Source organism: Quadrisphaera setariae, assembly GCF_008041935.1.
Taxonomy (GTDB): Bacteria; Actinomycetota; Actinomycetes; order Actinomycetales; family Quadrisphaeraceae; genus Quadrisphaera; species Quadrisphaera setariae.
Genome location: NZ_VKAC01000001.1, coordinates 224,804 through 455,489 on the forward strand (window position 1 = coordinate 224,804; position 230,686 = coordinate 455,489).

A 230,686-nucleotide genomic window follows, 5' to 3' on the forward strand; every position below is an offset into this window, starting at 1 on the left:
CTCGGGCGGTCGCTGGACGCGTCGGCGGCGGCGGGGGAGCGCGTCGACGTGGCGCTCGTCCACGAGCCGCCGATGGCGCTGCCGCTGGTGGGGAAGGTCCCGCTGGTGCTGGACGGACACACCCACCGCCGGGCCGCCGCCGTCGACGGCGACACGCTGCTGCTCACCCAGGGCTCCTCCGGCGGGGCGGGGCTGCGCAGCCTCGTGGGCGGCGAGCCGACGCCGCTGCAGATGTCGGTGCTGCACTTCTCCGCGGTCGACGGGTCGCTGCTCGCCGTCGACGACGTCACGGTCGGAGGGGTGGGGCTGGACAGCGCCACCGTTGAGCGGCGCACGGCGGAGAGCTACCGGGAGGAGTCGAAGGCCCCCGAGGAGGAGCCGGCGCTGGAGGAGCCGGCCGAGCCGACCGGCGGCGTCACCGGCCCCGACGGCACCCCGACCTTCACCCCCGGCGGCACCGACGTGCCGCCGCTGCCCACCGACCCCGGCGGGCTCGTCCTCACCCCCGCCGCGACGCCCTCGCCGTGATCGTGGACGCCGCCGACGCCACCGGCCGTGATCATGGACGCCCCCGTGGGCAGCGCCCATGATCACGGGGCGTCCCGTCGGTGACGTCCATGATCACGGTCGGGGAGGCGGGTCAGGCGAGGGCGGGCTCCGGGGAGCCCAGCGCGCCGGCGGCGCGCAGCGCGGCGAGGGTCCCCAGGACGGCCTCCGCGGCCTCCGCGCCCTTGTCCTCCCTGCTGCCCGGCAGGCCGGCCCGGTCCAGGGCCTGGGCGTCGGTGTCGCAGGTCAGCACGCCGAACCCGACCGGCACGCCGGTGCGCACCGCCACCTCGGTCAGGCCCGTGGTCGCTGCCGAGCACACGTACTCGAAGTGCGGGGTCCCGCCGCGCACCACCACGCCGAGGGCGACCACGGCGTCGTAACCGGCCGCGGCCAAGCGCGCCGCCGCCACCGGCAGCTCGAAGGTGCCGGGGACGCGCACCACGGTCGGCTCGGGTGCGCCGGCTGCCTCGAGGGCGCGCAGCGCACCGGCCAGCAGGCCCTCCACCACCTCGGTGTGCCACAGCCCGGCGACCACCGCGACGCGCACGCCGCTCCCGTCGACCTGCAGCGCCGGTGCTCCGTGTCCGCTCATGCCTGCTCCTCCTGCGTCGTCGTCTTCTGCGCACCCGCCGCGGAGAGCGCGGACGGGGCGGTGGGGGGCGTGTGGCCCATCCGGGCGCGCTTGGTGGCGAGGTAGGCCTCGCGCAGCGGGGCTGACGGCGCTGGCTGTGCTGACGGTGCAGCCGCGTCGTCGTCGCCCACGTGCAGCCCGACCTGCTCCACCACGTCCACGCCGTGCTCCGCCAGGCCCGAGGTCTTCCCCGGGTTGTTGGTCAGCAGCCGCACCCGCTCCACGCCGAGCGCGCGCAGCACCGCGGCCGCGCCGCCGTACTCGCGGGCGTCGACGGGCAGCCCCAGCTCGAGGTTCGCGTCCACGGTGTCGGCGCCGCCGTCCTGCAGGGCGTACGCCGCGATCTTGGCGGACAGGCCGATGGCCCGCCCCTCGTGGCCGCCGAGGTGCACCAGCACCCCGCCCTCGGCGCCGATCCGGTCCAGGGCTGCGCGCAGCTGCGGACCGCAGTCGCAGCGCAGCGACCCGAACGCGTCGCCGGTGAGGCACTCCGAGTGCACGCGCACCAGCGGCACCGCCGCCTCGGTGGAAGGGGGTGAGGACGACGACGAGCGCGGCGGTCCCCCACGAGCGGGAGGTGCCCCCAGCCCGACCACCGCCAGGTGCTCCGCGCCCGTGGCGAGGTCGCGGAAGGCGACGGCGGTGAACTCGCCGTGCTCCGTCGGCAGCGCGGCGCGAGCCACCTCGACCACGCGCTGGCGCTCGCGGGCCGGACGGGAGGTGGCCGAGGGCCCGTGGTCGCGGTCGGTGGACGCGGTGGCCTCGGCGCGCAGGTGCGCGGCGAGCTGCTCGATGGTGATGACGGGCAGCCCGTGCTCCGCGCCCAGGGCCACCACGCCGGGGCCGCGGAGCATGTCGCCGTCGGGGTCGTCGAGGTCCACGAGCTCGGTGATGATCGCCACGGGCGGCAGCCCGGCCAGGCGGCACAGGTCGACGGCGGCCTCGGTGTGACCGCGGCGCTCCAGCACCCCGCCCGGGCGGGCTCGCAGCGGCAGCACGTGCCCGGGGCGGATGAGGTCGGCCGGCCCGGAGGCCGGGTCGGCGAGCACCCGAGCGGTGCGGGCGCGGTCGGCGGCGCTGATGCCCGTGGTGACTCCGGAAGCGGCGTCGACCGTGACCGTGTACGCCGTCCGCAGCGAGTCCTCGTTGCGCTCGACCATGTCGGGCAGGCCGAGGGAGTCGGCCAGCACCGCGGGCAGGGGGGCGCACAGCAGGCCGGAGCCGTGCTTGACGGTCCACGCGACCCACTGCGGCGTCGCCAGGGACGCGGCGAGGACGACGTCGCCCTCGTCCTCGCGGTCGTCGTCGTCGAGCACGAGGACCGGACGGCCGCAGCGCAGCGCGGCGAGCGCTTCCTCGACGGTGCTCAGGCCCTCGAGCCCCCGACTCGCGCTCGTGGTGGTGGCGCTCATCGCACGGCCTCCTCGAGCTCGGCAGCGCCCAGACCGGAGCCCAGACCGGCGACCGCGCGGTCGGCGAGCAGCCGCTCCACGTGCTTGGCCAGCACGTCCACCTCGAGGTTCACCGGGTCGCCGACGCCCTTGCGGCCCAGCGTGGTGGCGCGCAGCGTCTCGGGGATGAGCGAGACGGAGAACCACGCCCGCTCGGCGCCCGCCGCGCTGACCGCGGTCACCGTGAGGGACACGCCGTCGACGGCGACGGAGCCCTTCTCCACCACGTACTTCGCCAGCTCGGCGGGGACGGAGACCGTGACGACCTCCCACCGGTCGCCCGGCACGCGCGCCGCGACCTCGCCGACGCCGTCGACGTGGCCCTGCACGACGTGCCCGCCGAGGCGACCGCCCGCGGCGACGGGCCGCTCCAGGTCCACCCGGTCGCCGGGGCGGAGCCGGCCGAGGGTGGTGCGCTCGAGGGTCTCGAGCATCGCGTCGGCGGTGAAGCCGGTGGGCGCGCCGTCGTCGTCGCGGGCGATGTCGACCACGGTGAGGCAGCAGCCGTCCACGGCGATGGACGCGCCGTGGACGGCGTCGCCGGTGACGAGCGGGCCGCGGACGGTGAGGCGGGCGGAGGTCTCGCCGCGCTCCAGCGCCACGACCTCTCCGAGCTCCTCGACGATGCCGGTGAACATCAGGCCTCCTGCTGCTGGTCGGACGGGGTCTGGTCCGGGACGGGTCCCGGGGTCGGGTCGGTGGGTCTGGCGAGCACGACGACGTCGCCGCCGAGCACGTGGGCGCCGGTGAGCTGCAGGCGCAGCGCGTCGCCGATCGAGGTGGCGCCGAGGTCCCCCAGGGCGCTGCGACCGCTGCCGAGCAGGGCGGGCGCGAGGTGCGCGACGACGTCGTCGACGAGCCCGGCCCGCCAGAACGCCGCCGCCAGGCGCGGGCCGCCCTCCAGCCACACCGAGCGCACGCCGCGCTCCCACAGCGCGGCCAGCGCCTCGCGGGGGTCGCGGGTGCGCAGGTGCACCGTCTCGGCGCTGCCGTCGAGCAGCCGCGCACCGGCGGGCAGGTCGCGCAGGCCCACCACCACGCGCAGCGGCTGCTGGGGCAGCGGCGCGCCGGAGGCGTCGCGGACGGTGAGGGCCGGGTCGTCGGCCAGGGCCGTGCCGGTGCCGACCAGCACGGCGTCGTGCTGGGCGCGGCGGGCGTGCACGTCGGCGCGGGCCACCGGCCCGGTGATCCAGCGGCTGGAGCCGTCCGTCGCGGCGCTGTACCCGTCGAGCGTGGCGGCGTACTTCCACGTCACGGCGGGGCGGCGGTGGCGGTGCGCGCGGGCCCACGGCCGCACCAGCTCGTGCGCCCGCGGGTCGTCGAGGACGACGACGTCGACCCCGGCCGCGCGCAGCTCGGCGGCTCCGCCGCCCGCGGTGGGCGTCGGGTCGGGCGCGCCGACCACCACGCGGGCCACGCCGGCGTCGAGCAGGGCGCGCGTGCAGGGGCCCGTGCGGCCCGTGTGCCGGCACGGCTCGAGCGTCACGACAGCGCTCCAGCCGGTGGTGCGCGCGAGGTCGTGGCCCCGCGCGGCGGCGTCGGCGAGGGCGGCGACCTCGGCGTGCGCGGTGCCGGCGCCGCGGTGCCAGCCCTGGCCGAGGACCTCCCCGCCGGGGCCGAGCACGACGCACCCGACCTGGGGGTTCTCCGTCAGCGGGCCGCGGCGCGCCAGGTCGAGGGCGAGGTCGAGCGCGCGGCTGTCCACAGGGTTGTCCACAGAGCTGTGGACACCGCCGTGGCGCTCGCTGCTGGCCAACCCCGTCCCCTTCCGCGTCGGTGCGGTTCCGGGGTGCTGCGGGGGAGGGCGACGACGGCGGGTGGTCCCTGCGGTGACCGATCACCCGCCTCGGGAGGCGGACGACGCGGCGGGCCGCTGAGCCCTGCCGACGGCGCTGCGGGCGAGAACCCCTACGGGGCCTCGCCGCGTGCTCCTCCCCTCCGGACTCTCACCGTCGGTCCTGGAGTTCCACCAGGTCCACCGGCCGCTGGCTGCGGTCGGGTCGCGGACTGTCACCGCCGGTTCGGAATTGCACCGACCCCGGAGCGCGCGTCGTTCAGCCGTCGATGCTGCCACGACCGCGGCGGTGAGTGCCAGTCCTGGTGCCTGGGAGCACCCCGGGAGGGCACCTCGCCGGGGTCGGGCAGAAGGGGTGGAAGAGGCTCTTCTCCGCGAAACGCCTGCGGGTCGCCGCCGCTGTACCTAGCGTCGTCAGCCAGCGATCTCCCGCTCGGCAGCTCGCCCGCCGGGGGGCGACCGAGGAGGAGCTGTGCGCCGACCGACCACCACCCGGAGCCGCCGAGGGGCCGTCCTGGCCCTCGCGCTCGCGCTGACCGCTGCCGCTGGAGCCGGCGTCACCGCAGCCCCGCCGGCACAGGCGGCCGTCGACCGGCAGGTGGTCGACGGCCTGCAGCAGGGCCACGACGCCGAGCGCGCCAGCCGCGGCCTGGACCCCCTGCACCGCGACTCGCGCATGGACGCCGTGGCGCAGGCGTGGGCCGACAGGCTCGCCGCCGACAACGGCTCCCTGCGCCACTCCGACGCCGACCCTGCCTACGACTACCGCACCCACATCCCCGGGGGCTGGCGCGGGGCCGCGGAGAACGCGGCCCAGCACTGGGCCGGCGCCGGTGACCTCATGTGGATGTGGATGGGCTCGTCGGGGCACCGGGACAACATCCTCAACCCGTCGTTCGACGCCGCCGGGTACGGCGCGGCGCGCAGCGCCGACGGGCGGCTGTGGGCCATCACCGTCTTCGCCGACTACTACGCCGGGCCCTGGCCGGGATCGACGACCCCCACCGCGAACCCGTCGTCCAGCCCCAGCCCCTCGGCCAGCCCCTCCGCCCGGCCGACCTCGACACCGACACCGACCTCGACACCGACCTCGGTGCCGACGTCCGCACCGACCGCCACGAGCACCGCCTCGCCCGCCGTGGCTGCCCGGTCGGTCTCCGGCGAGGACCGCTGCGCCACCGGCGTCGCGCTGGCGAAGGCGCTGGCGCCCTCGCCCACCGCCGCGGTGGTCGCCTCGGGGGAGTCCCTCGTCGACAGCGTCCCCGCCGCGCCCCTGGCCCGGAAGCTCGCGGCGCCCCTGCTGCTCACCCGCTCCGCGGGCCTGTCGCCCGCCGTGGCCGCCTACCTGCGGGCGACGCCGTCGGTGAGCCGCGTCGTCGTCGTCGGGGGAGACCGGAGCGTCTCCCCGCAGGTGGTGAGCGACCTGCAGGCGCTCGGGCTGGGCGTCGACCGGGTCTCCGGTGCGGACCGGTACGCCACCGCGGCGGCCGTCGCCGCGCGCCCGGAGCTGTCCGGCAGCACCACCGCCTACGTGGCCCGCGGCAGCGGGTCCCTCGCCGACGCCGTGGCGGTGGGCGGCACCGCCGCGGCCCTCGGCGCGCCCGTGCTGCTGGCCCCGCCGACCGCGGCCGCCGTCCCCAGCAGCCTCACCGCCGCGCTCGGCGACCGCCGCGTGGTGGTGGTCGGCGGGACGACCTCGGTCCCCGAGGTGGTGGCCAGCGCCCTCGGCGCCGACGACCGCCTCGCCGGCGCCGACAGGTACGCCACCGCCGCGGCCGTCGCCGACCACGCCGTGGCCCGCGGCGTCTCCGCCGACCGCGTGCTCGTGGCCAGCGGTGACGAGGCGCGGCTGGCTGACGCCCTCGTCTCCGGTGCGGCCGGGTCGGTCACGCTGCTCGTGCGACCCTCGGGGTGGGGCACGGCGACGACGGGGTGGATGAGCGGCCACGGCGTCGACGAGGTGCTCGCGGTGGGTGGAGGCACCCCTCTGCGCTGAGGCGTCCGGCAGCGGCGGCCGCGACCAGGTCCCCGTCGCAGCCGGGCGTGCGTGTCACATCCTGGACGCCGGCGGTGCTGGAGGGGTGTGGAGCTTGTCGAGACGAGAGCGGTGCCGCTCGCCGCTGACGCCTCCGCCGGTCGGTCCTCTCCGGCCGGTGCGCGGGCAGCGGTGAGGCCCGACCTGGAGGCGGTCTTCCGCCGCGACTACGCGCTCGTCGCCGGGGTCGCCTCCCGCGTGCTGGGCTCACCGGCGCAGGCTGATGACGTCGCGCAGGAGGTCTTCCTCTCCTTCGCCCGGTCCTCGCCCGCTGGGGTGCCCTCCGAGCAGGCGCGCGGCTGGCTGTGCGTGGCCGCCACGCACACCGCCCTCAACCTGCTGCGCGCCGGCCGCCGGCGCACCGCCCGGGAGGACTCCGCGGCGGCTCGCGACGCCGCGCTCGTCGGCGACGCCGTCGCCGACGTCGCCGACGAGGTCGTCGTCTCCGAGGAGCGCCGCCGCGTCCGCACCGCGCTGTCGCGCCTGCCCCGCAAGCAGGCCACGGCCCTGGTCCTGCGCCACAGCGGCCTCTCCTACGCCGAGGTCGCGGCCGCCCTGCACCTGTCACCCACCAGCGTCGGCACCACCGTCCGACGCGCCGAGAGCGCACTGCGCGAGGAGCTGACCCGCTGATGGCACTCACCAGGCACCCCCACGACGGCGTCCTGCGCCGGCTCCTCGACGAGCCGGCCGGCGTCTCCGACCCCGACCGCGACCACATCGCCTCCTGCGCCCGCTGCCAGCAGGGCCTCGCCGCCGCTCGCGACGACGCAGCCACCACGGCTGCGCTGCTCGACGCCGCACCGGCCGGCACGCACCCGGACGACGTCGACGGCGCCTGGCGCCGGCTCAGCGCCTCCGCAGCAGCGTCTCCCCCGGCCGGGCGGGAGGGGAGCGTCGTGGACCTGGACGCCCGCCGCACGGGCACCGGCCGGCCGGGCCGTCGACCGGGCCGCCGCAGCGCGTGGCGCCGTCCCGGCGTCGTGGCGCTCGGCGTCGCCGTCGTCGTCGCCGGTGCGGGCACGGCCGCGGCGTCGGACTGGCTGCGGATCTTCCAGGTGCAGCAGGTGGCGCCGGTGAGCATCAGCTCCGCCGACCTCGCCGGCCTCGGGCAGCTGCCCGACCCGAGCGCCTTCGGCGACGCGGTGGCCACGGAGCCCGTCGAGGTGCGCGAGGTCGCTGACGCGGCCGCAGCGGCGCAGGCCACGGGCCTGCAGGTGCCGCGGGTGGCCGAGCTGCCCCGCGGCGTCAGCGGTCAGCCCAGCTACCAGGTGGGTGACGCCGGCCAGGTGAGCTTCACGTTCTCCGCCGCGAAGGCCGCAGCGTCGGCCCAGCAGGCCGGGGGCCAGCTGCCGCCGGTGCCCGCGGGCCTGGACGGCAGCGTCGTGAGGCTCACCGCGGGGCCCGGCGTCGCGGCCACCTGGTCGTCCTCGGCCGGGGCCCCCGCGCTGGTGGTGGGCCGGGCCGTGGCCCCCACCGCCGAGTCGACGGGGGTGCCGTTCACGCAGGTGCGCGACTACCTGCTCTCCCTGCCGGGGATCCCCGCCGACCTCGCCTCCCAGCTCGCGACCTTCACCGGAGACGGGTCCACGCTGCCGCTGCCCGTCCCCGCCGACCGGGCGACCACGTCCACCGCGGACGTCGACGGCGCCCAGGCGACCGTGGTCCGCACGAACGACGGCACGATGGCCGCCGTGGTCTGGGTGAGCGACGGCGTGGTGACGGCCGTGGCGGGCACCTCGAGCACCGACGAGCTGCTCGACGTCGCCCGGGGCCTGAGCTGATGAGGGGACTGAGCTGATGAGGGGACTGCGCTGAGCGTCGCGCCGGCCGTGGGCACCGCGGGCGGGTCCCTGCCGGACTCGCCCGCGGTGTGGTGCTCCCACCTGCGCAAGCGGTTCCGGCGCCACCAGGCCGTGCACGACGTCTCCCTGCAGGTGGGGCGCGGTGAGGTGGTCGGGCTGCTGGGGCCCAACGGCGCCGGCAAGACCACCGTCATCAAGATGCTGCTCGGCCTGGTCACTCCCGACGACGGCGAGGTGCTGCTGCTGGGCCGCCCCGCCGGCGACCCGGCAGCCCGCGCCGGCGTCGGCTACCTGCCCGAGCTGTTCCGCTACCAGCCGTGGCTGTCCGCCGCCGAGGTGCTCGCGCTGCACGTGCGCCTGTCCGGCGCCGACGTCAGCGCCGCCGAGCAGCGCGACCGGCTCGACCTCGTGGGCCTCGGCGCCCGCGCCGCGGACCGGGTCGGCGGGTTCTCCAAGGGCATGCAGCAGCGCCTCGGCCTGGCCGTGGCCCTGGTGGCGCGCCCGCGCTTCGTCGTCCTCGACGAGCCCACCAGCGCCCTCGACCCGCTGGGCCGCGCGGACGTCCGCGACGTGGTGCTGGGCCTGCGCGAGCAGGGGGTGGCGGTGATGCTCAACTCCCACCTCATCGGCGAGGTGGAGCGCGTCTGCGACCGGGTGGTCATCCTCGACCGCGGCCGCGTGGCGGCGGCCGGGTCGATGACCGAGCTGCTCGGCCAGCAGCAGGTGCGCCTGCGGCTCACCGGGCTCACCCCCGCCGCCGAGCAGCGGCTCGCGCGGGCCGGCGCCGTGCACCGCGGGGGAGACGGCCCCGACGTCCTCACGCTCTCGGTGCGCGACGACCGGCCCGGGCAGGACGACGGCGAGCGCGTCGGGCGCGTGGTCCCCGAGCTGGTGCGCGACCTGGCGGCGCTCGGCGTGGACGTGCACGCCGTCGAGCCGGTGCGCGTCAGCCTGGAGGACCGGCTGCTCGGCATCCTGCGCGGTGCCGCTGACGAGCGGGCGGCTGCCGAGCGCGCGGCCGGCGAGGGGGTGGCGCGGTGAGCCACCAGCTGCGCGTCGTGGTGGTCGTGGCGCTGCTGACCCTGCGCGAGGCGTCCCGGCGGCGCGTGGTGCTGGCCCTCGCCGCGCTCACCGCGCTGCTGCTGGCGCTGTCGGGCTGGGGCTTCTGGCGCCTCGCGCAGGAGCTCACCAGCGGCGAGGCGCTCGTGGCGTCCTCGCAGGTGCTCAACCTCGTGATGTTCGGGCTCTCGCTCATCGCGGCCCTGGGCACGGCGTTCCTGTCCGGGCCGACGCTGGCGGGCGAGACCGAGTCGGGCGCGGCCCTGTCGGTGCTGGCCCGGCCGGTGCGGCGCTGGGCGTTCCTCGCCGGCAAGTGGCTGGGCCTGGTGGTGTTCGGCGGTGCGTACGTGGTGCTCGCGGGGCTGGCGCTGTGCCTGGTGGTGCTCGCCACCGTCGGGTACTGGCCGCCCGACCCGGTCGCCGGGCTGGCGCTGCTGGCCGGGCAGACCGCCGTGCTGCTGACGCTGTCGGTGCTGCTGGCCACCGTCGTCTCGCCGATGGCCTCCGGCGTGGTGTCGGTGGGCCTGTTCGGTGCGGCGTGGATCGCCGGCGTGGTCGGCGGGGTCGGGTCGGCGCTCGGCAACGAGGGCGTGGCGCGCGTCGGCACCGTCTCGCGCGTGGTGCTGCCCACCGACGGGCTGTGGCGCGGCGCGATGCACGCCTTCCAGGACCCCTCGGCCCTGCTGGCGATGGGCCAGGGCGCCGAGGCGTTCCCGTTCCTGTCCGTCAGCTCCCCGACGCCCGCCTACCTGGTGTGGGCGGTGCTGTGGACGGCGATGGTCTTCGGGCTGGCGGCCGTGGTCTTCGCCCGCAAGGACCTCTGAGCAGCACCGCGGCGCTGCCGGTGCGGCCGTCGTCGCCGGAGTCCGCTCCTGCCGGGCCGTCCTCCCGCGGCGGGAGGTGGGCCACCCCGGCGCTCACCCGCTCGCCGCGCAGCCGCGCCACGCGGTGCAGGGCCTCGAAGCGCTGCTCGATGCCCCGCCGGTCGAGCAGGCCCGTCAGCAGGTCGGTGACAGCGGCCTCGGCCGGGGCGCGCACGCCGGCGCGGCGGGACCGCTCGAGCCGGACGATGACCGCGCTGGTCGCAGCCGTCGCCGCCACCACGGTGACGGTGTCGGCGACGTACCGCGCGGTGTCGGCGGCGGTGTCCGCGGCGCGCACCAGCACCGCCTGTCCCACCAGCGCGGGCAGCAGCACGAAGGGCACGTGGCGCGGTCTGGTCAGCAGGGCGGACGCCGCGCACAGGGCGATCATCCCGACCCCCGCGGCCAGGAGGTTCCCCGGGCGCGGTGGTGACAGCCCCGACAGCCCCAGGACGACGACGTCGAGCGCCAGTGCCACCGCGAGCAGCCCGCTGGGCACGCCGCCGTCGTGGTGCCGGAGGTGCCGCCGGCGCAGCCCGCGCAGCGCGAGCAGTGCCAGCGCCGTCCACAGGACGGCGCTGGCCAGCACCGACCCCAGCGACGCCCACGCGGGGTGCGCGGCGGCCACCGCCAGGCCCGGCAGGTGCAGCACGGCGACGGTCGCGAAGACGGCGAGCTCGGTGCGCGCGGGGCGCAGCGCGCCCTCCTCGCTACCCCTCCCACCGGCAGGGGCGCCGCCCGCCTTGCACCCGCCCCCGCGGCTGGGCCCCGGCCCACGGGTGGCTCACGGGTGCGAGGGACCGGCGCCGGCGCGCTGCCAGGACCCCTGGGAGACCAGCGCCACCAGCACGGCGAGGCCCAGCGCCCCGGCGGCGCTGCCGAACGCGGCGGCCACGCCGGCCGCCTCGATGACCGCCCCGCCGGCGGCCGTGCCCAGCGCCCCGCCGGTGGTCACCGCGGTCGACAGCCACGCCTGAGCCTCGGTGGTGCGGCCCAGTGGTGCCTGGGCGTCGACCAGGGCCTGCTGGATGATGAGGCTCGGGGCGATCACCAGCCCCACCACGAAGAGCACCGCCAGCAGCAGCGGCGTCGATGGCCCGCCGGGGGCGGCCAGCACGAGGGACACCACCCCCAGACCCGCCCCGAAGACGCCCAGGGTCAGCGGCAGCAGCCGCGCACCCGTGTGGTGCCCGGCCACGGCCCCGTAGGTGAGCCCGCCCAGGGTGCTGCCCCCGGCGATCGCCGCGAAGAGCAGACCCAGCGCGGCGTCGTCGCCCAGCACCGTGCGGGCGGTGGCGGCCAGGGACGTGTCGGTCGCGCCGAAGGCCAGCGCCATGGCGAGACCCGTCGCCAGCACGGCCAGGAGGGGCGCGGAGGTCAGGAGCGCGGTGGGACCGGGTCCTGCGGGGGCCGACGCGTCCTGGGCCGACGCGTCCTGGGCCGGGGCGGTGGCCGTGGGTGCGGTCGCTGAGGGGGCCGGCTCGGCGGTCGCGGCGTCCGCTGTGCTCGTCGTGGTGCTGGCGCCGGCCGTGGCGGTGCGCTCGCGAGGCCCCAGCCGCGCCGGCCCGGTGGCGGCGTACGCCAGCCCGCCGACCAGCAGCACCGCCGCCGTCACCAGCAGGGGGCCGGTGGTGGGCAGCGCCACCAGCAGCCCGGACAGCAGCAGCGGACCGAGCACGAACAGCGCCTCCACCGCGGCGGCGTCCAGCGCGAACCCCGCCCGGCGGTGGACCGGGTCCCCCAGGAGCACCCGCCACGAGGCGCGCATGGCGGCGCTGAACGGGGGGAACGCCATCCCCGCCCCCAGCGCCACACCGCAGAGCACAGCGGCGTGCGCGCCCGCCTGAGCAGCCAGCGCCAGCACGACGAGCAGCCCGGCGCTCGCGGTGACGGTGGGCGCCAGCACGCGGGCCTGGGCGCGCACGTCCATGGCGCGCCCCCAGACCGGAGCTCCCGCGGCCGTGCCCACGGCGAAGGCCGCAGTCACCGCCCCCGCCGTGGCGTACGAGCCGGAGGTGCGCTCCACGAGGAGCACCATCCCCAGCGGCGCCATGGCGATGGGGAGCCGCGCCAGCACGGAGGCGGCGAACGTCACGAGGGCACCGGGGCGGCGCAGGACCGCGCCGTAGACGGCGACCCCGCGCGCCGGAGACCCGGCGTGCGACGTCACCCCAGCAGGTTACGTCCCGCTCGTTCGCACGCCCGTCCGAGGCCCCGGGGGCGGGCCGCCACCTGGCACTGCGGTGGCGCGGGGGGAGCCCTCAGACGCCCTCGGCCGTGGTGGAGCGGGTCAGGCGCGGCGGGCCGGCGAGCACCTCGCCGAGCCGCGAGGCGCCCTCCGGGGTGCGCCGCCACGCCCGGTAGGCGTCGTCGTGCTCGAGCGACTCCCAGCGCTCGAGCACCACGAGGTGCGCCGGGTCGTCGACGTCCACCAGGACGTCGCAGCCCAGGCAGCCGTCGAAGGCGCGGGTGGCCTCGAGGACCTGGGAGACCACCGCGTGGGCGGACGCCGGGTCGGCGGCGGCCTCGGGGGTCAGGGTGAGCTCGAGCAGGGACGTCACGGTGGAGGGCACGCCCCATCCTGCCCACAGGTCGCCTGCCGCCGCCTGCCACCGGCGAGCGGCGGCAGGCGGGCGGCGCTGTCAGCGGAAGACGACCGTGCGGTGCCCGTCCAGCAGCACCCGGTGCTCGGCGTGCCAGCGGACCGCCCTGGCGAGCACCTGCGCCTCGACGTCCTGCCCGATGGACTGCAGCTCGGCCACGGTCATGCCGTGGTCGACGCGGTGCACGTCCTGCTCGATGATCGGCCCCTCGTCGAGGTCCGGCGTCACGTAGTGCGCCGTCGCACCGATGATCTTCACGCCCCGGACGTGCGCCTGGGCGTACGGGCGCGCGCCCTTGAAGCTGGGCAGGAACGAGTGGTGGATGTTGATGGCCCGTCCGCTCAGCGCCCGGCACAGCTCCGGCGACAGGATCTGCATGTACCGCGCCAGCACCACCAGCTCCACGTCCAGGGAGTCGACCAGGCCCAGCAGCGCCGCCTCGGCGGCCTCCAGCGACCCGGGCTCGCCCGCGGCCACGGACCTGTCCACCGGCAGGTGGTGGAACGGCACCCCGTAGAAGCCCGCCAGCGGCTCGAGGTCGCGGTGGTTGCCGGCCACGGCGACGACGTCGACCGGCAGCTGCCCGGCGCGCGTGCGGAACAGCAGGTCGTTCAGGCAGTGGCCCGCCTTGGAGACCATCACCAGCGTCCTCAGCGGGCGGCCCAGCTCGTCCAGGGTCCACTCCATGCCGAAGCGCTGCGCCACGGGCGCGAACGCCCCCCGCAGCGCCGGCGCGTCGAGGTCCGCGCTGACCTGCACGCGCATGTGGAAGCGGCCGGTGTCCGGGTCGCCGAACTGCTGGCTGTCGGTGATGTTGCCGCCCAGGTGCGCCAGCACCCCGGTGACCGCGTGCACGATGCCCGGGCCGTCGGGGCAGGCGAGCGCGATCACGTAGTGCTTCGTCACGGCTGCTGGCGGGGCTGCTGACGAGGTCGGGACCGGGGGCTGCGGCGAGGCGGACACGACCGACCAGGGTAGCCAGCGCGCCGCGCGCCGGGGCCGCCTAGCGTCGGGGAGTGCCAGAGCCCCTCCGGACGACCCGCGCCTCGCCCCTGCCGGTGCTCGCGCTGGCCGCCGTCGTCCTCGTGGGGCTCAACGTCCGCGGCCCTCTGGCCGCGCTGCCGCCCGTGGCCGCCGAGCTGCGCGCCGACCTCGCCGTCAGCGCCGGCGCCGTCGGGCTGCTCACCACGCTCCCGGTGCTCTGCTTCGGCGCCGCGGCGCCGCTGGGGTCGTGGGTGGTGGCGCGCTGGGGCCTGCGCGCCGCCGTGATGGCCTGCCTGGGCGGGGTGCTCCTCGGCACGCTCGTGCGCTCCGCCGGCGGCTACCCCGCCGCGCTGGCGGGCACCGTGGTGGTGGGCCTGGCCATCACCGTGGGCAACATCGCCCTCCCCGTGCTCATCGCCGAGGACTTCCCCGCGGCGGTGGGCCTGGTCACGGCCCTGTACGCCGCGGCGTTCAACGTGGGCAGCGCGCTGACGACGGCGCTGACGCCCGTGCTGGCCCAGCCGCTCGGCTGGCGCGCCGCCACCGCGGCGTGGTCGGTGCTGGCCGTGGTCGCCGCCGTCGTCGTGGTGGTGGCCCACCGCCGCACGCGCGGCGGCGCGGGCAGCCGCTCCGCCGTCGGCGCCACCGCCCGTGCCACCGGCGGAGGCGGCCCGGAGCCGAGGCACCCCGTCCCCGTGCACCGCCGGGGCAGCACCTGGCTGCTGGTGGCCGCCTTCGGCGGCCAGTCGTTCTCCTACTACGGCACCACCGCGTGGCTGCCCGAGCTGCTGGCCGACAGGCTCGGCGCCGACCCGGGCGCCGCCGGAGCCAGCGCCGCCGTCTTCCAGGTCGGGGCGATCGCCGGGGCGTTCGGGGTGCCTGCGGTGCTGCGCGCCACCGGCCGCCCGCGGGTGGCGCTGTGGCTCGTGTGCGCCGGGTGGGCCACCCTGCCCCTCGGGCTGCTGCTGGCGCCGCAGCTGTGGTGGCTCTGGGCGGCCGTCGCGGGCGCCGCGCAGGGCGGCGGCATCACCGTGGTGCTGGTGGCCGCCGTCGCGCGCGGGCGCGAGGTCCGCGCGGGCCGGACCGGGGGAGCCGCCGAGGTCCGCGCGGCCACCACGCTGGTCCAGGGCGGCGGCTACCTCCTGGGGGCGCTCGGCCCGGTGCTCGTGGGGTCCGCCCACGACGCGACCGGGGGGTGGACGGCGCCGCTGCTCGTGCTGCTCGGGTCGGTGGCCGTGCTCCTGGTGGCGGGGACGGCGGGGGTGCCGCGCCGCGAGCCCGGGAGGGTGTAGGCCGTCGTCGTCCCCCGGGATCTCGGGAGGTGACGACTTGGTCACAGAACGCGTGATCGACCTCCTTCCGAGGTGCCGAGCGGCCGGCTCGCTGCGACGGTCGTGCAGCCGCGCCGGCCGACCGCGCCGTCCGGCACGGGGGAGGGCGCACGTGGCGCTGCTGGAGGCACGGGGCGTGCGCAAGTCCTACGGGCACGTGCAGGTGCTGCACGGGGTCGACTTCGAGGCCGAGGCCGGCCAGGTCACCGCGCTCATCGGTGACAACGGCGCGGGCAAGAGCACGCTGGTCAAGATCCTCTCCGGGGCCGTCGCCCTCGACGCGGGCCAGCTGCGCCTGCGGGGGGAGGCCGTCCGGCTGACCTCGCCCGAGCACGCCAGGACCCTCGGGATCGAGACCGTCTACCAGGACCTCGCCCTGGCCCCCGAGCTCGGGCCGGCCGAGAACGTCTTCGCCGGCCGGGAGCTGCTGCGGCCCGGCCTGCTGGGGCGCCTCGGCGTGCTCGACAAGAAGACCATGCGCGCTCGCGCGCAGGAGGCGTTCACCTCCATGGGCACCGACGTCAAGGACCTCGACGCCGCCGTCGCGGCCCTGTCGGGCGGCCAGCGCCAGTCCGTGGCCATCTGCCGCGCCGTGATGTGGGCGAAGGACCTCGTCTTCCTCGACGAGCCCACGGCGGCGCTCGGCGTGCGCCAGACCGGGAAGGTGCTCGAGCTGGTGCGCCGCGTCGCCGACTCCGGGGTCGGCGTGGTGCTGATCTCCCACAACATGACGGAGGTGCTCGAGGTGGCCGACAGCGTGCAGGTGCTCCGGCTGGGGCGGCGGGTGGCGTCGCTGCCCGCCCGCGGCACCACCGTCGCCGACCTCGTCGGCGCCATGACCGGGGCGCTCGACACCCCCGTCGCCGACGCCCGCGCCGACGAGCGGACCCAGCGGTGAGCGCCACCGAGGCCGGCGCACCGCCGCCTCCTCCTCAGACCCCTGCCCGGCCCGCGGCGCCCGGTCCGACCTCGCTGCCGCCCTGGCGCCGGGCGCTCTCGTCCTCGCCCGCCTACATGTTCGTGGTCCTGCTGGTGCTCGTCGGCGTCTTCTCGCTGCTGGCGCCGGAGACCTTCCCCACGGCCGCCAACGGCCGCAACGTCCTCACCGACGTCGCGGTGCTGCTCGTCATGGCGGTGGGCACCACCTACGTGCTCGTGGCCGGCGGCTTCGACCTGTCCCAGGGGTCGGTGCTGGTCTTCGCCGGCGTCGCCGCCGCGAAGACCATGGAGGCCCTCGGCGGCCAGGGCGCGGGCACCGTGCTCGTCGGGGTGGCCGTCGGCCTGGCCGCCGGCACCGCGTGGGGGCTCGTCAACGGCCTGGTCATCACCAGGCTCGGCGTGCCGGCGCTCATCACCACCCTGGGCTCCACCGGTGCGGCGCTCGGTGCCGCCCAGCTGCTCTCCAACGGCACCGACGTGCGCACCGTCCCCGACGCGCTGATCTCCGTGGCCGTGCAGCGGCCCCTCACCCTCAGCTGGCTGGTGTGGGTGGCCGCCCTCGTCGCGCTCGTCGGCGCCCTGGTGCTCGCCACCACCCGCTACGGGCGCCACACGCAGCTCATCGGCTCCAACGCCGAGTCCGCGCGCCGCGCGGGCATCGCCGTCGACCGGCACACCGCCTCCCTGTACGTGCTCAACGGCGCCCTGGCGGGGCTGGCGGGGCTGATGTCGCTGACGCGCTTCGCCACCACCACCATCAGCGGCCACACCACCGACGGCCTCCAGGTCATCACCGGCGTGGTGCTGGGCGGCACCAGCCTGTTCGGCGGCGTGGGCACGGTCCTGGGCACGGTCATCGGGATGTTCATCCCGGGCGTGCTCAACAACGGCTTCGTCGTGCTCAACGTGCAGGCCTTCTGGCAGCAGGTGGCCGTCGGCGTCGTCCTCGTGGTCGCCGTGTACGTCGACCAGCTCAAGCGCCGTCGCCGCAACGCCGCCTGACGCGCGCACCAGACCCAGCCCCACCCGTGCGGCTCACCCCGCCCAGCAGACCGGAGACCCCCGTGAAGACCCCTCGCGCCACCCGCGCCGCCGCTCTGGCCGCAGCCTCCCTGCTCGCCCTCACCGCCTGCGGCGGCTCCTCCGACGACGGTGCCGGGTCCGGCGGGTCCGGCGACGGGAAGCTGTCCGTCGTCTACGTGCCGGGCCTGACCGGCAACCCCTTCTACAACACCGTCGGCTGCGGCGCGGCGGCCAAGGCGACCGAGCTGGGCGTCGACTTCAAGGTCCAGGGCAGCCCCGAGTTCGACGTCGCCCGGCAGACCGCCATCGTCAACGCCGTCGTCGCCGACGCCCCCGACGCGCTGATGATCTCCGTCACCGACTCCACCGCGATGAAGCTGCCGCTGGCCGAGGCCAAGGCCGCCGGCATCGACGTCATCACCATCGACGGAGACCTCGAGGACAAGAGCATCGCGCTCACCAACATCCAGTCCGACAACGAGGAGGGCGGCGCGCTCGCCGCCGAGAACCTCGCGAAGCTGGTCGGTGGGAAGGGCGCCGTGCTCGGCATCAACCAGAGCCCCGGCAACCCGATCGGCGAGGCCCGCGAGAAGGGCTTCAAGGACAAGCTCGCCGAGTACCCGGGCATGACCTACCTCGAGACGCAGTACTCGGAGAACTCCACCGCCACCGCGGCGCAGATCGCCTCGGCCGCGGCGACCTCCAACGCCGACCTCGTGGGCGTCTACACGATGTCGACCAACAACACCGAGGGCGCCATCACCGGCGTGCGCGAGGCGGGCAAGACCGGCGTCGTGCGCGTGGTCGGCTACGACACCTCCGAGCCGATCCTCCAGGCCCTCCAGGACGGCACCGTGGACGGCGTCGTCGTCCAGTACCCCTACGGCGAGGGGCAGACCGGCGTGCAGAGCGCCGTCGACGCCAGCCAGGGGAAGGACGTGCCGCGCGAGCAGACCGCGCCGTTCGTCTTCGCGACGCCGGAGAACCAGGCCTCCGAGGAGGTCCAGCGGTACGTCTACAAGACCGACTGCGCCTGAGCGGCCGTGGCCCGGGGCGTCGTCCCCGGGCCCGGTCCGTCGCGGCCGGTCCGCTGCGAGGGGGTCTCGCCGTGCCGAGATCCGGGCGGGAGCGGGCGCGGGGACCCCGGGCCGCATACGGTGTCTGACCGTGACCGACGCCTCGTCCGAGACCCCCGCCGACGACCACGGGGCGGCCACGCCCACCGCGGTCTCCACCCCCACCGTCTTCGTCCTCTTCGGCGCGACCGGTGACCTCGCCGCGCGCATGGTGCTGCCGGCGTTCGGCGCCCTCGCCAAGCACGGCCTGCTGCCGGACAACTGGCGCCTCATCGGCAACGGCCGCGGGCACCAGAGCGACGACGAGTTCCGCGAGCACGTCAAGACCGTCCTCGACAAGGCCAAGACCGGCCTGTCCGGGCGCCAGTGGCGCGGGTTCGCCTCCTCGCTGCGCTTCGCCGGCGGGGGCTTCTCCGAGTCCGACCCGGGCGAGCTGGCCGACGTGGTGGCCGAGGCCAAGGACGACCTGGGCGGCGGCGACGACGTGCAGCTCGTGCACTACATCGCGCTGCCGCCGTCGACCTTCGAGTCCTACACCAGGGCCCTCGACGCCCACGGCCTGGCCGAGGGTGCGCGCGTCGTCTACGAGAAGCCGTTCGGCACCGACTCCGAGAGCTTCGAGCGCCTCGACGAGCTGGTGCTGTCGATCTTCCCGGAGGAGCGGGTCTTCAGGATCGACCACTTCCTCGGCAAGGAGGCCACGCAGCAGCTGCACGTGCTGCGGTTCAACAACCGCCTGCTTGAGCAGGTCTGGAACCGCTACCACGTGGCCGCCGTGCAGATCGACATCCCCGAGACGCTCGGGGTGAGCAACCGCGCCGGCTTCTACGACGAGACCGGCGCCACCCTGGACATGCTCGTCACCCACCAGCTGCAGGTGATGGCGGAGGTGGCCCTGGAGCCGCCGGTGGACGCCTCGCCCGAGGCGCTGCTGGAGGCCCGCGAGGCGGTGCTGAAGGACTTCCGCCCCATGAGCCCGGACGAGGCCGTGCTCGGCCAGGTCGAGGGCTACCGCGACATCGACGGCGTCGCCGACGACTCCCAGACCGACACGTTCGTGGCCGCGAAGGTGTGGATCGACAACGACCGGTGGGAGGGCGTGCCCTTCCTGCTGCGCACCGGCAAGCAGCTCAAGGAGAGCCACCAGCACGTGACGCTGGTGCTGCGCCGCCCGCAGACCCGCGGCTTCGGCGAGCGCCCGCCGCGCCCCGAGACGATCGCGTTCTCCCTGGCCGGCAACGGCACCGTGGCCGCCACGGTGACCGCCCAGCGCCCCGGCGCCCCCGGCGACCTGGTGGCGGGCTCGCTGCTGCTCGACCTCGAGGACCTGCCCCGCGCCGAGCCGCTGCCCGCCTACGCCTCGCTCCTGCGCGACGTGCTGGCGGGGGACCGTGCGCTGTTCACCACCGCGACCGGTCTGCGCGAGGCCTGGCGCGTGGCGGCGCCGCTGCTCGACAACCGCCCGCAGGTGCAGCCGTACGCGCCGGGCTCGTGGGGCCCCGAGGCCGCGCGGGAGATCGCCGCGCCCCACGGCTGGCTGTCGCAGGACTCCCTCGACGACTGAGGCGCACCACTGATATACCAGTGATCGGGTCACAGGGCCCCGTCGTCTGCGCGGTCGCGGACGGCGGGGCCCTCCGTCACGACGCGGTGAGGAGGGAGTCGACCCGAGAGGTGCTCGACGTCTACCCTGGCGGCGTCGCGACTGGCGCAGGTGGGCCACCACCGGGGAGCGGCGGGAGAGCAGTCGATCGGGTCGTCCGCCTGGGCCCGACCGCCACCTGAGCCGACCGCAGACCGCCACCCCCGATCCCTGCCGCACCGCGAGGAGCACCCCGTGACGCAGACCGCTCTGCCCGCCCAGTCCCTCACCGACGCCCCCCTGGCCGAGGTCGACCCGGAGATCGCCGCCGTGCTCGACGGTGAGCTGCGCCGCCAGCAGGACACCCTCGAGATGATCGCCAGCGAGAACTTCGCCCCCCGCGCGGTCATGGCCGCCCAGGGGTCGGTGCTCACCAACAAGTACGCCGAGGGCTACCCCGGCCGCCGCTACTACGGCGGCTGCGAGCAGGTCGACGTCGCCGAGGAGCTCGCCCGCGAGCGCGCCAAGGCCCTCTTCGGCGCCGAGCACGCCAACGTGCAGCCCCACTCCGGCGCCCAGGCCAACGCCGCCGTCATGCACGCGCTGATCCGTCCGGGTGACACCATCCTGGGCCTCGAGCTGGCCCACGGCGGCCACCTCACCCACGGCATGAAGGCCAACTTCTCCGGCCGCCTGTTCGACGTGGCCAGCTACGGCGTGGACCCCGAGACGTTCCTCGTCGACATGGACGTGGTGCGGAAGGTCGCCTTGGAGCGCCGCCCCAAGCTCATCATCGCCGGCTGGTCGGCCTACCCCCGCCAGCTCGACTTCGCGGCGTTCCGCGAGATCGCCGACGAGGTCGGCGCGCTGCTCATGGTCGACATGGCGCACTTCGCGGGCCTGGTGGCCGCCGGGCTGCACCCCAGCCCGGTGCCCCACGCCGACGTCGTGACCTCCACCGTGCACAAGACGCTGGCCGGTCCCCGCTCCGGCGTCATCCTGTGCCGGGCCGAGCACGCCAAGAAGATCGACTCCGCGGTCTTCCCGGGCCAGCAGGGCGGCCCCCTGATGCACGTCATCGCCGGCAAGGCCGTCGCCTTCAAGATCGCCGCGAGCGAGGCGTTCAAGGAGCGCCAGCAGCGCACCCTCGAGGGCGCGAAGCTCATCGCCGACCGGCTCATGCAGCCCGACGTCGACGCCGTGGGCGCCTCCGTGCTGACCGGCGGCACCGACGTGCACCTGGCCCTGGTGGACCTGCGCCGCTCCGAGCTCGACGGCCAGCAGGCCGAGGACCGCCTCCACGCGGCCGGCATCACCGTGAACCGCAACGCGGTGCCGTTCGACCCGCGGCCGCCGATGGTCACCTCCGGCCTGCGGATCGGCACCCCCGCCCTGGCCACCCGCGGCTTCGGCGCCACCGAGTTCACCGAGGTCGCCGACATCATCGCCGGCGCCCTCGACCCGGCCGCCGACGTCGCGCCGCTGCGCGAGCGCGTGCGCACCCTCACCGAGGCGTTCCCGCTGTACCCGGGCCTGCCCTCGGCCAGCGCCGCGCAGGCCGACGCCTGATGGTCGCGCAGCTCCTGGACGGCAGGGCCGCCGCGGCGAGCACCAAGGAGGACCTGCGCCAGCGGGTCGCCCGCCTCGCCGAGGCGGGCGTGCGCCCCGGTCTCGGCACGGTGCTCGTCGGGGACGACCCGGGCAGCCAGGTCTACGTGGCGGGCAAGCACCGCGACTGCCAGGAGGTGGGCATCGCCTCGATCCGCGAGGACCTGCCCGCCGACGCCACCCAGGCCGACGTCGAGGCCGCCGTCGCGCGGCTCAACGCGAACCCGGACTGCACCGGCTTCATCGTGCAGCTGCCGCTGCCGAAGGGGCTCGACGAGCAGCGGGTGCTCGAGCTCATCGACCCCGACAAGGACGCCGACGGGCTGCACCCCACCAACCTGGGGCGGCTCGTGCTGCGCCTGTCGGGACCGATCGACTCCCCCCTGCCGTGCACCCCGCGCGGCTGCCTCGACCTGCTGGAGCGGGCCGGCGTGCCGCTGCGCGGCGCCCACGTCGTCGTCATCGGCCGGGGGACCACGGTGGGCCGCTCGATCGGGCTGATGCTCACCCGCCGGGGTGTGGACGCCACCGTCACGCTGACCCACACCGGCACCAAGGACCTCGGCGAGCACGTCCGCCGCGCCGACGTCGTGGTGGCCGCCGCCGGGTCGGCGCACCTGGTGACGGCCGACATGGTCAAGCCGGGCGCCGCCGTGCTCGACGTGGGGGTCACCCGCGCCCTCGACGAGGAGACCGGCAAGAGCCGCCTCCTCGGCGACGTCCACCCCGACGTCGCGCAGGTCGCGGGGCACCTCTCGCCCAACCCCGGTGGTGTGGGCCCGATGACGCGGGCGCTGCTGCTGGCCAACGTCGTGGAGTCGGCCGAGAGGGCGCTCGCCGCCCGCTCCTGACCCCACCCCCGTCCGTGATCATGGGCGTCCGCCACCTCCTGGGGTGGCGGACGCCCATGATCACGAGGGAAGGTGGACGAGGCGCCACCAGGCGGTCGTGTCAGGGGGCAGGACGCCGGCGCCCGTGAGCTCCGGCCGGGACGCCAGCAGCACCTCCGCGCCGTCGGGGAGCCGGGCCGGCTCCTCGAAGGTCGTCCACGAGTGGAGCAGCCCCCCGTCCTGTGGGGCGCGGTGGAACGCCAGCACGCCGGCCGGGGCGTCGTCGTCCCACACCAGCGGCCCCGCACCCGCCCACAGGCGCCGGCGCAGCCCCAGCGACGCCCGGTACAGCGACAGCACCGAGGACGGGTCGCCCTCCTGGACGGCGGCGGCCAGGGCGCCCCACCCGGGGGGCTGCGGCAGCCACGTGCCCGCCACCGGCTCCTCACCGGTCCACGGCAGGGGCACGCGGGAGCCGTCGCGGCCGGGGTCGGTGCCGCCGGAGCGGTGGAAGATCGGGTCGACGCGGGCGGCGGCGGGCAGGTCCTCCACCTCGGGCAGGCCGAGCTCCTCGCCCAGGTACACGTAGAGCACGCCCGGCAGCGCCGCCACCAGCAGGTGCGCCGCCCGCGCCCTCCGCCGGCCCAGCTCGAGGTCGGGCGCGGAGAGCGGCCAGCGGGCCCGCTCCCACTCGTTGCCGCCCTTCTCCTCCGGCTGCTGCCGGGCGTACCGGGTGACCTGGCGCACCACGTCGTGGTTGGTGAGCACCCACGAGCTCGGCGCGCCGGAGGCGGCCGAGAACGCCAGCTCGCGCTCCACCACGCGCCGCCACGGCCCCTCGCGCCACGCCACGTGCAGCGGCTCGAAGGCGAAGGCGGCGTGCAGCTCGTCGGGGCGCACGTACAGCGGCAGCCGCTCCCGGCGCGCCACCCACGCCTCGGCCACGAAGACCCGCGGCGGGTCGTAGGAGTCGGCGAGGGCCCGCCAGGCCCGGTAGACGTCGTGGACCTCGTCCTGGTCCCACCCGGGGTGGGCCTGCGTGCGCCGGTCGGCGCCCTCGGCGTCGGGCAGCCCCGCCGCCTTGGCCAGCCCGTGCGCGACGTCCACCCGGAACCCGTCCACCCCGAGGTCGAACCAGAACCGCAGCACGTCGAGCAGCTCCGCGTGCACCTGCGGGTTCGACCAGTCGAGGTCGGGCTGCTCGGGGGCGAACAGGTGCAGGTACCACTCGCCGGGCTCCCCGGTGGCGGGGTCGGTCGACCGGGTCCACGCCGGGCCCCGGAAGGAGGAGTCCCAGTCGTTCGGGGGCTCTGCGCCCGGCCCGTCGTCACCGTCGCGCCCCGGGCGGAACAGGTACCGCGCCCGCGCCGACTCGTCACCGTCCAGCGCCGCGCGGAACCACGGGTGGGCGTCGGAGGTGTGGTTGGGGACGACGTCGAGCAGCACGCGCATCCCCAGCGCGTGCGCCTCGTCGACGAAGGCCCGCGCCTCCTCCAGCGTCCCGTAGGCCGGGTCGACGTCGCGGTAGTCGGCCACGTCGTAGCCGGCGTCGACCATCGGTGAGGGGTACCAGGGGTTCACCCACACCGCGTCCACGCCGAGCGCGGCCAGGTGCGGCAGGCGCGCGCGCAGCCCCGCGAGGTCGCCGACGCCGTCGCCGTCGCCGTCCGCGAAGCTGCGCAGCAGCACCTGGTAGACGACCGCCGTCCGCCACCAGTCGCTCGCCGTGCCGGTCTCCGCGCTGCTCACGAGGCGGGGCCGAAGAAGGCGTCCAGCACCCGGTCGGTGGCCCGGCCGTCCTCCAGGGAGCACCACCGCTCGCGGAACGCCGCGTACTGCCCCTGGAACGCCGAGGCGACGCCCGGCAGGTCGCCGAGGGCCTCGGCCAGCTCGTGCGGTCGCGTCAGCAGCGGCCCGGGGCCCTCGCCGCGCAGGTCGAAGGTGAAGCCGCGCAGCACGTCGCGGTACCTGTCCAGGTCGTAGGCGTAGAGCACCACCGGGCGCCCGGTGACCGCGAAGTCGAACATCGAGGAGGAGTAGTCGGTGACCAGCGCGTCGGCCGCCAGGTACAGCTCGGCGACGTCGGGGTGGTTCGAGGCGTCGACCACCCGCGGGTCGCGGGACAGCGTGAGCCGGTCGGCCACGTAGTAGTGCAGCCGCAGCACGAGCACCACGTCGTCGCCGAGGGCGTCGAGCAGCTCGGGCACGTCGAAGCCCAGCGGCAGGTCGCCGGAGCCGTTCGCCTCGTCGTCGCGGTAGGTCGGGGCCAGCAGCACCGCCGTCGCCCCCTCGGGGATGCCGAGCTGGGAGCGCACGGCCGCCCGGCGCTCGCCGGCGTCGGGCGCGGAGAGCACGTCGTTGCGGGGGTAGCCGGTCTCGAGCACCTCGCCGTCGTAGGCGAACGCCTCCCGCAGCAGCCGCGTCGCCTCCGGGCTGGGTGTGACGAGGGCGTCCCAGCGGGCGATGTCGGCGTCGAGCTCGGCGAGCACGGCCTCGGAGGGCAGCGAGGCGGCGCTGCGGTGGATGCGCTTGAGCGGTGTGCCGTGCCAGGTCTGCAGGAAGCGCGGCTCGCCCTCCGGGCGCCCCGCGGGCCAGGGGTCCAGCGTCACGTGGCAGTTGGCGACGACGACGTCGGCCGCGGCCAGCGCCTCCGCGCACGCCGCGCTGCGGACCGGCACGGTCCGCACCCCTTCGGGGAAGGCGCTGGTGTGGCGGGGGTCGGCCATCCAGACGTGGTGCCACCCGGCGCCCTCGTCGAGGCCGCGGGCGAGCAGGCCCTCGTGCAGGGCGCGCGGGTTGTCGGCGTAGCGACCGTTGAAGGCGTTCCACACGACGGTGGTGGGGCGTGGGGCTGAGGACACCACCCCGATGCTGCAGCGCCGGAGCCGATCGCGCCGGTCGAAGGTGGCGCCGGGCGCGCCGGGGCCGCCAGGATCGGCCGCGTGCTGCTCCTCGTGCCCTGCGACCCCGTCGACCCCCGCCGACCCGACGAGCACTTCGCCGCCGAGGCCCGCGCCGCCCGCGAGGCGGGCGCGGCCGTGGCCCTGGTCGACCACGACGCGCTGGCCCGCGGTGACGCCGCCGAGGGCGTGCGCCGCGTCCGGCGCGCGGCCCTCGAGGACGACGACGCCGCGGACGCCGTCTACCGCGGCTGGATGCTGCGCACCGAGCACTACGACGGCCTGGCGGAGGCCCTCACCGCACGCGGCGTGCGGCTGCGGACGTCGGCCGAGCAGTACCGCCGCGCCCACGAGCTGCCCGGGTGGCTCGACGCGCTGGCGCCGGTGACGCCCCTGACGCGCTGGACCACCGGCTCCGACCTCGACGACGTCGTCGCGGCCGGCGCCGCGCTGGGGGCGGGACCCGCGGTGCTGCGCGACTGGACCAAGTCCCTCAAGCACTCCTGGGACGAGGCCGCCTTCGTGCCCGACGCCGCCGACGCCGCTGCCGTCCGGAAGGTCGCGTCGCGCTTCCTGCAGCTGCGCGGCGACGACCTCGCCGGCGGGCTGGTGCTGCGCCGCTTCGAGCGATTCACGGGTCCGGAGACCCGCACGTGGTGGACCACCGGCCCCGGCGGCACGCGCTGCGCGCTGCTCACGCCCCACCCCGACGACGACGGCGAGGTGCACGGCGAGGTGGACCCCGACCTGTCCGCGGTGGAGCCGCTGGTGCGTGGCCTCGCGCTGCCGTTCGTGAGCGTCGACGTCGTCCTGCGGGACGACGGCGCCTGGCGCGTGGTGGAGCTGGGCGACGGCCAGGTCAGCGACCGCCCCCGCTCCACCGACGCGGTGGCCCTGGTGGCCGCCCTGCTCGCCGCCGCCCCCCGTCCATGATCACGGTTGGGAGGGTCAGGTGGCGGCGCCTCCGGTGATGTTCCAGCGCGCCAGCCGCAGCGCGGGGACGACGACGCGCGCCGTGCCCGCGGCCCCGAACGTCAGCGCGCGCGGCAGCGCCTCGGCGCCCGACCCGACCGCCACGGCCCCCGGGGCGAGCGCCTCCAGGTAGGACTGGGTGAACCGCAGCACGCCCACCGGTCCGACCACCTCGCCGTCGCGCACGAGGAACGTCCCGTTGCGCGTCAGCCCGGTCCACACCGAGCGCCTGGCCTCCGCGAGCCGCGTGTACCAGAGGTCGCACACGAGCAGCCCGTGCTCCAGACCGGCGACCAGGTCGTCGACCGAGCCACCGCCGCCGGGGGAGAGCACCGGCGCCTGCGCGACCGGCCCCCAGGTGTCGCTGGCGTCGTGGGCGCCCGCGGTCGTCGGCAGGGCGGGGAGGCCGCTGCGCGTCGCGGCCAGGGCCGCGACGGTGCGCCGGTCGGTGGTGACGGCGCGGGGCACGCCGTCGCGCACCAGCTCGGTGAGGCGTCCGGGGGTGCCCTCGGTGTCGAAGGGGAGCGCGGTCGAGCTCGGGTGGAGCGGGTCGTCCACGAGCGTGAGCGCCGGGTCGAGCTGCTGCTCGCCGAGCCGGACCCCGCTCGTCCCCTCGACGAGCCCCCGCCCGCTGAAGGTGGAGCTGAGCAGCCCGGCGACGACGTCGAGCACCGCTGACGGCTCCAGCACCACGGGCAGCTCACCGCGCCGCAGCGGCTGGGCGGGCGCGGCCTGCGCCCGGGCGCGGCGGGCGGCTCGCGCCCCCAGCGCGGCGGCGTCGAGGTCGGCCAGTGACCGGGAGACGGCCCGGCCCACGCCGTCGGCGCGGAAGGAGGCGTCTCCCGACGGCCCGGGTGAGCCGTCGAGGCCGGACGCGGGCAGGGCGCGCGCGATGCCGTCGACCACGGCCCCCGTGGACGCGGCGCGGGCGTGCAGCCCGGCGGTGTCGGCCACCGCGCTGGTCAGCAGGGTGGTCTGCGCGTAGCCGGCGGTCTCCAGGCCACCCGCCGCTTCGACGAACGCCGCCACGAGCGCGGCGCGCTCGGCAGGGCCCGCCGCGGCGGTGGCGTCGTCGGGCCCGGCGCCGCTGGCCGCGGGGCCGGGCCCGGTCAGCCCGGGCCAGGCCGCGTCGCGCGGGCTCAGCCGCGCGGCGGCCAGCGCGGTGGAGACCAGGTCGGCGAGCGCCGTCGTCGTCGTCCTCGTGGTGGAGACGGACGCGCTGCGGCCGCCGTCGAGCGCGACGCGCAGGTGCACCGTGGTCCTGTCGTCCTCGGTGTTCTGGTGGATCCCCGAGCCGGCGAAGCGCGTGAGCGCCAGGCGGTGGTGGTCGGCGCGGGCGGTTGCCTCGACCGCCCCGCCGCCCTGGCGGCGGACCTCGTCGAGCACCCGCTCGACGACCGCGTCGAGCTGCTCGTCCGTCCCCGGGGCGCTCATCCGCGCACCCCCACCCGCACCCCGGTGAACCGGGCGGGCGCGGCCCCGTGGCCGGTGTGCCCGACCTGGCCCGGCTGCCCCTTGCCGCAGTTGGGCGTGCCCCAGGCCCGCCACTCGCCGGGCTCGCGGCCGGCCAGCATGTCGAGGCTGTTCCAGAACACCGGGCCGGTGCCCGTGTAGGAGGGGTTGCGCAGCATCCGGCCGCGCTTGCCGGCCCTCACCTCCCAGCCGATCTCGCAGCCGAACTGGAAGTCGAGCCGCTTGTCGTCGATCGACCAGGACCGGTTGTGCTCCATGAGCACGCCGTCGTCGGTGGCGGCCACGAGCTCCTCCAGCGAGTGCGGGCCGGGCTCGAGGCCCACGTTGGTCATGCGGACCATCGGCAGGCGGCCGTAGCCGTCGGCGCGCACGGAGCCGGCGTGGTCGTACCCGGCCAGCGCGGCGGAGTCCCGTCCGGCCAGCACGCCCGTCCAGGTCCCGTTCCGCACGGCGTCGCGCGGGGCGGCGGGCGTGCCCTCGTCGTCGTAGCCGAACGAGCCGAGCGCGCCCGGGATGGTCGGGTCGATGGTGATGTTCATGAGCTCCGAGCCGAAGCGCAGGTCGCCCAGGCGCGACAGGTCCAGCCAGGAGGTGCCGGCGTAGGCCGCCTCCCACCCGAGGATGCGGTCCAGCTCGATGGCGTGGCCGACCGACTCGTGGATCTGCAGGCTCATCTGCTCCCCGCCGAGCAGGAGGGTGGTCTCCGTGCTCGGGCACAGCGGCGCGCTGAGCAGGGCGGCGGCCTCCTCCGCGATCCGGTCGGCGTGGGCGGGCAGGTCGAGCTCGTCGACCAGCTCCCAGCCGCGGGTGCCGTACTGGCCGCGGAAGGCCGGGTAGGAGCGGCGCTGCACCTCGTGCTCGCCCAGGGCCAGGCAGTGCATGCCGGCGCCGGTCTCGCGCACGTGCTGCCCGACGCGCGCACCCTCGCTGGAGACGTAGGCGGTGCGGGTGTCCCACGCCGCGGACAGCGCCTCGGCGACGCCGATGACGGAGCCGCCGGCCGCGCGCATCGCCTGCGTCACGCCCACGAGGAGGTCGGCCTTCTCGGCCAGCGGGACGTCGAACGGGTCGCGCGCGCAGCCGCTGGCCCAGCCGCCGCGCTGCGGCGGCACGGGCAGCAGCTCGACGCGTCGCTGACCGTGAGCTCCGGGGGAGCGGACCGCGGCGCTCGCCCGGGCGACGGCGACGGCGCGCTCACCGGTGGCCCGCGCGTCGCGCTCGCCGGTCGGGTCGGCCAGCGCGGCGAAGCCCCAGCCGTCACCGACCAGCGCGCGCACGCCGATGCCCGCCTCGGTGGTCTGGGACAGCTGGCGCAGGTCGCCGTCGCGGGCGGTCAGCGCCTCGTGGCGCCGGTCGACCACGCGCGCGTCGGCGAAGCGGGCGCCCGCGGCGAGCGCGGCCTCGACGGCCGCAGCCGCGAGGTCGAACGCCGCGGACGGGACGGCCGCGGGCGGGTCGGGGGTGGCGGTGGGCGGTGGTGTCGCCGTCGACGCGCCGGCTGTGCTGGCAGGGCTGGCTGTGCTGAGCATCGCCTCCCACCCTGCCCCCGACGTGTCCGGGCGGCACCCCCACCCCTCCGGCCGTGATCACGGCGGGAGGGTGGTGCAGGGGGCGGCCAGGCGGTAGGGCTGGTGCGCGAGCAGCGGGCCGAGGGCCCGGCGCAGCCGCGACAGCTCCGCCCGCACCGTGACCGTCCGGCCGGCGTCGCCGAAGACCTCCGCCGCCAGCTGCGCGGCGCTCAGCCCCTCCGGGTGCGCCGCCAGCGCCGCCACCAGCTCCGTGTGCCGCGGGGTGAGCCGGTGCTCCCACGCGCGGTCGTCGCCGGCCACCCGCAGCCGCGCCGGGCTCGAGCGCAGGTCCAGCACCACGCCGGTGGCGCTCACGCCGTCGTCATCAGTCCCCGGGGCCGCAGCGCTCGAGCGCGGGCGCAGCAGCCAGCCGCCCGGCAGCGGCTCCGCGGTCCACGCCCCCAGCGACGGCAGCCACAGCGCACCGGGCTGCAGCCCCGCCGGCAGCCACACCCGGCCGGGCACCTCCACGCCGCGCGCCGCCGCGGTGGCGCCGTCAGGCGCGACGACGACGGCGGGCCCGCCCACCCGCGCCAGCACCGGCTCCGCCACCTCGCGCAGCACCGCCAGGCGCGCGTCGGACTCCGCGCGCAGCTCGAGCTCCACCAGCCGGGCCACGGCGTCGACCAGCGAGACGGTGCTCTGGTGCACGGTGTGCGCGGGGCCCGACAGGTCCACCACGCCCAGCGGGGCGCGGGTCACCGGGTCGTGCAGGGGAGCAGCGGCGCACGTCCACGGCGTGTGCGACTCCGCGTAGTGCTCCGCGCCGAAGACGTGCACCGCCTCGCCCGTGACGATCGAGGTGCCGATGGCGTTGGTGCCCACGCTGGACTCGTCCCACGCGGACCCCTCCACGAAGCCGAGCCGGTCGGCGCGGTGGCGCACGTCCGGGCCGCCCTCGCGCCACAGGACCCGGCCCTCGTCGTCGGCGACCACCATGATCTGCCCGGCGGCCTCCGCCGCAGGCAGCAGCCGCGTGCGCAGCAGCGGCATGAGCGGCTCCAGGCCGCTGGCGGCGCGGCGCTGCGCGAGGTCACCGCCGTCCAGCGGCGGCACCTCAGCCGCCCGCCCGGGGTCGAGGCCGTTCCGCCGCGCGCGCCGCCACGAGGCGCCGATGACCGTGCGCACCGCCTGCGGCGGCCCCTCGCCCGCCAGGGCCCGCAGCCTCACGCGGTGCAGCGCCCGGGCGTGCTCGCGCGGGTCGCTGCCCGCAGGCAGGGCGCTCTGACCAGCGGCGTGCGTCACGTGACCTCCGGTGCGGCCCGCCGGCTCCTCCTCGGACCGGTCGCGCGGCAGGTCCAGCGTGCGGCCGGTCGCGGTCCGCCGTCCAGGGGCTGCAGCCCCGGCTGCAACCCCCGCTGCAACCCCTGCGCGCAGCCGGCCGGCCGGAGCAGCCTCGTGGCGTCGCCGCCGGCAGCGGAGCCGGTGGCAGTCCACCAGCGGGAGGCGCTCACCGATGAGCCAGACCCTCGACCGACCCGAGCTCGACCTGCGCGTGCAGACCGCACCCACCGCGCCCACCGCCCAGCAGCGCGCCGAGGCGTGGCTCGCGGCCTTCGAGGCCGCCCTCGGCACGGCGGACGCCGACGCCGTCGCCGGCCTGTTCGCCACCGACTCCTACTGGCGCGACCTCGTCGCGTTCACCTGGAACATCACCACCGCTGAGGGGCGCGGGCAGGTCGCCGAGCGCGTGCGGGCCACGGCGGCCCGCACCGGTGCGCGCACCTTCGCCACCAGCGAGCCGGCCACCGACGCCGCCGCACCCGACGGTCGCCCCACCGTGGAGGCGTGGATCACCTTCGAGACCGAGGTCGGACGGGGCAGGGGCCTGCTGCGGCTCGTGGAGGAGGACGACGACGGCGGCCGGCGCGACGTCGCGTGGACGCTCCTCACCACCCTCCACGAGCTCAAGGGCTTCGAGGAGCCGCTGGACGCGCGGCGCCCGCGCGGCGCCGAGCACGGCGTGCGCCGCGACCGCAGCTCGTGGAGCGAGCGCCGCCGCGACAGCCTCGAGGGCTGGGGGAAGGACCGGCAGCCGCACGTGCTGGTCATCGGCGGCGGTCAGGGCGGCATCGCGCTGGGGGCGCGGCTGCGCCAGCTGGACGTGCCCGCGCTCGTCGTCGACGCCCACGACCGCCCCGGCGACCAGTGGCGCGGGCGCTACAAGAGCCTGTGCCTGCACGACCCGGTCTGGTACGACCACCTGCCCTACCTGCCGTTCCCGCGGAACTGGCCCGTCTTCGCGCCGAAGGACAAGATCGGCGACTGGCTCGAGATGTACGTGCGCGTCATGGAGGTCGACTACTGGGGCTCCACCCGCGTCACCTCGGCCTCCCGCGACGAGGAGACCGGCACCTGGGAGGTGCGGCTCGAGCGCCGGCACCCCGGCGCTGACGGGTCTGCCGGCGAGGTCGAGCACGTCGTCCTGCACCCCACCGAGCTCGTGCTGGCCACCGGCATGTCCGGCAAGCCGAACGTGCCGGTCTTCCCCGGCGCCGAGACCTTCCGCGGCGACCAGCACCACTCCAGCGCCCACCCCGGCCCCGACGCCTACCGCGGGAAGAAGGCCGTGATCATCGGGGCGAACAACTCCGCGCACGACATCGCCGCCGCTCTGTGGGAGCACGGCGCCGAGGTCACGGTGGTCCAGCGGTCCTCCACGCACATCGTGAGGTCCGACTCGCTCATGGAGGTCGGGCTGGGCGCGCTGTACTCCGAGGAGGCGCTCGCGAACGGCGTCACCACCGAGAAGGCCGACCTCGTGTTCGCCTCGCTGCCCTACAAGATCATGCACGAGTTCCAGATCCCGCTGTACCAGGAGATCGAGCGGCGCGACCGGGACTTCTACGACCGCCTCGAGGCCGCCGGCTTCTGGCTCGACTTCGGTGACGACGGCTCCGGCCTGTTCCTGAAGTACCTGCGCCGCGGCTCGGGCTACTACATCGACGTGGGCGCCAGCGAGCTCGTCGCCGACGGCAGCGTCACCGTGGTGCACGAGCCGGTGCGCGAGCTCGTGGAGGACGCCGTGGTGCTCGACGACGGCACGCCGTCCGGGAAGCGCCTGCCGGCCGACCTCGTGGTCTACGCCACCGGCTACGGCTCGATGAACGGCTGGGCCGCCGACCTCATCTCCCCGGAGGTCGCCGACAGGGTCGGCAAGGTGTGGGGCCTCGGCTCGGACACCACCAAGGACCCCGGCCCGTGGGAGGGGGAGCAGCGCAACATGTGGAAGCCCACCCAGCAGGAGGGCCTGTGGTTCCACGGCGGCAACCTCCACCAGTCGCGGCACTACTCGCTGTACCTGTCGCTGCAGCTGAAGGCCCGCTACGAGGGGCTGGACACCCCCGTGCACGAGCTCGCGCCCGTGCACCACACCCGCTGATGCGCGCCGCGAGGTGGCACGCCCGGGGTGACGTGCGCGTCGAAGAGGTGCCCGAGCCGGAGCTCGTGCCCGGCTCGGTGGCCATCGACGTCGCCTGGTGCGGCATCTGCGGCACCGACCTGCACGAGTACACCGAGGGGCCGATCTTCATCCCGGCGCCGGGGCACCCGCACCCGGTCTCGGGGGAGAGCGCCCCGCTGGTCATCGGGCACGAGTTCTCCGGCACCGTGAGCGCGCTGGGCGAGGGCGTCGACGACCTGCGCGTGGGCGAGTCGGTGGTGGTGGAGCCGTACATCCTGCGCCCGGGCACCCCCACCGGGGACGACGACAGCTACCAGCTCAGTCCCGACATGAACTTCATCGGGCTCGGTGGGCGCGGAGGCGGGCTCGCCGAGCGCATCGTGGTGGAGCGGCGCTGGGTGCACCCCGTCGGCGACGTCCCCCTCGACCAGGCCGCGCTCGTCGAGCCGCTCGCGGTGGGCCACCACGCCTACCGGCGCAGCGGCGCGGGGGCCGGGGACGTGGCGCTGGTCGGGGGCGCAGGGCCGATCGGCCTGCTGCTCGCGGCGCTGCTCAAGGCCGAGGGGCTGCGGGTGCTGCTCACGGAGGTGAGCGAGGCCCGCAAGGCCAAGGCGCGCGACACCGGCGTGGCGGAGGAGGTGCTCGACCCGCGCGACGGGTCCGTGGCCGACCGGGTGCGCGAGCTCACCGGCGGGCGCGGTGCCGACGTGTGCTTCGAGTGCTCCAGCGTGCAGCCGGTGCTCGACACCCTCCTCGACGCGGTCAGGCCCGGCGGGGTGGTGGTCAACGTGTCGATCTGGGGACACCGTGCCGAGCTCGACATCCAGTCGCTCGTGCTCAAGGAGGTCGACCTGCGCGGCACCATCGGCTACGCGGGCGACCACCCGGCCACCATCCGGCTCGTGCAGGAGGGGAAGGTCGACCTGGAGCCGTTCATCACCCACCGCATCGGCCTGGACGAGCTGGTGGAGGTCGGCTACGACACCCTGCTCCACCGCACCGAGACGGCGGTGAAGATCCTGGTCAGCCCGACCTCCCGACCGTGATCACAGGCGCTCGGCCACCTGAGCGGTGGCCGAGCGCCCTGCTCGCGCGGCGGGAGGGAGTCAGGCGGCGGGAGCGGGCGTCAGGGACCGGGTGACGGCGGCGTCGACGGGCTCGTCGCCCGCCATGAGCTCCAGCACCGGGTCCTCCTCGGGCGGCAGCAGCGCCGGTGCGCGCAGCAGCGCCGCGACCACCGCGGCGACGTCGTCGCGGGAGACCTGACCGCGCGGCAGCGAGCGCTCCAGCGACACCGTCCCGGTGCCGGGGGAGTCCGTCAGACCGCCGGGCCGCAGCACCGCCAGCTCGAACGCACCCGACGCCGCCCGCCGCAGGAGCTCGGCCTCGGCGGCGAGCTTGGCGCGCAGGTAGGCCACGAACACCGGGTCGACGCCGTCCGGTGTCGCGCCGTCGCGCACCGCGTCGACCCCGTAGGAGCTGACCAGCACGTACCGTCGCACGCCCTCTGCCTGCGCGGCGTCGGCCAGGAGCACCGCCGCGGCCCTGTCGACGGTGTCCTTGCGGGCCTCACCGCTGCCCGCGCCGGCACCGGCGGCGAACACGACGGCGTCGGCCCCGCGCACCGCGCTGGCCACCTCGTCGGCGCTCGCGGTCTCCAGGTCCACCACCGCGGCGCGGGCGCCGTCGGCCTCGACGTCGGCGACGTGGTCGGGGTTTCGGACCATCCCCACCACCTCGTCACCGCTCGCGGCGAGCAGGCGGACGAGGCGGTGGGCGACCTGCCCGTGGGCTCCGGCGACAGCGACGATCACGCCGTCCACCCTGCCCCGCCCCCGGCGGACCCGCCTCTCGGGGGCGCTCAGGGGGAGGTGCTGCGCTCGCTGTCGAGCAGGGCGGCCCAGTCGCCGAAGCGCGGGACGTCCTCGACCTGCAGACCTGCCGGGTCGTGTCCCACCAGCGTGCTCACCTCGCCGCTGAGCACGTGCACGCGCTCCCCGCTGACCGTGCCGTCGGGCGTGAAGCGGTACGTCTCCGTGGTGGTCGGTGCATGGTCCGGGGGGCGCCGGTCGTCGTCGTAGCCGGTGACCTCCACCTCCCGGAGCAGCAGCCGGTGCTCCGGCCAGCCCGGCTCGGAGGTCGGGACCGCCCACATGTGGCGCAGCGAGGGGCGCTGGTGGCGGTCGAGGCGGGTGACGACCACCTCGCGCCCGCGGTCGCGCACCTCGAGGACGCTCGTGGGCGCGTCTGGCGCGTCCGGCGAGCCCACCAGCACCGTCACCGGCTCGCCGGCGTCGAACCTGCCGCGCGCACCGGCGGTGCTCAACGGCTCGCCGCTGGGCCGGCCGCGCTCCAGGTCCCAGGCGCGGTGCTGCACGGCCAGCGTCGGAGGCCCCGAAGGGGCTGCGGGGGTCGCCGGGGCCGCAGCCGCCAGGGGGGCTGCGACCTGCGGCACCGTCGCTGCTGGCCCGGACTCGGACCGGGCCAGCTCCTGCCTCACCCGCGCCCGGACCTCGGCCTCCGCCGCGGCGCGCCCCCGCGCCCGCGCCGCCGCCGCTCGGCGCCGAGGCCGCGCCACGGCCGCGCTCGTGCGCACGGCCACCAGGCACAGGACCCCCGCCGCGGCCACGGCGTCGAGCGGCCGTCCCCGCACCAGCTCGGCGGCTCCCAGCGCCAGCAGCACCGCCCCCACCACCCAGGCCGTCCGCCCGGTCGCGGACACGAGGGAGCACCACCGGCTCCAGGTGGAGGCGAGCGCTGCGCCCAGCGGGTGGGCGGGGGTGCTGGCCGGGCTGGTCATGGGTCCTCGTGGGCGGCGTGCGACGGAGGCGCGACCCGGCGGGCAGCGCTCCCACGAACCTGCCACCCGAGATCACCGAGAACAACCAAGCGCAGGTCAAGGGCGGGTCAAGCGGTGGTCAAGAAGGGTGAAGAGGTGGTGTGGTGGAGGGCGTCGAGGTCGTCGGCGGACCCGGTGCCGCCCTCAGGCCAGGGCCCGCAGGAAGGCCTCCGCCACCGGCACCGCGGTGGTGCCGCCGCTGGTGCCGTTCTCCACGAGCACCGCGAAGGCCAGGTCGCCCTGGAAGCCGATCACCCACGCGTGCGTGGGCGGTGCATCCCCGGAGCCGTACTCAGCGGTGCCGGTCTTGGCGTGCACGGGGGCGCCGGGCACGTCGGCCAGGGCGCTGGCCGTGCCGGACGTCGCGACCCGCCGCATGAGGTCGCTGACGACGGCGAGGCGTGCGGCGTCCGGCTGCGGCTGCGCCGCGGAGGTGCTGGCCGAGGCGCTGGTCGATCCACTGGCCGACGCGCTGGCCGACGGATCGGCTGACGGACCGGCCGAGGCGGGGGCGGGGTCGAGCACGAGGCGGGGCGCCGTCCAGCTGCCGCGCGCGATCGTGGAGGCGGCCACGGCCATCGCCGCCGGACTGGCCAGCACCGTGCCCTGGCCGATGGTGGCCGCGGCGCGGGCCACGGGGTCGTCGTCGGCGGGCACGTCGCCGGTGAAGGCGTCCACGCCGAGCCCGGCGTCCCAGCCGCCCCCGATCCCCACCGCGGCGGCGGCGTCGGGCAGGTCGCTCGCGCCCAACCGGTCCGACAGCCCCACGAAGGCCGTGTTGCACGACTGCGCGAAGTCGACGGCGAACGGCACGTCTCCCAGGGCCTCGCCCTCGAAGTTGCGGAAGCTGCGCCCGTCCACGGTCGCGGTCGCCGGGCAGGGCACGGCCTGGTCGGGCGTCAGCCCCGTGGTCAGCAGCGCGGTCGTGCTGACCGCCTTGAAGGTGGACCCGGGCGGGTACCGCCCGTCCAGGGCGCGGTCGGCCCCCGTCGTGGGGGTGTTCGCCACGGCGAGGAGGTCACCGCTGGGCACGTCCACCGCGACCAGCGCCGCGGCCGGCTGGGCGTCCTTGCTCGTCGCGGTGGCCAGCGCCGCGTCGGCGGCCTGCTGCACGCGGGCGTCCAGCGACAGCTGCACCGGCTGCCCCGCCACCGGGTCGGAGGTGAACAGCGACCTCGGCCCACCCTGCTCCGCGTCCTGCGCTGCACCCTTGACGGCGACCGCCTGCACCGCGGTCCCGGCGGTGCCGGCGAGGCGCTCGTCGTAGGTGCGCTGCAGCCCCGACAGGCCGGTGGTGTCACCGTCGGCGATGCGCCCGCTGCTGGCGTCGACCAGCTCCTGCGTGGCCTGCCCGACCCTGCCCAGCAGCGCGCGGGCGAACGCCGGGGTGGGCGCCAGCGGCAGCGACGCCTCCCGGAAGACCGTGCCCGGCAGCGGCTTGAGCTGCGCGCTGATCGCGTCGTAGTCGGCGCGCCGCAGCGTGATGACCTGGACGAAGGCATCGGGGGAGGCGCTGGTGACCCGCTGGGCGAGATCGTCGCCGTTGACGTCGAGCAGCCCGGCCAGCTGAGCGGCCAGGCCCGCGGGGTCGGTCGTGCGGCTCGGCTGCACCCCGACGTCCACGACGGGGGAGTCGGCGACGATCGCGGCGCCGTCGCGGCCCAGCACCTGGCCGCGCTGCGCCGGCGTGCGCTGCACCGCGAGCCGCTCGCCGGCCGTCAGGCTCGGCTCCACCACCGCCGGCGCGAAGACCGCGCCCCACGTCCCCGCGCCGGAGGCGACGGGTCGCAGCGGCACCTCGGTCGCGTAGGCCCACCCCTGGCCCACCGGCCAGCTGACCGCCAGCCTCGCGGTGGCCGCCTCGCCGTCGCGCTGGACCGAGCTCACCGACACCCGCGGGCGCAGGCCGTCCATCCCCTCCAGGGTGGTGGTGAGCACCTCCGGTGCGGCGGCGTCGGGCGCGCCGGCGTCGTCCACCAGCCGCGCACCGCCGAGGTCGCCCGCGGTGATCCCCGCTGCCAGCGCCGCCGCGGCCGCCCGGGCGGCGTCGTCGCGGTCCCGCTCGCGGCCCTGCCAGACCACCGCCGTGACCGCGCCACCGGCCGCGAGGGCCACGGCCACCCCGGACGCGACCAGCACGGTGGTCCGTCGCGGGCTCCGAGGACCCCGGCGGCCTCGCTCAGGGCGGGCGGCGGGGGCTGCGGCTCGTCGTCCGGGCACCCTGCGCAGTCAACCGGACCGGGCCGTCCCGCACGCCGGTAACGGCAGGACCCGCACGTGTGGGCCGGCACCGACGGGGTAGAGATCGGCATGACCACCGTGACCAAGAGCATCGACGTCGACGTCCCCGTGCGCCGGGCCTACGACCAGTGGACGCAGTTCGAGTCCTTCCCCGCCTTCATGGGCGGGGTCGAGTCGATCCGCCAGGTCGACGACACGCACACCCACTGGACCACGAAGGTCGGTGGCGTCGAGCGCGAGTTCGACACCGTCATCACCGAGCAGCACCCCGACGAGCGCGTCGCGTGGAAGTCCACCGACGGCCCGACGCACGCCGGTGTCGTCACCTTCCACCGCCTCGGAGACTCCCAGACCCGCGTCACCGTGCAGATGGACTGGGAGCCCGAGGGCCTCGTGGAGAAGGTCGGCTCGGCGTTCAACGTCGACGACCACCAGGTCCAGGCCGACCTCAAGAAGTTCAAGACCTTCATCGAGGAGCAGGGCGCGCCCACCGGCGCCTGGCGCGGTGACGTCCCCGCGGGCAACGAGAGCTGAGCCGACGACGCACGTCCGGAGGGCCGGTCCCGCTGCGGGGACCGGCCCTCCGCCCATGATCACCGCGTGAGGCAGGATCGGCGGGTGCCCCTCAGCCTCGCCACCGTGAACGTCAACGGCATCCGGGCCGCGGTCCGCCGCGGCATGCCCGCCTGGCTCGAGCAGCGCCGGCCCGACGTGCTGGCCCTGCAGGAGGTCCGCGCCGACGACGCCACCCTCACCGGTCTCCTGGAGGACTCCCTCGGTGGGGGCTGGCACGTGGCGCACGTCGAGCCGACCGACGCCGGCAGCAAGGGGCGCGCGGGCGTCGCCGTGGCGACCCGCCTGCCCGTCCGCGGGTCGCGCACCACCCTCGACGCGCGGTTCGACGGCACCGGCCGCTGGGTGGAGCTGGACGTCGAGACCCCCGCCAGCCCCACCGGCCTCCTCACCGTCGTGTCCGTCTACGTCCACTCCGGCGAGGCGGGCACCCCCAAGCAGGACGACAAGATGGCCTTCCTCGACGCCGCCGGTGCGCGGATGACCGCGCTCCACGCCGCAGCGGCGGCCGGTGGCCCCCAGGCCGTGGTGTGCGGCGACCTCAACATCGCCCACACCGAGCGCGACATCAAGAACTGGAAGGGCAACCTCAAGAAGGCGGGCTTCCTGCCCGAGGAGCGGGCCCACCTCGACGGCTGGTCCGCGCAGGGGTGGGTGGACGTCGCCCGCCAGCTCGCGGGTCCCGTCGACGGCCCCTACTCCTGGTGGAGCTGGCGCGGGCAGGCCTTCGACCGCGACACCGGCTGGCGCATCGACGCCCAGTGGGCCACCCCCGGCCTGGCCGAGCGCGCGACCTCCTGCGAGGTGGACCGGGCCGCCACCTACGCGGAGCGCTTCAGCGACCACGCGCCCGTCGTCGCCGTGTACGGCGGCTGACCCCGCGATGACCCGCAGGGGGGACACCGGGCGCCTCCACCCCGCCGACCTGGTCGGTCGCCGGGCGTGGCGGCCCGTCCGGGGCTACCGTCGTCCGCATGCCTGAGCAGGCAGCGCGGGGTGGGCTGGCGCCGGTCACCCTGCTGGCCGGTGGAGCGCCGGTCGCCGAGCTGACCATGGCGCGCGTGCCGGCGTCCGTCGGCCACGTGCGCCTCCTCGTGGACGACGCCCTGTCCGACCACGGCGTCACCGACAGGTCCCTCATCGACGCCGCCGTGCTGCTCGCCTCCGAGCTCGCCACCGACGGCGTCCGCCACGGCGCCGGGGAGGACCTCCGCGTGGAGCTCTCCCTCGGGCCGCGCCGCGTGCAGCTCACCGTCACCACCGCCGCGGAGCGGCGCCCCGGTGAGCCGGTGCCCGCGATCGCCGGGCACAGCGAGCAGCTGCTGGACATGCTCACCAGCGCGTGGGACGTTCGCTGCGGTGCAGGTCAGCGCGTGGCCTGGTACCGCCTCGACCGCTGAGGCACCTCTCCCGCAAGGGACGGATGCCGCCCGACCGGGTGGCGCTCGCAGCACGTGGACGGTTGGGTGACCCGGGTGTGCGGACTCTCCGGTGAGCTCAGGTTCGACGGCGCCGCGGCCGACGCGGGCGCGGTGCGGTGCATGTCGGAGGTGCTGGCGCCCCGCGGTCCCGACGGGCAGGGCGAGTGGGCGCGCGGCCCGGTGGCCCTCGCGCACCGCCGCTTGGCGATCATCGACCTGTCCGAGGCCGGTGCGCAGCCCATGCTCGACGGCGAGGACGGCGACGAGCTCGTCGCCGTCTTCAACGGCTGCATCTACAACTACCCGCAGCTGCGCGAGGAGCTGAGCGGCAAGGGCCACCGCTTCCGCTCCACCTCCGACACCGAGGTGATCCTCAAGGCCTACCGCCAGTGGGGCGACGACTTCGTCGACCACCTGGTGGGGATGTTCGCCGTCGTCCTCCACGAGCCGCGCACCGGACGCGTGGTCATGGCCCGCGACCGGCTGGGCATCAAGCCGCTCTACCTCGCCGAGAGCCGCGGTGCCGTCAGGTTCGCCTCCAGCCTGCCGGCGCTCGTCGAGGCCGGTCGCCGCGACGGCACCCTCGACACCTCCATCGACCCGGTGGCGCTGCACCACTACCTGAGCTGGCACGCCGTCGTCCCCGCCCCGCGCACCGTGCTGCGCGGCGTGCGCAAGCTGCCGCCCGCCACCGTGCGCGTCTACGAGCCCGGGTGCGGCGCCGACGGCTTCCGCGACCGCGTCTACTGGCAGCCCACCTACGAGCGCGACTCCGCTAAGGCGGGCTGGTCCGCGCGCGACTGGGAGGACGCCGTGGAGGAGGCGCTGCGCACCGCCGTCCGCCGCCGCCTCGTCGCCGACGTGCCCGTCGGGGTGCTGCTCTCGGGAGGGCTCGACTCCAGCCTCATCGTCGGCCTGCTCGCCGAGGAGGGGCAGACCGGCCTGGCCACCTTCTCCATCGGCTTCGACGCCGCCGGTGGTCGCGAGGGCGACGAGTTCCAGTACTCGGACGTCATCGCTGCGCACTACGGCACGGACCACCACAAGATCGCCGTCGACAGCCCGTCCCTCGTCGACGCGCTCGGGCACGCCATCGGCGCGATGAGCGAGCCGATGGTCAGCCACGACGTCGTCGCCTTCGACCTGCTCTGCCAGCAGGTGGCGCGGGAGATCCGCGTGGTGCAGTCCGGCCAGGGCGCTGACGAGGTCTTCGCCGGCTACCACTGGTACCCGCCGATGGCGCAGGTGCCGGCCGCGCCGGGGGGTGGGTTCGACGTCGACGCCGCCACGGACAGCTACGCCCGCGCGTTCTTCGACCGGGGACCCGACGGACCCGGAGGGATGTCGTGGCTGGTCGGCGACGGCGTCCTCGAGGGGATGCTCGCCGAGGGCGGGTCCGACGCCTCCCGCGCCTTCGTGGCGGCGCACCTCGGCCGGCCCGGCGCGGCCACCGCCGTCGACGCCGCCCTGCGCCTCGACACCGAGGTCATGCTCGTCGACGACCCGGTCAAGCGGGTCGACAACACCTCCATGGCGTGGGGCCTGGAGGCCCGCGTGCCCTTCCTCGACCAGGACCTCGTCACCCTCGCCGCCCAGGTGCCGCCCGAGCTCAAGCTCGCCGACGGCGGCAAGGGGATCCTCAAGGCCATCGGGCGGCGCACCATCCCGACCGAGGTCATCGACAGGCCCAAGGGCTACTTCCCCGTCCCCGCGCTCACGCACCTGGAGGGCGGCGTGCTCGACCTCGTGCGCGACGCCCTCACGAGCGACGCCGCCCGCGACCGGGGCCTGTTCCGGCCGCAGGCCGTGGAGGAGCTCCTCGCCGCCCCCAACGCGGAGCTGACGCCCCTGAAGGGCAACCGCCTGTGGCAGCTGGGGCTGCTGGAGCTCTGGCTGCAGAAGCACGGGGTGCGCTGATGGGGGTCCCCTCCGTGCGGCGGCACCGCCCCGTGGCCGGCCTGCGCGGGCGCCCGCGCGGCGGCGGCCACCCCCGGCACGGCCTCGACCCCGACGTCGTCCTCGACATGGGGTGGGGCCGGCTGGTGTTCGGCAGCACCTTCGACGACCCGGCCGGCGTGCTCGACGCCCTGCGCGACGAGGCCAGCGGCAAGCGCGACATCGCCTGCTACGTGCCCGACCCGCAGGTGCTCGTGGGCACCTCCCCCCACGAGCTGTTCGTGGACCCCTCCTACACCTACCGGCTCGACCTGCACACCTACCGCCAGCGCCGCGACGCCGTCCGCGACGTCGAGGTGCGCACCGTGCAGGCCCGGGAGGAGCTCGAGCAGGTCAACCGCATCTACGCGCGGGCCCGCATGGTCGAGGCCGACGTCGACACGATGTGGGCCAACCAGCGCACCCGCACCTTCACCCACCTCGTGGCGCTCGACCAGCGCACCCTGGGATCCGGCGCCGACGGAGGAGCCCACGCGGCGCCCAAGGTGGTGGGCACCGTGACCGGCGTCGACCACGTCCTCGCCTTCGGAGACCCCGAGGGCGGGTCCAGCCTGTGGTGCCTCGCGGTCGACCCGGACGCCGCACCGCCGGGGACGGGCGAGGCGCTCGTGCGCCGCCTGGCCGAGCGCTACGCGGCCCGCGGCCGGGCGCACCTCGACCTGTCGGTGCTGCACTCCAACTCCGGCGCCATCGCCCTCTACCGCAAGCTCGGCTTCTCGCCCACCTCCGCGGTGTGCGTCAAGCGCAAGAACCCCATCAACCAGGCGCTGTACTCCCCGGTCCCGGCGGGCCTGGACGACGTCAACCCCTACGCGCGGATCATCGCCGACGAGGCGCTGCGCCGAGGGCTGCGGGTGGAGGTCACCGACGCGCCGTCGGGGGAGCTGCGGATCTCCTCCGGCGCGCGCAGCGTGCTGACCCGGGAGTCGCTGTCCGAGCTCACCAGCGCCGTCGCCATGAGCCGCTGCGACGACAAGCGCGTCACCTCCCGGCTGCTGTCCCGCGCCGGCCTGGCGGTGCCCCGGGCGGTCGAGGTCACCGGAGCCGCCGCCGGACCCGACGACGACCTCGGCGCAGCCCGCGCCCTGCTCGCCGAGGTCGGCGACGTCGTCGTCAAGCCCGCCCGGGGGGAGCAGGGCCGCGGCATCACCGTGGGCGTCGCCGACGACGACGCGCTGGCCGCCGCCGTGCGCCGCGCGCTGACCTTCTGCCCGGACGTCGTGGTGGAGCAGCGCGTGGACGGCGAGGACCTCCGCGTCGTCGTCATCGACCACGAGGTGGTGGCCGCCGCGGTGCGCCGACCGGCGCAGGTGGTGGGCAACGGGCGCGACACCATCACCGACCTCGTGCGCCGCCACTCCAAGCGCCGCGCGCAGGCCACCGGCGGGGAGAGCACCGTGCCGCTCGACGAGACCACCGAGGCCGTGGTCGCCGACGCCGGGTACCGCATGGACGACGTCCTGCCCCGGGGCGAGGTGCTCGCGGTGCGGCGCACCGCCAACCTCCACACCGGAGGCACCATCGAGGACGTCACCGACCGCCTCCACCCCGTCGTCGCCGAGGCGGCGCGCCGCGCGAGCAGGGTCATCGGCATCCCCGTGACCGGCCTGGACTTCCTCGTGCCGGACGTCGAGGGCGACCAGTACGTGATCATCGAGGCGAACGAGCGGCCGGGGCTGGCCAACCACGAGCCCCAGCCCACCGCGGAGCGCTTCGTGGACCTGCTGTTCCCCGAGACCCGCCGCTGACCCCGCCCGCGCCCGGGCAGGACGGCCCCCCGCGTCCGGGTGAGCGTCCGGACGCGCGCTCAGGTGGGTCCCGGAGGTGCCGAAGCCAAGGGTCGACGACCCTCGACGCACCACCGGGAGACCCTCTGATGCGCAGCCGCCTGCACGACACGAGCATCACGACCAGGCTCGTCGCGGCCTTCACCGTGATCACCGTGGTCTTCGTGGCGCTCGGCGCGCTGTGCGCCGTCTCCCTCGACCGCGCGCAGCAGCGGCTCACGGAGGTCGCCGAGGGCAACGTGCGCGCCCTCACCTCCATCGGCCGCGTCTACGCCGACCACGTGGCCCTGGCGCGAGACCTGGAGGCGCTCAACGTGGCCGTGGCGCGCGAGGGCCAGCGCCCCGGTGGCACGTCGCTGGCCCTGGAGTCGGTGCAGAAGAGCGAGACCGCCCTCGCCGACCAGTGGAAGGACTACCTGGCCACCGGGCCCGCGGCCGACCGCGTGACGGTGGCCACCGTCGGGCACACCCTCGACGCCTGGACCGTGACGCGCCCGCCGGTCCTGGAGGCGGCCGCCGCCGGTGACCTGACCACCACCTCCGAGCGCCTGCAGGCCACGCGCGCGCTCATCGGCATGGTCGGCCAGTTCGTGCTGCAGCTGCAGCAGGTCGAGCTGGAGCAGGCGGCCGCGGAGCACGCGGCGGGCGCCTCCGAGACCTCCTGGGCGCGCTGGGCGGTGGTGGTCGTCTCGGCGCTGGCCGTCCTGGCGGCGGTCGGCATGGTCGTGGTGCTCACGCGCAGCATCGGGCGTCCGCTCGCCCGGGTCCTCGAGGTGGTCCAGGGCCTGGCGCAGGGGCGGCTCGACCAGCGCACCGGCATCGCCAGCAAGGACGAGGTGGGTCGCCTGGCCGTGGCCACCGACGCCTCCGTCGACCAGCTGGCCGGCGTGGTGCGCAGCATCACCCAGCGCGCCGACGCCCTCTCGGCGACCTCCGCCGAGCTGGCCGGCGTGGCGGGCCAGCTCTCCGCCGGGGCGCAGGAGTCCTCCGCGCAGGCCCAGGTGGTGGCCGGGGCCTCGGAGGAGATCTCCGCCTCGATGGGGACCATCGCCGCTGCGGGCGAGGAGATGACCTCCGCCATCGGGGAGATCGCCTCCTCGACGGCCACCGCCGCCCAGACCGCCGCCGACGCGGTGGCCACCGCGGAGCAGGCCGACGCGATCCTGCGGCGCCTGGGCACCTCGAGCCGCGAGATCGGTGAGGTGGTCAAGCTCATCACCTCCATCGCGGAGCAGACCAACCTGCTGGCGCTGAACGCGACGATCGAGGCCGCCCGCGCCGGGGAGGCCGGCAAGGGCTTCGCGGTGGTGGCCGGCGAGGTGAAGGACCTCGCCGGGCAGACCGCCCGCGCCACCGAGCAGATCGTGTCCCGGGTGCAGGCGACCCAGGCCGACGCCGTGGACGCGACCGCGGCGATCCAGCAGATCAGCGAGGTCATCGGGCGGATCGACGCCCTGCAGGCCACCGTCGCCTCGGCGGTGGAGGAGCAGTCGGCCACGACGGCCGAGATGGTCCGCTCGGTCAACGAGGTGTCCTCGGGCACGCGCGAGATCAGCGCCGGCATCGGCGGTGTCGCCAGCGGGGCGGCGCGCACCACCAGCAGCGCGGAGGCCGCGACGCGCACCGCTGAGGAGCTGGCCGGCACCGCCGAGGAGATGCGCCGCGCGGTGTCCACGTTCACCCTCTGACGGCTCAGGACGCCTCAGGACGCCTCAGGACGGCTCAGGACGGCTCTGGAGCCGTTCAGCGCGACGCGGGAGGCCTGCGGTCCTAGCGTGATCGGCCGTGACCGCTGCACCTCCGCCGTCCGCCCCGACCGTCGACCAGAACGCCGACCAGCCCCGTGACCTGCCGGTCGACGAGGACTACCTGCGCTCCACGATGGTCGACCTGCTGCTCACCCCGAGCCCGTCAGGTCGCACCGATGCGGTGATGCAGCTCGTGGGAGACCGCATCTCGGCGCTCGGGCTGCCGTTCGACCTGACCCGCCGCGGCCTGCTGCGCGCGCGCCTGGGCACCGGCAGCACGGTGCGGCGCGCCGTCGTCGTCCACGCCGACACCATCGGGTGCATGGTCAAGCGCCTCAAGGAGAACGGGCGCCTGGAGGTGGTGCCGGTCGGCACGCACAGCGCGCGGTTCTCCGAGGGCGCCCACGTCACGGTGATGACCGACGACCCCGACTGCGTCTACACCGGCACCGTGCTGCCGCTGCTGAGCGCCGGGCACGCCTTCGGCGACGACATCGACACCCAGGGCGTCGGCTGGCACCAGGTGGAGGTCCGCATCGACGAGCCCGTCACCGACCTCGCCGGGCTGGCGGCGCTGGGGATCCAGGTCGGCGACTTCGTGGCCCTCGACGCCGACCCGCGCATCACGCCGGGCGGCTTCGTGAAGAGCCGCCACCTCGACGACAAGGCCGGGCTCGCCGCCTGCCTCACCGCGCTCAAGGCGCTGGCCGACGCCGGCGTCCAGCCGCGGGTCACCGCGCAGCTGCTCGTGACCATCGGCGAGGAGGTCGGCTTCGGCGCCACGCACGGCCTCGACCCCGACATCTCCGAGCTGGTCGCCGTCGACAACGCCGTGGTGGCCGCTGGGCAGGCGAGCTCGGAGCGCACGGTCAACGTCGGGATGATGGACATGACCGGCCCGTTCGACTACCACCTGTCGCGCCGGCTGCTGGCCCTCGCCGCCGAGCACGACGTGCCCGCGCACCGCGACGTCTACCGCCACTACCGCTCCGACGCCGCCCCCGCGCTGGAGGCGGGCATCGAGGCGCGGGCCGCGCTCATCGGTGCCGGCGTCGACTCTGGGCACGGTCACGAGCGCACGCACCTGGAGGGGCTGGTGGCGCTGACGCGGCTGCTGGTGCTCTACCTGCAGACCGACCTCGTCTTCGCCGACTGGGACCGGCGTGCCGCCGGCCCGCTGGAGGAGTTTCCCTCGGAGTCGGTGCAGCCGGCGCCGCGCGAGCCCGCCCGCGAGGACGCCACCGGCGCCTGACCCCGGTCCTCCCGCACCGCCCCCTCTGCCCACTTTCCTCAGCAAGTGCGGATCCTGCTCCCTCCCTTTCCGCACTTGCCGCGGCAAGTGCGCTTCTGCCGGACCTGTTGCCGCACTTTCCGGGGCAAGTGCAGAGAGGGTGAGGCGGAGGACGACGACTGCGAGCACGTCGTCCGCCCACAGGGCCGGTCCGCGGCCCTGACGTCCACAGGCGCAGCTGCGAGGGCGCGGTGCTCAGCGCCGGAGCGGACACCGTTCGCGCATGCCGAAGAAGCGCCCCTGGCCCGACGAGCTCCCTGACGTCTTCCGCGTCTCCGACGCGCTCGAACAGGGAGCCCTCACCCCGAGCCAGTTGCGCGACCCCAGGCTGCGCCGCCTCTTCCACGGGGTCTGCGCACCGCGGTCCGTCCCCGTCGACCACGCCCTGCGCTGCCGCGGGGCAGCCCTCGTCGTCCCGCCGTCGGCGCGGCTCACGGGGACCTCGCTCGCGACCGTCGCTGGAGCACCGCTCGCCGAGACCTGGGACGACGTCGAATGGGTCGTCCCGCACAGCGACTGGCGCACCGGCCCCCGCGGAACCGTGCTGCGCGCGGCGTCGCGCGGTCCGCTCGGTGACACGACGTGGCGCGGTGTGCCCACGGCGTCACGTGAACGCATGGGTTTCGACCTCGCGGCGAGGTGCGGCCTCGAGCTGGGGACCGCTCGGCTCGACGTCGTCGTCCGCGCACGTCTGCTGGACCTCGACCTCTTCAAGGCCTGGCTCCTGACGCGGCACGACGACGGCGTCGTCACCGCCCGCGCGGCCGCCGACCTGTGCGACCCCCGAGCGGAGTCGATCCCCGAGTCCCGCTGCCGTGTGCGCCTCACGCGCGCCGGGTTCGCGGTGGAGCCGCAGGTCGACGTCTTCGACAGCAGCGGCGTGTTCGTCGGGCGGGTGGACCTGGCGCTGATCGAGTGGAAGATCGCCGTCGAGTACGAGGGCAAGTGGCGCACGCTCGTGGAGGGACAGCTCACCGCTGACCGGCTGCGCCTCGACGCTCTGCGCCACGCCGGGTGGAAGGTCGTCCACATCACGGCGGAGCGGATGAAGGGGCGCGGCGAGGTCGAGGACGCCGTCCGCCGCGCCGTTGCTGAGCGCATCGCCGGCGTCTGACTCCCGTCCCCCCCGGCGGCGCACTTGCCGAGGAAAGTGCGCCAAAACCTGCCCTCCTTCTCGCACTTGCCGGGGAAAGTGCGAGAAGGAGGGGCTGAAAGGAGCACTCGCCGCGGAAAGTGCGGGAAGAGCTGGGGAGGGTGTCAGCGCAGGCGGGACGCTCCGGGGGAGGCCAGCGCCCGCAGGAACGCCGGCTCGGGGTGGCCCGCCTCCAGCGCCGCCGCCCGCACCGCAGACGCCACGGCCTCCTCGGTGCCGGCGCGCACGAGGGCCACCGCCGACCCGCCGAACCCGCCGCCGGTCATCCGGGCGCCCAGCGCGCCGGCGGCCTCCGCCGCCGAGCAGACCACGTCGAGCTCGGGGCAGGAGATCTCGTAGTCGTCGCGCATCGACGCGTGCGACGCGGACAGCACCGGGCCGACGTCGTCGATGCACGCCACCGCGCCCACGCCGCTGACCCCCACGCAGCTGCCCTGGGCCGCCGACGTGAGGAGCGACACCACCTGGTGCACCCGGGCGGTCTCGCTGATGACGTGGCGGGTGCGGCGCACCAGCTCCTCGACGCGGTCAGCGCCCTCTCCGGCCTCGGCCGCGGCCGTGCGCAGCCGGTCCAGCACCGCCTCGGCGCCCTCCGCGGTGCCCCCGGCCTCCGTCACGGCCTCGGCCAGCAGCCCGTGCCCGAGCAGCTCCGCTGCCCGCTCCGAGGCCGCGCGCCGGGAGCCGTACTCGCCGTCGGCGTGGCGGTGGGGGGCGCGGGTGTCCATGACGAGCAGCGCCCGGCCGTGCTCGGCCAGCGGCAGCGGCACCTGGGTCACCGCCCCGGTGGCGCTGTCGAGCCTCAGCGCGTGCTCAGCGGTGCACCGCAGCGACGCCGCCTGGTCCATGCCACCGGTGGAGGCGCGGGCCACCTCGTTCTCGGCCCGCACGCACGCCGCGGCCAGCTCGGCGCGGAACGCGTCGGCGGAGGTCTCGCCCAGCGAGCCCAGGTCCGCCACGGCCAGGGCGACCACGCACTCCAGCGCCGCCGAGCTCGACAGCCCCGCGCCCAGGGGGACGGTCGAGACGACGGCGGCGTCCACACCGCCGACGGCGTGCCCGGCCTGCGCCAGCGCCCACAGCACCCCGGCCACGTAGGCGGCCCAGCCCTCGGGCGCGCCGGGGCCGACGTCGGACAGGTGCCCCTGCCAGACGCTGGGCTCCCCGCCCAGGTCGGCTGCCGAGACCACCCGCACCACGCCGTCCTGGCGGGCCCGCACCGCGGCGACCGTGCTGTGCGGCAGCGCCAGCGGCAGCACCGGACCGCCGTTGTAGTCGAGGTGCTCGCCGATGAGGTTGACCCGCCCGGGCGCGGACCACACGCCGTCGGCCTGGCCCTCCCAGTGCCCGGCGAACAGCGCCACCGCCGCGTCGGCCGCGGCCGACGCGGGCGCCGCCTCCAGCCAGGTCGGCGCGCCCTGCGCCGTCGTCGGCGTCGTCGTCACGAAGCCACCTCCCGCAGCCGGTCGGCGATCCGCTCCGGCGTCGTGTCGTTGATCCAGGCGCCGGCCCCGGACTCCGAGCCGGCGAGGTACTTCAGCTTGCCGGGCTGGCGCAGCACGGAGAAGGCCTGCAGGTGCAGCCTGCCCAGGTCGCGGTCGGCGCCGAGCGGCGCCTGGTGCCAGCCGGCGATGTACGGCAGCGCGTCCACCCCGTCGAAGTACCGGTCCAGCCGCTTGAGCATCTCCGAGTACACCTGCGCCAGCTCGTCGCGCTCGCCGGCGTCCAGCGCCGCGAGGTCGGGCACGTCGCGGTGCGGCGCCAGGTGGAACTCGACGGGCCAGCGCGCGGCGGCCGGCACGTACGCCGTCCAGTGCTCCCCGCGCAGCACGACCCGGGTGCCCGCGCGCTGCTCGGCGGCCAGCACGTCGGCCAGCAGCGACGTGCCGTGCGCGGCGCGGTGGCGCTGGGCCTGCACGAGCAGCTGGGAGGTGCGCGGGGTGGGCGCGGGGTAGGCGTAGATCTGCCCGTGGGGGTGCTGCAGCGTCACCCCGATCTCCTTGCCGCGGTTCTCGAAGACGAACACCTCGCCGCCCTCGCGCACGCCGGCCAGCGACGACAGCTCCGCCGTCCGGTCGGCCCACGCCTCCACCACGGTCCGCACGCGCGAGACGGGGAGGGAGGCGAAGGTCGCGGAGTGGTCCGCGGTGAAGCAGACCACCTCGCAGCGCCCGACGGCCGGGCGCACCGGCCACAGCGCCTCGCCGTCCACGAGCGACTCCGCCTGCGAGGCCAGGTCCGTGCCCGCCCCGGCGTAGGAGGGGAACCGGTTGGCGAAGACGACCACGTCGTAGTCGGCCTCGGGCACCTCGCCGGGCTCCTTGCCCGGGCGCGCCGGGCACAGGGGGCACAGGTCGGCCGGGGGCATGAAGGTGCGGTCCTGGCGGTGGGCGGCGTGCGCGACCCACTCGCCGGTCAGCACGTCCCACCGCATCGTCGAGGTGGTGGCCACCGCCGGCAGGTCGCGGGTGTCGACGGCGGAGCGCGCATTCGCGCCGGAGACCCACGGCTCGGTGTCGTCGAAGTAGTGGATGGGCCGGCCGTCGGCCATCTGCCGGTCGGTGCGCCGCACGTGCGCCATCGACGTCCTCCTGGTGCTGGGGCCTGTGCTCTCAGCTGTCGCTGCGCAGCGCCGCGGCCGCTGGTGGGCGGCGGCTCCGCCGGCCCGCGGAGCACGCTACTCGCGAGGTGGGGCTGTGCGGAAGTGTTCGCAAGTGTGTTGTTCTGTTGGTTCTTGTGAGGTGTGCCCCGGGCTCCGCTGGCACCTCCGGCAGCGGTCGGGGACGACGACGAGCGCCGCCGTCAGCCCAGCGCCGCAGCCCGCTCCGCGACGACCAGCCGCCCCACCCGCGCCGCCAGCAGGTCGCGGGCCGCCTGCGGCAGGCCGTCGTCCGTGACGAGCACGTCGACGTCCTCCAGCGCCGCGATGCCGGCCAGGCCCACCACGTGCCACTTGGAGGAGTCGGCCACCACCACCACGTGCCGCGCCGCCGCCACGAGGGCCCGGTTGGTCTCGCCCTCGACGAGGTTCGGCGTGGTCAGACCCGCCTGCGCGTCGACCCCGTGCACGCCCAGCAGCAGCGTGTCGACGTGGAGCGACCGCAGCGCGGCCACCGCCACCGGCCCCACCAGCGCGTCCGAGGGGGTGCGCTCCCCGCCGGTGAGCACCACCGACCCGCCCGACAGGCTCGACCCGTCGGGGGCGCACCACGCCTCGTGCAGCACCTGCGCCACCGGCAGGGAGTTCGTCACCACCGTCAGGCCGGGGGTGTCCACGAGGGCGGACGCGACGGCGTGCGTCGTCGTCCCCGCCGAGATGGCCACCGAGGAGCCGGGGGCGACCAGCGCGGCCGCGGCCCGGGCGATGGCCTCCTTCTGGGGCAGCGCCATCTGCGACTTGGCGCTGAAGCCGGGCTCCTCGGCGCGCGCCGACAGCGCCGTGGCACCGCCGTGCACCCGCGCGACCAGGCCCCGCCCGGCGAGGATGGTGATGTCGCGGCGGACGGTCATCTCGGAGACGCCGAGCGCGCTCACGAGGTCGCTGACGCGCGCCCCGCCGTGGGCGCGCACCTCCTCCAGGATCCGCTCCTGGCGCTGCCGGGCGAGCACCCCCGCAGGCTACGGCCGTTCGACGCCCGGTGCCGGACCTGCGCACGGGACCAGCCGCACGACCAGCCGCCCGACCAGCGCTCGGACGCGGCCTGATCCGCGGCGCGGACCGCTGGTGGTTGACTGGGAGCGTGCCAGCCCGCCTGTTCTCCGGCATGCAGCCGACCGCAGACTCCCTCCACCTCGGCAACTACCTGGGGGCGCTGGTCAACTGGGTGTCGATGCAGGAGACCTACGACGCCACCTACTGCGTGGTCGACCTGCACGCCCTGACCGTCTCGCCCGACCCGGAGGCGCTGCGCCAGCGCACCCGCGTCACAGCCGCCCAGTACCTCGCGGCGGGCATCGACCCGGAGCGCTCCACGCTCTTCGTGCAGAGCCACGCCCCGGAGCACGCGCAGCTGGCGTGGCTGCTCAACTGCCTCACGGGCTTCGGCGAGGCCGGCCGCATGACCCAGTTCAAGGACAAGACCGCCCGCTTCGGGGCGGACCAGCAGAACGTGGGCCTGTTCGCCTACCCGGTGCTGCAGGCGGCGGACATCCTCGTCCACGACGCCGACCGCGTGCCCGTCGGAGAGGACCAGCGCCAGCACCTGGAGCTCACCCGCGACCTCGCCCAGAGGTTCAACGCGCGCTACGGCGAGACCTTCGTCGTGCCCGACGTCCACATCGTCGCCGCCACCGCCAAGGTCAACGACCTGCAGAACCCCGGCGCCAAGATGAGCAAGAGCGCGTCCTCGCCCAACGGGATCATCGAGCTCCTCGACGACCCGAAGAAGACCGCCAAGAAGATCCGCTCGGCGGTCACCGACACGGGCACCGAGGTGCGGTTCGACCCGGCCGAGAAGCCCGGCGTGTCCAACCTGCTCACCATCCACTCGGCGCTGTCCGGCGAGAGCATCGCCTCCCTGGAGGACCGGTTCGCCGGCAAGGGCTACGGCCACCTCAAGGTGGAGGTCGCCGACGTGGTGGTCTCCGCCCTGGCCCCGGTGCGCGAGCGCGCGCTGGAGCTCCTGGCCGACCCGGCCGAGCTGGACGCGCTGCTGGCCCGCGGTGCGCAGCGCGCCCGCGAGCGCGCCTCGGCGGTGCTGGCGCGCGCCTTCGACCGGGTGGGCCTGCTGCCCGCCCCCCGCTGAGGGGCCGCGTCCTGGTGACGACGACGAGGTCGGCGGGCGGCGCGGTCGCCCCCGGGGGCGCCGAGGCGCTGACCGGCGTCTTCACCGTCGTCCCGGCCGCGGGTGAGGTCCTCATCGGCGTGGCCATCGCCGTGCCGCAGCCGTGGGCCGCGGAGCTGGAGGCCTGGCGCCGCAGCTTCGGGGACCCCCTGGGCGCCACCGTCCCCGCGCACGTGACGCTCGTCCCGCCGACGGCCGTGCGGCGCGCTGACCTGCCGGCGGTGCGCGAGCACCTGGCGCGGGCCACCGCCGCCGGCGGGCCGTTCCGCGTGGAGCTGGACGGCACCGACAGCTTCCGCCCGGTGACCCCGGTGGTCTACGTGCGCCTGGCCGCGGGCGCGCACGAGTGCACCGCCCTGGAGGACAGGGTGCGCAGCGGGGTGCTGGGCACGCAGCGGCGCTTCCCGTTCCACCCGCACGTGACGGTGGCCCAGCAGCTGGACGACGCGGTGCTCGACGAGGCGAGCGCCCAGCTGTCGGGGTACGACGCGTCCTTCGAGGTCTGCGAGGTCGACCTGTACGAGCTCGGCACCGACGGCCGCTGGCGATCGGTGCAGACCTTCCGCCTGGGCGGCTGACACGGGCGGCTGGCGCTCGGCGGGCGCGCGGCCCGGGGGTGCGCCACGATCGGCGGCGTGATCGACGCGCCCGCCGCTGCCCGCCCCCGCCGCCGGGGCGCCTGATGGGCGCGGTGCTGGGCCTCTGGCAGAAGTACCAGGCCAGCCACCTGGGACGGGCGCTGGCGCACTACGGCCGCGAGCGCGGGCAGATCCTCGCCGGCGGCCTGGCGTACGTGGCGCTGTTCTCGCTCTCGGCGATCCTCGTGCTGCTCTTCACCATCTCGGGGCGGGTGCTGGCGGCCAACCCGGCGCTGCTGGACACCGTCGTCAGCACCATCAACGGCTACGTCCCCAACCTCCTCGGTGACCCGGACAGAGGCGCCGCGCTCGACCCGCAGTCGCTGCTCAACACCAACGCCCTGTCCACCACGGGCGCCATCACCCTCGTCATCGCGCTGCTGGCGGGCACGGGCTGGATCGACGCGCTGCGCGAGGGCGTGCGCGCCATGTTCGGCGTCGCCACCGACCAGCACGCCATCTGGTGGCAGAAGGCGCGCGACCTGGGGATGCTCATCACCCTCGGGCTGGCGGTGCTGAGCTCAGCGGTCGCCTCCATCGCGGTGAACGCCGCAGCGCCGTGGCTGCTGGGCCTGGTCGGCCTCCAGGAGAGCGGTCTGTCCAAGGCCGTCCTCTACGTGCTGGGCATCGGCATCGTCTTCGCCGCGGACTGGGTGATCTTCGTCATCCTCCTGCGCGTGCTGAGCCGCCTGGCCATCCCGTGGCGGCACCTGCGCTCGGCGGCGCTGCTGGGGGCTGCGCTGTTCGGCGTCCTGAAGATCCTCGCCGGACAGGGCCTGAGCTTCCTCACCGGCACGTCGAACCCGCTGCTCACCACGGCCGGCGTCATCGCCGGCCTGCTGGTCTGGCTCAACATCCTCTTCCGCGTGGTGCTCACCACGGCGGCGTGGGCGGCCACCGACCCGGTGGTGGTCGCGCACCTCACCGCAGACCAGGGCGCCCCCGTGCTGGGGCCCCCGGTCGGTCCCGCCGCCGACGCCGCGCTGGCCCGCGCGTCGCTGCCGCACCACATCCCCTCCCACGGCGAGCGCGCCGCTGACCGCGTGCAGGTGGCGGCCGGCGTGGTGCTCGGAGCGTCGGTGGCCACCGGGGCCGCGCTTCTCCTGGGCGGTGCCAGGGGCGTGATCGGCGCGGTGCGACCCCCGAAGCGGAACCCCTGAGGACCACCCGGTCGGGCTAGGGTGCGCCCGTGGCCTCCGCGCTGACGCTCGGTGCCGAGGAGGAGCTGCACCTCATCGACCTCGAGACGCTGCAGCTCTCGGCCCGAGCCCCCCAGGTCCTCTCCCGCCTGCCCCGCGAGGGGTACTCCGCCGAGATCCAGCGCACCACGGTGGAGACGAACACCGAGGTGGTGGACTCCCTCGACGGTCTGCGCGCCGAGCTGCTGCGGCTGCGGGCCCAGCTGGTGGAGGTCGCCGCGCGCGAGGGCCTGGGCGTGGCCGCCGTGGGCACCGCGCCCCGGTCGACGTTCGCCGACTTCGAGCTGACCGCCACCGGCCGGTACGGCCGCATGCAGGAGCAGTACCGGCTCCTCGTGGACGAGCAGCTCATCTGCGGGACGCAGGTGCACGTGGGCGTGGCCGACCGCGACCTCGCCGTCGACATCGCCCAGCGGGTGGCCCCCGACCTGCCCGTGCTGCTGGCCCTGTCGGCGAGCTCCCCGTACTGGAACGGGCAGGACACCGGCTACGCCAGCATCCGCACCACGGTGTGGCAGCGCTGGCCCACCGCCGGCGCCACCGGGCCGCTGGCCTCGGCCGCCGAGTACGACGCGCTCCTGGCCGACCTCATCGGCTCCGGCGTCATGGCCGACGCGAAGATGGCCTACTTCGACGTCAGGCCCTCGGCGCACGCCCCCACCCTGGAGCTGCGCGTCTGCGACGCCTGCCCCCTCGTGGACGACGCCGTGCTCATCGCCGGCCTGTTCCGCGCTCTGGTCCGCGAGGCCGAGACCTCCGTGGAGCAGGGCGTCCCCCGTCGCGACAGGCCCGCCCCGCTGCACCGCGCCGCCATCTGGCAGGCGGCTCGCGGCGGGCTGCGCGGGCGCCTGCTGGACAGGTCCGAGCACCCGCAGCCCGCACCCGCCGCGGACGTCGTGCGGGCGCTCGTGGAACGCCTGGCGCCGGTCCTCGACGAGCTGGGCGACGGTGAGCAGGTCCGGTCCCTGGCTGAGCGGGCCCTGGCCCGCGGCAACTCCGCCGACCGCCAGCGCGCCGCGCTGGCCGAGGACGGCGACCTCGACGACGTCGTCAGGCTCGTCGTGGAGGAGACCCACGGCCCCGCCGGAGGCCGCCCGCCCAGCACCGAGGCGCTCCACCGCTACCGGGTGCGGGCCGGGGACGAGGCGGTGGCCTCCTCCGCGGAGCCCCGGCCCTTGTACGCACCGGTGCTCACCGCGTTGGAGGACCTCGGCCCGGAGGAGCTGCGGCGCCGCGAGCGCGCCCGCGACGCCTGGACCGACGCCGCGGGCCTGCGCTTCCGCGTGGGCGGGCAGGAGCGCCGCTTCGCCGTCGACCTCGTGCCCCGCGTCCTGGGGCGGCACGAGTGGGCGCAGCTGCGCGCCGGCCTGGAGCAGCGCGCCGTGGCCCTCGAGAGGTTCCTGCGCGACGTCTACGGCGCCCAGCGCGTCCTCGCCGACGGCCTGCTGCCCGCCTCCGCCGTGGTCGGCGCCCCCGGCTGGCGCGAGGAGGGCCGCCGCATCCCGTCGACGGCCGTGCGGGCCACCGTCATCGGCTTCGACCTCGTGCGCGGGGAGGACGGCGGCTGGCGCGTCCTGGAGGACAACCTGCGCGACCCCAGCGGCGCCGCCTTCGCGGTGGCCGCCCGCGACCTGCTCGACGCCGTGGTGCCCGAGGTCCCGCGCCCCGAGGGCCTGGCCGCGCCCGCCGCCTACTACGAGCGCCTGCGCGCGACCCTGCTCGCGCACGCCCGCCCCGGCACGCGCGCCGCGCTGCTCTCCAGCGGTCCCGGCTCCGGCGCCTGGTACGAGCACCAGGCCCTGGCCAGCGGCGCGGGCCTGCTGCTGCTCGGGGCGGGAGACCTCGACGTCGTCGGCGGCCGCGTCCTCGCGACCTCGCCCCACCGGCGGCCCGAGCACGTCGGCGCGGTGTACCTGCGCCTCGACGGCGACCTCGCCGACCTCGTCGACGGCGCCGGGCGCCCCGTCGGCGCGATGCTGCTCGACGCGGCCGCCTCCGGCGCCGTCGTCCTGGCCAACGCGCCCGGCAACGGCGTCGCCGACGACAAGGCCGTCTACCGCGCCGTCCCCGAGCTCATCGGCTACTACCTGTCCGAGCGCCAGCTCATCGAGCAGGTGCCCACCTACCTCCTCGCCGACGAGGGCGAGCGCCGCGCCGCGCTGGAGCGCATCGGCGAGCTCGTCACCAAGCCCGTCGACGGGCACGGCGGCTCCGGGGTGATGATCGGCCCCGCCGCCAGCGCCGCCGAGGTGGTCGCGCGGCGCGCCGAGGTGGCCGCCGCCCCGCAGCGGTGGGTGGCGCAGGAGCTCGTGCAGCTCTCCTCCCTGCCCTCGCTCGCCGGCGGCGAGCTCGTGCCCCGCCACGTCGACCTGCGGGTCTTCGCGCACGTGGTCGGCGACGGCCGCGGCGACGCCCGCGTGGCCGACGTCGCGCTGACCCGCGTGGCCCCCGAGGGCAACCTGGTGGTCAACTCCTCCCGCGGGGGCGGCGCCAAGGACACCTGGCTGCTCACGTGACGGGCCAGAGCACCACGACGACGGAGGAGGTGGCGCCGGTGGAGGGCACCGCGGTGGCCAGCAGCGCGGTCGAGCGGGCCGTGGCGCTCGCGGACGACCTCGTCGGCGCCTGGGGCAGCTGGAGCCCGGTGATGACCCCGGACGCGCGCCGGGTGGCGTTCGTCTCGGACAGGTCCGGCACCCCGCAGGTGTGGGTGCAGGAGGTGGTCACCGGCCTGCCCGAGTCCGCCGCGCTGCCGCGCGCCCACCACCTGCCGCTGGGCACCCCCGACCCGGTGGTCGGCCTCAACTGGGCCGCCGACGGCCGCTGGCTCGGTGTGGAGGTCGCCACCGGCGGTGGGGTGCGCACCGAGGTGTGGGTGGTGCGTCCCGACGGCAGCGACGCCCGCCGCATCGCCGGCGGCGCCGAGGCCGAGCACGCCGCGCTCGGCCCGTGGACCCGCAGCGGCCACCGCCTCGTGGTCACCCTGCCGTCCGCCGGGGCGGGTCGGCCCACCCGCTCGTTCCTCGCCGACCCCGCCACCGGTCGCCTGGACCCGCTCGCCGAGGGCGCCAACACCACCGTGCTGGACGTCTCGCTCGAGGAGCGCTTCCTCGTGCTCAAGGACGGCGAGCGCGGGCACCAGTTCTGCGTGGCCGTCGACAGGCTGGAGGACTCCCACTTCCCGCTCCTGCAGCCGGGCGCCACGGGCTCCACGGACCGCGCGGTGCTGCGCCCCGCCCCCGAGGGCGACTCCGGCCCGCTGTGGGTGTACCTGGCCTCCGACGTCGGTCTGGCGCGCCGCCAGCTCATCGGCCTGGCGCTCGGCCCGCACGGCTTCAAGGGCGAGCCGCGGGCGCTGGCGGTCCGCGACGACGCCGAGCTGGAGGGCCTGGACGCCGACGACGCCGGCCGCCTGCTGCTGCTCGTGTGGAACTGCGCCGGGCGCAGCGAGCTGGAGCTGTTCGACACCTCCACGCACGAGCGCACCCCCATCACCGGCATGCCCGGGCAGGTCGCCGCCGACCCGGTGCTCTCCCGCGACGGCTCCTCGGTGGTGCTCGGGGTGGAGGGACCGCGCCGCCCCCGCGAGCTGTGGCACGTCGATGTGGCCACCGGCGCGTGGTCGCGCATCACCCACGCCCCCGAGCTGCCGGAGTCCGCGCTCGTCGAGCCGGAGCTGGTGCGCTTCCCCGGCAGGGACGGGCTGGCGCTGACGGGGTGGCTCTACCGGCCGCACCCCTCGTCGTCGTCCTCCGCGGGCTCGGGGGGCCCGGGGCCGGCGGCCCTGTGGCTGCACGGCGGCCCGGAGGCCCAGGAGCGCCCCACCTTCAACCCCCAGCACCAGGCCCTGGCGGCCGCGGGGATCGCCGTGCTCGCCCCGAACGTCCGCGGCTCGTCGGGGTTCGGGCGGGAGTTCGTCCACGCCGACGACGTCGAGAAGCGCTGGGACGCCTTCGCCGACGTGCTCGCCGCCGCCGACCACCTCGTCGAGACCGGGGTGGCCGACCCGGCGCGCATCGCGGTGACGGGCCGCTCCTACGGCGGCTACCTGGTGCTGGCGTCGCTGGCGTTCACCCCCGGCGTCTTCGCCGCCGGGGTCGACGTGTGCGGCATGAGCGACCTCACCACCTTCTACCGCGACACCGAGCCCTGGATCGGCGCCGTCGCCGTGACCAAGTACGGCCACCCCGAGCGCGACCGGGCCCTGCTGGAGGCGCTGTCCCCGCTGCGCGCCGTGGACGACGTCGACGCTCCGCTGCTCGTCGTCCACGGCGAGCACGACACCAACGTGCCCATCGGCGAGGCCCACCAGGTGGTCGCCGCGCTGCGCGAGAGGGCGGAGGTGGACGAGTCCGCGCCGCCGGTGGAGTACCTGGAGCTGGCGGGTGAGGGTCACGACTACCGCCGCGCCGACTCCCGCCGCGCCCTGCACGCCGCGGTGGTGCGGTTCCTCGCCGAGCACCTCGGCCCCCTCTGACCCGGCGGCCCGCTCTCCCATCCCTTCTTGCACTTGCCGCGGAAAGTGCGACACACGCACCTGCCCTTCTCGCACTTGCTGCGGAAAGTGCGCCATCAAGGGCCAGGGAAGGGCACTTGCCGCGGAAAGTGCGGCCGGGGGAGGGCCGGACGACGACGAAGGGCCGCGCCCCTCCGACGAGCGGAGGGGCGCGGCCCTGACGTGCGTGCCCTGCCGGGCGGGGCGTCAGACCTTGCGGGTCAGCAGCGCCTGCTTCACCTCGGCGATCGCCTTGGTGACCTGGATGCCGCGCGGGCACGCCTCGGAGCAGTTGAAGGTGGTGCGGCAGCGCCACACGCCCTCGCGGTCGTTGAGGACCTCCAGGCGCAGGTCAGCGCCCTCGTCGCGGCTGTCGAAGATGAAGCGGTGCGCGTTGACGATCGCGGCCGGGCCGAAGTACTGCCCGTCGGTCCAGAACACCGGGCAGCTCGACGTGCACGCCGCGCACAGGATGCACTTGGTGGTGTCGTCGAAGCGCTCGCGGTCGTGGGCGGACTGCAGGCGCTCCTTCGTCGGCTCGTGCCCGGAGGTGATGAGGAAGGGCATCACCTCGCGGTAGGACTGGAAGAACGGCTCCATGTCCACCACGAGGTCCTTCTCCACCGGCAGGCCCTTGATGGGCTCCACGGTGATGGGCTTGCTCGGGTCGAGGTCCTTGAGCAGCGACTTGCACGCCAGGCGGTTGACGCCGTTGATGCGCATCGCGTCGGAGCCGCACACGCCGTGCGCGCAGGAGCGGCGGAAGGTCAGCGACCCGTCCTGCTCCCACTTGACCTTGTGGAGGGCGTCGAGGATGCGGTCGGTGCCGTGCACCTGGACCTTGTAGTCCTCCCAGTGCGGGGCCTCGTCGCGCTCGGGGTCGTAGCGGCGGATGCGCACCGTGACCTCGAAGCTCGGGATGGCGCCCACCTTCGCCTCGGGCGCCGCGTCGGTCTCTCGAGCCATGGTGCTCAGTACTTCCGTTCCATCGGCTGGTAGCGGGTGGTGACGACCGGCTTGGTGTCCAGCCGCACGCCCTCGTGGCCGTTCTCGTCGACCGCGCGGTACGCCATCGTGTGGCGCATGTGGTTGGCGTCGTCGCGGTTGGGGTAGTCCTCGCGGAAGTGCCCGCCGCGGCTCTCCGTGCGGTGCAGCGCACCCGCGCAGATGACGTTGGCCAGCTCCAGCAGGAAGCCCAGCTCGACGGCCTCGAGCAGGTCGGTGTTGTACCGCTGGCCCTTGTCCTGGACCCGGACGCGGCCGTAGCGCTCGCGCAGGGCGTCGATGTCAGCCATGGCCTGCTTCAGCGTGGTCTCGGTGCGGAAGACCTGGGCGTTGGCGTCCATGGTCTCCTGCAGCTCGCGGCGCAGGACGGAGACGTTCTCGGTGCCGGTCGAGGAGCGCAGCCCCTCGACCATCGCGACGACGTCGGCCTCGGGGTTCTCCGGGAGGTCGGCGAAGGTCTCGGTGGCCAGCGCGTGCTTGGCCGCTGCGATGCCCGCGCGCTTGCCGAAGACGTTGATGTCGAGCAGCGAGTTGGTGCCCAGGCGGTTGGACCCGTGCACCGACACGCAGGCCACCTCGCCAGCGGCGAACAGGCCCGGCACGGCGGTGTCGTTGTCGGCCAGCACCTGCGACGTGACGTCGGTCGGGACGCCGCCCATGGCGTAGTGGGCGGTCGGGTAGACCGGGACCGGCTCCGTGTAGGGCTCCACGCCCAGGTACGTACGGGCGAACTCGGTGATGTCCGGGAGCTTGGCGTCGATGTGCGCCGGCTCCAGGTGCGTCAGGTCGAGCAGCACGTAGTCCTTGTTGGGGCCTGCGCCGCGGCCCTCGCGCACCTCGTTGGCCATGGACCGGGCCACGATGTCGCGAGGGGCGAGGTCCTTGATGGTGGGGGCGTAGCGCTCCATGAAGCGCTCGCCCTCGCCGTTGCGCAGGATGCCGCCCTCGCCGCGGGCCGCCTCGCTCAGCAGGATGCCGAGGCCGGCCAGGCCCGTCGGGTGGAACTGGAAGAACTCCATGTCCTCCAGGGGCAGGCCGCGCCGGTAGGCGATGCCCATGCCGTCACCGGTGAGGGTGTGGGCGTTGGAGGTGGTCTTGTAGACCTTCCCGGCGCCGCCGGTGGCCAGCACCACGGACTTGGCGCGGAAGACGTGGATGGTGCCGGTGGCCAGCTCGTAGGACACGACGCCCGCGGTGGTGCGCACGCCGTCGACGTCCGTGAGGAGCAGGTCCAGCACGTAGAACTCGTTGAAGAACTCCACCTCGTGCTTGACGCACTGCTGGTAGAGCGTCTGGAGGATCATGTGGCCGGTGCGGTCGGCCGCGTAGCAGGAGCGGCGCACGGCGGCCTCGCCGTGGTTGCGGGTGTGCCCGCCGAAGCGGCGCTGGTCGATGCGGCCCTCGGGGGTGCGGTTGAACGGCAGCCCCATCTTCTCGAGGTCGAGGACGGCGTCGATGGCCTCCTTGCACATCACCTCGGCGGCGTCCTGGTCGACGAGGTAGTCGCCGCCCTTGACCGTGTCGAAGGTGTGCCACTCCCAGTTGTCCTCCTCGACGTTGGCGAGGGCGGCGCACATGCCGCCCTGCGCCGCGCCGGTGTGGGAGCGGGTGGGGTAGAGCTTGGTGAGCACGGCGGTGCGGGCGCGCTGGCCCGACTCGATCGCCGCGCGCATGCCGGCACCGCCGGCACCGACGATGACGACGTCGTAGCTGTGGAACTGCACCTCAGCCATGGGGGGTCCTCCTCGAGCCGGTGGTCAGCGGGCGGGGCAGAAGCTGGGCAGGTCCGCCGGGTCGATCCCCGCCGCGGTCGGGCAGGGGTCGAAGGTGAAGATGACCAGCGTGCCCAGCACCACCGTGAGGGTGAAGGCCAGGTAGAGCGCCATCTTCAGCCAGAAGCGCGTGCCGTTGCGCTCGGCGTAGTCGTTGATGATCGTTCGGACGCCGTTGGTGCCGTGCAGCATCGCCAGCCACAGCATCGCCAGGTCCCAGACCTGCCAGAAGGGCGAGGCCCACTTGCCCGCCACGAAGGCGAAGTCGACCTGGTGGATGCCGTCGCCGAGGACGAGGTTCACCAGCAGGTGGCCGAGGATGAGGACGACGAGCAGGACGCCGCTCATGCGCATGAAGAGCCACGCGTAGAGCTCGAAGTTGGTCTTGGTCGGCTTGCTGCGCCGGTACGGCGAGCGCGGGGCGTCGATCGCCTCGGCGGGGCCGGGGGTGGACTGGACGGCGGTCATCGCGGTGCCCCTCTCTCAGCCGTGGACCGGGGAGAAGATGATCATCATGTGCCGGACCATGAACGGCACGAACAGCAGCACCCACACCGCGATGACGCCCCAGAAGAGCTGGCGGTGGTAGCGGGGGCCCTTCGACCAGAAGTCGATGAGCATCACGCGGATGCCGTTGAAGGCGTGGAACAGGACGGCGGCGACGAGGCCGGCCTCGCCCATGCCCACGACCGGGTTCTTGTAGCTGCCGATCACGGCGTTGTACGCCTCGGGCGAGACGTTCACCAGCGCCGTGTCCAGCACGTGCACCAGCAGGAAGATGAAGATCAGCACACCGGTGATGCGGTGGCCGACCCACGACCACATGCCCTCGCGGCCCCGGTAGAGGGTGCCGGTGGGCCCTGAGACCGTCGGCATCAGCGTGCGTGCCACGGAGTGCGCCTCCCTGTGTCCCTGTGAACGGCAGAGGCCCCCGTCGGGCGAGGGTCTGCGTGAACTGGTGTCGGCGCCCCGCGCGGTCCGTCCTGGGTGGTGGCTGGTGCCCCACCGGGAGCGGGCCGTGACTGCGGCGTCGGTCGCGAGCCTAGCCCTGCGGGGTGGTCGCGCTCCCCGGACGGCGCGCTGAGGTGACCTACGCCTCACGCCGTTGTGCCAGGCTGGCGGCGTGACAGCCAGTGACGCCCCCCTGAGCCCGTCCGAGGCCGGCGCCGGCCGGCCGGTCCGGTCGGGCGGCCGGATCGAGGGCTTCGCCGCCGTCGTGCCCGCCGGCGGCGCCGGCACGCGCCTGTGGCCGCTCTCCCGCGCCGGCGCCCCCAAGTTCCTCCACGACCTGACCGGCTCGGGGCGCTCGCTGCTGCAGGCCACGTGGGACCGCCTCGAGCCGCTGGCCGGCGCCGACCACCTCCTGCTCGTGACGGGGCGCGCCCACGCCGCGGCCGTGCGCGCCGCCCTGCCGGACCTGCGGGACGGCAACCTCCTGCTCGAGCCCTCCGCGCGCGACTCCATGGCCGCGATCGGGCTGGCGGCCGCGGTGCTGGAGCACCGCGAGGGCCCGGGCGCGGTGCTCGGTTCGTTCGCGGCCGACCACGTCATCGACGACGACGAGGCGTTCGGCGACGCCGTCGCCCAGGCCGTCGCCACGGCCCGCGCCGGCGAGGTCGTGACGATCGGCATCTCGCCCACCGGCCCGGCCACCCAGTTCGGCTACATCCGCAGCTCGGCGCCGCTGTCCGTGCCCGGCGCCCCGGACGCGCTGCGCGTGGCGGAGTTCGTGGAGAAGCCCGACGCGGCCACCGCCGCCGGGTACGTCGCCACCGGCGACTACCGGTGGAACGCCGGCATGTTCGTCGTGGGCGCGGGCGTCCTGCTCGGCCATCTGCACGGCCAGCTCCCCGCCCTGGCGGACGGGCTGCGCGAGATCGCCGCCGCCTGGGACTCGCCCTCGCGCGAGCAGGTGCTCGACGCCGTCTGGCCCTCCCTGGTGAAGATCGCCATCGACCACGCCATCGCCGAGCCGGTGGCCGCCGCCGGCGGCGTCGCCGTGGTCCCGGGGTCCTTCGGATGGGACGACGTCGGCGACTGGGACTCCCTGGCCTCGCTCGTCCCCGGGGCCGCCTCGCAGGTCGCGGTCCTCGGCGACGACGCCGCCGTGCTCGGCCTGGCCGCCTCCGGCCTGGTCGTGGCCGGCAGCGGGGTGCCCGGGCGGACCGTGTCCGTGCTGGGCGTGCCCGACGTCGTCGTGGTCGACACTCCCGACGCCCTCCTCGTCACCACGCGTGAGCACGCGCAGTCCGTCAAGGGCCTCGTGGGCGCGTGGCGCGAGCGCGAGCGCGACGACCTCGTCTGATGCGCGCATGATCCTGCGGTGACCTACCACGTCCGCCGGTCCCCGGAGCGCGAGCCGGAACGGCCCCGCTCCCTGACCGAGCTCCTGGCGCCGCGCCTGGAGGCCCTGGTGGCCTTCCGACGGGACGTCCACGCCCACCCCGAGACGGCGCACGCCGAGCACCGGACCACCGCCAAGGTGGCCGAGCGGCTCACCGCCGCGGGACTGGAGCCGCGCCTGCTGCCCGGCACCGGGCTGGTCTGCGACGTGGGGGCCGGCCCGCGCACCGTGGCGCTGCGGGCCGACCTCGACGCGCTGCCGCTGGCCGACGAGACCTCCAGCCCCTGGTGCTCGACGGTGCCCGGGGTGGCGCACGCCTGCGGGCACGACCTCCACACCACCGCGGTGCTCGGCGCCGGGCTCGTGCTGGCCGACCTCGCGCGCGCCGGGCACCTGCCGGGCCGGGTGCGGCTGCTGTTCCAGCCCGCCGAGGAGGTCACGCCCGGCGGTGCGCTGGGCGTCGTGGCAGCCGGGGCGCTGGACGGCGTGGAGCGCATCTTCGCCGTCCACTGCGACCCCCACACCGACGTCGGCAGGGTGGGCCTGCGCGTGGGCGCCATCACCTCCGCGTTCGACCAGGTCAAGGTGGAGCTGCACGGCCCTGGTGGCCACACCTCCCGGCCGCACCTCACCGGTGACCTCGTCTTCGCCCTCGCCAAGGTGGTCACCGAGGTGCCGGCCGTGATGTCCCGCCGGCTCGACCCCCGCGCCGGCGTCTCCCTGGTGTGGGGCCGCGTCAGCGCCGGCGGCGCCGCGAACGCCATCCCGCGGGTGGGCGTGGCGGAGGGCACGCTGCGCTGCGTGCGCCAGGACGCCTGGAAGGACGCCGGGGACCTCCTGCCGGAGGTGGTGCGCGAGGTGGTCGCGCCCTACGGGCTGCGCGCCGACGTCGACCTGCAGCGCGGCGTGCCGCCCGTGGTCAACGAGGCCGTGAGCACCGGCCTGCTGCAGCGGGCCGCCGAGGAGCAGCTGGGGGAGGGCGCCGCCGTCCCCACCGACCAGAGCCTGGGCGGGGAGGACTTCGCCTGGTACCTCCAGCACGTGCCCGGCGCCATGGCCCGGCTGGGCACCCGCACGCCGGGCGGGCCCACGCACGACCTGCACCGGGGCGACTTCGAGGCCGACGAGCGGGCCGTCGCCCACGGCGCGCGCCTGCTCGCAGGGGCGGCGCTCGAGGCGCTCCGCCTTCCGCCGGCGTGACGGCGTGACCGTGTGACCTCCCATCGCGACGGGCCGTCGCCGGTCGATCACCGGCCGTAGCCCGATGGGGCCGGTGATCGACCACGACCGGGGTGCGCGGCCCGCGCGGGTCACGGAACGGCATCGATCGCGACCCGGCCCTCGTCCCCCGGCGGGGACGGCGCCTAGCCTCGCCCCGACGTCGCCCGAGGGCGCGGACAGCACCCCTGCCCGCTCTCAGCGGACGCCGCGACCGCGGCGACCCGGGCCGGACCAGGGCGCTCGGCGCCCTGCGCCTGCTGGAGGAACCCCCACGTGAAGAAGATCCTTGGCACCGTCGCCGCCGTCGGCGCCCTGGCGCTGGTGGCCGCGTGCGGCCAGGCCCCGACGACCTCCGGCGAGGGCTCCTCGAGCACCGCCAGCGCGTCCGGCTCCGGCTCGAGCATCAAGGGCTGCATCGTCTCCGACGGCGGCGGGTTCAAGGACCAGTCCTTCAACCAGTCCGGCCTGGAGGGCCTGGAGAAGGCCCAGTCCGAGGACGGCATCCAGATCGCCCAGGTCGAGTCGAAGTCCGACGCCGACTACGCGCCGAACATCCAGTCGCTGGTCACCCAGAACTGCAACCTCATCATCGCCTCGGGCTTCCTCCTGGCCGACGCGCTCGGCCAGGCCGCGGACGCCAACAAGGACCTGCAGTTCGCCATCGTCGACTCCACCGTCGAGCCGGCCCGCGACAACGTCAAGCCGCTCCTGTTCGACACCGCGCAGGCCGCCTACCTGGCCGGCTACGTGGCGGCGGGCACGTCCAAGACCGGCACCGTGGCCACCTACGGCGGCATCCAGATCCCGTCGGTGACGATCTTCATGGACGGCTTCAGCGACGGCGTCGCGAAGTACAACCAGGACAAGGGCAAGAGCGTCAAGGTGCTCGGCTGGGACAAGGCCGCCCAGACCGGCTCCTTCACCGGCGACTTCACCGACGCCACCAAGGGCCGCAACACCACCCAGAACTTCATCGACCAGGGCGCCGACATCGTCCTGCCGGTGGCGGGCCCGGTGGGCGCCGGCACGCTGGCCGCGGCCAAGGCCGCGAACGACGGCGGCAAGGACGTCAAGGTCATCTGGGTCGACTCCGACGGCTACAACACCCAGCCCGACTACCGGAACATCATCCTCACCACGGTGGTCAAGCAGATCGGCACCGCCGTGCAGGCCGCGGTGAAGTCCGAGGTCGACGGCTCCTTCTCCAGCCAGCCCTACGTGGGGACCCTCGAGAACGGCGGCGTCTCGCTCGCGCCGTTCCACGACCTCGACTCCCAGGTCCCCCAGGAGCTCAAGGACGAGGTGAAGGCCCTGCAGGAGCAGATCACCAGCGGCGCCATCAAGGTGGAGTCCAAGTCCACCCCGTGACGTGCCGCTGACGCCGCCTCGACGGCGTCAGCGCTCGGGCCCCTCGGTAGCGTGCCGGGGGGCCCGAGCACGTCTGAGGTGAGCCGGCGCGTCAGCCGGCGCGTCAGCCGGACCCGCTGCAGCCACGGAAGGAGGTGCGGGCGTGGAGCTCGCGCTCGAGGGGATCACCAAGCGCTTCGGGGCGCTGGTCGCCAACGACGGCATCGACCTGGTGGTGGCCCCCGGTGAGGTGCACTGCCTGCTCGGCGAGAACGGCGCCGGCAAGAGCACCCTCATGAACGTCATCTACGGGCTCTACCGCCCGGACGCCGGCCGGATCCTCGTGGACGGCCGGCCGCTGGAGCTGACCGGCCCCGGCGACGCCATGGCCGCTGGCATCGGCATGGTCCACCAGCACTTCATGCTGGTGCCGGTCTTCACCGTCGCGGAGAACGTGGTGCTCGGCCACGAGCCCACGCGCGGCCCCAGGGGCGTCGGGCTGCTGGACCTGGACAGCGCCCGCCGCCGGGTCCGCGAGCTGTCCGACCGGTACGGCCTCGCGGTCGACCCAGACGCCGTCGTGGAGGACCTCCCCGTGGGCGTCCAGCAGCGCGTGGAGATCCTCAAGGCCCTCGTGCGCGACGCGGAGGTGCTCATCCTCGACGAGCCCACCGCGGTCCTCACCCCGCAGGAGACCGACGAGCTCATCGCGATCATGCGCCAGCTCACGGCCGCGGGGACCTCCATCGTCTTCATCACGCACAAGCTGCGCGAGGTGCGCGCCATCGCCGACCGCATCACGGTCATCCGGCGCGGGAAGGTGGTCGGTTCCGCCGACCCCACGGCCCCCGAGAACGAGCTGGCGGCGCTCATGGTGGGCCGCAGCGTCTCCCTCGGCGTGGCCAAGGCGCCCGCCACCCCGGGAGAGGTGACGGTCAAGGTCCGCGACCTCGTGGTGCGCGACCACGCCGGCGCGCGCGCCGTCGACGGCGTCGACCTCGACATCGCCCGCGGTGAGGTGCTCGCCGTCGCCGGGGTGCAGGGCAACGGCCAGACCGAGCTCACCGAGGCGATCGTCGGGCTGCAGGACGACCTCGCCGGGTCCATCACGCTGGGCGGCACCGAGCTGGTGGGCCTGAACACCCGCCAGGTGCTCGACGCCGGGGTCGGCTTCGTCCCCGAGGACCGCACCCACGACGGCCTGGTCGGCTCCTTCTCCATCGAGGAGAACCTCGTGCTCGACCGCCACCGCGGCGCGCCGTTCGCCAAGGGGCCGGCCCTGGACCGCGGCGCGCTGCGCTCCAACGCCGAGCAGCTCATCGGCGCCTTCGACGTGCGCGCCTCGGGCCCCGCCGTGGCGGCGGGCACGCTGTCGGGCGGCAACCAGCAGAAGGTGGTGCTCGCCCGCGAGCTGAGCCGCCCGCTGCAGCTGTTCATCGCCTCCCAGCCCACCCGCGGCCTGGACGTCGGCTCCATCGAGTTCGTCCACCAGCGGATCATCGCCGAGCGCGACTCCGGCACCCCGGTGCTCATCGTCTCCACCGAGCTCGACGAGGTGCTCGCCCTGGCCGACCGCATCGCGGTGATGTACCGCGGTCGGGTGGTGGGCGTGGTGGCAGCCGACGCCCACGAGAACCTCCGCGACGTGCTGGGGCTGATGATGGCCGGGGTCCCCGAGGCGGAGGCCGTGGCGCAGGCCGCGGCGCACCCCAGCGAGGTGGAGGTCGCGGCTGCGGAGGCCGGCGACGACCCGGTGGCCACGACGTGACCGCCACCACCGCCACCACGACGCATCCGTCGACGATCGAGAGGACCGACCGGTGAAGGCCTGGCTGGAAGACGTCAGGCGCAGCAGCTGGCTGGTGTCGCTGCTCGCCATCGTCGTCGCCTTCGTGCTCGGCGGGGTGCTCATCGCCCTGACCGACGCCGACACGCAGAACGCGATGGGCTACTTCTTCGCCCGTCCGACCGACGCCATCACCTCGGGGTGGCGCGCGGCCACCGAGGCTTACGGGGCGATGCTCCGCGGGGCGGTCTACGACCCGCAGGGCAGCACCACCGTGCGCCAGTTCCGGCCCATCACCGAGACGCTGACGGTGGCGACGCCGCTCATCGCCGCGGGCCTCGGGGTGGCCGTGGCCTTCCGCGTGGGCCTGTTCAACATCGGCGCCCAGGGCCAGCTCATCATCGGCGTCGTCCTCGCCGGGCTGGTCGGCTTCCGGCTGCACCTGCCGCCGGGCATCCACCTCGTCGTGGCCGTGCTCGCCGCGCTCGTCGGCGGCGCGCTGTGGGGCGGGCTGGTCGGCCTGCTGCGCGCCCGCACCGGGGCGCCCGAGGTGATCACCACGATCATGCTCAACTACGTCGCCCTGTACCTGCTGGCGTACCTGCTCACCACGAGCACCTTCCAGCGCGCCGGCGCGTCCAACCCCATCAGCCCGCCGGTGGACGACTCCGCGGCCTTCCCGCTGCTGCTGGGCGACAGCTTCCGGCTGCACCTGGGCTTCCTCGTGGTGCTCGTGGCCGCCGCCGTCGTGTGGTGGCTGGTGGAGCGCAGCACGCTCGGCTTCCGCTGGCGCGCCGTGGGGGCCAACCCGGCCGCCGCGCGCACCGCCGGCATGAGCGTGCCCGCCGCCTACGTGGGCGTCATGGTGGCCGCCGGCGCGCTGGCGGGCCTGGCCGGCGCCGCCCAGCTGCTCGGCACGGAGAAGTCCCTCACCGGCGGCATCGCCGGCTCCATCGGCCCGGACGCCATCACCGTGGCGCTGCTCGGGCGATCGCGCCCCTTCGGCGTGGTGCTGGCGGGCCTGCTGTTCGGCGCGCTGCGCGCCGGCGGCGTGCTCATGCAGGCGCAGACCGGCACCCCCATCGACATCGTCCTCGTGGTGCAGTCGGTGATCGTCCTGCTCATCGCGGCCCCGCCGCTGGTGCGGGCGATCTTCCGCCTCGAGACCAAGCGCCGCCGCGGCGCCGGGACCGACGCCGCCGCACCCACCGCCGAGCGCCAGGGAGCCGCCGCGTGAGCACCGCCGCACCCGTCGACCCCACCCCCCGCCCGGCGCAGCAGGCGCCCGCGCCGGCGCCGGAGCGCACCAGCGCCCGGCCCGTGTGGGTCATGGCCGTCTTCGCCGCGCTGGCGCTGCTGCTCTTCGGCGGCTTCGGGCCGGCCGGCAGCTCCTCCTTCGCCCTGTCCGGCGGGGGAGCGGCGGTCGAGCTGCCCGACCTGCCGCTGCCGGGCCGCCCCACCGGCTGGCTCGTGGGCCTGCTATGCGTGGCGCTCGTCGTCGTCGTCGAGCTCGCCCGCAGGGCGGGGCGGCCGGCTCCGCGCTGGACGGTGCCGGCGTTCGCGCTGCTGTGGGTGGTCGGCTTCCTCGTCTGGGTGGTCGCCGGGCAGCGCATCAGCCTGGTCGGCCTGCTCGGCGGAGGTCTCGTGCTGGCCGTGCCGCTGGTGTTCGGGGCGCTGTCCGGCGTCGTGTCCGAGCGCGCCGGCGTGGTCAACATCGCCATCGAGGGACAGCTGCTGGCCGGCGCGTTCCTGTCCGCCGTCGTGGCCAGCGCCACGCAGAACGCGTGGCTGGGGCTCGTCGCCGCTCCGCTGGCCGGCGTGCTCGTCGGGCTGCTCCTGGCGATCTTCGCCATCCGCTACCTCGTCGACCAGATCATCGTGGGCGTCGTGCTGAACGTGCTGGTGCTGGGCCTCACCAACTACCTGTTCAGCACGGTGCTGTCTGCCGACCGCGCCCTCAACACCCCGCCCGGGCTCGGGCCGGTGGCGGTCCCGCTGCTGTCCGACATCCCGGTGCTCGGGCCGGTGCTGTTCAACCAGTCGGTGATCGTCTACCTCATGTACGCCGCCGTGGTGGCGGTGCACGTCGCGCTGTTCCGCACCCGGTGGGGCCTGCGGGTGCGCGCCGTGGGCGAGCACCCGCGCGCAGCGGACACGGTGGGCATCAACGTCAACCGCACCCGGTTCGTCAACGTGCTCATCGCGGGTGCGCTGGCGGGCCTCGGCGGCGCGATGCTCACCCTCGGCGCCAGCCTCGCCTTCGGGCAGAACATGAGTGCGGGGAAGGGCTACATCGCCCTCGCCGCCATGATCTTCGGGCGGTACTCGCCGAAGGGCGCGCTCGCCGCGGCGCTGCTGTTCGGCCTGGCCACCAACCTGCAGGACATCCTCAGCTCCATCTCCACGCCGGTGCCGAGCCAGTTCCTGCTCATGGCCCCCTACCTGGCGACGGTGCTCGCCGTGGCAGGGCTCGTCGGCCGGGTGCGCGCCCCCGCCGCCGACGGCCAGCCCTACGTCAAGCAGTGACCGACAGGTGAGGAGCGCTCTCGTGCAGGCTCAGGACGTCGACTGGGACGGGCTGCTCGCCGCCGCCCGCGAGGTGCAGCAGCGGGCCTACGCGCCCTACTCGCGCTTCCACGTGGGCGCGGCGGCGCTGGTGGACGACGGGCGCGTGGTGACCGGGTGCAACGTCGAGAACGCCGGGTACGGCGTGACGCTGTGCGCCGAGTGCGGGCTGGTGTCGTCGCTGGTGGCCGGCGGCGGTGGCCGCCTGGTCGCGTTCACCTGCGTGGGAGGCGACGACGCGCGGCTGATCATGCCGTGCGGGCGCTGCCGCCAGCTGCTCTACGAGCACGGCGGGCGGTCACTGCTCGTCTCGACGCCGGAGGGCGTGCAGACCATGGCCGAGGTGCTGCCGCAGGGCTTCGGCCCCGAGGAGCTGGAGCGCGGCTGACCGCCGTCGTCGTCCTCCCGGACCGCAGCCGGGCGCCCGGCTGCGGTCCGGGAGGGTGTCGGAACCGCAGCCGGGCGCTCGGTTGCGGGACGCCCGGCCGGCGGTGGCAGGGTGAGCCGCGTGAGCGAGCAGACCGCGCAGAAGACCGAGCCCCACGACGCCGTCGAGGTCATCGCCGCCAAGCGCGACCGCCACGAGCTCACCGACTCGCAGATCGACTGGGTGGTCGACGCCTTCACCCGCGGCGTGGTGGCCGACGAGCAGATGAGCGCGCTGGCCATGGCCGTCCTGCTCAACGGCATGGACCGCCGTGAGATCTCCCGGTGGACCGCCGCGATGATCGCCAGCGGGGAGCGCCTCGACTTCTCCGGCCTGAGCCGGCCGACGGCCGACAAGCACTCCACCGGCGGCGTCGGCGACAAGATCACGCTGCCGCTGGCGCCGCTGGTGGCGGCGTGCGGCGTGGCCGTGCCGCAGCTGTCCGGCCGGGGCCTCGGCCACACCGGCGGCACCCTCGACAAGCTCGAGGCCATCCCCGGCTGGCGCGCGGCGCTGACCAACGACGAGATGCTCGCGCAGCTCGAGGACGTCGGCGCGGTCATCTGCGCCGCCGGCTCCGGCCTGGCCCCCGCTGACAAGAAGCTCTACGCGCTGCGCGACGTCACCGGCACGGTGGAGGCGATCCCGCTCATCGCCAGCTCCATCATGAGCAAGAAGATCGCCGAGGGGACCGGGGCGCTGGTGCTCGACGTGAAGGTCGGCACGGGCGCGTTCATGAAGACCCGTGAGGACGCCGAGGAGCTCGCGCGGACCATGGTCGACCTCGGCACCGACGCCGGGGTGCGCACGGTGGCGCTGCTCACGGAGATGTCCACGCCGCTGGGCCTGACCGCCGGCAACGCCCTGGAGGTCCGCGAGTCCGTGGAGGTGCTCGCCGGCGGCGGCCCGCGCGACGTCGTCGACCTCACCCTGGCCCTGGCCCGCGAGATGCTCGCCGCGGCCGGTCGCGGGGACGTCGACCCGGCCGACGCCCTCGCCGACGGCCGCGCCATGGACGTGTGGCGGCGGATGATCGCCGCGCAGGGCGGAGACCCGTCCGCCGAGCTGCCCGTGGCGCGCCACACCCACGAGGTGCGCGCGGGCGCCGACGGCACCCTGACCCGCCTGGACGCCATGGCCGTGGGACTGGCCGCCTGGCGCCTCGGCGCCGGGCGGGCCCGCGCGGGGGAGTCCGTGCAGGCCGGGGCCGGTGTGGAGCTCCGCGCCAAGCCCGGTGACGCCGTCCGCGCCGGGGACGTGCTGGCCGTGCTGCACACCGACACCCCGGAGCGCTTCGAGCGGGCGCTGGCGGCGCTCGAGGGTGGCTGGGACGTGGGCCCCGCAGGGGCAGCGGCGACCTCGGCCGTCGACGTCGTCCTCGGCCGCACCGGCTGACCCCCGCCGCTTCTCTGGATAGATATTCAGATGGCGCAAGAACTTGTCGAGGCGGTGGTCGCCGCTTAGCCTCGGGTCATCGAGGCGGTCCAGCGAGGGGCCGCCGCGCTCCGAGGAGGCAGAGTGGCCACCGCCCTCGACAGGTACGCCGACGCCGCACCCAGCTGGGACGGCCCGGTGGTCATCGAGTCGCACATCAACGGCGTGCGCAGCAAGGAGATGAACCCGAACACCCCGACCAGCTACGACGAGATCGCCGAGGACGCGATCCGCTGCTGGGAGGCCGGCGCCGGGGCGATCCACGCGCACAACACGAGCTTCGACCTGCTGGGGCGGGACGCCCACAAGGACTACCTGCGCACCTGGCAGAAGGTGCTCGACCGGCACCCGGACATCACCTGGTACCCCACCACCTGCAACAACCTGCGCCTGCTGCCCGGCGAGCACGGCCTGGAGCACGTGGCCCTGCTCAACGACGACGGTGGCGCGAAGGTCGCCTGCCTCGACACCGGCTACACGCTGTTCGCCACCGAGCAGGACGACGAGGGCTACCTGAGCGGCCCCACCTTCGGCTTCGACCTCGCGCAGACCGCGGGGCAGGTGAGGATGCTGCGCGAACGCGGCATCCCCATGGTCTTCGGCGTCTACGAGCCGGGGCACCTGCGGCACGCGATGCACTACGTCAACAGGGGCCTCACCACGCCGGGATCGATGTGGGACTTCTACCTCATCGGCGACTACGGCCTCACCGCCATGGAGCCGATCGCCACAAACGGCGTGCCGCCGACGCTGGAGTCGCTGTACTTCTACCTGCACCTCATCGAGCAGGCGAGGGTCGAGCACCCCTGGTACATCTCCATCTGGGGCCAAGGCGCCCTGGACGACACGAGCGTGCTGCGCCGCGCCATCGAGCTGGGCGGCCACATCAAGACCGGGCTGGAGCTCTTCTACGACCCGGCGCGCAACCCCACCAACCTCGAGCTGCTGCAGCAGGCGCAGGAGATCGCCCGGGAGGTCGGGCGGCCGATCGCCACCCACGAGGAGGCCCGGGCGCTGTACCACCTCACCTGACCGGGCCGGCCCACCTGACTAGCCTGGCGGGCGTGAGCGAGACCGACCCCGCCGACCTGGCCGACCAGCTGCGCCCCGCCGTCCCCGACGAGGACGACGCGGCCGCGGACCTGGACCGCCCCATCGGGGACGTCGAGGCCTCCGAGGCCGACGTCGTCGAGCAGCGCCTCGTGGTCCCGGACCTCGCAGAGGACGACGACGAGGAGACCCGCTGATGAGCGACCTGCACGAGCCGACGACCGACCTGCGGGGGCGGCTCGCCCGGGCGCCGAAGGTGGTGCTGCACGACCACCTCGACGGCGGCCTGCGCGCCTCCACCCTGCTGGAGCTGGCCGACGAGATCGGCCACGAGCTGCCCGAGAGCACCCCCGAGGCCCTGGCCGCGTGGGTGCAGCGCCAGGCCGACTCCGGCTCCCTGGCCGCCTTCCTCGAGCCGTTCTCGCACACCACCGCGGTGCTGCAGACGCCCCACGCCCTTGAGCGGGTGGCGCGCGAGAGCGTGCTCGACCTGGCCGCGGACGGCGTCGTCGTCATGGAGAGCCGGTTCGCGCCGGAGCTGTCCACCGCAGGTGGCCTGAGCATCGAGGAGGTCCTCGACGCCGTGCTCGCCGGCCTGCACGCCGGTGCCGCGGAGGCCGCCGACGCCGGGCGCCCGATCCGCGTCGGCGCGATCGTCTGCGCGATGCGCCAGGCCGACAGGTCGCTGGAGGCGGCCCGGGCCGCGCTGTCGCGGCGCGACGCGGGCGTGGTCGGCTTCGACATCGCCGGTCTGGAGATCGGCTTCCCGGCCACCGACCACGCGGACGCGTTCGCGCTGCTGCGCGAGAACCTCCTGCCCTTCACCGTGCACGCGGGCGAGGCCGTCGGGCCGGAGTCGGTGGCGCAGGCCCTGGCCGTGGGCGCGAGCCGCCTCGGGCACGGCGTGCGGGTGCTCGAGGACGTCACCGTGGGGGGTGACGACGCGTCTGCGCGTCCGCACCTCGGTCGGGTCGCGTCCTACGTGCGCGACCGGCAGGTGCCGCTGGAGGTGTGCCCGCGGTCCAACACGCAGACCGGCACCTCGCCGTCGATCGCCGGCCACCAGGTCACCGCGCTGCGCGACCTCGGCTTCACCATCACCCTGAGCAGCGACGACCGGCTCTGGACCGGCACCACGCTCACCGACGAGATGGTGCTCCTGGCGGAGGAGGCCGGCTGGGGCTGGGACGACTTCCGCCAGGTCACCCTCGACGCCCTCGACGCGGCGTTCATCGGCCAGGACGAGCGGATGGCGCTGCTGGAGCACGTCGTCCTGCCCGGCTGGGCCGACTGACCCCGCACCCCCGTCGGTGATCATGGGCGTCCGCCACCCCTGCGGGTGGCGGACGCCCATGATCACGGTGGGGGAGGGTTCCGGGGTGTCGGTGGCCGGTGCCACCCTGCTGACGCATGAGCGACGACGACGTCCAGACGAACCCCGGCAGCACCCCGAGGTCCACCCTCGCCTCCGGCGACCCGATGGACACCCCGGCCACCAGCACGACGAGCGCCAGGCTCGAGCTCGTCTTCATCGGCGTCTCCGACGTCGACCGCGCCAAGCACTTCTACGCCGAGGTGCTCGGCTGGGGCTGCGACCACGACCAGCGCGTCACCGACGGGCTGCGCTTCCTGCAGGTCACGCCGCCCGGCTCGGCGTGCTCCTTCGCCTTCGGCGAGGGCGTCACGCCCATGCGGCCGGGCGAGCAGAAGGGCCTGCAGGCGGTCGTCGACGACGCCGACGCCGCCCGCGCCGACCTGCTGGCGCGCGGCGTGGAGTGCACCGAGGTCGACGAGATGGCGTGGGGCCGGTTCGTCTTCTTCAACGACCCCGACGGCAACGCCTGGGTGCTGCAGCAGCTCCCCGCCCCCTCCCCGGCGGCGTGAGGCCCGCGCCTCGACCTAGCCTCGTGCGGTGAGCACCACCCTGCCGGACCCGACGCTGCCGCCGAGCGACCGATCCGTGGCCGACGCGCTGAGCAGCGCCGAGACCGGAGCGACCCTCGAGCCGGACCAGGCCGAGGTGCTGCTCGCCGCCCGCGGTCTCGGCCCGGGCGAGCCGCTCGACAGGCTGCTGCGGCTCGCCTCCGCGGTGCGCGACGCCGGGCTCGCCGCGGCCGGGCGCCCCGGCGTCGTCACGTACTCGCGCAAGGTCTTCGTCCCCCTCACCACGCTGTGCCGCGACCGGTGCCACTACTGCACCTTCGTCGACACCCCCCTGCAGCTGGCGCGCGCCGGCCGTGCCCCCTTCATGACCGAGGACGAGGTCCTCGCGCTCACCCGCGACGGTGCCGCGCTGGAGTGCAAGGAGGCGCTCTTCACCCTCGGCGACCGCCCGGAGGCCCGCTGGCCCGAGGCGCAGCAGTGGCTGGACGCGCACGGCTTCGGCTCCACGCTGGCGTACGTGCGCCACCTCGCCGTCCGCGTGCGCGAGGAGACGGGGATGCTGCCCCACCTCAACCCGGGTGTCATGACCGCTGACGAGCTCGCCGACCTGCGCCCGGTCGCGGCGTCGATGGGCATGATGCTCGAGACCACCAGCCGCGACCTCTTCGAGCGTCGCGGCGCCGCCCACTACGGGAGCCCCGACAAGGACCCGGCCGTGCGGCTGCAGGTCCTCGAGGACGCCGGCGCCGCCGCCGTCCCCTTCACCACCGGTGTGCTGCTGGGCATCGGGGAGACCCCCGCCGACCGCGTCGAGTCGCTGCTGGCGGTCGTTGACGTCGCACGGCGGCACGGCCACGTTCGCGAGGCGATCGTGCAGAACTTCCGCGCCAAGCCGCGCACCGCCATGCGCGGCGAACCCGACCTGGCCCTGCAGGAGTACGCGGCCGCGCTCGCCGTCGCCCGGCTCCTGCTCGGCGCGGACGTGCGCGTGCAGGCGCCGCCCAACCTCTCCGACCCGGCCGAGCTGGCGCTGCTGCTGCGCGCCGGCGTGGACGACTGGGGCGGCGTCAGCCCGCTGACGCCCGACCACGTCAACCCCGAGCGGCCCTGGCCGCACCTGGACGACCTCGCCCGCTGGTCCGCCGAGTGCGGCTTCGAGCTGCGCGAGCGCCTCGCGCTGCAGCCCGAGCACGCCCTCGACGCGCAGCGCTGGCTCGACCCGGCCGTGCGCCCGGCCGTCTCGGCGCTCGCAGGCCCCGACGGGCTGGCGGTGCAGGGCCGCCGTCCGGTCGGCCTCGCCCCTCGCCGTCCCGCCGCCTGAGCCCCCTCCCTTCCGCACTTGCTGCGGAAAGTGCTCCATGCGCGCCGCAGGAGCTGCACTTGCCGCGGAAAGCGTGACAAGGCCTTGCGTCGGAAGCGCACTTGCCGCGGAAAGTGCGACAAGGATGGGGGTCAGCTCGCGGCGTCGTGGGCGTCGCGGGCGCCGTAGGCCGCGGGGTCGAAGCGGGCGTTCCTCGCCCGGAACTCCGCCGCCGACGCGGGCCACAGCAGCGCCAGCCGCCCGCTGCGGTCGTCGCGGTACCAGCTCGAGCAGCCGCCGTCGTCCCAGACCGTGCCGGCGGCCATCGCGTCGACGTCGTGCAGGTAGGCGGCCTCGGTCGCCTCGTCGACCTCCAGCGGCGCCGCCCCCGCTCCCAGCCGCCGCAGGTGCTCCAGCGCCCCGAGCACGTGCTCGACCTGCGCCTCCAGCACGTCGATCGCGGAGGAGTGGCCGAGCACCGCGTGCGGCCCGCCCAGCAGGAAGAGGTTGGGGAAGCCGGGAACGGCCGTGGACGCGTACGCCGCCATCCCGCCCGCCCAGCGCTGAGCCAGCGTCCGGCCGCCGCGTCCGTGCAACCGCTCGGCGATCGGCGGCCGCGTGGTGGTGAAGCCCGTGGCCAGGACCAGCGCGTCGAGGTCGTGGCGCGCGCCGGAGCCCGCCACCGCCGTCCGCCCGTCCACGCGCGCCAGCGCGCTGGGCTCCAGGCGCACGTCGGAGCGCAGCAGCGCGGGGTAGAAGTCGTCGGAGAGCAGCACCCGCTTGCACCCCACCTCGTAGGTCGGCGTCAGCACGCGGCGCAGCGGTCCGTCCGGCACCTGGGAGGCCAGGTGCTCCAGGGCCCGTGCGCGCAGCGCGTCGAGCGCGGGGCGCTGGCGGCGGCGGGCGGCGATGCCGGCGTCGAGCTCGGCCAGCAGGCCTGCCCGCAGCACCTGCACCGCAGCGGGGTCGCGCTGCAGCGCGGCCCGCTCCTCCGCCGGGACCTCGGCGTCGCGGCGCGGCACCACCCAGGGCGCGGTCCGCTGGAAGACCACGACCTGCGCGGCGGCCCCCGCCAGCTGCGGCACCACCTGCACCGCCGAGGCTCCCGTGCCCACCACGCCCACGCGGAGCCCGCGCACGTCCACCTCGGAGCCCCAGCGCGCGGTGTGCACCACCGGACCCTCGAAGCGCTCCAGCCCCGGCACATCGGGGGTGCGCGGCTCGGCGAGCCGGCCCACCGCGGTGACGAGCACTCGCGCGCTGACGCGCAGCTCGCCGTCGGGCGTCGCGGCGGTCACGTGCCAGCGGCCACCTCCGTCGACACCGTCGTCGTCGTGCCAGGTGGCGTCACGGACGTCGGCGCGCAGCCGCAGGTGCGGTGCGAGGCCCTCCTCGCGGGCGCTGGTGCGCAGGTACTCCAGCACCTGGTCGCCGCGCGCGTAGCGGTGCGTCCACGCCGGCTGCGGTCGGAACGTGTAGGCGTACAGCGGCGCGGGGACGTCGCACGCGACGCCGGGGTAGGTGTTGTCGCGCCAGGTGCCGCCGACGTCGCGGCCGCGCTCGAGCACCACGAAGCTCTCGCGGCCCCGGCGGCGCAGCTGGATGGCGCTCGCAAGGCCCGCCACCCCGGCGCCGATGACGGCGACGTCGACGGTCAGGTGTTCGCAGCTCCCATGATCACGGTCGGGTCTGTTCGCAACTCCCATGATCACGGAGGGGGGAGGGGGAGGCGGCGGTCCGGGGGGACGTCGGCGTAGGTGGTGGTCCGCTGGCGCGGCGTGCGTCCCAGCTCCTGGGCGACGACGACGACGTCGGCCGCGGTGAGCTGCAGCCCCGCCTCCGCGCCCGCGTCGGGCGCCACCGCGCCGTCGAGCAGCAGGCCGCCGAGGTCGTCGGCGCCGCCGTCGAGCAGCTGCCCCACCAGCGGGGACGCAGCGCCGCCGAGCTTGGTCCACGCCACCTGCAGGTGGTCGATGCCGCCCGGGCCGCCGCTGCCCACCAGGAGCCTCGCCACGGCGTGCAGGGCCCGGGTCTCGCGCGCGGACGGTCCCGGCGTGCGGCGCGGCAGGCCCGCGGGCAGCCGGTCGGGCAGGGGAGCCGTCAGCGCCGGCACCCACGGCATGAGGATGAGCTCGGTGAAGCCGCCGGTGCGCCGCTGCACCTCCTGCAGCCGCCGCAGGTGCGCCACCTGCTGCCGGTGCGTCTCGAGGTGGCCGTAGACGAGCGTGGCGGTGGAGCGCAGGCCCACCTCGTGCGCGGTGGTGATGAGGTCCACCCACTGCTGGGAGGTGAGGTCGGGGCCGCCCGGCGGCGCCAGGGCGGGGCGCAGCGCGTCGTCCAGCACGCGCGCGCCGGTGCCCGGCACGGACCCGAGCCCGGCCTCGCGGGCGGCGGTCAGCCACTCCCGCGGCGTGCGGCCCGAGCGCGTGGCGGCGTCGAGCACCTCGGCCGGGCGGAACGCGTGCAGGTGCAGCTGCGGCGCCCGCTCGTGCAGGGCGCGGACCAGGTCGAGGTAGCCGTCGTCCACCCCGTCCCGGCCGCCCGCCACGGCCACCCCACCTGCCGGGGACGGCGGCAGCGGGCCCTGCACGCACAGCTCCGTGGCGCCCAGCGCCACCGCCTCGTCGACGAGGGCGTCGCGCAGCTCCGCCTGCGGCGAGCCGGGCGGACCGGCCACCGCCGCCGTCGTGAGGTTGCGGTTGACCACGAACGTCAGGTCACCGTCGGCGCCGCCCTCGCCAGGCCCAGCCCGGCCGCCGGCGGCGGCCAGGACGTTCGCGCGCCGCGCCTCGGCCAGGCCGGCGAGCGCGTCGAGGTAGGGGTCGTCCGTGGCGAGGAGCTGCACCCAGTCGTCGTCGTCGAGGGAGCCGGGGTCGACGATGGCGAGGGCCAGCAGCTCCTCGACCGGCCGCGCCCGCTGCTGCCGGTGGGGCCGGCGGCTCACCAGATGCGCACCCGCTGCTCCAGCGGCGTGAACAGGGCGTCGCCCTCGACCACTCCGAACGCCTCGTGGAAGGCGTCGAGGTTGGTCACCACCGCGTTGCAGCGCAGGTCGGCGGGGGAGTGCGGGTCGATCGCCAGGCGGCGGCGGACCTCCGCCTCGCGGGTCCTGGTGCGCCACACCTGCGCCCACCCGATGAGCACCCGCTGGACGGCGGTGAGCCCGTCGAGCTCCGGGCCGTCCTCCAGCCCCGCCGACTCCAGCGCGATCCGGTACGCCTTCAGCGCGATCGTCAGGCCGCCGAGGTCGCCGATGTTCTCGCCGACGGTGAGCTCGCCGTTGACCTTCGCGTCCGGCGCCTCACGGGGCGACAGCGCCGCGTACTGCGCGATGAGCGCGCCGGCACGGCGCTCGAACTCCTCGCGGTCGGACGGCTGCCACCAGTCGACGAGGTTGCCGGAGCCGTCGTACTTGGAGCCCTGGTCGTCGAAGCCGTGGCCGATCTCGTGCCCGATCACCGCGCCGATGCCGCCGTAGTTGGCGGCGTCGTCGGCGTCGGCGTCGAAGAACGGGGGCTGCAGGATCGCCGCGGGGAAGACGATCTCGTTCATCACCGGGTGGTAGTACGCGTTGACGGTCTGCGGCGTCATGAGCCACTCCGACCTGTCGATCGGCTGCCCGATCTTGGCCAGCTCGAAAGCGGTCTCCCACTCCCCGGTGCGCCGCACGGTGCCGACGAGGTCCTCGCCGTCGACGACGAGGGAGGAGTAGTCCTTCCACCGGTCCGGGTAGCCGATCTTGGGGGTGAACGCCTCGAGCTTGGCCAGGGCCTTCTCGCGGGTCTCCGGGCCCATCCAGTCCAGCGTCGAGATCGACCGGCGGTAGGCCTCGACGAGGTTGGCCACCAGCTCGACCATGCGCTCCTTCGAGCGCGGCGGGAAGTGCCGCTCCACGTAGAGCTGGCCCACGGCCTCTCCGAGGGTCCCCTCCACGAACGAGACGCCCCGGCGCCAGCGCTCGCGCAGCTGCGGGGTGCCCGACAGCGTGCGGCCGGAGAAGTCGAACTGCTCCTCCACGAGGTCCGCCGACAGGTACGGCGCCAGGCCGCGCACCAGGCGCACCGACAGCCACGCCTGCCACTGCTCCAGCGGGCGCTCCTCGAACAGGGCCGCCGCGCCGGTGACGAACGACGGCTGGCGCACCACCACCTCGTCGAGCGCGTGGGCGCTCACGCCGGCCAGACGGCTCGTCGGCTCTCCGCCCTCGTCGTCGAGGTCGAGCAGCGCCGCGCGCCACGCCTCCCAGTCGAGGCCGGGGGCGCTGGCCACCAGCGCGTCCCACGTCATGAGCGTGTACGTCTTGTGCGCGTCGCGGCGCGAGACCCGGTCCCAGCTGACCGCGGCCAGCGCGGTCTCCAGGTCGAGCACGGTGGCCCCGAGGGGCTCCAGCCCGGCGAGCGCGCACAGCCTGTCGAGGTGCTCGACGTACTTCCCGCGCACCTCGGCGTGCTCGTCGAGGCGGTAGTACGCCTCGTCCGGCAGCCCGAGGCCCGCCTGCTCGGCGTAGACGACGTAGCGGGAGGAGTCCTTCGCGTCGGGGGAGACGTAGGCGGCCACCAGCGCCACCAGCCCCTCGCGCTGGTAGCGGCCCACGAGGGCGGCCAGCGCCGAGCGGTCGGCGACGGCGGCCACCTCGGCCAGCAGCGGCTCCAGCGGGGACGCGCCGAGGGACTCGACGCGCTCGACGTCCATGAACGCGCGGTAGGCCCGGCCGACCTGCCCCAGCGAGCCTCCCGATTCCAGCCCGGTGGTCGCGGCGGGGGCGCTCGCCGCCGCCTCCTCGACGATCGCGCGGACCTGCTCCTCGGCGGCGTCGAACAGCGCGCGGAACGCGCCGTCGGAGGACCGGTCCGCGGGGATCTCGTGCGCCGCGAGCCAGGCGCCGTTGACGTGGCCGAACAGGTCGTCCTGGGGGCGGACGGACGCGTCGACGTGGGCGAGGTCGAGGCCCGAGCGCACCGGGGCCTGAGCCGCGGGGGGCGTCGTCGGAGAGGTGGCCATGCCCCATCCTCCCTACTCTCACGAGCGTGACGCAGGAGGCCCCGTCCGAGCGCCCGGCCGAGCCCACGGGCCAGGCCCGCGACGGCGCCGACGAGCAGGGCCCCGAGCACCCGGGGCACGAGCCGGAGCACCACCACGCCCAGCACCACGCCCAGCACCGTGCGCCAGGACCCTGGCGGGAGCAGCGCGGCTCCTTCAAGCACGCGGCCGTGATCATCGCCGTGGCCACCGCCATGGTCTCGCTCTTCGCGCTGAGCTACATCGACGCCCTCGGCCGCCCCGTGGCCCGCGCCCTGCCCGTGGCGGTCGTCGGCGACGCCACCGGCTCGCCCTTCCTCGAGGAGCTGGAGCGCGCCACCTCCCACGGCCTCGAGCTGCGCCAGGTGGACAGCGCCGCCCAGGGCGAGCGGCTCGTGCAGCTGCAGGAGGTCTACGCGGTCATCGCCCCCGGCGAGACCTCCGCCCAGGGCCGCGAGCAGGTGAGGATGGAGCTGTCGAGCGCGTCCGGGGCGTCGGCGGCCCGCGTCCTCACCCAGGCCGCGCTGACCGCGGAGAGCTCCTCCGGCGTGGAGCTGTCCACCACCGACCTGCACCCGCTGCCGTCCTCGGACCCCTCCGGGCTCGCCTCGTTCTACCTGACCATCACCGCGACCATCCTCGGCTTCGTCACCACCTTCCAGCTGCGCGCGCACGCCAGCCCGCTGACGCTGCGGGGCTGGGCCGTGGTGGCGGGCTCGCTGGTGGTGCTGGGCTCCCTCGTCCTGGCGACGCTCGCCATCGCCGTGCTCGACGTGCCGCTGCCGTTCTGGGAGACGTGGTGGGCGCTCGCGCTGCAGGTGCTCACGGCGTCCTCGTTCGCGGCGCTGATGAGCGTGCTCGTGGGCCGCTGGGCGATCCTGCCCACCTGGGCGCTGTTCATCCTCCTCGGCAACACCTCCTCCGGGGGCGCCGTCGCCCCGGGGCTGCTGCCGGAGCCGTTCAGCACCCTCTCGCGGGTGCTGCCCTCGGGCGCCCTCGTCTCCGCGCTGAGGGCGGCGGCGTACTTCAACGACACCCAGCGCTGGGAGCCGCGCCTGGTGCTGCTGGCCTGGGCGGTGACGACGACGACGGCCCTCGTGCTCGTCTGCCGCGCCCGCCGCACGAGCCCCGCCCCCTGACCCCGGCCCCCTCACCCGGCCCCCGACCCCTGACCCCTGACCCCTGCGAGGGCCTGCGGGCAGGATGGCCCCATGAGCACGGAGAGCAGCACCGCCGGCACCCCAGAGGGCACGACGACGACGTGGACGGCGGCGCAGGTGGCCCGCCTCGTCGACCACACCCTGCTCAAGCCCGAGGCGACCCCCGCCGACGTCGCGGCCCTGCTCGCCGACGCCCGCCGCCTGGGCGTGCTCGCGGTCTGCGTCTCGCCGTCCTTCCTCCCCCTGGCGCAGACCGCGGGTGAGGGCTCGACGGACGGCCTCGTCGTGGCGACCGTCTGCGGCTTCCCCTCCGGCAAGCACGCCAGCGAGGTCAAGGCGGCCGAGGCCGCCGCCGCGGTGGCCGCCGGCGCGGACGAGGTCGACATGGTCATCGACGTCGGCGCGGCCCTGTCGGGCGACGTCGACGCCGTCCGCGCCGACATCGCCGCGGTGCGCGCCGCCGTCCCCGCACCGGGGGTGCTCAAGGTCATCGTCGAGAGCGCCGCCCTGCCCGACGACGTGCTCGTCGCGGTGTGCCGCGCCGCGGAGGAGGCCGGGGCCGACTTCGTGAAGACCTCCACCGGCTTCCACCCCACGGGCGGCGCCAGCGTGCACGCGGTCGAGGTCATGCGCGCCACCGTCGGCGGGCGCCTGGGCATCAAGGCCTCCGGAGGCATCCGCACCGCCGAGGCCGCGGTCGCCCTGCTCGAGGCGGGCGCCACCCGCCTGGGCCTGTCCGGGACGGCGGCGGTGCTGGACGGCCTCCCGCAGGGCTGAGCCGCGCTGGCCCGCCGGCCCGCGCGGCGGCCGACGCGTCAGCCGACGGCGGCGGGGCGGGCGCCGGAGCGCCCGTCCCCGCGCTGCGCCTTCACCGCGTACATGGCGGCGTCGGCGCGGCGCAGCAGCTCCTCGCCCGGCAGCGGCGCGTCGGTCGCAGCCGTGCCCGTGCTCACCCCGAGCGCCAGGACCAGGCCGTCGACCTCGACGGCCTCGTCCAGGCACGTCCGCACCCGCGCTGCGACCGCCTCGACGGCCCGTGCGTCGGGCGCCCCGCCCAGGACCACCACGAACTCGTCGCCGCCGGTGCGCCCCACCTGAGCGTCCGGACCGGCTGCGTCCTGGAGGCGCCGGGCGACCTCCACGAGCACCCGGTCACCCACGTCGTGCCCGTGCTGGTCGTTCACGGGCTTGAACCCGTCGAGGTCGCAGAAGACCACCGCGGCCAGCGACCCGGTCCCGGCCTCGGCGCACGCAGCGGCCAGGGCGTCGGCCGTGCCGCGGCGTCCCAGGAGGCCCGTGAGCGGGTCGTGCCGGGCCGCGTGCAGCAGCTCGGCGTGGCGGGCGTGCTGCGTGGCCTCCAGCGCCGCGTGGGCGCGCTCGCGCTGGCGGGCGAGGATCGCGATGTTGGCCAGCACCAGGCACGCCAGGCCGAGGGCGGCCAGCTGCTCGGCGGGGCCGTGCACAGCGGGCAGGACCCCGGCGGAGGTCCCGGCCGTCGCGGCCGCTGACAGCACCAGCGCGCCGACCCCTCCGGCCTCGAGGGCGCGGCGCCACCGCCAGTCCACGTGCACGCCGGCCACCAGCAGGCACACCAGCGGCACGAGCGTCGGCAGCGCGCAGGAGGCCAGGGCGGCGCTGCCGAGCAGCTGGCCGAAGACCACCCGGCGCGCCGTCCGCTCGTGGAGGTCCCCACCGGCGAGCCACCGCTGGGCGGCGTCGTGCCGCAGCCCCATGAAGGCCGCCCACAGCGCCACCTGCACCGGCCACGGCCACGCGCCCGAGGACGAGCCCGCCACCGCCAGGGCGACGACCAGCACGAGCAGCCCGGCGCCGGAGACGCTGAGGAGCACGCGAGAGGGCCGCTGCAGCGCGGCCCCGCTGCTCACCGGTCGGCCATCTGGCCGCGTCCTGCACGACCGGACCGCTTCACGGCGTACATCGCCGCGTCGGCCGCGGTCAGGAGCGCGTCGGGGTCGCACGGGGCCTCCGTCGTGACGACGCCGGTGCTGGCACCCACCGACACCCTGGAGCCGTCGGCCAGCTCGACCTCGCGAGCCACCTCGGCGCGCACGCGCCGCGCGACGTCCTCGGCTGCACCGGCGTCGGGCAGACCCGGCAGCACCAGCACGAACTCGTCACCACCGGTGCGGGCCACCGCGTCGCCGTCGCGCGCGCACGCCAGCAGGCGCCGGGCCACGACGGAGAGCAGCTCGTCGCCCGCGGCGTGGCCGTGCACGTCGTTGATCGGCTTGAAGCCGTCCAGGTCCACGAAGACCACGGCCGTCACCGCCACCGGGTCAGCGGACGCGGCCGCTCGCCGCAGCGGTCCCTCCAGGCCGCGGCGACCGAGCAGCCCGGTCAGGGAGTCGTGCAGCGCGGCGTGCTCCAGCACCTCCAGGTGCTCGCGGCGCTCGGCGTCCAGCGACGCGGCCGCCCGAGCCGCGCGGCGGGAGACGTCGAAGGTGTTGGCCACGGTGGGGGTCGTCAGCGCCAGGAGGGCCACGGCGAGGAGCGCTGCAGACGGGGTGGAGACCACGCCGTCCACCCAGCCGAGCGCCTGTGCGCCCAGCGTCGCCGCGGAGGTGACCAGCACCACGGCGCCGCACTCCACGAGCCGGCGTCCCGTCGGGTGCAGCAGCACGGCGTACACGGCCGCCGTCGTGGCGGCCGCCGGCACCAGGGCGCTCAGCCCCAGCACCGCCAGCATCCCGCTGAGGCAGGTGCACGCGGCGATGAGCGAGACCAGTCCGCCGAGGCCCGCGGAGCGCTGCTCGAGCGCCAGCCGCACCGGCGGCGAGGCGGTCAGGCCCAGGCCGGCGCCGAAGGCCGCAGCTGCTGGCAGGGGCACCGAGGCGCCCAGCTGGTCGGCGGCGGCGGCCAGCGCCAGCGCCGCCGCGGCGACGCCCAGCACCGGTCCCAGCAGCGACAGCGGCCAGCGGACGGCGTGCGGCAGCAGCACGGCCACCTCCCGTCGTCGACCTCACCGGCCCGGCGCAGCGCCGAGCTCCGAGAGGACGATCGGCACGTGAGGGCTGCGGCTGGAGCCGCAGCCCTCACGTGGTCACAGGGCCAGCAGGTCCCTCACGGCCGCGCCGAGGTCACCGAGCTGCCCGTCCGCCAGCGCACGCGCCGACCCCAGGTCCGAGCCCGCGACCGGCACGACCACCTCGAGGTAGCACTTGAGCTTCGGCTCGGTGCCGCTCGGGCGGACCACCACGCGGCCCCCGCCGTGCAGGGTCCAGCGCAGGCCGTCGGTGGCGGGCACGCCGGTGGTCTCGGGAGACCCCTCCGACAGGTCGTCGACGCGCTCCACGACCCTTCCCGCCAGCTCGGCCGGGGGCTGCTCGCGCAGCCGCGCCATCGCCGCGTCGATGAGCGAGAGGTCCTCCACCCGGAAGGACACCTGCCCGGTGGCGTGCACGCCGTGCGCGAGCGCCAGGTCGTCGAGGACGTCGAGCAGGGTGCGCCCCTGCGCCTGCAGCTGCGCGGCCAGCGCCGCGACCACCACGGCGGCCGAGACGCCGTCCTTGTCGCGCACCAGCTGCGGCGCCACGCAGTAGCCGATGGCCTCCTCGTACCCGAAGACCAGGCGGGGCGCCCGGGAGATCCACTTGAAGCCCGTCAGCGTCTCCGCGTGCCCCAGGCGGTGGGCCGCGGCGATGCGTCCCAGCAGGCTCGAGGAGACCAGCGAGCACGCCAGCACGGCGTCGCCGTCGTGTCTGCGCAGGTCCCGCCCACCTGCCAGTCCGCCGGAGGCGACGTGCTCGCCGAGCACCGCGCCCAGCTCGTCACCGGTGAGGGCGCGCCAGCCCCCCTCGCGGGAGGCGTCCGGGACGGCGACGGCGCAGCGGTCCGCGTCGGGGTCGACGGCGATGACGAGGTGCGCGTCGCGGCGGCGCGCGAGCGCCAGCGCGAGGTCGAGCACGCCCGGCTCCTCGGGGTTCGGGAACGCCGTGGTCGGGAAGGCCGGGTCCGGGTCGGCCTGCTCGGGGACGACGGCGACGTCGGTCACGCCCGCCCGCCGCAGGGCCTCGATGACGACCGCGCCGCCGACCCCGTGCACGGGGGTCAGCACCACGCGCAGCGCCGAGCGGTGCCCGTCGGAGGGCGGCGGACCGGGCAGCGCCGAAGCGCCGTTGAGGTACGCCTCGAGCACGTCGCCGCCGAGCACCGACCAGCCCTTCTCCGCGCGGGGCACCTCGCGGGCGGGCGGCTGGGCGGCGATGTCGGCGGCGATCTGCGCGTCGGCCGGCGGGACGATCTGCGCGCCGCGCCCGGGGGCGTCGTCGCCGTCCGCGCCGACACCACCACCCGGGGTGCAGCGGCCCCCGAGGTAGACCTTGTAGCCGTTGTCCTGGGGAGGGTTGTGGCTGGCGGTGACCATGACGCCGGCGTCGGCGTCCAGGTGGCGCACCGCGAACGCCAGCACGGGCGTGGGCAGCGGGCGCGGCAGCAGCAGGGCGCGCACCCCGGCGGCGGTCATCACCGCGGCGGTGTCGCGGGCGAACTGCGCCGACCCGTGGCGGGCGTCGTGGCCGATGACGCACATCGGCGGCCCCGCCTCGGGGTCTGCGGGGGCCGCCACCCGGTGCAGGTGCGAGGCCAGGCCGGCGGCGGCGCGGACCACCACCGCCCGGTTCATGCGGTTGCTGCCCGGACCCAGCGCTCCGCGCAGCCCGGCGGTGCCGAACTCCAGGTGGCCGTCGACGGCGGAGGCCACCTCCGCGGCAGCCCGCGCTGCGTCGTCGCCGGTCTCGTGCTCGGCGCGGTCGAGCAGCGCCAGCAGCGCGGCGCGGTCGTCGTCGTCGACGTCCCCCTCGGCCCAGGCGCGGGCGCGGGCCGAGGTGCGGGGGTCGAGGCTGACGCCGGAGGAGGCGGCGCTCACGAGCGCGGCTCGGCGAGCACGCGGCGCACGACGGAGGCCAGCAGCGCACCGATGCGCGGCCCGGCCGCCCTGCCCGCGTCGATGACCTCCTGCGCGTCCAGCGGGGTCGGGCTGACGCCGGCCGCCAGGTTGGTGACCAGCGAGATGCCGAGCACCTCCAGGCCGGCCTGGCGCGCGGCGATGGCCTCCAGCGCGGTGGACATGCCGACCAGGTCGCCGCCCATGCGGCCCGCCATGCGGACCTCGGCGGGCGTCTCGTAGTGGGGCCCGGGGAACTGCACGTACACGCCCTCGGTGAGGTCGGGCTGCACCTGGCGCGCGAGGGCGCGCAGCCGCGAGGAGTACAGGTCCGTGAGGTCGATGAACGTGGCGCCCTCGAGCGGCGACGTCGCCGTGAGGTTGATGTGGTCGCTGATGAGCACCGGCGTACCGGGGCCGCGGTCGACGTCGATGCCGCCGCAGCCGTTGGTCAGGACGACGCTCGCACAGCCCGCCGCGGCGGCCGTCCGCACGGCGTGCACGACGGGACGCACACCGCGGCCCTCGTACAGGTGCGTCCGCGAGAGGAACACCAGCACGTGGCGGTCGGCGCCCGAGTCGTCGGTGACGCTCACCGAGCGCACCGTGCCGACGTGCCCGAGGGCCGCCGCCGGCGCGAACCCGGGCAGGTCGGTGACGGCGATCTCGGCGGTCGTCGCGCCGAGCAGGTCTGCGGTGACCTGCCAGCCGGAGCCGAGCACCAGCGCCGTGTCGTGGCGCGCGACGCCGGTGCGCTCGGCGATGGCCCGCGCGGCGGACCCGGCGATCTGGAAGGGGTCGGTGCTGGGGTCGCCGAGGTCGTGGGCCGGGTTGTTGGAGTGGTCCGGCGCGACGTTGTCGAAGGGGTCCATCACGCGGGGCACCGTACTGGGACCCGAGCGCGGTGCGCCCCGTGCGGGGTCAGCGGGCGGGTCAGCCGACGGAGCGGCAGGGCCGGCTGCGCAGCTCCGCGACGTAGTCGTCGGGGGCACCCGCGGCCTCCGCGGCGTCGGCGAGCATGCCCAGGTAGAAGGCGCTGGGCAGGCCTCCCTCGTAGTCGTCCAGCACGTAGGTCCACGCGAGCCGCTCGCCCTCGAGGGTGTCCACGCGCACCTTGACCTTGGTGTAGAGGCCGATGTCGACGCCCTCCCACTGGTCCAGCTGGTCGGCGTCGGCCTCGGTGAGGTCGTACAGGGCCACGAACACCTGGTGCTCGACCTCGGCGTCGGGGTCCTCCGACGGGGGCACCTCCACGACCGTGGCGAGCGCTCCGTCCCAGCCGCGCTCCTCACCGCCGAACGTCAGGCGCCAGCCGCGCAGCCAGCCCGTCTGCTCCAGGGGTGAGTGCGGCGCCCGCACGGACATCCGCTCGGGGTGCAGGTTGCTCGCGTACGCCGCGTACAGCGCCATGAGCGGGAGGGTAGCGACCACCCGGTCACCCGCGCCCGGAACCGCTGTCGCTCGGCCCGCCGACGTCGTCGGCGGCCAGGTCCTGCAGCACGAGCTCCAGCAGCGGCTGGGCCCGCGGGCGGAGCCCCGGCGGCAGCCTCCAGAAGGCGGAGCTCAGCGCTCCGGCCGTGCCCGGCCCGATCCTGTCAGCGACGTCGATGGCCAGTCCCGCCGAGTAGGCGCGTCGCCGGAACGGGGTGAGGGGCAGCCACGGCCACGCCACCGTGCGCGCCCACAGGTCTGCGTCGGAAGGTCGCAGCGCCCCGTCGGAGCTGGTCAACGGCACCCTGCGGGGTAGGAGGGCCGTGTCCACCGCGAAGCCCTGCCGCGACCACCCCCGCGTCGAGAACGGCGGTGAGACCAGCAGCGGCTGCAGGTCGAGCGGCGGCAGTCCCACGGGGACCCGCAGCCCGGCCGCCGCGACGGCGTGCAGCCCGGCGAGGATCGTGCCGGGTGGGCACACGAGCAAGCCTGCGCGACCGCGCAGCACGGAGTCCCAGCCCAGTGCCACCGGCACCCGCACACCGCGGAAGGGTGCCCAGAGGTCAGCGCTGTCCAGCCTCTTGCGCGTGACCCCGAGCGCCAGCGCCTCGTCCACGCGGAACGGGCGGCCGGCGAGCTCGTCGGGGAGCGGGGTAGCGCGGTGCACGGCCCGAGCCTGGCTGCGACAAGGTCGCGCTCGCTGCGCCGACCGGTCGCCTGTGGACGGTCACCGGGGGGGCGTCCCGGAGCACCCGGTGGTGGCCCTGTCCGGAGGCTGCGGGAAACGCCCCCTTGTGCGTGATCGGATGACTACGCCGAAGGGGGCGCTTCCCGCAGCCTCCAGGAAGCGACCCCTGGCCTCCGGAAGGAGGGGGCGATCAGCCGGGGCCGGGGGCTGAGAGGATGGGGCCGTGCCTGGTCGAGCGCCGCGCGTCGTCGTCATCGGTGGAGGTCCCGGAGGGTACGAGGCGGCGCTGGTCGCCTCGCAGCTCGGGGCCGAGACCACCGTCGTGGAACGCGCCGGGATGGGCGGGTCCACCGTCCTCACCGACGTGGTCCCCTCCAAGACGCTCATCTCCGTCGCCGAGGTGATGAACTCCGCGGCCGAGGCCGAGGAGCTGGGCCTGCGCTTCCCCGGCAGCGACGGCGACCCGGAGACCAAGGAGCCCATCACCGTCGACCTGGGCCGCGTCAACGCCCGGGTGCGCAAGCTCGCCGAGGCGCAGTCCGCTGACATCGAGCGCCGCCTCGCCGCCGAGGGCGTGCGCGTGCTGCGCGGCAGCGGCGCCCTCGACGGCACCGAGCGCGTCGCCGTGGAGCTCTCCGACGGCGGCAGCGAGGTGCTCGACGCCGACATCACCCTGGTCTCCACCGGGTCCTCGCCGCGCGAGATGGACTCCGCCAGGCCCGACGGCGAGCGCATCCTCACCTGGAAGCAGCTCTACCAGCTGGAGAGCATCCCCGAGCGGCTCGTCGTCGTCGGATCCGGTGTGACGGGCGCCGAGTTCGCCAGCGCCTACGACGCGCTCGGCTCCGACGTCGTCCTCGTCTCCAGCCGCGACCGCGTGCTGCCCGGGCAGGACGGAGACGCCGCCGAGGTCATCGAGGAGGTCTTCCGCCGCCGCGGCATGGAGCTTATGGGGCGCTCGCGGGCGAAGGCCGCGCGGCGCGAGGGCGACGGGGTGGTGGTGACCCTCGAGGACGGCCGCGAGGTGCGCGGGTCGCACTGCCTCATGGCCGTGGGGTCGGTGCCCAACACCGTCGGCATCGGCCTGGAGGAGGCCGGCGTGCAGCTCTCCGAGAGCGGGCACGTCGAGGTCGACCGGGTGTCGCGGACCTCCGCGCGCGGCGTCTACGCCGCCGGTGACTGCACCGGGGTGCTCCCGCTGGCGTCCGTGGCGGCCATGCAGGGGCGCACCGCCATGTGGCACGCCCTCGGCGACGCCGTCAGCCCGCTGCGGCTGCGCAAGGTCTCCGCCAACATCTTCACCGCCCCGGAGATCGCCACCGTCGGGTGGACCCAGGAGCAGGTGGAATCTGGCGAGGTGGACGGCGAGGTGCTCATGCTCCCGCTGGCCGGCAACGCCCGCGCCAAGATGCTGGGCATCCGTGACGGCTTCGTGAAGCTCTTCGCCTCCACCGGGTCCGGCCGGGTGCTGGGCGGCGTCGTCTGCGCCCCGCGGGCGTCGGAGCTGATCTTCCCGGTGGCGCTCGCGGTCGAGCACGGCCTGACCGTCGACCAGGTGGCGCACGCCTTCACGGTCTACCCGTCGCTGTCCGGCTCGGTGGCCGAGGCCGCGCGCCGCCTCCACGTCGCCACCTGAGCGGCGGCTCCCACCAGCACTGACGACGGCGGCGACCCCAGGAGGGGCTCGCCGCCGTCGTCGTGAGGTGCGCCTGTCAGCTGGCGGCGGCGTCCTTGATGGTGCAGATGACCGCACCGGTGGTGAGGGTGTCGCCGACCGCGGCCTTGAGGCCCGTGACCACGCCGTCCTTGTGGGCGGTCAGCGGCTGCTCCATCTTCATGGCCTCGAGGACGACCACGAGGTCGCCTGCGACCACGCTCTGCCCCTCCTCGACGGCCACCTTGACGAGCGTGCCCTGCATCGGCGCCACGAGCGCGTCGCCTCCGGCGGCCTTCGCGGCGGCAGCGGCGTTGCGGGGGCGCTTCTGCTGGCGGCGCGCCGACTGCACGGCGCCGCCGACCTGCGCTCCGGCCTCCATGACCCAGCCCGGCAGCGTCACCTCGAGGCGCTTGCCGGCCACCTCCACCACCACCGTGGACCGCTCGGCGTCAGCGGGGTCCGCGGCCTCGGGCGCGGGCCCGGACCACGGGGCCGTCGAGCCGGACCAGGCGGTCTCGATCCAGCGGGTGTGCACGCGGAAGCGGTCCGCCTGACCCACGGCCGCTGCGGCGGACGCGGGCAGGGCGGGGTCGACGGCCGTGAAGGCCGGGTCGTCCACGACGAGGCGGTGGAACGGCAGCACCGTGGGCATGCCGTCGACCGCCATCTCGGCCAGGGCGCGGCGGGCGCGCTGCAGCGCCTGCTCGCGGGTGGCGCCGGTGACCACGAGCTTGGCCAGCAGCGAGTCGAAGGCGCCGGAGATGACGTCACCGCTGCGGATGCCGGCGTCCACCCGGACGCCGGGGCCCGACGGCGCCTCGAAGCGGCTGACGGTGCCCGGCGCCGGCAGGAAGCCGCGGCCCGGGTCCTCGCCGTTGATGCGGAACTCGAAGCTGTGCCCGCGCGCGGGCGGGTCGTCGTAGCCGAGCGGCTCGCCGGTGGCGAGGCGGAACTGCTCGCGCACGAGGTCGAGGCCGGTGACCTCCTCGGTCACCGGGTGCTCCACCTGCAGGCGGGTGTTGACCTCGAGGAAGGACACCGTGCCGTCCTTGGCCACGAGGAACTCGCAGGTGCCGGCGCCGGCGTACCCGGCCTCGCGCAGGATCGCCTTCGACGCGTCGCGCATCGAGCGCTCCTGCTCCGGCGTGAGGAACGGCGCGGGCGCCTCCTCCACGAGCTTCTGGTGGCGGCGCTGCAGCGAGCAGTCGCGGGTGGAGACGACGACGACGCCCCCGTGCTCGTCCGCCAGGCACTGCGTCTCCACGTGCCGGGGCTCGTCCAGGTAGCGCTCCACGAAGCATTCGCCGCGGCCGAACGCGGCCACGGCCTCGCGGACGGCCGACTCGTAGAGCTCGCCGACCTCCTCGCGGGTGCGCGCCACCTTGAGGCCGCGACCGCCGCCGCCGTAGGCGGCCTTGATGGCCACGGGCAGGCCGTGGGCGTCGACGAACGCGAGCACCTCGTCCACGCCGCTGACGGGGCCGGGGGTGCCGGCGACCAGGGGGGCACCGACCCTCTCGGCGATCTCGCGGGCGGAGACCTTGTCGCCGAGGGCCTCGATGGCAGCCGGGGGCGGGCCGATCCAGGTCAGGCCGGCGTCGACGACGGCCCGCGCGAAGCCGGAGTCCTCCGAGAGGAACCCGTAGCCGGGGTGCACGGCGTCCGCGCCGGAGCGGGCGGCCACCTCGAGGAGGAGGTCGGCGCGCAGGTAGGACTCGGCGGAGGTGGTGCCGCCCAGGGCGTGCGCCTCGTCGGCGAGCTCCACGTGCAGGGCGTGCCGGTCGGGCTCGGCGTAGACCGCCACGGAGGCGATCCCGGCGTCCTTGCAGGCCCTGATCACGCGCACCGCGATCTCACCGCGGTTGGCGACGAGGACCTTGGTCACGCTGCGGCTGTGCTCGCGACCCCCGGTGCGTCCCCCGCTGCTGCGACGCTCGGTGACCACGCCTCGCCTCCGCCCTGCTCCCCGGGCGCCCCCGGTGGGCATCCCGGCCGAGCAGCCTAACCGCCGGGCGCCCGACCAGGGGAACCAGCGCCCACCAGCGAGGCCCACCTGCGGCGCCTCGGGGCCGGGCGGGCGCCCCTCGACTCGCAGCGTCCTCCCAGCGGGGGCACAGTGCCTGGCAGGGGCGGGCACCCGCAGCGCCCCGGAGAGCTGTGACGACGCAGCGGCCGCGCGCCCTGCGACGAGGAGGTGGGCGGTGGCAGCGCTGTCGTTCCTGGACCGCGAGCGGACCGTGGCGCCACCCGGCTACAGCCGGTGGCTCATCCCGCCCGCCGCGCTGGCGGTGCACCTGTCGATCGGGCAGGTGTACGCGTTCAGCGTCTTCAAGACGCCCCTGCAGGACCACTTCGGCGTGGAGGGGACGCCCATCGCGGTCATCTTCTCGATCGCGATCGTCATGCTGGGCCTGGCAGCGGCCTTCGGCGGCACCTGGGTGGAGCGCAACGGCCCCCGCAAGACGATGGTGGCCGCGGCGCTGTTCTTCTGCGGCGGCCTCTTCATCGGGGCGGCCGGCGTGGCCGCCGACCAGCTGTGGCTGGTGTACCTGGGCTACGGCTTCGTCGGCGGCATCGGCCTGGGCCTGGGGTACATCTCCCCGGTCTCCACGCTCATCAAGTGGTTCCCCGACCGCCCGGGCCTGGCGACCGGTCTGGCCATCATGGGCTTCGGCGGAGGCGCCCTCATCGCGAGCCCGCTGTCGGACCGCCTGCTCAACACCTACGGCTCGGACCCGTCCGGAGCGATCGCGCCGGCGTTCCTCACCCTGGGCGCGATCTACCTGGTGCTGATGCTGCTCGGTGCGTTCGTGGTGCGGGTGCCCGCCAGGGACTGGCGGCCGGCCGGGTGGACGCCGCCGCAGCAGTCCAGCGGGATGCGCTCCGTGGGCGACGTCACCGCGCGCAACGCGCTCCGCACGCCGCAGTTCTGGCTGCTGTGGGTGGTCCTGTTCACCAACGTCACCGCGGGCATCGGCATCCTCGAGACGGCCTCCCCGATGGTGAGGACGTTCTTCCCCGACATCTCCGTGGCCGCGGCCGCCGGCTACGTGGGCGTGCTGTCGCTGTGCAACATGGCCGGCCGCTTCGTGTGGAGCTCGACCTCCGACGTCATCGGCCGCAAGCGCATCTACATGCTCTACCTGGGCGTGGGCGCCGTCCTCTACCTCGGCGCGGTGCTGCTGGGCACCACGTCCGTCGTCGTCTTCGTGCTCCTCACGGGGATCATCCTCAGCTTCTACGGGGGTGGCTTCGCCACCATCCCGGCCTACCTCAAGGACCTCTTCGGCGGTCTGCAGGTCGGCGCCATCCACGGTCGGCTGCTGACCGCGTGGTCGGCGGCCGGTGTCGCCGGGCCGCTCATCGTCAACAGCCTCGTCGACGCAGCGGGCGGAGAGTCCAGCGGCGCGGGGGCGTACCGCCTGCCGCTGTCGGTCATGGTGGGCGTGCTGGTGGTGGGCTTCATCGCCAACGCCCTCGTCAAGCCCGTCGACCCGGAGTTCCACGAGCCGCGCGACCGGCGCGGTGACGACGGCGCCGCCGCGGGCGCGCGCGAGGAGGCGAAGAGCCGGTGAGCACCACGGGAGCGAGCAGGACGACGGCGGGCTCGGCAGGTGGGCAGGGCTCGGCGAAGGCCGCCGCCGTCGTCCTGTGGGTGCTGGTGTGCGGCGGTCTGCTCTACGGGGTGGTGCAGACCGTGGTGAAGGCCAGCCAGCTCTTCAGCGGCTGAGCCGGCGCCGGAGCGGGCCCGCCGGCCGCCCCGCCCGGCTGGTCGTGGAGTCGATCAGCATGGCGGGGCGTCCGGCGGGTAGGGGGCGCTCGTGACCAGCACCCCTGAGCTCATCGACCCGACCACCCGCTACCCCCAGCCGGAGTTCGACCAGGAGGCGCAGCCCGGCGCGGGCCAGGCCTGGGGCATGGACCCCACCCCCGACCACGGCGAGGAGAGCTACCGCGGCAGCGGCAAGCTCACCGGGCGCCGCGCTCTCGTGACCGGCGGTGACAGCGGCATCGGCCGCGCCGCGGCCATCGCCTTCGCGCGGGAGGGCGCTGACGTCGCCATCTCCTACCTGCCCGAGGAGCAGCAGGACGCCGATTCCGTCATAGCCATCATCCAGAAGGAGGGCGTGAGGGCCCTCGCCCTGCCCGGCGACATCACCGACGAGGCCTTCGCCACGTCGCTCGTGACGAAGACCGTGGAGGCCTTCGGCGGCATCGACGTGCTCGTGAACAACGCCGGCAAGCAGCAGGCCCGCGAGTCGATCCTCGACATCTCGTCGGAGCAGTTCGACGAGACGTTCAAGACCAACGTCTACGCGATGTTCTGGATCACCAAGGAGGCGGTGAAGCACCTCCCGGCGGGCTCCTCCATCATCAACACGACCTCGGTGCAGGCGTACCAGCCCTCGCCGACCCTGGTCGACTACGCCAGCACCAAGGCCACCATCAACGCCTTCACCAAGGCGCTGGCGGCGCAGCTGGCCGAGAAGGGGATCCGCGTCAACGCGGTGGCCCCGGGGCCGGTGTGGACGCCGCTGCAGCCGGCGGGCGGCCAGCCGGAGTCGGCGCTGCCGGAGTTCGGCGCGCAGACGCCGCTCGGCCGCCCGGGCCAGCCCGCGGAGTACGGAGCGGCCTACGTGCACCTGGCGTCGAACGACTCCAGCTACACCACCGGCTCGACCCTGTCGATCACGGGCGGGATGCCCACCCCCTGACCCCCACCTCCCCGTGGTCCTGGTCGATCAGCCGTGCAGGCGGCCGATCGCCCAGGACCACGAGGGGTTCAGGAGGACGACGACGGCGTGAGCGCCCGGAACGCGGGGATGAGCTCGGAGGCGGCGAACTCCAGGAACCCGTCGGGGTCCGGCCCGGCGTTCTGCGCCACGAGGTGGTCGTACCCGGCGTCGACGAACTGCTGACCGTTCGCCACGTGCTTCGCGAGGTCCGGGCCGCACGCGAACTGCCCCGCGACGTCGGCCTTCGTGACGAACGCGGACGCCGCGTCGAAGTTGACGGGGTTGGGCAGCTCGGCCATCACCTTCCAGCCCGTCAGCGCCCAGCGGGTCTTCTCCATGACGGCGTCGACGGCCTCGCCCTCGCTCTTCGCCCACGCCAGCGGCACCTCGCCGTACACGGGACCGGAGCCGCCGTCGCCCTTCCAGTCGCTGATGAACGAGGCGTCCGGCTCGGTGCCGAACAGCCCGTCGCCGAGGTCGGCGGCGAGCTTCGCCGACGCCGGGCCCGAGCCGGCCACGGCGATGAGCGGCAGCTGCTCGGGCAGGTCGAAGACGCGGGCGTCCTCCAGCTGCAGGTGCTTGCCCGAGTAGCTCTGGTACCCGCCCTGCCACAGCAGGCGGATGATCTCGAGGGCCTCGCGGAACCGCTCGTGGCGCTCGTGCACGCCGCGGAAGGCGGGCTCACCGATGACGTGCTCGTTGAGCCGCTCACCAGCGCCGACGCCCAGGGTGAAGCGCCCGTCGGAGAGGATCTGCAGCGTCGCCGCGGCCTGCGCGACGATCGCCGGGTGGTACCGGTAGGACGGGCACGTCACGCCGGTGACCAAGCCGATCCGCTCGGTCTTCGCGGCGATCGTGCCGAGCATCGCGAAGGTGAAGCCCGAGTGCCCCTGGCTCTCCAGCCACGGGTGGTAGTGGTCGCTCATCTCCACGAAGTCGAAGCCCGCCTGCTCGGCGGCCACCGCCTGCCGGACGACCTCCTTCGGGTCGAAGGACTCCGTGGCGAGCTTGTAGCCGACCTGCAGGGCGCTGGTTCCTCCAGCGGTGTCTGTCATGAGCGGGCCCTACCCCGCCGCGGCCGCGGCACTCAGGCGCGGGGCGCCCAGAGGTCGGTCCAGCGGACGCCCACCTCGGCCAGCAGCTCGCGCAGCAGCGGCAGCCCGATGCCGACGACGGTGTGCGGGTCTCCCTCCACGCCGCGCACGAACGCGCCGCCGAGGCCGTCGAGCGTGAACGCGCCCGCCACCGCCAGCGGCTCGCCGGTGGCGACGTAGGCCTCCAGCTCGGCGTCGGAGACGTCGGCGAAGTGCACGGTGGTGGACGCGACGGCCCCGAGCGTGGCGCCGGTGACCGGGCCGTCGTCCTCGCGGGCGTCCACCAGCCAGTGGCCGGTGTGGAGCACGCCGGAGCGGCCGCGCATGCCCTTCCACCGCTCGAGGGCCTGCGCCGCGTCGGCGGGCTTGCCGAACGCCTCGCCGTCGAGCTCCAGCACGGAGTCGCACCCGACGACGAGCACCCCGCCGTCGGGTGCGCCCTCGGCGTCCTCCCAGCGAGCAGCGACGTCCTCGGCCTTCGCCTTGGCCAGCACGAGCGCGACGTCCTGCGGGTCGGTGACGCCGTAGCGCTCGACCACGGCGGGCTCGTCGACGCCCGAGACGAGCACCAGGGGCTCCACGCCGGCGGAGCGCAGCGTCGCGGCGCGGGCGGGGGAGGCGGAGGCCAGCAGGAGGCGCACGGGAGCGGTCACGGGCGGCGACGCTAGCCGAGGGGCTCGGAGAACCAGAGCTGGGCGTCGGTGTTGTCGTTGTAGGGCGCCACCTCGGTCCAGCCGGTGCGCCGGTACAGGCGGGTGGCGGACTCCAGCTCGGAGCGCGTGTCCAGCACGAGGCGCGTGGCGCCGCGGGCGCGGGCCCAGCCCTCCGCAACGTCTAGGAGCCGGGTGCCGAGCCCCAGGCCGCGCGCCGCGGACGAGACCCACAGGCGCTTGACCTCCACGGCCGGCCCGCCGGCCAGCTCGACGGCACGGGCGCCGACGCAGCCCAGCACGCGGCCGCGCTCGTCGTCGTCCTGCGTGCCCTCGACGGACCTGGCCAGCCAGAACGCCCCGCCGGGGGCGGCGAGGTCGCCGTCCGCGGTCACCGGCAGCTGCCAGGTGACGCCCATGGCGGTGGAGACGTCAGCGCAGAACGACGCCCGCGCCGCCACCGCCTCGGGGGCGGACGGCGGCGCGGGCGTGATGACGACCTCGGTGCTCACGAGGCCGCAGTCTGCAGCGTCAGGCGCGGGCGGCGGGGGAGCCGTTCGAGCCGGCGCCGACGAGGGCGTCGTCGGTGCCCTGGGCGGCGCGGGCCTCGGCAGCCCGCTCCTCGCCCTCGGACAGGAACGTCGGCACGGTGCGGCCGTCGTAGCGGTCGCGGTCGAGGATGCCCTCGCGCTTCGCGACGATGGTCGGCACGAGCGCCTGACCGGCGACGTTCACCGCGGTGCGGCCCATGTCGAGGATCGGGTCGATGGCCAGCAGCAGACCCACGCCCGCCAGCGGCAGGCCCAGGGTGGACAGGGTCAGGGTCAGCATGACCGTGGCCCCGGTGAGACCCGCCGTCGCCGCGGAGCCGACCACGGAGACGAACGCGATGAGCAGGTAGTCGGTCCAGCTCAGGTCCACGCCGAAGAACCCGGCCACGAAGATCGCGGCGATGGCCGGGTAGATCGCGGCGCAGCCGTCCATCTTGGTGGTCGCGCCGAGCGGCACGGCGAAGCTCGTGTACGCGCGCGGCACGCCGAGGTTCCGCTCGGTGACGCGCTCGGTCACGGGCATGGTGCCCACCGAGGAGCGCGAGACGAACGCCAGGGAGATCGCCGGCCACGCGCCCGCGAAGAAGCGGCGCACGCCGAGGCCGTGGGCCTTGAGCAGCACCGGGTAGAGCACGAAGAGCACCAGCGCCAGACCGACGTAGACGTCGACGACGAAGACGCCCAGCGGGCTGAGCGCGTCCCAGCCGTACGTGGCCACGGCCGTGCCCAGCAGGCCCACGGTCCCGAGCGGGGCGAGGCGGATGACCCACCACAGCACCGTCTGGACGACGGCGAGGGCGCTGCGCGCGAAGGCGAGGAACGGCTCCGCCTTCTCGCCCGTCTTGAGCGCGGCGACGCCGACGGCGATCGCGATGACGATGAGCTGCAGCACGTTGAACTTCAGCGACGTCGTCGAGGTGACGGCGAGGCTGGTCACGGAGTCGCCGGCGACCTGCGTGGACGTGCTCGCGCCCAGCCCGAGCCAGTTGGACGGGACGACGCCGGTGAGGAAGTCCAGCCACGAGCCGGTGCGGCCGTCGTAGGTGGCGCTCCCGGCCGAGGCACCGGAGCGGGTGCCGGGGTCGGTGAGCAGCCCGATGGTCAGGCCGATCGCCACCGACACGGCGGCGGTGATGGCGAACCACAGCAGCGTCTGGCCCGCCAGGCGCGCGGCGCCCGCCACCTGCCGCAGGTTGGCGATCGAGGTGATGACCGCCAGCAGCACCAGCGGCGGGACGAGCGCCACGAGCAGGGTGACGAAGGTCGACCCGACGGTGTCGAGGGTGGTGACGAGCCAGTTGACCGGGGCGCCGTCGGCGTCGACGCCGCCGAAGGTGCGGGCCACCAGGCCCAGCACGACGCCGAGGACGAGACCGGCGATGACCTGCGCGCCGAACGGGATGCGCGTCAGGCGGGCGAGCGGGGACGACGAGCGCTGGCGCGCGGGGGCGTCAGGAGCAGCAGAGGACACGGGGGAGCCTTCGGGTCGAGCGACGGGGTGGCGCGGTGCGGCCCCGCGGGGCCGTCGGTCACCGACAGCGGTCGCTCGCGGTGCGCAGGAGGTCGACGTGGAGGCGCCGGGTCAGCTCCTCGCCCCGGCGCCCGCAGGTCTCCCAGGCAGCGCGCACCCCTCGCCCAGCAACGCACCGGCCGCATCTGTTCCCTCGGGCCACCACCCCTGCGGGACGGTGCACGGGAGGCCCATGACCACGGTGGGGCGGGGACCTCCACCGTGATCATGGACCTCGCGTGCAGTGTCCGGGGTCAGGCGGCGAGGGCCTGGCGCAGCACGTCGAGCGGCACCGAGCCGACGTCGAGGGCGCGGCGGTGCCACGCCTTGAGGTCGAACTCCCCGCCGGCCGCGGCGGAGCGCTGCTGCGCCTCGGCGCGCAGCTGCAGCCACACGCGCTCGCCGAGCTTGTACGCCGGGGCCTGGCCGGGCCAGCCCAGGTAGCGCAGGTGCTCAAAGCGCAGGAACTCCTCCGCCTGGAAGGTGTGGCTGGACAGGAACCGCCACACCTTCTCGGCGTCCCATGTCCCCCCGCCCAGCTCCGCCGGCGCCTCGAGCCCGCAGTGCAGGCCGATGTCGACGACGACGCGGGCCGCCCGGAACAGGGAGCCGTCGAGCATGCCCAGGTGGTCGGCCGGGTCGTCGAGCCAGCCGAGGTCGGACATGAGGCGCTCGGCGTACAGAGCCCAGCCCTCGGCGTGCCCGGAGGTGAAGCACATCATCCGGCGCCAGCGGTTGAGCGTGGCGCTGCGGTACATGGTCTGCCCGATCTGCAGGTGGTGACCGGGGACGCCCTCGTGGAAGACGGTGGTGCGCTCGCGCCACGTGCCGAAGCGCTCCACGCCCGGCGGCACCGACCACCACATGCGCCCCGGCCGGGAGAAGTCCTCGGTGGGCGGCGTGTAGTAGATGACCCCCGACGAGCTGGGCGCGATGCGGCACTCCAGCCGCCGCACCGGCTCGGGCACGTCGAAGTGGCTGCCGGCCAGCGCCTCGACGGCGCTGTCGGAGAGCTGCTGCATCCACGCCTGCAGGGCGTCCTTGCCCACCACCTGGCGGGTCGGGTCGGCCTCGAGCAGGGCGATCGCCTCCCGGGTGGTGGCTCCGGGGGAGATGCGCTGCGCGGTCGCGCTCATCTCGGCCTCCAGGCGCGCGACCTCCTCCAGCCCCCAGGCGTACGCCTCGTCGAGGTCGAGGGTGGCGCCCACGTGGTGGCGGCTGAGCAGGGCGTACTCCTCGCGGCCCACGGCGTCGGTCTCGCGGGAGGCGGGCAGCACGTCCTCGCGCAGGTGGCGGGCCAGGTCGGTGTACGCCTCGCGGGCCGTGCGCACCCCGGAGGCGAGGTCGGCCGCCAGCGCGGCGGACGGCTCGGCCCCGTCGGGGCGGGCGCTCGCACCGAGGCGCGCGAAGGCGCCGTCGTCGGCGACGAACCCGTCGACCTGGCCCAGCACGGCCTCCACCTGCCGGCGCGCGGGCGGGCGCCCGGCGGCCAGCGCTGCCGCCAGGGACGCGCGGTACTGGTCGAGGCGCTGGCCGGTCCGCCCGAGGCGGGAGGCGATCGCGGCCCACTGCTCGGCGGTGTCGGTGGGCATGAGGTCGAAGACCTCCTGGGTGCCCTGCACGGGGGAGTCGATGACGTTGAGGACGCCGACGTCGAGGCCAGCGTCGTGCACGGCCACCTCGAGGCCGAGCCGGTCGCGCATCGCGGCGACGGTGACCTCGTCGGTCGCATCCATCGGCACCGACGGGTCCGCCGCCAGCGCCTCGAGGGCCGCCAGGGTGCGGCGCGCGTGCTCCGCGCGGGCGGCGACGCCCTCGGGGGAGGCGTCGGTGGGCTCGTCGGTGCGCCCCGGCAGGCCGTACCAGACCCGCATGTCCGGGTCGAGGACCACGGACTCCTCGAGGTACCGGTCGGCGAAGGCGTCGACGGCCGAGGGCGTGCGGCGGGGCATCTCGTCGGTGCTGTCAGGGCTCGAGGTCACGCCTCCACGCTAGGCGGACACGGCGGGGGACGGCCGTCGGGTGCCCGGGCCGCAGCGCTCACGCGCCGCGACCGCAGCCGGGCGCCCGGTCGCGGTCCCAGGGGGCCCGGGAACCGCGACCGGGCGCCCGGCTGCGGCGGGGGTGGCGGCGTCAGTCGGTGGAGGTGCCGCCCTTGAGGGCGGCCAGGCGCAGCTCGACCTCGGTCTGGTCGCCGTCGGCCTCGAGCGCCTCGAACTGCCCGTCGAGGCTGGACGCGGCCAGCTCCTCCTGGCCGCGCACGCGCGCCTCCTCGCGGCGCACCTTCTCCTCGAAGCGGGATACCTCGCTGGTGGGGTCGAGCAGGTCCACCGCCTTCACCGCGTCGTGCACCTGGGACTGCGCCGCGGCCATGCGCGAGCGGGCGACCAGCTCGTCGCGCTTGGACCTCAGCTCCTCCAGCTTGCGGCGCATGCCCTCCAGGCCGGTCTTGAGCTTCTCGACCACCTCGGTGCGCGAGGCGATCTGCGGCTCGAAGCCCTTGGCGTGGTCCTCGGCGTCGATCTGGCGCTGCAGCGCCACCCGCGCCAGCTGGTCGAACCTGTCGGCCTCGGTGCCGTTGCCCTCCCCGCGCAGCTGGTCGGCCTTGCGGCTGGCGGCGCCGGCCTTGCCGCCCCACTCCTTCGCCGTGGACACGGCCTCGGCGTGGTCGTCCTCCATGAGCCGGAGGTCACCGATGGTCTGCGCCACGGACTGCTCGGCCTCGCGGATGGCCTGCGTGTAGTCGCGGACCATCTGGTCGAGCATCTTCTGCGGGTCCTCGGCCTGGTCGAGCAGGGCGTTGATGTTCGCCCTGACCAGCTGTCCGACCCGTCCCAGCAGCGACTGCTGCGCCATGCCATCTCCCACGTCGCGCCAGGCCGACCGCGTCTGCGGAGGGCCGCGGGAGCCAGCATGGCCGACCCTCGGGAGGTGCCGCCAGACAGGCCGGCGTCCCCACCCGCTGTCCCTCCTCGGAGGAACGTCATGGGCAGCGCATCGCGCGCTCTTCAGTGGATCTCGTCTCCCTCCGAAGAGACACCATGCCCAGTCCTTCAGGGGTGGAGCGGACGCTGGGGGCGGACGAGCTCATCGTGAGCAAGACCGACCTGCAGGGCCGGATCACCTACGCCAACGAGTCGTTCCTGCGCATCGGTGCGTTCACCGAGGAGCAGGTGATCGGCAAGCCGCACAACATCATCCGGCACCCCGACATGCCCCGAGCGGTGTTCAAGCTGCTCTGGGACACGGTGCAGGCCAAGCAGGAGCTCTTCGCCTACGTGGTGAACCTCGCTGCCGACGGCGCCCACTACTGGGTGCTCGCCCACGTGACGCCCTCCTTCGACGCGTCCGGTGCGGTGGTCGGGTACCACTCCAACCGCCGCAGCCCCCACCCGCAGGCGCTGGCCGCCATCAAGCCCGTCTACCAGCAGGTGCTCGCCGAGGAGGCCCGGCACTCCAGCGGCAAGGCCGCCACGGCCGCCGGCGCCGAGCTCATGGCGCAGCTGGTCGCCCGCTCCCACGGCTCCTACGACGAGTTCGTGTGGTCCCTCGAGCCGCAGCTGGCGGGTGCCCTGTGAGCCCCCTGTTCCGCCGCGGCGGAGCCGCCACCACCGGCGGCGCGGCTGCTGAGCTGGCCGTCCACCGCGCCCTGCTGGCCGAGGTGCGCCGCACCTGCCAGGCGGCCGCCTCCGGTGACCTCGAGGCCCGCGTGCGCTCCGTGCCCGGCATGGCCGACGCGTCCGACGCCGCCGACCTCGCGGCCCTGCGCAACGAGGTCAACGCCGCGCTCGACGTGGCCGACGCCTTCGTCCGCGAGTCCAGCGCGTCGCTGACCGCGGCCGCCGAGGGCCGCTTCCACCGCCGCTTCCTCCTGCGGGGCATGCCCGGGTCGTTCCGCACCGCCGCCGTCACCATCAACGCCGGCGGTGACGCCGTGCGCCGCGGCGCCGAGGACGTCGCCCGCGCCGGGGTGGCCCGCCTGGCCCTCGCCGACGACTTCGAGGCCTCGGCCGTCTCCACCACGCGCGAGGTGGGCGCGGCCACGCAGGTGCTCAGCGCCGCCGCGGCGCAGGCCACCACGTCGGCCCGGCACGCCGCCGACGAGGCCGACGCGGCCCGCCGCACCATGGAGGACCTGTCGGCCTCGTCCGACAAGATCCGCGAGGTGGTGGCCGTCATCGACTCCATCGCCTCCCAGACCCGGCTGCTGGCGCTCAACGCCACCATCGAGGCGGCGCGCGCGGGCGAGGCCGGCAAGGGCTTCTCCGTGGTCGCCTCGGAGGTCAAGGACCTCGCCGACCAGACCGGCCGCGCCACCGAGCAGGTGACGCAGCAGGTCGAGGCGGTGCAGACCGCGAGCGGCTCCGCCGTCGCCGTCATCACGCGGGTGGTCGACACCATCGCGCAGATGAGCGAGGTCATCGCCGACATGGCGACCTCCGTCGACGGCGGCGACAGCGCCGCCCAGGGCCGCGTGCGCGGCCTGGCCGACACGGCCCGCCAGCTGGAGGCGCAGGTGGTGGACCTGCTCAGCGGCATGCGCCGCTGACGCGCCCCGTCCGCGGCCCGTCCGAGCCCCGCTGAGCCGCCCGCTCAGCGGGGCTCGGCGCTGCGCACGGCCGTGGAGATCCGGTACAGCGACGTCGACGCCGTCACGTACAGGTCCTGCCCGCCGGAGGCGTTCTCCGGCCCGAAGCAGACGTTGGACACCACCTCCGGCACCGCGACGCGGCCCAGCAGCTCACCGCTGGGCGCCAGCACGAGCACCGCGTCCTCGCTGGAGCACCACAGCCGCCCCTCGGAGTCCACCCGGAAGCCGTCGACCACACCTCGCTCGCACACGTGCAGCACGGCTCCGCCGGCCAGGCGCCGGCGGTCGTCGTCGCCGACCACGACGTCGAAGGCGCGGACGTGGTGGGCGCTGTCGCCAGCGCGGTCGCTGATCTTCCCGGTGTCCGCGACGTACAGGCGGGTCTCGTCGGGGGAGAAGGCGAGTCCGTTGGGCTGCTCGAGGTCCGTGGCGACGGCCTCCAGCTCGCCGTCGGGGTCGAGGCGGAAGACGTGGCAGCCGCCGTACTCCCGGTCGCCAGGGTGGCCCTCTCTGGGCTGGAAGAGCCCGTAGGTCGGGTCGGTGAACCACACCGACCCGCGGCGGTCGACCACCACGTCGTTGGGGGAGTTCAGCCGCGCCCCGCGCCAGCGGCTGACCAGCTCGGTCACGAGCGGCTCGCCGCCGGGGCCCTCGGGGGACGGCTGCTCCAGCTCCACCCGGCGCCGCCCGTGCGAGCACTGCACCACGCCGCCGCCCGGCCAGCGCGCCCGCCCGTTGGTGTGCTCCACACCGCTGCGGTGCACGCCGCTGGCACCCGTGCCCGGCTCGTAGAAGAGGATCCGGTCCCCGGGGATGTCGCTGAACCTCACCACCCCGCCGTCCGGGCCCTCGTCCGGCAGCCACACCGGCCCCTCGGTCCAGGTCGAGCCGCCCACGAGGTGCTCCAGCCGCGCACCCGGAGCCAGCAGGGGCACCAGGGACGCGTCGACCCCGTCGACACCTCCGGCCCCGGCAGTGGCGTCACCCCCGTCGTCGTGCGTCGACCTGCTCGGCCCGCTGCTCGTCGTCCCCATGTCAGAAGCTCCCCCCGCCGCCGAACGACCCTCCGCCACCACCGCCGAAGCCTCCGCCCCCGCCGAAGCCTCCACCTCCGCCGCCCCAGCTGCCGCTGCCGCCGAAGCCGCCGCTGCGGCCGCCACCGCCCCCGGAGAGGATCCCGCCGAGGATGCCGCCGATGACCGCGCCCTCGAAGGATCCGCTGCTGCCGTACCGACCCCTGGTCGGGGCGGAGCCGTAGCCCCCACCGCCGCCGTTCCAGCCCGACCAGCTGCCGAGGTCGTCGTCGGCCTCGCGCTGGGCCCGCTCGGCCATCGCGTCGGCCTGCTGCGCCGCCGCCAGCGCCCGCACCGGGTCGGAGCCGGCGAGCTGCTCGGCGGTGGAGAGCTGCTCCTCGGCGCCGGCCAGCAGCGCCCGCGCCTGCCCGCCGACCGCACCGCGGCGGGTGCGCACCAGCGACCGGGCCGCGGCCACCTCCGCCCGTGCCGCCGGCAGCGCCTGCTCCAGCTGGGCGCGGGCGCGGGAGGCGCGCTGGCCCTCCTCGCGGGCGCCCGCCAGCGCTGCGTCCAGCGCGCTGTCGGCCTCGTGCACGCGTCGCAGCGCCGTCTGCGGGTCGCGAGGCCCGTCGGTGCGGGCCGTGGACGCCGCCTGCTCGGCGCGCCCCACCGCGCCGGCCAGGTCGCTGCTGGCCGCTCCACCGCCGGCGCCCAGCACCGCGCGGGCCTCGGCCAGGTCGGCGTCCAGCTCGGCCAGGGCGCGGGGCAGCGCGTCCACCGAGGTCTGCAGGTCGCGGGCGAGGGCGTCCACCGCGTCGAGGAGCTCACCGGTCTGCCGCAGCGCGTCCCTCACGGCCTGCACCGCCACGGCCGCCTCGCCGTTCGCGCCCGCCGCCTGGCGCTCCCGGGCGGTGGCCAGGCCCTGGGCGGCCAGGTCGAGCAGGCGCGAGGCGTGCTCGTCGTCCCCGTCGACGCTCGTGACGGCCGCGGGCGCGTAGCGCGCCTGCAGGTCGGTCAGCCGTCGGCGCGCGTCCGGCAGCCGGTCGGCCAGGCGCGAGCGGTCGGACTCCAGGGCGGGCAGCACCTCGGGCAGGCGGCGCTGGAGGTCGCGCAGCGCCTCGAAGGCCTGCGACTGCTCGTCGAGCGCGGCGTCGGCCGCCTGCGCGTGCTGCAGCTGCTGGGTCAGCAGGGCGCGGCGCGCGTCGTCGTCCAGGGGCCTGCTCTCGAGGTGGTCCCCGGGGTCGGCGAGGCGCCGCTGGATCGCGAACGCCTGCGCCAGCTCCGCGCGGGCGCGCTGCACGGCGGCCACGAACGGTGCGGTGGCCGCGTCGCCGAACTCGGCGCGGGCGAAGCCCAGCTCCGCGTCGGAGCCGTCCACGGCGTCGTCGGCGGCCACCAGGGCTGCCGACGCCTGCCGCTCCAGCTCGGGCAGCGGCACCGGGGGGGCTTGCGGCACGCCGCCGGGGCCGCCTGCGCCACCCGGGCCGCCGACGAGGCCCGCGCGCCGGCGCTTGCGGGAGGCGCTGGACAGCAGGCCGAGCACGAGCAGCGCGAGCCCCAGCACCACGACGACCCCGACGATGACGAGACCCGTCGGGAAGCCCGAGCCGCTCGAGCTCCCGCCGTCCGAGGTGCCGGACCCGCTGCCGCTCCCCGAGCCGGCCCCGGTGCCGTCGGCGGCGCGTCCCAGGCCGTTGACCGCCGCCGTGACGGCGCCGTTCCAGTCGCTGCGACCCAGCGCCTGCTTGACGGCACCGTCCATCACCGACGCCACCTGCGACTGGCTGAGCCGCCCGCCGGTGAAGCCCTCGTACCCGAAGGCGCGCTGCTGCACGGCGACCGCCAGCAGCACGTCGCTGCCGCTCAGGCCGCTGCGCTGCGCGGTCTCCCGCGCCCAGTCTGGGCCCTTCTGCCCGTCGAAGGAGTCGACGAAGACCACCCACAGCGTGATGCCGGCGGCGTCGCGCAGGGTCTCCAGCTGCTGCTGGGTGGCGGCCTCGTCGAGCACGCCCGCGGTGTCGGTGATGGCGCTGTCCAGCTGCTGCGGGGGCTCGGCGAGCGCCGGCCCGCCCGTCCAGAGCACGGCGAGCAGGGCGAGGACGGCGGCGGTGAGACCGCGCGCGCGGGCGGTGCGGAGCACCCGCCGATCCTCCCGTGGCCGCCGGGGCGCCGTCCACGGGGCGTCCGCTGCGCCGGGCCCGGTGGCCGTCGTCGTCGTCCCTCGCTGGCACGGGGGCGCCCTGTGCCAGTCCAACTGGCACAGGGCGCCCCCGTGCCGGTGCAGGACCGGCGCAGAGCCACCCCGTGCTGGAGCGGGCCGGATCGGGACGACGACGAGCGCGGCCAAGCAGCGCCGCTCGCGCCCGGCGTGCACTGCAGCCTGGTCGTGCACGCCTGCGACTGACCGCGGCCACCTCTGGACGTGACCGAGGTCAGTCGCGGCGGGCGGTCCCTGCAGCGGTGCATCCGCAACTGACCGGGGTCACCTGCGGGCGGTCACCGCGGCCAGCAGCGACGGCGGACCGGCGCGCCGGCACCGGGTCAGCGGCACCGGCTGGCCTCAGCGGCGCCAGGCGGCGGCGCGCCAGGCGCCGGGACCCGGCGCCGGAGGCACGCGCAGCAGCGTGGGCTTGTCGGCCCACAGGTCCGGACCCGGGTCGGGCTCCATCGAGCTGTTCCGCACCGAGGCGGCCGCCGCGAGCGCCGCGACCAGCGCCACGACCTCCTCCTCGGTGGGACCGCCGGCGACGACCTTGACGACGTCGTCCTCGGACGGCCCGGTGGGCCCGGACGTCGCGCTCGTGCCTGGGAGGCTCACAGCGGGATGTTCCCGTGCTTCTTGGCGGGCAGCTGCTCGCGCTTGGTGCGCAGCGCGCGCAGCGCTCGCACCACGTGGGCGCGGGTGGCCGACGGCTCGATGACGTCGTCGACGTAGCCGCGCTCGGCCGCCACGTAGGGGTTGGCGAGGCGCTCCTCGTACTCCTGCACGAGCCCGGCGCGCACCGCGGCGACGTCGTGGCCCTGCTCCGCGGCGGCGCCCAGCGTGCGGCGGTGCACGATCTCCACGGCGCCCTGGGCGCCCATGACGGCGATCTGCGCGGTGGGCCAGGCGAGGTTGACGTCGGCGCCGAGGTGCTTGGAGCCCATGACGATGTACGCCCCGCCGAACGCCTTGCGCGTGATCACCGTGATCTTCGGGACGGTGGCCTCGGCGTAGGCGTACAGCAGCTTGGCGCCGCGGCGGATGATGCCGTTCCACTCCTGCTCGGTGCCCGGCAGGAACCCGGGGGTGTCGACCAGCGTGATGACGGGGATGCCGAACGCGTCGCACAGGCGCACGAAGCGCGCGCCCTTCTCGGACGCGTCGATGTCGAGGGTGCCGGCCAGCCGCGCGGGCTGGTTGGCGACGACGCCGACGGAGTGCCCCTCCACGCGCCCGAACCCGACGACCACGTTGGGGGCGAACAGGTCCTGCACCTCGAGCAGCTCGCCGTCGTCGAGGACGTGCGCGATGACCTCGTGCACGTCGTAGGGGACGTTGGCGGAGTCGGGCACGAGCGCGTCGAGCTCGAGGTCGGCGTCGGTGACGAGCAGCGGGTCGGTGTCGTCCAGGGGCGCCAGCACCGGCGCCTCGGACAGGTTGTTGCTGGGCAGGTGCGCCAGCCAGTCCTTGACCCACGCGATCGCGTCGTCCTCCGACGGCGCCATGTGGTGGGCGACGCCCGAGACGGCGTTGTGCGTGTGCGCGCCCCCGAGCTCCTCCATGGCGACGTCCTCGCCGGTCACCGTGCGGATGACGTCGGGGCCGGTGACGAACATGTGCGAGGTCGCCTCGACCATGACCACGACGTCGGTGATGGCGGGGGAGTACACCGCGCCGCCGGCGCACGGGCCCATGATCAGCGAGACCTGGGGGACGACGCCGGACCCGCGCACGTTGCGCAGGAAGATGTCGCCGTACCCGGCGAGGGAGGAGACGCCCTCCTGGATGCGGGCGCCGCCGGAGTCGTTGATGCCGATGACGGGGCAGCCCACGCGCAGCGCGTGGTCCATCACCTTGACGATCTTCGAGGCGTGCACCTCGCCCAGCGACCCTCCGGAGACGGTGAAGTCCTGGGAGTAGACGACGACGGGGCGCCCGTCCACCGTTCCGTGGCCGGCGACGACGCCGTCCGTCGGCGGACGCTCGGGGGAGCCCTGCGAGGGGTCTCCCCACAGCGCGCGGGAGTGCGCACCCACCTCCACGAAGCTGTCCTCGTCGAGCAGCGCCTCCAGGCGCTCGCGGGCGGTGCGCTTGCCCTTGGCGTGGTGGCGCTCCACGGCCCGCGCCGACCCGGGGGACAGGGTGGCCTCGCGCCGGGCGCGGGCGTCCGCCAGCTTGCCGGCGGTGGTCCGCAGGTCCGGTCCGGTGGAGGTGGTGGGTCCGCCGTCGGTCCCGCGAATCACAGTCACCCCGCGAGGGTAGCCAGGTCGCGTCCGACGGGCCTCAGCCGTCGTGGACCGCGGCCTCAGCCGTCGAACCGCAGCGGCGGCAGCGCGGCCACCTCCACGGGGAGCACGAAGACGGAGCCCGAGGCGGGGTGGGCGTCCAGGTCGACCCCCTGCGTGGAGGTGGTGACGTAGAGGACCGCCCCGCCGCGCGTGCCGTCGTCGTCCTGACCGGTCCCGCCGAGGGTGCAGGCGGTGACGCCGGGCACGCCGACGTCCACGCGCTCGCTCAGGCCCCCGCCGGCGTCGAGGCGGACGACGGCCCCTGCGCCGTTGAGCGCCACCCACACGCCGCCCTCGGCGTCGACGACGAGCCCGTCGGGCACACCACCCGGGTCTGCGCCGAGCACGTCGGCCAGCCGCACCCACGGCTCCCGGTCGAGCACCTCGCCCGTGCCGGGCGCCACGTGCAGCAGCGAGACCTCCCCCGACGGCGAGTCGACGTGGTAGGCCCGCTGCCCGTCGGGGCTCCAGGCGAGGCCGTTGGGGATGGTCAGCCCCTCCAGCGCGACGTGGGCGCTGCCGTCGGGGTCGAGCCGCCACAGCACCCCGACCGGCTGGCCGCCCTTCGCGCTGCCGCCGTAGGCCATCGAACCGCAGAAGAACCTGCCCTGCGGGTCGCAGCCGCCCTCGTTGAAGCGCAGGTCGGGGTCGTCCCACAGCGCCGGGAGCATGTGCGGCTCCTCCCGCCCTGACAGCAGGTCGTCCAGGCTCTCGACGAGCGCGAAACGGCGCCGCGCGGCCACGACCCAGCCGTCGCCCGCGGCGCCCGTGCGGGGGCGGACGCAGGCCAGGGCGTCGGCCACGTGGCGCTTCGCGGTGGACCCGCCGGGGGAGACCGCCAGGAGGTCGCCCTGCTCCAGGTCGACCGCGAGCAGGCGCCCGCCGTCGGCGTCCCAGACGGGGCCCTCCCCGTGCTCGGCGATCGGCGCGGTCAGCTGCTCGGCGGTGGGCACCCCTCGACGCTAGGCGAGGACGACGACGACCGCGCAGCGGCGGTGAGGTGCAGGGCGAGGTGAGGATGGAGCCCGTGAGCACCCCGGGACGCTGGAGCGACCTCGACCGACCGCCGCTGTCCGCGGAGGGGCTGGGCCGGGCGCTGCTGGCGCCCGCCGGTCCGCTGGCCAGGCTGGAGGTGCTGGAGCAGGTCGGGTCCACCAACGCCGAGCTGCTGGCCCGGGCCGGGGCCGATCCCGGGGCCTGGCCCTCGCCGTCGGCGCTCACCACCGACTCCCAGACCAGCGGCCGCGGCCGGCTGGGACGGCAGTGGGAGGCGCCGCCCCGGTCCGGGGTGGCGCTGTCGCTGCTGGTGCGTCCCCAGGCGCCCGTGGAGGCGTGGGGGTGGCTCCCGCTGCTCGCGGGCGTGGCCGTGGTGGGCGTGGTCCGCGACGTCGCCGGCCTGCCCGCTCAGCTCAAGTGGCCCAACGACGTGCTCGTGGAGGACCGCAAGCTCTGCGGGATCCTCGTCGAGGTCCTCCCGGGTGCCCCGGCGGGAGCGGGCCCTGCCGGCGTCGTCGTCGGCGTGGGGGTCAACACCACCACGCGGCGCGAGGAGCTGGACGGCGGCGGGCTCCTCGGCGCCACCTCCCTGCGCCTGGAGGGGGCGGCCTCCACCGACCGCGACGTGCTCGTCCGCGCCCTCGTCCGCGCGCTGGCCGCCGAGGTGGCCCGCTTCGAGGCCGCCGGCGGCGACGCCGCGGCCAGCGGCCTGACCGCGCGGGCCGCGGAGGCGTGCACGACCCTCGGCCGGGACGTCGTCGTCCACCTGCCGGGCGGCACTCAGCTGCGCGGCACCGCCGAGGGCCTCGACGGCGACGGACGCCTCCTGGTCCACGCCGAGGGCTCCGCGCCCCAGGCGCCGCCGGTGGCCGTGTCCGCGGGCGACGTCGTCCACGTGCGCTGAGCCGCCTGCCGGCCCGTCCGCTGGTCGGCGGCTCGACCACCCCGCGCCGGTCAATACCCTGGCCGGTGTGAAGCGCGTGCTGCTGGTCGAGGACGACACGGCCATCTCCGAGCCGCTGGCCCGCGCGCTCAAGCGCGAGGGGTACGAGGTCGACGTCCAGAGCGACGGCGCCGGCGCCCTGGCCTCGGCGCGGCGCCAGCTCGACCTGGTGGTGCTCGACCTGGGCCTGCCCGACATGGACGGTCTCGACGTCGCCCGCCGCATCCGCGCCGACGGGGTGGCCGTGCCGATCCTCGTGCTGACCGCCCGCTCCGACGAGGTCGACCTCGTGGTGGGCCTGGACGCCGGCGCCGACGACTACGTCTCCAAGCCGTTCCGCGTCGCCGAGCTCCTCGCCCGGGTGCGGGCGCTGCTGCGCCGCGGGGACACCACGGCGCTGCTGCTCGCCGGCCGCGACGTGCGGCTCGACCCGACCGCTCGACGGGCGTGGAAGGTGGCCGGGGACGGCGACGTCGACGACGCCGGCAACCCCCTGCAGCCCGGGCAGGAGGTGCCGCTCCCGCTGGCCGCGAAGGAGTACGAGCTGCTGCGCGTGCTGCTGCGCGAGGCGGGCACCGTGGTCCCGCGGCAGATCATCATGGAGGAGGTCTGGGGAGCGGAGTGGTTCGGCTCCACCAAGACCCTCGACATGCACGTCTCGTGGCTGCGCAAGAAGCTCGGCGACGACGTCGGCGACCCGCAGTACATCACCACCGTGCGCGGCGTCGGCTTCCGCTTCGAGCGCGACTGACGCGCTGACCCCGCGTCGACCAGGGGCTGAGCAGCAGTGCACCGCCGCGTGCAGGCGGCCACCATGGCCGCCGTCGTCCTCGCCGTCCTGCTGCTGGGACTGCCGCTGTGCGTCGCCGGCCTCGTGCTGCAGACCGAGCAGGCCCGCACCAGCGTCCAGGTGCGCGCGGACGCCGTCCTCGCCGCCGCCAGCAGCCGCCTCGCCACCGGGAGACCCGTGGACCGCGCGCTGCTGGAGGAGCACACCCAGCGCGACGGGCGCTGGCCGGCCAGCGTGGTGGTCGACCTGCCCGACGGCACCACCGTGGAGGCCGGCCCCGACAGAGCCAGCTCCGCCGTGGTGGGGCGCGCCGGCACCGCCGACGGGCTCGCGGTCAGCGTCACCGCCGCCCGCGGCAGCCTCTGGGCCGCCGACGCCCAGCTGGTGGTGCTCGTGGTGGGCCTGGCCGCGGGTGCCGTGGCCGCGGGCTCCGCCGTCGGCCTGGTGCAGGGGCGCCGGCTCGTGCGGCCCCTGGAGGACCTCGCCGACCGCGCCGAGCGCCTCGGCTCCGGCCAGGTGCCCACCACGCCGCCCCCCAGCGGCGTGGAGGAGGTCGACTCCGTGGCCCAGGCCCTGGTGCGCAGCGCCCAGCAGCTGCAGGCGCGCCTCGCCGTGGAGCGCCAGTTCGCCTCCGACGCCAGCCACCAGCTGCGCACCCCCCTCACCGCCCTGTCCATGCGCCTGGAGGAGGTGCTCGCCACCACCACCCAGCCCGCCGTCGCCGCTGAGGCCCAGGTCGCCCTGGAGCAGGTGGAGCGCCTCTCGGGCGTCGTCGACGACCTCCTCGCGCGCGCCCGGCTGCAGGCCAGCACCCCCCGCGAGCCGCTGGCCCTGGCGGGCGTGCTGGAGCAGCAGCGCGAGGAGTGGCGCCCCGCCTACGAGCGCGCCCGCCGAGAGCTCGCCGTGGACGTCCCCTCCCCGGCCGCCCGCGTGGTGGCCGGCGCCGGACCGCTGGCCCAGGCGCTCGCGGTGCTGCTGGAGAACAGCCTCGTGCACGGCGGCGGCACCACGAGCGTGAGCGTGCGGACCAGCAGCGAGCGCGGCGGGGACTGGGTGGTGCTCGAGGTCAGCGACGCGGGGCCGGGGGTGCCGGAGGACCTGGGCGGCCGGATCTTCGAGCGCTCGGTGAGCGGTGCGTCGGGCACGGGTCTGGGGCTGCCGCTGGCGCGCGACCTCATCACCGCCGAGGGAGGCCGCCTCGAGCTGGCGCGGACGCACCCCGCCACCTTCGCGGTGTTCCTGCGCGCCGCCCCCTGAGGCGGTCTGCCACCTCGGGCCTCAGGCGCGGACGGTGTCGCGGCCGGGGTGGGGCTGGCCCGCCCGGCCGGTGCCGCGCGGGCGGCGGAACACCCACAGCCGGTACGCCACGTAGCGGAACGCGGTGCCCAGCCCGATGCCCACGAGGTTGGCGGCGTTGTCGGCCAGCGGGCCGCGCAGCCCCAGCACGTAGTGGCTGGTGGCGAGCACCGCCAGGCCGATGAGCAGGGCAGCGGCGTTCATGAGCACGAACATCGCCAGCTCCCGCAGGGCCGCCGGCCGGTTGCGGTGGCGGAACGTCCACCACCGGTTGCCGGCCCACGCGAACACCGTCGCCACGGACGCCGAGACGACCTTGGCGGTGAGGGGCTGGTCGGCCAGCAGGCCGCTGCCGCCGAACCGCAGCAGGTTGAAGAGGCCGACGTCGACGACGAACGCCAGCCCGCCCACCACGCCGAACGCGCCGAGCTCCCGGCTGTGCGCACGCCAGAGGCGACCCACGAGGGCGCGGGCGCTGGCGACCGTCTGCACCCCTCCACCGTAGGCGCCGCGCAGGCGTCGGGCGGGTGCGAGCGGTGTGCTCGGGCCCACGCCGGTCCCCTACCCTCGGGGGCCGTGACCGCCACGCCCGCTGCCACGACCCCGGCCACCCCCGCTGACCGGGCCAGCGACGCCCGCGACGGCACCGCCGGGGCCACCGAGACCACCTTCCCCGTCGTCGCCGTGGTCGGGGCGGGCCAGCTCGCCCGGATGACCGTGCCACCTGCGGTGGGCCTCGGCGCCCGGCTGCGCGTGCTCGCCACCGACCCGGACGAGTCGGCCGCGCAGGTGGTGCCGGACGTGCAGCTCGGCAGCCCCGACGACCTCGCCGCGCTCCGGCGCCTCGCCCAGGGCGCCGCCGCGCTCACCCTCGACCACGAGCAGGTCCCCACCGAGCACCTGCGGGCGCTGGAGGCCGAGGGCGTCGCCGTGCGGCCCGGGCCCGACGCCCTCGAGCACGCCCAGGACAAGCTGCTCCTGCGCCGCCGCCTCGACGCGATGGGCGTGGCGGGGCCGGCCTGGGCGGAGGTGCGCTCCGCCGACGACCTCCGCGCCTTCGGCGAGCGCGCCGGCTGGCCGCTGGTGCTCAAGACCCCGCGAGGGGGCTACGACGGCAAGGGCGTCCTCGTGGTGGCCTCGCTCGACGAGGCCGCGGCGTGGCTGGAGCGGGCGGCGGGGGAGCCGCTGCTGGCCGAGGAGGCCGTGCGGTTCACCCGGGAGGTCGCCGTGATGGTGGCCCGCTCGCCCTCGGGACAGGCCGCGGCGTGGCCCGTGGTGGAGACCGTGCAGGTGGGCGGCGTGTGCCGGGAGGTCATCGCCCCGGCGCCGGACCTCGACGACGACCTGTCCGCCCAGGCCACGGCGCTGGCGCTGCGCCTGGCCGGCGAGCTGGGCGTCACGGGGGTCATGGCCGTCGAGGGGTTCGAGGTGCCGGCCAGCCCCGCGACGGACGGCGCCTCCCCGAGGTTCCTCGTCAACGAGCTGGCCATGCGGCCGCACAACAGCGGCCACTGGACCATCGAGGGCTCCGTGACCTCGCAGTTCGAGCAGCACCTGCGCGCCGTGCTGGACCTCCCGCTGGGCTCGACCGCGCCGCGCGCCCGCTGGACGGTGATGGTCAACGCCCTCGGTGGCGACTACCCCGACCTCTTCCACTCCCACCTGCACGTCATGGCGCGCGACCCCGCCGTCAAGGTGCACCTGTACGGCAAGTCGGTGCGGCCCGGTCGCAAGATCGGGCACGTGACTGCGTGGGGTGACGACCTCGACGCCGTGCGCGCCCGCGCCGCGCACGCCGCCGACTACATCACCGGCACCGTCGACGGCTGAGCCTGCTCCTGTCGCCCATGATCACTGTGATCATGGGCGCTGCGCGCACGGCCCGCCGTGATCATGGGCGTTGTGCACACGCCGCCGCCGTGCCGCAGGTGACCGCGCTCACCTGCAGCACGGCAGTGGCAGGGTTCCTGCGTGGAGACGACGCCACCCGCCCGGCCCGCAGCCCCAGCGCCCGACCTGCGGGTCGAGGGGTGCACCGCGCTCGTGCACGGCCTCAGCGGTGACGACGGTCCGGACGGCATCGGCTTCGCCGAGGACGTCGACGTCGAGGTCAGCGGCGGTCTCATCACGCGCGTCGGCCCCGCGCGCGACAGGTCGGAGCCCCGGGGCGCCCCGCCACCCGCGGAGGTGCTCGACGGGCGGGGGCTCCTCGCCGTCCCCGGTCTCGTCAACTGCCACACGCACGCCGCGATGGTGCTGTTCCGGGGGGCTGCGGAGGACGTCGACGTCCACACCTGGTTCAACGGGCGGATCTGGCCGATGGAGTCGAACCTCACCGAGCGCGACGTGGAGCTGGGCGCCCTGCTCGCCTGCGCGGAGATGCTCCTCGGCGGGACGACGACGTTCGCCGACCACTACTTCCACATGGATGCCGTGGCCCGTGCCGTCGAGGTGAGCGGCGTCCGTGCGGACCTCGGGTGGGCCAGCTTCTCCTCCGACGGCCCAGCGGGGCGCGAGCGAGGGCTCGACTTCGCCCTGCGCCAGCGCGGAGCGGCCGCGGGCCGGATCACCACGAGCCTGGCGCCTCACGCCCCGTACACGGTGACCGAGCCGGACCTCGCGGTGGTCGCGGAGCAGGCGCGCGAGCACCACCTGCCGGTGCACCTCCACGCCGCGGAGACGCTGGAGCAGACGCGGGCGAGCCTGGAGCGCACCGGTGCCACCCCGGTGCAGGTGCTGGCACGCACCGGGCTGCTCGACGTCGAGGTCCTCGTGGCGCACGGCACCGGCGTCGTCGAGGCGGACCTGCCGCTGCTGGCCCAGGCCGCTGAGCGCGGCCTGGTGGGCGTGGCCTCCAGCCCGCGCTTCTACCTCAAGGCGGCCCACGGGACGACGCCCATCCGAGCCCTGACCAGCGCAGGCGTGCCCGTAGGGCTGGCCACCGACGGCGCCGCCAGCAACGGCGACCTCGACCTCTGGGCGAGCCTGGAGGTCACCTCGCTGGTGCAGAAGTCCCTCGGCGGCGAGGGCGACCCGACGTGGATGACCAGCCGGCAGGTGCTCCACCACGCGACCACCCAGAGCGCGCAGGCCCTCCACCTCGCCGACCCCCGCTCCTCCCGCGGCGCGGTGGGTCGCCTCGCGCCGGGGTTCCGGGCGGACGTCGCCCTGCTGGACCTGTCGGCGCCCCACCTGCAGCCCGTGCACGACCTGGCCGCGACGCTCGTGCACGCCACCCGTCCCGGTGACGTCCGGCACGTGGTGGTGGACGGTCGGGTGGTGGTGCGCGACCGTCGCGTCCTCACCGTGGACGTGCCGGCGGTGCTGGAGGAGCTGCGCCCCCGCCTCGCCGCCCTCACCCGGCGGGACGTCGGCCGCATCCAGACCTACCGGCCCTAGGACGGCGAGAGCCCCGGACGCGGTCAGCGTCCGGGGCTCTGGCCGTCGGGGTGTCGGGTGTCGTGGGGGATCGGTCAGGCGACGCGCGCCATCCCCTTCGAACGGCGGGCGATGCGCACGTGCACCCTGCCGCGCACGTCCGGACGGCTCAGCACGGTGGCGAGGTCGCGGCTGACCTCCACCACGGCGGCGTCCAGGGCGAGCAGGTCCACCTCGGGTTCGGCGGTGACGTCCAGCTCGGCGATCAGCTGACCGCGCTCGGAGACGACCTTGCCCGACGCCGAGCGGACCCCGGCGACCTCGGCGATGACCTGGGCGGCCACGGCGGCGGCGGCGTCGCCGTCGAGGGCCAGGGACCCCTTGGACGAGGAACCGGGCAGGCGCAGGGCGTCCGTGCCGCGGTGCGGGACGTGCGCCAGCAGCCACCACAGGGCCAGCAGCCCGAGCACGAGCGCGCCAGCGGCGGTGGCGTAGGGCCACCAGCCCTGCTGGGCGGCATCGGTCGCGCCCTGGGTGGAGATGGACTGCGGCCCGCTCAGGCCGACGTCGTCGAGCAGTCCGAGGCCCCAGGCGCCGACGGCGGCGCCACCGGCGACGAGCACGAGGCCCAGCACGAAGATCGCCAAGCGGTCGAAGCCCGCGGTCTTGCGGCTCATCTCAGGCTCCCTTCGAGCTGGTGGAGGAGGACACGGTCACGCGCGGAGGGGAGACCAGCGCCGACAGGGCGCGGTCCACGTCGCGCTGCACCGCGGAGGTCGTGGCGCTGTCGCCGGTGCTGGTGACGTCCACGGTGACCTTGCGGCGGGTCGCGGTGGCGGAGGCGTCCAGGACCCCGTCCACCTGCCGGGCGGCGCCGGCGGCGAGGCGGGCGACGTCGTTGGTGGTCAGGTGGGCGCCCAGGTCGCCGCGGAGGACGAGGGCTCGGCGCTTGCGCCGCGCGAAGGCGGTCACCAGCAGCACCAGGCCCAGCAGGACGGCGACGGCTGCGGGAGCCGCCAGCCACGTGGCCGGGGCCAGCCCGTCGGGTGCTGACAGCACCGCGCCCAGCCAGGTGCTCTGGCCGCCGTTGAGCCGGACCCACGCGTCCTGGCCCAGCACCACGGCGACCCCGAGGAGGAGGACGGCCAGCAGCGGGCCGAGCCAGCCGATGGTGCCGGCGCCGGTGGGCAGCGCCGCCGGGCGCAGCGGGCTGCCCTGGCCGGTCGCCTGCTGGCCGCGGGACCGGGTGCCCTCGGAGGTCGGTGCGGTGGGCGTGGTCACTGGACCCTCCTCGTGGCGGTGGCGCGCTGGTCGCGGACGACGGCGGAGATGGTGACGGTGACGGCGTCGGTCTCCACCGCGGCGAGCTGGGCCAGGCGGGTGGTGACGTGCTCGCGCACCTGCTGGGCGACCTGCGCCGCCGGGTGGGGCCAGACGAGGGCCACCTCGAGGGTGATGCGGGCCCGGTGGCCGGCGACCTGCGCCGAGGCGCGCGGCAGGGTGCGCCCGACGGCGCTCGTCAGCTGGTCGCTGATCTGGGACCCGAGGCCGGCAGCCTTGGAGGCGCTCTTGTTCTGGGTGGTGGTGGCCACGCCGGTGACCTCCATGGCGGCCGCCCGGGCGATGGCCACCACGACGCGCTCGGCGACCTGGAGGCTGCCGCGAGAGCCGGGTTCGGGCAGCGCCTGAGGTTCGGGCAGCGCGCTGGGCGCGGTGGACGTGTCGGTGCTCATGGCGGCCTCCGTCAGCCGCGGCCGCGGCGGCCGAGGGCGGACAGCACGTCGATGCGGCCCTCCACCTGGGCGCCGATGAGCCAGCCGACGACGCCGAGGACGAGGGCGGCGACCAGGCCGCCGAAGCCTCCGGCGATGCCCGCGATGGCCAGGAGCAGGCCGGCGAGGGCTGCGGCCCAGGAGGCGGGGACTGCGTTCGTCATGGGGTTCTCCTCCGAGTCGGTGCGTGGGACCGCCGGCTCGAGGGAGGGGCGGTCGAGTGGTGGGGTGCGGGCGGGGCGCTGGTCCGACCAGCGGCTGGTCGAGGGTGCAGCGCCCCGCCCGCAGGGGCGGCTCAGGCGCGCGGCGCAGGAGCCGCGAGGTCCTCCACGTGGACGTGGACCGGCTGCGGGGCGACGGCAGGACCGAGCGCCTCCACCGCGCGGTGCACGGCCTGTGCCGTGGCGCGGATGTCAGTGGTCGTCTCCAGCACGAGGTGCACCGAGGTCCCGTCCTCGCGCAGGGCCACCCCCGCCACCCGGCGACCGGGCAGGAAGGTGGCGACTCCCCCGAGGGGGCCGCTGTGGAGCGCGGCCACCCCCGGGACGGCCAGCACCGCGGCGGCGACGACGTCGACGGGCTCGAGCACGCGACCCTCGATGACGGTGTCGTCCGTGGTGCTGAGGACCTCACCCGGCACCGGGGTCCGCGCCTCCGCGTCGACGCGGCCGGGGTCCGCGGGGCTGGTGGGAGTCAACGGGTGCGTCACTGCACCCGGGCGGGCTTGGCCGGGGCGACGTCCTCGTCGTCGTCCTCGGAGGGGATGTGGACGTCGTTGACGTCGATGTTGACCTCGGTGACCTCGAGGCCCGTCATCCGCTCGACCGAGGCGACGACGTTGCGGCGCACGCCGGCGGCGAGGTCGGCGATGGAGACGCCGTACTCGGCGATGAGGTCGATGTCGACGGCGGCCTGCTTCTCGCCGACCTCCACCGAGATGCCCTGGGAGTGGTTGGTGGTGGCACCCGGGATGCGCTCGCGCAGGGCGCCGATGGCGCGGGAGGCGCCGCCGCCCAGGGCGTAGACGCCGTTCACCTCGCGGGCGGCGATGCCGGCGATCTTCGACACGACGGTGTCGGCGATGGTGGTCGAGCCCTGCGCGCTGGTCAGCGCGCCCGGCTTGGCCGAGCTGACGACGGCGGTGCTGGTCTTGTCGGTCGTGGTGGACATGTCTGGCGTCCTCTCCTTCGTCGGCCTTTCGGCCGTCTCATCGGGTCTTCCGCGCTCGCCCCGGGCGGTGGGCCCGGAGTGCGCGACACATGCTGAGAGTCAGGTGGTGCCGGATCGTCACGGTCGACTTCGTGTGACCTGGGTCACAGATCGCGACGGCCTCGGTGGAAGCGTGCACCAGCCGTTCGGATCGCGCACGACGAGTTCCGGTTGCCGCCCCCGGACGGTGGTGATCTGCTCCGAGGGCACGGCTCGGACGGCGAGCCACGACCCGCGGGAGCACGCCATCACCGCCGACGACGACCGCCCGCCCGCGGGCAGCGACGCCCCGGAGGAGCCCGTGTCGTCACCTGCCGACGACGACGTCCTCGCCCGGCGCGCGCGCGTCGGCGACCGGGACGCGTTCGCGCAGCTGGTCGACCGGCACGGTCCGGCCCTGCACCGCTACGCGTCGCGCATGCTCGACGACCCCAGCGAGACCTCGGACTGCCTGCAGGACGCCTTCGCCGACGCCTGGCGGGGCCTGCCCGGGTGGGAGGGGCGCGCGGCGGTGAGGACCTGGCTGTTCACGCTGGTCACCAACGCCGTGCGTCGGCACCAGAGCCGTCACCTGCGCAAGACCCCGCGGCCCGTCGAGGACGAGCAGCTGCGCACGCGCGTCGGCGCGAGCTCCAGCGGCGACCCCGCCCGGATCGTGGAGATGGACGACTTCGTGCGCGCGCTGGACGCCGCACTCGGCAGACTCCCAGCCGGGCAGCGGTCCACGTGGCTGCTGCGGGAGGTGGAGGGGCTGTCCTACGCGGAGATCGCCGAGGTCAGCGCCACCACCCCGGACGTCGTGCGCGGTCGCCTGTCGCGAGCGCGCGCATCCCTCGAGGTCGCGATGGAGGACTGGCGATGACGGGCGAGGAGCGCTCCGCGAGCGGACCGGCCGCGGGCACCCCGGACGACCCGGGCAGCGCCGCGCCCCGGACAGCAGGGGCCGAGCGCCTGGCGGCCGCCACCGCTGCCATGCGCCAGCACACCGACCGCGGGTGGGAGCAGGTGCGCGGCGACGTCGTCGCGGCGGCGCTGCGGGCCTTCCGCCCGTCCACCCCGGTGCGCGCCGTGCACGGCGCCGGCAGCTTCACGGTGGCGTCGGAGGTGGTCGTGACGGCGGTGCGGCGGGCGCTGGAGCCCCTCCGCGACGCCTCCGCGGACGCGGTGCGGCTCTCGACGGGCGACGACGACAGGCTCGAGCGCATCGCCGTGTCGGTGGTCGCGGCCTACGGGTCGCCGCTGCTGGCGGTCGCCGACGAGGTGCGCCGGCGCACCGCTGCCGCGCTCGAGGCGGTGCTCGGCGCCGAGGCGCTGGGGTCGGCCGCGGAGGCCGTGGTGGAGGTGGACGTGCACATCGGGGGCGTCGAGGTCGACCCGCGCCGCCTGTAGGTGGTGGGTGGTGCCGTCGTCGCAGGTGGGAGGCTTGGTCCGTGAGCACGTCTGAGCAGCCGCTGGTCGGCGTCGTCATGGGTTCGGACTCCGACTGGCCGGTGATGGGCGCGGCCGCGGAGGCGCTGGCCGAGTTCGGGGTCCCGCACGAGGTGGACGTCGTCTCGGCGCACCGCATGCCCGAGGAGATGATCGCCTACGGCCAGCGGGCCGCCGGGCGCGGTCTGCGGGTGCTCGTCGCCGGCGCGGGCGGCGCGGCCCACCTGCCGGGCATGCTCGCGGCCGTCACGCCGCTGCCCGTGATCGGGGTGCCGGTGCCGCTCAAGCACCTCGACGGCATGGACTCCCTGCTGTCCATCGTGCAGATGCCTGCCGGGGTTCCCGTGGCGACCGTGAGCATCGGCGGCGCCCGCAACGCCGGGCTGCTCGCCGTGCGCGTGCTGGCCGCAGGCGGGGGTGAGCTCGCGGAGCGCCTGAGGGCCGCCATGACCGCGTTCCAGGGCGAGCTGCGCGACGTCGCCCACGCCAAGGGCGCCAGGCTGCGGGAGAGCCGCAGCTCCTGAGGTTCATCACTCGGGGTCACTGCCGTGTCTGCCGGAGTGGGGACGCTGAGTGGGCAGTCCACCGCTCCCTCGGTGACGAACCCGTCTGATGGGCCGCGAAACTCCTGGTCAGAAGATGGTCTCCTGCGGGGTGGCGGGATCATCGTGAGCGACACCATCGCGAGCGACACGCCGCGCGGCGTCCCGGGATCTGCTCGGCCGGCCACCTAGCGTCACTGACGTCCCCGCTGGGGGGAGGGGTGTCGCCGCACGGTCGCGATGCCGGACAGCCACCGGGTCAGGGTCGACGGCGGACGCCGCTCCCTGCTGCCCGGACAGCAGGAAGAGGGCACCGTGTTCGGGAAGCCGCTCGTCGCCGACATGATCAGCCGCAGTGCTGAGAACCCCGCGGACCGCCGCAACTTCCTGCGCGCCGCCGGCCTCGCCGGGCTCGGCGCCGTGGGGGCCGTGACCGCCATGACGGTGGGGGCGCAGGACGCCCTCGCCGCCGACGCGCCGATCTCCGACGGCGCGATCCTCAACTTCGCGCTCAACCTCGAGTACCTCGAGGCGGAGTACTACCTGCGCGCCACCACGGGTCAGGGCCTGCCGGACAGCCTCACCACCGGCACCAAGGCGCTCGGTGGCGTCACCGGCGGCTCGCAGGTGCCGTTCAAGGCCGGCAGCACCGTGGCCAAGTACGCCAGGGAGATCGCGGCCGACGAGCTCGCCCACGTGAAGTTCCTGCGCGGTGCCCTCGGCTCCGCCGCTGTGGCGCGCCCGAAGATCAACTTCACCGACGCCTTCAACGCCGCAGCCACCGCGGCCGGCGTCATCAAGGCGGGGGACAGCTTCGACCCCTTCAAGGACGAGACCAGCTTCCTGCTGGGCGCCTTCATCTTCGAGGACCTCGGCGTCACCGCCTACAAGGGCGGAGCCCCCCTCATCTCCAACAAGGACTACCTCGGTGCGGCCGCCGGCATCCTCGCCGTCGAGGCCTACCACGCGGGCCTGGTCCGCCGGTCCCTCTACAACCTCGGCGTCGACGTCGCGGTGATCACCAACAAGATCTCCGACGCCCGCGACTCCCTCGACGGCAGGAGCGACGACGACCAGGGCGTCCTCGCCGGCAACCCCAGGGCCTACCGCGCCAACCTCGTGCCGGCCGACAAGGACGCCATCGCCTACAGCCGCAGCCCGCAGCAGGTCCACAACATCGCCTACCTGACCGCCTCGTCCGGCGTCACCAAGGGCGGGTTCTTCCCCGACGGCACCAACAACGACGACGCGCGCCTGACCACCACCTGATCGGCAGCGCCACCGTCCGCCGACCCGTCGGTCCCTCGCAGAAGACCACCCGAACCCGTTCCAGGAGGCACCCCGTGACCAGCTCCACCCCGTCGACGCAGCGCCGGCGCACCCGCGCCGCCGCCGTCACCCTGCTCGCCGCCGTCGCCGTCGCGGGCCTGGGCGCCACCAGCGCCTCGGCCGCCACCGGCGTGAAGTTCGACCAGCGCACCGGCGGCGCCACCCGCGTCGAGACCGCCGTCGAGTCCTCGAAGGCGCTGTACCCGAACGGCGGCAGCGACGACGTCGTCCTCGTCAACCTCTCCCGCACGGTCGACGGCCTGTCGGCGTCCTACCTCGCCGGACTCAAGAGCGCGCCGATCCTCTACACGGACACCGACGCGGCGCCCCCGGCCACCCGTGACGAGATCAAGCGCCTCGGCGCCAAGCGCGTCTGGCTGGTGGGCGGCACCTCCGTCATCTCCAAGGACCAGGAGACGGCCATCGCCGGCGACTACACCGTCAAGCGCTTCGGCGGTGACGACCGCTACGCCACCGCCGCGGCCGTCGCGACCGCCGGGGAGTTCGCCCCCGAGCGCGTCTACATCACCTCCGGCACCTCCCTCGCCGACGCCGTCACGGTCGGTCCGCAGGCCTGGGCCAACGGCACCCCGATCCTGCTCACCGAGGCCGGCCGCGTGCCGGACGCCACCAAGGGCGCCCTCGACCAGCTCGGCGTGAGCTACCGCACCGTGGTGGGCGGCAAGGCCGTCGTCTCCGACGACACCTACAAGGCCCTCGGCGCGAACAGCCGCCTCGCCGGAGACGACCGCCAGAGCACCGCCGTCGCGGTGGCGGAGGACTCGGTCGCCACCGCGAACTTCACCTACGCCGGCGCGGCGCTGGTGGGCGGGGCGAACGTCAACGCGGTGGACGCCCTGTCCGCCTCCGCCCTGGCCGGCTACTACGGCGTCCCGATCCTCTACACCTGGACGCCCGACGACATCGGCGCACCCACGGCGAACTACCTCAAGAAGCACGCCGTGGACATCACCGGCCCGGGCTTCATCTTCGGCGGCAAGAGCGCCGTGTCCGACAAGGCGGCCCAGCAGGCCACCGACGCCGCGCAGTGACGCGCCCGCGCGCGCGCCCTGCCACCGCCCCCCTGACACGCTGACGAGACGAGGACACGATGTTCGGCAAGGCACTGGTCAACGACATGATCACCAGGAGCAGCGAGACGGCGCACGACCGCCGCTCGATGCTCCGCGGCGCGGGCCTCCTCGGCCTGGGCGCGCTCGGTGCGACCGCGCTGGGCACCGCCGGTGCGACCGCGGCGAACGCCGCGGACGCCCCCAGCGACGCCACCGTGCTCAACTTCGCCCTCAACCTCGAGTACCTCGAGGCGGAGTTCTACTCCTACGCCGCCTTCGGCCACGGGCTCACCCAGTCCATGGCGGACGGGAACGGGAAGATGGGCGGCGTCACCGGCGGCCGCAGGGTGCTGTTCAAGAACCGCGCCGTGCGCCAGTACGCCGAGGAGATCGCCAAGGACGAGCTCGCCCACGTCGCGTTCCTGCGCTCCGCCCTGGGCGGGTCCAAGGTCTCGCGCCCGGCGATCGACCTCAAGGCCTCCTTCAGCGCCGCGGCCGTGGCCGCCGGCATCATCAAGCAGGGCCAGACCTTCGACCCCTTCGCCGACGACACCAGCTTCCTGCTGGGCGCGTTCATCTTCGAGGACGTCGGCGTGACCGCCTACAAGGGCGCGGCCCCGCTCATCACCAACAAGACCTACCTCGAGGCCGCCGCCGGCATCCTCGCGGTGGAGGCCTACCACGCGGGCATCGTGCGGTCGGCGCTGTTCGAGATGGGCACCGACGTCCAGGGCGTCGCGCAGAAGATCTCCGACGTCCGCGACGTCGTGGACGGCTCCACGGACCTGGACCAGGGCCTGACCCCCGACGGCGGCGCCACCGCGAACATCGTGCCCACGGACGACAACGGCATCGCTTTCAGCCGCACCCCGCAGCAGGTGCTGAACATCGTCTACCTCAACGGCGCCTCCGGGGTCTCCGGCGGCGGCTTCTACCCGCAGGGGCTCAACGGCGACCTGCGCACCACCTGACCCCACCGCGGCACCCGGCACGAGGGGCCCCGCCAGCGCGTCGCTGGCGGGGCCCCTCGTCGTCGTCCTCAACGGGTCGACCAGGACGACGACGACGCGCAGCGCGCTCCCAGTCCGCGCCTACTCCGCCCACAGGGTCGGGGCGGACGCTCCCAGCAGACCTCGCGCCGCGGCGCGCCGCCGCACGGTGACGGCGAGCGGCGCCGGCGCGGTGAGACCGGGAGCGCTGACCGATGACCTTCTCCTACTCCGCTGCGAGCGCCGCACGCGCCGACGTGCCCGCACCACCGGCAGCGGGGACCCCCGCGGCCCGCTGGTGGCGAGGCCGTGAGCAGGACCCCGCGTGGGCGCGTCCCGCCCTGCTCGTCCTCCTGGCGGGCACGGCGCTGCTGTACCTGTGGGACCTCAGCGAGTCGGGCTGGGCCAACGCGTTCTACTCCGCGGCGGCCCTGGCGGGCTCGCGCAGCTGGGAGGCCTTCTTCTTCGGCTCCTCCGACGCCGGGAACTCCATCACCGTGGACAAGCCGCCCGCGTCGCTGTGGGTGGTGGCGCTGTCGGTGCGCCTGTTCGGGCTGTCGAGCTGGTCGCTGCTCGTGCCGCAGGCGCTGATGGGCGTCGCGGCGGTGTGGCTGCTGCACGGCTCCGTGCGGCGGGTGGCCGGCGCCCCCGCCGGGCTGCTGGCGGGCGCGGCGCTGGCGGTCACGCCGGTGGCGGCGCTGATGTTCCGCTTCAACAACCCCGACGCGCTGCTGGTGCTGCTCATGACGGGGGCGGCCGTCGCCGTCCTCAGGGCCGTGGAGTCGGCGCGGACGTCGGCGCAGACGCGGTGGCTGGTGCTGGCCGGTGCGCTCGTCGGGCTCGGCTTCCTCACCAAGCAGCTGCAGGTGCTGCTCGTGGTGCCCGCGTTCGGCGTGGCCCACCTGCTGGCAGGACGGGCGCGGCTGGCGCGCCGCGTGGTGCAGCTGCTGGTCGCCGGGCTGGCGCTGCTGGTCGCGGGCGGCTGGTGGGTGGCGGTGGTGGAGCTGTGGCCGGCAGGGTCCCGGCCCTACATCGGGGGGTCGCAGGACGACAGCTTCCTGGGGCTCACCTTCGGGTACAACGGCTTCGGCCGCCTCACCGGGCACGAGAGCGGCTCCGTCGGCACCACCGTCGGGCCCACGGGGACGGGGCACTGGGGCGACACCGGCTTCCTCAGGCTGCTCGGCACCACCTTCGCCGGGCAGGTGACGTGGCTGGTGCCGGCGGCGGTCGTGCTGGGCGTCGTGGCGCTGTGGCTGCTGAGGTCTGCGGCGCGCACCTCCCCGCTGCGCGCCGCGCTCGTGCTGTGGGGCACCTGGCTGGGCACCACGTGGCTGGTGTTCAGCTACATGTCGGGGATCTTCCACCCGTACTACACGGTGGCCCTCGCGCCGGCGATCGCCGCGGTGGTGGGCCTCGGGGCGGCCGCCGTCTGGCGGGTGCGCGCCACGTGGCTGGGCGCCGTGGCGCTGGCGCTGGCCACGGCGCTCACCGCCGGGTGGGCGTTCGTGCTGCTCACACGCAGCCCCGAGTACTACCCGGCGCTGAAGTGGCTCGTGCTCGTGGTGGGGCTGGCCGCCGCCGGTGGCTTCGTGGCGCTGCGGGCGCTGCCCGAGCTGCCGCGGCTGGCCCGCACGGCTGCGCTGTCCGCGGTGGGGGCCGCGGTGGTGGCGTCGCTGGCCGCACCGACGGCCTACGCCGTCGACACCGCCGGCTACGGGCACACCGGCTCGCTGCCCAGCGCCGGGCCCGCCGTGACCGGTGGGCTGGGCGCCGGCCTGGCTGGGCCGGGCGGCTTCGGACGGCCCGGGCACGGCAGCTGGGGGACCGGTGGGCACACCGGAGGCGGCTGGAGCGGTCGCGCCGGCGGGCACGGAGGTGCTCAGCCCGGCCAGGCGGCCCCCTTCGGGCAGGCGCCCCCGTGGGCGCAGGCCCTGCCGCAGCTCGGCGGAGCGGGCGGCTCCGGCGGACACGGTGGGACGGGCGGAGGCCCTGCGGGCGGTCTGCTCAGCGCCGCCCGCCCCGGCCCGTCGCTCGTGCGGCTGCTCGAGCAGGACGCCGGCCGCTACCGCTGGGTCGCCGCGGCCATCGGCTCCCAGAACGCGGCCGGCTACCAGCTGGCCACGCAGGACCCGGTCATGCCGGTCGGCGGGTTCAACGGGACGGACCCGTCGCCCACGCTCGCGCAGTTCCAGCGGTACGTCGCCGACGGTGACATCCACTACTTCATCGCCAGCGCCACCGAGGGCGGGTCGCTCGGCGCCGGGGGGACCGAGCGCGACTCGACGCAGGTCCGCACCTGGGTGGAGGCGCACTTCACCTCGCGCGTCGTCGACGGCGTGACCGTCTACGACCTCACCTCGCCGGCCGCGCCGGTCACGGCGAGCAGCGACGCCCCGGGCTCGGCCACCGCCTGACGCGGACGCCCTCCGGCCCCGGCGGGTCGCGGTCCACCCCCTCTGGGCCGCGGCCCGCCGGTCTGCGTCCCCGCCGGGGGGATCTGCTCCACTCCCGGACTGGCGCGGGGCGCGTCAGGAGGTGGCGCTGCTCGCGGAGCCGGTGGCCTCGGCGGCGGCGATCGCCCGGATGGACTCGGTGTCGTCGTCCTTGATCGCCTGGAAGACCTGACCGGCCTTCGCGTCGTCCCAGTCGATGACCAGACCGGCCTTCGTGCGGCGGTTGTCGCTGGCGATCGGCACGTTGAGCGACACGGCCTGGCCTCCGGCCACCGCGCGCACGCCCATCACGAAGCCGTACAGGTCAGCGGGGCCGAAGTCGTCGTCGACGGACAGCGCCGAGCCGCCGGCCGCGGCCAGCGGGAACGACCGCAGCGGGTTGAGGAGCACCGCGGGCGAGGCGGCCTCGTGGGCGACGGCGCCGATGATGGCCCGCTGGCGCTGGGCGCGGCCGAGGTCGCCGTTGGCGTCGAAGTCGCGGGTGCGGGCGTACCCGAGCGCGGTCGCGCCGCCCATCGTCTGGCAGCCGGCCTGGATGTCGAGCCCGGCCTTCGGGTCCCTGATGGCCTTCTCCGGGCACATCGTCACGCCGCCGACCGCGTCGACGAGGTTCGCGAACCCGCCGAGCCCGGTCTCCACGTACCCGTCCACGTGGATGCCCGTGGCGCCCTCCACGGTCTCCGCCAGCAGCGACGGCCCGCCGAAGGCGTAGGCCGCGTTGATCTTGTTGGAGCCGTGGCCGGGGATCTTCACGTAGCTGTCGCGCGGGATGCTCAGCAGCACCGTCGGCCCACCGCCGGCGGGGCGGTGCAGCAGCATGATCGTGTCGGTGCGCTTGCCCTCGACGTCGGTGCCGGTGGACAGCTCCACCATCTGGTCGCGCGTGAGGCCCTCCCGGCTGTCGGAGCCCACCAGCAGGATCGTCTGCCCCGGCGTCGCCGCGACGGACGAGTCCGGCAGCGCACCGACGCGCGTCACCGACGTGTACGCCACGGCCCCCAGGGCCAGCGGGTACCCGACCAGCGCCAGGAGGAGCAGGACGACGACGGTCCGCACCGGCCGCCGCCGCCTGCGGTGCACGCCCGGGCCCTGCAGGTCGGGGGCGGGCGGCTGGCGGCGCTGCTGCGGGGGCACGCGGCGACCCGACCCGCCCCGACCCGCCGGGCCACCGGCGGCGCCGTCCTCGCGGTAGGCGCGCTCGCCGCGGTGGGGACCCTTCCCGCCCGCGGAGCGCTGCTGCCCGCCGCCGGCACCGGACCCGCCGGGAGCACCGCGCCGCAGCCCCGGCGACGAGCGGTACGTCGTCGCCGGACCCCAGCGCGGTTCCTCAGCCACCTCGCGAGGGTAGGCCGATCGGGGGCCGCGGGGGCTGAGAACGCGCTGAGGGACTCAGCGACGCGGGTCAGCCCCGCAGTCCCCCGCGAGCGGGAGGTGCCCCCAGAGCGACCTCGATGAGCGGGCACGTGTCCATGACCACGTCGAGGCCGGCGGCGGCGGCCCGGGCGGCGGCGTCCTCGTCGACCACGCCCAGCTGCAGCCACACCGCGCCCGCTCCGACCGCGATGGCGTCGTCCACCACCGCGCCTGCGCGGGAGCTGTTGACGAAGACGTCCACCACGTCGATGCGGCCGGGCACCTCGGCCAGGGTGCGGTAGCCGCGGGCGCCGTGGACCTCCTCGGCGCGCGGGTGCACCGGCACGACCGGGTGGCCCGTCCGCTGCAGCCCGGCGGCCACCCGGTGCGCGGCGCGGGCGGTGTTCTGGGACAGCCCCACGACGGCCCAGCGACCGGGCGCGGTCAGGAGCCGGGCGATGACCTCGGGGTCGTTGCGGTGGGCCACGCGACGACGCTAGCCAGCCCCCGGCCGGCCCGGCGAGTCCAGGCCGCGTGCGTCAGCGGGCGGGGACGGTGCGCGGTGCGGGCACGGCCCGCCGCGACGGGACGCCGGCCGCGGCGGTCTCGGGAGCACCGGGGGAGGAAGCGGCGGGCGCGGCGGCGGTCGGTGGCACCAGCTGCGCGGCCGCCGTCGTCGTCGCCAGGGAGGCGAGGGCGGCGGCCTGCGCGGCAGCGGCGTCGGCAGCGGCGGCGCGGGCTGCGGCCTCGTCCAGGGCGAGGCGGCGGCTGAGCACCGTGACCTGGCGCTGCAGGTCGCGGGTGCGCAGGTAGGTCGTGACCATGAAGCCGAGGAAGGCGATGATCGTGGCGTAGAGCAGCAGGTCGGTGCCGCGTCCGACGCCCAGCAGCGACGCGGCCGACTGCCACGTCTGCGGGAAGAGCAGCGAGGCGATGGACAGGCACACGAAGCCGACCACGGCCACGCGCCGCATCGCCTGGTGGCGGGCGGTGGAGTGGCCGCGGACGAACAGCAGGGCCACCACGCCGATGCCCACCATCAGCAGAGCCTTGATCAGCACGCTCTCCACCTCGCCATCGTGCACGTCGCCGACCACCCAGCGTGGCGGTTCGCGATACTCAGAGCAACGGCGGCACCCGTGCGGGCGCCTCCCGTCCAGGACGGGTCACTTGAAGATGAGCTCGGTGACGATGTTCACCGAGTTCAGCACCGACTGCCCCTTCTTGACGGAGTAGTCCGTGTAAAGGATCTCCACGGGGTGCTCCACCCAGCGCCAGCCGCCGCGGCCGATCTGCTCGACGATCTCGCTGGCGTGCGCCATCCGGTTCTGCGTGATGTCCAGCGAGGCCGCCACCGCGCGCGTCATGGCGCGGAGCCCGTTGTGGGCGTCCGTCATGCGCACGCCCGTGGTGGCGTTGGAGTACACGATCCCGGCGCGGAGCACGGCCTTCTTCAGCGCCCCCACGCGCGTGCGCTCGTCGAGGAAGCGGCTGCCGATCACGACGTCGGCCTCGCCGGCCCGCAGCCGCTCGACCATGGCCAGGGCGTCGGCCACCTGGTGCTGGCCGTCGGCGTCGAAGGTCACCACGAAGCGGCAGCCGGGATCGGCCAGCGCCCACTCCAGGCCCGTCTGCAGGGCGGCGCCCTGCCCGAGGTTCACCGGGTGGCGGACCACGCGGGCCCCGGCGCGCTCGGCGACGTCGCCGCTGCCGTCGCGGCTGGCGTCGTCCACGCAGACCACGTGCGCGAAGCTGCGGCGCAGCCCCGCCACGACGTCACCGACGACAGCCGCCTCGTCGTACAGCGGCACGACCACCCAGGCGTCCTCCACCAGCACGACGACGACGGTACGTGCGCGCGGGGTGGCTCCGCTGGCGTTCGCCGCGGCTCGTGGGCCGGTGCTGCGGGCGGGGACGGGCGCGCGATCCGGTTCGCGCGGGAAACCGGCACGTGGGCGACGTGGGAGGCTGGGCGCGTGGCGGCGAGCAGGACGACGGCGACGGGCGTGCGCCGAGGGTCCAACCTCCCGCGCGTCGGCGACTACAACCAGGTCGTGGTGCTCGAGGCGATCCGCCGGCACGCCACGGGCCTGTCGCGCGTCGAGGTGGCGGTGCTCACGGGCCTGTCGGCGCAGACGGTCTCGAACATCTGCCGCCGCCTGCTGGAGCAGGGCCTCGTCGAGGAGGCCGGCAAGCAGGGCGTGGGGCCGGGCAAGCCGCGGACGCTGCTGCGCCTGGCGCCGCAGGGCCGCTACGCCATCGGGGTGCACCTCGACCCGGCCGTCGTCACCGTCGTCGTCCTCGACCTCCTGGGCCACGTGGTGGCCCGCCGCGACCACCCGCTGCGGCCGGGCGCCGGTCCGGGGCAGGTGCTCGCCGACGTCGCCCGCGACGTCGAGGCGGTCATCGCCGACTCCGGCGTGGACCGCGAGCGGATCGTCGGGCTCGGCGTCGCCGCGCCCGGTCCGGTGGACAGCGCGGCAGGCGCCGTGGTCCACCCGCCGAACCTGCCCGGGTGGGACCGCGTGGACGTGCGCGACCTGCTGGCGCACGCCACGGGCCTGCCGGTGGTGCTCGACAAGGACGTCGTGGCCGCCGCGGTGGGGGAGGTCTGGGCCGGGGGCGTGGGCGGCACCGGCAGCGCCGTCTTCTTCTACCTCGGCACCGGTGTCGGCACCGGCCTGGTGCTGCGCGGGGAGGTCTACCGCGGCGCCTCCGGCAACGCCGGGGAGGTCGGGCACCTGGTGACCGGCCGTGGCGGCGCGGAGTGCCCCTGCGGGCTCGCGGGGTGCCTCGGGGAGACCAGCGGCCCGCTGCACCTCGTGCGCGAGGCGGAGCGGCTCGGCGTCGGCCACTGGGACCTGGACGCCGGGGACGACCTGCTCGGGCAGCCCACCGCCGTGGCCGCCGAGCACCGGGCGTCGGTGGCGTCGGCGTTCGCCGAGGTGTGCGCGCTGGCCGACGCCGGGCACCCCCAGGCCCGCTCGCTCCTGGACGACCTGGCCAGCCGCATGGCGAAGGCCGCCACCGACCTGGTGGACATGCTCGACGTGGAGCAGGTGGTCTTCGGCGGGCCGCTGTGGTCGCGGCTGGAGCGGACGTTCCTGCGCGTGGTGCCGCCGCTGGTGACCGGTGGCGCGGTCTCGCGGGCCATCCACCCGGTGGAGGTGCGCGGGACGCTGGTCGGTGCGGACGTGGCGGCCGTCGGCGCGGGCTGCCTGGTGCTGGAGGACGCGTTCAGCCCCCGGTCGGCCACCCTCCTGCTGGAGCACTGACAGCGAAGGCACCGGATCTTGGCGATCGGTCGGCGTGCCGAGCGCCGCTGCGGCGGTCGATCGCCAAGATCTGCACGTCGTCCGCCCACAGGTGCTCCAGCGGCGGGGTCTGTCCACAGCCTCCAGCCCGACGGTGCCGTCTACGACGTGCGAGCGGCCAGCCTGCGACGCGTGGAACTCCTCCTCGACCCCTCGCTCCCACCGCAGCTGACGCGGCTCGCCCTCTCCCAGCGGGGCGTGCTGACCACCGAGCAGCTGCTCGCCGCCGGCCTGACGCGCACGCGGATCCACGAGGTGGGGCGCCGTGACGGCTGGCGCACGCCGCTTCGGGGCACCCGCATGGTGGCGGTGCACACCGGCCGGGAAGCGTCCAGCGACCTGATGCGGGCCTGGAACCAGGCGGCCGCACTGGTGCTGCCGCACGCGGTGCTGGGCTTCGACAGCGCAGCCGTCGAGATGAGGCTGGTCGGGGTGCCTCGGTGCGACGGGGTGACGGTGGTCGTCCCTCCCGGCAAGGAGCTGCGCGCCCGGCCGGGGCTGCGCGTGCACGTGCGGCCGCTGCTGGCGAGCGAGGTGGCGACTCCCTCGGGCTTGCGCGCCACCGGGCTGGTGAGGACCCTCGCTGACCTGGTGCCGAGCGTTGACCGGCCCACCGGGCTGTCGGTGCTCGACGGAGCGCTGCGCCGACGCGCGAGGCGCTCCGACCTGGCGGCAGCGCGGGAGCTGGCGAGTGGCCGATCCGGCTGGCGGGGCGTCGACGACCTGTGGGAGCTGGCCACCCCGGACGCGGATTCCCCCTTGGAGAGCCGGGTGCGCTCCAGGATGATCGACGGACACCTGGCGCCCGACCGGTTGCAGCAGCGGCTGAGAGACGCAGCCGGGAGGGTCTTCGCCCGCCCGGACATGACCATCGACCGCGAGCGCCGGAGGCGCCCTGAGCGCGGACCCCTGTACGTGGAGGCGGACGGCCGAGGACCGCACGGCAGTCCGGAGGCCGCCTACCGGGATCGCGACAAGGCCAGCGAGGTGCTCGCCGACGGCGCCGACGTGGAGCGCTTCACGTGGGACGACACCTTCGACCCGATGCGGATCCCGTGGAGGCTCCGCCGGGCGCTGTGACCAGCGGGCCGTGCAGATCTTGTCGATCGGTCGTCTCTCGGTGCCTCAGCGGCCGATCGATCGCCAAGATCAGCAGACCTCGGGCGGCGGTGCGGGGGTCTGCAGGGAGGGGGACGCCACTGGGTGGTGGAGGCGTGATCAGGTGGGGCTCGAGGGGCTGCTGAGGGGCGCGACGGGGCGTCGAGCAGGTGCTCCTCGGCGACTGGGCCGCAGGTGAACAGGGGCTGGCGCGCTCGAACGCCGACCGTGCGGTCGGGGTCGTGTCACGGATGCGTCACGGCGGCGGGGTAGCCCTTGACAGGGATAACTCCATTTGATGTAGAAACCTTCCAGTGACGAGTCGCGGATGACTCGTCGAGTGAGCGAAGGGGCCACCCATGCAGCGCAGGCGCATCGCAGGCATCGCCGCGGCAGCCGTCACCCTCTCCCTGGCGATGACCGCGTGCGGTTCGTCGGGCGGCAGCGGCAGCGGTGACGGCGACAGCAAGACCGTCACCGTCGTCTACCAGAAGACGGCGAGCTTCACGCAGCTCGACGACGTCCTCACCAAGGCCAAGGGCGAGTACGAGTCCGCCCACCCGGGCATGAAGGTCGAGCTGAAGCCGATCGAGTCCGAGGCCGACCAGTACTTCACCAAGCTCGCCCTGATGAACAAGTCCAAGGACACCGCTCCGGACGTCATCTACGAGGACAGCTTCCAGGTGCGCTCCGACGCCGCCGCCGGCTACCTCGCCCCGATGGACGAGCAGCTCAAGGGCTGGAGCGACTGGAGCCAGTTCGACGACACCGCCAAGCAGGCCGGCCTCGGCGACGACGGCAAGACCTACGGCGTGAGCATGGGCACCGACACCCGCGCCATCTACTACAACAAGACCCTCTTCGCGCAGGCCGGTCTGCCCACCGACTGGAAGCCGAAGACCTGGGACGACGTGCTGACCGCCGCGCGCGCCGTCAAGGAGAAGGTGCCGGGAGTCATCCCGCTGAACATCTACGGCTCCAAGGCCGGCGGTGAGCAGACCTCGATGCAGGGCTTCGAGATGCTGATGTACGGCACCAAGGACCCGCTGTACGACACCTCCAGCAAGAAGTGGCTGACCGGCTCGAAGGGCTTCGGCGACTCCCTGGGCTTCTACAAGACGGTGTTCTCCGAGGGCCTCGGCCCGAGCCAGGACGTCGCGCTCGACTCGACCCTGGGCAGCCAGATCTCCACCACGCTCATCCCGCAGGGCAAGGTCGCCATGGCGATCGACGGCTCGTGGCTGCCCGGCCAGTGGCTGAAGGGCGACAACGCCTGGCCGCAGTGGCAGGAGACGATGGGCTTCGCCCCCATGCCGACGCAGGACGGCTCCGCCCCCGGCTCCACCTCGATGTCCGGCGGCTGGCTGCTCTCCGTGGGCGCCAACGCCCCTGACAAGCAGGCCGCCTTCGACTTCGTCAGCACCGCGCTGAACAAGGAGAACGCCCTCAAGTACGGCACCGAGGCGTCGCAGATCGCCGTCCGCAAGGACGTCGCCACCGACCCGGCGTACCTGTCGTACAACCCCTCCTTCGAGTTCTTCTCCTCGCTGGTGCCGGTGACGCACTTCCGCCCGGCCACCCCGGACTACTCGCAGATCTCGAGCAACATCCAGGTCGCCGTCGAGTCCGTGGTCACCGGCAGCTCCAGCCCGGCCGACGCCGCGAAGGCGTACGACGAGGCCCTCGTCGGGATCGTCGGCAAGGACAACACCCAGGCCGCGAGCTGACCGTGTCCACCCTCGAGCTCGACAGCTCGGCGCCCCGGGGGAGCAGCGCTCCGCTGCGCCCCCGGGGCAGGGGCAAGGACGCCGCCCGCACCGCGGGCCGCCTCCTGCCGCTGACGCCGGCCATCGCCCTGATGGGCGTGTTCCTCGCAGGGCCCATCGGCTACGCGCTGTACGGGTCCCTCACCAACGCGACGCTGTCGGGCTACCGGGCGGTCAACCCCGACTTCGTCGGGATCGACAACTACACGCGGCTGCTGTCCAGCGGCGCGTTCTGGCAGTCGGCCCTGCTGACCCTGGTCTTCGTGCTCACCTCGGCGGTGATCGGCCAGAACGCGCTGGGCATGTTCCTCGCGGTGCTCATCGAGAAGGCGCCCAAGCCCGTCAGCGGCGTCGTCGGCGCCCTCGTGGTGGGCGCCTGGGTGATGCCGGAGATCGTGGCCGCCTTCGCGCTCTACGCGTTCTTCTCCACCAACGGCACCCTCAACGCGGTGCTGCAGCTCTTCGGCGGGAGCAGCGTCACCTGGCTCATCAGCTTCCCGCTGCTGGCCGTCATCCTCGCCAACATCTGGCGCGGCACCGCGTTCTCGATGATGGTCTACGGCGCCGCTCTCGCGGAGGTCCCGCCGGAGGTCCACGAGGCCGCGCAGATCGACGGCGCGGGCCCGCTCCAGCGCTTCTTCCGCATCACCCTGCCGATGGTCCGCCGGGCCGTCGCCACCAACATGATGCTCGTCACCCTGCAGACCCTCGGCGTGTTCACCCTGATCTGGGTCATGACCGCCGGGGGTCCGGGCACCCGCAGCACCACGCTCCCGCTGCTGGCCTTCCAGGAGGCCTTCAAGCTCTCCCAGGTCGGCTACGGCACGGCCATCGCCACCGTCACGCTCATGGTCGGAGCGATCTTCGCGGTGGTCTACGTGAAGGTCCTCAAGCCGGAGGTCGACTGATGACCACCCCCACCAGCGCCCCCGCGGGCGCCCCCTCCGGCCCGGTCTCGCCGCAGTCGCCGGTCCCGGCCGGCGTGCCCGGCCGCCCGGCCCGCAGGAGCCGCGGCGCCGCGATGGCCCTGGCCTCGCCCCGCAAGCGGGGCACGGCGATCGCCGCGAGCATCGCGCTCGTCGTCGTGGGCGTCACGTTCTTCGTCCCGCTGGCGTGGATCGTCCTGGCGTCGGTGGACCCGGCGGCGACCGTCGCCATCGGCATCCCGAGCAGCCTGACGCTCGACAACTTCACCACCGTGCTCACGCCCGACCTGACGTTCGTGCCGCTGTGGAACTCCCTCGTCGTCTCCGGCGGCACGGCACTGGTGACGGTGCTCATCGCCACCCTCGCGGCGTACCCGCTGAGCCGGTACCAGATGCGGTGGAACAAGTCGTTCCTCTACACGGTGCTGTTCGCCAGCTGCCTGCCGATCACCGCGGTCATGGTGCCGGTGTACGCGCTGTTCGTGGCCCTCGGGCTGCTGGACTCGCTGCCGGGCACGGTGATGTTCCTCGCCGCCACGAGCCTGCCGATGGCCATCTGGATGATGAAGAACTTCGTCGACAGCGTGCCGATCTCCCTCGAGGAGGCCGCGTGGGTGGACGGCGCCAGCGCCATGCAGGCCCTGTTCCGCGTGGTGGTGCCGCTCATGCGCCCGGGCATCTCCGTGGTCTTCATCTTCGTGTTCACCCAGGCGTGGGGGAACTTCTTCGTCCCCTTCGTGCTGCTGCTCGACCCCGACAAGCAGCCCGCCGCCGTGAGCATCTACAACTTCTTCGGCGTGAACGGCGCCATCGCCTACGGGCAGCTGGCCGCCTTCTCCGTGCTCTACACGCTGCCCGTGCTGTTCCTGTACCTGCTGGTGCAGCGCCTCTCCGGCGGCTTCGCCCTCGCCGGCGGCGTCAAGGGCTGAGAGCCCTGGGCTGACGCCCCCCTGAACCGCGCACGACCGGCCGCGCCCCCCCCTGACGGCCGGTCGTGCGCGCTCCACCCAGCTCCGCGAAGACCCGGCGGAGCGCACCTGATCCTCACCACCAGGAAGGCACCACCGTGCACGACGACTCCCACCTCGTGGAGATGCGTGTCGAGCGCTTCGTCAGGGAGCGCCTCGTCCCCGCCCTCCACCGGCGCCGCCACCCGCTCACCGTCTCCCGCTGGGAGGCGCCGGGTGAGCCCGTGCCCTTCGCCGAGGCGTCCGCGCAGGAGTTCTCCCCGTTCGAGGTCCGCCCGACCGGCACCCCGTGGGGGCCGCCGTGGGGCACCACGTGGTTCCGCATCACCGGGCAGGTGCCGGCCGGCTTCGGCGACGACCCGCGCGTGCGCGTGGAGGTCGACGTCGACCTGGGCTACCTCGCGGTGCAGCCCGGCTTCCAGTGCGAGGCCACCGCGTACCGCCCCGACGGGTCCGTGGTGAAGGGCCTGCACCCGCGCAACCGCTACCTCCCACTGCGACAGGTGAGTGCAGGTGAGGGGGCCGGCGCCGCCATCGACGTCCTCCTCGAGGCGTCCTCCAACCCCGACGTCTCGGGCGCCTCCGGCGGCCACGACTGGTACTTCGAGCCGACGCAGCTGGGCACGAAGGAGGGCGCCGGGACGGACCCGGTGTACCGGATGCGCGCTGTCGACGTCGTCGAGCTGGACCTCGACGTGTACGACCTCACCCGCGACGTCGCGGTGCTCCGCGGCCTGCTCGAGCAGCTGCCGCAGGCCACGAGCCGCCGCGCCAGCGTGCTGCGCGCCCTGGAGGACATGGTCGACGCCGTCGACCCCGACGACGTGTCCGGCACCGCCGCCGCCGGCCGCGCGGCGCTGGCGCCGGCGCTGGCCGCCCAGGCCGACGCGACCGCGCACCGCACCGTGGCCGTGGGCCACGCGCACATCGACTCGGCGTGGCTGTGGCCCACCCGCGAGACCGCGCGCAAGTGCACCCGCACCTTCTCCAACGTGCTCAGCCTCATGGACGAGCACGACGACTTCACCTTCGCCTGCTCCTCCGCGCAGCAGTACGCGTGGGTCAAGGAGCACCAGCCCGAGCTGTTCGAGCGCATCAAGAAGCGCGTCGCCGAGGGCCGGTTCGTGCCGGTGGGCGGCATGTGGGTCGAGTCCGACACCAACCTGCCCGGCGGTGAGGCCCTGGCCCGCCAGTTCGTGGCCGGCAAGCGCTTCTTCTCCGAGGAGTTCGGCGTCGAGCCGAACGACGTGTGGCTGCCCGACTCCTTCGGCTACACCGCGGCCATGCCGCAGATCGCGCGCCTGGCCGGGGCCCGGTACTTCCTCACCCAGAAGCCGAGCTGGAACGAGACCAACCGCATCCCGCACCACACGTTCTGGTGGGAGGGCATCGACGGGTCCCGCGTGTACACGCACTTCCCGCCGGCGGACAACTACAACTCCGAGGTCTCCGCGGAGGACCTGGCCCGCGCCGAGCGCCAGTTCGCCGAGAAGGGCCGGGCGAACACCTCGCTGCTGCTGTTCGGCTACGGCGACGGCGGTGGCGGCCCCACCCGGGAGATGGTCGAGACCACGGCCCGCACCCGCAGCCTGGAGGGCTCCCCGCGCGTCGAGCTGGGCCACCCGCACGAGTTCTTCCGCGAGGCCGAGGCCGAGTACCCCCAGCCGCCGGTGTGGAGCGGGGAGATGTACCTCGAGTTCCACCGCGGCACCTACACCTCGCAGGCGCGCACCAAGCGCGGCAACCGCCGCAGCGAGCACCTGCTGCGCGAGGCCGAGCTGTGGGCGACCACCGCCGCGGTGCGCGCCGCGGAGACGGGCGTGGCGTACGCCTACCCGCACGCCGAGCTGGAGCGCATCTGGCACACCGTGCTGCTGCAGCAGTTCCACGACATCCTCCCCGGCACCTCCATCGCGTGGGTGCACCGCGAGGCCGAGGCCAACTACCTGCGCATCGCGGTGGAGCTGGAGGCGCTCATCGCCGACGCGCTCGCGGTGCTGGCCGGCGACGGCGAGGAGCGGCTCGCGTTCAACGCCGCGCCCCACGCCCGTGCCGGCGCGCCCGCCCTGGGCGCCGGCCGCCGCGCCTCCGCGCCGACCGCGCACGCCGTGGTCACCGAGCGTGGCGCGCAGTGGACGGTCCTCGACAACGGCCTGGTCCGCGTGGTCGTGGACGCCGACGGCCTGCTGGCCTCGGTGCGCGACCTCACCGCCGAGGGCGGTGCGGGACGCGAGGTGCTGCCCCCGGGCACCCGCGGCGGCCTGCTGACGCTGCACCGCGACACGCCCACGCAGTGGGACGCCTGGGACGTCGACGTGCACTACCAGCGGCACACCACCGAGCTGACCGACGCCGACTCGGTCGAGCTCGTCGAGGACGGCTCGGGCCCCCGCGGCCGGGCCGCGGTCCGCGTGGTCCGCACCTTCGGCTCCTCGCGCGTGGAGCAGCTCATCACCCTGGAGGCGGACAGCCCCGTCGTCGGGGTGGAGCTGGACGTCGACTGGCACGAGAAGCAGAAGATGCTCAAGCTCGCGTTCCCCGTGGACGTCCACGCCGACCGCGCCGCCAGCGAGATCCAGTTCGGCCACGTCATGCGCGCCACGCACACCAACACCAGCTGGGACGCGGCCCGCTTCGAGACCTGCGCGCACCGCTGGGTGCACGTGGGCGAGGCCGGCTACGGCGCCGCCGTGGTCAACGACTCCACGTACGGCTACGACGTCGGCCGCGCGACCCGCGAGGACGGCGGCACCACCACCACGGTGCGGATGTCGCTGCTGCGCGCCCCCGTCTACCCCGACCCGGACGCCGACCAGGGCGAGCACCGCCTGCGGGCCGGCCTCGTGGTGGGCGCCGGCATCGCCGACGCCGTCCGCGAGGGCTACCGCGCCAACCTCCCGGTGCGCGAGGTGGTGGGCGCAGCGAGCGCCGCGGCCGCCGCGCCGGTGGTGGGCGTGCTGCCGGTCGAGGGCCAGGAGAGCGGCCACGAGGGCGTCGTCGTCGAGGCGGTCAAGCTCGCGGAGGACCGCAGCGGTGACGTGGTGGTCCGCCTGTACGAGTCCCTCGGCGGGCGCGCCTCGGCGCGCGTCGTCGCCGGCTTCGCCCACGCCGGGGTCACCGAGGTGGACCTGCTGGAGCGGCCCGTGGCGGAGCCCCGCTCCCTGGTCGAGCCCGCTGCGCCGGTCGAGGCGGCGGAGGGCCAGGATGCGGACGTGCACCTGCGCCCCTTCCAGATCGTGACCCTGCGCTTCTCCCGGAGCGCGCTGTGAGCGCGGCGGGGACCACCCGGACGAGCGGCCAGCGGCTCCCCGGCTGGCTCGGGCAGCCCACGCACCGCGCGTGGCTGGACGAGCACTGCCGCGACCTGCTCGCGTTCGGCCAGCTGTTCCCCGCCGACGGCGGGGGAGCGGCGTGGCTGGACGAGGTCGGCGAGCCCGACCCCAGCCACGGCGTCCAGACGTGGATCACCGCCCGCATGGCGCACGTGTACTCCCTCGGCCACCTGCTGGGCGTGCCCGGCGCCGGGGCCCTGGCCGACGAGGCGCTCGCCGGCCTGTGGGACGCCGAGCGCGGCGCCGACGGCGACGCCCCCCTCCGGGACCGCGCGAACGGCGGCTGGTTCAGCAAGCTCGACGCGTCCGGCACCCCGGCCGAGGGCAAGGCCTGCTACGACCACGCCTTCGTGGTCCTGGCCTCCTCCACGGCCACGGCGGCGGGCCGCGCCGGCGCCCAGGAGCTGTTCCGCGAGGCGCTGGCAGTCTACGAGGAGCGCTTCTGGGACGAGGCCGCGGGCATGCCCGTCGACACCTGGGACACGTCCTTCTCGTCCCTGGACGACTACCGCGGCATCAACGGCGCCATGCACTCCGTGGAGGCGTCGCTGGCCGCTTCCGACGTGCTGGCCGACGTCCTCGGGGACGACGAGGGCTCGGCGCGCTGGCGCCGGCGCGCGCTGACGATCCTCGCGAAGGTCGCCGCGTGGTCCCGCGACAACGGCTGGCGCGTGCCGGAGCACTTCGACAGCTCCTGGTCGGTGCAGCTGGAGTACAACGCGGACAAGAAGGCCGACCCCTTCAAGCCGTACGGCGCGACCATCGGGCACGGCCTGGAGTGGTCCCGCCTGCTGCTCCACGGCGACGCCACCGCCCGCGCCGCCGGCGAGGAGCCGCCCGCGGGCCTGGTCGACGCTGCGGTGGCGCTGTTCGCCCGCGCGGTGGAGGACGGCTGGGACGTCGACGGGCTGCCCGGCTTCGTCTACACCACCGACTGGTCTGGGGCCCCCGTGGTGCGCGACCGCATGCACTGGGTGCCCGCCGAGGCGACCGCGGCGGCCGCTGCCCTGGTGCTCGCCACGGGCGAGCAGCCCTACGCCGACCAGTACGCGCTGTGGTGGGACCACATCGCCGACGTCGTCCTCGACCACGAGGACGGCTCCTGGCACCACCAGCTCGACGAGCGCAACCGCCCCAGCGGCACGGTGTGGCCGGGCAAGGCGGACCTGTACCACGCCGTCGGCGCCACCCTGGTGCCGCGGCTGCCGCTGGCGCCCTCGCAGGCCACGGCGGTGCGGCAGGGCCTGCTGCGCGGCTGACCCGTCGTGGGCACCCGGACGGGGGACCGACCAGCTCGGTCCCCCGTCCGAGTGCCCCGGAGCCGCGGCGAGCGCTCAAGCCCTTCCGCCAGCGACCGATCTAGCGGTCGTGGACCCGGTGCTGCATCCCCGCACGACCGCCTCGCGCGGTCCGCGCGGTGCCCGCGCGTGGCGCTCCAGCAGCCCCGCCCTCTCCGGACGCGTCTGGGACCAGCGCCACCGCACGGTCACGGGCGGGCTCGCGCTCCTGGTGCTGGCCCTGGCCGCGTGGCCCGCGGCGGGCCTGCCGGTCTCCGACGCCTTCGCGCCGCGGGCCCACCTGGTGGCGCTGGGGCTGCTCTGCGCCTGTCTGCTCGTCGCGGTGCTCCGCTGGCGCGCCCTGTCGGAGCCCGTGGCGCGCGGCGTCCGCTCGGTGGCCGCCTCGGTCGGGTGCTTCGGCGCGGCCTGCCTGGCGACGGCGGTGACCGGCGGCTCCTCGGAGGCGCACTTCCTCTTCTTCATCCTCGTGCCGCTGGTGGCCCTGTACGAGACCGTGCTGCCGTTCGCGGTGGCCGTCGCGCTCGTCGTCGTCGAGCACGGGGTCGTGGGGACGCTGCACCCCGAGGCCGTCTTCGGCCACCACCACACCGCGCACGACGTCTGGTCTGCGGCGGCCTTGCACGGAGGGCTGTTCGCCCTCGGCTGCGCGGGGTCGTTGATGGCGTGGGGCGGCGCCCGCGCGGCGCGGCGCAGGGCCAGCGCCGTCGTCGCCGAGCTCAGCCACCGCGCCTGCCACGACGAGCTCACCGGGCTGCCCAACCGCTCGGGCCTGGCGCAGGCACTGGAGAGGGCGCTCACCGAGGACGCCCGGGAGCTGGCCGTGGTGGTGGTGGACCTGGACCGCTTCAAGGAGATCAACGACACCCTCGGCCACGACGTCGGTGACCAGCTGCTGCAGGGCGTCTCGCGGATCGGGCTCGACGTCGTCGGTGACCGGGGCCTGCTCGCCCGCCTCGGCGGCGACGAGTTCGCGCTCGTGCTGCCGGGCACCGGCGGGGAGGCGGCGCGCGCCGTCGCCGAGCAGCTCCGCGAGCAGGTGCGTGAGCGGGCGACCGCCGCCGGGATCGCCCTGGACCTCGACCTGTCGGCGGGGGTCGCGGTGCACCCCGCCCGGACCGCCGGAGGGCTGCCCTCCCGTGAGGACCCGCGAGCGACCAGCCGGGAGCTGCTCCGCCACGCCGACATCGCCATGTACGCCGCCAAGCGGGCCGGCGGCGGAGCCGTCACCTACGACGCCTCCGTCCACGACCACCACAGCGCCCTGCGCCTCGAGCTCGCCCGCGAGCTGCGCACCGCTGTGGCCCAGCGCGAGCAGCTCGTGCTGCACTACCAGCCGCAGGTGAGCCTCAGCAGCGGCCGCGACGACGGCCGCGACCCTTCTCGCGCCGTGCTGACGGGGGTGGAGGCGCTGGTGCGCTGGCAGCACCCGACCCACGGGTTCCTCCCGCCGTGCGAGTTCCTGCCGCTGCTGGAGCAGACCGACCTGGCGCACCCGTTCACCGCGCTGGTCATCGACACGGCCCTCGACCAGGCCCAGCGCTGGCACCTCGCCGGCTACGAGGTCCCGGTGGCGGTGAACGCGTCAGCCCAGTGCTTCACCCACCCCGGCTTCGTCGAGCAGGTCGCCCGGGCGCTGCACCGCAGAGCGCTGCCGGCGCGGCTCCTGCGGGTGGAGATCACCGAGGAGGCGCTCGTCGTGGACCCCGGGCGGGCCGCGACCGTCATCTCCGACCTCCGCGGCCTGGGCGTCTCGACGTCCATCGACGACTTCGGCACGGGCTACTCCTCGCTGTCGTACCTGCGCCGCCTGCCGGTGGACGAGCTCAAGCTCGACCGCTCCTTCGTGACCGGGCTCGGCGCGGACGGGCCGGGTGTCCCAGGAGCCCCGGCGGGGGAGCCCCGGGGTGACGAGGTGCTCGTCGCCTCCGTCGTGGACCTCGCACACCGCCTGGGCCTGCACGTCGTGGCCGAGGGCGTGGAGGACCCGCGGGAGGTGCGCGTGCTGCGGTCCCTGGGCTGCGACACCGCCCAGGGCTACCTGTACGGCAGGCCGGCACCCGCGGAGCAGCTGTCACCCGAGCTGCTGGAGACCACCCGCCCCAGCTGGCGGTGGGTGCCGGCTCAGCGGGTCGCCGGGCCCGCCTCGGCGGGCCGGGGCTCGTCCTCGGGGTAGGCGCGCAGCGCCACGATGGCGACGTCGTCCTCCACCCGGTCTCCCACCTGGCGGAGCAGCTCGTCGCAGATCTCCTCGACCGTGCGCTCGTGCAGCCCCTCGACGGTGCTCGCCAGCCACGCCAGGCCCTGCTCGAGGGGAGCGCCGCGCCGCTCCACCAGGCCGTCGCTGAAGAGCAGCAGCGTGGAGCCCGGCTCCAGCGGCACCTCGTGCGCGGTCCGCGGGACCTCGGGCAGCAGCCCGATGAGCAGGTCGGGGTCGTGCTCGAGGTAGCGGGCGCGGCCGTCCGGGCCGACCAGCAGCGGCGGCGGGTGCCCGGCGTTGGACCAGCGCAGGAGGCGCTCACCCCTCAGGCGCATCTCGGGCGTCTGCACCACCTTGACCAGCACCACCGTGGCCATGGCGCCGACGTCCAGGTCGCGCACGGCGGCGTCGAGGCTGGCGAGCACGTGCGCCGGCTCCGCACCGCTGACGTGCGCGATGCCGCGCAGCAGGTTGCGCATCTGGCCCATCGCCGCTGCCGCTTCGCGGTCGTGGCCGGTGACGTCCCCGACGACGATGCTCGTGGCGCCGTCTCCCACCACGAAGGCGTCGTACCAGTCGCCGCCCACCTGGGCCTCGGTGGCGGCGGGCAGGTAGCGGACGGCCAGGTGCAGGTGGTCGGGCTCGGGCGGCCGCGTGAGCAGGCTCCGCTGCAGCGTCTCGGAGAAGCGGCGGACCGCGGCGTTGGCGGCGCGCTCGGCCTCCTGCGCGTGGATGCGGGAGAGGGCGGTGGCCGTCAGCGAGGTGAACGCGTGCAGCAGCGCCTGCTCGTCCGCGGTCCAGGTGTGCTCGACGTCGAGGGCCACCGACAGGGAGCCGACCACGGCACCGGCGTCGGTGAGCGGCAGGGCTGCCGAGGCGTGCGTGCCCGCCGCCTCGTAGAGCGCACCCGTGATCTCCTCGCGCCCCGGGAAGAGGGCCAGGGCGGCGGCGCGGTCGGGCAGGAAGTGCGCGCGGCCGGTGCTGGCGGCGTCGACCATGGGCAGCGGGAACCCGGCGGGGAGCTGGGAGACCTCGGAGCGGACGGTCTCGGCGAAGAAGCTGGTGGTGAGGGCGCGCAGGCCACCCTCCTCGTCCGCCCCGGCGCTGAGGCACAGGACCGCTCCGCGGGCTCCGAGCAGGCTGACGCCGCCGCCGGTGACGACGGCGAGGACCTCCTCCTCGTCCTCGGCCAGCTCGAGGGACTGGGCCAGCGCCACGAGCGCCGTCTGCTGCGCCGCCGACCGCTGCGCCGCGCGCAGCGCCCGGAGCTCGGCCGCGCGGGCCCAGATCCGCCGCAGCGCCTGCGAGGTCAGCGCGCCGAAGGTGGTGAGGACCTGCTGGTCCGGCTCGCGCCACGGCTGGGGCCCGGAGAAGCCCACCGACAGCGCCCCGAACACGCCGGCGTCGGACTCCAGCGGCACGCAGCCGACGGCGTCGGTGCCGGAGGCCTCCCAGACCGCCGCGCCGGCGGTGAAGCGCTGCGGTGCCTGGGCGCGGGCCGGGACGAACCAGCTGCGGCCGCTGACGGCGGAGTCGACGGCGGGCAGCGGGGTGTCGGCGGCCAGCTCGGCCACGGAGGCGCTGAAGCCGCTGTCGTAGGAGGCGGTGAGCGTGCGCAGCGCCCGCGGACCGCTCTGCCCGGTCTGCAGCACCAGCGCTGCCGTCGAGGCGCCGAAGACGCTGGTGGCGGCCTGGTTGACCACGTCCAGCACCGCCTGCTCGGACTCGGCGTCCCCCAGGGCCCGGGCCACCTCGACCAGGCGGCTCAGCCGCTCGGCGTCTTGGGCGGCCTGGCGCTGGGAGCGGCGCAGCTCCGTGACGTCGGCGTTGGTGCCGACCATCCGCACGGCGGCGCCCCTGGCGTCGACCAGCACCTGCCCGCGGGCGTAGACCACCCGCTCGCTCCCGTCGGGCTGCAGGGTGCGGAACTCGACCTCGAGCGTGCCGCGCTCGTCGATGGCGCGTTCCAGCACCTCGGCCACGGCGACCTGGTCGTCGGGGTGGATGGTGCGGTTGATGTCGCCCACCAGACCGGTCAGCGGCATGTGGGTCTGGCCGTACATGGCGCGGCTGCGGGAGTCCCACCCGAGCGCGTCCGTGGTGAGGTCCCAGTCCCACAGGCCCAGCTGAGCGGCTTCGGTGGCGACCACCAGGCGGGCGCGGTCCAGCTCGTGGGCGGCGGCGACGTCCGGCGCCTGCGCCTGGGTCGCTGAGCCGTCCATCCCGCGAGTATGGGTGATCGCGGGCCCCAGGGCCTTCGCACAGCCGCGACAGCGCCCGCGCGGCCCTGGCCGAGACATCGTCCGAGGCCCCACACTCCGGGGGTGAGCGCTCTCATCCACCCGCCGCTGCCGCCGGGTCGGACCCCGTCCATCACTGACGTGGCCGCGCGGGCCGGCGTCTCCATCCAGACCGTCTCGCGGGTGCTGAACTCGGCGCCCAAGGTGGCCGCCGGGACGCGGCAGCGGGTGCTGGAGGCCATCACCGAGCTCGGCTACCGCCGCAACCCCGCCGCGCGCGCCCTCGCCACCGGCCGCGGTGGCCTGGTGGGCGTGCTGACCTCCAGCTCGGCCCTGTACGGACCGGCGTCCATCACCGCCGCCCTGGGGCTGGCGGCCACCGAGGCGGGCGTGCACCTGGCGGTGGAGCACGTGGTCGACTTCGACGTCGAGTCCGTGCGGCACGGCCTGTCGCGGCTCGTGGACCAGTACGCCGCTGCCGTGGTGCTGGTGGCCCCGGTGCGGGAGGCCTACGAGGCGCTCGCGGGTGCGCACCCGCTGGTGCCGGTGCCGGTGCTGGCCGTCAGCAGCGGCGGGGTGGGGGCCGTGGAGGTCTCCGTGGATCAGCGCGCCGGGGCTCGCCTGGCGGTGCAGCACCTGCTGGACCTGGGTCACGAGACGGTGTGGCACGTGCGCGGCCCGCAGGGCTGGTACGAGGCCGACCAGCGCGAGGAGGGCTGGCGAGAGGTGCTGCAGGCGGCGGGCCGGGAGGTGCCGCCGGTGCTGGAGGGCGCCTGGTCAGCGGACTCCGGCTACCGCGCAGGGGAGCTGCTGGCGCGGGTGCCGGAGGTGACGGCGGTCTTCGCCGCCAACGACTCCTCGGCCCTCGGGCTGGTGCGGGCGCTCGCCGAGCGCGGCCGCAGCGTGCCCGACGACGTCAGCGTGGTGGGCTTCGACGACGTGCCCGAGAGCGCCCACTTCCTGCCTCCGCTGACCACCGTGCGCCAGGAGTTCTCCGAGCTGGGACGCGCCGCGCTGCAGCAGGTGCTCCGCATGGTCGACCGCGGAAGCGCCGCTGACGACGACGGCGGGGAGTCGGTCGCGGGATCGGTCCAGCTGCAGCCGGAGCTCGTCGTGCGCAGGAGCAGCACCGCACCACGCCGGTGAGCGTTATCGATCCGTGACCGCATTCCCGTTGTCTTCCCAGCGTGTTAACGCTCACACTCGGAGCCCAGGGAGCGAGGGACGCTCCCGGACGACGCACGACGCACGACCCCCGGTGGGGACTGGTCCCTCCTCGCGGACGAGGAGCGAACCGGTCCGCAGGGCGCTGCAACGCCCCGCGGACCGCTCCACCGAGCACTGAGCGCCCGACCACGACAGCACGGCATGCGCACGTGGCGGGCGGAGGACGCACTCGAGGAGGAGTCAAGTGTTCCACGCATCCAGGCGCACCTTCATGTCCGCGATCGCCGCGGGCGGTCTCGCCATCTCCCTCGCCGCCTGCGGCGGCAGCTCCACCGGCGACGAGGGCGCGCAGGCCGGCTCCGGCGGTGACGGCGCGATCACCGTGGGCTACTCCCAGCTGGGCGCCGAGAGCGGGTGGCGCACCGCCAACACCGAGTCGGTGAAGCAGAACCTCACGGCCGACAAGGGCTTCAAGCTCACGTTCGTCGACGCCCAGCAGAAGCAGGAGAACCAGATCAAGGCCCTGCGCGACTTCGTCGCCCAGGACGTCGACGTCATCGCCTTCTCCCCGGTCGTCGAGACCGGCTGGGACGACGTCCTGCAGGAGATCAAGGACGCGGGCATCCCCGTGGTGCTCGTCGACCGCACCGTCGACACCAAGGTCTCCGACCCCTTCGTCACCCACATCGGCTCCGACTTCAAGGCCGAGGGCACCAAGGCGGGCGACTGGGTCAAGCAGAACGCCCCCGACGCCAAGATCTTCGAGCTGCAGGGCACGCTCGGGTCCGGCGCCCAGGTGGACCGCGAGGAGGGCTTCGACGCTGTCGTCGGCAGCCAGGTCATCGGCAAGGCCAGCGGCAACTTCACCCGCGCCGAGGGCCGCACGGCCACCGAGGCCGCGCTGCAGGCCTACCCCGACATGACCATGATCTTCACCCACAACGACGACATGGGGCTGGGCGCCGTCGAGGCGATCGAGGCCGCCGGCAAGAAGCCCGGCACCGACATCCAGATCGTCTCCGTGGACGCCGTCCGCGACGGCCTGCAGGCCCTCGTGGACAAGAAGTTCAACTACGTCGTGGAGTGCAACCCGGCCTTCGGCGACCAGCTCGCCGAGCTCATCAAGAAGGTGCACGCCGGCGAGGACGTGCCGAAGGAGACCGTCGTCGAGGAGACGACGTTCGACCAGACCATCACCCAGGCCCAGGTCGACGCCCGCCCCTACTGACGGGCGAGCACCGACCACCGTTCCTCCCGGGGCGGCGCCGCGGACACCGCGGCGCCGCCCCGGGGCTCCACGGAAGGCCCACCATGGCGCAGCCAGCCACCCCCACGAGCACCGCCGCCACCACCCCCGTCGTCCAGATGAGGGGCATCACCATCGAGTTCCCGGGCGTGCGCGCCCTCGACGGCGTCGACCTGCGCCTCTTCCCCGGCGAGGTGCACGCCCTCATGGGCGAGAACGGCGCCGGCAAGTCCACCCTCATCAAGGCCCTCACCGGCGTCTACTCCATCGACGCCGGCCAGGTGCTGCTCGACGGCGAGCAGGTGCACCTCAAGGACCCGGGCGCGGCGCAGGCCGCGGGCATCTCCACCGTGTACCAGGAGGTCAACCTCTGCGCGAACCTCTCGGTGGCCGAGAACGTCATGCTCGGCCACGAGGTCCGCCGTGGCCCGTTCGTCGACTGGCGCGCCACCCGGCGCGCGGCCCGCGAGCAGCTGGCCCGCCTCAGCCTCGACGTCGACCCGCGCTCCCTGCTGGAGTCGCACACCATCGCCGTCCAGCAGCTGGTGGCCATCGCACGCGCCATGGTGGCGGACGCCAAGGTGCTCATCCTGGACGAGCCGACCTCCAGCCTCGACCGCGCGGAGGTCGACGAGCTCTTCCGCGTGGTGCGCCAGCTGCGCGACTCCGGCGTCGCGGTGCTGTTCGTCTCCCACTTCATGGACCAGGTCTACGCGATCTCCGACCGCATGACGGTGCTGCGCAACGGCAAGCTCGTCGAGGAGCGCCTCACCCGCGACCTGCCCCGGCGCGACCTCATCTCCCTGATGATCGGGCGCTCCGGTGACGAGCTGGCCGGCGTGGAGGAGACCGCCAAGGCCGCGATCTCCCTGCACGAACCCGGGGCCCAGCCCCTGGTCTCGAGCTCCGCGGTCGGCCGCGCCGGCTCCGTGCAGCCCTTCGACCTCGACCTGTACCCGGGTGAGATCGTCGGCTTCGCCGGCCTCCTCGGCTCCGGGCGCACGGAGGCCGCTCGGCTGCTGTGCGGGGCGGACCGCCCCGACACCGGGCGCCTCGAGGTGGACGGCGCTCCCGCGCGCCTGGCCACGCCGCTCGCGGCGCTGCAGCGCGGGCTGGCCTACTCCACCGAGGACCGCAAGAAGGAGGGCATCGTCGGTGACCTGACGGTCCGCGAGAACATCGCGCTCGCGCTCCAGGCGCGGCGCGGCGCGTGGCGGCCGATCCCGGCGAAGGAGCTCGATGACATCGTCGCGCGGTACATGACCGCGCTGAACATCAACCCGAAGAACCCCAACGCCCTCATCAAGAACCTCTCCGGCGGCAACCAGCAGAAGGTGCTGCTGGCGCGCTGGCTGGCCACCGACCCCCGTCTGCTCATCCTCGACGAGCCCACCCGCGGCATCGACGTCGGCGCCAAGGCGGAGATCCAGAAGCTGGTCGTCGAGCTGGCGCAGCAGGGGATGTCGGTGGTCTTCATCTCCTCCGAGCTGGAGGAGGTGCTGCGCCTGTCCCAGCGCGTCGTGGTCATGCGTGACCGCGTCAAGGTCGCTGAGGTGGTCAACGGGGACGACGTCACCACGGAGACCGTGCTGGCCACCATCGCCGCCGAGCCCACCGACGGGCCCGCCGCCCCGCACACCCCGTCTCCCCGGACCTCGAAGGAGGGGGCCGCATGAGCGCCACCCCGAGCGGCACCGTCGGCTGGGCCCGGCGCGTCGTGGGCCACACCCTGTTCTGGCCCACCGCGGCGCTGGTGGCGCTGCTCGTCGCCTGCGCCGTCGCCAGCCCCGGCTTCCTGGACATCACCGTCCGCGAAGGAGCGCTGGTCGGTCAGCCGATCGACCTGCTGCGCAACTCGGTGACACCGCTGCTGCTGGCCCTGGGCATGTGCCTGGTCATCGCGACCGGCGGCATCGACCTGTCCGTCGGCGCGGTGATGGCCATCTCGCTGGCCGTCTCCCTGACCTACCTCGACGGTGCGACCGACCCGACGAACCCCGTCACCGTGGCCACCGCTGTGGTGCTGGGCCTCGTCCTGGGCGTGGCCGTCGGAGCCTTCAACGGCACCCTCGTCACGGTGCTGGGTGTGCAGCCCTTCATCGCCACGATGATCCTCATGGTGGCCGGCCGCGGCATCGCCATGCTCATCACCAAGGGGCAGATCACCACCGTCACCAGCCCGCCGTTCAAGGCCCTCGGCGCCGGCTCCGTGCTGGGACTGCCCCAGGCGGTGGTGATCGGGGCCGTGGTGTTCGCGCTCGTAGCGCTCGTGGTCCGGCGCACCGCCCTGGGCGTGCTGCTGGAGGCCATCGGCGTCAACCGCGAGTCCGCACGGCTGTCGGGGGTGCGCGCCCGCAGCACCACCTGGACCGTCTACGTGCTGGCGGGCGTGCTGGCCGCCCTCGCGGGCATCATCTACGGCGCTCCCACCATGGCCGCGGACGCCAACAACATCGGCCTGTTCTTCGAGCTCAACGCCATCGTCGTGGTGGTGCTCGGCGGCACCAAGCTCGACGGCGGCAGGTTCTACCTGTCGGGCCTGGTGGTCGGCGCGCTGCTGCTCACCACGATCGAGCGAGCGGTGATCATCTTCCAGCTGCCCTCGACCACCACCAACCTGTTCAAGGCGGCGGTCCTCATCGCCCTGTGCGTCGCGGCGTCCCCGCGCGCCCGCGGCTGGCTCGCCAGCAGGCGCACGGCCAGCAGCGGGCCCCGTCGTCCCGAGGCCGCCGCCACCACCACCCAGCCGTCGTCGTCGCCCTCCGGCGCGTCCACGGCGTCGTCCTCGCGGGCGTCCTCGGCGCCGCCGCGACCGTCCACCACCACCAGGGAGGTGGGAGCGTGAAGCTCCGCCGGCTCGACGCCCGGTACCTGCCCGTCGCAGGGACGCTGGTCACCCTGGTGGTGCTGCTGGTGGTGGGCCAGGCCCGCTACAGCACGCCCCGCCAGGACTTCATCTCGATGAAGCTGGTCTCCAACCTCCTCATCGACAACTCGTTCCTGCTGGTGCTGGCGGTCGGGATGACCTTCGTCATCCTCGCCGGTGGCATCGACCTGTCGGTCGGAGCGGTGGTGGCGCTCGTCGGCCTCACGGTCGCCCAGCTGTTCATCGCCGGGTGGCCGGCCCCCGTCGTCGTCGTCGCCGGGGTCCTGGTCGGCACGGCCTGCGGGACGATCATCGGTGTGCTGGTGCAGTACTTCGACGTGCAACCGTTCATCGCCAGCCTGGCGGTGCTCTTCCTCGCCCGCGGCGCGGCCACGGTGCTCGGGACCCGGTCGCTGCCCATCGACGACCCGACCTTCTCGGCGCTGGCCTCGTGGAGCATCAGGTTCGGGGAGGGGCGCACGTCCTGGCGCATCACCGCGAGCATCCTCATCGCGCTCGCGGTGCTGGCCATCGCCTACCTCGTGCTCCACCACACCCGCTTCGGGCGCACCGTCTACGGCCTGGGCGCCGCGGACCGCGGGAACGCCGTCAACCTCATGGGCCTGCGCGCCGACCGCACCCGCGTGTGGGTCTACGTCATCAGCGGCACCTGCGCCGGCGTGGCCGGCATCCTCTTCGCGCTCTACACGAAGTCCGGCTACAACCTCACCGGCGTGGGCATGGAGCTCGACGCCATCGCCGCGGTGGTCATCGGCGGCACGCTCCTCACCGGCGGCTACGGCTACGTGCTGGGCACCGGTGCCGGCGTGCTGGTGTACGGCCTCATCCAGGTGCTCAACTCCCGCGAGGGGCTGGAGTCGTGGTGGACCCGCGTGGCCATCGGCGCGGTGCTGCTGGCCTTCGTCGTCCTCCAGCGGGTCATCGCCGTGCGCCGCCGTCCCGCGGCCCGCGCCGTGGACGCCAAGGCCCCCCCTGCTCCGGTGCCAGCGGCCTGAGAGCAGCCCCCCAGACGTCCCGGGTCCGTCCCCCAGTGGCCCGGTGGCGGCACGGCCCCACCTCCACCGCGCGAGCGGCGGGGGTGGGGCCGTGTGGTGCCGGTCACCCCGTCACCCGCGCGGGTGACAGGGCCTGTCAAGGCGGTCCGCCGGCCTGCCGATCACGCGGGGGAGACGGTGCAGAGAGACGCCGTCTCCCGGTGGAGGACGCGCGTGGTGGTTTTCGAGCAGCTGCAGGAACCCGAAGGGCTGCGCGAGCGCCAGCGGCTGCTGCTCGCCGAGTGCGACCTGCTCGAGCCCGACGACGACGCGGACCTGGCCGCTGCTGCGCGCGTCGCCGCAGCCCTGACCGGGTACCCGGTGGCCATGGTCAACGCGCTGCTCCCGCTGGAGGCGTGCTCCCTGGCCCGCCAGGGCGATGGGCCCGTGGCGATGGTGCGCGAGGAGTCGCTGTGCCACCGCGCGAGCCTCGTGGGCGGGCCGGTGGTCTCCGGCGACTGCACCACCGACCCCCTCTTCGCCGACCTGCCCTGGGTGGATGGACGGCTCGGTGCCGTGCGTCGCTACGCCATGGCACCCCTGCAGGTGGACGGCCTCGTGGTGGGCACGCTGTGCGTGCTCCACGAGGAGCCCGGTGACGCGCTCGGCGAGGAACCGTTGGCGCGGCTGGTGGACCTGGCCGCGATGACGTCCTCGCTGCTGGAGCGCCGCCGCGAGGCCCGGCGGGCCAGGGCCGCTCGCGAAGAGCACGAGCAGGCCCGCGCCTTCGACGCCGCGCTGCTGCAGTCGTTGCCCGTGGGGGTGGCCGCTGCTGACGCTCACGGGCACCTCACGCACTTCAACGACGCCGTCCGGGACTGGTACGGCGCCCCTGCGGACGCCGATGCCGCAGCTGGTCCTGACGACTCGTCCGCCCACTTCGAGCTCTTCGAGGCGGACGGCGCCACACCGCTCGCGCCCGCGCGGGTGCCGCTGCAACGCGTCTTCACCGAGGGGTCGGTGACCGGTCAGGAGTACGTCCTGCGCCGGGCCGGGGCACCGCCGCGCACCCTGTCCGGCTCGGGCACGCAGGTGCGCGACAGCGGAGGACGGCTGCTGGGCGCCGTCGTCGTCCTGAGCGACGTCACCGAGCAGCGCGCCCTGGAGGCGCAGCTGCGCTGCGCGGCCACGCACGACGCGCTCACCGGGCTGCCCCACCGCGCACTGCTCGTGGAGCAGCTCGAGCGGGCGCTGTCGCAGGCGCGGTCTGACGGTCGCGCGCCGTCGCGCGTGGCGGTGCTCTACTGCGACCTCGACGGCTTCAAGGCCGTCAACGACGGGCACGGCCACGCCGCGGGGGACGCGGTGCTGCTCGCCGTCGCCGGGCGCCTGTCCGCGGCGCTGCGCCCGCAGGACCTGGTGGCACGGCTCGGGGGAGACGAGTTCGTGCTGGTGTGCCCGGGCGTCGCCGACGCGGCGGAGGCCGACGGCATCGCCGCGCGGCTCGCGCGGGAGGTGTCCGCCCCGGTGGTGGTCGACGGCGTGGAGCTGCGCGTGGGCGTCAGCGTGGGCGTGGAGCTCAGCGAGCCCGGTGAGGGCGGTGAGGGCGTCGAACGGCTCCTCTCCGCCGCCGACGCGTCGATGTACGCGCGCAAGCGCGAGCGCCGGGAGCAGCGCGCCGGAGTGTGAACCGCAACCGGACGCCCGGCTGCGGTGCTTCGGGGGGTGGGAACCGCAACTGGACGCCCGGCTGCGAGGAGGGGGCGGAGAGGTCAGGCGAGGATCGCCCGGGTGGTGGCGACCTGCTCGGCCAGCACCCCGGAGATGACCTCCTGCGTGGCGTTGATCTCGTCGACCACGGCGCTGATCTCGTCCAGCCGGGAGATGACGCCCTCCGTCTGCTCCTGGATCAGCCGCACCCGCTCGTCCACCTCCGTGGTGGCGCGGGCGGTGCCGTTCGCCAGCTCCTTCACCTCCCCGGCGACGACGGCGAAGCCCTTCCCCACCTCACCGGCCCGCGCCGCCTCGATGGTGGCGTTCAGCGCCAGCAGGTTGGTCTGGGACGCAATGGCCTGGATGGTCGAGACCACCTGCGAGATCCGGGTGCTCGCCTCGCCCAGCCCCGCCACCTCGGCGTTCGCCTCCCGCGTCAGGGCGTGACCGCGCCGCGCGACGGTGGCGGCGGCCGCCACGTTGCGCTCCACCTCCTCGATGGACCCGACCAGCGCGGCACCGGCGGTGGTGAGGCGCTCGCGGGCGGCGATGCGCTCCAGCGCCTGGCCGAGCAGGTAGGCCGTGTTGCGCAGGGCGCTCTCGCGGCTCGGCGCCAGCTCCAGGGTGCGGGTGGCGAAGAAGTCCATCGTCCCGACGACCTCGCCGTCCACGAGCACCGGCAGGCAGACGCCGCTCCTGACGCCGGCGCTGCGGGCGGCGGGTGCGCGCACGCAGTCGGTGACGTCCGCGAGGTCCGGCACGAAGACGACGTCGCGGGTCGACCACGCGCGGCCGGCCACGCCGACGCCGCGCGCGAAGCTGGAGGTGGTGGTGACGCGGCGGAACTCGTCGTTGACGGAGCCGACCTCCTGGCCGAACCGCAGCGCGTCACCGCGCTCGTCGAGCTCCCAGAACGAGCCGTAGTCCCACCCGAAGCCCGACCTCACCGTGGCCAGCGCCAGCCGGACCGCCTCGGCGGAGTCGGTGGCGCGGGACAGGGTGCGCAGCACGGAGCTCACGGCCTCGACGTCCTGGTCGGCCTCGCCGCGGCGCTCGTCCTCCGCCACGCGCTCCAGCGCCTGGGAGACCAGCGCCCCGATGGAGCGCAGCGCGTCCAGGCGCTCGGCGCTCAGCTCGACGGTCTCGGTGGTGAAGAAGTCCATGGTGGCGACGACGGCGCCGCCGGAGGACAGGGGGAAGCACACGCCGCTGCGCACGCCGGAGCGCTTGGCCTCGGGGGCGCGCACGCAGTCCGTCACGTCGCCGATGTCCTCCACGAAGACGAGGTCGCGGCGCTGCCACGCGCGTCCGGACAGGCCGACGCCCTCGCGGAACGACGCGGCGTGGGTCACCTGCCGGAACGCCTCGCTGGTGGTGCCGGAGTCCTGCACGAAGACCAGGGCCGCCTCCGCGCCGGTGCCGCGCACGCGCCAGTACGAGCCGTACGCCCACCCGAACCGGGCGCGGACCGTCTCCAGCGCCGCGCTGACGGCCTCGGCGGAGGTGGAGGCGGAGGTGACGGCCCGGAGCACCTCGACCACGGCGCGGACGTCGGCCTGCGACTCCGACGCCGTGGTCCGCGCCTCGGTCAGGGCGGACAGCAGGGCGGATCTCTTCACAGCTGGTGGTGCTCCCTCGGCGACAGCAGCGCCCAGCGCTGCAGCGGTCCCCCCGACGAGGGATGCATCGGCAGTCCTTGATCACTGCTGGAGCGGTCCGGCCGTGGAGATCGAGAAGGGCCCTGCCTGCCCTTCGGCAGACAGGGCCCTCGGGGGCGCTCGGGGTCAGCCGAGGATGGCCCGGGTGACGGCGACCTGCTCGGTCAGGACGCCGGCGATGACGTTCTGGGTCTCGTTGATCTCGTCGACCACGGAGGTGATCGCTGAGAGGCGCTCGATGACGTCGTTGACCTGGGTCTGGATGAGCCGGACGCGCTCGTCGACCTCGGTGGTGGCCTTGGCGGTGCCGTTGGCCAGCTCCTTGACCTCACCGGCGACGACGGCGAAGCCCTTGCCCGCCTCACCGGCCCGGGCTGCCTCGATGGTGGCGTTCAGCGCCAGCAGGTTGGTCTGGGAGGCGATGGCCTGGATGGTGGCGACGACCTTGGAGATCTGCGCGCTGGACTCACCCAGGCCGGAGACGTCGTGGTTGGCCTCCTCGGTCAGGGCCCGCCCCCGCTCGGCGACGGTGGAGGCGGCGATCACGTTGCGCTCGACCTCCTCGATGGAGATGACCAGCTCGCGTCCGGCGACGTCGAGCTTCTCCTTGGCGGCGATGCGCTCCAGGGCCTGGCCGAGCAGGAAGCCGGTGTTGCGCAGCGCGGACTCGCGGCTGGCGGACATCACCAGGGTGCGGGTGGCGAAGAAGTCCATGGTGCCGACGACCTCGCCGTCGACGACGATCGGCAGGCAGACGCCGCTCTTGACGCCGGCGCTGCGGGCGGCGGGGGCGCGCACGCAGTCGGTGACCTCGGCGAGGTCCTCGACGAAGACGAGGTCGCGGGCGGCCCAGGTGCGCCCGGCCACCCCGACGCCGCGGGCGAAGGTGGCGGTGGTGGTGACGCGGCGGAACTCCTCTCCGACCTGGCCGACCTCGGTGTCGAAGACGAGGGCGTCGCCGCGGGCGTCGAGCTTCCAGAAGGAGCCGTAGTTCCACCCGAAGCCGGACTTGATGGTCTCCAGGGCGAAGCGGACCGCGCGGGCGGGGTCTTCGGCCTTGGACAGCTCGCGCAGGACGGCGTTGACGGCCTCGACGTCCTGGGCGGCCTTGGCCTGGACCACGGACTCGTGGACGCGCTCCAGGGCCTGGGAGACCAGCACCCCGATGGAGCGCAGCACGTCCAGGCGGCGGGGGGAGGGGTCGAGGGTGACGTCGGTGAAGAAGTCCATGGTGCCGACGACCTGGCCGTGCTCGACCACGGGGAAGCAGACCCCGGAGCGGACCCCGGCGCGCAGCGCGACGGGGGCGCGCACGCAGTCGGTGAGCTCGGCGATGTCCTTGATGAAGACCAGGTCGCGGGCCTTCCAGGCGCGCCCGGACAACCCGACGCCCTCGCAGAAGGAGGCGGAGCGGGTGACGGCGCGGAACTCCTCACCGGTCTGGCCGGACTCCTGCACGAAGCGCAGCTCTGCACCCGGGCCCTTGCCCTCGACCTTCCAGTAGGAGCCGTAGACCCACCCGAACTGGGTGCGCACGGCCTCCAGGGCGGTGCTGACGGCCTGCTCGGGGGTGGTCGCCGCGGCGACGGCCTTGACCACCTCGACCACGGCGCGCACGTCGGCCTCGGCCTCGGCCGCCGAGGCGACGGCCTGGTCCAGGGCGCTGGTTCGGCCCGAGCGCTTCATCGACGTCTCTCCTCTGGTGTGCGACACCCCACGGCCGCGATGTGAGGATCATCGGCGCCTCGGGAGATCACCTGTAGCGCGCGATCCTCTCGTCCACCGAGAGGACGACCGTTCGGGTGCGCGCGTCGCCGGAGCGCGGCTCCTGGCGGTCAGGCGCCTCGCCCACCTCGGCGAGCGCACCGGAGGTCACGTCGTAGACGAACCCGCGCACCAGGTCCCGGTGGGGGAGCGCCGGCTCGGAGCGGATGCGCGCCACGGTGTCGCGCACGTTCTGCTGGACGTCGTCGAAGGCGCCGGCGCTGCGCCACGCCGGCTCTACGCCGGTCTCGTTCCACAGCTCCTCGCGGAACTCCTCACCGTCGAAGGTGGTCAAGGAGCAGCCGGTGTGCTGGACCACCATGACCTCGCGGGTGCTGAGCTTGCGCTGGCTGACGGTCAACGAGCGCAGGGCGTCGTCGGTGGCGAGCCCGCCCGCGTTGCGCAGCACGTGCGCGTCGCCCTCGGACAGGCCCAGCAGCCGGAAGACGTCGATGCGCGCGTCCATGCAGGTCAACACCGTCGTGGCGAGGGCCGGAGGTCCCGGCAGACGACCAGCGCTGAAGGTGGCCGCGTGGTACTCGGCCTGTGCGGCCAGCCGGTCGACGGCGGAGAGGTCGGGCATGCACGGGTGATCGGCGCGGTCCGGGCCCTCCTCGACACCAGCGGCAGCGCATCACCCGTCGGGTGCTGGGTGCTACCCCCGTGAGGGAGACAGATCGAGGGCTCAGGCCCTCGAACGGCCTCTGGGGGGAGGGGTTGGGCCCTCCGGGAGGAGATGATTCGCCTCGTGGGCGAGCTGGCAGCGGGGGGAGCGGCGCAGGCACCGGTGCGCACGTCCGCGCTGCCGTCGCTGCGCCGCTGGCTCTCCGGGTGGCGCACCGGCTCCGCCCGCGTGGTGCTCGAGACGGGCGTCGTCGTCCTGTGCGCCCTCGAGGTGCTGGCCTGGCAGGAGGTCAGGGCCGACAGCTACTTCGCGGTGGCCGCGGCCACGCTCGTGGCGGTGCTCGCCCGGCTGCGCTGGCCGGTGGCGGCCGCGCTGGTGGTCGGGCCGGCACTGGGCTGGACCTCCCTGCTGCTCACCCCTCTGGTGCTGCTCTTCACCGCGGGGCAGAAGGAGCGCCGCGACGGCGTGGTGGTCGCGCTGGTGGTGTGGACGGTGGTGTCCAGCGCCGCCCTCATGACCTGGCAGGACTCCCGCTACCTGGTCTCGGACGGCCCACTGCGCCTCATCACCGACGTCGCCGCGGCCATCGCCATGGCCGCCGGGGCCGCTGGCCTGGGGCGCCTGGTGCGGACCCGCCGGGAGCAGTCGGCGGCGCTGCGGGAGCTGGTGGCCGGCCGTGCGCGCGAGCGGGCGCTCGCCGAGCACGCCGCCCGCGCCGAGGAGCGCGCGCACCTGGCCCGCGAGATGCACGACGTGGTGGCCTCGCAGGTGACGCTCATCGCCGTGCAGGCCGCCGGGCTGCGGATGCTGCCCGACGTCGACGACCGCACCCGCGCGGTGGCGGAGACCATCCGCGCGGCGGCGGCGCAGACCACGCGCGAGCTGCGCGAGGTGCTCGCCGACCTGCGCGGCCCCGAGCAGCTGCACGGCCCCGCACCTCAGGCCCGTGCGGTCTGCCTGGGGGAGCTGGACCGGCTGTGGGCCTCGGCCGGCTGCGCCGGGCAGCTGGTGGTGCAGGTGCCCGACGGCGCTGAGGTGGCGGCGCCGGTGCAGCGCGCCGCCTACCGGATCCTCCAGGAGGGCCTGACCAACGCCGTGCGCTACGCGCCGGGCGCGGTGGTCAGGGCGGGGGTGGAGGTGGTGGCCTCCACCCTGGTGGTGTCCGTGGTCAACGGGCCGCCGCCCGCGTCGTCGACGACGACGGCGGCGGCGGGGGAGGCCCCGGTGCCGCAGCCGGCTGCGCCGGATGCGACAGGGGCGTCGGTGGGCAGGGCGCTGTCCACCGGCAACGGGCTCGTGGGCGTGCGCGAGCGCGCCCAGGCGCTCGGTGGGTACGCGGGCTGGGGCGCCACCGACGACGGCGGCCACCAGCTCACCGCCGTGCTGCCCCTGAAGGGCTGACCCGCCGCACCTCGCCGTCAGCCTCAGACGGTGAAGCGACCGGTCAGCTCCTGCAGCTTGCTGGCCGAGGCGGCCAGGCTGCGGGCGGTGTCCGCGGTCGCCCCGGCCCCCTCGCGGTTCTGGTCGGTGCCGCGGGCGATGTCGGAGACGTTGGAGGAGATCTGCGCGGAGCCGGTGGAGACCTCGGTGACGTTGCGGACCATCTCGTTGGTGGTGGCGGACTGCTCCTCCACCGCGGCGGCGATGGTGGCCTGGACGGCGTCGATGCGGGCGATGACCTCACCGATCTCCGTGACCGCGGTGGCCGCCGCGGAGGCGTCGCCCTGGGTGGCGTGGACCTTGCTGATGATCTCCTCGGTGGCCTGGGCCGTCTGGCGCGCGAGCTCCTTGACCTCCCCGGCGACCACGGCGAAGCCCTTTCCGAGCTCCCCGGCGCGGGCGGCCTCGATGGTGGCGTTCAGGGCCAGGAGGTTGGTCTGCTCGGCGATGGAGGTGATGAGCTTGACGACGTCGCCGATCTCCTGGCTGGAGGTGCCGAGCCGCTCGATGGCGGAGCCGGCAGAGGAGGCGGCGGCCACGGCGCTGGAGGCCATCGCGGAGGCGTCAGAGGTGGCGGTGGCGATCTGGGCGATGGCGGCGGTCATCTCCTCGCCAGCTGCGGCGACGGTGGAGATGGACACCGAGACCTCCTCGGAGGCGGCGGCCACCACCTGCGTCTGGGCGGCGGCCTCCTGCGCGCCCGAGGCCATCTGCGCGGAGACGCTGGACAGCGACGCGGAGGCGGCGGCAAGGGAGCGGGCCTCCTCGCCGATCTCACGCATGGCCGTGCCGAGGGAGGTGACGGTGGAGTCCACGGCGCCGGCCAGCTGGCCGACCTCGTCCTTGGTGGTGAGGCCGACGCGGCGGTCCAGGCGGCCGGCGGCCACGTCGACCATCACCGCCATGACGCGGGACAGCGGGCCGCTCACGGACCGGGACACCAGCAGCGCCATCGCCACGGCCAGCACCATGGCGACCACGGCGCAGCCACCCACGAGCAGCACGGACGTGCGGTAGGCGGCCTTGCCCTCGGCGGCCATGTCGCCCGCGGTGGCCAGCTCGGTGTGGGTGATGGCGTCGATGGCGGCGAAGGCCGCCTTGGCCGGGGGAGTGGCCTTCTCCTTGCGGACCTCGACGAAGCCCTCGGCGTCGCCCGCCTTCGCCAGCGGCACCATCTCGGCCAGAGCCGCTCGGTACTGGGCCAGGGCGGTGGTGAAGGCGGCCTGCTGCTCGCCGGTCGCTGCGGGCTTGGAGTCCGTGTAGGCCTTCCACGCGACGTCGAGGGCGGTGTCGCTCTTCGTCAGCACCTCCACCGCGGCGGTGACGCCGTCGCCCTTGGCGAGGGCGAGGTTGGCCACGTCGAAGCGGACCTGGAGCAGGGCCAGGGACGCGCGGTCCGCGGTGTCGACGGAGACCAGGCCGGAGCTCGCCAGCGAGTCGAGGTCCGCCTGGGCCGACGCGAGGCGCGTGAGGGCCAGGCCGCTGACCACCGCCAGGAGGAGGCAGACCACGCCGAAGCCGGCGAAGAGCTTGTGCGCGATGCGCAGGTCGGCGAGGCGACGGACCACGGGGATCCTCCGGGGTTGCAGAAGAAGGGGTGACTCCTTCATCGGTCGCCGGCGGATCCCCTTGAGGGGATGCGACACCTGTGTCGGTCCCTCTTCATGATCGGCAGGAACCGCCGAGATCTGAACCACCTGTGAACAGCAGATCTGTGGGGAGACCCGGAGCAGGACGACGACGAAGGCCACTGGGCGGCGTGGTAGCGCCGCCCGGTGGCCCTCGTCGAGGCCTCGGAGCCCGACCTCAGACGGTGAAGCGCCCGGTGAGCGCCTGCAGCGCCTCGGCCGAGGCCGCCAGAGAGCGGGCGGTCGCGGCGGTGTGCCCGGCGCCCTCGCGGTTCTGGTCGGTGCCGCGGGCGATGTCGGAGACGTTCGCCGAGATCTGTGCCGAGCCGGTGGAGACCTCGGTGACGTTGCGGACCATCTCCGACGTCGTCGCGGACTGCTCCTCCACGGCCGCGGCGATGGTGGCCTGCACCTCGTCGATGCGGGAGATGACCTCACCGATCTCGGTCACCGCGGCCGCAGCGGCCGCGGTGTCGCTCTGGGTGGCCGAGACCTTGCTGATGATCTCCTCGGTGGCCTGCGCGGTCTGGCGGGCCAGCTCCTTGACCTCCCCGGCGACCACGGCGAAGCCCTTGCCGAGCTCCCCGGCGCGGGCGGCCTCGATGGTGGCGTTCAGGGCGAGCAGGTTGGTCTGCTCGGCGATGGAGGTGATGAGCTTGACGACGTCGCCGATCTCCTTCGAGGAGACCCCGAGCCGCTCGATGGCGTCACCGGCCGAGCTCGCGGCCGTGACCGCGGACGCCGCCATGGACGACGCCTCTGACGTGGCGGTGGCGATCTGCGCGATGGCGGCGGTCATCTCCTCTCCGGCGGCGGCGACGGTGGAGATGGACATCGACACCTCCTCGGACGCGGCGGAGACGACCTGCGTCTGGGTGGCGGCCTCCTCGGCGCCGCTGGAGATCTGCGCGGCCACGCCGGACAGCGCGGACGACGCCGTCGCCAGGGACCGCGCCTCCGCGCTGATGTCGCGCATCGCGGTGCTCAGCGACCCGATGGTCGCGTCCGTGGCGGCGCCGAGCTGGCCGACCTCGTCGCGGGTGCCGAGGCCGACGAGGCGGTCGAGGCGGCCCTGGGACACGCCGGTCATGACCTCGACCACCCGGGCCAGGGGGCGGGTCACCGAGCGCGAGACCACGAGGGCCATCGCCACGGCCAGGGCGACGGCGAGGGCGGCGCAACCCACGAGCAGCGCCACCGCGGCGCGGTAGGCGGACTCGCCGTGGTCAGCGGTGGCGGCCGCCGCTTCGGTCTCGGCCTTGGTGAGGTCGGCCAGCGCGGTGGCGGCAGCCGCGGCCTCGGGGAAGACCTTCTCCGCGCGCTGCTCGACGAAGCCCGAGAGGTCGTTCGCCTTGGCCAACGGGATGACGCCCTCCACCGCAGTGCGCCACCGGGCCAGCGCGGAGGTGAAGGCCTCCTGCTGCGCGGGCGTGCTCGCGGGTGAGCTGCCGCGGTAGGCCTTCCACTGCTCGTCGAGCTTCTTCTGGTCCGCGTCGAGCGTCGCGAGGGCCTTGTCGGTGCCCGCGGCGTCGGGGGTGAGGGCGGCGTTGGCGAGGTCGAACTTCAGCGTCACGAAGGCGGTGGCGGTCTTGTCGACGGCGTCGACGGAGGCCAGGCCGCTCTCGGAGAGCGTGCGGAGGTTCTCTTGCGCCTGCCCGAGCCTCACCACGCCGATGCCTGCGACGGCGACCAGCAGGATGCAGACGACGCCGAAGCCGGCGAAGAGCTTGTGCGCGACCCGGAGGTCGGCGAGGCGACGGAGCACGGAGTTCCCCCGGGGGTTGCAGAGAGAGGACGACGAGTCCTCCATCGGTCTGCATGCGGCCTTCTTGAGGGAGGCACCAGGGAAGTCATGGGCCGCTCTCATGATCGGCGAGATCGGCACGGACTTGAGCAACTCGTGAACAAGTCCGCCAGGCCGAGGGGTGCGCTCACACGGTGAAGCGGCTCGTCAGCTCGGCCAGGCGCGAGGCCGCCGCCGTGAGGTCGGCAGCGGTGTCGGCCGTGTGGGCGGCGCTGTCCTTGTTCTGCTCGCTGCCGGCCGCGATCCCGGCGATGTTCTCCGAGATCTGCCCCGAGCCCACCGACACCTCGGTGACGTTGCGGACCATCTCCGAGGTGGTCGCGGACTGCTCCTCCACCGCGGCGGCGATGGTGGACTGCAGCGCGTCGACCTCGGCGATGACCCCACCGATCTGCAGCACCGCCTCCGCGGCCGCGGAGGCGTCGCCCTGGGTGGCGGAGACCTTGGCGACGATGTCGTCGGTGGCCTTGGCGGTCTGGCGGGCCAGCTCCTTGACCTCTCCGGCGACCACGGCGAAGCCCTTGCCCATCTCGCCCGCGCGGGCGGCCTCGATGGTGGCGTTCAGGGCGAGGAGGTTGGTCTGCTCGGCGATGGTGGTGATGAGCTTGACGACGTCGCCGATCTCGCGGGAGGAGACCCCGAGGCGCTCGATGGCGGAGCCGGCCTGGCCTGCGGCGGCCACGGCGCAGGCGGCCTTGGTGGAGGCGGTGGAGGTGGCGGTGGCGATCTGGGCGATGGCGGCGGTCATCTCCTCTCCGGCGGCGGCGACGGTGGAGATGGAGACCGAGACCTCCTCGGAGGCGGCGGCCACGACCTGGGACTGGGTGGCGGCCTCGTGGGCGCCGGAGGCGAGCTGGGTGGAGACGCTGGACAGGGAGGTGGCGGAGGTGGCCAGGGCGCTGGCCTCGGTGGTGATGTCGCGCATGGCGCTGGCCAGGGCGTCCAGGGAGGTGTCGGTGGAGGCGGCCAGCTGGCCGACCTCGTCCTTGCGGTCCAGGCCGACGCGCACGTCGAGGCGGCCGGTGGCCACGCCGGCCATGACCTCCACCACCTTCCTCAGCGGGCGGGTGATCGAGCGGGAGACCACCACGGCGATCGCCCCGGCCAGCGCCAGCGCCAGCAGCGTGCAGGTGGTGAGGACGGCCACGGCCTCGCGGTAGGTGGCCTCGTCCTTCGCGGCCAGCGCGTCGGCGGCGTCCTGCTCGGCCCGGGTGACGGCCTTGATGGCCGTCAGGGAGGCCTTCGCCGCGGGCGTGGTGGTGGTGTTGCGGGCTTGGACGAAGCCGGCGAGGTCGTTCGCCTTCGCCAGGGAGACCAGCGTCGGCACGCCGCTCTCGAACTGCTGCAGGGACGTCGCGAACGCCTGCTGCTGCTCGGTGGAGCTGGCGGGGCCGGAGTCGAGGTAGGCCTTCCAGGCCGCGTCCAGGTCCGTGAGCGCGGACTCGGTGGCGGCGGCGGCCTCCCGCACCTGCGCGGGGTCGTTGACGAGTGCGAGGTTCGCCAGCTGGAGGCGGACCTGCATGAGCGCGAGGGCGGTGTCCTTGGACGCCACCACGGAGGGGATGACCGACGTGCTGACGGAGGAGAGGTCGTGCTGGGCGGCGCGGAGCTTGACGAAGCTGACACCGCTGACCACGGCGAGCAGCACGCAGACCACGCCGAAGCCGGCGAACAGCTTGGTCGAGACCTTGAGGTCGGCGAGCGTGCGCAGCACGGGGTCCTCCGGGGGACGGTGTGGGGAGACGCGGGTGATCACTTCCATGATCGACCGGGTGTCATCACTCCTTGAGGGGACGGCTGCACCTCGGCGGCAGCGCGCCCTGGCGCGCCCCACCAGACGGCCAGCTGGTCGGCCGGCATCGGCCTGGCGAAGAGGTACCCCTGGATCTCGTCGCAGCCCAGGGCCACCAGGCACGCCAGCGTGTCGGGGTCCTCCACGCCCTCGGCCACCACGCTGAGCCCGAGCGCGTGGGCGAGGGAGACCGTGCTCCCGACGATCGTGCGGGCCCGCTCGTCGTCCAGCAGGCCGTGGGTGAAGGACGCGTCCAGCTTCAGCTCGTCCACGGGGAGTCCGCGCAGGCGGGCGAGGGAGGAGTAGCCGGTGCCGAAGTCGTCGATGCTCACCCGGGCCCCGGCGGCCCGCAGCGCCTGCACCACCGCGCTGGAGCGCTCGGGGTCTCTCAGCAGCGCCGACTCCGTCACCTCGAGCACGAGGTCGCTGGCGGGCACGCCGTGCGCGGCCAGGAGCTCGGCCACGCGGCGCGGCAGGTCGACGTCGCGCAGGGCGCTGGCGGGGAGGTTCACCGACATCCGCGTGACCAGCCCGGCGCGCCGCCACACCGCCTGCTGCTCCACCCCGAGCCGCAGGACCTCCTCGGTGAGCAGGCCCATGAGGCCGTGCGTCTCGGCGAGGTCGAGGAACGCCGCGGGGCCGAGCAGCCCGAGCGCGGGGTGCTGCCAGCGCACGAGCGCCTCCACCCCCACGGGCTCTCCTGTGGTCGCGGCCACCTGCGGCTGGTGGTGGAGCACGAGCTGCCGCTGGGCCAGCGCCACGCGCAGGTCCGCCACGCGCTCCAGCTGGCCGGCGGTGTCTCCGTGGCGAGCCGGGTCGTGGGCCGTCCACCCGCCACCGGAGCGCTTGGCGTCGTACATCGCCGTGTCGGCGGCGCGCAGCAGCCGTGCCGCCAGCTCGGACGGGTCGTCGTCGTCCTCAGCGGAGGTGGGGGAGGGCGACGGCGGCAGCCAGACGGCGGTGCCGGTGCTCGCCCCCACCAGCACGCTCACGGCGCTCAGCTGCACCGGTGCGTCGAGGCACGTCACCACGGCGGCCCCGAGCACAGCGGCGCGGACGACGGGGGAGGCGTCGGGGTCGCACGGGGCCACCACCACGAACTCGTCGCCGCCGAGGCGGGCCACCACCTCACCGGGCTGCAGCAGACCGCTCAGGCGGGCAGCCACGGTGCGCAGCAGCACGTCTCCGGCGGCGTGGCCGAGGGAGTCGTTGACCTCCTTGAAGCGCGTCAGGTCGATCACCGCCACCACCACGGGGCGCTGCTGCACGAGCGCCTGCACCAGCAGCGCCGTCACGGCGCGGCGGTTGGGCAGGCCGGTGAGCTCGTCGGTGAAGGAGGAGCGGCGGTTGGCGACCAGCTGCCGCAGCTCGCGCACGTCGAGCAGCAGCCGGCCCCCGCAGGCGAGCGCGGCGAGGCCCGCGACAGCTGCCACCCACGGCATGTGCTGGAGCAGGGCGACGGCGACGACGGGCAGCGACACCGCCAGGACCGCGTAGCCGGTGACGCTGCTGATGACCACGTCCTGGCGCTCGTGAGCGCGCGGCACCTCCGGGAGCCCGGCGCAGACCACCAGCGCCAGCGGCCAGGCCAGCCGCACCAGCAGCGCCCACGGGGTCAGGGGGATGGGGGTCAGCACCAGCACGGCCGTGCCGGCGGCCACGACGAACAGCGCGGTGCCCATGAGGAGGGGGCGCGGGTCTCCGCGGCGCAGGGAGCCGCGGTTGGTGGCGGCGAGCACGCCGATCACCACGAGGTTGGCGCAGATGGCGACCACGCCGGGCAGCTCGGTGCCGAAGCCGAGACCGCTGCCGCCGCTGAGCAGGTGCGAGAGGACCTGCACGCCCGCCGTCATCACGACGACGGCGCAGAGGGTGCCGACCACGTGGTCGGGGTCGACCCCGCGGCCGCCCAGGGCGGGCCGAGTCCAGCGGATGACCGCCAGGTACGTCAGCGCCATCATCGCCATCACCGCGGCGCACAGCACCGCGGTGATGACCGCCTCCGGCAGCGCCTTGGCCGTGGCGGCCCAGACCCCCAGGACGCCCGCGACGACCGCCCACAGCGACGCGCGGAGCCCGCGCCACAGCTGGTGCTCGGTCTGCGTGCGCCGCAGCCGCCGCTGGATCGCGAGGCCCGCGGTGACCACCAGGGCGAGGTACCCGATGGCGGCGCCGCTGGCGCCGACCGGTCCCGGCACCGCGAAGGGGCTCACGACGACGACGAGCGCTGACGCCACGGCCGCGCTCAGCGCTGCGCGTGGCGCCCTGCCGGCGCTGGAGCGGGGACGGTGCACACCCCTGGATCGACCGGCGGGCCTGGCTGGTCGAGCACGGCGGGTGCTGCTCACCCGTCTGATCGAACGGTGCAGGCGTTGGTCAACGAGTGTCAGCGAGTGTCAGTGGTGGGGCTGGGAGCAGGCCGGCGGCCACACGAGCAGGCGCACGCGCTGCATGAACCCGGCGAGCTTGGGCGTGGTGACGCGCGTGTCGGTCTCGAAGCCGTCGAACACCGCGCCGAGGGTCAGGTCAGAGCTCATGTCCCTGCGTCGGCACCTGGCCGCCAGGTCTTCGGCGCTGCGGCCGGAAGGCACCCGATCGGGTCTTCGCGCTGCCTGCTCCAGGACCTTCAGGAGTCCCAGGGCTCCTCGGGTGCTTCTCGCACCGAGGCTCCTACGGCGCTCACGGGGAGGGTCGGAGCTTCCAGCGTCTTGACGAACGGTGTGGTCAGTCGCCCACTGCTCCGTCTCGTCGACGTGAGCCCAGCAAGGGTCTGCCGGGCCACCGCTGCGATGAGCGGTGCCGTGCGGCTGGCGACCTCGTCGGCCTCGGCTGCGGGCGACTCGGCCACCGCTGTGTCGAAGGCCGCGGGCAGAGATTCCGCGAGCTCAGCCACCCACTCGAGGACACGTGCCGCGGGGACGCCCGCGGCGCGGGCCAACCGCTCCCAGTGCGGCCGCTCGACGTCACCGAAGTGGCGTTCGCCGCCGACGGACATGGCTCCCCTGGTCCAGCGCAGTCGTCCACCATCGCTGGGGACGAGCCCGGTGGCGACGTCGTACAGGGGGGCCAGGGTCACGGTCTTCGCGATGAGCAGCAGTCCGTAGTTCTTGCCGTGGGCGTCCGGCGCGCCGAGCACCTGGTTGGCGATGACGGCGCGCACGAAGCCCTCGAGGGACGGGGCGGCGGCCACGGAGCGCAGCAGGTCAGCCACCTGCTTCACCCCTGGTCCTCCGTCGGACTCGTACTTCCGCCGAGGGTCGAGGGCGAAGGCCTGGAGGAGGTCCTCCTGGTGCACCCTCGCCACTCCCTTCGCGTGGGTGCGCCGGTCGAACCTCGTGACGACGACGGCGTCCTGGTCCTCGAAGGTCAGGTGCTGCGTCTCGGCCACGTCCAGCCCGGCGATGGCCAGGGCTCGCATCGTCAGGTGCTCCAGCAGCGCCTGTCCTGGAATGCGCCCGATCCCTGGCTTGACGATGTGGGTGGACGGCGCGCTGCCCTCGGGGAAGGCCCAGCCGTGCTCGGTCCGGGCGAGCGTGAACTTGGACTGCGCGCCGGCCAGGCTCCACGGCTCCTCGTCCTCGTCGTCCTGCCAGGCCGCCTCGTCCTGCCGGAACCGGCGCAGACGTGCTGCGATGGTGGCGTCATCGGCAGCCTCGAGGGTTCCCGGACGCGTGAGGGCGTCGTGGATCTCGCTCTCAGGGGCGAAGATCGCGCCTCCTGAGACGTCGAGTCCCACGTGGGCCACCAGCCCCAGGGTGTCGCCTGGGCGGACACCCGCCTTCAACGCCCAGCGCGCTCGGACCTCGTCACGGTCAGGCAGCAACCCTCGGAGGTAGGCCTCGATGGGGCGCTTCGTCGCGACGGTGTCGCTGACGGGCAGGGACAAGGACAGCGGAGTGGAGTTGTGCAGCTCGCGGTACTCCCGCTCGTAGCGCAGGGTCAGCCGTCCGCCGTCACGCTCGATGACTCCCGCGACGCGCCCGTAGAGGGCGAAGGCGATCCTCACAGATCACCGAGGAGCTCTGCGAGCGCGTCTTCCGGGGTCTGCGAGCGGTGGTCGACGAGTGTGACCGCGGCGTCTAAGGCCTTGATCACGGCGAAGACCCTGACGAGCTCAGCGCGAGGACGCAGTCCCCGTTCTAGACCGATGACGAAGCTGCGGGAGACGCCGGCGCGCTCGGCGAGCTCACCCTGTGTCAGGCGTGCGCGTTCTCGCCGGGACTTGAGGGCTGCGCCGAGCTCTTTCTCCTGGGTGACGACCATCATGTGTGTCACGGTACCGCGACAATGCACATTGTCACGGTTCCATGACATCTCCCATTGTCACGGTGCCGTGACACTAGAACGTCCTGGTGGTGTTGCCAGCACCTGCTCGATGAACTCAGGGTGGACTCGGACTGCGACGACGGCGCGCCGACCGGTCAGGAAGCGCAAGCGCACCACCGACTGCAGTGGCCGTGCCCCTGTGGCGGCGATGTCCCCGCGCGACCGGAGTCGGTTGACCACTCGGGTGAGCGCCCCACTGCGGCTGTTGAAAGCTGTTCCTGGCTGGTCGCCGAGCAGGGTGCGCACGTCGTCGCGCTTGAGCCGGCCGCCAGCACGGGCTGCGGCGTGCATCACGGTCAGCGCTTCGTGAGCTGACGACAAGCGGCGGGCGTCGTCGGCAAGCTCGTAGAGCACCAGTTTCACGTCGTCGACGTCCCACGACGACGCGTCCTCGTCATCGCCGTCGTCGTGCTCCTCGTCGTCGTGGTCCTGATCAGCATCGAGGTGGTCTTCGTCGACCTCGCGGTGCCCGTCGCCGGCGTCGGCGTGCTCTGGCGGTTCCGCGCCAGGGAGAGGCTCCGAAGCCGGTGGCGACGATGCTGAGGAGGGCGCCACGACCTGCTCCCCGTCGTCAGCGGGTGCTGGCTCGGGAAGCAGAGCTGCAGGCGGGATGGCGACGGCGGGTTCCACCGAGACGCAGCGCAGCGCCATCTGCTGACCGTTGGCGTCGACGCCGGGCGGGTCCGCCAGGCGGTAGACCAGAGTGATGGGCTGGCCGTTCCAGAAGAACGTCAGTCGTTCGCGTCGACCGTCCTCCGTCAGCGGCGCACCGGCCGTGGTGAGGAGGCTGTGCTCCAGCAGCGCTGGGACTCCCACCCTCAGGTGGAAGGGGCGCGTCGGGTCCTGCGAGGAGAAGACCCAGTCGCCGCCGTCCAGCGGGTCCGCGGAGACCGGGTCGAACGCGTACAGGCTCGGCACCTCGCGGGTCCGGCTCTCCTGCGCCAGGGCGGAGAGCGCTGCGAGGTCCGCGTCGCCGTCAGGGCGGATGACCAGCATCATGCGCCCGCTGGTGTGGGCGATGAGCAGTGACCGCTCGTGCAGGTCCGCGAGGCTCGAGAAGGCGTCGACCAGGGCTTCCACCTGCTCCAGGCTCACGAGTCCCTGCGCCAGTCGAGACTGGGCCGCGGCCAGGACGCGCTGGTCGGGTTGCAGGGGTGGGAGCGGCTGGACCGGGCCGGTGGACGTCGGTGTGCCGAGCGCTTCGCGGAGCAGCTGCCGGGCCCAGGGGAGGGGTACGGACCGTCCCGCGGAGACGAGGATCGTGCCGAGGGCGTCGGCGGTGGTCTCCACACCGTGACGCAGCAGCTGCCACGCCTTGCCGGTGAAGTCCTGCAGGGAGATGCCGTGCGCGTCGGCGAACCGCTGGGCGTCCGTGGAGTAGCCACCCGTGGAGAAGAAGACGCTCTGGTGGTCGTAGCGTCGCCGGCCGCTGCCCGGCACGAACTGGTTGACGTCGGCGAGGACCGCGTAGGAGCTGCGCACGGCGGGCAGTCCGACCTTGTCGGCGCGGTGCTTCGCCTCGACGAAGAGGCGCAGGCGGTAGCCGAACGGCACGACCGCGGTGAGCAGTGCGAGCACGTCCGCCTGGTGATCACCTCCGCGACCGCGCACGGCCAGACCGTTCCCCTTGCGGACGAGGCCCTCGGCATCGTCCTCGACCTGGGTGACGAGCTGGTACCCGGCCGTGTGGAGCAGGCGTGCCAGCGCCTCTTCCATGACGTACCCGCGGAGACTCTCCTTCGAGACCACACCTGGGCATCGGCGTGTCGGTGGGTCCCGCGCAGGTCCACCTGCGGGGGACGACGCACGGGAGGCTGCCTCTGGCTCGTCGATGAGGAGTCCGCGCTGCTGCATCCGGCCCCGAAGACGTCGGGGGCCGGACGTGTCACGCGCTGCTGCGCTGACGCACTGCAGAGCGCCGCAGCGCGGGTGTCATGCCGCTTCGGCGTCTGCGATGTCCTGGTGGTCGGGTGGCGCGCCGGGTGCTTCGTCGGGTGGTCGGCGCAGGTCGGCCGCCGCGGCGCGCGTCGCGGCGATCCGCTGGTGGAAGGAGTTGCGCAGCGGCCGCTGCGCCGCGTCGACCCACGGTGGCGGCACGAACCAGGGCACTGCGTCGCGCACGGTGATCGTCCAGTGACCGAGGTGGATCTCCGTGTGGTGTCGCGAGCACAGCAGCACCAGGTTGGGGACGTCGGTGGCGCCGCCCTGGCTCCAGAAGACGATGTGGTGGGCCTCGCACCACGTGGCTGGGGCGCTGCACTGCGGGAAGGCGCACCCGCCGTCCCGCGCGGCGAGCGCGCGGCGCTGCGCGCGCGTGGCCAGCCGTCCGAGGGACTCCATGCGGACCACGGCGCCGCGGCGGTCGAGCACCACCCTGTCGACCACCGCGTCGCAGGCGTGTCGCCGCAGGGCGGTGGCGGACAGCGGGTCGGGGTCGTGCGTGCAGACCGCGCCTCCGGCGCCAGGCTCCTCGGCCAGCTGGGCCTCGGTCGCGACGACCACCAGCCGTCCCACCTCGACCTCGAGGTCTCCCGGCGCGCTCTCGCCGCGCCGCACCAGCTCGGTGAAGGCGTCGGCGTTGCGCTGGGTGGTGGTGCGCGCGTCCACGGGGACCACCGCGTCGGGGTCGGCGTCGTCGTCCTGGTCATCGGAAACGGGAGAGGGGCAGCGCGTGGGGGCGGCCAGACCTGACAGGGCGGCGGTGAGCGGCTTCGCGTCGGCCTCGGGCACGGAGAAGCGGAACTGCACCATGCCCGTCCAGTCGGTGTACCAGCTGCCCTGTCGGCGCTCGTAGCTGGCGGCGGGCGGTTCGGGCCAGCCGTCGGAGGCGTCGTCGTCGGCGCAGACCGCGCGGCGCAGGTGCTTGGCGAGGGTGTCGGTGTCGCCGGGGGAGAAGCCGCGGGCCTGCTCGGTGAGGTGGTCGTCGACCTCCTCGCGCCGCTCGTCGAGCACGCGCTGCGGCAGGCGCGGGAGCAGGCGCGTCGCCACCTCGACGTGCTGGCGAGACACCTCACCCGCCGCCAGTGCCGCTCCGAGGCCGCGCAGCGCACCGCACGCGGGGTCGGTGGCGCGCGCTGCGGCCACCTCGGTGGAGGCCGCACCGCGCCCGAGGCGGGCAGCGCGTTCCAGCCAGCCCTTGGTCTGCGTGCCCGGTGCCTTGCGGCGGTGGGGGCGCTCGTGCTCGACGAGCACGCGGGTCAGGTGGAGCTGGGCGGCCGCCACCGCGGCCTGGGCCGCCTGCAGCTCGAGGTAGGCGGCCTGCAGCTCGGCCAGCGACAGCGACGCCCCCGAGCTGGCCAGGAGAGACCCCGCCGCATCGGCGATCTCCCGGGGTGCGCACAGGACGGGGTGCGTGGGAGCACACCCGCCGGGCACCTCGCCGTCGATCACGTGTCTGAACCTAGAGGTCACCACCGACAGCCCGGGATCATCGTCCGGCCACTGTGAAAGGGCCCCGCAGTGATCAGGCGCTTGCACTCTGCCGAGCTGCGGCCTGCACCGCTGCGTCGACCGCGGCGTCGACGCCTCGGCGGTACTCGGCGTCGCGCAGCCATCGGGCGAGCAGCTCAGCGGTGAAGAGGAAGGCCGGCCCGCCCACGTCGCCCGAGCGGAGCGCCCGGACGTCCGTCGTCTCGGCGGACCAGCGGAACTGCGTCGCGCCCGACGTCGTCTGCCGATGCGGGAGGTTGAGTTCGACCACTGCAGCGATGTCATCGCTGCAGATCAAGGCGATGTGGACGACTGCACTCCGGTTGGGGACGGTCAAGTCGAGCGCAGCGCCAGGCACTGAGCCGCGCGAAGTGAGCGCTAGATCCGCAGACCGCACGGCTGCCAACACCGCGGCGGCGAGGTCTTCGAGGAAGACGGGCTCCATGACGCGGTGCCTGACCTGGTGCCCTTCTGAGATCTGCTCGGTCCGCGAGATCCTTGGCAGGCGTAGTCCCAGGGAGATGACGACGGAGCACCCCACCGTTGGTTCCTCCGAGCCGGACGACACCACGGTCCCCGGCATGACCTGCACGAAGACCTGGCGCTGCCCGTCATCGGTCGCCCCGGGGGCCCCGATGGGGATGGAGCCGGGGTCGTGCTCGCGGACCGCCTCGAGCCTGGACAGGGCGATCCAGTGCCCGCGAGAGCTCCTCTCGTCCCAGCCGGGCGTCCCATCGGCACCCGCGGTTCCCGAGAGTCCTGCGAGCAGCCACGCCGCTGCTGGGCTTGCGCGGACGGCGCGCTTCACGTCGTCCTCCCAGTGGTCGACCCAGCGCAGTGTGCCGAGGGCTTCTGGCGCGTCACCGAGCTCAGCGAAGGGCAGGGGGGCGGCGGGGGCAGCCACGGTCACGACCACCCTGACGTCGACCGCCTCGGAGGCCCCGCGGGCGACGTCCTCGTGTCGGGTGGCACCCGCGAGGGAGGAGGGCGTGAGCGCCCCGGTAGGCCTGGACGGTCGTGTGAGGGCGACACGACCTGCGAGCAGTCGACTGCTCGCCCGACGCCGGGTGGCCGCCCACCCCCCACCCGTCGGCGCAGTGCTTGCCGCGGTGCGAATGCCCTCTTCGCCGACCGCGCCGACAGCCGCGTCGAGCACCGCTGCTACCAGGGCTTCACTGCCGTCGGAGATGACGGCGCCGTCGTCGCCTACGGTCCCGCTTGGACGCAGCGGCAGCAGCATGCTGACCAAGCGGACGAGGTCAGCCCTTCCCACGGCAGCTCGACCGAGCTGGCGCTCGAGGTCGGAGGGCTCCGAGAGTCCCACCAGCCATGGGCCGAGCCCGTCTGGTGGGGCGTCGTCGATCAGCTGGAGGGAGCAGTCCACCAGGTGCTGCCAGCAGGCGTCGACGAGGTGGCTCCACAGTCCCTGGACGCTCGTCTGTCGAACCACTGGCACACCACGGCTGCAGGCCTGGGCCAACAGCCACAGCGCGGCACCTGTTGAGGGCCGGTGGCCCGGATGCAGGGGCTGGTCGTCGCTCAGCGCCTCGACGACATCGCTCCACGCAGGCTCGGCACTGCTGCCGACACGGGCCAGCAGCTCTCCGACGAGGACGATTGCGTGCTGCTCGGAGTCATCGCTCGCCACGCGCGGGTACGGCGCGATCCGGCAGAAGGTCACGGCGAGCGCACAGGCGGCCTCCGGTGACAGCGAGGCGGTGGCGATGTGCTCGGCGCTGCGGCGCAGCAGCCGACGTGCCGCGAGCACCGCCCGTCGGTCGATTCCCGGTGCCAGGAGGACGTCGAGGAACTCGTCGGCTGGGAGCGTGCTCCGTCCCTCTGCGATGGCGTCGAGCGCTCCGCGGACGCTGATGGCGCCGACGTCGCCCTCCAAGGGGGACAGCGCGAAGTAGCGGTCGACGTAGTCGGGGTCTTGCGCGCGGTTGCGTCGAGGCGTGGCTGCCAGCCTCGAGAAGGCGGTGGCGTCTTTCTGCCCGGCTGTGCGGGGGAACAGGCGGTGGACGGCGTCGACCACGGGCTGCCAGTCGCCAGCGAGGACGGACGACGGTCGCCGGAGCATCACCTCGATTCGCCGCTGCGCGTCGGGGGAGGTGTCTGGGGGGTTCTCCGCGGTCAGGAGGCGACGCTCGTTCGACAGCGACCGGTAGACCTGCGGGTGGTGGAGCCTGAGCACGGTGAGCACGGCGACATCGGTCACGTCCACCGTGTGCGGCCGGACGAGCGTGAGCAGCAGGTCCAGCTGGGCGAAGAAGCGGTGGATGACCCGCGGTGTGGTGAGCACATGGCGAAGCAGCACCTCTGCCTCGTGCGTGAAGGCGTCGTCGTCGGTGGTGGTGAACGGACCGCAACGTGCTGACGTGCTCGCCCATCCACCCGCGAGCAGGTCGTCGACTTGGTCTTCGGTGACCTCGGGCTGCTCCAGACGGAGCGGCACCATCTTCTCGAGGTAGGCGAGCGCCCGGTCCCGGCGGTGGTGCGCCACAGGGGTCTGGGTCAGCAGATCCAGCAGCGTCTCTTCGTCGTACGCGAGCAGGTAGTGGACGTAGGGAAGGCGCCCGAGGAGCCTCACCGCCTTGAAGAGCCCGAGGACCTCGGCGGGTTGCAGTCTGTCGACGTCGTCGATGACCACGAGCACGCCGCGCGCGTGCTCGGCGAGGTGGGTCGACAGAGACTCCGCCGCTTGCTGGAGCGTCGCCGGGCGCGACTCCGATGCGGTGGCACGGTCTTCGTTCGTGTCCACCAGAGCTGCCACCACGCCGCCGGCGGCACTGCCCAGCTCTTCGCCTCCCAGGAACCCCTGCTGACTGACGTAGGCACCTCCGACGGCGGCCGCCCCCTTCACCACTGCGCGGACCGCCGCCGCGAAGTACCCCCGCGCCGCACTGGCGACGGCCGGTGCGACACCTGCCGCGGTGAGCGCGGTGGTGACAGCGGCCACGACCTCCTCGGCGACTCCGTCAGGGCCCGAGACCATCCACGGGTTGATCCTGACTACGACATGCTCGACGTCGAGCTCCTCGAGGATGAAGCCGAGGGTGCTGGACTTCCCACTGCCCCACGGGCCGACCAGGGCCGCGACGACGCTCTCTGAGCTGGTCAGGACTTCGTTGAGCAGGGTCGCAGCGCTGCTGGTGAACGGCCCGCGGTGAAGCGCATCGGCTGCCTGGTGCAGGACAGGTGCATCTGCCCAGACGTGCGCTCGCCCCTCAGCCGGGGTGGTTCGACCCATGTCGGGACCTCCTCAGGCGAGCCTGGCACGCGCAGCCCGCATGCGTGCGGATGCATGTCGGGGGACACGGAGCGCGGAGACGTCGTGGCGCGGCTGTGCGCGTCGCCCTCTGGCGACGTGACCAGGCCTTCTCGCTGGTGTCGATGCGCCGGCAGTCGGCCGCCCTGCCCGGAACGTCAGAGGAGTCCTGGTCGTCCGAGTCCGGCTGGCCTTCTCCCCGGTCAGCGCGCCAGATGCGCTGCCTTCAACGGACGGCGACGCCGGTGACTGGGTGGTGGAGCCGGAAGACGGTTCCGGCGACTTCCGCCTGCGCGTCGGCCTGCCGCAGGGCTTCGAGCGCACCCTGCTCACCTCCGACGGCGCTGCGGCGACCAGGGGAGAGCGCACCGGGAGCATCGCCATCTACCGGCACGGGACTCCGTACCGGCTGGAGTTCGCGCTCGAGGTGCGCACGGGCTCTCCTGAGCACGACGACGAGCGGCCGCCCCTGCGCAGCGAGCGCGCCGAGGAGGCGCTGGCCATCACTCCGGCAGCCCAGGCGCCGGAGGGGCGTGGTCGGACAGCGACTCGCCGCGCCGATGCTGCTCCAACCCCTGCTTCCGCTCCCGCTCCGGCGCGTCCCGAGCGCGCTGACCGGCCCGTACCTGTTGACGCACCAGCCGCCGAGCCGGAGGAGGAGGACACCTCGTGGGACGACGACGAGGTCAAGGCCCTCCTGGCGCTGCTCGAGCAGCAGGCCACGGCAGCGCCGGGGAAGAGGAGGTCCTCCACCCTCGAGGACAAGCGCCAGACGGCCGAGGAGGCACTGGGTCTGCTCCACGCGTTGGCGAAAGCCCGGGGCGAGTTGAGCCGCGAAGAGGTCTGTCAGCGCCTGGGCACCGACCCAGGCCAGCGGTTCAGCCGGCGGGCGGGTGCCGTGACCTCAGCCGCCAAGACGCTCAAGGACAGGGGCGTCGTCGCCCGGTCACGCGCTGACGTGCTGGTCAGCCAGTACAAGGGACGCCGCGCTGGCAGCAACGGCGTCACGCACGTCCACGTGCGCTCTGAGTTCGTCAAGCCGCTGAGGTCGCAGGCCCGTCGACTCGCGCAGGCGCAGCAGCAGACGCCAGCACGGGTCGGCGTGAAGCCCCCGACAGCATCTCGGGCTGCCGCAGCGGTGCCTCGCCAGCGCACGCGAGCTGCGGTGACGCGCTGACCCACGAGGTCCACCGGCGGCTTCGGCTGCACAGGGCCGGGCAGAACCAAGGCCGCTGATGCCTGCGTGGCGTGCCCGGAGGGGTCTGCTGCCACACCGTGACGGCCCTCGACCGGCTGGCGCCTCCGCCCGTGACGGAACGCCGCTTTCAGCTTCGGCAAGTCGTCGGCCCCCGATCGGCGGCATCTCTGGGGTCACAGAGAGTGACGAACCGGCGTCGGGTGCCGGTTCAGGGCGTCTCGACAGGTGAGTCGGGGTGAAATTGCAGGTTGCGAGCGTCGATCTGTCCGTATTGGTGGGCATTTCTGCCCTTATCGCCATTCCTGTGACTCACGTGACGAGCGAGACACAACAAGTTTTCCGAGTCGTTTGAGGCGTGTCGCGACGCGTGGCGTGTCGCGGTCGGGCACTGTTCTCGTACGCCGAACGGGGGAGCTTCTCCTGACTCCCGGGAGGCGTGCTCCGCCTCGGCGACGCCGCCGCGACACGCGCGGACCACAACGATGTGGTTCGTCGTCACCGCAGGTCAGCGGCTTTTTCTGCCGTGCTGCGACACGCCGACACGCGCCATGTTTGGAAATCCCACGTCTGGGGCAGCCGGGCGCGTAACTTCTTCCATGTCGTCACCGAGAGGTGAGGAAGCAACACAGTCCGTAATGTCCGGATCCGCCGGACGGCGGATCTGGAAGACCCGGAACCCCGGGTCCTTCCCAGGCCCGGGGACCTGCGTCCCCAACCGTTCACTTCCATGGAGGACATTCACATGTCTGCTCGCAACATGGCGAAGCGCACCGCTGCGGGGACGCTTGCTCTCGCCGTCTGCCTCGGTGGTGGCGCCATCGCCCTCGCCTCGGCCGCTTCCGCTGACGCCAACTTCAAGTTCGACCAGCGCATCCAGGGCGATGACCGCTACGGCACCGCGATCGCCGCCTCCAAGGCCGCGTTCGACAAGGCCGACAACGTCATCCTCGTCAACGGCTACGCCACGGTCGACGGCCTCACCGCCTCCTACCTGGCCGGTGTCGCCAACGCCCCGATCCTCTACGTGAGCGACAAGGGCGCCGACGACGCGACCAAGGCCGAGATCAAGCGCCTCGGCGCCAAGAACATCTGGCTGGTCGGTGGCACCACCGTCATCCCGACCTCGGTCGAGACCGCCATCAAGGGCGACGGCTACAACGTCTCCCGCATCAACGGCTCGGACCGCTACGAGACCGCCGCGATGATCGCCGAGGCCGGCATCAAGCTCAACGGTGGCAAGAAGCCCTCCAAGGTCTTCGTCGCCTCGGGCACCTCCTTCGCCGACGCGCTCGCCGTCTCCCCGGTGGCCTTCGTCAAGGGCTACCCGGTCATCCTGACCGACAAGGACTCGACCTCCGACTTCTCCAAGAAGGAGCTCGGCAACATCGGGACCGACAACAAGATCCTCGTCGGTGGCGAGGCTGTCGTCTCCAAGAAGGTCCAGGCCGACCTGTCCATCAAGGACGAGCAGCGCGTGGCCGGTGCTGACCGCGCCGTTACCGCCAACCTGGTCTCCGACTGGGCCAAGAAGTCCGAGGGCTTCAACCCCGCCAACGCCGCTCTGGTCGGTGGCACCAACGGCAACGGCGCTGACTCGCTCGTGGCCGCCCCGCTGCTGGGCAAGTCCTTCACCACGCTGCACTTCGCTGGCTGGGACGCCACCGCGGTGTACATGAAGGACCACTCCGCTGAGCTGACCGGCAAGGGCTTCGTCTTCGGTGGCAAGGCCGCCGTCTCCGACGGCCAGGTCTCCTCGGCTCAGTCCGCCGCCCAGTCCGTCGCCGCCGCTGTCGGCATGGTTGTCACGGCGATCCCGACCGGTAGCAGCACCACCTTCTCCTACGCTGACCCGGTCACCCAGGCGGCGAAGAAGGTCACGACCAAGAGCACCGACAAGTTCATGGTTGGTGGCTCGGCTGCGACCCAGGGCGCCTTCGTCAGCTCCCTCCAGGTGGGTGGCACCGTCTCGGTCGTCGCCAACTCTGACGGCACGACGAGCTACGCCTACACGGCGCTCGCCAGCAGCGGGTACACCTCTGGCCTGGTCGGTGCCTTCGCACTGAGCAGCACGCACACCCTGACGGTTGTGGAGCCCATCACCGGTACCGCTCTTCCCTTCATGGGCACCACGGCTGGCTCGCCGGCTTGGGACTACACCAGCAACGGCACCTCCTTCATCAACTACACGGTGGATGGCCAGAGCGTTTCGAAGGGCATCTTCGAGGGGGCGCTCAGCCTGGGAGACTCGATCTCCGTCAAGGGCACTGGCGCTGACCTCAACAACATCCGCACCGTCGCGCTGACCAGCGGCAGCCTGGTCGGCACGGTTGCTGGGGTCACGATGAGCGGTACCGCGGGTAGCACGGGCGTCCTGACCAGCTTCACGGTCAAGACGGCTGCGGGCGCGACCCTGACCCAGGCGATCACGCCCGCCTCGGGTGACACCTACATGATCGATGGGACCTCGGCGGCCCAGGCAGCCTTCGTCGGAAGCGGCAACCTCGGGTCGAGCACCGCGAGCCCCGTCTCCAAGGGTGACCAGATCACGTACTCCCAGGCCGGTGGCGTTCAGAAGTTCGCCCTGGTCAACTCCGCGCCGGCCAAGACCTCTGGTGTGGTGGCGAAGACGGTCGGTGGAAACAACACCGACACCAGCGGTGTCGCTTGGTGGGGCGCGAACAGCGCCCAGGGCTACGCGGCCTACAGCGGCGTGACCCGTTACATCATCGACGGCACGATTGCTTCGCCTTCCGACTTCCAGGCTGCCGTCAACCCTGGTGACCTGGTCACCTTCCAGGCTGCCGACGCCACCACCAACACGGCCGCCACGCTCTCTCTCACGAGCAAGCCGCTCTCTGGCACGGTCGCTGCTGCGGACTCCTCGGCCCGTACGGTCAGCATCCAGGACGCTGACAGCAACCAGATCTCGGCGACGAACCTTTCCTACAGCAACGTGACGAACTCGACCAGCGTCTTCGGTGCCGGAACCAGCACCGTCTACACGATCGACGGCGCCACCAGCACGCTGGCTCAGTTCGACGCCATGATTGGTCGTATCTCGTCGGGCGCTCGTACCGGCACTGCTCAGGTGAGCATCAACGGCGGGGTCGTGACTTGGTCTCTCGCCACCTCGGTCTTCTCGGCGGCTCCGAGCATCACGTCGGCTGCCAACGTGCACGGCAACGCCTCGATCGTTCTCACCTTCAACAAGCCGGTGACCAACGCTACGACCGCTGCCAACTCGGAGTGGACCGTGACCGGAGCGACTCTGTCCGCGACCGCTCCTTCGTGGAACGCCGACAAGACGGTGCTCACGCTCAACACCTCGTCGACCACGGTTGCGGGGGCGACCATCACCGTCGCGCCGGCTTCTTCCACCGCCGCCGCGAACTACGTGGACACCTACGGGACGGCGATCAGCACCAGCTCGATCACCTTCACCATCAGCTGATCATTCTCTAGCTGCGACAGAGCGGGTCGGGACCTTTGGGTCTCGGCCCGCTCTGCTGTGCGGGGAGGTGCTTGCCGGCCACCCTCGACCGGTGAAGGCACCGCTGCTATCAGAACAGCTAGCGGCAGCGCATCGTGGCCCTGCTTCCGTCAATGCGGTTGACGCCTTGACTCGGACGGCGCAGCGGCCGATGACCACGACATGGATTTCATCTCGGTGGAGGCGCTGCTGAAGAACGCGGTGCGCGCTCTCGTGCGCGACGACCGTCGCCTGCTGGACGAGCTTCGCGGGGCTCCAGCGGCCTCGGCAGAGCGGGTGCTCGCCGCTGCGGCGGCGCGGCAGGTCGCCCGACTGCTGCCCGAGGGCTGGGACGTTGCCTGCACTGACCGGCGCCCCACTGTGGTGACGGCGCCTGGTCACCGGGTCGACGTCCTCGACCCCGTCCCCTCGCCGGCCCGTCCGCTGGACGACGCGCCTGCCCAGGCGTTTGAGCCTGTCGAGCTCGCGGGGCCCGATGTGGTGGTCCGCCTCGGCGGGCCGGCTGAGGGCGACGCTGCGCTGCTGGCGCTGGCGGTCCGGGCGTCCCAGCCGGTGCGCGGCGGCGACCCCGGGGGTGCGGTCTGGCGCGCCCTGACCGGCTTCGTGGCCGACGGGCACCACCAGCACGGCGTGGTGCTCCACCTCGGGCTCGACCACCCCCGTGGTGCACACCCGGCCTGGCAGTGGGCGGCCTCGGGTGCTGCCGCCGCCGACGTGGCTCCCGTGCGCGTCTTCAGCGAGTCCGAGCTCGACTCGCTCCTCGCCAGCCGCGGGGCGGCGCTGCAGAGCGCCTGAGGCACGCTCCGCCGGGTGCGGCCCGCGAAGTGCTGGTGACTCGGTGATCGGTGGCGTCCAAGGCCGTTCGTCCCGTCACCGTGGAGGTGGCACGTGCGGATCCGGTGGCGGTCGCTTCGACGGACGGAGCGCGAGCGAGGAGGCGCGCGACCCAGCGGCGGGAGTGCGAGGTGGGCACCTGCGTGGCCAGCACCCCTGTCGAGATCACCGGTGAACCAGAGGCACGTCGTCTTCATCGCCCTCCGAGCCTCACGTGATCACCGATGGTGGTCGAGAGGGGGTCCCGCGGGCGCAAACGATCACTCTCTGTCACCGTTAGGCGGCGTGTCTTTCGGTGTGGGAGCGCCCTCGTCGAGCACGCTCGGAGGAGTCCTCAGGACCGTCGGCAGAGCCCGGTCCTTCCTCTTGCACGCCTGCGTGCCGCACACGGAGGTGCTCCGTGCCCCTCGTCACACTCCCCTCCACGTCGACGGCTCCGCCTCGCCGCGCCTCTCGTCAGCGCCTCGCGAGGTCCCTCGCCGTGTGCCTGCTCGGTGGCGCAGTGCTGCCCGGGGTCGCGACGTCTCCCGCGCTCGCGACAGGAGTCGACGCGACATGGGACATGACCCACGCGGGGACGGCGAGCGCCACCTCCTACGGGGCGGACAACGCGTTCACGGTGCCCGCAGTCGCCAACCTCTGCGGCATCGAGTGGGAGGTCGCGGGCGCGCGGGGCGGCAACGGCTTCAGCGGCGGCGTCGGAGGAAGCGGCGGTGACTTCACCGCGATCCTCCCGGCCGCTGCCGGAGACCACTTCACCGTCCTCGTGGGGACCCGGGGCACCGACTCCCCGGCGCTCAACGGGCTCGCCAGCAACGGCACCAGCGGTAGCGACGGGAGCCGCGGAAGGGGTGCCTCGGGGCAGTCGGGGAGTGGTGGTGGCGGCGGAGCGTCCTCCGTCTGGGCCGGATCACCCATTCCCGCCGGTTCCCAGCCGCTGCTCGTCGCCGGTGGCGGTGGCGGCGCTGGGACCACCGTGGCGGGCGGGGACGTCGGCGCGAACGGGCAGGGCGCCGGCGCCTTCACCGGAGGCGGCGGCGGAGCCAACGGTGCGATGTTCGGCCAGGGCGGCGGCGGCGGTGGTGGGGGCGGTGGCTACAACGGTGGTCGTGCTGGTGGTGGCGACTACTCGTCCACCGGGGCAGGAGGTGGTGGCGGGTCGAACGGGGCGGTAGCCGGGGCCAGCGTCACGCCGTTGTCCCCGAACACCGGCGACGGCTACGTGCTGGCCACCTACCTGACCTGCCCGTCCGCTCCGACGGCGATGACGTTCAGCGGCACCGCGACGACGTCCACCACGGTGACCTTCACGCCGGGCGCTGTGAACGGCGCGACGGTGACCGGCTGGGAGTACAGCCTCAACGGCACCTCGTGGAGCTCGCTGAGCACCAGCGCCGCGAGCGGCAGCGACCTGCAGGCGACCATCACGGGTCTGCCCGCCGGAACGGGTTCAGGTGTCCGGGTGCGGGCCGTCACCAGCAACGCGGGCCTGTACGGCGCCACCGGCCTCGAGACCGTCACGACCCCCGCTGCGACTCCCGGAGCTCCGACGGCCGTGACGGCTGTCGCCGGGAACGGCCAGGCGGGTCTGTCCTGGACCGCTCCGCTCGTCACCGGCGCCGGCCCCGTCACCGACTACGAGGTCACCCCCACGGCGGTCGGAGGGGCGGCGCTCGCGCCGGTGCTGGTCGGCTCGGCCGCCACGACGACGACCATCACCGGGCTCACGAACGGCACCGGCTACACCTTCACGGTCAAGGCCAAGAACAGCGCCGGGCTGGGCACGGCCTCCGCGGCGTCGACGGCGGTCACTCCGGCTGCGCCCCCAGCTGCTCCCGCACCTCCCGCCTCACCGGTCAAGGCGCCCGAGCCGGGATCGCACCGCTTCGCCGGCGAGTCGAGGGTGCAGACCTCCACCTCGGTCTCCCAGCAGATCTTCCCCATCGCGCGGTCCGCGCCGCGCGTGGTCCTCACCACCAGCGCGACCTACGCCGACGCACTGGCCGGTGCGCGCCTGGCGGCGTCGTCCCAGGCGCCTCTGCTCATGACCGGCGGAGCCTCGCTGGACGCCGACGTCGTCACCGAGATCAACCGCGTCCTCGCCTTCGGTGGCACCGTCGACGTGCTGGGCGGTGACCAGGCGCTCTCGCCAGCCGTGGCCGCTGCGCTCGCGGGGACCAGCGCCGGAGACCGCGTGCACCGGATCGCCGGGGAGGACCGCTTCGCGACAGCGCTCCAGATCGCGGGCACGGTGCAGGCCACGGTCGCGGCCAAGGCAGTGGTCCCAGCCGCTGAGCACGGCGTGCTCGCGGCGACGACCGTGACCGGCGGCCAGCCGATCTTCCTCGTCTCCGGCACGGACTACCCGGACGGTCTCGTGGTCTCGTCGCTGGCTGCGCGCACGGGCGGCATCGTCGTCCTCTCAGACGGTGCCCGCCTGCCGGCCTCGACGCGTGCCTACCTGAACGCCAACGACCCGGCCGGCGCCCGCACGATCCCCGTGGGTGGCCCGGCTGCCGCAGCGGCCAGGACCCTCGGTGGTGATGCTGCTGCGTCGACCGCCCGCGCGGCGATCGTCGGTGCTGACCGCTACGACACCGCCCGCAAGGTCGCCGCGCGCTTCGCCGAGGTCTCCGGATCCTCGCGCCCCGGTGCCGTCGGCCTGGCGACGGGACAGGACTGGCCGGACGCCCTCGTGGGCTCCGCCGCCATGGGCAACCTCTCGGGGCCGCTGCTCCTGACGACGACGGACGAGCTGTCCCCGGCTGCTGCCCAGGCGCTGGAGGCGATGGCGGCGAAGGGCCAGGTGACCACCGGCATCGTCTTCGGTGGATCGCGCGCCGTCTCCGCCGACGCCACGAGCGCCTTCACGAGCCGCATCAAGGGCTGACGAGCACCGACCGCCCGGACGACGGAGACGCCGACGTCCGGGCGGTCAGCCGGTCATCCCTCGCGTCCTGCGCTCAGGCGGAGGCGCCCGGCCAGAAGCCCCTCTCGCCACAGGGGAACCACCGGCCTCTTGCGTACCCTGACCTGCTGCTTTGTCCCCCTTCCTGCCTCTCGGTGGCCCCGCGCGCCTCCGCTGGACCGCCCTGTCGGCTGCCTAGCGTCGAAGACCTGGCCCCGTCGCCGCGTCCACCAGTGGAGCGCCCGCGTCGGTACCTCCACGACGGAGCACCACCCGACGAGAGCAGGACCCGTGCGCACCACCGCTGGCCGGACCACCACCACTCGCGCCCTCGCGCTCGCCATGGTCCTGGCGATCCCACTGCTGAGCGCGTGCCAACCCGACCGGGGCGCGGGACTCCCCGAGGTGAGTGGCACCGCCGGCGAGCTGCACGTGCTGATCGGTGCCACGGGGCAGGGAGAGCACGCCGGCTCGAGCGCCGAGGCGCAGGGACAGGTGCTCGACGCCCCCGGCGGTGTCGCCGTCAACGAGGGCGTGCGCTACGTCGCCGACACCGGCCACCAGCGCGTGCTCCGCTTCACCCAGGGCGGCACCTGCGTGGTCATGGCCGGCCCCCAGGCTGCGGTCGCTCCCTCCTCCTGGTGCATGGGCGAACGGAGAGCGCCGCTGATGCTGCACCCCACGGCGATCGCCGTCGACGAGAACAGCGACGTCTTCGTCGCTGACCCGCAGGCGAAGCGCGTCTTCATGACCGGGCCCACGACTGCCGGCGTCATCACGGTCGCAGGCAACGGGCAGCCGGGAACGCCTGCGGATGGTGCGCAGGCCAGCGCGACACCGCTCAGCTCACCCACCGGCCTGGCCGTCACACGTGACGGCGCCCAGCTGTACATCGCCGACGCCGGCGCCCACCAGGTGCTCGTCGTCGACACGAGCGGGCTGGTCGAGGACGCCGTCCCCTCGCCCCTCAGGAGCGGCGGACCCAGCCTGCAGACGCCGCCCCAGCCCAGCCAGACCTCCTCAGCACCGACCGCCTCAGGCACGGGCTCGCCCACGCCGTCAGCCCCCTCGCAGTCGTCGTCCACCGCCACGGGGTCGGCGTCCTCGACGGTCGACTCCACGGACGGCGACCCCGAGTACACCCCCGCCACCGACGGTGCTGAGCGCTTCGCCGCCGTGCCGGTGCAGAGCCTCGACGAGGAGAGCGACGGTCCCGCCGAGACGGGTCGCGCCACCCCGTCGAGCGGGGCCACCAGCGAGGGCGACGAGGGCGTCCAGTCCAGCGGTTCGCCGTCCCCGACCCAGAGCACCGCCGGGCGCCTGTTCGTGGTGGCCGGTCCCGGCTGCGCTCCCGGCCCCGGTGGTCGACCCGTGCTCGGCGCGACGGTGCAGGCGCTCACCGCCGGCCTGTCCTCGCCGTCCGCCCTCGTGGTGGCCGAGGGAGTCGAGTCCACGCCCGAGCTGTACGTGGCCGACCGCTCGAACCACCAGGTCTACGCCATCACCATCCCCTTCGGAGCGGTGGACCAGCCGCGTGACCTCACCACGGTCTCCAGCGACGACCCGGCGCTCACCGAGCCCGTGGCGCTCGCGGTCGGCTCCCGCCAGGGGCCGGTCGCACTGGTCGCTGCCGACGCCAAGACGCACGCCGTGGTCGTGTCAGACCTGGGCGGGCCCTCCCTGGAGTGGGCGCCCCTGACCTCGGAGCTGCAGGCGCCCAGCGCCCTGGCCGGCGACCGCATGTCGGTCCTCGTGGCCGACAGCGACGCTGACGCCGTCTACGGGGTTCCGCTGGAGGGCACTGCGTCGTCGTCGTCCTCGAGCCCGTCGGAGTCGTCGTCCTCACCCGACCCCTCACCCAGCCAGGTGAGGCTGCTCTCCGCGGGGGTACCGCTGGCCGCCGACCCGGCCGAGGTCACCGCCTCCAGCGCCTCGGCCAGCGCCGCTGCCTGCGGCGCCACCCCCACGCCCACCCCCACGTCGACGACCACGACCACGACCACGCCGGTCACCGGGAACCGCGGCACGCCGGACCCCGACTTCACGCCGCGCTCCGACCCGAGCCCCTCCCGGCCCAAGGTGCCCGGCAACGCCGTGGACCCGGGGCCGGGCACGCACCGCTTCTCCGGCAACGACCGCGTCGCCACCTCGGTGGACACCTCGCAGAAGCTGTTCCCCAAGGCCGGGTCGGTGCCCGTGGTGGTCATCTCCTCGGCGAGCTCCTACGCCGACTCCGCCGGGGGAGCGCGCTACGCCGCGGAGAAGGGCGGCTCGCTGCTGCTGACCCCGGGCAAGGCGCTGGACCCGGCGGTCGAGGCCGAGGTGCGGCGCTCCCTGGCCGCCGGCGGGTCGATCGTCGTGACCGGCCGCGAGGACGCCATCACGCCGTCCGTCTTCTCCGCGCTGGAGGCCATCGCGCCCGGGCGCACCGAGCGGATCGGCGGGGTCGACCGCTACGAGACGGCCACCAAGCTGGCGCAGCGCCTGGCCGACCAGATGACGACGACGGCGACCGGCCCCATCTACCTCGTCACCGGCGCCGACTACCCGGACGCGCTGGTGGTGGTGTCGCTGGCGCGGCGCACCGGCGGCCTCATCGTGCTGTCCAAGGACGGCGTGCTGCCGCCCGTGACGAAGGCGCTGCTGCAGCAGATGGACCCGACGGGCGTGCGGACGGTCCCCGTGGGCGGTGCGGCTGCTGCCGCCGCCGCGAGCCTGGGCGGAGACGCCGGGCGCACCGCCGCGGCGGCCGCCGTGGTCGGCAGCGACCGCTACGAGACCGCCCGCAAGGTCGCCGAGCGCTTCGTGGCCCTCGACACCGCCGCCGGCGCCCGCACCGACGTGGTGGGCCTCGCCACCGGCACCACCTGGCCGGACGCGCTGGTGGGGTCCACGGCGATGGGCACGCTCGTCGGTCCGCTGCTGCTCACCCACGGCGACCAGCTCGACCCCAACGTGGTGAAGGCGCTCGCGGCCATCCCGAGCAGCCGGCCCAGCACCGCGGTGGTGTTCGGCGGGGAGTCCGCTGTCCCGGCGTCGGTCATGGCGGCCTTCGGGGCTGCGGCGAAGGGCTGACAGCGCTGGCTCTCGGAGGGCCCCGGCCTGGGTGCCAGGCCATCAAGCGAGAACGACCTTGAGGTTGTTCTCGTTTGTGTCGACAACCGAGAACAAGGAGAGGATTGTTCTCGGGTGGAGGTGTTCATGAGCGGCGCTCCCCTCGATCCATCGGTTCCGCCGCACGGCGACGAGGTCCTGCCGTGGACGTCGCTCAGCGGGCGCAGGTCTGAGATGAGCACCTACACGGCCAGCATCCCCCCCGAGATCGCCCGCCGTGAGCTGCTCGTGCCGGCGGGCCTCCGGGAGGCCTGTCGTGCCGCGGCGGTGGACATCGGGGTGCTCGAGCGGCGCTGGGCGGCTGAGGTCTCCGTGCTCGAGCCCTTCCTCCTGCGGACGGAGGCCATCGCCTCCTCGCGCATCGAGGACGAGCTGACCACCGTGGACCAGCTGGCCCGGGTCCAGCACGGCGACAAGGGATCGCGGTCAGCGAGGACGGTCCTGGGGGCTGTTCGGGCGCTGGAGCTCCTCGTCTCCCGTGCAGCGGGTGGGATCGAGCTCGAGGACGTGCTCGCGGCTCACCGACCGCTCATGGCCGACGACCCGCACGAGAGGCACGACGCGGGCGCGCTGAGGAGGGTGCAGAACTGGATCGGCGGTTCCGACCGCTCGCCGCTCGGGGCTCTGCATGTTCCGCCCACCCCCGGGCGGGTCCCCGCGCTCATGGAGGACCTCATCGCCTTCATGCGACGGACGGACCTCGACCCGCTGGTGCAGGCGGCAGTCGCCCACGCCCAGTTCGAGTCGATCCACCCCTTCACCGACGGCAACGGTCGCATCGGCCGAGCTCTCGTCAACGCCCTGTGGCGCTACAGGGGCGTCACCACGCAGATGGCAGTCCCGATCGCCTCGGCGATCGTCGCGGACCGGGACGAGTACTTCTCGCTGGTGGACCAGTACAGGACGGGCGACGCCGCCGCGTTCGCCCACTACCTCGCGGTGACCACCTCGCGGTGCGTCGAAGAGTCCCACGTCTCCGCGCAGCGCCTCGCTGAGCTCCCTGAGCGGTGGCGTGAGGCCGTCCGTCCGCGGTCGGGATCGGCGGCGGCGGTCCTGCTGGGCCTCCTCACGCGCACCCCGGTGGTCGACGCCGACGACGTGGCCCGTCTGACGGGAGCGTCGACCGCCCGCGCGTACGCGACCATCGACAGGCTCGTCAGTGCTGGCGTGCTGCGTCCGATCACCGAGTCGAAGCGGAACGCCGTGTGGGCGGCTGGTGACGTGCTCGACGAGGCTGACCTGCTGGTCGACCGTCTGCGGCTGAGGCGCCTGCAGGCCGGAAGCTGAGTGGGGAGCCCCAGTCCCGGTGGGGAGGCTGACTCCCGCTTCCCGGGCTGGATCCGGGACTGAGCCTCCCCACCGGGACCCAGGTTCCCCACCGGCGGCGGGCACGGTGTTCGCAACTCCCATGATCACAGCGGGTTGTGCCGGTGACGCCCATGATCACGGAGGGTGGTCTGGACGGGTGGTGCCCGCCCGGGCGGCTGCTGAGCGTGCACGGGGACGTCGATGACGCGGTGTGAGCCGACGCCGGGTGCTGCAGACCGCCTCCGCAGCGGTGCTGCTGCTCCTGGCGACCTCCGGCGCGGCCAGTGCTGGACCGGCACCGGAGCAGACCTACGTGGTCAGCGTGGACGACCTCGCCGACGTCGCGGGGGCCGCGACCGCCGCTGACCGGCTGGGCGAGGTGCTCGCCGTCCACGACGAGACCGGCAGCGTGGTCGTGCGCACCACCGCCGCCCGCGCGCAGCGCCTCGAGCGGCTCGACGCCGCCACGGACGTCGAGCCCGACGCGCTCTTCACCCCCACCGCCGAGACCTCCACGCCCGCCGGTGACTACTTCACCCGGGCGTCCACCTCGCCCGCGTCCGCAGCCGTGCCGTGGCACCTGGACCGCATCGACCAGGCGTCGCTGCCGCTCGACGGGCAGTACCGGCCCGGCGGCGAGGGAGCCGGGGTGACCGCGTACGTGGTGGACACCGGCCTGCGCGCCAGCCACGCCGCCTTCACCGGCAGGGTGCGCCCCGGCGCCGACTTCTCCGGCAGCGGCAGCACCTCCGACTGCAACGGCCACGGCACCTCGGTGGCCGGTGCACTCGCCGGCCGGCTGGTCGGAGCGGCCCCGCAGGCCACGCTCGTCCCCCTGCGCGTCAGCGGGTGCGCGGGCTCTGCCCGCAGCAGCTCGCTCATCGCCGCCGTCGCCTGGGCCGTGGCCGACCACCCCGCCGGCGCCCCCGCCGTCCTCAACGTCAGCTACGGCGGCCCACCCTCGGACGGGCTGGACCGCGCGCTGCGCGCCGCCGTCGCCGACGGCATCACCGTGGTGGTCGCGGCCGGCAACGAGGGCTCCGACGCGTGCGGCACCAGTCCCGCCCGCGAGCCGTCCGCCATCACCGTCGGCGCCAGCACCGCCAGCGACTCCGTGGCCGGCTTCTCCAACCGCGGGCCGTGCGTGGACCTGCTGGCACCCGGCGCGAGCATCGTCAGCGCCGGCTCCGACAGCGACACCTCCGCCGTGGTCACCAGCGGCACGTCGCTCTCGTCGCCCATCACCGCTGGGGCGGCGGCCGTGCTCCTCGGCGCCCGTCCGTCGCTGTCGCCGGCGCAGGTGGCCGCCGCGCTGGTGGCGGGCTCGTCCCGCGTGGCGAGCCCGCTCGCCGGCACCACCGACCACCTGCTGCGGACCCTCACGACGACGACGGCGGACAGCGGATCCCCGGCCGCAGGCGGCCCCGACGCCGTCGTGGCCGTCGGCGGGCAGGACCTCATCAGCGACACCTCGCTGGCGGCGCTGGCCGGTGGGCGCGCCGTCGAGCGGATCGCCGGCGGTGATGCGTACGCGACCAGCGCGCTGCTCTCGGCCCGGGCCTTCCCCGACGGCGCCGACCACGTCTACCTCGCCACCGGCACGGCCTTCGCCGACGCGCTCGGCGCGGCCGCCGCCGCCGTCGGCAGCTCCGCGCCGGTGCTCCTCACCCGTCCCGACGCCGTGCCGGCGTCCGTGCTCGCCGAGCTGGCGCGCCTGCACCCCGCCACGGTCACCGCCACGGGTGGTCCCCAGGCGATCAGCGACGCCGTGCTCGAGCAGGTCCGCCAGGCCACCGGCGCGGCCGTGGTCCGCGCTGCCGGCGACGACAGGTACGCCACCGCCCGGGCCGTCGCCCTCGACGCGCTCGGAGAGGCGCCCGGTGGTGGGTCCGGCGATGTGGCTGGTGCCGCGCCGGACACCGTGTACCTCGTCTCGGGGGAAGCCTTCCCCGACGCCCTGTCCGCCGCCGGCGCGGCCGGGCGCAGCGGCGCCCCGCTGCTGCTGACGCAGGCCGCGGCGCTGCCCGCGGCGACGGCGGAGCAGCTGGCGCGGTGGAGGCCGGCGCGCGTCGTCGTCGTGGGAGGTCCGGCCGCCGTCTCCGACGAGGTGGTCCGCCAGGTGCTCACCGCCACCGGCGGCACCGCGACGCGCGTGGCCGGGGCGAGCCGCTACGAGACGGCCGCCGCCGTGCTCGCCTCCGGTCCGCCGCCGGCGACCGTGTGGCTGGCCAGCGGCGAGGCCTACGGCGAGGCGCTCAGCGGCGCCGCCGCCGCGGCGGCCCTCGGCGGGGCGCTGGTGGTGGTGCCGCCGGGCGGTCCCGCCGGCAGCCTCCGCGACGGCGTCAGAGCGGCGCTCGCACCCCGCTGACGCGGCCAGCGGTCCCGAGCGGGCCGGGTCGTCGTCGAGCTGCCCTTCCGTGGCGCTCCACCCCCGGCGGAGATCGCCGATTACTGTCAACAGTGGACAGTGGCGACGATCGAGGAGGACGAGTGGTTGACGTGCGCCCGCTGGCGATGGGGGAGCAGATCGCCCACCAGCTCCGGCGGGAGATCCTGACCGGGGCTGTCGAGGACGGGCTGCACCTGGCCGAGGACGCCCTCGCCGCTCGCTTCGACGTCAGCCGCGGCCCGGTGCGCGACGCGCTGCGCCAGCTCGAGATCGAGGGGCTGGTGGAGAACCGCCGCAAGCGGCTCTACGCCCGGCCCCTGGACATGGAGGAGCTGGACGAGCTGTACGCCCTGCGGGGCGCGCTGGAGGGGCTGGCCATCCGGCTGGCCGTGGAGCGCGCCGAGCCGCAGGAGTGGGACGCGGTGCAGCGCGTGGTCGACCGGATGCGCACCGCCGCCGAGACGGGTGATGGCGAGGCCTTCGCCACCGCCGACATGGACTTCCACGGCAGCTTCTACGCCCTGGCCCGCAACCGGCGCCTGCTGGAGGCGTGGAAGCCGTACCACCGCACGTTCTCCGTCCTGGTGCAGATGAGCGACACCCGGGACCTGGCCGCTGCCACCGAGGACCACCAGGAGTTCCTCGACGTGGTCCGCACGGGCGACGTCTCGGCCGCGGTGGCACGCCTGGACCAGCACCTGCAGTCCGCCAAGGGGCGGCTGCGCGACGTGCTCGGCGCCGCCTGAACCCAGCCCCTCGGGCGGGCTGCCTTGACTCCGCCATGCCCCCTCTCTATGTTGACTGTTAACAGTTTGGTCGACGGGGACCGGGGCGCCGCCCCGCGCCCGTCTGAGGCGGAGCGGAGACGGCATGGACCAGCCCGGTGGTCACGACCACAGCGACCAGGACCGGTGCGCGGCGGTGGGCCGTGGACGCCGCGTGATCGTGGGACCCGTCAGGTACCCCGAGCTGTGCGCGCGGGGCCGCCAGCTGCTCCTCGACCACGGCTTCACGCTGGTGGAGAACTCCTCCACCGTCCCGTGGACCGACGAGCAGCTGCACGCCCTGCTCCCCGGCGCTGACGCCGCCGTCGCCGGCGTGGAGGTGTACGACGAGGCCGCCCTGGAGGTCGCCGACGACCTGCGCATCATCAGCCGCCTGGGCGTGGGCCTGGACAACGTCGACCTCAAGGTGGCGCGGACCCGCGGCGTCGACGTCGTCAACGTCCCCGGCGGCAACGCCGCGGCGGTCGCCGAGCTGGCCGTGGGCTTCATGCTCGCCCTGGCCCGCCAGCTGCCGGCGATGAACACCGCCTCCCGCGAGGGGCGCTGGGACCGCTACGTGGGCGTGGAGCTGGCCGGCAAGAGCGTCGCCCTGCTCGGCTTCGGCGCCATCGCCCGGCTGGTGGCCCGCCGCCTGTCCGGGTTCGACGTGGAGCTGAAGGTCTACGACCCCTTCGTCGACGCCGACGACGTCGCGGCGGCCGGCGGCCGCCTGGTCGGCCTCGAGGAGGCGGTGGCCGACGTCGACGTGGTCAGCGTCCACGTGCCGCACACCCCCTCCACGCACCACCTCGTCGACGACGCGCTCATCGCCCGCATGCGCCCCGGCACGCTGCTGGTGAACACCAGCCGCGGCGGGCTGGTCGACCAGTCCGCCCTGGTGCGGGGCCTGGCCTCCGGCCGGGTCGGCGGCGCCGGTCTGGACGTCTTCGAGCAGGAGCCCGTGGACGCCTCCAACCCGCTCTTCGCCTTCGACACCGTCATCACGAGCCCCCACGCGGCGGCGGACACCGTCGAGGCCTACGACCGCATCGGCTGGGCCACCGCCCAGGCCGTCGTCGACGTCTTCAGCGGCCGCACGCCGGCCAACGTCGCCAACTGACGCACCACCTCCACCAGCAGCACCCACGCCAGACCCCGGCAGCCCCGCCCCTCGAGAGGAACACCGATGTTCACCCTCAGCCCCTCGCGCAGGTCGTTCCTCGCGGCCGCGAGCGCCGGCGCGCTCACCCTGACCCTGGCCGCCTGCAGCGGCGGCTCCGCGGAGCAGACGGCACCCGAGGACGTGAAGACCCTCACCGTCATCGCCGCGAACAGCCCGTGGACCGAGGGCCTCAAGACGCTGGCCACCGAGTACCAGCAGAAGACCGGCGTGCAGGTCAAGATCGAGGCGTACGGCAACGAGCAGCTCAACGACACCTACAAGGTCAAGCTCAACGCCTCCTCCTCGGACTTCGACGTCATGGCCTTCCAGGTGCAGGACGTCATGCGGGAGTTCTCCCGCAACGGCTGGCTCACCGACATGACGGACTACGTCAGCAGCGACGCCGACTGGGACTGGGAGGACTTCCAGCAGCCCGCCCGTGAGGCCGTGCAGCTCGACGACGTCGTCTACGGCGTCCCGGTGATGACCGAGCGCGAGATCGTCTACTACCGCAAGGACCTCCTGCAGCAGGCCGGCATCCCCGTGCCGAAGACCCTCGACGAGCTCAAGACCGCCGTCTCGACGCTCAACGACCCGGCCACCGGCACCTTCGGCATCGCGATGCGCGGGTCGCGGGTGCCGCTGGTCACGCAGTACTCCTCCTTCCTCTACAGCTTCGGTGGCGACTTCCAGGGGAAGGACGGCGAGGCCACCATCGACTCGCCGGAGGCGCAGCAGGCCTTCCAGTTCTACGGCGACCTGCTGCGCAGCGACGGTCCGCCCGGGGTGACCAACATGGGCTGGGTCGAGGCCTCGGCGCTGTTCGCCCAGGGCAAGTCGGCCTTCTACATCGACGCCGACAGCCAGGCGTACACCTTCCTCGACCCCACGAAGAGCTCCGTGGTGGACACGGTGGGCTTCGCGCAGTTCCCCGCCGGCCCGGCCGGGTCGAAGTTCTACAACATCGTCCCGCAGACGGTGGGCATCAACGAGTTCTCCACCAAGAAGGACGCCGCCTGGGAGTTCATCAAGTGGGCCACCAGCAAGGAGAACACCGCCCGCCTGCTCTCGGAGAACACCGTGCCGGGCGCGCGGGAGTCGGCGTGGGCCGACGCCTCGGCGGCCGAGGCCTTCCCGGCCGAGCTGGTGGACATCATCCGCAACGCCGGGGAGTCCGGGGTGGGCCACGACCGCCCGCAGCTGGAGCAGGTGGCCCAGGCCCGCGAGATCGTCGGTGGCCCGGCCATCGCCGCGATCGAGGGCGGTGACGTCGCCGCGGCGGCGAAGGACGCCCAGAAGCAGTTCCAGGACCTGCTCGACTCCGAGGGGTGAGCCGGCGGCCGCCGGGTCCCGTCCGCGGACCCGGCGGCCCGCACCCGCGCACTCCCACCCGCCCGCTGCCGCGGGCGCCCCAGCACCACCGGACCGAGGAGGACCGTTGGCCGTCTCCACCACGTCGCCCGCACCCGCGGCGGCTCGTCCCAGCACCCGGCGGTCGTTCGTCGACCGGGTGGACGCCCACCTGAAGTGGGTGCTGATCGTCCCGTCGGTGGCCTTCGTCGGGCTGCTGATCGCCTTCCCCATCGCCTACACGGCGTACCTGTCCTTCACCAACGCCTCCGGGTCCGTCAGCAGGCCCAAGCGCTTCGTCGGCCTGGAGAACTACACGCGCTGGCTCACCGACGCCGACAGGTTCTGGCCGGCCGTGGGCCGCACCGCCTACTTCACCGGCGCCGCCCTGGTGCTGGAGCTGGTCATCGGACTGGCCATCGCCCTGCTGCTGCGCAAGACCTTCCGCGGTCAGGGGGTGGTGCGCGTGCTGATCCTGCTGCCCCTGGTGGCCACGCCCGTCGCCGTCGGCATGATGTGGCTCCTGATCTTCGAGCCGACCATCGGCTTCGCCAACCTCGTGCTCGGGTGGTTCGGGATCCCGGCGCAGGGCTGGCTCTCGGACCCCTCCACGGCGCTCAACACGCTGATCTTCATCGACGTGTGGCAGTGGACGCCGATGGTGGTGCTCATCCTGCTGGCCGGGCTCACCACCCTCCCCGAGGAGCCGGACGAGGCCGCCCGCGTGGACGGCGCCGGCGCCTGGCAGCGCTTCCGGCACATCACCCTGCCGCTGCTGGCGCCCGTCATCGGGGCCGCGGCCATCCTGCGCTCCATCGACGCGCTCAAGACCTTCGACATCATCTACGCCACCAAGGGCGTCGGCGGTGGCTCCAGCCACGAGGCCGAGACGCTCAACGTCCTCGCCTACGGGCAGGCCTTCCAGTTCTCCCAGTACGGGCGGGCCTCGGCGCTGCTGATGCTCTTCTTCCTGCTCATCGTCATCGTCCTGGCGACGCTCGCCATCCTCCGCAAGAAGGCGGACCAGTCATGACCGCGACCGCCCACCAGCCGGCCCGCCCGTCGGCGTCGCGCTCCCCGCGCGCGCCCGGCGCCTCCACGCCCGAGGAGCTCGCCGCCATCCCGGAGCGCAGACCGCTGCGCCCCGCACAGCGCGCCGCAGGCGTCGCGCGCGCCGTCGGCATCGTCCTGGTGGTGCTCGCGTTCCTGGTGCCGCTGCTGTGGATGCTGCTGGCCAGCTTCAAGACCAACCTCGACGTGGTCGACCCCGCCAAGACGTTCACCTTCAGCCCCACCACCGCCAACTACGGCACCGTCTTCGGGGCGCAGGCCTTCGGCGACTTCATCGTCAACAGCGTGGTGGTGGGCATCGGGTCGACCCTGCTCGCGCTGGTCATCGGGGTGCCTGCCGCCTACGCCGTCTCCCGCTACCGGGTGCGCAGCGCCACCGGCTTCCTGCTGCTGGCCCGCGTCATCCCCGGCGTCAGCCTGCTGATCCCCTGGTACTACCTGTTCTCGCAGGTCCAGCTGGTCGGCACCTACGCCGTGCTGGTGCTCACCCACATCTTCGTGACGATGCCCCTGGTCGTGGCGATCATGTCGAGCTTCTTCGAGGGCGTCCCCGGTGAGCTGGAGGAGGCCGCGCAGATCGACGGCTGCAGCCGCATCGGCGCCTTCGCCCGCGTGGTGCTGCCGCTGTCGGTGCCCGGCATCGCCACCTCGGCGATCCTGTCCTTCATCTTCAGCTGGAACAACTTCCTCTTCGCCCTGGTGCTGTCCGACCAGGAGACCCGCACCCTGCCGGTGGCGATCGTCAACTTCACCAGCTACGCCTCGGTGGACTGGGGAGGCCTCATGGCCGCCGCCGTCATCATCACCGTGCCCGTGATGCTCGTGGCGCTGGTCGCGCAGCGGTACGTGGTCAGCGGTCTCACCGCCGGCGCCACCAAGGGATGAGCGGCACCACCTGGGTGCTCGGCGGCGGTTCGGGGATCGGCCGCGCGTGCGCCCTGTCCCTGGCCGCGGCATCCGACCTCGTGGTGGTCTCCGGCCGCCGCGCGGACCACCTGGAGGAGACGGCCGCCGCGGTGGCGGCCACCGGGTGCCCGGCGCTGGCCCTGCCCCTCGACGTCACCGACGACGACGCCGTGGCCCGCGCCGGTGCAGCCGTCGAGGACCGGGGCGGGCCTGTGGCGCGCCTGGTCTACAGCGCCGGCACCAACACCCCGCGCCGCGCCTGGTCGCAGCTGTCGGGAACCGCCTTCGCCGGCGTCGTCGACACCAACCTCACCGGCGTCGTGCGCGCCGCCTCCGCGGTGCTGCCCGGCATGCGCTCCCGGGGCGGGGGCCACGTGGTGCTCGTCTCCTCCTGGGCCGGCTGGACCTTCTCGCCCGGCGCCGGCGCCGCCTACTCCGCGAGCAAGACGGCCATGGGCTCCCTCGCCGAGACGCTGAACCAGCAGGAGCGGCACCACGGCGTGCGGGCCACGCACCTGTGCCCCGGCGAGGTGGCCACCGACATCCTGCGCACCCGCCCGGTGCCGCCCACCGACGCCGAGACCTCGCTCATGCTCGCCCCGGAGGACGTCGCCTCGGCGGTGGCGTGGGTGTGCTCCCAGCCGGGACGCGTCTGCGTCAACGAGCTGGTCATCACGCCCACCGCCAACGCCTCCTACGCCGCGCCCGTGCCCGTCCCGGCGGGTGCGCGGTGACGGGCCGCGCGACGGGCGCGGTGGTGGTGCTGGGCAGCGCCAACGCCGACCTCGTGGTCCGGGCACCGCGCCTCGCCGGCCCGGGGGAGACCCTCTCCGCCACCTCGGCCACCACCGGCGCCGGCGGCAAGGGCCTCAACCAGGCCGTCGCCGCCGCACGAGCTGGCGCCCGGGTCGCCTTCGCGGGGGCGGTGGGGGAGGACCCCCACGGGCAGCTGCTGCGCGGCGTGCTGCAGCGAGACGGCGTGGACACCGCGCTCCTGCGCACCGACGGCGCTCGTGCCACGGGCCTGGCGGTGGTGACCGTCACCGACGACGGCGAGAACAGCATCCTCGTCGTCCCCGGCGCCAACGCCCTCGACGACCTGACCGACGACGACCGGCGCGCCGTCGCCGCCGCCAGCCACCTCGTGCTGCAGCTCGAGCGGCCGAGGGAGCTGGTGCGCCGCGCGCTGCGGGTGGCCCGCGAGCACGGCACGACGACGGTGCTGACGCCCGCACCCGTGAGCGACGGCCTCGACGAGCTCGTCGCGCTCACCGACCTGCTGGTGCTCAACGCCGGCGAGGCGGAGGAGCTGAGCGGCGAGCCCGGCGTCGAGCGCGCCGCGGAGGCGCTGAGCCGTTCGGCCACCACCGTGGTCGTCACGCTCGGGGCCGACGGCGCACTGGTCGCCACCGGCGGGGCAGTGGTGCGGCGCGTGCCCGCACGCCCCGCCGCGGCAGTGGACACCACCGGCGCCGGGGACACCTTCGCCGGGGTGCTCGTGGCCCTGCTCGCCGAGGGCGCACGGCTGGAGCGCGCCCTCGCCGCGGCGACGACCGCGGCGTCGCTGTCGGTGGAGCGGCCCGGCGCCGCCGCCTCGATGCCGACCCGCGCGGAGATCACCGCCGCGCTGCCCGACCTGCCCGACCCGACCCGCCTCCAGGAGGCCACGCCATGACCGACCACCTCATCAGCGCCGTCCCCGTGCCCTTCACCGCCGACGGCGCGCTCGACGAGTCCGCCTTCGAGAAGGTGCTGGCCACCCTCGAGCCCCACGTCGACGCCGTGCTCGTCGCCGGTACCACGGGTGAGTTCCCCGCCCTGGACGACGACGAGCGGGTCGGCGCCTTCCGCACCGCGGTCGCCGTGCTCGGTGCTCCCCGGGTCATCGCGCACGTCGGCCACGCCTCCTCCCGGCAGGTGCTGCGGGTCTCGGCCGCGGCGCGCGAGCTGGGGGTGGACAGGCTGGCGCTGCTCAACCCCTACTACCTGCCCACCGACGACGCCGGGACGGTCGCCTTCTTCGCCGCGCTCTCCGCCGAGCACGCCGACGCCGACCTGTACGGCTACTTCTTCCCCGAGCGCACCGGCGCGGTGGTCCCCGTCGACGTCGTCGCCCAGGTGCTCGCGCTGCCCGGGATGGCGGGCATGAAGCTGTCCGGCGGTGCCTCCACCCTCCTGGCCGAGCACCTCGCGGTGGCCCGGCCCGGCCAGTCGGTGTGGTCCGGGGACGACGCGACGTTCGGGAAGGTGCTCGCCGCCGGTGGCACCGGCGTGGTCTCCGGGGTCTCCGCGCTCTTCCCCCAGACGTTCGGCGCGCTCCGCCGCGCGCTGGTGGAGGGCGACGCCACCGAGGCCGAGCGGCTGCAGGCCGTCGTCGAGCGCGTCGTCGGCCTCACCGGTCCCTCCGTCGCCCGCCTCAAGACCGGCCTGTCGCTGCGCACCGGCTCGCCGTGGGCCGCGCGCATGGCCCAGCCGGCCGTCGGCCCCGAGCTGCGCGACGAGATCGCCGCCGCTGTCGCCGAGCACGCCTGACCCAGCGCCCCGCCCCGCTGACGCCCCGACCCGACCCGCCTCACGACCCCGGGAGCTCCGATGACGTACGCCCTGCCGACCCTGCACGAGCCGCCCGCTGCCGCCGACGGCGCCGTCTACCTGGTCGCCTCCGGCGACCTGCGCGAGAGCGCCAACACCGCCGGCTGGGGCGTCCAGCAGCAGCTGGAGGCGCAGATCGGCGCGGCGCTGGCGCAGCTCGGGCGCACCCTGGTGCGCGCCCACGACGTCGACCCCAGCACCGGGCACGGGTTCATCTCCAGCCAGCGGATGGGCCTGGAGGTCTTCCGGTCGGTGCCTCCCACCGCTCCGCTGGTGGTGGCCGAGGCCGTGTGGCAGTACTCCCACCACGTGCTCGCCGGGCTGCGCGACCACCGGGGGCCGATCCTGGTGGCCGGCAACTGGGAGCCGGACTGGCCGGGGCTGGTGGGGATGCTCAACCTCAACGGCTCCCTGGCCAAGGCGGGCATCGCCTACTCCACGCTGTGGAGCAAGGACTGGACCGACGACTACGCGGTGCAGGGCCTGCGGACCTGGCTGGCCACCGGCGAGCTGCACCACGACGCCTCCCACGTGAGGGCCCTGCCGGCGCTGGCCGACCTGCCCGACAGCGCCGAGAAGGAGCTGGGGACCGCGCTGGCGCGCCAGCTGCGCACCGAGAAGGCGATCATCGGCGTCTTCGACGAGGGCTGCATGGGCATGTACAACGCGATCTTCGACGACGAGCTGCTCAACGCCATCGGCGTCTACAAGGAGCGCCTCTCCCAGTCGGCGCTGTGGGCGGAGATGCAGACGGTCTCCGACGCCGAGGCCGACGAGGTGGGCCACTGGCTCAAGGCGGCCGGGATGACCTTCCGGCTGGGCAGCGACGAGGCCACCGAGCTGACCGAGGCGCAGCTGACGTGGCAGCACAAGATGTACGTGGCAGCGGTCCGCATCGCTGACGACTTCGGCTGCGACGCCATCGGGATCCAGTACCAGCAGGGCCTCAAGGACCTGTGCCCGGCCTCCGACCTCGTCGAGGGCCTGCTCAACAACGTCGACCGCCCGCCGGTGACCTCCCGCGACGGCTCGCGGGTGCTCTTCGAGGGGCGGGCGCTGCCGCACTTCAACGAGGTCGACGAGGGCGTCGCCGTGGACTCGCTGGTCACCAACCGGGTGTGGACGGCGATGGGGCTGGACCCCGCGACCACCCTGCACGACGTGCGCTGGGGCGAGTACTACGACGGCATGTTCGTGTGGACCTTCGAGATCTCGGGCTCGGTGCCGCCCTCCCACCTGGGTGGCTACCCGAGTGCCGAGGGGTGGCGCCAGGACCCGGTGTTCTTCCCCGCCGGTGGGTCGACGATCCGCGGGGTGTCCAAGCCCGGAGAGGTCGTGTGGTCGCGGGTGTACCTGGCCGAGGGGCAGCTGCAGGTGGACCTGGGCCGCGCGCACGTCGTGGCGCTCCCCAAGGCGGAGACCGAGCGGCGCTGGGCGGCGACCAACCCGGAGTGGCCGATCGCCCACGTGGTGATGCACGGCACCACCCGCAACCAGTTCATGGGCCGGCACAAGGCCAACCACGCCAACATCGCGTACGCGCCCGACGTGGCCACGGCGGACAGGGCGCTGCTGGCGAAGGCCACCGCCTTCGCCGAGCTGGGCCTGCGGGTGCACCTGTGCGGGGACGTGCCGCTGCCCGCCTGAGCCGGCCTCCTCCCGTGGTCGTGGGCGCTGTGCGCGCTCGGCTGCTCTCGCAGTCCGCGATCACGAAGGGGGAGGTCGGGCGGCATCGTCCCCAGCCGCCGGTCGGGCGCCGCTCGCCGTCGTCCGCGGGGAGGCGGGAGCGGGGTGGCGGACGTGGACGGCCACCGCCGCGGAGGTGGCGAGAGCGTCTGCTGGTGGAACAGCGGACCGTCGTGCTCGCGTCGTCCACCGCCCCACCTGCGCTGAGCACCGTCGTAGAAGGCCACAGCAACCTTCGACAACGCGTGCACGCCAGGTCTGCCAGAGGCGGCCCGCGCGGCGGGGCTCCTGGGGATCGCGCGGCCTCGTGTCGGGCGGGGGCCCTCCGGGGGCGACGTCCGCGGTTCTGCGGACGACGTCCCGAGGGCCCTGCCACGCTCACCCGGTGACCTCTTCTCGCCGCACCCGCTCCGCTCTCGTCGGCGGTGCCATGTGCGCTGCGCTGCTCGCCGCCACGTCGGCGTCGACCGCCGTCGCCAGCACCTCCCAGCGGCCCGAGGATGACTTCCTCGAGGTGCTCGCCCCGGTGAGCGGCTCCTTCTTCAACCACGACAACGGTCGAGTGGTGTTGGAGCCCGGAGTGGAGTACGCCGTCGTCACCAGCGGCAGCGACCGCCACCTGGTCGACTCCCTCGCCGCCGCCCCGCTGGCAGCGGCCCTCGGCGCGCCCGTGCTCCTGGCTGGTGACGGCGCCAGCGGGGCGACGCACCCGGGCTACTACCAGTCCGGCCGGCTGCGGTACGACAAGCGCGAGGTGCGCTACGTCGTGGTGGGGCAGGCCGCCTTCGACGACGGCCTGGTGACGATGCTCGACGGGGAGCTCAGAGCCCGCACTGGCACCCAGCACACCGTGGTGGGTCTGGTGAAGGGCGGGGACCGCTACGACACCGCCGACGCGCTCGCGGAGCTGTCGGAGCGGGCGCGGCAGGCGAAGGGCGTCTGACCGTCACCGCCCGTGCTGCGCTGGGCCGGAAGGGTGGTCCTCAAGTTGCGCGGATCATGCTCCTGTGCAGTACCTCTGCACGCCCGTTCGACTGTCGGCGGTGCCCCCTAGCGTCTGGGACATGACCTCGACCACCCCCTCGAGCGGGCGCCTCGGTGCCGCGCTCGCGGACGCGCAGGTCGCTCTGCGCGAGGTGGTCGAGGCGTGCGGCTGGGTGGGCGCGCTGTCGCCGGCTGACCGGTCGGGGGCGCTGCAGGAAGCCGTGGTGCTCGGGCGCATGGTCGACGCCGCGGTGCTGCAGCTCATGGCGACCTTCTCCCGCAGCGACCTCGACGAGGTCGGCGCGGCGAACCCCGTCGGGCTGCTCACCGGGTCCGCCGGGTACGGCCCCGCCGCCGCCAAGCGCCTGGAGCTGGTCTCGCGCGCCACCGGGGCGGGAGACCCGCAGCAGCCGCCCATGCCCGAGGTCGCTGCGCTGCACGCCGCGGGGCGCATCTCCACCGACGTGTTCGACCTGGCCGCGCGCCTTCTGCGGTCGCTGCCCCGGGCTGTGCGCCGCGAGTGCGGGGACGAGCTGGACCGCGCCCTCGCGCAGGACCTGCCCGGCCGCACCTACGCCGAGGCCGTCCAGCTGTGCCGGGAGCTGCGCGACCTGCTCGACCCGAAGCGCGCCGACGGCAGCTTCGACCCCGACGCGCTGGAGAAGCGCGGACTCGACTACACCGTGCACGACGACGGCTGGGTGTCGGTGCGCGGCAACCTCGACCCCCTCAACGGGGCGCAGTTCATCGCAGCGACCGACCACTTCAGCAGGCCCGCCCCCACCGTCGAGGCGGAGGTCGTCGACGACGATGACACCGGGTCCGGTCCCTGGGGTGCCGAGCCGCAGGTGGCCACGACCGTGAGGGACGAGCGGACCGCGTCCCAGCGGCGCGCCGACGCCCTGGGGCTCATCGCCCTGGCGGCCTCCGACCCCGCCTCCACGCGCGGCGGTGAGCCCCCGCGGATCATCGTCACCGCGACACCGGAGCAGATCCGCGAGCTCGAGGGCGCGGGGCGGGCCGAGTGCGAGCAGACCGGACCGCTGCCGATTGCGGTGCTGCGGACGGTGGTGGCCAGGGGCGTGCTGCAGGCCGTGGTGCTCTCCGCGGAGGGCGCCGGTGCCACCGTGCTCGCGCTCGGGCGGTCGGTGCGGTGCTTCACCCCGCCGCAGCGGCGGGCGTTGTACGCCCGTGACGGCGGATGCGTCGTCCCCGGCTGCGACGCGAAGCTCGCCTGGCTGGAGGCCCACCACGTGGTGGAGTGGCAGGCCGGCGGCCCCACCGACGTCGACAACGGGGTGCTCCTCTGCCCGCGTCATCACCTGCAGGTGGGCATGGGCGTGTGGGAGGTGCGCGTGGTGGACGGCGTGTCGCAGGTCAGGCCGCCCGCCACCGTCGACGCCCTGCGGCGGTGGCTCGTGAACCCGCGGAGAGCGGTGCGGGAGACCGCCCGCGAGCGAGCGCAGCAACTGCGGCTGGACGACCCACCAGGGCCGTCGGCCTGGTCACCACCGCGCCCCGCCGCCTCCGTCGTCCCCTCCGAAGCGCCCTGCTGACGCGTGCCTGCGGGACTGCTGCGTGCTGTCGCGCTGCAAGGTCGTCCCCCGGGCGGGGGCGATCCTCGACGGCGCGCCCGCCGGCGAGGATGCTGGTCACGGCGCTGGTCGTGGGGGACGTCCGCGCCGGAGGAGGCAGCGGTGGCGGCGGCAGACCAGGACCCGGGTGGAACCCGTGACGCAGCCGGGAGCCCGGCCGGAAGTGCAGCCGGTGACTTCCCCACGCTGCTGCCGCCCGAGCGGGTCGCGGAGGCCGAGGCGACCTACCAGCGGGTGGTCCAGGAGTTCACCCTGGAGTTCCGCCTGGCCAACGCCCTCGCCTACCTGCGCACGTACGCCTCGCCCCGGGTCGCCGCGCTGCTCCTGCACACCGGGCACGTGCAGCACGCCTCCACCGAGCGGGCCGTCGACACCGCCCTGTTCGTCTACGAGCTGGTGCACCACGGCATCGACTCCGAGCAGGGCCAGGAGGTGGTGCGGCGGCTCAACGCCATGCACGGCCGCTGGAGCATCCGCAACGACGACTCGCTCTGGGTGCTCGGCACCTTCGCCGTGCTCGGCCCGCAGATGATCGACGCGCTCGGCTGGCGCCGGCTCACCGACGACGAGCGGCAGGCGTGCGTCGACTGGTGGCGCGAGGTCGGCACGCGGATGGGCATCACCGGCATCCCCGAGACGCACGCCGAGTTCGCCGACGCCTTCCGCGCCTACGAGCTCGCCCACCTGCGCCGCACCGACGCCGGTCGGGTGCTGCTCGAGGCCAGCTGGGACGTCATGGTCTCCGACCTCCCCGAGCCGCTGCGGCCCGTCTCCCGGCTGCTCGCCGCGGCGCTCACCGACGAACCGGCCCGCAGCGCCCTCGGCCTGCCGCGCGTGGGAGCACCGGTGCGGACCGCCCTCCGGCTCGGGCTCGTCACGCGCGGGCTGCTGTCGCCCACCCGGGGGAGGCCCGTGCCCGGGTGGTTCACCCCCGGCGCGCCCCTCGGTCCGTACCCGGAGGGCTACTCCCTGGCCGACCTCGGTGTGGGCGAGCACCACCGGCACCCTGCGGTGGTGCGAGTGGTGCAGGAGGGGCGCCAGGTGCGGGCGAGACGTCCGGTGTAGACCGGTCTGCGTCGCGCCCGGCGCGCCTCCGGGGCCGCAGCCCTCCGCCCGGTCACGATCATCGGGTGCGTGCTGCCCCGCCCCGGAGCGCACGTCGCCTGACCCTGGCCTCGGCCGGAGTCGCCGCGCTGCTCGCCGCCCTCGCGGTGGCTGCGCCGGCCTCCGCCAGCGCCGCTGGCCGCCAGGACGCGGCCAGCAGCCCCAGCGCCAGCCCCAGCACGACCAGCACGACCACCACCCCGCGCGCCACGAGCAGCGCCACCCCGAGCCCGTCGGTGTCGGCTTCCATCCCGGCGCAGCGCTCGGACGGCTCGGCGCAGCCCGCGAGCGGTGGCTCGCCCTCCAGCTCCGGCGGTTCGGACGCGGCGTCGACCCCGGGGACGGCGAGCCCGTCGCCGTCGTCGTCCTCCGCCTCACCGTCCGCCTCACCGTCCGCCACGGCGTTCCGGCCCAGGACGGCGGCCGGCGTGACGGGCGTCGTGTACGCCGTGCTGCCCCACCCGGACGACGAGTTCCAGGTGTGGTCGCAGGTGGAGCAGACCCCCGACCTGTTCAAGGTGTTCGTGCTGCTCACGCACGGGGAGGAGTCGTCCAACTGCGACCCCGACCTGCCCGGCTGGGACCGCGGCGTCGAGGCCGCCCCGGACGTGCTGCCGCAGGGCAGGTGGACGGACTCGTGCGAGCAGGCCCGGCTCGACTCCTGGCGGGGCTTCTTCACCGACATGGCCGCCACCGACTCCTCCGTTCCCGCCCGCTTCACCGACCGCGGCGAGGTCTCCCGGCTGGTCGGCTCCCGCAGCACCCCCGTGTGCCGCGTCGACGCGACGCCCGGCACCTGCGCCCGGCGGGACCGCAGCGCCCACCTGTGGACCGACGACGGCGGGCGCGGGGCGCTGGTGGTCTTCGACCTCGGCGACCGCGACCTCACCCGCGACGAGGTGGTGTGGGCCGTGGAGTCCGTCCGCGACAACCGCAGCCGCCTCGGCATCGACCCGACGCTGCCGAGCCGCGGTGTGGTGGGCGCCTACTACGACGAGGTCACCGCCACCGGGTTCCGCTACCCCCACCCCGACCACCGGGCCGTGGCCGACGCGCTGTCGTCCACCGACCTCCGCCTCGGCCCGCAGCTCGGCGCCACCGCCGCGGACGACCCCCGCGTGCGGGTGACCACGGCCGTCAGCGACCAGGCCGTGACGTCGGCCTTCGGGTGGGGCGGGTGCACGGGTGCGCACGCCCGCCACTACGGCTGGCTGTGGCACGCCGACGTCGACCCGGCCACCGGCGGCCCCGAGCAGTGCTTCCAGGTGGACCGCGGCGGACAGCCCCGCCTCTTCAGCCGCATGCAGTACTTCTGGCGGGAGTTCGCCCCGGCGGCGTCGAGCACGTCGACCGCCGAGGCCGCCCGCTGACCCCGGGCCGACTCGCTCAGGCGTCGGCGGGCGGCGGGCGGGTCGCAGCCCGGCGCGCCGCCAGGGGCGTGCGGTCGAAGTGCTGTCGGAACACCGTGGCGAAGTACTGGCTGGAGGAGTACCCGCACGAGAGGGCGATGTCGGCCACGGTGGCGTCCGTGCCGGCCAGCAGGCGCAGTCCGTGCTCCATGCGCAACCCGGTGAGGTACTCCAGCGGCGTGGTGTTCACGAGCTGGCGGCAGTGGTGGGTGAAGCGCGTGCGACCCAGCCCGCACGCCTCGGCCATGCTGCCCACCGTCCACGGCTCGGCCACCCTCGTGCGCAGGCCGGCGAGGAAGACCTCGACGGTCCGCTCCGCCGAGGTGAGGTAGGGGTCGGCCGCGACGTCCTCGCCCTCCAGGACGTCGACCAGCTCCAGGAGGACCTCCGACATCCGCAGGCCCAGCCGGGACGTCGCGCGCTGACCGGGGCTGCGCAGCGCCAGCTCCAGCCGGTCCACCGCCTGCTCCATCCCGGCCCCGATCCGCCACGCCGTCCGGTCGCGTCCGCGCAGGAGGCCCGCGAGGTGGTCGAGGTCCGCCTGCGGCAGGGCCACCCACGGCGGCCAGCTCCACGCCTGGTTGGGGCGCTGGGCGCCCACCTCCACCACGAACCACCCCAGGGTGCACGCCGTCACGTGGGGCAGGCCGACGCGGTGGCGCTGCCACGGCCGGGTCACCGTGATCCACCCGCGGCCCAGCTCGTGCTGGGTGGCGCCGCTGGCGAAGCCGACGCGCCCGTGGGTCACGAACGTGACCTCCACGCCCTCGTTCAGGTGCCAGTCGAGACCCCAGTCCTGGTCCGCGGTCACCTCCCACAGGCCGGTGCTCAGCAGACCCGGCAGCACTCCCTCCTCGAGCGCCAGCCCGGGGTAGTCGGCGCGGCCCCACGCCCACAGCCCGATGTCACCGCGGGCACCGGCCCGCCGCAGCGGGGCGTTCGGATCGTCCCGGTACGTCCCGTCCGACCCTCGGAACATCGCGCGCTCGCGCACCCCGGACCACCGCCCTCGAACCCGGCGCGGTGGAGCGCCGTCGAGCTGCAGCTGCTCACCGCTGACGCTGCCGACCAGGTCAACCGCAGGGCGAGACCGGACGGCGGTGTCCAGCGCCGACCGTAGCGGTCAGGTCAGCTCCCCGTCTGGCGGTGCCGCCGGACGAGGCGCCCGCGGCCGCGGGGCTGTTCGACATCGGCCAGCGACCTCCAGCGGACGACACCGCTCGGGGCTCGCCCGCAGGCTCGAGAGCACGAAACGGGGGGCGTCGTCGCTCCCTCTCCGCAAGCTCGAAGGAGCGCTCGTGGCCATCACCGTCGGTTGCTTCGCCCTCGTCGACCCCTTCTCGACGCTCGACCACCAGCTCGACCGCATCCGCGACTGGGGGTTCACCACCGCGGACGTCACGGACACCGGAGACGGAGCCGTCCTGGGCAACCACTTCGGCTTCAGCGCGGTCGCCAGCCTGGACGCGAACCCGCACGACCTGCGCCGGCTCTTCGCCGACCGCGGACTGCGCATCACCAGCTTCTGCGCCCACGCGGACCTGCTCGACCCCGCCGCTCCGTGGCGCTACGGCACAGCGGAGGTCATCAAGGCCGTGCGCGCCGCCGCTGCGATCGGTGTGCCGCACGTCGTCACCACCGAGGGAGAGCCGGAGACCGGCTTCGGGCGGGGGCTCACCCGCGAGCAGCGCATCTTCACGGTGCTGGAGAAGCTCCACGAGCCGCTGCGCGTGGCGGAGGACCACGGCGTGAAGGTGCTGCTCGAGCCGCACGGGCCCGTGACCGGGGACCCGACGGCCATGGAGGAGCTGCTCGAGCGCTCCGGCTCTCCGGCCCTCGGTGTCAACCTCGACACCGGCAACAGCTGGCTCGCCGGAGCAGACCCCGTCGAGTACGTCCACCGCTTCGGCGACCGCATCGAGCACGTCCACTGGAAGGACCTCGGACCGGAGTGGGAGGCCCAGCGCGGGGAGGTCTTCGGCTGCGGCATGACGACCACCGCGCTCGGCACCGGCGTGGTCGACGTCGGAGGCGTGTACTCCGCGCTCGCCGCCGCTGGCTTCGACGGCGCCACGACCCTCGAGGTGGCTGGCGACGACGCGGTGCTCGCATCCGCCGCCTACCTCGAGGGCCTGGGGGCCACCCGATGACCACCGAGCGCACGCGCGCCGGCGCCGCGGCCGCCTGGGGCATCGGCCAGGTCGGCCTGGGCAGCATCACGACCGCCCACCGCGAGGGCTACCGGCTCTACGGCCAGCCGGTCGTGGCCGGGTACGACCCCGACCCCGCCGCACGGGCCCGGCTGGCGGCGGACACCCCAGCGGCCGTGGTCCACGGCGACCTCGCGGACCTGCTCGCAGACCCCGCTGTCGGCGTCGTCGACCTGGCCACGCCCCACCACCGATCCACCCGCCTCCCCGTGGTGGAGCAGATCGCGGCGGCCGGCAAGCCCTTCCTCGTGCAGAAGCCGATGGCCATGAGCTACGCCGACGCCCTGGAGCTGGTCGAGGTCGCCGAGGCCGCGGGCGTGACCGGCATGGTCAACCAGAACATGTGCTTCACGCCCTCGGCGATCGCCCTCTCGAGAGCCCTCCTCGACGACCGGGTGGTCGGGGAGCCCAGCTACGCGCAGCTGGTGGCCCAGTACCAGTTCGACCTCCCCGACCACCCGTGGTTCGGCAAGGACGAGCGCTGGTGGACCGCCGGGCTGACCGTGCACCACCTCGGGCTGCTGCAGATGCTCTTCGGCCCGCCTGAGCAGGTGCACGCCATGACCGGTCACGACGTCTCCCAGCCCGGCGTCACCTCGGACGGCTGGGGCCACCTCGCCCTCCGCTACCGCAGCGGCCTCCAGCTGGTGCTCGTCTCCACGGGCACCTACTACGGCACCGAACCGGTCCCGCACGGGAACGAGGCCGTGTGGGTCCAGGGCCCCGAGGGGCTCGTGGACTGGCGCCCCGAGGGTGACGTGGTGGTCTCCACCCGGGTCGGCGGCGGCAGCCAGGTGGAGCGGCGCTCCATCGCCCCGCACGTGCGCGGCACCTGGTTCCCGCACGCGTTCGGCCTGACCATGGCGCACCTGCGGCAGGCGCTGGCCGCCGGCCGCACGCCCCTGTGCTCGGTCCAGGACAACCTCGCGGTGATGGCCGTCCTGGAGGCGACGTACACCTCCGGCCAGCAGCGGCGCGTCGTCGAGGTGGCCGAGGTCATGGGTGACCGCTACGACCCCGCCTACGGCAGCGGCTGGTCCCACGGCTTCTCCGGCTGGGAGCCTCCGCTGCCGGTCACGGCCCCCGAGACCGCCGCGGCCCAGGCCCTCGCATGAGGGCCGGCCTGACGTGGGAGCCGGGTCCGGGGGAGACGGGCGCCCTGGTCGGCCCTTCCGGCCAGCCCCTGGCCACGTTCCACTGGGGCAGCCGCGCCAACCACCCCTACGTCGACGACCTGCGCCCCCTGGCGCACCGCGGCGTGCTGACGGCGCACGCCCCGCACGACCACCGCTGGCACCACGGCCTGTGGTGGTCGTGGAAGTTCGTCGACGACGTCCTGTTCTGGGAGGACCACCCGGGGTACGGGGGCAACCGCACCGGCCTCGGGCGGAGCCTCGTGCGCGAGCACGCCGTGCACGAGGACGACGGGCGGGTCCGCGTGACCGAGCGCCTCGACTGGGTGGTCGACGCCACCGGGGAGGTCCTCCTCTCCGAGCAGCGCGTGGTGACGGCGGGTCTCGACCCGGTGCTGCCGGGGGCGTGGGTGCTCGACTGGGACCAGCGCTGGCGGGCCACCCGCGAGGTGGTGCTGTCCACCACCCCCTGGCCGCAGACCAGCTGGGGCGGGTACGCCGGCCTCAGCTACCGCGCCGCCCGCGCCATGGTGGGCGAGGAGGAGGTCCTCGCCTCCGGAGACCGCCGAGGCGCTGCAGCGGTGCACGGCGAGCGAGCCGCGTGGGCCGCGTACACCGGCCTCGTGGACGGCGCCGAGGTGGACGAGCCCGCCGTCCCCGGCCGCGGTGGGGTGGCGCTGCTGCCCCACCCCGACGACGAGGGGACTCCGCACCCCGTCTACGCCGCGACGGCCACCGACGGCTTCGGCTTCCTCGCCACCGCCCCCCTCATGCACGGCGACCGGACGCTCGCCGCGGACGAGGACCTGCGGCTCCGCACCCGCGTCGTCGTCCTGCCCGGCCGCGCCGATCCCGACGTCCTGGACGCGGCGCTCACCGCCTGGTCCGGGCGGGCCGTCCCCGCCTGAGCGGCCTCCACCGCTCACCCTCCACCAGCACCACCACCCGAGAGGTCGATGATGACTCGCACCAGCCCCCGCCGCGCCGTCCTGGCCGCCGTGCTCGCCCTGCCGCTCGTGCTCGGAGCCTGCTCCGGGTCCTCCGGCGGCAGCGACGACGGCGGCCCGCTCGAGCTGACGGCCCTGGACTACTACACCGACGAGCCCTCGCACAGCGACACCGAGAAGCGCCTCAGCGACTGCGCGGAGCAGGCGGGGGCCACCATCTCCCACTCCAGCGTCCCCTCCAGCCAGTACAACGCCAGGGTCCTGCAGCAGATCTCGGCGAAGACCGTGCCCGACGTCGTCATGGTCAACAACCCGGACCTGCCGCAGTTCGCCTCCACCGGGGCGCTGGCGCCGCTCACGGACCTCGACGTGGACACGAGCCGGTACCTGCCGTCGGTGCTGGAGACGGGCACCTACGACGGCGAGCTGTACGGGCTCGCGCCCAACGTCAACACGCTGGTGCTCTTCTACAACGAGCAGATGCTCGCCGACGCCGGCGTCGCCGTGCCGACCACCTGGCCCGAGCTCGAGGCAGCCGCCGCGAAGCTGACGACGCCGGAGCACCACGGGTTCGCCTACGCCGCGGCCTCCGGCACCGAGGGCACGTGGACCTTCATCCCGTTCCTGTGGGGCAACGGCGGCTCGCAGCTGGAGCTCACCAGCCCGCAGGCGCAGGAGGCCGTCACCTTCTACACCGGCCTGGCGGCCAAGGGCTACGTCTCCACCTCCGCCGTCAACTGGACCCAGGCCGACGCCAAGGACCAGTTCGCCGCCGGCAAGGCCGCGATGATGATCAACGGTCCGTGGCAGATCCCCAGCCTGAACGCGACGCAGGGCCTGCGGTGGGCCAGCACGACCATCCCCGTGCCCGCAGCGGGCGACACCCCGGTCGCCCCGCTCGGCGGTGAGCTCTGGTCCGTCGGACGCAGCACCCCTGAGCGCGAGAAGGCCGCGGCGAGCGTCGTCACCTGCCTCAACGCCCCCCAGACCCAGCTGGCGACCGCGCTGCAGAACAACACCGTGCCCAGCGACTCGGACTCCGCGAAGGAGCTGGCGGCGCAGCAGCCGCAGATGGCGCCGATCGTCGACACGGTCACCACCGCCAAGTCGCTCACCTCCGACTCGGGGCTCAAGTGGCCGGCCGTCGACGCCGCCCTGTCCACCGCGCTGCAGGCGGTCATCAGCGGTCAGTCGAGCGTCCCCGACGCGCTCGCGGCCGCACAGGCCGACGTGGAGGGCCAGTGACCACATCGGCGACGACCGTCCCGAGCAGCGCCCACCGAGCCGGCGCACCAGGTGGGGGTGCCCAGGCCGCCGGCCGGCAGGAGCGCCGCGTCGGCACCGGGGCGAGGCGCCGGTGGGCGATGTGGTGGTTCGTGCTGCCCGCGGCGCTGTACGTGCTGGCCTTCTTCGCGGTGCCGGTGGTCAACAACATCACCACCAGCTTCCGCGAGTACACGACCGCGACCTTCTACACCGGTGAGGCGCCCTTCGTCGGTCTCGCCAACTACGTCGACGTCATCAGCTCGCGGACCTTCGGCCGGACCACCCTCAACACCGCCGTCTTCACGGTGGTGTCGCTGGCGGCGACCTTCGTGATCGGCCTCGCCCTCGCGGTGTTCTTCAACGCGCACTTCCGGTTGAACTCGGTGCTGCGCTCCCTCGTGCTGCTGCCGTGGCTGCTGCCGCTGATCATCTCCTCCGCCGTGTGGCGGCGGATGATGGAGGGCACCTCGGGGGTGCTCAACGAGCTGCTCGGGCTGGTGGGGCTGGGGGCGGTGCCCTGGCTGACCGACCCCGCCGTGGCGCTGTACTCCGTGATCATCGTCAACGTCTGGGTGGGCATCCCGTTCGTCATGGTGATCCTCTACGGAGGGCTGCAGGAGATCCCGCGGGACCTGTACGAGGCGGCCTCCCTGGACGGCGCCACCGGCCTCCGCGCCTTCCGCAGCATCACCTGGCCCCTGCTGCGGCCCGTGGTGGTCATCGTGCTGATGCTCGGCTTCATCTACACGGTCCGCGTGCTCGACATCGTCCTCGCGCTGACCGGCGGCGGCCCCGCTGGAGCGTCGGACACCTACGCCACGCAGGCGTACCAGCTCTCGTTCCGCGACTTCCAGTTCGGCACCGGAGCCGCCCTGAGCAACATCCTCATCGTCGTCACGCTGCTGGTGGCCGCCCTCCAGCTGCGGGCGAACCGCAGAGCGAACGACCTGGCAGGCTGACCGTGACCACACCCACCGCACCCGCGCCCACCTCCGCCCCGGCTGCTGGTCGCGCCCCAGCGACGCCCCGTCCGCGGGCCACCCGGCGAAGAGCGCTGTCGGCGCTGCGCACCGCGTTCGGCGTCGTCGTCGTCGGGGTGCTGCTCTTCCCGGTGTACTGGATGGTCAACACGTCCCTGCAGGGCAGCGAGAACCTGCTGAGCACCCAGTGGTTCCCGCTCCAGGTGGACCTGGGCGGCTACCGCGAGGCGATCAGCTCCCAGCTGGGCAACCTCGGCACCAGCCTGGTGGTCGCCGTGGGGGCGGTGGTGGTCTGCCTGGCCGTGGCGGCGCCCGCCGCCTACGGCCTCTCACGGGCCGCCCTCCCGCTGCCGGGGGGCGCGGTCCTGCTGACGCTGCTCGTGATCACGCAGATGATCCCCGGCATCGTCATCGCCAACGGCCTGTACTCCCTCTACAACGACCTCGGTCTCATCGACTCCTACGTCGGGCTGGTGCTGGCCGACGCGTCCCTGGGGGTGCCGTTCTGCATCCTGCTCATGCGCTCGTTCATGACCAACATCCCGGCGTCCCTCATCGAGGCCGCCAAGATCGACGGTGCCAGCGAGTGGCGCGTCTTCCGGTCGATCGTGCTGCCGCTGAGCCGCAACTCCCTCGTGACCGCGGCCGTGTTCGCGTTCCTCTTCGCGTGGAGCGACTTCCTCTTCGCCCTGACGCTCACGACGGGTCAGCAGGTCGTGCCCATCACCCTGAGCATGTACACCTTCATCGGCGCCCACACGCAGAGCTGGGCGGCCCTCATGGCCACGGCGACCATCGCCAGCATCCCGGCCGCCGCGCTCCTCGTGGTGGCGCAGCGCTACATCGCCGCAGGCGTCACCGGGGGTGCCGTGAAGTGAGCGCCCTGCGGGTCCACGCCCTGGCGGACGGCTACGGCGAGCTGGCCGACCTCGCCACCTCCTTCGTCGCGCAGGACCCGGGCTGGCCCTTCCAGCTGGCCGTCCACGCCGACGGCGGCCTGCTGGCGGACCTCGCGGCCGGCGCGGGGTACGACGACCCGGACCACCGCGCCCTGCACCTGCAGGCCTCCGCCACCAAGGGCGTCGCCGGCGTCTCGCTGGCCCTCGCCCTGCAGGACAGCGGCGCGAGCGCCGACGACGCCGTCTCCCGCTGGTGGCCCGAGTTCGCCGCCGGCGGCAAGGAGCGGGTGACGGTCGCCCAGCTGGCCTCCCACCAGGTCGGACTGCTCGCGGCCCGCGGCCGCCCGTCCCTGGACGACTGGGGACGCAGCGGAGCGGTCGCTGCGGACCTCGCCGCTCAGAGCCCCGCCTGGGCGGCGGGCGCCGGACACGGGTACCACGCCCTGACCGTCGGCCCCCTGGTCGACGAGCTGGTCCACCGGCTGAGCGGGCTGTCCGTCGTGGAGCACCACGAGCAGCGCGTGCGGGCCCCCACCGACATCGACTTCTGGCTGCGACTGCCGGCGGAGCAGCTCCCCCGGCTGCACCCCGTCGAGGTGCCCGGAGGCGGGGGAGGACCGGGCCCGTCTCCGGGGAGCCTGACGGACCTCGCGACCGGTCAGCTCGACGCCATCGGCCCGGGGAACGCGTGGGTGGCCTCGCGGGCGCTGCTGGACGCCGGTGTCGCCTCCGTCTCCGGGGCCGGTTCCGCTCTGGGACTGAGCCAGGTCTACGCCCGGGCGACCGGCGTGGACGGCCGGGCGGCGCTGTTGAGCGCTGACACCACCGCCGAGGTCGCGCGCCTGCGCACGGCCGGCACGGACCTGGTGCTGGGGGTGGAGACCCGCTTCGCCGTCCTCTTCCAGAAGCCTTCGCCGCGCCACGACTTCGGGACCGCCGAGGCCTTCGGGCACGACGGAGCGGGCGGTGCTCTCGGGTTCGCCGACCCGGGCACCGGTGTGGCGTTCGGGTTCACCACGGGGCGGGTGCCGCAGCCTGCTGGCGCGGACCGACGAGCCCTGGCCTTCGCCGCGGTCCTGCGGCGCCTCCGGTGGCGTCGCAGCTGAAGTGGGACGCGCTCGCTCAGGCGGACGTCCTCACCACCCCGTGAGGGGGAGGTGGTGCCACCACCACGCGGGCGTCGGCGCGGGCCACGGCCACGGCGTGCGGCACCGTCAGGCACAGCACCGCGGCCAGGCCCGTGACCAGCACTTGCGCTCCGCCGAGGGTCACGAGCGCCACCAGGCCGACCACCGACACCGCGGTGGGCAGCGCCGCCTGCCGCACGAAGCCGCGCAGCGCCGCGCGGGTGCCGAGGTGGTCGTGCGCGGCGTCGGAGGCCACCATCCGCGCCACCTGGCGCCAGGAGTGCCACAGGCCGAAGTAGACGGCGAAGGCCAGCAGGGGCGTGACCACGGCGCACAGCGCCACGAGCAGCAGCGGCTCCAGCGCCGCGGCAGGTCGGCGCTGCAGCGCAGCGGCCACCACCACCGCGGCCGCGGCCGCGAGCACCACGGGCACCGCCGCGCGCGCCACGGAGGCCACGGCCGCGCCGCGGCCCCCCGACAGCCCGTCGAGGACGGCGGACACCGCACCGCCGTGCAGCCCGAGGGTGAGGACGACGGGTGGACCGCCCAGCGCCACCACCCGGACCGCCCGCAGCACGCGGCCGGGGCCGGGGGTGGCGGAGCCCGTCCACCTGGCGGTGACCGCGTCGGCGGTGCCGAAGTGCACGACCGCCAGCGCCAGCAGCCCCAGCAGGACGGGCAGCGGCGCCACCAGCCAGGCGGTGAACGCCGCCGCGGCGGTGAGCAGGTAGACCGCGGCGGCCGCGGCGCGACGACCGCGGGACCCGGTGGCCCCGGTCTCGGGGCGCACCAGGTCGACGGCGCCGTGGGGCAGTCCCACCAGCAGGCTCACCACCAGCAGCGGGGCGAGCGCCGGGCCGGCCGACAGGCCCGGACCCGCCAGCTGGGGGAGCAGCCGGCCGGGCGGCGTCGCAGCGGCTGCGACGAGCGTGCAGCCCGCCGCGGCCGCCCACGGGACGTGCAGGACGGCGACCCGCCACCTCGCCGCGCGCGGCAGCACCTGGGAGACCGCGGGCGCGTGCGTGAGCGGCGCGGCGCTGGCGGTCGCCGTCCTGGTGGTCATCGGCGGGTCTGGCGGTGGCCGTTCGCGGACGGAGCGCCGGCGCCGGCGCCGACGGGCGCCTCGGCGGAGACCAGTCGCGGCGTGGAGACGAGCTCACCGGAGATCCACACGACCCCGGCCACGGAGTCCGGGGCGGTCGAGGCGACGGCCTCGTCGGCGCCGCCGCCAGCTCGGCGGGCGTCCTCGGCGGTGCGCAGCTTGGCGACCTTGTGGATCAGCACGCCGAAGCCGGCCTTGGCGGCGATGTCGGCGAAGGTGAAGACCAGCTGCTCGGTGGTGCCCCAGGCGCCCGGGTTCGAGCTGGCCCACACCGGGACCAGGTAGGCCAGCGGGTAGGCGCCGAAGACGCTGAAGAGGAGCACGAGCGCGTTGCGGTAGCTGGTGCGGGCCTCGTCGCCGACGGCCGGGGCCGTGGCGCGGTACGCCTGCCAGGCGACGACGTAGAGCACCACGAAGAAGACGGTGCTGATGGCGCCCCAGACCCACAGCGCCGCGGTGGTGCTCCCGCCGCCGGCGCCGTAGACCACACCGAGGTAGCCGGTGGCGATCATGAGGAACGCCGAGGCGATGCCGACGGTCCGCCAGCGCAGGGCCTGCGCCCGCGTGAGGACGGCGACCGCCAGGAGCTCGCACACGAGCATCGGCACGGTGACCGACCAGTCCATGTACCGCAGTTCGGTGACCACGGTGCCGGGGTCGGGCGTGTAGGTGGAGCCGTCAGCCGAGGCGGTGAAGCCCAGCACCCACTCCAGCAGCAGCGCGAGGTAGGCCAGCGAGGCCACCCAGCAGATGGCCGTGCTCGCGACGGCGGCACCGCGGTACTGGCGCGCCACCTCGTTGCGCGTGCTGGCCCCGTAGAGCCCGGTGGCGAAGAGCGCGAAGAGCGCGACGACGAAGCCGTACAGCACCAGGTGGTACTGGGCGGCGGTGTAGGTGGTGGTGGCGGTGAACTCGGCGGAGGTGAGCACGGTCTGCCCCTCGGTGGTCGGGCGGCCCGCGTCTCTGGAGCCGTTCGGTGCAGCAGGGCAACTTTTGCGATGTGCAAAGGTCTCCGCAACTCGAGGTCGAGGGCTGCCAGCCGGCCGTCAGCAGGGCGTCATCCGCGCAGGCCGGGATGGCACAGTGCGGTGGTGGACGACGACGACGAGCGGATCCTCGGGGCTGCCGCGGGCCGGGTCGTCGACCTCGTCACCGCCGCCGCAGCCGAGCTCGACGCAGGTCTGACCCCGCCCCAGCTGCGCGTGGTGGCCGTGCTGCACGAGCAGGGGCCGAGCAGCGTCTCCACCGTCGCCGCGGCCACGCGCTCGTCGGTCTCGACCGCCTCGCGCACGGCCGACCGCCTCTCCGCCCTGGGCCTGCTGGAGCGCGTCGAGGCCCCGGATGACCGCCGGGAGGTGCTGCTGCGGCTCACGCGCCGCGGCAGGTCGACGGCGCAGGAGTGGGTGCAGCGGCGCTCCGACGCCGTCGCCGGCGCCCTGCAGGCGTGGCCGCCCGAGCACCGGGCGGCGCTGGTCGGCCTGCTGAGGAGCGACCCGGCCGTGCCGGCCGTGCCGGCCGTGCTGCCGGGCGGTGCGGGTGGACCCGTCGCGCCCGCTGCGCTGCGCTCGGCGATGCTCGAGGCGGTGCACGCCGCCGAGCCCCACCGGGCGCTCGCGGCGCTGTGTGCGGCCGCCGCGGCCGCCCTGGGGGCGAGGGCAGCGCAGCTGCTGCTGCTCAGCCGCTCCGGCTCCGAGCTGCTGCCGGCCCCGCCCGCCGGGACCGGCCCCCTCGACGGGCTGCCCACGGCACCCGTGCCTGTCGACAGCGGCTCCCGCGCGGCGGAGGCGCTGCGCGGCAGCACCCCGCTGCTGGAGCACGACGGGCGGCGTCGCCTCGCGCACGCGCCGGTCCTCGGGCGGCGGGAGGTGGTCGGCGTCCTCACCGCGGTGCTGCCCGGCCGCCCGGGCGGGGCGGACGGCGCCCAGAGGGCCGACGGCGGAGACGGCGAGGACGGTGAGGACGCCGCCCTGCTCGACGCGGTGCGGGTGTGCGCGGACGCGGTGGCCCTGCTGCTCCCGGCGGCCAGCGCGGGCGACCGCCGCCTGGAGCAGAGCCGTCGCGACCACGAGTGGACCGTCTCGGCCGAGGTGCAGGACCGCCAGCTCGGGCCCAGCCGCCTGGCGACGCCGGCCGTGGTGGCGGCAGCGCAGCTGCAGCCGGCGTGGTCGGTCTGCACCGACGCGCACGACCTCGACGTCGTCGCCACCGGGGCCGACGCCGGCGCCGTCGACGCCGTGCTGCTGGACTGCCGCTCGGGCCGGCGCACCGCGCCGCTGGCCGCGGCGGTGGCGCTCGCGGCGCTGCGCCACGCGCGCGGGCTCGGACGGGACCTCTCCCGCGCGGCGTCCCTGGCCGACGAGGCGGTCTTCGACGCCTTCGGCGGCGCGGCGGCCGTCGACCTGGTGCTCGTGCGCGTCGCGAGGGACGGGGGCTCCGCGGTGGTGCTGGCCACCGAGCTCTTCACCGCGCACCGGCTCCGGGACGGTGTGGTCGAGGAGCTGCCGCTCGCGGTGCACGAGGCGGCGGGTGGCACGGGCGGCGCCCAGTACGTCGAGCATCCCCTCGACCTCCGGGAGGGTGACCGCCTGGTGCTGGTCGGGGACGGCGCAGGCCGCCGGACCGCTGCCGGGGGCGGGACCGCCGAGGACGCGTCTGCGGTGGAGGGCCTGCTGCTGGAGACCGCCGCAGCCGCCCCCCACGAGGTGGTCCGGCGGCTGGCCCTGGCGCCCGCGTCCCACGACCCCGAGCCCCAGGAGGACGCCACCGCGGTCTGCCTCGACCTGCTCGGTGACGGCGGGGAGGTTGCGGTCCTGCAACGATGACCGCCGCATCGTGCCTGGTCACAGACGGGTGACCTCCCAGGCGGGTGGCGACCGACCGGCGGCGCAGGGCCCTGGCGGCTAGCGTCGCCGGGTGATCGAAGCTCCCGGCACCGCGCAGGACAGCCCACCGAGCACGCCTCCCGCACCGCCCCCGGCGGTAGGACGCGACCTCTCCGGGAAGCGCGTCGTCCGGTGGGTCTTCTGGCCGGCGGCCGCCGTCGTCGTGGGGCTGAGCGTCTTCGCGATGGTCCTCCCCGACAGCGCGAACACCTTCTTCGGCGCCGCCTCCTCCGCCGTCGTCGCCACCTTCAGCTGGTACTACGTGCTCATCGCCGCCTTCTTCGTGGCGTTCGCGCTGGCCATGGGCTTCAGCCGCTTCGGCGACATCAAGCTGGGGCGCGACGAGGAGGAGCCCGAGTTCTCGGCCCTCGCGTGGTTCGCCCTGCTCTTCGCCGCCGGCATGGGCATCGGGCTGGTCTTCTACGGCGCCAGCGAGCCCCTCAGCCACTACGTCGACCCGCCGCCGGGCAGCACGGCCACCACCGGTCCGCAGCAGGCCCTGGCCGCCCTCTCCCAGACCTACCTGCACTGGGGCCTGCACGCCTGGGCCATCTACGTGGTGGTCGGCCTGGCGCTGGCGTACGCCATCCACCGACGCGGCCGGCCGATCTCGCTGCGCTACGCGCTGGAGCCGCTCCTCGGCCGTCGGATCCACGGGGGCTGGGGCAACGCCATCGACGCCCTCGCGCTGATCGGCACCGTGTTCGGCGTGGCCACCTCCCTCGGCCTGGGCGTGCTGCAGATCGGCAGCGGTCTGGAGGTCGTGGGGCTGCCGGAGCTCGGGGCCTGGGCCAACGTCGGCATCATCGCCGTGATCACCGTCTTCGTGCTCGCCTCGGTGCTGTCCGGGGTCACCAAGGGCATGAAGTGGCTCTCCACCGCCAACCTGCTGCTCGCCGCCGCGCTGCTGGTGTTCGTCCTCTTCGCAGGTCCCACCGTGACCGTGCTCCGCGAGATGGTGCAGTCCCTGGGCGCCTACCTCCAGGGCTTCGTCGGGCTGGCCTTCAGCGTCAGCGCGCTCCAGGGCCCCGAGGGGGAGGCCTTCCAGGGCGGCTGGACCTCCTTCTACTGGGGCTGGTGGATGTCGTGGGCGCCCTTCGTGGGCGTCTTCATCGCCCGCGTCAGCCGAGGCCGTACCGTCCGCGAGTTCGTCCTGGGCGTGCTGCTGGTCCCCACGCTGCTGACGGTCGCCTGGTTCTCCGTCATCGGCGGCACCGCGGTGGTCCGCGAGCTGCGAGAGCCCGGGTCGATGCTCACGCCCGAGGGGACCGTGGACCTGCAGGGTGCGCTCTTCCAGCTCTTCGAGGCCCTGCCGGGCGCCCCGGTGCTCGTGGTGGGCGCGATCCTGCTCATCGTCGTCTTCTTCGTCACCTCCGCCGACTCCGGCGCGCTGGTCATGGGCATGATCGCCACCGGCGGGTCGGCCGAGCCGGCGCGCTGGGTGCGCGTGTTCTTCACCCTGGCCACCGCCGTCCTCGCGAGCGCGCTGCTGGTCGCGGGCGGCTCGGACGGGCTGACCGCGCTGCAGAGCGCGGCGATCATGGTGGCGCTGCCGTTCAGCGTGGTGATGCTGCTCATGTGCTGGGCCACCGTCATCGCCTTCCGCCGCGAGCGGCGCCTGTACGACAGGGCGCAGCGCGGCCAGCTGCTGGCGCAGATCGGCGACCACTACGGCCTGGAGGTCGAGGGGCCCAACGAGGGCGGCTGGGGCACTCCCCGGTGGACGCGCCGCCGTGCGCCGCGCCCGCCGCGCGGCACCCGCGCCGCGTCGGACGCTCCGGACCAGCGAGACTGAGCCGGGGCCCCGCGCTTCCGGCGGACCCTCCCCGTGCCACGGCGGGCCGGGGTGCGCGGGGCGCTCCCCGGCCCCTAGCGTCGCCGGGTGACCTCCCGCCCGGTCGAGCGCCGAGGTGGCCGCGCGGCGCCGGTCGCGCGCGGCTCCCACGCCGCCGACCCGCCTCCTGCGGACCCCCGCGGTCGCCGCCGGCAGCTGCTGGCGCGCCTCGGCGAGCAGATGAGCGGCAGCGCCCCCGTCAGCCCGGTCGGACGGCGGGCCCAGCGGGCCCGGCTCGTCGAGCAGCAGGTGCGCGAGGTCCTCGAGGTGTCCGTGCGTTTCGGGGAGGCGATGCTCTCCCTCGGCGCCACGGCCTCCGCCTCCGTGGAGGTGATCCGCCGCACCTGCGCCGCGTTCGGGCTCGAGTGCCAGGTGGACATCACCTTCACCGCCATCCTCGTGGCCCACGACGGCGCCGACGCCGGCACCGTCAGCGTGCTGCGGGTGGTGCAGAGCCGCGCCGCCGACTACCACCGCCTGTCCCGGCTGGCGGCCCTCGCGCACGACGTGCAGGCAGACCCCGGTACGCCGGTGGGAGACGCTGCGGACGACCCCGACGCCCGCGAGGCGGTGCACCAGCGCCTGGAGCGCGTGCACGCCCGCCTCGACGAGGTGCTCGGCGCCCCGCACCGCTACCGTCCCGCGCTGGTCACCGCGTCGCTGGCGCTGATGGCCGCGAGCGTGGCGGTGCTGCTCGGCGGTGGCGTGCCCGTGGTGCTGCTCTCGGCCGCCACCACCGCCGCCGTCGACCTCGTGCTGCGCCGCCTGGGCAGCTGGGGGCTGCCGTCGTTCTTCCTGCAGGCGGCGGGCGCCGCGATGGCCACCACCGTGGCGGTGGCGCTGCTGGCGCTGCCCGGCCTGCCGGTGGAGCTGCAGGCGCTGCCACCGTCGCTGGTGGTGGCCTCCGGGATCATCGCGCTGCTGGCGGGGCTGTCGCTGGTGGGCGCCGCCGACGACGCCATCAACGGCTTCCTCGTCACCGCCAGCGGCCGCCTGCTCGAGGTGCTGCTGCTGACGCTCGGCCTGGTGGTCGGCATCGGCGGGGTGCTCGACGTGGCCAACCGCCTGGGCGTGCAGCTGGTCATCTCCGACACCTCCGCCGCCCCGTGGCCGCTCGCGGTGCAGGTGGTGGCCGCGGCCGCGGCGTCGGGTGCGTGGGCGGCGTCGTCGTTCGCCGGACCGCGCGCCGCCGCCCAGGCGGCGGCGTGGGGCGCGCTCGGCTACGTGGTCTCGGCGCTGCTCGTCGGGGCGGGGGCTGCGGCGGCGGTGGGCGCGGCGCTGGCCGCGCTCGTGGTCGGGTACGGGGCGGAGTCGCTGGCGCTGCGCACCCGCGTCCCCGCCGCGGTCACCGCGACCTGCGCGATCGTGCCGCTGCTGCCGGGCCTGACCATCTACCAGGGGCTGTTCGCGATGATCAGCGGCGCTCCTCCCGGCACGGGTGGCGGGCTGCTGCTGCGGGCCGCCATGATCGGCATCGGGCTGGCCGCTGGCACCACGCTGGGCACCACCCTGGCCGACCGCGCCCGCGCCGCGCGCCGGCGCCGCCCCGCGGACGCCGCCGCCCCCGGCGCCGGCTGAGCCCGTCAGCCGGTCAACCGTCCGAGCCGCCCGTCCAGCTGAACAGGGCCCCGAGCACCTCAAGCACACCGACCAGAAGCCCCAGCACCCCCGACACCGGGCCGGTCGTGGCGTCCGGGTCGAGCGAGCGCGCGTCGCTGCGCGACTCCCACGTGCTGGCCGCCCGCTGAGGACGACGACGACGGCTCCGGCCGCCGCCGCGTCCGGGCTGCGCCTGCGCGGGCTGGACAGCGGGCTTCGTCGTCGTCATAAGTGACCTCCGGGGCCGTCGGATCCGGCGGAGCACCTGCCCCGCCTCCGGCCACGGTGGTCCGCGCCGCTTGCAGCGGGCTTGCGGGGGCCAGCGCCGTGCGGATGCCCCGCCGACCGAGGGCGAGCACGATGTCTGCATGGCGGGGGACGCGACGACGGGCGCCGGGAGCGGCGCGCAGGCCGAGGGACCGCGGGTGCTCGCCGCCGCGGAGTGCTGGGCGCTGCTCGGCGCCCGTTCGGTGGGAAGGATCGGCGTGGTGGTGAGCGGGTACCCGGTGGTGGTGCCGCTGAACTACGCCGTCGACCACGGCAACCTCGTGGTGCGGACCGGTGGGGGAGAGGTCCACGCCGCCGCCCAGCACGCCAACGTCACGTTCCAGGTGGACGAGCTCGACGAGCGCGGCCACGGCGGGTGGAGCGTGCTGGTGCGGGCGCTCGCCGAGGAGGTCGGAGAGGACCACACCGCCGACGTGGTCCGCCGCACCCTCGAGAGCGGGGTGCAGCCGTGGGCGCCGGGGGAGCGCGACCACTGGCTGCGGCTCGTCGTGCACGGCGTCACCGGCCGGCAGGTGGTGCCGACGCAGCTCGACGACGGCGGGACCGCAGGCTACCTGTAGCCGGTTCCGCGGCCGCCGTGGTGGAGAACAGGGTCACAGGAGGGCAGTTCCTGACCCTGTTCTCCGCCACGGCGAAGCGGGCGGGGGTCAGTGGGCGGCGTGGCCCATCTCGACGGCCTCCGCGTCCACCGGGTCGAGCCGCCACGGGCGCACCACGACCAGCAGCACCGCCGTCGCGGCGAGCGCGGAGCCGAGGATGACCACCGCCATGGCGGTCGCGTCGTTGCCGAGCACCCCCACCAGCGGGGAGACGAGCGCCCCGACCCCGAACTGCACCGCCCCCAGCAGCGCCGCGGCCGAGCCGGCGGCCTCGCCGTGGCGCGACAGCGCCAGCGCCGGCGCGTTGGGCAGCGCCAGGCCCCCGGCGAACAGCACCGCCCACAGCGGCAGCGCCACGCCCCAGATGCCCCCGAGCCCCGAGGTGGCCAGCAGGACCAGCACGACGGCGGCGCCGAGCGCGGCCAGGTTGCCGCCCAGCAGCACCTGCGCCGGCTCGAAGCGGCGCAGGAACACCGGGTTGAGCTGCGTGGCGCCGATCAGCCAGACCGCCCCCGCGCCGAACAGGAAGGCGAACTGCTGCTGGTCCAGCCCGAACTGCTCCTGGTAGACGAACGACGCGCCCGACACGTAGCTGAACAGGCTCGCCATCGTCAGGCCCGCCACCCCGACCAGGCCCAGGTAGGCCCGGTCGTGCAGGAGCGCCCCGAACGTCCTCACCGTCGACCGGACCCGCAGCGGCTGGCGGCGCTCGCGGGGAAGCGTCTCGCGCAGCGCCAGCGAGCCCAGCACCAGCAGCGCGACGCCGTACACGGCCAGCACGGCGAACACCCCGCGCCAGGACGTGACGCCCAGCACCAGGCCGCCGATGGTCGGCGCGAGCACCGGCGCCGCCCCGATGACGAGGAACAGGCGGGACAGCATCGTGGCGGCGGCGCGCCCGGACAGGCTGTCGCGGACCACGGCCAGGGCGATGACCGCGCCCGCGGACGTGCCGACGCCCTGCAGCACCCGCAGCACCCCGAGGGTGGCGATGTCGGGGGCGAAGAGGATGAGCACCGAGCTGACCACGTGCAGCGCCGTGCCGGCGAGCAGCGGGCCCTTGCGGCCCAGGGCGTCTGAGAGCGGCCCGAGGACCAGCTGGCCGAGGGCCAGGCCCACGAGCGTGCCGGTCAGCGTCAGCTGCACCGCCGCCTCGGTGGTCTGCAGCTCCGCGGTGATGGTCGGCAGCGCGGGCAGGTACATGTCGATGGTCAGCGGGCCGATGGCCACGAACGCGCCGAGGACGAGCACCGTGCCGAGCAGGCTGCGCTGGGTGGGGGGCGCGCTCGTCGTCGTCGCTCCACCGGGCGCGGCGGGGGCGGTCGTGGGCGCGGAGCGGTCCTCGCGCAGCGTCATCGTGGTCCTTCCGGTGACCGGGGCAGTGCGGTGGCGCGCGAGCCGGGACCCGCTGCTGCCACCCAGCCAGAGCCCAGCCGGCGTCGGGCTTGTTCCCGGACCCGCCCGGTGTCACGCACTGTTCACACGGGCACCTGCTCCGCCTCCTCCGGGAGCGGCGGCCAGGAGGCACGCGGCGACGACCACGCCGACGGCCGCGGGGAGGCTGCGGTAGGTGAAGAACGCGTGCACCTGGGAGTGGTTGCTCAGCACCTCGTACCAGGCGGGCACCACGAGCGCCGGCGCGGCGAGGACCGCCGCGACCAGCAGCCGCCCGGCTCCGCCGCGCAGCACCGCCACCACCAGGCAGACCAGGACGACGACGGCGGCCACCGCGAGGACCGTCCAGGCGGTCGGCGCGGTGCCGAGCCAGCGCTCGACGTTGGCGGCGGTCGGGGCGCCGAACGACGGGTCGACGGCGCTGCTGGCACCGTCGAGGCGCTCGGCGGACTTGTCGCGGACGGCGGTGAAGACGCCCGGGCCCTGGACGGCGGCGGCGACGAGCCACCGCGACACCCACGTCACGCCGTAGGCGACGGGCCAGGCCGCGCCCGCGGCGAGCACGGACACCAGCACCGGCCTCAGGGCTGGCGCCCCCACTGCCGTCGGCGTGGACGTCCGTGCCGCCGGGGAGGAGCCGCGCAGCGGGAGGGGGGCGTCGTCGTCCCGGTCCTCCCCGCCGGTGCGGTTGCGCGCGGTGCCCCGGGCGACCGCGCCGGCCGCCGCGGCGCACAGGCACCACGACATCGCCGGTGTGGTGAGCAGGTCGGTGTAGGCGAGCAGAGCGCCCGCCCCGCCGGCGCCCACCGCCGCACCGCGCCAGCCGCGCAGGCGCTCGGAGCCGGTGGCCACCGCGGTGAGGGCCACTCCGGCGGCGATGGACGCCAGCGCGAGCGCGTGGGTGAAGGCCAGCGCCGGCATGGCGAGGGCGTTGGTGGACACCGCCACCGGCAGCACCAGCGCGCACGCCGCGGCGGCGCCGGCGCGGCGGCGCAGGGCCGCCCACGCCGCCAGGCCAGCAGCGGCCAGCAGCGCGCCGGAGACCATCCGGGCGCCGGGGACGCCGAGGGTGGCGAGCACCGGACGGGTGACGAGGGCGTACCCGTTCCAGTAGCGGTAGTAGGTGGCCGGTGGCAGCACCTGCACGCCCGCCGCCATCGCCCTGACCTGGGCGGCGCCCTCCCCGCACGACTCCAGGCGCGGCCCTCCGGTGGCGCGGAACCACAGGCTGCGGGGGTCGTCGGGGGAGCTGACGCCGTAGCCGAGCTCCACGCACTCGGTGAACCTGTCGGCGCGACCCCCCATGCCGTCGGGCAGGTAGGAGGGGCCGTAGTCGCCGTCGGCCACGGCTTCGGCCAGGTGGCGGATGATCGGCGCGTTCGGCACCGCCTGCGCGCCGATGAGGCCGGCGAGCAGCACCACCTGCAGCAGCAGGAGCGCCACCAGGCCCTCGACGGCGAAGCGCCCCACCGACCGCACCGCGCCCGGTGGCAGGCCGCCGGTGCCGCGGCGGTGGGCGTGCCCGTCGGGGTGCCTGCCGGCGCGCGCCGCTCGCCGCGCGCCCACCGCGCCGGCCGCGCCCGTGGCAGGCGCCCGGTCGGGCGCGGCCATCAGCGGCGAGCGGGGACGCGCGGGCGCGGCGCGGAGGTCGGGCCCGTCGTGCTCGCCGCGGGGACGGTGGCGCCGCGGTGCCTGCGCAGGGCCAGCGCCGGGGCGCCGCCGGGCGCGGGCAGCTGCAGGTAGGCCAGCCGCAGGGCCTCCTGCCGGCCGCGGCGCACCCCGTCGAGCACGAGACCCGAGGCCACCGCGACGCCACCGAGCAGGGCCGCCGCCAGCGGGGACCCGACCACCAGCGCGGCCACCACCACGGCGGCCGCGAGCGGCGCGTGCAGCACGAGCGGACGCTCGGCGTGCGCCAGGCGCACCACCCAGCCGAGGATGCGCAGCCCGTCCCGGACCGTGCGCAGCTTGCTCTCGCTGCCCGCCGGGCGGTCCCGGAAGCCCACCGGCACCTCCACCTGCGGCACGCGCATCGTCGAGGCGTGCACGGTGATCTCGGTCTCCACCTCGAAGCCGCGGCTGCGCGCCGGGAACGTCTTGACGAAGCGCCGCGACATGACGCGGTAGCCGCTGAGCATGTCGGTGGTGTCCGTGCCGAACAGCAGCCCCACGAGCCGGTTGAGCCCGCGGTTGCCGGCGGCGTGCCCCGGGCGGTAGGCGGTGCCGGAGCGGGCGCGGCGCGCACCCACCACGTGGTCGAACGGACCCGACAGCAGCACCTCGACGAGGTCGGCCACGGCGCGGGCGTCGTAGGTGTCGTCCCCGTCGACGAGCACGTACACGTCCGCCTCGACGTCGGCGAACGCCCGCCGCACCACGTTGCCCTTCCCCGGCGCCGGCTCGCGGCGCACCACCGCGCCGCGTGCGGCGGCGACGGCGGCGGTGCCGTCGGTGCTGGCGTTGTCGTAGACGTAGACGGTGGCGTCCGGGAGGGCTGCGCGCAGGTCGTCGACGACCGCGCCCACGGCCGCCGCCTCGTTGAAGCAGGGGACGACGACGGCGACCCGTCCGGCGCTGGGGGGCCACGTCACACCGCAACCTAGCGCCGCGGACGCGCCGCCCAAGGGGGTTCGCCGCAAGTGCCCGCAGGACCTCGCAGCGATGTCGCCGACCGCTGCGGCGTGGCGCCGCAGCGCGGGGCCGTCGGTGTGCCACGGTCGAGGGGAGGTCCACCTGGGTGGTCCCGCCCGGGCTGGGACCGCGTCGACCAGGCGCCACCCCAGCACCACGTCAGGAGGACGGGCTGTGCGAACCACCGGTGTGAGGGTCGCGGCGATGGGCGCTGCCCTCCTCGCCTCGACCGTGCTGGGGACCGCCGGCGCCGCCAGCGCGGACACCACCACCACGACGGCGACGGCGACGGCGGGTGCGCCGGAGGTCCAGCGCCTCGCCGGTGACGACCGCATCGGCACCGCCATCGCCGTCAGCCAGGCCGTCTTCAGCGACGCCGACGGCGCCTACGCCGCCTTCGTGGCCTCCGCCGCCAGCTGGCCCGACGCGCTGGCCGCCAGCGCGCTCGCCGCGCAGTACGGCGCGCCGCTGCTGCTGGTGCCCGCCGACGGGCAGCTGCCCGCGTCCGTGCGCACCGAGCTGCACCGCCTCAAGGTGGAGCAGGTGTACGTGCTCGGAGGCGACAGGTCCGTCAGCGACAGGATCAGCGCCCAGCTCAGCGACCTCGCCGAGGTCAAGCGCTTCGACGGCAACGACAGGTACGACACCGCCGGCTACGCCGCCAGCGTGCTGGCCGACCCCGGCAAGCCCCTGTACGTGGCCTCCGGCACGGGCTTCGCCGACGCCCTGGGCGGGGGCGCCGCTGCCGGCTCGGTCGGCGGGGCGCTCGTGCTCACCGACCCCGCGCGCCTGCCGTCGTCGCTGGCGGCCGACATCAAGACCCTCGCCCCCAGCAGCGTGGTCGTGCTCGGCGGGCCCGGCACCGTCTCCGATGCGGTGGTGGGCCAGATCAAGGCGCTGCTCCCCGGCACCTCCGTGACGCGCACCTACGGCGCTGACCGGTACGAGACCGCGGCGAGGGCCAGCGCCCAGGTGCACGTGGACGGCAGCCCGTCGACGAAGGCCGCCGACGGCACCGAGACCCTCTCCGCGGTGATGCTCGCCAGCGGCACGAGCTTCCCCGACGGGCTGGCGGGCGCCGCCGTGGCCGGGCCCAGCGGCGTGCCGCTGCTCCTCACCACCAAGGACTGCGTGCCGGCCGCCACGCTGGCGGAGATCCGCCGGCTGCACGCGCAGCGCGTCGTCGTCCTGGGTGGCCCCACCGTGGTCGGCCCCGCGGCAGCCGCTCTCACCCCCTGCTGAGACGCGCCGACGGCCGAGGTCACCCCGGGGGTGGCCTCGGCCGTCGCCGTCAGGGGGTCAGCTCTTGGTGAGCGTGATGCTGTCGAGCTCGGCGTAGCCGCTGCCGCCCGCGAAGTTCGGCGAGCCCTTGGCCAGGCGGATGACGTTGTAGCCGGCCTTGAGGTCCAGACCGGCGCTCGCCGTGGCGTTCGTGGTGAAGGTGCCCCACGAGCCGGTGGGCGGGTAGGAGATCGTCGAGAAGGCGCTGCCGTTGTAGGCCAGGCCCTGCGTCGCGGTGGAGGTGCCGCCGTTGGCGTAGCGGACGCCCATCGTGTACTTCCCGGCGGTGGGCACGTTGACGACGAAGTCGACGAAGCTGTCCTTGCGGGCGTCCCCGGTGCCGTCGATGCGGCCGACGTAGCCGCCGTTGGAGGCGCTGGCCGAGGTGAGGCGCTCGGCGTTGACCACGGTGGCGTTCTCCGCCTCGTACGTCTGCGTGCTCACCGCACCGCCGACCGGGGTCACGAGCACCTGGTAGGCGCCGAGGTAGTCCTGGTCCTTGATCGGCACCGTGATGGACCCGTTGGTCACCGTGTACGTGGACGACGAGACCTGCGTGGGTGCGTCGACGTTGCTCTTGCGCCCGGACTTGGGCGTGTAGTTCACGGTCACCTGCACCTGGGAGCCCAGCGGCGCCAGGCCGTTGATCTTGACGTTGTTGGTGCCGTACACGCCACCGGCCACCACGTTCACGGTCTTGCGGACGGCGTCGTAAGAAGCGACGCCGTCGAAGTCTCCTGAGGGAGTGGTCTTGACGACGTTGCCGCTCTGGTCGGCGAGCCACTTGTAGACCCAGTAGCTGCCGGTGGGCTTGTCGTTCCAGATCAGGCCGCCGATGGTCCCGGACTCGTACCAGTAGGCGCGCTCGGCGTCACGGACGCCGCTGCGCTCGAACGCGGCCACCAGGTGGACGGCCACGGACGGGTCGTCGACCTGGTTGGGAGAGCCGTACTCGTTGATGGAGATGGGCCGGGGGGAGATGCCCAGCTGCTTCTCGATGGCGCGGTAGTCGGCCACGTGGGCCGCCACGGAGTTCCAGCCGCCGTCGTCGAGCTCGTGCCACGAGGCGACGTCGGGGACGGTGCCGCTGGCCTTCTGCGCGGTCATGAAGCTGAGCATGAGGTCGTGGTCGTACTTGCTGAAGCTCGGTCCGACGATCGGGGTGACGGCGTCCTTGGCCCTCACGATCTTCGCGATCCGCGCGAAGCCGTCGTTGAAGGGACCGGCCTTGGCGGTGTCCCAGGTCCAGTCGGGCTCGTTCCAGAGCTCCCACCCGTTGACGTTGGTGAGGTCCTGGCGGTCGAGCCGCTGCTGGACCATCGTGTTCACCTTGGCGGTGAGGTCGTCCCAGCTCACCCACTTGTAGGGGAAGTCCGGGTAGATGTCCGGGACGCGGATCTGCTGCTGCGCGCCGGCGCTCACGGCGGTCTGGCCGATCTTCAGGGCGTCACCCGTGGGCGTGGTGGCGCCGTTGCCCAGCTGCTGCACGCCCGGTGGTGGCTGCGTCAGCTGGTTCAGGTGCAGCGCCGGCAGCAGCGACGGGTCGGGGTCGGTGGGGGTGGCCAGGGCGTACAGACCGCCGTTGCCGACGCGGGTGACGGTGCGGACCGAGCTGCCGACGTCGACGGTCAGGGTGTTCCCGTCGGCCAGCGCTGCGGGCGCGGGGACGAGGAGGGCTGCGGCGAGCAGTCCGGTGGTGGCCAGAGAGGTGGTGGTGTGCTTCCTCATCGGTGGCTCCTTCGCCAGTCGGTGCTGGCGGCGCGAGAGCGCCGCCTGGCCTCGCGCCCGCTGGGGGAGGACGCGAGGGGTGTGAGGGCCGCCGGGCGGGGAGCGAGCCTGGGGGACGGCGTCCCGCCCGGCGGCGGCCTGGGGGGCCGTCAGTCCTTGACGGCTCCGGCGGTGACGCCGGCCGCGACGTAGCGCTGCGCCAGGACGAGCAGCACGGCGGCGGGGACGGAGGCGACCACGGCGGTGGCCATGATCGAGCCCCACTCCTGGTTGTTG

At 74.7% G+C, this 230,686-nt stretch carries 187 protein-coding genes, 1 pseudogene and 2 riboswitches (2 of these 190 cut by a window edge); of the genes and pseudogenes, 109 read left to right on the forward strand and 79 right to left on the reverse strand.

All coding sequences use genetic code 11. The features are described 5' to 3' along the window. On the forward strand, positions 1-528 hold the 3' end of the coding sequence (locus FMM08_RS01145; RefSeq protein WP_147924495.1) for a metallophosphoesterase. The gene continues 1,164 nt to the left of window position 1, outside the view; 528 of the gene's 1,692 nt are visible here — the last part of the coding sequence; its start codon lies off the left edge, out of view; the stop codon is at positions 526-528. A gap of 112 nt (positions 529-640) precedes the next feature. Here FMM08_RS01145 and ribH read toward each other — a convergent pair whose 3' ends face one another. Genes ribH through ribD form a run of 4 tightly spaced genes read right to left on the reverse strand, consistent with a single transcriptional unit; the run spans position 641 to position 4,336 of the window. Beyond that, complete coding sequence (gene ribH, locus FMM08_RS01150; RefSeq protein ID WP_147924496.1) at positions 641-1,141, reverse strand: 6,7-dimethyl-8-ribityllumazine synthase; 501 nt, start codon at positions 1,139-1,141, stop codon at positions 641-643. Then, the gene (ribB, locus tag FMM08_RS01155; protein WP_147924497.1) at positions 1,138-2,592 is read right to left on the reverse strand and encodes a 3,4-dihydroxy-2-butanone-4-phosphate synthase; all 1,455 of its coding nucleotides are present in this window, start codon (positions 2,590-2,592) and stop codon (positions 1,138-1,140) included. Before ribB ends, ribH begins: the two co-directional genes overlap by 4 nt. Next, positions 2,589-3,269 carry a riboflavin synthase gene (locus tag FMM08_RS01160; protein ID WP_147924498.1) on the reverse strand — a complete coding sequence of 227 codons (681 nt, stop codon included), beginning with the start codon at positions 3,267-3,269 and terminating at the stop codon, positions 2,589-2,591. Before FMM08_RS01160 ends, ribB begins: the two co-directional genes overlap by 4 nt. Further along, complete coding sequence (gene ribD / locus FMM08_RS01165) at positions 3,269-4,336, reverse strand: bifunctional diaminohydroxyphosphoribosylaminopyrimidine deaminase/5-amino-6-(5-phosphoribosylamino)uracil reductase RibD (protein ID WP_255471919.1); 1,068 nt, start codon at positions 4,334-4,336, stop codon at positions 3,269-3,271. Before ribD ends, FMM08_RS01160 begins: the two co-directional genes overlap by 1 nt. A 217-nt stretch (positions 4,337-4,553) precedes the next feature. Then, a riboswitch (FMN riboswitch) is annotated at positions 4,554-4,681 on the reverse strand. Between the two features lie 217 nt (positions 4,682-4,898). Here ribD and FMM08_RS01170 point away from each other — a divergent pair. The 5 genes from FMM08_RS01170 (at position 4,899) to FMM08_RS01190 (ending at position 10,149) form a co-directional block, all read left to right on the forward strand. Further along, complete coding sequence (locus FMM08_RS01170) at positions 4,899-6,422, forward strand: cell wall-binding repeat-containing protein (RefSeq protein ID WP_147924500.1); 1,524 nt, start codon at positions 4,899-4,901, stop codon at positions 6,420-6,422. A 111-nt stretch (positions 6,423-6,533) separates the two neighbouring features. Next, complete coding sequence (locus FMM08_RS01175) at positions 6,534-7,094, forward strand: sigma-70 family RNA polymerase sigma factor (protein ID WP_147924501.1); 561 nt, start codon at positions 6,534-6,536, stop codon at positions 7,092-7,094. Then, the gene (locus FMM08_RS01180) at positions 7,094-8,245 is read left to right on the forward strand and encodes a hypothetical protein (RefSeq protein ID WP_147924502.1); all 1,152 of its coding nucleotides are present in this window, start codon (positions 7,094-7,096) and stop codon (positions 8,243-8,245) included. Before FMM08_RS01175 ends, FMM08_RS01180 begins: the two co-directional genes overlap by 1 nt. 48 nt (positions 8,246-8,293) lie before the next feature. After that, positions 8,294-9,307 (forward strand): ABC transporter ATP-binding protein, encoded by a 1,014-nt coding sequence (locus FMM08_RS01185; protein ID WP_222710264.1) that lies wholly within the window; start codon positions 8,294-8,296, stop codon positions 9,305-9,307. Continuing rightward, positions 9,304-10,149, forward strand: a complete 846-nt coding sequence (locus tag FMM08_RS01190; protein ID WP_222710265.1) for an ABC transporter permease — start codon at positions 9,304-9,306, stop codon at positions 10,147-10,149. The genes FMM08_RS01185 and FMM08_RS01190 overlap by 4 nt, the downstream gene beginning before the upstream one ends. Here FMM08_RS01190 and FMM08_RS01195 read toward each other — a convergent pair. The 4 genes from FMM08_RS01195 to purU form a co-directional block, all read right to left on the reverse strand. After that, entirely contained in the window at positions 10,052-10,840 is a 789-nt protein-coding gene (locus FMM08_RS01195; protein ID WP_147924504.1) for a hypothetical protein, read from the reverse strand. The genes FMM08_RS01190 and FMM08_RS01195 overlap by 98 nt on opposite strands. A gap of 132 nt (positions 10,841-10,972) precedes the next feature. Next, positions 10,973-12,358, reverse strand: coding sequence for an MFS transporter (locus FMM08_RS01200; RefSeq protein ID WP_147924505.1), 1,386 nt, complete (start codon positions 12,356-12,358; stop codon positions 10,973-10,975). A gap of 91 nt (positions 12,359-12,449) precedes the next feature. Beyond that, positions 12,450-12,761: a putative quinol monooxygenase gene (locus FMM08_RS01205; protein ID WP_255471920.1), complete on the reverse strand. Its 312-nt coding sequence runs from the start codon at positions 12,759-12,761 to the stop codon at positions 12,450-12,452. Positions 12,762-12,830: 69 nt separating this feature from the next. Further along, the gene (gene purU / locus FMM08_RS01210) at positions 12,831-13,697 is read right to left on the reverse strand and encodes a formyltetrahydrofolate deformylase (protein ID WP_222710266.1); all 867 of its coding nucleotides are present in this window, start codon (positions 13,695-13,697) and stop codon (positions 12,831-12,833) included. Positions 13,698-13,807: 110 nt separating this feature from the next. Here purU and FMM08_RS01215 point away from each other — a divergent pair, with 110 nt between their 5' ends. The 7 genes from FMM08_RS01215 to FMM08_RS01245 all read left to right on the forward strand — a co-directional run bounded on the left by FMM08_RS01215 (position 13,808) and on the right by FMM08_RS01245 (position 22,185). Beyond that, positions 13,808-15,067: an MFS transporter gene (locus FMM08_RS01215; protein ID WP_147924507.1), complete on the forward strand. Its 1,260-nt coding sequence runs from the start codon at positions 13,808-13,810 to the stop codon at positions 15,065-15,067. Between the two features lie 151 nt (positions 15,068-15,218). Beyond that, positions 15,219-16,004, forward strand: coding sequence for an ATP-binding cassette domain-containing protein (locus FMM08_RS01220; protein ID WP_147924508.1), 786 nt, complete (start codon positions 15,219-15,221; stop codon positions 16,002-16,004). Then, the gene (locus FMM08_RS01225) at positions 16,001-17,047 is read left to right on the forward strand and encodes an ABC transporter permease (RefSeq protein WP_222710267.1); all 1,047 of its coding nucleotides are present in this window, start codon (positions 16,001-16,003) and stop codon (positions 17,045-17,047) included. The genes FMM08_RS01220 and FMM08_RS01225 overlap by 4 nt, the downstream gene beginning before the upstream one ends. Positions 17,048-17,109: 62 nt before the next feature. After that, positions 17,110-18,105, forward strand: a complete 996-nt coding sequence (locus FMM08_RS01230) for an ABC transporter substrate-binding protein (protein WP_187279454.1) — start codon at positions 17,110-17,112, stop codon at positions 18,103-18,105. Between the two features lie 130 nt (positions 18,106-18,235). Continuing rightward, positions 18,236-19,708, forward strand: a complete 1,473-nt coding sequence (locus FMM08_RS01235; RefSeq protein ID WP_255471921.1) for a glucose-6-phosphate dehydrogenase — start codon at positions 18,236-18,238, stop codon at positions 19,706-19,708. Between the two features lie 127 nt (positions 19,709-19,835). After that, positions 19,836-19,921, forward strand: a riboswitch (ZMP/ZTP riboswitch). A 60-nt stretch (positions 19,922-19,981) separates the two neighbouring features. Continuing rightward, positions 19,982-21,295, forward strand: a complete 1,314-nt coding sequence (glyA, locus tag FMM08_RS01240) for a serine hydroxymethyltransferase (protein WP_304653961.1) — start codon at positions 19,982-19,984, stop codon at positions 21,293-21,295. Then, on the forward strand, positions 21,295-22,185 hold the full coding sequence (locus FMM08_RS01245) for a bifunctional methylenetetrahydrofolate dehydrogenase/methenyltetrahydrofolate cyclohydrolase (RefSeq protein WP_147924510.1): 891 nt from the start codon (positions 21,295-21,297) through the stop codon (positions 22,183-22,185). Before glyA ends, FMM08_RS01245 begins: the two co-directional genes overlap by 1 nt. Before the next feature lie 60 nt (positions 22,186-22,245). Here the strand turns inward: FMM08_RS01245 and FMM08_RS01250 are convergent, their stop codons facing one another. Both FMM08_RS01250 and FMM08_RS01255 read right to left on the reverse strand, forming a co-directional pair. Next, entirely contained in the window at positions 22,246-23,913 is a 1,668-nt protein-coding gene (locus FMM08_RS01250) for a glycoside hydrolase family 13 protein (protein WP_187279455.1), read from the reverse strand. Next, entirely contained in the window at positions 23,910-25,025 is a 1,116-nt protein-coding gene (locus tag FMM08_RS01255) for a CDP-glycerol glycerophosphotransferase family protein (RefSeq protein ID WP_147924512.1), read from the reverse strand. The genes FMM08_RS01250 and FMM08_RS01255 overlap by 4 nt, the downstream gene beginning before the upstream one ends. Before the next feature lie 81 nt (positions 25,026-25,106). On the opposite strand from FMM08_RS01255, the gene FMM08_RS01260 reads away from it, so the two are divergent. After that, the gene (locus FMM08_RS01260; RefSeq protein ID WP_147924513.1) at positions 25,107-25,997 is read left to right on the forward strand and encodes an ATP-grasp domain-containing protein; all 891 of its coding nucleotides are present in this window, start codon (positions 25,107-25,109) and stop codon (positions 25,995-25,997) included. 15 nt (positions 25,998-26,012) lie between these two features. On the opposite strand, the gene FMM08_RS01265 is transcribed toward FMM08_RS01260, so the two are convergent. Genes FMM08_RS01265 through FMM08_RS01275 form a run of 3 tightly spaced genes read right to left on the reverse strand, consistent with a single transcriptional unit; the run spans position 26,013 to position 30,322 of the window. After that, on the reverse strand, positions 26,013-27,470 hold the full coding sequence (locus tag FMM08_RS01265) for a metallopeptidase TldD-related protein (protein WP_147924514.1): 1,458 nt from the start codon (positions 27,468-27,470) through the stop codon (positions 26,013-26,015). Continuing rightward, positions 27,467-29,038: a TldD/PmbA family protein gene (locus FMM08_RS01270; RefSeq protein WP_147924515.1), complete on the reverse strand. Its 1,572-nt coding sequence runs from the start codon at positions 29,036-29,038 to the stop codon at positions 27,467-27,469. Before FMM08_RS01270 ends, FMM08_RS01265 begins: the two co-directional genes overlap by 4 nt. A gap of 57 nt (positions 29,039-29,095) precedes the next feature. Then, the gene (locus FMM08_RS01275; RefSeq protein WP_147924516.1) at positions 29,096-30,322 is read right to left on the reverse strand and encodes a helix-turn-helix domain-containing protein; all 1,227 of its coding nucleotides are present in this window, start codon (positions 30,320-30,322) and stop codon (positions 29,096-29,098) included. Between the two features lie 211 nt (positions 30,323-30,533). Here FMM08_RS01275 and FMM08_RS01280 point away from each other — a divergent pair, with 211 nt between their 5' ends. Beyond that, on the forward strand, positions 30,534-32,459 hold the full coding sequence (locus tag FMM08_RS01280; RefSeq protein WP_147924517.1) for a flavin-containing monooxygenase: 1,926 nt from the start codon (positions 30,534-30,536) through the stop codon (positions 32,457-32,459). Continuing rightward, positions 32,459-33,526, forward strand: a complete 1,068-nt coding sequence (locus tag FMM08_RS01285) for a 2,3-butanediol dehydrogenase (RefSeq protein ID WP_147924518.1) — start codon at positions 32,459-32,461, stop codon at positions 33,524-33,526. The genes FMM08_RS01280 and FMM08_RS01285 overlap by 1 nt, the downstream gene beginning before the upstream one ends. Positions 33,527-33,586: 60 nt before the next feature. Here the strand turns inward: FMM08_RS01285 and FMM08_RS01290 are convergent, their stop codons facing one another. The 3 genes from FMM08_RS01290 to FMM08_RS01300 all read right to left on the reverse strand — a co-directional run bounded on the left by FMM08_RS01290 (position 33,587) and on the right by FMM08_RS01300 (position 37,458). Next, a complete protein-coding gene (locus FMM08_RS01290; RefSeq protein ID WP_147924519.1) occupies positions 33,587-34,294 on the reverse strand; it encodes an SDR family oxidoreductase in 708 nt (235 codons plus the stop codon). 47 nt (positions 34,295-34,341) lie between these two features. After that, a complete protein-coding gene (locus FMM08_RS01295) occupies positions 34,342-35,280 on the reverse strand; it encodes a hypothetical protein (RefSeq protein ID WP_147924520.1) in 939 nt (312 codons plus the stop codon). A 183-nt stretch (positions 35,281-35,463) separates the two neighbouring features. Then, positions 35,464-37,458 (reverse strand): penicillin-binding transpeptidase domain-containing protein, encoded by a 1,995-nt coding sequence (locus FMM08_RS01300; protein WP_147924521.1) that lies wholly within the window; start codon positions 37,456-37,458, stop codon positions 35,464-35,466. A 171-nt stretch (positions 37,459-37,629) separates the two neighbouring features. Here FMM08_RS01300 and FMM08_RS01305 point away from each other — a divergent pair, with 171 nt between their 5' ends. The 8 genes from FMM08_RS01305 to FMM08_RS01340 all read left to right on the forward strand — a co-directional run bounded on the left by FMM08_RS01305 (position 37,630) and on the right by FMM08_RS01340 (position 47,450). Then, positions 37,630-38,094, forward strand: coding sequence for an SRPBCC family protein (locus FMM08_RS01305; RefSeq protein WP_147924522.1), 465 nt, complete (start codon positions 37,630-37,632; stop codon positions 38,092-38,094). An 84-nt stretch (positions 38,095-38,178) separates the two neighbouring features. After that, positions 38,179-39,009: an exodeoxyribonuclease III gene (locus FMM08_RS01310; protein ID WP_222710268.1), complete on the forward strand. Its 831-nt coding sequence runs from the start codon at positions 38,179-38,181 to the stop codon at positions 39,007-39,009. 98 nt (positions 39,010-39,107) lie between these two features. Beyond that, on the forward strand, positions 39,108-39,533 hold the full coding sequence (locus FMM08_RS01315; protein WP_147924524.1) for an ATP-binding protein: 426 nt from the start codon (positions 39,108-39,110) through the stop codon (positions 39,531-39,533). A gap of 75 nt (positions 39,534-39,608) precedes the next feature. Beyond that, positions 39,609-41,471: an N-acetylglutaminylglutamine amidotransferase gene (locus tag FMM08_RS01320; protein ID WP_147924525.1), complete on the forward strand. Its 1,863-nt coding sequence runs from the start codon at positions 39,609-39,611 to the stop codon at positions 41,469-41,471. Beyond that, entirely contained in the window at positions 41,471-43,258 is a 1,788-nt protein-coding gene (gene ngg, locus FMM08_RS01325; RefSeq protein WP_147924526.1) for an N-acetylglutaminylglutamine synthetase, read from the forward strand. The genes FMM08_RS01320 and ngg overlap by 1 nt, the downstream gene beginning before the upstream one ends. A 128-nt stretch (positions 43,259-43,386) precedes the next feature. Then, positions 43,387-44,985, forward strand: a complete 1,599-nt coding sequence (locus FMM08_RS01330) for a methyl-accepting chemotaxis protein (RefSeq protein WP_147924527.1) — start codon at positions 43,387-43,389, stop codon at positions 44,983-44,985. A gap of 97 nt (positions 44,986-45,082) precedes the next feature. Beyond that, complete coding sequence (locus FMM08_RS01335; protein WP_255471922.1) at positions 45,083-46,297, forward strand: osmoprotectant NAGGN system M42 family peptidase; 1,215 nt, start codon at positions 45,083-45,085, stop codon at positions 46,295-46,297. A 262-nt stretch (positions 46,298-46,559) separates the two neighbouring features. Further along, on the forward strand, positions 46,560-47,450 hold the full coding sequence (locus FMM08_RS01340) for a putative endonuclease domain-containing protein (RefSeq protein ID WP_147924528.1): 891 nt from the start codon (positions 46,560-46,562) through the stop codon (positions 47,448-47,450). 143 nt (positions 47,451-47,593) lie between these two features. On the opposite strand, the gene galK is transcribed toward FMM08_RS01340, so the two are convergent. The 3 genes from galK to FMM08_RS01355 form a co-directional block, all read right to left on the reverse strand. Beyond that, positions 47,594-48,931, reverse strand: a complete 1,338-nt coding sequence (gene galK / locus FMM08_RS01345) for a galactokinase (RefSeq protein ID WP_222710269.1) — start codon at positions 48,929-48,931, stop codon at positions 47,594-47,596. After that, the gene (gene galT, locus FMM08_RS01350) at positions 48,928-50,067 is read right to left on the reverse strand and encodes a galactose-1-phosphate uridylyltransferase (RefSeq protein ID WP_187279456.1); all 1,140 of its coding nucleotides are present in this window, start codon (positions 50,065-50,067) and stop codon (positions 48,928-48,930) included. The genes galK and galT overlap by 4 nt, the downstream gene beginning before the upstream one ends. A gap of 221 nt (positions 50,068-50,288) precedes the next feature. Then, on the reverse strand, positions 50,289-51,095 hold the full coding sequence (locus FMM08_RS01355) for a DeoR/GlpR family DNA-binding transcription regulator (protein WP_147924529.1): 807 nt from the start codon (positions 51,093-51,095) through the stop codon (positions 50,289-50,291). Positions 51,096-51,226: 131 nt separating this feature from the next. On the opposite strand from FMM08_RS01355, the gene trpS reads away from it, so the two are divergent. The 5 genes from trpS (at position 51,227) to FMM08_RS01380 (ending at position 58,584) form a co-directional block, all read left to right on the forward strand. After that, positions 51,227-52,231: a tryptophan--tRNA ligase gene (gene trpS, locus FMM08_RS01360; protein ID WP_255471924.1), complete on the forward strand. Its 1,005-nt coding sequence runs from the start codon at positions 51,227-51,229 to the stop codon at positions 52,229-52,231. A gap of 14 nt (positions 52,232-52,245) precedes the next feature. Continuing rightward, positions 52,246-52,848: a 2'-5' RNA ligase family protein gene (locus FMM08_RS01365; protein ID WP_255471925.1), complete on the forward strand. Its 603-nt coding sequence runs from the start codon at positions 52,246-52,248 to the stop codon at positions 52,846-52,848. Between the two features lie 104 nt (positions 52,849-52,952). Continuing rightward, positions 52,953-54,068, forward strand: a complete 1,116-nt coding sequence (locus FMM08_RS01370; RefSeq protein ID WP_147924530.1) for a YihY/virulence factor BrkB family protein — start codon at positions 52,953-52,955, stop codon at positions 54,066-54,068. A gap of 29 nt (positions 54,069-54,097) precedes the next feature. Next, positions 54,098-56,623, forward strand: coding sequence for a carboxylate--amine ligase/circularly permuted type 2 ATP-grasp protein (locus FMM08_RS01375; protein WP_255471927.1), 2,526 nt, complete (start codon positions 54,098-54,100; stop codon positions 56,621-56,623). Then, entirely contained in the window at positions 56,620-58,584 is a 1,965-nt protein-coding gene (locus FMM08_RS01380) for a S9 family peptidase (RefSeq protein ID WP_255471928.1), read from the forward strand. The genes FMM08_RS01375 and FMM08_RS01380 overlap by 4 nt, the downstream gene beginning before the upstream one ends. Before the next feature lie 225 nt (positions 58,585-58,809). On the opposite strand, the gene FMM08_RS01385 is transcribed toward FMM08_RS01380, so the two are convergent. From FMM08_RS01385 to sdhC, 4 genes are read right to left on the reverse strand one after another with little or no spacing between them, the layout of a single operon-like run. Beyond that, a complete protein-coding gene (locus FMM08_RS01385) occupies positions 58,810-59,568 on the reverse strand; it encodes a succinate dehydrogenase iron-sulfur subunit (protein ID WP_147924531.1) in 759 nt (252 codons plus the stop codon). 5 nt (positions 59,569-59,573) lie between these two features. Beyond that, positions 59,574-61,331, reverse strand: coding sequence for a succinate dehydrogenase flavoprotein subunit (gene sdhA / locus FMM08_RS01390; protein WP_147924850.1), 1,758 nt, complete (start codon positions 61,329-61,331; stop codon positions 59,574-59,576). 33 nt (positions 61,332-61,364) lie between these two features. Next, positions 61,365-61,847 (reverse strand): succinate dehydrogenase hydrophobic membrane anchor subunit, encoded by a 483-nt coding sequence (locus FMM08_RS01395; protein ID WP_147924532.1) that lies wholly within the window; start codon positions 61,845-61,847, stop codon positions 61,365-61,367. Between the two features lie 15 nt (positions 61,848-61,862). Further along, on the reverse strand, positions 61,863-62,255 hold the full coding sequence (gene sdhC / locus FMM08_RS01400) for a succinate dehydrogenase, cytochrome b556 subunit (RefSeq protein ID WP_147924851.1): 393 nt from the start codon (positions 62,253-62,255) through the stop codon (positions 61,863-61,865). Between the two features lie 268 nt (positions 62,256-62,523). Here sdhC and FMM08_RS01405 point away from each other — a divergent pair, with 268 nt between their 5' ends. From FMM08_RS01405 to cofG, 13 genes are all read left to right on the forward strand, one after another. Further along, positions 62,524-63,684 carry a mannose-1-phosphate guanylyltransferase gene (locus tag FMM08_RS01405; RefSeq protein WP_147924852.1) on the forward strand — a complete coding sequence of 387 codons (1,161 nt, stop codon included), beginning with the start codon at positions 62,524-62,526 and terminating at the stop codon, positions 63,682-63,684. An 18-nt stretch (positions 63,685-63,702) separates the two neighbouring features. Next, positions 63,703-64,923 carry an amidohydrolase gene (locus tag FMM08_RS01410; RefSeq protein WP_222710272.1) on the forward strand — a complete coding sequence of 407 codons (1,221 nt, stop codon included), beginning with the start codon at positions 63,703-63,705 and terminating at the stop codon, positions 64,921-64,923. A gap of 294 nt (positions 64,924-65,217) precedes the next feature. After that, on the forward strand, positions 65,218-66,312 hold the full coding sequence (locus FMM08_RS01415; protein ID WP_147924533.1) for a BMP family lipoprotein: 1,095 nt from the start codon (positions 65,218-65,220) through the stop codon (positions 66,310-66,312). Positions 66,313-66,454: 142 nt separating this feature from the next. Beyond that, a complete protein-coding gene (locus FMM08_RS01420) occupies positions 66,455-68,059 on the forward strand; it encodes an ABC transporter ATP-binding protein (protein ID WP_147924534.1) in 1,605 nt (534 codons plus the stop codon). A gap of 52 nt (positions 68,060-68,111) precedes the next feature. Then, entirely contained in the window at positions 68,112-69,314 is a 1,203-nt protein-coding gene (locus FMM08_RS01425) for an ABC transporter permease (protein WP_222710273.1), read from the forward strand. Then, on the forward strand, positions 69,311-70,603 hold the full coding sequence (locus FMM08_RS01430; RefSeq protein WP_222710274.1) for an ABC transporter permease: 1,293 nt from the start codon (positions 69,311-69,313) through the stop codon (positions 70,601-70,603). Before FMM08_RS01425 ends, FMM08_RS01430 begins: the two co-directional genes overlap by 4 nt. A gap of 22 nt (positions 70,604-70,625) precedes the next feature. Beyond that, positions 70,626-71,030 carry a cytidine deaminase gene (locus tag FMM08_RS01435; RefSeq protein ID WP_147924535.1) on the forward strand — a complete coding sequence of 135 codons (405 nt, stop codon included), beginning with the start codon at positions 70,626-70,628 and terminating at the stop codon, positions 71,028-71,030. 120 nt (positions 71,031-71,150) lie between these two features. Continuing rightward, positions 71,151-72,464 carry a thymidine phosphorylase gene (locus tag FMM08_RS01440; protein WP_147924536.1) on the forward strand — a complete coding sequence of 438 codons (1,314 nt, stop codon included), beginning with the start codon at positions 71,151-71,153 and terminating at the stop codon, positions 72,462-72,464. 123 nt (positions 72,465-72,587) lie between these two features. Further along, on the forward strand, positions 72,588-73,535 hold the full coding sequence (locus FMM08_RS01445) for a beta-keto acid cleavage family enzyme (RefSeq protein ID WP_147924537.1): 948 nt from the start codon (positions 72,588-72,590) through the stop codon (positions 73,533-73,535). Positions 73,536-73,567: 32 nt separating this feature from the next. Continuing rightward, complete coding sequence (locus FMM08_RS01450; protein WP_147924538.1) at positions 73,568-73,750, forward strand: Rv3202a family protein; 183 nt, start codon at positions 73,568-73,570, stop codon at positions 73,748-73,750. Next, entirely contained in the window at positions 73,750-74,847 is a 1,098-nt protein-coding gene (locus FMM08_RS01455; protein WP_147924539.1) for an adenosine deaminase, read from the forward strand. Before FMM08_RS01450 ends, FMM08_RS01455 begins: the two co-directional genes overlap by 1 nt. A gap of 185 nt (positions 74,848-75,032) precedes the next feature. Then, entirely contained in the window at positions 75,033-75,437 is a 405-nt protein-coding gene (locus FMM08_RS01460; protein ID WP_147924856.1) for a VOC family protein, read from the forward strand. Positions 75,438-75,465: 28 nt separating this feature from the next. Beyond that, a complete protein-coding gene (gene cofG, locus FMM08_RS01465; protein ID WP_222710275.1) occupies positions 75,466-76,758 on the forward strand; it encodes a 7,8-didemethyl-8-hydroxy-5-deazariboflavin synthase CofG in 1,293 nt (430 codons plus the stop codon). Between the two features lie 131 nt (positions 76,759-76,889). On the opposite strand, the gene FMM08_RS01470 is transcribed toward cofG, so the two are convergent. From FMM08_RS01470 to FMM08_RS01480, 3 genes are read right to left on the reverse strand one after another with little or no spacing between them, the layout of a single operon-like run. Next, entirely contained in the window at positions 76,890-78,443 is a 1,554-nt protein-coding gene (locus tag FMM08_RS01470) for a flavin-containing monooxygenase (RefSeq protein ID WP_147924540.1), read from the reverse strand. Between the two features lie 2 nt (positions 78,444-78,445). Next, positions 78,446-79,681: an FO synthase gene (locus FMM08_RS01475; protein ID WP_222710276.1), complete on the reverse strand. Its 1,236-nt coding sequence runs from the start codon at positions 79,679-79,681 to the stop codon at positions 78,446-78,448. Further along, entirely contained in the window at positions 79,678-81,738 is a 2,061-nt protein-coding gene (locus FMM08_RS01480; RefSeq protein WP_147924541.1) for a M13 family metallopeptidase, read from the reverse strand. Before FMM08_RS01480 ends, FMM08_RS01475 begins: the two co-directional genes overlap by 4 nt. Before the next feature lie 26 nt (positions 81,739-81,764). On the opposite strand from FMM08_RS01480, the gene FMM08_RS01485 reads away from it, so the two are divergent. Together FMM08_RS01485 and deoC are read left to right on the forward strand one after the other, a co-directional pair. Then, complete coding sequence (locus tag FMM08_RS01485) at positions 81,765-82,895, forward strand: ABC transporter permease (RefSeq protein WP_147924542.1); 1,131 nt, start codon at positions 81,765-81,767, stop codon at positions 82,893-82,895. Between the two features lie 72 nt (positions 82,896-82,967). Then, complete coding sequence (gene deoC, locus FMM08_RS01490; RefSeq protein ID WP_147924543.1) at positions 82,968-83,693, forward strand: deoxyribose-phosphate aldolase; 726 nt, start codon at positions 82,968-82,970, stop codon at positions 83,691-83,693. 38 nt (positions 83,694-83,731) lie between these two features. On the opposite strand, the gene FMM08_RS01495 is transcribed toward deoC, so the two are convergent. The 6 genes from FMM08_RS01495 to FMM08_RS01520 all read right to left on the reverse strand — a co-directional run bounded on the left by FMM08_RS01495 (position 83,732) and on the right by FMM08_RS01520 (position 89,917). Further along, positions 83,732-84,802: a GGDEF domain-containing protein gene (locus FMM08_RS01495; protein ID WP_147924544.1), complete on the reverse strand. Its 1,071-nt coding sequence runs from the start codon at positions 84,800-84,802 to the stop codon at positions 83,732-83,734. After that, positions 84,799-85,875, reverse strand: coding sequence for a GGDEF domain-containing protein (locus FMM08_RS01500; RefSeq protein ID WP_147924545.1), 1,077 nt, complete (start codon positions 85,873-85,875; stop codon positions 84,799-84,801). Before FMM08_RS01500 ends, FMM08_RS01495 begins: the two co-directional genes overlap by 4 nt. 102 nt (positions 85,876-85,977) lie before the next feature. Further along, a complete protein-coding gene (locus FMM08_RS01505) occupies positions 85,978-87,801 on the reverse strand; it encodes a phospho-sugar mutase (protein WP_147924546.1) in 1,824 nt (607 codons plus the stop codon). Next, complete coding sequence (locus FMM08_RS01510; RefSeq protein ID WP_147924859.1) at positions 87,798-88,691, reverse strand: purine-nucleoside phosphorylase; 894 nt, start codon at positions 88,689-88,691, stop codon at positions 87,798-87,800. Before FMM08_RS01510 ends, FMM08_RS01505 begins: the two co-directional genes overlap by 4 nt. 61 nt (positions 88,692-88,752) lie before the next feature. Continuing rightward, positions 88,753-89,229: a gamma-glutamylcyclotransferase gene (locus tag FMM08_RS01515; protein WP_147924547.1), complete on the reverse strand. Its 477-nt coding sequence runs from the start codon at positions 89,227-89,229 to the stop codon at positions 88,753-88,755. Between the two features lie 25 nt (positions 89,230-89,254). Further along, positions 89,255-89,917 carry a hypothetical protein gene (locus FMM08_RS01520; protein WP_147924548.1) on the reverse strand — a complete coding sequence of 221 codons (663 nt, stop codon included), beginning with the start codon at positions 89,915-89,917 and terminating at the stop codon, positions 89,255-89,257. 244 nt (positions 89,918-90,161) lie between these two features. Between FMM08_RS01520 and FMM08_RS01525 the strand changes: the two genes are divergently transcribed. Further along, entirely contained in the window at positions 90,162-91,574 is a 1,413-nt protein-coding gene (locus FMM08_RS01525) for an NAD(P)H-quinone dehydrogenase (protein ID WP_147924549.1), read from the forward strand. A 76-nt stretch (positions 91,575-91,650) separates the two neighbouring features. Here FMM08_RS01525 and FMM08_RS01530 read toward each other — a convergent pair whose 3' ends face one another. Beyond that, entirely contained in the window at positions 91,651-93,480 is a 1,830-nt protein-coding gene (locus tag FMM08_RS01530; protein WP_147924550.1) for an ATP-binding protein, read from the reverse strand. Between the two features lie 325 nt (positions 93,481-93,805). On the opposite strand from FMM08_RS01530, the gene FMM08_RS01535 reads away from it, so the two are divergent. The 3 genes from FMM08_RS01535 to FMM08_RS01540 all read left to right on the forward strand — a co-directional run bounded on the left by FMM08_RS01535 (position 93,806) and on the right by FMM08_RS01540 (position 96,310). After that, a complete protein-coding gene (locus tag FMM08_RS01535; protein WP_147924860.1) occupies positions 93,806-95,170 on the forward strand; it encodes an L-lactate MFS transporter in 1,365 nt (454 codons plus the stop codon). Beyond that, entirely contained in the window at positions 95,167-95,325 is a 159-nt protein-coding gene (locus FMM08_RS22775; protein WP_187279517.1) for an MFS transporter small subunit, read from the forward strand. The genes FMM08_RS01535 and FMM08_RS22775 overlap by 4 nt, the downstream gene beginning before the upstream one ends. A gap of 91 nt (positions 95,326-95,416) precedes the next feature. Next, positions 95,417-96,310 carry an SDR family oxidoreductase gene (locus FMM08_RS01540; protein WP_255471933.1) on the forward strand — a complete coding sequence of 298 codons (894 nt, stop codon included), beginning with the start codon at positions 95,417-95,419 and terminating at the stop codon, positions 96,308-96,310. Between the two features lie 68 nt (positions 96,311-96,378). Here FMM08_RS01540 and FMM08_RS01545 read toward each other — a convergent pair whose 3' ends face one another. From FMM08_RS01545 to FMM08_RS01570, 6 genes are all read right to left on the reverse strand, one after another. Beyond that, positions 96,379-97,356 (reverse strand): TIGR03557 family F420-dependent LLM class oxidoreductase, encoded by a 978-nt coding sequence (locus FMM08_RS01545; RefSeq protein ID WP_147924862.1) that lies wholly within the window; start codon positions 97,354-97,356, stop codon positions 96,379-96,381. 62 nt (positions 97,357-97,418) lie between these two features. Beyond that, positions 97,419-98,078: a Maf family protein gene (locus FMM08_RS01550; RefSeq protein ID WP_147924551.1), complete on the reverse strand. Its 660-nt coding sequence runs from the start codon at positions 98,076-98,078 to the stop codon at positions 97,419-97,421. A gap of 11 nt (positions 98,079-98,089) precedes the next feature. Next, positions 98,090-98,587 (reverse strand): GNAT family N-acetyltransferase, encoded by a 498-nt coding sequence (locus tag FMM08_RS01555; RefSeq protein WP_147924552.1) that lies wholly within the window; start codon positions 98,585-98,587, stop codon positions 98,090-98,092. A 19-nt stretch (positions 98,588-98,606) separates the two neighbouring features. After that, the gene (locus FMM08_RS01560) at positions 98,607-100,097 is read right to left on the reverse strand and encodes a dicarboxylate/amino acid:cation symporter (protein WP_147924553.1); all 1,491 of its coding nucleotides are present in this window, start codon (positions 100,095-100,097) and stop codon (positions 98,607-98,609) included. Positions 100,098-100,390: 293 nt separating this feature from the next. After that, positions 100,391-102,118: a DUF885 domain-containing protein gene (locus FMM08_RS01565; protein ID WP_255471934.1), complete on the reverse strand. Its 1,728-nt coding sequence runs from the start codon at positions 102,116-102,118 to the stop codon at positions 100,391-100,393. Between the two features lie 151 nt (positions 102,119-102,269). Further along, positions 102,270-102,992, reverse strand: coding sequence for a PspA/IM30 family protein (locus FMM08_RS01570; protein WP_147924554.1), 723 nt, complete (start codon positions 102,990-102,992; stop codon positions 102,270-102,272). Between the two features lie 185 nt (positions 102,993-103,177). Between FMM08_RS01570 and FMM08_RS01575 the strand changes: the two genes are divergently transcribed. Further along, positions 103,178-103,714, forward strand: coding sequence for a PAS domain-containing protein (locus FMM08_RS01575; protein WP_147924555.1), 537 nt, complete (start codon positions 103,178-103,180; stop codon positions 103,712-103,714). After that, a complete protein-coding gene (locus FMM08_RS01580) occupies positions 103,711-104,685 on the forward strand; it encodes a methyl-accepting chemotaxis protein (RefSeq protein WP_187279458.1) in 975 nt (324 codons plus the stop codon). The genes FMM08_RS01575 and FMM08_RS01580 overlap by 4 nt, the downstream gene beginning before the upstream one ends. Positions 104,686-104,729: 44 nt before the next feature. Here the strand turns inward: FMM08_RS01580 and FMM08_RS01585 are convergent, their stop codons facing one another. The 5 genes from FMM08_RS01585 to FMM08_RS01605 form a co-directional block, all read right to left on the reverse strand. Continuing rightward, positions 104,730-105,761, reverse strand: coding sequence for an SMP-30/gluconolactonase/LRE family protein (locus tag FMM08_RS01585; protein ID WP_147924556.1), 1,032 nt, complete (start codon positions 105,759-105,761; stop codon positions 104,730-104,732). Position 105,762: 1 nt separating this feature from the next. After that, positions 105,763-107,880 (reverse strand): TPM domain-containing protein, encoded by a 2,118-nt coding sequence (locus FMM08_RS01590; RefSeq protein ID WP_147924557.1) that lies wholly within the window; start codon positions 107,878-107,880, stop codon positions 105,763-105,765. A gap of 420 nt (positions 107,881-108,300) precedes the next feature. Next, positions 108,301-108,558, reverse strand: coding sequence for an acyl-CoA carboxylase epsilon subunit (locus tag FMM08_RS01595; protein ID WP_147924558.1), 258 nt, complete (start codon positions 108,556-108,558; stop codon positions 108,301-108,303). Continuing rightward, positions 108,555-110,186 carry an acyl-CoA carboxylase subunit beta gene (locus FMM08_RS01600; RefSeq protein WP_369431644.1) on the reverse strand — a complete coding sequence of 544 codons (1,632 nt, stop codon included), beginning with the start codon at positions 110,184-110,186 and terminating at the stop codon, positions 108,555-108,557. The genes FMM08_RS01595 and FMM08_RS01600 overlap by 4 nt, the downstream gene beginning before the upstream one ends. A gap of 62 nt (positions 110,187-110,248) precedes the next feature. After that, on the reverse strand, positions 110,249-111,184 hold the full coding sequence (locus tag FMM08_RS01605) for an SMP-30/gluconolactonase/LRE family protein (protein ID WP_147924559.1): 936 nt from the start codon (positions 111,182-111,184) through the stop codon (positions 110,249-110,251). 65 nt (positions 111,185-111,249) lie between these two features. On the opposite strand from FMM08_RS01605, the gene FMM08_RS01610 reads away from it, so the two are divergent. From FMM08_RS01610 to FMM08_RS01620, 3 genes are all read left to right on the forward strand, one after another. After that, positions 111,250-112,131, forward strand: coding sequence for a biotin--[acetyl-CoA-carboxylase] ligase (locus FMM08_RS01610; protein WP_147924866.1), 882 nt, complete (start codon positions 111,250-111,252; stop codon positions 112,129-112,131). A 67-nt stretch (positions 112,132-112,198) separates the two neighbouring features. Further along, positions 112,199-112,921: a response regulator transcription factor gene (locus FMM08_RS01615; RefSeq protein ID WP_147924560.1), complete on the forward strand. Its 723-nt coding sequence runs from the start codon at positions 112,199-112,201 to the stop codon at positions 112,919-112,921. 63 nt (positions 112,922-112,984) lie between these two features. Beyond that, entirely contained in the window at positions 112,985-114,217 is a 1,233-nt protein-coding gene (locus tag FMM08_RS01620; protein WP_147924561.1) for an ATP-binding protein, read from the forward strand. A gap of 21 nt (positions 114,218-114,238) precedes the next feature. Here the strand turns inward: FMM08_RS01620 and FMM08_RS01625 are convergent, their stop codons facing one another. Next, positions 114,239-114,748, reverse strand: a complete 510-nt coding sequence (locus FMM08_RS01625) for a GtrA family protein (protein WP_222710281.1) — start codon at positions 114,746-114,748, stop codon at positions 114,239-114,241. A gap of 192 nt (positions 114,749-114,940) precedes the next feature. Here FMM08_RS01625 and FMM08_RS01630 point away from each other — a divergent pair, with 192 nt between their 5' ends. Next, the gene (locus FMM08_RS01630; protein ID WP_369431645.1) at positions 114,941-116,086 is read left to right on the forward strand and encodes a 5-(carboxyamino)imidazole ribonucleotide synthase; all 1,146 of its coding nucleotides are present in this window, start codon (positions 114,941-114,943) and stop codon (positions 116,084-116,086) included. Between the two features lie 141 nt (positions 116,087-116,227). Next, the gene (locus FMM08_RS01635; RefSeq protein WP_147924563.1) at positions 116,228-117,655 is read left to right on the forward strand and encodes an amidohydrolase; all 1,428 of its coding nucleotides are present in this window, start codon (positions 116,228-116,230) and stop codon (positions 117,653-117,655) included. A gap of 74 nt (positions 117,656-117,729) precedes the next feature. On the opposite strand, the gene FMM08_RS01640 is transcribed toward FMM08_RS01635, so the two are convergent. From FMM08_RS01640 to FMM08_RS01665, 6 genes are all read right to left on the reverse strand, one after another. Continuing rightward, positions 117,730-118,311, reverse strand: coding sequence for a hypothetical protein (locus FMM08_RS01640; RefSeq protein WP_147924564.1), 582 nt, complete (start codon positions 118,309-118,311; stop codon positions 117,730-117,732). A 1-nt stretch (position 118,312) separates the two neighbouring features. Beyond that, positions 118,313-118,915: a DUF6286 domain-containing protein gene (locus tag FMM08_RS01645; RefSeq protein ID WP_147924565.1), complete on the reverse strand. Its 603-nt coding sequence runs from the start codon at positions 118,913-118,915 to the stop codon at positions 118,313-118,315. Continuing rightward, a complete protein-coding gene (locus FMM08_RS01650; protein ID WP_147924566.1) occupies positions 118,912-119,367 on the reverse strand; it encodes an Asp23/Gls24 family envelope stress response protein in 456 nt (151 codons plus the stop codon). Before FMM08_RS01650 ends, FMM08_RS01645 begins: the two co-directional genes overlap by 4 nt. Positions 119,368-119,378: 11 nt before the next feature. After that, on the reverse strand, positions 119,379-119,570 hold the full coding sequence (locus FMM08_RS01655; protein ID WP_147924567.1) for a DUF2273 domain-containing protein: 192 nt from the start codon (positions 119,568-119,570) through the stop codon (positions 119,379-119,381). Positions 119,571-119,701: 131 nt separating this feature from the next. After that, the gene (locus tag FMM08_RS01660; RefSeq protein ID WP_222710282.1) at positions 119,702-120,103 is read right to left on the reverse strand and encodes a hypothetical protein; all 402 of its coding nucleotides are present in this window, start codon (positions 120,101-120,103) and stop codon (positions 119,702-119,704) included. An 8-nt stretch (positions 120,104-120,111) separates the two neighbouring features. Further along, positions 120,112-120,576 (reverse strand): Asp23/Gls24 family envelope stress response protein, encoded by a 465-nt coding sequence (locus FMM08_RS01665; RefSeq protein WP_147924568.1) that lies wholly within the window; start codon positions 120,574-120,576, stop codon positions 120,112-120,114. 229 nt (positions 120,577-120,805) lie between these two features. On the opposite strand from FMM08_RS01665, the gene FMM08_RS01670 reads away from it, so the two are divergent. The 7 genes from FMM08_RS01670 (at position 120,806) to FMM08_RS01700 (ending at position 128,393) form a co-directional block, all read left to right on the forward strand. Then, positions 120,806-121,477 (forward strand): RNA polymerase sigma factor, encoded by a 672-nt coding sequence (locus FMM08_RS01670; RefSeq protein ID WP_255471939.1) that lies wholly within the window; start codon positions 120,806-120,808, stop codon positions 121,475-121,477. Then, positions 121,474-122,004 (forward strand): Asp23/Gls24 family envelope stress response protein, encoded by a 531-nt coding sequence (locus tag FMM08_RS01675; protein ID WP_147924570.1) that lies wholly within the window; start codon positions 121,474-121,476, stop codon positions 122,002-122,004. The genes FMM08_RS01670 and FMM08_RS01675 overlap by 4 nt, the downstream gene beginning before the upstream one ends. A gap of 77 nt (positions 122,005-122,081) precedes the next feature. Continuing rightward, a complete protein-coding gene (gene purE, locus FMM08_RS01680; RefSeq protein WP_187279510.1) occupies positions 122,082-122,567 on the forward strand; it encodes a 5-(carboxyamino)imidazole ribonucleotide mutase in 486 nt (161 codons plus the stop codon). Between the two features lie 333 nt (positions 122,568-122,900). Further along, entirely contained in the window at positions 122,901-123,854 is a 954-nt protein-coding gene (locus FMM08_RS01685) for a ferritin-like domain-containing protein (protein WP_147924572.1), read from the forward strand. 74 nt (positions 123,855-123,928) lie between these two features. Next, a complete protein-coding gene (locus FMM08_RS01690) occupies positions 123,929-124,966 on the forward strand; it encodes a cell wall-binding repeat-containing protein (RefSeq protein ID WP_147924573.1) in 1,038 nt (345 codons plus the stop codon). A gap of 59 nt (positions 124,967-125,025) precedes the next feature. Continuing rightward, positions 125,026-125,958, forward strand: coding sequence for a ferritin-like domain-containing protein (locus FMM08_RS01695; protein WP_147924574.1), 933 nt, complete (start codon positions 125,026-125,028; stop codon positions 125,956-125,958). A 233-nt stretch (positions 125,959-126,191) separates the two neighbouring features. Continuing rightward, positions 126,192-128,393, forward strand: coding sequence for a glycosyltransferase family 39 protein (locus tag FMM08_RS01700; RefSeq protein ID WP_147924575.1), 2,202 nt, complete (start codon positions 126,192-126,194; stop codon positions 128,391-128,393). Positions 128,394-128,507: 114 nt separating this feature from the next. Here FMM08_RS01700 and FMM08_RS01705 read toward each other — a convergent pair whose 3' ends face one another. From FMM08_RS01705 to FMM08_RS01720, 4 genes are all read right to left on the reverse strand, one after another. Further along, positions 128,508-129,767 carry an LCP family protein gene (locus FMM08_RS01705; protein ID WP_147924576.1) on the reverse strand — a complete coding sequence of 420 codons (1,260 nt, stop codon included), beginning with the start codon at positions 129,765-129,767 and terminating at the stop codon, positions 128,508-128,510. A gap of 67 nt (positions 129,768-129,834) precedes the next feature. Continuing rightward, a complete protein-coding gene (locus FMM08_RS01710; RefSeq protein ID WP_147924577.1) occupies positions 129,835-130,272 on the reverse strand; it encodes a CoA-binding protein in 438 nt (145 codons plus the stop codon). Positions 130,273-130,324: 52 nt separating this feature from the next. After that, positions 130,325-130,855: a DUF2304 domain-containing protein gene (locus FMM08_RS01715; protein ID WP_147924578.1), complete on the reverse strand. Its 531-nt coding sequence runs from the start codon at positions 130,853-130,855 to the stop codon at positions 130,325-130,327. Between the two features lie 96 nt (positions 130,856-130,951). After that, entirely contained in the window at positions 130,952-131,617 is a 666-nt protein-coding gene (locus FMM08_RS01720; RefSeq protein WP_187279512.1) for a glycosyltransferase family 2 protein, read from the reverse strand. 144 nt (positions 131,618-131,761) lie between these two features. Here FMM08_RS01720 and FMM08_RS01725 point away from each other — a divergent pair, with 144 nt between their 5' ends. The 8 genes from FMM08_RS01725 to FMM08_RS01760 all read left to right on the forward strand — a co-directional run bounded on the left by FMM08_RS01725 (position 131,762) and on the right by FMM08_RS01760 (position 144,660). After that, positions 131,762-133,060: an ROK family protein gene (locus FMM08_RS01725; RefSeq protein WP_222710283.1), complete on the forward strand. Its 1,299-nt coding sequence runs from the start codon at positions 131,762-131,764 to the stop codon at positions 133,058-133,060. A 171-nt stretch (positions 133,061-133,231) separates the two neighbouring features. Continuing rightward, a complete protein-coding gene (locus FMM08_RS01730; RefSeq protein WP_147924579.1) occupies positions 133,232-134,179 on the forward strand; it encodes a type IV toxin-antitoxin system AbiEi family antitoxin in 948 nt (315 codons plus the stop codon). A gap of 377 nt (positions 134,180-134,556) precedes the next feature. Continuing rightward, positions 134,557-135,924 (forward strand): extracellular solute-binding protein, encoded by a 1,368-nt coding sequence (locus FMM08_RS01735; RefSeq protein ID WP_147924580.1) that lies wholly within the window; start codon positions 134,557-134,559, stop codon positions 135,922-135,924. After that, positions 135,921-136,871, forward strand: a complete 951-nt coding sequence (locus FMM08_RS01740) for a carbohydrate ABC transporter permease (protein WP_439653541.1) — start codon at positions 135,921-135,923, stop codon at positions 136,869-136,871. The genes FMM08_RS01735 and FMM08_RS01740 overlap by 4 nt, the downstream gene beginning before the upstream one ends. 113 nt (positions 136,872-136,984) lie before the next feature. After that, complete coding sequence (locus tag FMM08_RS01745; protein ID WP_147924872.1) at positions 136,985-137,818, forward strand: carbohydrate ABC transporter permease; 834 nt, start codon at positions 136,985-136,987, stop codon at positions 137,816-137,818. A gap of 137 nt (positions 137,819-137,955) precedes the next feature. Further along, positions 137,956-141,126 carry an alpha-mannosidase gene (locus tag FMM08_RS01750; protein ID WP_147924581.1) on the forward strand — a complete coding sequence of 1,057 codons (3,171 nt, stop codon included), beginning with the start codon at positions 137,956-137,958 and terminating at the stop codon, positions 141,124-141,126. Then, positions 141,123-142,448 (forward strand): AGE family epimerase/isomerase, encoded by a 1,326-nt coding sequence (locus tag FMM08_RS01755; RefSeq protein ID WP_147924582.1) that lies wholly within the window; start codon positions 141,123-141,125, stop codon positions 142,446-142,448. The genes FMM08_RS01750 and FMM08_RS01755 overlap by 4 nt, the downstream gene beginning before the upstream one ends. A gap of 118 nt (positions 142,449-142,566) precedes the next feature. Beyond that, positions 142,567-144,660, forward strand: a complete 2,094-nt coding sequence (locus FMM08_RS01760) for a putative bifunctional diguanylate cyclase/phosphodiesterase (RefSeq protein ID WP_147924583.1) — start codon at positions 142,567-142,569, stop codon at positions 144,658-144,660. Here FMM08_RS01760 and FMM08_RS01765 read toward each other — a convergent pair. Next, positions 144,609-146,906 (reverse strand): SpoIIE family protein phosphatase, encoded by a 2,298-nt coding sequence (locus FMM08_RS01765; protein WP_187279459.1) that lies wholly within the window; start codon positions 146,904-146,906, stop codon positions 144,609-144,611. The genes FMM08_RS01760 and FMM08_RS01765 overlap by 52 nt on opposite strands. A 102-nt stretch (positions 146,907-147,008) precedes the next feature. Here FMM08_RS01765 and FMM08_RS01770 point away from each other — a divergent pair, with 102 nt between their 5' ends. The 6 genes from FMM08_RS01770 (at position 147,009) to FMM08_RS01795 (ending at position 154,887) form a co-directional block, all read left to right on the forward strand. Then, positions 147,009-148,070, forward strand: a complete 1,062-nt coding sequence (locus FMM08_RS01770) for a LacI family DNA-binding transcriptional regulator (protein WP_222710286.1) — start codon at positions 147,009-147,011, stop codon at positions 148,068-148,070. Between the two features lie 292 nt (positions 148,071-148,362). Further along, positions 148,363-149,319, forward strand: a complete 957-nt coding sequence (locus FMM08_RS01775) for an ABC transporter substrate-binding protein (protein WP_147924873.1) — start codon at positions 148,363-148,365, stop codon at positions 149,317-149,319. Positions 149,320-149,402: 83 nt separating this feature from the next. Further along, positions 149,403-151,013: a sugar ABC transporter ATP-binding protein gene (locus FMM08_RS01780; RefSeq protein ID WP_147924586.1), complete on the forward strand. Its 1,611-nt coding sequence runs from the start codon at positions 149,403-149,405 to the stop codon at positions 151,011-151,013. Beyond that, positions 151,010-152,182 carry an ABC transporter permease gene (locus FMM08_RS01785; protein ID WP_147924587.1) on the forward strand — a complete coding sequence of 391 codons (1,173 nt, stop codon included), beginning with the start codon at positions 151,010-151,012 and terminating at the stop codon, positions 152,180-152,182. The genes FMM08_RS01780 and FMM08_RS01785 overlap by 4 nt, the downstream gene beginning before the upstream one ends. Beyond that, positions 152,179-153,219 (forward strand): ABC transporter permease subunit, encoded by a 1,041-nt coding sequence (locus FMM08_RS01790; protein WP_147924588.1) that lies wholly within the window; start codon positions 152,179-152,181, stop codon positions 153,217-153,219. The genes FMM08_RS01785 and FMM08_RS01790 overlap by 4 nt, the downstream gene beginning before the upstream one ends. A 216-nt stretch (positions 153,220-153,435) precedes the next feature. Next, complete coding sequence (locus FMM08_RS01795; RefSeq protein WP_147924589.1) at positions 153,436-154,887, forward strand: sensor domain-containing diguanylate cyclase; 1,452 nt, start codon at positions 153,436-153,438, stop codon at positions 154,885-154,887. Between the two features lie 83 nt (positions 154,888-154,970). On the opposite strand, the gene FMM08_RS01800 is transcribed toward FMM08_RS01795, so the two are convergent. From FMM08_RS01800 to FMM08_RS01810, 3 genes and pseudogenes are all read right to left on the reverse strand, one after another. Next, a complete protein-coding gene (locus FMM08_RS01800) occupies positions 154,971-156,530 on the reverse strand; it encodes a GAF domain-containing protein (RefSeq protein ID WP_147924590.1) in 1,560 nt (519 codons plus the stop codon). Between the two features lie 165 nt (positions 156,531-156,695). After that, positions 156,696-158,255 (reverse strand): GAF domain-containing protein, encoded by a 1,560-nt coding sequence (locus FMM08_RS01805; RefSeq protein WP_147924591.1) that lies wholly within the window; start codon positions 158,253-158,255, stop codon positions 156,696-156,698. Between the two features lie 154 nt (positions 158,256-158,409). Next, positions 158,410-158,916, reverse strand: a pseudogene (locus FMM08_RS01810) (beta-class carbonic anhydrase); the annotation flags it as partial. Positions 158,917-159,081: 165 nt separating this feature from the next. Here FMM08_RS01810 and FMM08_RS01815 point away from each other — a divergent pair. Next, positions 159,082-160,359, forward strand: a complete 1,278-nt coding sequence (locus tag FMM08_RS01815; RefSeq protein ID WP_187279460.1) for a sensor histidine kinase — start codon at positions 159,082-159,084, stop codon at positions 160,357-160,359. 23 nt (positions 160,360-160,382) lie between these two features. Here the strand turns inward: FMM08_RS01815 and FMM08_RS01820 are convergent, their stop codons facing one another. From FMM08_RS01820 to FMM08_RS01860, 10 genes are all read right to left on the reverse strand, one after another. Beyond that, positions 160,383-161,966, reverse strand: a complete 1,584-nt coding sequence (locus FMM08_RS01820; protein WP_255471943.1) for a methyl-accepting chemotaxis protein — start codon at positions 161,964-161,966, stop codon at positions 160,383-160,385. Between the two features lie 238 nt (positions 161,967-162,204). Further along, positions 162,205-163,791, reverse strand: coding sequence for a methyl-accepting chemotaxis protein (locus FMM08_RS01825; protein WP_255471944.1), 1,587 nt, complete (start codon positions 163,789-163,791; stop codon positions 162,205-162,207). Positions 163,792-163,957: 166 nt separating this feature from the next. After that, positions 163,958-165,544, reverse strand: coding sequence for a methyl-accepting chemotaxis protein (locus tag FMM08_RS01830; protein ID WP_255471945.1), 1,587 nt, complete (start codon positions 165,542-165,544; stop codon positions 163,958-163,960). A 38-nt stretch (positions 165,545-165,582) separates the two neighbouring features. After that, positions 165,583-167,859: a putative bifunctional diguanylate cyclase/phosphodiesterase gene (locus tag FMM08_RS01835; protein ID WP_147924597.1), complete on the reverse strand. Its 2,277-nt coding sequence runs from the start codon at positions 167,857-167,859 to the stop codon at positions 165,583-165,585. Positions 167,860-168,018: 159 nt separating this feature from the next. Continuing rightward, the gene (locus tag FMM08_RS22780; protein ID WP_187279461.1) at positions 168,019-168,159 is read right to left on the reverse strand and encodes a hypothetical protein; all 141 of its coding nucleotides are present in this window, start codon (positions 168,157-168,159) and stop codon (positions 168,019-168,021) included. An 89-nt stretch (positions 168,160-168,248) separates the two neighbouring features. After that, positions 168,249-169,628 carry a type II toxin-antitoxin system HipA family toxin gene (locus FMM08_RS01840; RefSeq protein ID WP_147924598.1) on the reverse strand — a complete coding sequence of 460 codons (1,380 nt, stop codon included), beginning with the start codon at positions 169,626-169,628 and terminating at the stop codon, positions 168,249-168,251. Beyond that, on the reverse strand, positions 169,625-169,888 hold the full coding sequence (locus tag FMM08_RS01845) for a helix-turn-helix transcriptional regulator (RefSeq protein ID WP_187279462.1): 264 nt from the start codon (positions 169,886-169,888) through the stop codon (positions 169,625-169,627). Before FMM08_RS01845 ends, FMM08_RS01840 begins: the two co-directional genes overlap by 4 nt. Positions 169,889-169,945: 57 nt before the next feature. After that, positions 169,946-171,697: a restriction endonuclease gene (locus FMM08_RS01850; protein WP_187279463.1), complete on the reverse strand. Its 1,752-nt coding sequence runs from the start codon at positions 171,695-171,697 to the stop codon at positions 169,946-169,948. Between the two features lie 183 nt (positions 171,698-171,880). After that, the gene (locus tag FMM08_RS01855) at positions 171,881-173,338 is read right to left on the reverse strand and encodes an HNH endonuclease signature motif containing protein (protein WP_187279464.1); all 1,458 of its coding nucleotides are present in this window, start codon (positions 173,336-173,338) and stop codon (positions 171,881-171,883) included. A 73-nt stretch (positions 173,339-173,411) separates the two neighbouring features. Continuing rightward, entirely contained in the window at positions 173,412-176,627 is a 3,216-nt protein-coding gene (locus FMM08_RS01860) for a P-loop NTPase fold protein (protein ID WP_147924602.1), read from the reverse strand. A gap of 271 nt (positions 176,628-176,898) precedes the next feature. Here FMM08_RS01860 and FMM08_RS01865 point away from each other — a divergent pair, with 271 nt between their 5' ends. The 19 genes from FMM08_RS01865 to FMM08_RS01955 all read left to right on the forward strand — a co-directional run bounded on the left by FMM08_RS01865 (position 176,899) and on the right by FMM08_RS01955 (position 205,061). Continuing rightward, complete coding sequence (locus FMM08_RS01865; RefSeq protein WP_147924603.1) at positions 176,899-177,822, forward strand: hypothetical protein; 924 nt, start codon at positions 176,899-176,901, stop codon at positions 177,820-177,822. Between the two features lie 778 nt (positions 177,823-178,600). Beyond that, positions 178,601-181,294, forward strand: a complete 2,694-nt coding sequence (locus FMM08_RS01870) for a cell wall-binding repeat-containing protein (RefSeq protein ID WP_187279465.1) — start codon at positions 178,601-178,603, stop codon at positions 181,292-181,294. A 201-nt stretch (positions 181,295-181,495) separates the two neighbouring features. Further along, positions 181,496-182,128, forward strand: coding sequence for a hypothetical protein (locus FMM08_RS01875; protein ID WP_147924605.1), 633 nt, complete (start codon positions 181,496-181,498; stop codon positions 182,126-182,128). 601 nt (positions 182,129-182,729) lie between these two features. Beyond that, positions 182,730-185,057 carry a cell wall-binding repeat-containing protein gene (locus tag FMM08_RS01880; protein WP_147924606.1) on the forward strand — a complete coding sequence of 776 codons (2,328 nt, stop codon included), beginning with the start codon at positions 182,730-182,732 and terminating at the stop codon, positions 185,055-185,057. Between the two features lie 423 nt (positions 185,058-185,480). Next, positions 185,481-188,150 carry a cell wall-binding repeat-containing protein gene (locus tag FMM08_RS01885; RefSeq protein ID WP_147924607.1) on the forward strand — a complete coding sequence of 890 codons (2,670 nt, stop codon included), beginning with the start codon at positions 185,481-185,483 and terminating at the stop codon, positions 188,148-188,150. 213 nt (positions 188,151-188,363) lie between these two features. Next, on the forward strand, positions 188,364-189,476 hold the full coding sequence (locus tag FMM08_RS01890) for a Fic family protein (protein WP_187279466.1): 1,113 nt from the start codon (positions 188,364-188,366) through the stop codon (positions 189,474-189,476). A 232-nt stretch (positions 189,477-189,708) separates the two neighbouring features. Further along, positions 189,709-191,865 (forward strand): cell wall-binding repeat-containing protein, encoded by a 2,157-nt coding sequence (locus FMM08_RS01895; protein WP_147924609.1) that lies wholly within the window; start codon positions 189,709-189,711, stop codon positions 191,863-191,865. A 122-nt stretch (positions 191,866-191,987) separates the two neighbouring features. Continuing rightward, a complete protein-coding gene (locus tag FMM08_RS01900) occupies positions 191,988-192,632 on the forward strand; it encodes a GntR family transcriptional regulator (RefSeq protein ID WP_147924610.1) in 645 nt (214 codons plus the stop codon). Between the two features lie 193 nt (positions 192,633-192,825). Next, positions 192,826-193,770: a phosphoglycerate dehydrogenase gene (locus tag FMM08_RS01905; protein ID WP_187279467.1), complete on the forward strand. Its 945-nt coding sequence runs from the start codon at positions 192,826-192,828 to the stop codon at positions 193,768-193,770. A gap of 66 nt (positions 193,771-193,836) precedes the next feature. Beyond that, positions 193,837-195,144, forward strand: a complete 1,308-nt coding sequence (locus FMM08_RS01910) for an ABC transporter substrate-binding protein (protein WP_147924612.1) — start codon at positions 193,837-193,839, stop codon at positions 195,142-195,144. A 106-nt stretch (positions 195,145-195,250) separates the two neighbouring features. Continuing rightward, positions 195,251-196,195, forward strand: a complete 945-nt coding sequence (locus FMM08_RS01915; protein ID WP_147924613.1) for a carbohydrate ABC transporter permease — start codon at positions 195,251-195,253, stop codon at positions 196,193-196,195. Next, a complete protein-coding gene (locus FMM08_RS01920) occupies positions 196,192-197,118 on the forward strand; it encodes a carbohydrate ABC transporter permease (RefSeq protein ID WP_147924614.1) in 927 nt (308 codons plus the stop codon). Before FMM08_RS01915 ends, FMM08_RS01920 begins: the two co-directional genes overlap by 4 nt. Beyond that, entirely contained in the window at positions 197,115-197,873 is a 759-nt protein-coding gene (locus tag FMM08_RS01925) for an SDR family oxidoreductase (protein WP_147924615.1), read from the forward strand. Before FMM08_RS01920 ends, FMM08_RS01925 begins: the two co-directional genes overlap by 4 nt. Beyond that, entirely contained in the window at positions 197,870-198,814 is a 945-nt protein-coding gene (locus FMM08_RS01930) for a ribokinase (protein WP_147924616.1), read from the forward strand. Before FMM08_RS01925 ends, FMM08_RS01930 begins: the two co-directional genes overlap by 4 nt. Then, a complete protein-coding gene (locus tag FMM08_RS01935; protein ID WP_147924617.1) occupies positions 198,811-199,671 on the forward strand; it encodes a dihydrodipicolinate synthase family protein in 861 nt (286 codons plus the stop codon). Before FMM08_RS01930 ends, FMM08_RS01935 begins: the two co-directional genes overlap by 4 nt. Positions 199,672-199,731: 60 nt before the next feature. Continuing rightward, positions 199,732-201,378, forward strand: a complete 1,647-nt coding sequence (locus tag FMM08_RS01940) for a fucose isomerase (RefSeq protein ID WP_147924618.1) — start codon at positions 199,732-199,734, stop codon at positions 201,376-201,378. A gap of 424 nt (positions 201,379-201,802) precedes the next feature. Then, positions 201,803-202,360, forward strand: coding sequence for a cell wall-binding repeat-containing protein (locus FMM08_RS01945; protein WP_147924619.1), 558 nt, complete (start codon positions 201,803-201,805; stop codon positions 202,358-202,360). Positions 202,361-202,481: 121 nt separating this feature from the next. After that, complete coding sequence (locus tag FMM08_RS01950; protein ID WP_147924620.1) at positions 202,482-203,957, forward strand: HNH endonuclease signature motif containing protein; 1,476 nt, start codon at positions 202,482-202,484, stop codon at positions 203,955-203,957. 141 nt (positions 203,958-204,098) lie between these two features. Then, entirely contained in the window at positions 204,099-205,061 is a 963-nt protein-coding gene (locus FMM08_RS01955; protein ID WP_187279468.1) for an oxygenase MpaB family protein, read from the forward strand. Positions 205,062-205,119: 58 nt separating this feature from the next. Here the strand turns inward: FMM08_RS01955 and FMM08_RS01960 are convergent, their stop codons facing one another. Continuing rightward, positions 205,120-205,500: a hypothetical protein gene (locus FMM08_RS01960; protein WP_147924622.1), complete on the reverse strand. Its 381-nt coding sequence runs from the start codon at positions 205,498-205,500 to the stop codon at positions 205,120-205,122. A 28-nt stretch (positions 205,501-205,528) separates the two neighbouring features. On the opposite strand from FMM08_RS01960, the gene FMM08_RS01965 reads away from it, so the two are divergent. Beyond that, positions 205,529-206,470, forward strand: a complete 942-nt coding sequence (locus FMM08_RS01965; RefSeq protein WP_147924623.1) for a hypothetical protein — start codon at positions 205,529-205,531, stop codon at positions 206,468-206,470. Positions 206,471-206,486: 16 nt separating this feature from the next. Here the strand turns inward: FMM08_RS01965 and FMM08_RS01970 are convergent, their stop codons facing one another. Further along, positions 206,487-207,488 (reverse strand): helix-turn-helix transcriptional regulator, encoded by a 1,002-nt coding sequence (locus FMM08_RS01970; protein ID WP_147924624.1) that lies wholly within the window; start codon positions 207,486-207,488, stop codon positions 206,487-206,489. 319 nt (positions 207,489-207,807) lie between these two features. Here FMM08_RS01970 and FMM08_RS01975 point away from each other — a divergent pair, with 319 nt between their 5' ends. Genes FMM08_RS01975 through FMM08_RS02005 form a run of 7 tightly spaced genes read left to right on the forward strand, consistent with a single transcriptional unit; the run spans position 207,808 to position 215,050 of the window. Continuing rightward, complete coding sequence (locus tag FMM08_RS01975) at positions 207,808-208,659, forward strand: sugar phosphate isomerase/epimerase family protein (protein ID WP_222710288.1); 852 nt, start codon at positions 207,808-207,810, stop codon at positions 208,657-208,659. Next, positions 208,656-209,834: a Gfo/Idh/MocA family protein gene (locus FMM08_RS01980; protein WP_147924625.1), complete on the forward strand. Its 1,179-nt coding sequence runs from the start codon at positions 208,656-208,658 to the stop codon at positions 209,832-209,834. Before FMM08_RS01975 ends, FMM08_RS01980 begins: the two co-directional genes overlap by 4 nt. Further along, positions 209,831-210,760 (forward strand): DUF6807 family protein, encoded by a 930-nt coding sequence (locus tag FMM08_RS01985; protein ID WP_147924626.1) that lies wholly within the window; start codon positions 209,831-209,833, stop codon positions 210,758-210,760. The genes FMM08_RS01980 and FMM08_RS01985 overlap by 4 nt, the downstream gene beginning before the upstream one ends. A 51-nt stretch (positions 210,761-210,811) precedes the next feature. Continuing rightward, complete coding sequence (locus FMM08_RS01990) at positions 210,812-212,044, forward strand: sugar ABC transporter substrate-binding protein (RefSeq protein ID WP_187279469.1); 1,233 nt, start codon at positions 210,812-210,814, stop codon at positions 212,042-212,044. Beyond that, a complete protein-coding gene (locus tag FMM08_RS01995) occupies positions 212,041-213,024 on the forward strand; it encodes a carbohydrate ABC transporter permease (protein ID WP_222710289.1) in 984 nt (327 codons plus the stop codon). The genes FMM08_RS01990 and FMM08_RS01995 overlap by 4 nt, the downstream gene beginning before the upstream one ends. Then, entirely contained in the window at positions 213,021-213,923 is a 903-nt protein-coding gene (locus FMM08_RS02000; protein ID WP_147924876.1) for a carbohydrate ABC transporter permease, read from the forward strand. Before FMM08_RS01995 ends, FMM08_RS02000 begins: the two co-directional genes overlap by 4 nt. Continuing rightward, a complete protein-coding gene (locus tag FMM08_RS02005) occupies positions 213,920-215,050 on the forward strand; it encodes a serine hydrolase domain-containing protein (RefSeq protein ID WP_187279470.1) in 1,131 nt (376 codons plus the stop codon). The genes FMM08_RS02000 and FMM08_RS02005 overlap by 4 nt, the downstream gene beginning before the upstream one ends. Before the next feature lie 16 nt (positions 215,051-215,066). Here FMM08_RS02005 and FMM08_RS02010 read toward each other — a convergent pair whose 3' ends face one another. Next, positions 215,067-216,134, reverse strand: coding sequence for a beta-carotene 15,15'-dioxygenase, Brp/Blh family (locus tag FMM08_RS02010; RefSeq protein ID WP_147924629.1), 1,068 nt, complete (start codon positions 216,132-216,134; stop codon positions 215,067-215,069). Further along, positions 216,131-217,102 carry a bacteriorhodopsin gene (locus tag FMM08_RS02015; protein ID WP_147924630.1) on the reverse strand — a complete coding sequence of 324 codons (972 nt, stop codon included), beginning with the start codon at positions 217,100-217,102 and terminating at the stop codon, positions 216,131-216,133. The genes FMM08_RS02010 and FMM08_RS02015 overlap by 4 nt, the downstream gene beginning before the upstream one ends. Before the next feature lie 162 nt (positions 217,103-217,264). On the opposite strand from FMM08_RS02015, the gene FMM08_RS02020 reads away from it, so the two are divergent. From FMM08_RS02020 to FMM08_RS02030, 3 genes are all read left to right on the forward strand, one after another. Then, a complete protein-coding gene (locus FMM08_RS02020) occupies positions 217,265-218,995 on the forward strand; it encodes a MarR family transcriptional regulator (protein ID WP_187279471.1) in 1,731 nt (576 codons plus the stop codon). A gap of 244 nt (positions 218,996-219,239) precedes the next feature. After that, positions 219,240-220,850 (forward strand): BCCT family transporter, encoded by a 1,611-nt coding sequence (locus tag FMM08_RS02025; protein WP_439653542.1) that lies wholly within the window; start codon positions 219,240-219,242, stop codon positions 220,848-220,850. A gap of 87 nt (positions 220,851-220,937) precedes the next feature. Next, a complete protein-coding gene (locus tag FMM08_RS02030; RefSeq protein WP_147924632.1) occupies positions 220,938-222,467 on the forward strand; it encodes a threonine/serine exporter family protein in 1,530 nt (509 codons plus the stop codon). A gap of 13 nt (positions 222,468-222,480) precedes the next feature. Here the strand turns inward: FMM08_RS02030 and FMM08_RS02035 are convergent, their stop codons facing one another. Next, positions 222,481-222,717 carry a hypothetical protein gene (locus FMM08_RS02035; protein ID WP_147924633.1) on the reverse strand — a complete coding sequence of 79 codons (237 nt, stop codon included), beginning with the start codon at positions 222,715-222,717 and terminating at the stop codon, positions 222,481-222,483. A gap of 139 nt (positions 222,718-222,856) precedes the next feature. Between FMM08_RS02035 and FMM08_RS02040 the strand changes: the two genes are divergently transcribed. Further along, positions 222,857-223,336, forward strand: coding sequence for a pyridoxamine 5'-phosphate oxidase family protein (locus FMM08_RS02040; protein WP_147924634.1), 480 nt, complete (start codon positions 222,857-222,859; stop codon positions 223,334-223,336). Between the two features lie 87 nt (positions 223,337-223,423). On the opposite strand, the gene FMM08_RS02045 is transcribed toward FMM08_RS02040, so the two are convergent. The 3 genes from FMM08_RS02045 to FMM08_RS02055 form a co-directional block, all read right to left on the reverse strand. Further along, entirely contained in the window at positions 223,424-224,731 is a 1,308-nt protein-coding gene (locus FMM08_RS02045; RefSeq protein WP_147924635.1) for a multidrug effflux MFS transporter, read from the reverse strand. Positions 224,732-224,842: 111 nt separating this feature from the next. Beyond that, positions 224,843-226,381 carry a hypothetical protein gene (locus FMM08_RS02050; RefSeq protein ID WP_147924636.1) on the reverse strand — a complete coding sequence of 513 codons (1,539 nt, stop codon included), beginning with the start codon at positions 226,379-226,381 and terminating at the stop codon, positions 224,843-224,845. Further along, positions 226,381-227,361 carry a glycosyltransferase gene (locus FMM08_RS02055; RefSeq protein ID WP_222710292.1) on the reverse strand — a complete coding sequence of 327 codons (981 nt, stop codon included), beginning with the start codon at positions 227,359-227,361 and terminating at the stop codon, positions 226,381-226,383. Before FMM08_RS02055 ends, FMM08_RS02050 begins: the two co-directional genes overlap by 1 nt. Before the next feature lie 244 nt (positions 227,362-227,605). Here FMM08_RS02055 and FMM08_RS02060 point away from each other — a divergent pair, with 244 nt between their 5' ends. Then, positions 227,606-228,643 carry a cell wall-binding repeat-containing protein gene (locus FMM08_RS02060; RefSeq protein ID WP_222710293.1) on the forward strand — a complete coding sequence of 346 codons (1,038 nt, stop codon included), beginning with the start codon at positions 227,606-227,608 and terminating at the stop codon, positions 228,641-228,643. A gap of 57 nt (positions 228,644-228,700) precedes the next feature. On the opposite strand, the gene FMM08_RS02065 is transcribed toward FMM08_RS02060, so the two are convergent. Continuing rightward, entirely contained in the window at positions 228,701-230,410 is a 1,710-nt protein-coding gene (locus FMM08_RS02065; RefSeq protein ID WP_147924639.1) for a CBM35 domain-containing protein, read from the reverse strand. Between the two features lie 149 nt (positions 230,411-230,559). Continuing rightward, positions 230,560-230,686 carry the final stretch of a carbohydrate ABC transporter permease gene (locus FMM08_RS02070; RefSeq protein WP_147924878.1) on the reverse strand. 635 nt of this gene lie beyond the right edge of the window, so 127 of the gene's 762 nt are visible here — the last part of the coding sequence; its start codon lies off the right edge, out of view — the gene reads right to left on this strand; the stop codon is at positions 230,560-230,562.

What these genes read in the sequence shown, in the direction of transcription:
- ribH (WP_147924496.1), bottom strand. Translation starts at nt 1,141, where the DNA reads ATGAGCGGACACGGAGCACCGGCGCTGCAGGTCGACGGGAGCGGCGTG.
- ribB (WP_147924497.1), bottom strand. Translation starts at nt 2,592, where the DNA reads ATGAGCGCCACCACCACGAGCGCGAGTCGGGGGCTCGAGGGCCTGAGC.
- FMM08_RS01160 (WP_147924498.1), bottom strand. Translation starts at nt 3,269, where the DNA reads ATGTTCACCGGCATCGTCGAGGAGCTCGGAGAGGTCGTGGCGCTGGAG.
- FMM08_RS01180 (WP_147924502.1), top strand. Translation starts at nt 7,094, where the DNA reads ATGGCACTCACCAGGCACCCCCACGACGGCGTCCTGCGCCGGCTCCTC.
- FMM08_RS01245 (WP_147924510.1), top strand. Translation starts at nt 21,295, where the DNA reads ATGGTCGCGCAGCTCCTGGACGGCAGGGCCGCCGCGGCGAGCACCAAG.
- FMM08_RS01265 (WP_147924514.1), bottom strand. Translation starts at nt 27,470, where the DNA reads ATGAGCGCCCCGGGGACGGACGAGCAGCTCGACGCGGTCGTCGAGCGG.
- FMM08_RS01270 (WP_147924515.1), bottom strand. Translation starts at nt 29,038, where the DNA reads ATGCTCAGCACAGCCAGCCCTGCCAGCACAGCCGGCGCGTCGACGGCG.
- FMM08_RS01280 (WP_147924517.1), top strand. Translation starts at nt 30,534, where the DNA reads ATGAGCCAGACCCTCGACCGACCCGAGCTCGACCTGCGCGTGCAGACC.
- FMM08_RS01285 (WP_147924518.1), top strand. Translation starts at nt 32,459, where the DNA reads ATGCGCGCCGCGAGGTGGCACGCCCGGGGTGACGTGCGCGTCGAAGAG.
- FMM08_RS01295 (WP_147924520.1), bottom strand. Translation starts at nt 35,280, where the DNA reads ATGACCAGCCCGGCCAGCACCCCCGCCCACCCGCTGGGCGCAGCGCTC.
- FMM08_RS01305 (WP_147924522.1), top strand. Translation starts at nt 37,630, where the DNA reads ATGACCACCGTGACCAAGAGCATCGACGTCGACGTCCCCGTGCGCCGG.
- FMM08_RS01315 (WP_147924524.1), top strand. Translation starts at nt 39,108, where the DNA reads ATGCCTGAGCAGGCAGCGCGGGGTGGGCTGGCGCCGGTCACCCTGCTG.
- ngg (WP_147924526.1), top strand. Translation starts at nt 41,471, where the DNA reads ATGGGGGTCCCCTCCGTGCGGCGGCACCGCCCCGTGGCCGGCCTGCGC.
- FMM08_RS01330 (WP_147924527.1), top strand. Translation starts at nt 43,387, where the DNA reads ATGCGCAGCCGCCTGCACGACACGAGCATCACGACCAGGCTCGTCGCG.
- FMM08_RS01340 (WP_147924528.1), top strand. Translation starts at nt 46,560, where the DNA reads ATGCCGAAGAAGCGCCCCTGGCCCGACGAGCTCCCTGACGTCTTCCGC.
- galT (WP_187279456.1), bottom strand. Translation starts at nt 50,067, where the DNA reads ATGGCGCACGTGCGGCGCACCGACCGGCAGATGGCCGACGGCCGGCCC.
- FMM08_RS01370 (WP_147924530.1), top strand. Translation starts at nt 52,953, where the DNA reads ATGGGCGCGGTGCTGGGCCTCTGGCAGAAGTACCAGGCCAGCCACCTG.
- FMM08_RS01385 (WP_147924531.1), bottom strand. Translation starts at nt 59,568, where the DNA reads ATGGCTCGAGAGACCGACGCGGCGCCCGAGGCGAAGGTGGGCGCCATC.
- FMM08_RS01395 (WP_147924532.1), bottom strand. Translation starts at nt 61,847, where the DNA reads ATGACCGCCGTCCAGTCCACCCCCGGCCCCGCCGAGGCGATCGACGCC.
- sdhC (WP_147924851.1), bottom strand. Translation starts at nt 62,255, where the DNA reads ATGCCGACGGTCTCAGGGCCCACCGGCACCCTCTACCGGGGCCGCGAG.
- FMM08_RS01455 (WP_147924539.1), top strand. Translation starts at nt 73,750, where the DNA reads ATGAGCGACCTGCACGAGCCGACGACCGACCTGCGGGGGCGGCTCGCC.
- FMM08_RS01460 (WP_147924856.1), top strand. Translation starts at nt 75,033, where the DNA reads ATGGACACCCCGGCCACCAGCACGACGAGCGCCAGGCTCGAGCTCGTC.
- FMM08_RS01470 (WP_147924540.1), bottom strand. Translation starts at nt 78,443, where the DNA reads ATGGGAGTTGCGAACAGACCCGACCGTGATCATGGGAGCTGCGAACAC.
- FMM08_RS01480 (WP_147924541.1), bottom strand. Translation starts at nt 81,738, where the DNA reads ATGGCCACCTCTCCGACGACGCCCCCCGCGGCTCAGGCCCCGGTGCGC.
- deoC (WP_147924543.1), top strand. Translation starts at nt 82,968, where the DNA reads ATGAGCACGGAGAGCAGCACCGCCGGCACCCCAGAGGGCACGACGACG.
- FMM08_RS01510 (WP_147924859.1), bottom strand. Translation starts at nt 88,691, where the DNA reads ATGGACCCCTTCGACAACGTCGCGCCGGACCACTCCAACAACCCGGCC.
- FMM08_RS01515 (WP_147924547.1), bottom strand. Translation starts at nt 89,229, where the DNA reads ATGGCGCTGTACGCGGCGTACGCGAGCAACCTGCACCCCGAGCGGATG.
- FMM08_RS01570 (WP_147924554.1), bottom strand. Translation starts at nt 102,992, where the DNA reads ATGGCGCAGCAGTCGCTGCTGGGACGGGTCGGACAGCTGGTCAGGGCG.
- FMM08_RS01575 (WP_147924555.1), top strand. Translation starts at nt 103,178, where the DNA reads ATGCCCAGTCCTTCAGGGGTGGAGCGGACGCTGGGGGCGGACGAGCTC.
- FMM08_RS01585 (WP_147924556.1), bottom strand. Translation starts at nt 105,761, where the DNA reads ATGGGGACGACGAGCAGCGGGCCGAGCAGGTCGACGCACGACGACGGG.
- FMM08_RS01610 (WP_147924866.1), top strand. Translation starts at nt 111,250, where the DNA reads ATGGAGCCCGTGAGCACCCCGGGACGCTGGAGCGACCTCGACCGACCG.
- FMM08_RS01620 (WP_147924561.1), top strand. Translation starts at nt 112,985, where the DNA reads ATGGCCGCCGTCGTCCTCGCCGTCCTGCTGCTGGGACTGCCGCTGTGC.
- FMM08_RS01640 (WP_147924564.1), bottom strand. Translation starts at nt 118,311, where the DNA reads ATGAGCCGCAAGACCGCGGGCTTCGACCGCTTGGCGATCTTCGTGCTG.
- FMM08_RS01650 (WP_147924566.1), bottom strand. Translation starts at nt 119,367, where the DNA reads ATGAGCACCGACACGTCCACCGCGCCCAGCGCGCTGCCCGAACCTCAG.
- FMM08_RS01655 (WP_147924567.1), bottom strand. Translation starts at nt 119,570, where the DNA reads ATGACGAACGCAGTCCCCGCCTCCTGGGCCGCAGCCCTCGCCGGCCTG.
- FMM08_RS01665 (WP_147924568.1), bottom strand. Translation starts at nt 120,576, where the DNA reads ATGTCCACCACGACCGACAAGACCAGCACCGCCGTCGTCAGCTCGGCC.
- FMM08_RS01675 (WP_147924570.1), top strand. Translation starts at nt 121,474, where the DNA reads ATGACGGGCGAGGAGCGCTCCGCGAGCGGACCGGCCGCGGGCACCCCG.
- purE (WP_187279510.1), top strand. Translation starts at nt 122,082, where the DNA reads ATGGGTTCGGACTCCGACTGGCCGGTGATGGGCGCGGCCGCGGAGGCG.
- FMM08_RS01695 (WP_147924574.1), top strand. Translation starts at nt 125,026, where the DNA reads ATGTTCGGCAAGGCACTGGTCAACGACATGATCACCAGGAGCAGCGAG.
- FMM08_RS01700 (WP_147924575.1), top strand. Translation starts at nt 126,192, where the DNA reads ATGACCTTCTCCTACTCCGCTGCGAGCGCCGCACGCGCCGACGTGCCC.
- FMM08_RS01735 (WP_147924580.1), top strand. Translation starts at nt 134,557, where the DNA reads ATGCAGCGCAGGCGCATCGCAGGCATCGCCGCGGCAGCCGTCACCCTC.
- FMM08_RS01745 (WP_147924872.1), top strand. Translation starts at nt 136,985, where the DNA reads ATGGCCCTGGCCTCGCCCCGCAAGCGGGGCACGGCGATCGCCGCGAGC.
- FMM08_RS01765 (WP_187279459.1), bottom strand. Translation starts at nt 146,906, where the DNA reads ATGGACGGCTCAGCGACCCAGGCGCAGGCGCCGGACGTCGCCGCCGCC.
- FMM08_RS01775 (WP_147924873.1), top strand. Translation starts at nt 148,363, where the DNA reads ATGTCCGCGATCGCCGCGGGCGGTCTCGCCATCTCCCTCGCCGCCTGC.
- FMM08_RS01780 (WP_147924586.1), top strand. Translation starts at nt 149,403, where the DNA reads ATGGCGCAGCCAGCCACCCCCACGAGCACCGCCGCCACCACCCCCGTC.
- FMM08_RS01785 (WP_147924587.1), top strand. Translation starts at nt 151,010, where the DNA reads ATGAGCGCCACCCCGAGCGGCACCGTCGGCTGGGCCCGGCGCGTCGTG.
- FMM08_RS01805 (WP_147924591.1), bottom strand. Translation starts at nt 158,255, where the DNA reads ATGAAGCGCTCGGGCCGAACCAGCGCCCTGGACCAGGCCGTCGCCTCG.
- FMM08_RS22780 (WP_187279461.1), bottom strand. Translation starts at nt 168,159, where the DNA reads ATGAGCTCTGACCTGACCCTCGGCGCGGTGTTCGACGGCTTCGAGACC.
- FMM08_RS01845 (WP_187279462.1), bottom strand. Translation starts at nt 169,888, where the DNA reads ATGATGGTCGTCACCCAGGAGAAAGAGCTCGGCGCAGCCCTCAAGTCC.
- FMM08_RS01860 (WP_147924602.1), bottom strand. Translation starts at nt 176,627, where the DNA reads ATGGGTCGAACCACCCCGGCTGAGGGGCGAGCGCACGTCTGGGCAGAT.
- FMM08_RS01870 (WP_187279465.1), top strand. Translation starts at nt 178,601, where the DNA reads ATGGCGAAGCGCACCGCTGCGGGGACGCTTGCTCTCGCCGTCTGCCTC.
- FMM08_RS01875 (WP_147924605.1), top strand. Translation starts at nt 181,496, where the DNA reads ATGGATTTCATCTCGGTGGAGGCGCTGCTGAAGAACGCGGTGCGCGCT.
- FMM08_RS01880 (WP_147924606.1), top strand. Translation starts at nt 182,730, where the DNA reads ATGACCCACGCGGGGACGGCGAGCGCCACCTCCTACGGGGCGGACAAC.
- FMM08_RS01890 (WP_187279466.1), top strand. Translation starts at nt 188,364, where the DNA reads ATGAGCACCTACACGGCCAGCATCCCCCCCGAGATCGCCCGCCGTGAG.
- FMM08_RS01910 (WP_147924612.1), top strand. Translation starts at nt 193,837, where the DNA reads ATGTTCACCCTCAGCCCCTCGCGCAGGTCGTTCCTCGCGGCCGCGAGC.
- FMM08_RS01920 (WP_147924614.1), top strand. Translation starts at nt 196,192, where the DNA reads ATGACCGCGACCGCCCACCAGCCGGCCCGCCCGTCGGCGTCGCGCTCC.
- FMM08_RS01925 (WP_147924615.1), top strand. Translation starts at nt 197,115, where the DNA reads ATGAGCGGCACCACCTGGGTGCTCGGCGGCGGTTCGGGGATCGGCCGC.
- FMM08_RS01935 (WP_147924617.1), top strand. Translation starts at nt 198,811, where the DNA reads ATGACCGACCACCTCATCAGCGCCGTCCCCGTGCCCTTCACCGCCGAC.
- FMM08_RS01940 (WP_147924618.1), top strand. Translation starts at nt 199,732, where the DNA reads ATGACGTACGCCCTGCCGACCCTGCACGAGCCGCCCGCTGCCGCCGAC.
- FMM08_RS01950 (WP_147924620.1), top strand. Translation starts at nt 202,482, where the DNA reads ATGACCTCGACCACCCCCTCGAGCGGGCGCCTCGGTGCCGCGCTCGCG.
- FMM08_RS01970 (WP_147924624.1), bottom strand. Translation starts at nt 207,488, where the DNA reads ATGTTCCGAGGGTCGGACGGGACGTACCGGGACGATCCGAACGCCCCG.
- FMM08_RS01980 (WP_147924625.1), top strand. Translation starts at nt 208,656, where the DNA reads ATGACCACCGAGCGCACGCGCGCCGGCGCCGCGGCCGCCTGGGGCATC.
- FMM08_RS01985 (WP_147924626.1), top strand. Translation starts at nt 209,831, where the DNA reads ATGAGGGCCGGCCTGACGTGGGAGCCGGGTCCGGGGGAGACGGGCGCC.
- FMM08_RS01990 (WP_187279469.1), top strand. Translation starts at nt 210,812, where the DNA reads ATGACTCGCACCAGCCCCCGCCGCGCCGTCCTGGCCGCCGTGCTCGCC.
- FMM08_RS02010 (WP_147924629.1), bottom strand. Translation starts at nt 216,134, where the DNA reads ATGACCACCAGGACGGCGACCGCCAGCGCCGCGCCGCTCACGCACGCG.
- FMM08_RS02025 (WP_439653542.1), top strand. Translation starts at nt 219,240, where the DNA reads ATGGTCCTCCCCGACAGCGCGAACACCTTCTTCGGCGCCGCCTCCTCC.
- FMM08_RS02035 (WP_147924633.1), bottom strand. Translation starts at nt 222,717, where the DNA reads ATGACGACGACGAAGCCCGCTGTCCAGCCCGCGCAGGCGCAGCCCGGA.
- FMM08_RS02040 (WP_147924634.1), top strand. Translation starts at nt 222,857, where the DNA reads ATGGCGGGGGACGCGACGACGGGCGCCGGGAGCGGCGCGCAGGCCGAG.
- FMM08_RS02045 (WP_147924635.1), bottom strand. Translation starts at nt 224,731, where the DNA reads ATGACGCTGCGCGAGGACCGCTCCGCGCCCACGACCGCCCCCGCCGCG.
- FMM08_RS02050 (WP_147924636.1), bottom strand. Translation starts at nt 226,381, where the DNA reads ATGGCCGCGCCCGACCGGGCGCCTGCCACGGGCGCGGCCGGCGCGGTG.
- FMM08_RS02060 (WP_222710293.1), top strand. Translation starts at nt 227,606, where the DNA reads ATGGGCGCTGCCCTCCTCGCCTCGACCGTGCTGGGGACCGCCGGCGCC.
- FMM08_RS02065 (WP_147924639.1), bottom strand. Translation starts at nt 230,410, where the DNA reads ATGAGGAAGCACACCACCACCTCTCTGGCCACCACCGGACTGCTCGCC.